Origin of the sequence: Hydrogenophaga palleronii (assembly GCF_031457455.1) — a bacterium.
Lineage (GTDB): Bacteria > Pseudomonadota > Gammaproteobacteria > Burkholderiales > Burkholderiaceae_C > Hydrogenophaga > Hydrogenophaga palleronii_A.
The window spans coordinates 1-228,353 of sequence record NZ_JAVDWU010000008.1 but is presented as its reverse complement, the minus strand read 5'-3'; the positions used below and the strand labels follow the sequence as shown (position 1 = coordinate 228,353).

The 228,353-nt window shown below is 64.7% G+C and carries 203 protein-coding genes and 2 pseudogenes (1 of these 205 running past the window's edge); 108 read left to right on the top strand and 97 right to left on the bottom strand.

Annotated features, from left to right (window positions below; all coding sequences use genetic code 11):
- The 6 genes from mgtE to J2W49_RS18580 form a co-directional block, all read right to left on the bottom strand.
- Nucleotides 1-1,495, bottom strand: partial view of a magnesium transporter gene (gene mgtE, locus J2W49_RS18605; protein WP_310319776.1) — the 5' portion only. Its footprint begins 167 nt before the window's first position; only the first 1,495 of its 1,662 coding nucleotides appear in the window; its start codon is at nt 1,493-1,495; its stop codon lies beyond the left edge, outside the window.
- A gap of 5 nt (nt 1,496-1,500) precedes the next feature.
- Nucleotides 1,501-3,399, bottom strand: coding sequence for an SLC13 family permease (locus J2W49_RS18600; RefSeq protein ID WP_310319773.1), 1,899 nt, complete (start codon nt 3,397-3,399; stop codon nt 1,501-1,503).
- A gap of 328 nt (nt 3,400-3,727) precedes the next feature.
- The gene (locus J2W49_RS18595) at nt 3,728-4,417 is read right to left on the bottom strand and encodes a MarC family protein (RefSeq protein ID WP_310319771.1); all 690 of its coding nucleotides are present in this window, start codon (nt 4,415-4,417) and stop codon (nt 3,728-3,730) included.
- 111 nt (nt 4,418-4,528) lie between these two features.
- Nucleotides 4,529-5,281: a 3'-5' exonuclease gene (locus J2W49_RS18590; RefSeq protein ID WP_310319768.1), complete on the bottom strand. Its 753-nt coding sequence runs from the start codon at nt 5,279-5,281 to the stop codon at nt 4,529-4,531.
- A gap of 6 nt (nt 5,282-5,287) precedes the next feature.
- Nucleotides 5,288-7,171, bottom strand: a complete 1,884-nt coding sequence (locus J2W49_RS18585) for a DUF294 nucleotidyltransferase-like domain-containing protein (protein WP_310319765.1) — start codon at nt 7,169-7,171, stop codon at nt 5,288-5,290.
- 10 nt (nt 7,172-7,181) lie between these two features.
- Nucleotides 7,182-8,810 carry a BCCT family transporter gene (locus tag J2W49_RS18580; protein WP_310319762.1) on the bottom strand — a complete coding sequence of 543 codons (1,629 nt, stop codon included), beginning with the start codon at nt 8,808-8,810 and terminating at the stop codon, nt 7,182-7,184.
- A gap of 596 nt (nt 8,811-9,406) precedes the next feature.
- On the opposite strand from J2W49_RS18580, the gene J2W49_RS18575 reads away from it, so the two are divergent.
- A complete protein-coding gene (locus J2W49_RS18575; RefSeq protein WP_310319759.1) occupies nt 9,407-10,972 on the top strand; it encodes a methyl-accepting chemotaxis protein in 1,566 nt (521 codons plus the stop codon).
- 30 nt (nt 10,973-11,002) lie between these two features.
- Here J2W49_RS18575 and J2W49_RS18570 read toward each other — a convergent pair whose 3' ends face one another.
- Nucleotides 11,003-11,530 (bottom strand): MarR family winged helix-turn-helix transcriptional regulator, encoded by a 528-nt coding sequence (locus J2W49_RS18570; RefSeq protein ID WP_310319756.1) that lies wholly within the window; start codon nt 11,528-11,530, stop codon nt 11,003-11,005.
- Nucleotides 11,531-11,650: 120 nt separating this feature from the next.
- Here J2W49_RS18570 and J2W49_RS18565 point away from each other — a divergent pair, with 120 nt between their 5' ends.
- The 5 genes from J2W49_RS18565 to J2W49_RS18545 all read left to right on the top strand — a co-directional run bounded on the left by J2W49_RS18565 (nt 11,651) and on the right by J2W49_RS18545 (nt 18,346).
- The gene (locus J2W49_RS18565) at nt 11,651-12,616 is read left to right on the top strand and encodes a Bug family tripartite tricarboxylate transporter substrate binding protein (protein ID WP_310319753.1); all 966 of its coding nucleotides are present in this window, start codon (nt 11,651-11,653) and stop codon (nt 12,614-12,616) included.
- A gap of 253 nt (nt 12,617-12,869) precedes the next feature.
- Nucleotides 12,870-13,850: a Bug family tripartite tricarboxylate transporter substrate binding protein gene (locus J2W49_RS18560; protein ID WP_310319751.1), complete on the top strand. Its 981-nt coding sequence runs from the start codon at nt 12,870-12,872 to the stop codon at nt 13,848-13,850.
- 8 nt (nt 13,851-13,858) lie between these two features.
- Nucleotides 13,859-15,271, top strand: coding sequence for a sulfatase family protein (locus tag J2W49_RS18555; RefSeq protein WP_310319748.1), 1,413 nt, complete (start codon nt 13,859-13,861; stop codon nt 15,269-15,271).
- Nucleotides 15,272-15,715: 444 nt separating this feature from the next.
- Entirely contained in the window at nt 15,716-16,651 is a 936-nt protein-coding gene (gene lhpI, locus J2W49_RS18550; protein WP_310319744.1) for a bifunctional Delta(1)-pyrroline-2-carboxylate/Delta(1)-piperideine-2-carboxylate reductase, read from the top strand.
- Between the two features lie 132 nt (nt 16,652-16,783).
- Nucleotides 16,784-18,346: a cache domain-containing protein gene (locus tag J2W49_RS18545; RefSeq protein WP_310319740.1), complete on the top strand. Its 1,563-nt coding sequence runs from the start codon at nt 16,784-16,786 to the stop codon at nt 18,344-18,346.
- A 33-nt stretch (nt 18,347-18,379) separates the two neighbouring features.
- On the opposite strand, the gene J2W49_RS18540 is transcribed toward J2W49_RS18545, so the two are convergent.
- The 7 genes from J2W49_RS18540 to J2W49_RS18510 form a co-directional block, all read right to left on the bottom strand.
- The gene (locus tag J2W49_RS18540; protein WP_310319737.1) at nt 18,380-18,637 is read right to left on the bottom strand and encodes a hypothetical protein; all 258 of its coding nucleotides are present in this window, start codon (nt 18,635-18,637) and stop codon (nt 18,380-18,382) included.
- A 104-nt stretch (nt 18,638-18,741) separates the two neighbouring features.
- The gene (locus J2W49_RS18535; protein WP_310319734.1) at nt 18,742-19,434 is read right to left on the bottom strand and encodes a Bax inhibitor-1 family protein; all 693 of its coding nucleotides are present in this window, start codon (nt 19,432-19,434) and stop codon (nt 18,742-18,744) included.
- 480 nt (nt 19,435-19,914) lie between these two features.
- The gene (locus J2W49_RS18530; protein WP_310319732.1) at nt 19,915-21,009 is read right to left on the bottom strand and encodes a C4-dicarboxylate TRAP transporter substrate-binding protein; all 1,095 of its coding nucleotides are present in this window, start codon (nt 21,007-21,009) and stop codon (nt 19,915-19,917) included.
- 73 nt (nt 21,010-21,082) lie between these two features.
- Entirely contained in the window at nt 21,083-22,075 is a 993-nt protein-coding gene (locus tag J2W49_RS18525) for a Bug family tripartite tricarboxylate transporter substrate binding protein (RefSeq protein WP_310319729.1), read from the bottom strand.
- Complete coding sequence (locus tag J2W49_RS18520; RefSeq protein ID WP_310319727.1) at nt 22,072-23,244, bottom strand: CaiB/BaiF CoA transferase family protein; 1,173 nt, start codon at nt 23,242-23,244, stop codon at nt 22,072-22,074. The genes J2W49_RS18525 and J2W49_RS18520 overlap by 4 nt, the downstream gene beginning before the upstream one ends.
- A 153-nt stretch (nt 23,245-23,397) precedes the next feature.
- Nucleotides 23,398-24,213 carry a citryl-CoA lyase gene (locus J2W49_RS18515; RefSeq protein ID WP_310319724.1) on the bottom strand — a complete coding sequence of 272 codons (816 nt, stop codon included), beginning with the start codon at nt 24,211-24,213 and terminating at the stop codon, nt 23,398-23,400.
- 49 nt (nt 24,214-24,262) lie between these two features.
- Nucleotides 24,263-25,153 carry a dioxygenase family protein gene (locus tag J2W49_RS18510; protein ID WP_310319721.1) on the bottom strand — a complete coding sequence of 297 codons (891 nt, stop codon included), beginning with the start codon at nt 25,151-25,153 and terminating at the stop codon, nt 24,263-24,265.
- A 124-nt stretch (nt 25,154-25,277) separates the two neighbouring features.
- On the opposite strand from J2W49_RS18510, the gene J2W49_RS18505 reads away from it, so the two are divergent.
- Entirely contained in the window at nt 25,278-26,165 is an 888-nt protein-coding gene (locus tag J2W49_RS18505) for a LysR substrate-binding domain-containing protein (RefSeq protein ID WP_310319716.1), read from the top strand.
- A 6-nt stretch (nt 26,166-26,171) separates the two neighbouring features.
- Here the strand turns inward: J2W49_RS18505 and J2W49_RS18500 are convergent, their stop codons facing one another.
- The 7 genes from J2W49_RS18500 to J2W49_RS18470 form a co-directional block, all read right to left on the bottom strand.
- Nucleotides 26,172-26,759, bottom strand: a complete 588-nt coding sequence (locus J2W49_RS18500) for a malonic semialdehyde reductase (protein ID WP_310319714.1) — start codon at nt 26,757-26,759, stop codon at nt 26,172-26,174.
- A gap of 14 nt (nt 26,760-26,773) precedes the next feature.
- Nucleotides 26,774-27,073 (bottom strand): Dabb family protein, encoded by a 300-nt coding sequence (locus J2W49_RS18495; RefSeq protein ID WP_310319712.1) that lies wholly within the window; start codon nt 27,071-27,073, stop codon nt 26,774-26,776.
- Between the two features lie 8 nt (nt 27,074-27,081).
- The gene (locus J2W49_RS18490; RefSeq protein ID WP_310319709.1) at nt 27,082-27,387 is read right to left on the bottom strand and encodes a YciI family protein; all 306 of its coding nucleotides are present in this window, start codon (nt 27,385-27,387) and stop codon (nt 27,082-27,084) included.
- Nucleotides 27,388-27,413: 26 nt separating this feature from the next.
- Nucleotides 27,414-28,733, bottom strand: a complete 1,320-nt coding sequence (locus tag J2W49_RS18485) for a TRAP transporter large permease (RefSeq protein WP_310319705.1) — start codon at nt 28,731-28,733, stop codon at nt 27,414-27,416.
- Nucleotides 28,730-29,299, bottom strand: coding sequence for a TRAP transporter small permease subunit (locus tag J2W49_RS18480; RefSeq protein ID WP_310319703.1), 570 nt, complete (start codon nt 29,297-29,299; stop codon nt 28,730-28,732). Before J2W49_RS18480 ends, J2W49_RS18485 begins: the two co-directional genes overlap by 4 nt.
- A 179-nt stretch (nt 29,300-29,478) precedes the next feature.
- Complete coding sequence (locus tag J2W49_RS18475) at nt 29,479-30,576, bottom strand: C4-dicarboxylate TRAP transporter substrate-binding protein (protein WP_310319700.1); 1,098 nt, start codon at nt 30,574-30,576, stop codon at nt 29,479-29,481.
- Nucleotides 30,577-30,604: 28 nt separating this feature from the next.
- Nucleotides 30,605-31,483, bottom strand: coding sequence for an intradiol ring-cleavage dioxygenase (locus J2W49_RS18470; RefSeq protein ID WP_310319697.1), 879 nt, complete (start codon nt 31,481-31,483; stop codon nt 30,605-30,607).
- A gap of 173 nt (nt 31,484-31,656) precedes the next feature.
- Here J2W49_RS18470 and J2W49_RS18465 point away from each other — a divergent pair, with 173 nt between their 5' ends.
- Nucleotides 31,657-32,586: a LysR family transcriptional regulator gene (locus tag J2W49_RS18465; protein WP_310319694.1), complete on the top strand. Its 930-nt coding sequence runs from the start codon at nt 31,657-31,659 to the stop codon at nt 32,584-32,586.
- A gap of 12 nt (nt 32,587-32,598) precedes the next feature.
- Here the strand turns inward: J2W49_RS18465 and J2W49_RS18460 are convergent, their stop codons facing one another.
- From J2W49_RS18460 to J2W49_RS18450, 3 genes are read right to left on the bottom strand one after another with little or no spacing between them, the layout of a single operon-like run.
- On the bottom strand, nt 32,599-32,991 hold the full coding sequence (locus J2W49_RS18460; RefSeq protein ID WP_310319691.1) for a nuclear transport factor 2 family protein: 393 nt from the start codon (nt 32,989-32,991) through the stop codon (nt 32,599-32,601).
- A complete protein-coding gene (locus J2W49_RS18455; protein WP_310319688.1) occupies nt 32,988-33,194 on the bottom strand; it encodes a tautomerase family protein in 207 nt (68 codons plus the stop codon). The genes J2W49_RS18460 and J2W49_RS18455 overlap by 4 nt, the downstream gene beginning before the upstream one ends.
- A gap of 12 nt (nt 33,195-33,206) precedes the next feature.
- Nucleotides 33,207-33,761, bottom strand: coding sequence for a flavodoxin family protein (locus J2W49_RS18450; RefSeq protein ID WP_310319683.1), 555 nt, complete (start codon nt 33,759-33,761; stop codon nt 33,207-33,209).
- 126 nt (nt 33,762-33,887) lie between these two features.
- On the opposite strand from J2W49_RS18450, the gene J2W49_RS18445 reads away from it, so the two are divergent.
- Together J2W49_RS18445 and J2W49_RS18440 are read left to right on the top strand one after the other, a co-directional pair.
- Complete coding sequence (locus J2W49_RS18445; protein ID WP_310319680.1) at nt 33,888-34,844, top strand: LysR family transcriptional regulator; 957 nt, start codon at nt 33,888-33,890, stop codon at nt 34,842-34,844.
- A 30-nt stretch (nt 34,845-34,874) separates the two neighbouring features.
- Nucleotides 34,875-35,351, top strand: a complete 477-nt coding sequence (locus J2W49_RS18440) for an SRPBCC family protein (RefSeq protein WP_310319677.1) — start codon at nt 34,875-34,877, stop codon at nt 35,349-35,351.
- Nucleotides 35,352-35,510: 159 nt separating this feature from the next.
- On the opposite strand, the gene J2W49_RS18435 is transcribed toward J2W49_RS18440, so the two are convergent.
- Both J2W49_RS18435 and J2W49_RS18430 read right to left on the bottom strand, forming a co-directional pair.
- Complete coding sequence (locus J2W49_RS18435; RefSeq protein ID WP_310319673.1) at nt 35,511-36,812, bottom strand: NAD(P)/FAD-dependent oxidoreductase; 1,302 nt, start codon at nt 36,810-36,812, stop codon at nt 35,511-35,513.
- Between the two features lie 86 nt (nt 36,813-36,898).
- Entirely contained in the window at nt 36,899-37,345 is a 447-nt protein-coding gene (locus J2W49_RS18430; protein ID WP_310319670.1) for a methyltransferase family protein, read from the bottom strand.
- Between the two features lie 79 nt (nt 37,346-37,424).
- Between J2W49_RS18430 and J2W49_RS18425 the strand changes: the two genes are divergently transcribed.
- Nucleotides 37,425-38,033 carry a Crp/Fnr family transcriptional regulator gene (locus J2W49_RS18425; RefSeq protein ID WP_310319668.1) on the top strand — a complete coding sequence of 203 codons (609 nt, stop codon included), beginning with the start codon at nt 37,425-37,427 and terminating at the stop codon, nt 38,031-38,033.
- Nucleotides 38,034-38,108: 75 nt separating this feature from the next.
- Nucleotides 38,109-39,035, top strand: a complete 927-nt coding sequence (locus J2W49_RS18420) for a bifunctional helix-turn-helix transcriptional regulator/GNAT family N-acetyltransferase (protein WP_310319666.1) — start codon at nt 38,109-38,111, stop codon at nt 39,033-39,035.
- Nucleotides 39,036-39,167: 132 nt separating this feature from the next.
- Here J2W49_RS18420 and J2W49_RS18415 read toward each other — a convergent pair whose 3' ends face one another.
- Genes J2W49_RS18415 through J2W49_RS18400 form a run of 4 tightly spaced genes read right to left on the bottom strand, consistent with a single transcriptional unit; the run spans nt 39,168 to nt 43,501 of the window.
- The gene (locus J2W49_RS18415) at nt 39,168-40,250 is read right to left on the bottom strand and encodes a maleylacetate reductase (protein ID WP_310319663.1); all 1,083 of its coding nucleotides are present in this window, start codon (nt 40,248-40,250) and stop codon (nt 39,168-39,170) included.
- A 41-nt stretch (nt 40,251-40,291) separates the two neighbouring features.
- Nucleotides 40,292-41,149: an NAD(P)-dependent oxidoreductase gene (locus J2W49_RS18410; RefSeq protein ID WP_310319660.1), complete on the bottom strand. Its 858-nt coding sequence runs from the start codon at nt 41,147-41,149 to the stop codon at nt 40,292-40,294.
- A complete protein-coding gene (locus J2W49_RS18405; RefSeq protein ID WP_310319657.1) occupies nt 41,146-42,510 on the bottom strand; it encodes an amidohydrolase family protein in 1,365 nt (454 codons plus the stop codon). Before J2W49_RS18405 ends, J2W49_RS18410 begins: the two co-directional genes overlap by 4 nt.
- A 10-nt stretch (nt 42,511-42,520) precedes the next feature.
- Nucleotides 42,521-43,501, bottom strand: a complete 981-nt coding sequence (locus tag J2W49_RS18400; protein ID WP_310319654.1) for an NAD(P)-dependent oxidoreductase — start codon at nt 43,499-43,501, stop codon at nt 42,521-42,523.
- 375 nt (nt 43,502-43,876) lie between these two features.
- Between J2W49_RS18400 and J2W49_RS18395 the strand changes: the two genes are divergently transcribed.
- The 4 genes from J2W49_RS18395 (at nt 43,877) to corA (ending at nt 47,906) form a co-directional block, all read left to right on the top strand.
- Entirely contained in the window at nt 43,877-44,593 is a 717-nt protein-coding gene (locus tag J2W49_RS18395; RefSeq protein WP_310319647.1) for a 3-oxoacid CoA-transferase subunit A, read from the top strand.
- 76 nt (nt 44,594-44,669) lie between these two features.
- On the top strand, nt 44,670-45,317 hold the full coding sequence (locus J2W49_RS18390; protein ID WP_310319644.1) for a 3-oxoacid CoA-transferase subunit B: 648 nt from the start codon (nt 44,670-44,672) through the stop codon (nt 45,315-45,317).
- A 117-nt stretch (nt 45,318-45,434) separates the two neighbouring features.
- Complete coding sequence (locus tag J2W49_RS18385; protein ID WP_310319641.1) at nt 45,435-46,700, top strand: patatin-like phospholipase family protein; 1,266 nt, start codon at nt 45,435-45,437, stop codon at nt 46,698-46,700.
- Between the two features lie 219 nt (nt 46,701-46,919).
- Nucleotides 46,920-47,906, top strand: coding sequence for a magnesium/cobalt transporter CorA (gene corA, locus J2W49_RS18380; protein ID WP_310319638.1), 987 nt, complete (start codon nt 46,920-46,922; stop codon nt 47,904-47,906).
- A 235-nt stretch (nt 47,907-48,141) separates the two neighbouring features.
- Here corA and J2W49_RS18375 read toward each other — a convergent pair whose 3' ends face one another.
- The 7 genes from J2W49_RS18375 to J2W49_RS18345 form a co-directional block, all read right to left on the bottom strand.
- Nucleotides 48,142-50,025, bottom strand: coding sequence for a hypothetical protein (locus J2W49_RS18375; protein ID WP_310319635.1), 1,884 nt, complete (start codon nt 50,023-50,025; stop codon nt 48,142-48,144).
- The gene (locus J2W49_RS18370) at nt 50,026-50,631 is read right to left on the bottom strand and encodes a hypothetical protein (RefSeq protein WP_310319634.1); all 606 of its coding nucleotides are present in this window, start codon (nt 50,629-50,631) and stop codon (nt 50,026-50,028) included.
- 123 nt (nt 50,632-50,754) lie between these two features.
- Nucleotides 50,755-51,501 (bottom strand): 5'-methylthioadenosine/adenosylhomocysteine nucleosidase, encoded by a 747-nt coding sequence (locus J2W49_RS18365; protein ID WP_310319632.1) that lies wholly within the window; start codon nt 51,499-51,501, stop codon nt 50,755-50,757.
- A gap of 64 nt (nt 51,502-51,565) precedes the next feature.
- On the bottom strand, nt 51,566-53,263 hold the full coding sequence (locus J2W49_RS18360; protein ID WP_310319629.1) for a long-chain-fatty-acid--CoA ligase: 1,698 nt from the start codon (nt 53,261-53,263) through the stop codon (nt 51,566-51,568).
- A 174-nt stretch (nt 53,264-53,437) separates the two neighbouring features.
- Entirely contained in the window at nt 53,438-54,637 is a 1,200-nt protein-coding gene (locus tag J2W49_RS18355; RefSeq protein ID WP_310319626.1) for a response regulator, read from the bottom strand.
- A 232-nt stretch (nt 54,638-54,869) separates the two neighbouring features.
- Nucleotides 54,870-58,127 carry a response regulator gene (locus tag J2W49_RS18350; RefSeq protein WP_310319623.1) on the bottom strand — a complete coding sequence of 1,086 codons (3,258 nt, stop codon included), beginning with the start codon at nt 58,125-58,127 and terminating at the stop codon, nt 54,870-54,872.
- A gap of 2 nt (nt 58,128-58,129) precedes the next feature.
- Complete coding sequence (locus tag J2W49_RS18345; RefSeq protein ID WP_310319620.1) at nt 58,130-59,746, bottom strand: ABC transporter substrate-binding protein; 1,617 nt, start codon at nt 59,744-59,746, stop codon at nt 58,130-58,132.
- A 327-nt stretch (nt 59,747-60,073) separates the two neighbouring features.
- On the opposite strand from J2W49_RS18345, the gene J2W49_RS18340 reads away from it, so the two are divergent.
- Both J2W49_RS18340 and J2W49_RS18335 read left to right on the top strand, forming a co-directional pair.
- On the top strand, nt 60,074-61,474 hold the full coding sequence (locus J2W49_RS18340; protein WP_310319617.1) for an ATP-binding response regulator: 1,401 nt from the start codon (nt 60,074-60,076) through the stop codon (nt 61,472-61,474).
- On the top strand, nt 61,458-64,736 hold the full coding sequence (locus J2W49_RS18335; protein WP_310319612.1) for a sensor histidine kinase: 3,279 nt from the start codon (nt 61,458-61,460) through the stop codon (nt 64,734-64,736). Before J2W49_RS18340 ends, J2W49_RS18335 begins: the two co-directional genes overlap by 17 nt.
- 240 nt (nt 64,737-64,976) lie before the next feature.
- Here the strand turns inward: J2W49_RS18335 and pntB are convergent, their stop codons facing one another.
- The gene (gene pntB / locus J2W49_RS18330) at nt 64,977-66,395 is read right to left on the bottom strand and encodes a Re/Si-specific NAD(P)(+) transhydrogenase subunit beta (protein WP_310319607.1); all 1,419 of its coding nucleotides are present in this window, start codon (nt 66,393-66,395) and stop codon (nt 64,977-64,979) included.
- A 26-nt stretch (nt 66,396-66,421) separates the two neighbouring features.
- Nucleotides 66,422-68,056: a Re/Si-specific NAD(P)(+) transhydrogenase subunit alpha gene (locus J2W49_RS18325; protein WP_310319604.1), complete on the bottom strand. Its 1,635-nt coding sequence runs from the start codon at nt 68,054-68,056 to the stop codon at nt 66,422-66,424.
- A gap of 453 nt (nt 68,057-68,509) precedes the next feature.
- Here J2W49_RS18325 and J2W49_RS18320 point away from each other — a divergent pair, with 453 nt between their 5' ends.
- From J2W49_RS18320 to J2W49_RS18310, 3 genes are all read left to right on the top strand, one after another.
- Nucleotides 68,510-68,995 (top strand): NUDIX hydrolase, encoded by a 486-nt coding sequence (locus tag J2W49_RS18320; RefSeq protein ID WP_310319601.1) that lies wholly within the window; start codon nt 68,510-68,512, stop codon nt 68,993-68,995.
- 75 nt (nt 68,996-69,070) lie between these two features.
- Complete coding sequence (locus J2W49_RS18315; protein WP_310319598.1) at nt 69,071-69,571, top strand: pyridoxamine 5'-phosphate oxidase family protein; 501 nt, start codon at nt 69,071-69,073, stop codon at nt 69,569-69,571.
- Complete coding sequence (locus J2W49_RS18310) at nt 69,568-70,941, top strand: GAF domain-containing protein (protein WP_310319595.1); 1,374 nt, start codon at nt 69,568-69,570, stop codon at nt 70,939-70,941. The genes J2W49_RS18315 and J2W49_RS18310 overlap by 4 nt, the downstream gene beginning before the upstream one ends.
- Here J2W49_RS18310 and J2W49_RS18305 read toward each other — a convergent pair.
- Nucleotides 70,938-71,678 (bottom strand): hemerythrin domain-containing protein, encoded by a 741-nt coding sequence (locus J2W49_RS18305; protein ID WP_310319592.1) that lies wholly within the window; start codon nt 71,676-71,678, stop codon nt 70,938-70,940. The genes J2W49_RS18310 and J2W49_RS18305 overlap by 4 nt on opposite strands.
- Nucleotides 71,679-71,899: 221 nt before the next feature.
- Entirely contained in the window at nt 71,900-72,781 is an 882-nt protein-coding gene (locus tag J2W49_RS18300) for a LysR family transcriptional regulator (RefSeq protein WP_310319589.1), read from the bottom strand.
- A 78-nt stretch (nt 72,782-72,859) separates the two neighbouring features.
- Between J2W49_RS18300 and J2W49_RS18295 the strand changes: the two genes are divergently transcribed.
- Nucleotides 72,860-73,609 carry a glutathione S-transferase family protein gene (locus tag J2W49_RS18295; RefSeq protein WP_310319586.1) on the top strand — a complete coding sequence of 250 codons (750 nt, stop codon included), beginning with the start codon at nt 72,860-72,862 and terminating at the stop codon, nt 73,607-73,609.
- Here the strand turns inward: J2W49_RS18295 and arfB are convergent.
- Genes arfB through J2W49_RS18280 form a run of 3 tightly spaced genes read right to left on the bottom strand, consistent with a single transcriptional unit; the run spans nt 73,572 to nt 75,728 of the window.
- Entirely contained in the window at nt 73,572-73,976 is a 405-nt protein-coding gene (gene arfB, locus J2W49_RS18290) for an alternative ribosome rescue aminoacyl-tRNA hydrolase ArfB (protein ID WP_310319583.1), read from the bottom strand. The genes J2W49_RS18295 and arfB overlap by 38 nt on opposite strands.
- 47 nt (nt 73,977-74,023) lie before the next feature.
- Nucleotides 74,024-74,692, bottom strand: coding sequence for a pyridoxamine 5'-phosphate oxidase family protein (locus J2W49_RS18285; RefSeq protein ID WP_310319579.1), 669 nt, complete (start codon nt 74,690-74,692; stop codon nt 74,024-74,026).
- Nucleotides 74,693-74,702: 10 nt separating this feature from the next.
- Entirely contained in the window at nt 74,703-75,728 is a 1,026-nt protein-coding gene (locus J2W49_RS18280) for a carbon-nitrogen hydrolase family protein (RefSeq protein WP_310319576.1), read from the bottom strand.
- A gap of 166 nt (nt 75,729-75,894) precedes the next feature.
- On the opposite strand from J2W49_RS18280, the gene feaR reads away from it, so the two are divergent.
- A complete protein-coding gene (feaR, locus tag J2W49_RS18275) occupies nt 75,895-76,851 on the top strand; it encodes a transcriptional regulator FeaR (protein ID WP_310319574.1) in 957 nt (318 codons plus the stop codon).
- A 50-nt stretch (nt 76,852-76,901) separates the two neighbouring features.
- On the opposite strand, the gene J2W49_RS18270 is transcribed toward feaR, so the two are convergent.
- From J2W49_RS18270 to J2W49_RS18255, 4 genes are read right to left on the bottom strand one after another with little or no spacing between them, the layout of a single operon-like run.
- Complete coding sequence (locus tag J2W49_RS18270; protein ID WP_310319571.1) at nt 76,902-77,762, bottom strand: ABC transporter permease; 861 nt, start codon at nt 77,760-77,762, stop codon at nt 76,902-76,904.
- Nucleotides 77,759-78,625 carry an ABC transporter permease gene (locus J2W49_RS18265; protein WP_310319569.1) on the bottom strand — a complete coding sequence of 289 codons (867 nt, stop codon included), beginning with the start codon at nt 78,623-78,625 and terminating at the stop codon, nt 77,759-77,761. The genes J2W49_RS18270 and J2W49_RS18265 overlap by 4 nt, the downstream gene beginning before the upstream one ends.
- Before the next feature lie 7 nt (nt 78,626-78,632).
- Nucleotides 78,633-79,757, bottom strand: a complete 1,125-nt coding sequence (locus tag J2W49_RS18260) for an ABC transporter ATP-binding protein (RefSeq protein ID WP_310319566.1) — start codon at nt 79,755-79,757, stop codon at nt 78,633-78,635.
- Nucleotides 79,758-79,766: 9 nt separating this feature from the next.
- The gene (locus J2W49_RS18255; RefSeq protein WP_310319563.1) at nt 79,767-80,834 is read right to left on the bottom strand and encodes an extracellular solute-binding protein; all 1,068 of its coding nucleotides are present in this window, start codon (nt 80,832-80,834) and stop codon (nt 79,767-79,769) included.
- Nucleotides 80,835-81,051: 217 nt separating this feature from the next.
- Between J2W49_RS18255 and J2W49_RS18250 the strand changes: the two genes are divergently transcribed.
- The 5 genes from J2W49_RS18250 (at nt 81,052) to J2W49_RS18230 (ending at nt 90,854) form a co-directional block, all read left to right on the top strand.
- Entirely contained in the window at nt 81,052-82,170 is a 1,119-nt protein-coding gene (locus J2W49_RS18250) for a carboxynorspermidine decarboxylase (RefSeq protein ID WP_310319560.1), read from the top strand.
- 86 nt (nt 82,171-82,256) lie between these two features.
- The gene (locus tag J2W49_RS18245) at nt 82,257-83,507 is read left to right on the top strand and encodes a saccharopine dehydrogenase family protein (RefSeq protein WP_310319557.1); all 1,251 of its coding nucleotides are present in this window, start codon (nt 82,257-82,259) and stop codon (nt 83,505-83,507) included.
- Between the two features lie 337 nt (nt 83,508-83,844).
- Nucleotides 83,845-87,621 carry a hypothetical protein gene (locus J2W49_RS18240; RefSeq protein ID WP_310319554.1) on the top strand — a complete coding sequence of 1,259 codons (3,777 nt, stop codon included), beginning with the start codon at nt 83,845-83,847 and terminating at the stop codon, nt 87,619-87,621.
- Nucleotides 87,622-87,819: 198 nt separating this feature from the next.
- Nucleotides 87,820-88,917: a tRNA 2-thiouridine(34) synthase MnmA gene (gene mnmA, locus J2W49_RS18235; RefSeq protein ID WP_310319551.1), complete on the top strand. Its 1,098-nt coding sequence runs from the start codon at nt 87,820-87,822 to the stop codon at nt 88,915-88,917.
- 182 nt (nt 88,918-89,099) lie between these two features.
- Nucleotides 89,100-90,854, top strand: coding sequence for a SulP family inorganic anion transporter (locus J2W49_RS18230; RefSeq protein ID WP_310319549.1), 1,755 nt, complete (start codon nt 89,100-89,102; stop codon nt 90,852-90,854).
- A 17-nt stretch (nt 90,855-90,871) separates the two neighbouring features.
- Here the strand turns inward: J2W49_RS18230 and J2W49_RS18225 are convergent, their stop codons facing one another.
- Both J2W49_RS18225 and ssb read right to left on the bottom strand, forming a co-directional pair.
- Nucleotides 90,872-92,233, bottom strand: coding sequence for a DUF3422 family protein (locus tag J2W49_RS18225; RefSeq protein WP_310319546.1), 1,362 nt, complete (start codon nt 92,231-92,233; stop codon nt 90,872-90,874).
- A gap of 380 nt (nt 92,234-92,613) precedes the next feature.
- Nucleotides 92,614-93,117 carry a single-stranded DNA-binding protein gene (ssb, locus tag J2W49_RS18220; protein ID WP_310319543.1) on the bottom strand — a complete coding sequence of 168 codons (504 nt, stop codon included), beginning with the start codon at nt 93,115-93,117 and terminating at the stop codon, nt 92,614-92,616.
- Nucleotides 93,118-93,266: 149 nt separating this feature from the next.
- Between ssb and J2W49_RS18215 the strand changes: the two genes are divergently transcribed.
- The 3 genes from J2W49_RS18215 to J2W49_RS18205 all read left to right on the top strand — a co-directional run bounded on the left by J2W49_RS18215 (nt 93,267) and on the right by J2W49_RS18205 (nt 96,984).
- On the top strand, nt 93,267-94,631 hold the full coding sequence (locus J2W49_RS18215) for a chloride channel protein (protein ID WP_310319540.1): 1,365 nt from the start codon (nt 93,267-93,269) through the stop codon (nt 94,629-94,631).
- A gap of 119 nt (nt 94,632-94,750) precedes the next feature.
- The gene (locus tag J2W49_RS18210; RefSeq protein ID WP_310319538.1) at nt 94,751-96,202 is read left to right on the top strand and encodes a metal-dependent hydrolase; all 1,452 of its coding nucleotides are present in this window, start codon (nt 94,751-94,753) and stop codon (nt 96,200-96,202) included.
- Entirely contained in the window at nt 96,199-96,984 is a 786-nt protein-coding gene (locus J2W49_RS18205) for a cupin-like domain-containing protein (protein WP_310319536.1), read from the top strand. Before J2W49_RS18210 ends, J2W49_RS18205 begins: the two co-directional genes overlap by 4 nt.
- 3 nt (nt 96,985-96,987) lie before the next feature.
- Here J2W49_RS18205 and J2W49_RS18200 read toward each other — a convergent pair whose 3' ends face one another.
- Nucleotides 96,988-98,157: an MFS transporter gene (locus tag J2W49_RS18200; RefSeq protein ID WP_310319923.1), complete on the bottom strand. Its 1,170-nt coding sequence runs from the start codon at nt 98,155-98,157 to the stop codon at nt 96,988-96,990.
- Between the two features lie 405 nt (nt 98,158-98,562).
- On the opposite strand from J2W49_RS18200, the gene J2W49_RS18195 reads away from it, so the two are divergent.
- Nucleotides 98,563-99,627: an acyltransferase family protein gene (locus tag J2W49_RS18195; RefSeq protein ID WP_310319534.1), complete on the top strand. Its 1,065-nt coding sequence runs from the start codon at nt 98,563-98,565 to the stop codon at nt 99,625-99,627.
- A gap of 18 nt (nt 99,628-99,645) precedes the next feature.
- Here the strand turns inward: J2W49_RS18195 and J2W49_RS18190 are convergent, their stop codons facing one another.
- Nucleotides 99,646-100,917 carry a mechanosensitive ion channel family protein gene (locus J2W49_RS18190; protein ID WP_310319531.1) on the bottom strand — a complete coding sequence of 424 codons (1,272 nt, stop codon included), beginning with the start codon at nt 100,915-100,917 and terminating at the stop codon, nt 99,646-99,648.
- Nucleotides 100,918-101,217: 300 nt separating this feature from the next.
- Between J2W49_RS18190 and uvrA the strand changes: the two genes are divergently transcribed.
- Complete coding sequence (gene uvrA / locus J2W49_RS18185; protein WP_310319528.1) at nt 101,218-104,307, top strand: excinuclease ABC subunit UvrA; 3,090 nt, start codon at nt 101,218-101,220, stop codon at nt 104,305-104,307.
- A 145-nt stretch (nt 104,308-104,452) separates the two neighbouring features.
- On the opposite strand, the gene J2W49_RS18180 is transcribed toward uvrA, so the two are convergent.
- On the bottom strand, nt 104,453-105,283 hold the full coding sequence (locus J2W49_RS18180; protein ID WP_310319525.1) for a MipA/OmpV family protein: 831 nt from the start codon (nt 105,281-105,283) through the stop codon (nt 104,453-104,455).
- 143 nt (nt 105,284-105,426) lie between these two features.
- Between J2W49_RS18180 and J2W49_RS18175 the strand changes: the two genes are divergently transcribed.
- Entirely contained in the window at nt 105,427-106,971 is a 1,545-nt protein-coding gene (locus tag J2W49_RS18175) for a CYTH and CHAD domain-containing protein (RefSeq protein WP_310319523.1), read from the top strand.
- A 69-nt stretch (nt 106,972-107,040) separates the two neighbouring features.
- A complete protein-coding gene (locus J2W49_RS18170; RefSeq protein WP_310319520.1) occupies nt 107,041-107,487 on the top strand; it encodes an acyl-CoA thioesterase in 447 nt (148 codons plus the stop codon).
- Nucleotides 107,488-107,778: 291 nt separating this feature from the next.
- On the opposite strand, the gene J2W49_RS18165 is transcribed toward J2W49_RS18170, so the two are convergent.
- Nucleotides 107,779-108,396, bottom strand: a complete 618-nt coding sequence (locus tag J2W49_RS18165; protein ID WP_310319517.1) for a glutathione S-transferase family protein — start codon at nt 108,394-108,396, stop codon at nt 107,779-107,781.
- A 98-nt stretch (nt 108,397-108,494) separates the two neighbouring features.
- Nucleotides 108,495-109,334 carry an orotidine-5'-phosphate decarboxylase gene (pyrF, locus tag J2W49_RS18160; protein WP_310319515.1) on the bottom strand — a complete coding sequence of 280 codons (840 nt, stop codon included), beginning with the start codon at nt 109,332-109,334 and terminating at the stop codon, nt 108,495-108,497.
- A gap of 87 nt (nt 109,335-109,421) precedes the next feature.
- On the opposite strand from pyrF, the gene J2W49_RS18155 reads away from it, so the two are divergent.
- A complete protein-coding gene (locus J2W49_RS18155) occupies nt 109,422-110,297 on the top strand; it encodes a DMT family transporter (protein ID WP_310319512.1) in 876 nt (291 codons plus the stop codon).
- A 253-nt stretch (nt 110,298-110,550) separates the two neighbouring features.
- Here J2W49_RS18155 and J2W49_RS18150 read toward each other — a convergent pair whose 3' ends face one another.
- From J2W49_RS18150 to tsaB, 3 genes are read right to left on the bottom strand one after another with little or no spacing between them, the layout of a single operon-like run.
- Nucleotides 110,551-111,423: a uracil-DNA glycosylase gene (locus J2W49_RS18150; protein WP_310319509.1), complete on the bottom strand. Its 873-nt coding sequence runs from the start codon at nt 111,421-111,423 to the stop codon at nt 110,551-110,553.
- Entirely contained in the window at nt 111,420-112,025 is a 606-nt protein-coding gene (gene rimI, locus J2W49_RS18145) for a ribosomal protein S18-alanine N-acetyltransferase (protein ID WP_405001049.1), read from the bottom strand. Before rimI ends, J2W49_RS18150 begins: the two co-directional genes overlap by 4 nt.
- Before the next feature lie 14 nt (nt 112,026-112,039).
- Nucleotides 112,040-112,891 (bottom strand): tRNA (adenosine(37)-N6)-threonylcarbamoyltransferase complex dimerization subunit type 1 TsaB, encoded by an 852-nt coding sequence (tsaB, locus tag J2W49_RS18140; RefSeq protein ID WP_310319505.1) that lies wholly within the window; start codon nt 112,889-112,891, stop codon nt 112,040-112,042.
- 171 nt (nt 112,892-113,062) lie between these two features.
- Between tsaB and dacB the strand changes: the two genes are divergently transcribed.
- Together dacB and J2W49_RS18130 are read left to right on the top strand one after the other, a co-directional pair.
- Complete coding sequence (gene dacB / locus J2W49_RS18135) at nt 113,063-114,610, top strand: D-alanyl-D-alanine carboxypeptidase/D-alanyl-D-alanine endopeptidase (protein ID WP_310319502.1); 1,548 nt, start codon at nt 113,063-113,065, stop codon at nt 114,608-114,610.
- A 110-nt stretch (nt 114,611-114,720) separates the two neighbouring features.
- Nucleotides 114,721-114,996 (top strand): SemiSWEET transporter, encoded by a 276-nt coding sequence (locus J2W49_RS18130; RefSeq protein ID WP_310319499.1) that lies wholly within the window; start codon nt 114,721-114,723, stop codon nt 114,994-114,996.
- Nucleotides 114,997-115,157: 161 nt separating this feature from the next.
- Here J2W49_RS18130 and J2W49_RS18125 read toward each other — a convergent pair whose 3' ends face one another.
- The 3 genes from J2W49_RS18125 to purE form a co-directional block, all read right to left on the bottom strand.
- Nucleotides 115,158-116,171, bottom strand: a complete 1,014-nt coding sequence (locus J2W49_RS18125) for an L-threonylcarbamoyladenylate synthase (RefSeq protein ID WP_310319497.1) — start codon at nt 116,169-116,171, stop codon at nt 115,158-115,160.
- 111 nt (nt 116,172-116,282) lie between these two features.
- Nucleotides 116,283-117,512, bottom strand: a complete 1,230-nt coding sequence (locus J2W49_RS18120) for a 5-(carboxyamino)imidazole ribonucleotide synthase (RefSeq protein ID WP_310319494.1) — start codon at nt 117,510-117,512, stop codon at nt 116,283-116,285.
- 4 nt (nt 117,513-117,516) lie between these two features.
- On the bottom strand, nt 117,517-118,005 hold the full coding sequence (purE, locus tag J2W49_RS18115; RefSeq protein ID WP_310319491.1) for a 5-(carboxyamino)imidazole ribonucleotide mutase: 489 nt from the start codon (nt 118,003-118,005) through the stop codon (nt 117,517-117,519).
- A 140-nt stretch (nt 118,006-118,145) separates the two neighbouring features.
- On the opposite strand from purE, the gene trxA reads away from it, so the two are divergent.
- The gene (trxA, locus tag J2W49_RS18110; RefSeq protein WP_310319487.1) at nt 118,146-119,111 is read left to right on the top strand and encodes a thioredoxin; all 966 of its coding nucleotides are present in this window, start codon (nt 118,146-118,148) and stop codon (nt 119,109-119,111) included.
- 161 nt (nt 119,112-119,272) lie between these two features.
- On the opposite strand, the gene mgrA is transcribed toward trxA, so the two are convergent.
- On the bottom strand, nt 119,273-120,313 hold the full coding sequence (gene mgrA / locus J2W49_RS18105) for an L-glyceraldehyde 3-phosphate reductase (protein WP_310319485.1): 1,041 nt from the start codon (nt 120,311-120,313) through the stop codon (nt 119,273-119,275).
- A gap of 173 nt (nt 120,314-120,486) precedes the next feature.
- Here mgrA and J2W49_RS18100 point away from each other — a divergent pair, with 173 nt between their 5' ends.
- The 10 genes from J2W49_RS18100 (at nt 120,487) to J2W49_RS18055 (ending at nt 132,254) form a co-directional block, all read left to right on the top strand.
- Entirely contained in the window at nt 120,487-121,020 is a 534-nt protein-coding gene (locus J2W49_RS18100; RefSeq protein ID WP_310319481.1) for a sigma-70 family RNA polymerase sigma factor, read from the top strand.
- A gap of 2 nt (nt 121,021-121,022) precedes the next feature.
- Nucleotides 121,023-122,024, top strand: a complete 1,002-nt coding sequence (locus J2W49_RS18095) for a FecR domain-containing protein (protein WP_310319477.1) — start codon at nt 121,023-121,025, stop codon at nt 122,022-122,024.
- A gap of 118 nt (nt 122,025-122,142) precedes the next feature.
- Nucleotides 122,143-124,575: a TonB-dependent siderophore receptor gene (locus tag J2W49_RS18090; RefSeq protein WP_310319474.1), complete on the top strand. Its 2,433-nt coding sequence runs from the start codon at nt 122,143-122,145 to the stop codon at nt 124,573-124,575.
- A gap of 1 nt (nt 124,576) precedes the next feature.
- Nucleotides 124,577-125,095, top strand: a complete 519-nt coding sequence (locus J2W49_RS18085) for a sigma-70 family RNA polymerase sigma factor (protein WP_310319471.1) — start codon at nt 124,577-124,579, stop codon at nt 125,093-125,095.
- 154 nt (nt 125,096-125,249) lie between these two features.
- Nucleotides 125,250-126,617 carry a lysine N(6)-hydroxylase/L-ornithine N(5)-oxygenase family protein gene (locus J2W49_RS18080; RefSeq protein ID WP_310319469.1) on the top strand — a complete coding sequence of 456 codons (1,368 nt, stop codon included), beginning with the start codon at nt 125,250-125,252 and terminating at the stop codon, nt 126,615-126,617.
- Nucleotides 126,608-127,828, top strand: coding sequence for an MFS transporter (locus J2W49_RS18075; RefSeq protein ID WP_310319465.1), 1,221 nt, complete (start codon nt 126,608-126,610; stop codon nt 127,826-127,828). The genes J2W49_RS18080 and J2W49_RS18075 overlap by 10 nt, the downstream gene beginning before the upstream one ends.
- Nucleotides 127,812-128,414, top strand: a complete 603-nt coding sequence (locus J2W49_RS18070) for a GNAT family N-acetyltransferase (protein ID WP_310319461.1) — start codon at nt 127,812-127,814, stop codon at nt 128,412-128,414. Before J2W49_RS18075 ends, J2W49_RS18070 begins: the two co-directional genes overlap by 17 nt.
- Nucleotides 128,411-130,282, top strand: a complete 1,872-nt coding sequence (locus J2W49_RS18065) for an IucA/IucC family protein (protein WP_310319458.1) — start codon at nt 128,411-128,413, stop codon at nt 130,280-130,282. The genes J2W49_RS18070 and J2W49_RS18065 overlap by 4 nt, the downstream gene beginning before the upstream one ends.
- A 35-nt stretch (nt 130,283-130,317) precedes the next feature.
- Nucleotides 130,318-131,052: a (2Fe-2S)-binding protein gene (locus tag J2W49_RS18060; RefSeq protein WP_310319455.1), complete on the top strand. Its 735-nt coding sequence runs from the start codon at nt 130,318-130,320 to the stop codon at nt 131,050-131,052.
- The gene (locus J2W49_RS18055) at nt 131,049-132,254 is read left to right on the top strand and encodes an aromatic ring-hydroxylating oxygenase subunit alpha (RefSeq protein ID WP_310319452.1); all 1,206 of its coding nucleotides are present in this window, start codon (nt 131,049-131,051) and stop codon (nt 132,252-132,254) included. Before J2W49_RS18060 ends, J2W49_RS18055 begins: the two co-directional genes overlap by 4 nt.
- A 62-nt stretch (nt 132,255-132,316) precedes the next feature.
- Here the strand turns inward: J2W49_RS18055 and J2W49_RS18050 are convergent.
- Nucleotides 132,317-132,603 (bottom strand): annotated as a pseudogene (locus tag J2W49_RS18050) (aldo/keto reductase); the annotation flags it as partial.
- 168 nt (nt 132,604-132,771) lie between these two features.
- Between J2W49_RS18050 and J2W49_RS18045 the strand changes: the two are divergent.
- Nucleotides 132,772-134,232, top strand: a complete 1,461-nt coding sequence (locus J2W49_RS18045) for a Fic family protein (RefSeq protein ID WP_310319448.1) — start codon at nt 132,772-132,774, stop codon at nt 134,230-134,232.
- Between the two features lie 375 nt (nt 134,233-134,607).
- On the opposite strand, the gene J2W49_RS18040 is transcribed toward J2W49_RS18045, so the two are convergent.
- The 3 genes from J2W49_RS18040 to J2W49_RS18030 all read right to left on the bottom strand — a co-directional run bounded on the left by J2W49_RS18040 (nt 134,608) and on the right by J2W49_RS18030 (nt 138,598).
- Nucleotides 134,608-135,003, bottom strand: a complete 396-nt coding sequence (locus J2W49_RS18040) for a hypothetical protein (protein ID WP_310319446.1) — start codon at nt 135,001-135,003, stop codon at nt 134,608-134,610.
- A gap of 658 nt (nt 135,004-135,661) precedes the next feature.
- Nucleotides 135,662-136,006, bottom strand: a complete 345-nt coding sequence (locus tag J2W49_RS18035) for a hypothetical protein (protein ID WP_310319443.1) — start codon at nt 136,004-136,006, stop codon at nt 135,662-135,664.
- Nucleotides 136,007-137,089: 1,083 nt separating this feature from the next.
- A complete protein-coding gene (locus tag J2W49_RS18030) occupies nt 137,090-138,598 on the bottom strand; it encodes a CoA-acylating methylmalonate-semialdehyde dehydrogenase (protein WP_310319440.1) in 1,509 nt (502 codons plus the stop codon).
- Between the two features lie 154 nt (nt 138,599-138,752).
- On the opposite strand from J2W49_RS18030, the gene J2W49_RS18025 reads away from it, so the two are divergent.
- The gene (locus J2W49_RS18025; RefSeq protein WP_310319437.1) at nt 138,753-139,715 is read left to right on the top strand and encodes a LysR family transcriptional regulator; all 963 of its coding nucleotides are present in this window, start codon (nt 138,753-138,755) and stop codon (nt 139,713-139,715) included.
- Here J2W49_RS18025 and J2W49_RS18020 read toward each other — a convergent pair.
- Entirely contained in the window at nt 139,691-140,641 is a 951-nt protein-coding gene (locus tag J2W49_RS18020; protein ID WP_310319434.1) for an aldose 1-epimerase, read from the bottom strand. The two genes, J2W49_RS18025 and J2W49_RS18020, sit on opposite strands and share 25 nt — an antisense overlap.
- A 13-nt stretch (nt 140,642-140,654) precedes the next feature.
- The gene (locus J2W49_RS18015) at nt 140,655-141,614 is read right to left on the bottom strand and encodes an SMP-30/gluconolactonase/LRE family protein (protein WP_405001048.1); all 960 of its coding nucleotides are present in this window, start codon (nt 141,612-141,614) and stop codon (nt 140,655-140,657) included.
- Between the two features lie 110 nt (nt 141,615-141,724).
- Between J2W49_RS18015 and J2W49_RS18010 the strand changes: the two genes are divergently transcribed.
- Nucleotides 141,725-142,534, top strand: coding sequence for an SDR family NAD(P)-dependent oxidoreductase (locus tag J2W49_RS18010; protein ID WP_310319431.1), 810 nt, complete (start codon nt 141,725-141,727; stop codon nt 142,532-142,534).
- Nucleotides 142,535-142,982: 448 nt separating this feature from the next.
- Here the strand turns inward: J2W49_RS18010 and J2W49_RS18005 are convergent, their stop codons facing one another.
- On the bottom strand, nt 142,983-143,942 hold the full coding sequence (locus tag J2W49_RS18005) for a LysR substrate-binding domain-containing protein (protein WP_310319428.1): 960 nt from the start codon (nt 143,940-143,942) through the stop codon (nt 142,983-142,985).
- Between the two features lie 125 nt (nt 143,943-144,067).
- Here J2W49_RS18005 and J2W49_RS18000 point away from each other — a divergent pair, with 125 nt between their 5' ends.
- The 13 genes from J2W49_RS18000 (at nt 144,068) to dgoD (ending at nt 160,090) form a co-directional block, all read left to right on the top strand.
- The gene (locus tag J2W49_RS18000; protein WP_310319426.1) at nt 144,068-145,519 is read left to right on the top strand and encodes an aldehyde dehydrogenase family protein; all 1,452 of its coding nucleotides are present in this window, start codon (nt 144,068-144,070) and stop codon (nt 145,517-145,519) included.
- A 50-nt stretch (nt 145,520-145,569) separates the two neighbouring features.
- Nucleotides 145,570-146,535, top strand: a complete 966-nt coding sequence (locus tag J2W49_RS17995) for an ABC transporter substrate-binding protein (protein ID WP_310319423.1) — start codon at nt 145,570-145,572, stop codon at nt 146,533-146,535.
- Between the two features lie 75 nt (nt 146,536-146,610).
- Nucleotides 146,611-147,678, top strand: coding sequence for a multiple monosaccharide ABC transporter substrate-binding protein (gene chvE / locus J2W49_RS17990; RefSeq protein WP_310319419.1), 1,068 nt, complete (start codon nt 146,611-146,613; stop codon nt 147,676-147,678).
- A gap of 102 nt (nt 147,679-147,780) precedes the next feature.
- Nucleotides 147,781-149,298, top strand: a complete 1,518-nt coding sequence (gene mmsA, locus J2W49_RS17985; protein WP_310319416.1) for a multiple monosaccharide ABC transporter ATP-binding protein — start codon at nt 147,781-147,783, stop codon at nt 149,296-149,298.
- A gap of 310 nt (nt 149,299-149,608) precedes the next feature.
- Nucleotides 149,609-150,823 (top strand): multiple monosaccharide ABC transporter permease, encoded by a 1,215-nt coding sequence (gene mmsB / locus J2W49_RS17980; RefSeq protein ID WP_310319414.1) that lies wholly within the window; start codon nt 149,609-149,611, stop codon nt 150,821-150,823.
- Nucleotide 150,824: 1 nt separating this feature from the next.
- Complete coding sequence (locus J2W49_RS17975; protein ID WP_310319410.1) at nt 150,825-152,351, top strand: sugar ABC transporter ATP-binding protein; 1,527 nt, start codon at nt 150,825-150,827, stop codon at nt 152,349-152,351.
- A complete protein-coding gene (locus tag J2W49_RS17970; RefSeq protein WP_310319407.1) occupies nt 152,344-153,393 on the top strand; it encodes an ABC transporter permease in 1,050 nt (349 codons plus the stop codon). The genes J2W49_RS17975 and J2W49_RS17970 overlap by 8 nt, the downstream gene beginning before the upstream one ends.
- Complete coding sequence (gene yjfF / locus J2W49_RS17965; protein WP_405001047.1) at nt 153,390-154,421, top strand: galactofuranose ABC transporter, permease protein YjfF; 1,032 nt, start codon at nt 153,390-153,392, stop codon at nt 154,419-154,421. The genes J2W49_RS17970 and yjfF overlap by 4 nt, the downstream gene beginning before the upstream one ends.
- Before the next feature lie 25 nt (nt 154,422-154,446).
- Nucleotides 154,447-156,180 (top strand): IlvD/Edd family dehydratase, encoded by a 1,734-nt coding sequence (locus J2W49_RS17960; protein WP_310319405.1) that lies wholly within the window; start codon nt 154,447-154,449, stop codon nt 156,178-156,180.
- 150 nt (nt 156,181-156,330) lie between these two features.
- Nucleotides 156,331-157,263 carry a dihydrodipicolinate synthase family protein gene (locus tag J2W49_RS17955; RefSeq protein ID WP_310319401.1) on the top strand — a complete coding sequence of 311 codons (933 nt, stop codon included), beginning with the start codon at nt 156,331-156,333 and terminating at the stop codon, nt 157,261-157,263.
- A gap of 10 nt (nt 157,264-157,273) precedes the next feature.
- Entirely contained in the window at nt 157,274-158,248 is a 975-nt protein-coding gene (locus J2W49_RS17950; protein WP_310319398.1) for a 2-dehydro-3-deoxygalactonokinase, read from the top strand.
- Nucleotides 158,249-158,276: 28 nt separating this feature from the next.
- The gene (locus J2W49_RS17945) at nt 158,277-158,945 is read left to right on the top strand and encodes a 2-dehydro-3-deoxy-6-phosphogalactonate aldolase (RefSeq protein WP_310319395.1); all 669 of its coding nucleotides are present in this window, start codon (nt 158,277-158,279) and stop codon (nt 158,943-158,945) included.
- Nucleotides 158,942-160,090, top strand: coding sequence for a galactonate dehydratase (gene dgoD / locus J2W49_RS17940; RefSeq protein ID WP_310319393.1), 1,149 nt, complete (start codon nt 158,942-158,944; stop codon nt 160,088-160,090). The genes J2W49_RS17945 and dgoD overlap by 4 nt, the downstream gene beginning before the upstream one ends.
- Nucleotides 160,091-160,270: 180 nt before the next feature.
- Here dgoD and J2W49_RS17935 read toward each other — a convergent pair whose 3' ends face one another.
- The 3 genes from J2W49_RS17935 to fba form a co-directional block, all read right to left on the bottom strand.
- On the bottom strand, nt 160,271-161,179 hold the full coding sequence (locus J2W49_RS17935) for a phosphoribosylaminoimidazolesuccinocarboxamide synthase (protein WP_310319390.1): 909 nt from the start codon (nt 161,177-161,179) through the stop codon (nt 160,271-160,273).
- Nucleotides 161,180-161,346: 167 nt separating this feature from the next.
- Nucleotides 161,347-162,333, bottom strand: a complete 987-nt coding sequence (locus tag J2W49_RS17930) for an extracellular catalytic domain type 1 short-chain-length polyhydroxyalkanoate depolymerase (RefSeq protein WP_310319387.1) — start codon at nt 162,331-162,333, stop codon at nt 161,347-161,349.
- 137 nt (nt 162,334-162,470) lie between these two features.
- Nucleotides 162,471-163,535, bottom strand: a complete 1,065-nt coding sequence (fba, locus tag J2W49_RS17925) for a class II fructose-bisphosphate aldolase (protein WP_310319383.1) — start codon at nt 163,533-163,535, stop codon at nt 162,471-162,473.
- A 247-nt stretch (nt 163,536-163,782) separates the two neighbouring features.
- Between fba and J2W49_RS17920 the strand changes: the two genes are divergently transcribed.
- On the top strand, nt 163,783-164,550 hold the full coding sequence (locus J2W49_RS17920) for a DUF481 domain-containing protein (protein ID WP_310319380.1): 768 nt from the start codon (nt 163,783-163,785) through the stop codon (nt 164,548-164,550).
- A gap of 166 nt (nt 164,551-164,716) precedes the next feature.
- Here J2W49_RS17920 and pyk read toward each other — a convergent pair whose 3' ends face one another.
- Nucleotides 164,717-166,150 carry a pyruvate kinase gene (pyk, locus tag J2W49_RS17915; protein ID WP_310319377.1) on the bottom strand — a complete coding sequence of 478 codons (1,434 nt, stop codon included), beginning with the start codon at nt 166,148-166,150 and terminating at the stop codon, nt 164,717-164,719.
- A gap of 519 nt (nt 166,151-166,669) precedes the next feature.
- On the opposite strand from pyk, the gene J2W49_RS17910 reads away from it, so the two are divergent.
- From J2W49_RS17910 to rbsD, 6 genes are read left to right on the top strand one after another with little or no spacing between them, the layout of a single operon-like run.
- Nucleotides 166,670-167,623: a sugar ABC transporter substrate-binding protein gene (locus tag J2W49_RS17910; RefSeq protein ID WP_310319374.1), complete on the top strand. Its 954-nt coding sequence runs from the start codon at nt 166,670-166,672 to the stop codon at nt 167,621-167,623.
- A gap of 31 nt (nt 167,624-167,654) precedes the next feature.
- Entirely contained in the window at nt 167,655-169,271 is a 1,617-nt protein-coding gene (locus J2W49_RS17905) for a sugar ABC transporter ATP-binding protein (protein WP_310319371.1), read from the top strand.
- Entirely contained in the window at nt 169,268-170,263 is a 996-nt protein-coding gene (locus J2W49_RS17900; protein ID WP_310319368.1) for an ABC transporter permease, read from the top strand. The genes J2W49_RS17905 and J2W49_RS17900 overlap by 4 nt, the downstream gene beginning before the upstream one ends.
- Before the next feature lie 48 nt (nt 170,264-170,311).
- On the top strand, nt 170,312-171,343 hold the full coding sequence (locus tag J2W49_RS17895; protein WP_310319366.1) for a LacI family DNA-binding transcriptional regulator: 1,032 nt from the start codon (nt 170,312-170,314) through the stop codon (nt 171,341-171,343).
- Nucleotides 171,340-172,293, top strand: coding sequence for a ribokinase (gene rbsK, locus J2W49_RS17890; RefSeq protein ID WP_310319363.1), 954 nt, complete (start codon nt 171,340-171,342; stop codon nt 172,291-172,293). Before J2W49_RS17895 ends, rbsK begins: the two co-directional genes overlap by 4 nt.
- Nucleotides 172,290-172,679, top strand: a complete 390-nt coding sequence (gene rbsD, locus J2W49_RS17885; RefSeq protein WP_310319360.1) for a D-ribose pyranase — start codon at nt 172,290-172,292, stop codon at nt 172,677-172,679. The genes rbsK and rbsD overlap by 4 nt, the downstream gene beginning before the upstream one ends.
- A 48-nt stretch (nt 172,680-172,727) precedes the next feature.
- On the opposite strand, the gene J2W49_RS25770 is transcribed toward rbsD, so the two are convergent.
- From J2W49_RS25770 to J2W49_RS17845, 9 genes and pseudogenes are all read right to left on the bottom strand, one after another.
- Nucleotides 172,728-172,892: a DapH/DapD/GlmU-related protein gene (locus J2W49_RS25770; protein WP_405001050.1), complete on the bottom strand. Its 165-nt coding sequence runs from the start codon at nt 172,890-172,892 to the stop codon at nt 172,728-172,730.
- 228 nt (nt 172,893-173,120) lie between these two features.
- Nucleotides 173,121-173,261: pseudogene (locus J2W49_RS25765) on the bottom strand (maltose acetyltransferase domain-containing protein); the annotation flags it as partial.
- Nucleotides 173,262-173,373: 112 nt separating this feature from the next.
- Nucleotides 173,374-174,177: an alpha/beta hydrolase family protein gene (locus tag J2W49_RS17875; protein ID WP_310319354.1), complete on the bottom strand. Its 804-nt coding sequence runs from the start codon at nt 174,175-174,177 to the stop codon at nt 173,374-173,376.
- Nucleotides 174,164-175,306: a DUF3182 family protein gene (locus J2W49_RS17870; RefSeq protein WP_310319351.1), complete on the bottom strand. Its 1,143-nt coding sequence runs from the start codon at nt 175,304-175,306 to the stop codon at nt 174,164-174,166. Before J2W49_RS17870 ends, J2W49_RS17875 begins: the two co-directional genes overlap by 14 nt.
- A gap of 324 nt (nt 175,307-175,630) precedes the next feature.
- Nucleotides 175,631-176,656 carry a 3'-5' exonuclease gene (locus J2W49_RS17865; protein ID WP_310319350.1) on the bottom strand — a complete coding sequence of 342 codons (1,026 nt, stop codon included), beginning with the start codon at nt 176,654-176,656 and terminating at the stop codon, nt 175,631-175,633.
- A gap of 204 nt (nt 176,657-176,860) precedes the next feature.
- Nucleotides 176,861-177,211 (bottom strand): hypothetical protein, encoded by a 351-nt coding sequence (locus J2W49_RS17860; RefSeq protein ID WP_310319347.1) that lies wholly within the window; start codon nt 177,209-177,211, stop codon nt 176,861-176,863.
- Between the two features lie 147 nt (nt 177,212-177,358).
- Complete coding sequence (gene phnE / locus J2W49_RS17855) at nt 177,359-178,168, bottom strand: phosphonate ABC transporter, permease protein PhnE (protein ID WP_310319345.1); 810 nt, start codon at nt 178,166-178,168, stop codon at nt 177,359-177,361.
- Nucleotides 178,143-178,994, bottom strand: a complete 852-nt coding sequence (locus J2W49_RS17850) for a phosphonate ABC transporter ATP-binding protein (RefSeq protein ID WP_310319343.1) — start codon at nt 178,992-178,994, stop codon at nt 178,143-178,145. Before J2W49_RS17850 ends, phnE (J2W49_RS17855) begins: the two co-directional genes overlap by 26 nt.
- 54 nt (nt 178,995-179,048) lie before the next feature.
- The gene (locus J2W49_RS17845) at nt 179,049-179,927 is read right to left on the bottom strand and encodes a PhnD/SsuA/transferrin family substrate-binding protein (protein WP_310319340.1); all 879 of its coding nucleotides are present in this window, start codon (nt 179,925-179,927) and stop codon (nt 179,049-179,051) included.
- Between the two features lie 175 nt (nt 179,928-180,102).
- Between J2W49_RS17845 and J2W49_RS17840 the strand changes: the two genes are divergently transcribed.
- Nucleotides 180,103-181,335, top strand: a complete 1,233-nt coding sequence (locus J2W49_RS17840; protein ID WP_310319337.1) for an alpha-D-ribose 1-methylphosphonate 5-triphosphate diphosphatase — start codon at nt 180,103-180,105, stop codon at nt 181,333-181,335.
- Nucleotides 181,332-182,129: an endonuclease/exonuclease/phosphatase family protein gene (locus J2W49_RS17835; RefSeq protein WP_310319334.1), complete on the top strand. Its 798-nt coding sequence runs from the start codon at nt 181,332-181,334 to the stop codon at nt 182,127-182,129. The genes J2W49_RS17840 and J2W49_RS17835 overlap by 4 nt, the downstream gene beginning before the upstream one ends.
- A 40-nt stretch (nt 182,130-182,169) precedes the next feature.
- Here J2W49_RS17835 and J2W49_RS17830 read toward each other — a convergent pair whose 3' ends face one another.
- The 6 genes from J2W49_RS17830 to phnF all read right to left on the bottom strand — a co-directional run bounded on the left by J2W49_RS17830 (nt 182,170) and on the right by phnF (nt 187,323).
- Nucleotides 182,170-182,589 (bottom strand): iron chaperone, encoded by a 420-nt coding sequence (locus J2W49_RS17830; protein ID WP_310319331.1) that lies wholly within the window; start codon nt 182,587-182,589, stop codon nt 182,170-182,172.
- 382 nt (nt 182,590-182,971) lie between these two features.
- On the bottom strand, nt 182,972-183,631 hold the full coding sequence (locus J2W49_RS17825; protein ID WP_310319328.1) for a DUF4145 domain-containing protein: 660 nt from the start codon (nt 183,629-183,631) through the stop codon (nt 182,972-182,974).
- A 32-nt stretch (nt 183,632-183,663) separates the two neighbouring features.
- Entirely contained in the window at nt 183,664-184,782 is a 1,119-nt protein-coding gene (locus J2W49_RS17820) for a CHAT domain-containing protein (RefSeq protein WP_310319325.1), read from the bottom strand.
- A gap of 507 nt (nt 184,783-185,289) precedes the next feature.
- Entirely contained in the window at nt 185,290-185,880 is a 591-nt protein-coding gene (locus J2W49_RS17815; RefSeq protein WP_310319322.1) for a phosphonate metabolism protein/1,5-bisphosphokinase (PRPP-forming) PhnN, read from the bottom strand.
- Nucleotides 185,877-186,596 (bottom strand): DUF1045 domain-containing protein, encoded by a 720-nt coding sequence (locus J2W49_RS17810; RefSeq protein WP_310319319.1) that lies wholly within the window; start codon nt 186,594-186,596, stop codon nt 185,877-185,879. Before J2W49_RS17810 ends, J2W49_RS17815 begins: the two co-directional genes overlap by 4 nt.
- Complete coding sequence (phnF, locus tag J2W49_RS17805) at nt 186,586-187,323, bottom strand: phosphonate metabolism transcriptional regulator PhnF (RefSeq protein ID WP_310319316.1); 738 nt, start codon at nt 187,321-187,323, stop codon at nt 186,586-186,588. Before phnF ends, J2W49_RS17810 begins: the two co-directional genes overlap by 11 nt.
- Before the next feature lie 79 nt (nt 187,324-187,402).
- Here phnF and phnG point away from each other — a divergent pair, with 79 nt between their 5' ends.
- The 19 genes from phnG (at nt 187,403) to arsH (ending at nt 202,981) form a co-directional block, all read left to right on the top strand.
- Nucleotides 187,403-187,924, top strand: a complete 522-nt coding sequence (gene phnG, locus J2W49_RS17800) for a phosphonate C-P lyase system protein PhnG (RefSeq protein ID WP_310319313.1) — start codon at nt 187,403-187,405, stop codon at nt 187,922-187,924.
- The gene (gene phnH / locus J2W49_RS17795; RefSeq protein ID WP_310319310.1) at nt 187,921-188,553 is read left to right on the top strand and encodes a phosphonate C-P lyase system protein PhnH; all 633 of its coding nucleotides are present in this window, start codon (nt 187,921-187,923) and stop codon (nt 188,551-188,553) included. The genes phnG and phnH overlap by 4 nt, the downstream gene beginning before the upstream one ends.
- Before the next feature lie 3 nt (nt 188,554-188,556).
- Nucleotides 188,557-189,660, top strand: a complete 1,104-nt coding sequence (locus J2W49_RS17790) for a carbon-phosphorus lyase complex subunit (protein ID WP_310319307.1) — start codon at nt 188,557-188,559, stop codon at nt 189,658-189,660.
- Nucleotides 189,657-190,571: an alpha-D-ribose 1-methylphosphonate 5-phosphate C-P-lyase PhnJ gene (locus J2W49_RS17785; protein ID WP_405001046.1), complete on the top strand. Its 915-nt coding sequence runs from the start codon at nt 189,657-189,659 to the stop codon at nt 190,569-190,571. The genes J2W49_RS17790 and J2W49_RS17785 overlap by 4 nt, the downstream gene beginning before the upstream one ends.
- Before the next feature lie 8 nt (nt 190,572-190,579).
- Entirely contained in the window at nt 190,580-191,053 is a 474-nt protein-coding gene (locus J2W49_RS17780) for a GNAT family N-acetyltransferase (protein WP_310319910.1), read from the top strand.
- Nucleotides 191,050-191,847 carry a phosphonate C-P lyase system protein PhnK gene (phnK, locus tag J2W49_RS17775; protein ID WP_310319303.1) on the top strand — a complete coding sequence of 266 codons (798 nt, stop codon included), beginning with the start codon at nt 191,050-191,052 and terminating at the stop codon, nt 191,845-191,847. The genes J2W49_RS17780 and phnK overlap by 4 nt, the downstream gene beginning before the upstream one ends.
- Entirely contained in the window at nt 191,844-192,587 is a 744-nt protein-coding gene (gene phnL, locus J2W49_RS17770) for a phosphonate C-P lyase system protein PhnL (RefSeq protein ID WP_310319300.1), read from the top strand. The genes phnK and phnL overlap by 4 nt, the downstream gene beginning before the upstream one ends.
- Nucleotides 192,584-193,798: an alpha-D-ribose 1-methylphosphonate 5-triphosphate diphosphatase gene (locus J2W49_RS17765; protein WP_310319297.1), complete on the top strand. Its 1,215-nt coding sequence runs from the start codon at nt 192,584-192,586 to the stop codon at nt 193,796-193,798. The genes phnL and J2W49_RS17765 overlap by 4 nt, the downstream gene beginning before the upstream one ends.
- A gap of 237 nt (nt 193,799-194,035) precedes the next feature.
- The gene (gene phnC, locus J2W49_RS17760) at nt 194,036-194,890 is read left to right on the top strand and encodes a phosphonate ABC transporter ATP-binding protein (RefSeq protein ID WP_310319294.1); all 855 of its coding nucleotides are present in this window, start codon (nt 194,036-194,038) and stop codon (nt 194,888-194,890) included.
- A gap of 55 nt (nt 194,891-194,945) precedes the next feature.
- Nucleotides 194,946-195,890: a phosphonate ABC transporter substrate-binding protein gene (gene phnD, locus J2W49_RS17755; RefSeq protein WP_310319291.1), complete on the top strand. Its 945-nt coding sequence runs from the start codon at nt 194,946-194,948 to the stop codon at nt 195,888-195,890.
- Between the two features lie 19 nt (nt 195,891-195,909).
- The gene (gene phnE / locus J2W49_RS17750) at nt 195,910-196,716 is read left to right on the top strand and encodes a phosphonate ABC transporter, permease protein PhnE (RefSeq protein WP_310319288.1); all 807 of its coding nucleotides are present in this window, start codon (nt 195,910-195,912) and stop codon (nt 196,714-196,716) included.
- A 6-nt stretch (nt 196,717-196,722) separates the two neighbouring features.
- Nucleotides 196,723-197,328, top strand: a complete 606-nt coding sequence (locus tag J2W49_RS17745) for a phosphonate degradation HD-domain oxygenase (protein WP_310319285.1) — start codon at nt 196,723-196,725, stop codon at nt 197,326-197,328.
- Nucleotides 197,329-197,474: 146 nt separating this feature from the next.
- Nucleotides 197,475-198,518 (top strand): ArsJ-associated glyceraldehyde-3-phosphate dehydrogenase, encoded by a 1,044-nt coding sequence (locus tag J2W49_RS17740; protein ID WP_310319283.1) that lies wholly within the window; start codon nt 197,475-197,477, stop codon nt 198,516-198,518.
- 121 nt (nt 198,519-198,639) lie between these two features.
- On the top strand, nt 198,640-199,878 hold the full coding sequence (arsJ, locus tag J2W49_RS17735) for an organoarsenical effux MFS transporter ArsJ (RefSeq protein WP_310319280.1): 1,239 nt from the start codon (nt 198,640-198,642) through the stop codon (nt 199,876-199,878).
- Nucleotides 199,879-199,890: 12 nt separating this feature from the next.
- Nucleotides 199,891-200,229 carry an ArsR/SmtB family transcription factor gene (locus J2W49_RS17730; protein ID WP_310319277.1) on the top strand — a complete coding sequence of 113 codons (339 nt, stop codon included), beginning with the start codon at nt 199,891-199,893 and terminating at the stop codon, nt 200,227-200,229.
- A 10-nt stretch (nt 200,230-200,239) separates the two neighbouring features.
- On the top strand, nt 200,240-200,740 hold the full coding sequence (locus J2W49_RS17725) for an arsenate reductase ArsC (RefSeq protein WP_310319274.1): 501 nt from the start codon (nt 200,240-200,242) through the stop codon (nt 200,738-200,740).
- Nucleotides 200,741-200,816: 76 nt separating this feature from the next.
- The gene (gene arsB / locus J2W49_RS17720) at nt 200,817-201,827 is read left to right on the top strand and encodes an ACR3 family arsenite efflux transporter (protein WP_310319271.1); all 1,011 of its coding nucleotides are present in this window, start codon (nt 200,817-200,819) and stop codon (nt 201,825-201,827) included.
- A 16-nt stretch (nt 201,828-201,843) separates the two neighbouring features.
- The gene (gene arsC / locus J2W49_RS17715; protein WP_310319268.1) at nt 201,844-202,278 is read left to right on the top strand and encodes an arsenate reductase (glutaredoxin); all 435 of its coding nucleotides are present in this window, start codon (nt 201,844-201,846) and stop codon (nt 202,276-202,278) included.
- Nucleotides 202,259-202,981 carry an arsenical resistance protein ArsH gene (arsH, locus tag J2W49_RS17710; protein WP_310319265.1) on the top strand — a complete coding sequence of 241 codons (723 nt, stop codon included), beginning with the start codon at nt 202,259-202,261 and terminating at the stop codon, nt 202,979-202,981. The genes arsC and arsH overlap by 20 nt, the downstream gene beginning before the upstream one ends.
- A 262-nt stretch (nt 202,982-203,243) precedes the next feature.
- Here arsH and J2W49_RS17705 read toward each other — a convergent pair whose 3' ends face one another.
- Genes J2W49_RS17705 through nosR form a run of 5 tightly spaced genes read right to left on the bottom strand, consistent with a single transcriptional unit; the run spans nt 203,244 to nt 209,844 of the window.
- A complete protein-coding gene (locus J2W49_RS17705; protein WP_310319262.1) occupies nt 203,244-203,807 on the bottom strand; it encodes a response regulator in 564 nt (187 codons plus the stop codon).
- Between the two features lie 20 nt (nt 203,808-203,827).
- Nucleotides 203,828-204,688, bottom strand: coding sequence for an HDOD domain-containing protein (locus J2W49_RS17700; RefSeq protein WP_310319259.1), 861 nt, complete (start codon nt 204,686-204,688; stop codon nt 203,828-203,830).
- On the bottom strand, nt 204,685-206,319 hold the full coding sequence (locus tag J2W49_RS17695) for an EAL domain-containing protein (RefSeq protein WP_310319255.1): 1,635 nt from the start codon (nt 206,317-206,319) through the stop codon (nt 204,685-204,687). Before J2W49_RS17695 ends, J2W49_RS17700 begins: the two co-directional genes overlap by 4 nt.
- The gene (locus tag J2W49_RS17690) at nt 206,303-208,462 is read right to left on the bottom strand and encodes a PAS domain S-box protein (RefSeq protein WP_310319253.1); all 2,160 of its coding nucleotides are present in this window, start codon (nt 208,460-208,462) and stop codon (nt 206,303-206,305) included. Before J2W49_RS17690 ends, J2W49_RS17695 begins: the two co-directional genes overlap by 17 nt.
- Entirely contained in the window at nt 208,459-209,844 is a 1,386-nt protein-coding gene (nosR, locus tag J2W49_RS17685; RefSeq protein WP_310319249.1) for a response regulator c-di-GMP phosphodiesterase, NosR family, read from the bottom strand. The genes J2W49_RS17690 and nosR overlap by 4 nt, the downstream gene beginning before the upstream one ends.
- Nucleotides 209,845-210,139: 295 nt before the next feature.
- On the opposite strand from nosR, the gene J2W49_RS17680 reads away from it, so the two are divergent.
- Both J2W49_RS17680 and map read left to right on the top strand, forming a co-directional pair.
- Nucleotides 210,140-210,397, top strand: coding sequence for a ParD-like family protein (locus tag J2W49_RS17680; protein WP_310319247.1), 258 nt, complete (start codon nt 210,140-210,142; stop codon nt 210,395-210,397).
- The gene (map, locus tag J2W49_RS17675) at nt 210,397-211,188 is read left to right on the top strand and encodes a type I methionyl aminopeptidase (protein ID WP_310319244.1); all 792 of its coding nucleotides are present in this window, start codon (nt 210,397-210,399) and stop codon (nt 211,186-211,188) included. Before J2W49_RS17680 ends, map begins: the two co-directional genes overlap by 1 nt.
- A gap of 6 nt (nt 211,189-211,194) precedes the next feature.
- Here map and J2W49_RS17670 read toward each other — a convergent pair whose 3' ends face one another.
- Nucleotides 211,195-211,914, bottom strand: coding sequence for a Crp/Fnr family transcriptional regulator (locus J2W49_RS17670; RefSeq protein WP_310319241.1), 720 nt, complete (start codon nt 211,912-211,914; stop codon nt 211,195-211,197).
- 165 nt (nt 211,915-212,079) lie between these two features.
- Here J2W49_RS17670 and J2W49_RS17665 point away from each other — a divergent pair, with 165 nt between their 5' ends.
- The 5 genes from J2W49_RS17665 (at nt 212,080) to J2W49_RS17645 (ending at nt 216,642) form a co-directional block, all read left to right on the top strand.
- Nucleotides 212,080-214,638, top strand: coding sequence for a chemotaxis protein CheB (locus J2W49_RS17665; protein WP_310319237.1), 2,559 nt, complete (start codon nt 212,080-212,082; stop codon nt 214,636-214,638).
- A gap of 96 nt (nt 214,639-214,734) precedes the next feature.
- The gene (locus tag J2W49_RS17660) at nt 214,735-215,298 is read left to right on the top strand and encodes a PAS domain-containing protein (RefSeq protein ID WP_310319234.1); all 564 of its coding nucleotides are present in this window, start codon (nt 214,735-214,737) and stop codon (nt 215,296-215,298) included.
- A 90-nt stretch (nt 215,299-215,388) separates the two neighbouring features.
- Nucleotides 215,389-215,760 (top strand): cupin domain-containing protein, encoded by a 372-nt coding sequence (locus tag J2W49_RS17655; protein ID WP_310319231.1) that lies wholly within the window; start codon nt 215,389-215,391, stop codon nt 215,758-215,760.
- A gap of 4 nt (nt 215,761-215,764) precedes the next feature.
- Nucleotides 215,765-216,142 (top strand): VOC family protein, encoded by a 378-nt coding sequence (locus tag J2W49_RS17650; protein WP_310319228.1) that lies wholly within the window; start codon nt 215,765-215,767, stop codon nt 216,140-216,142.
- A gap of 137 nt (nt 216,143-216,279) precedes the next feature.
- Complete coding sequence (locus J2W49_RS17645) at nt 216,280-216,642, top strand: VOC family protein (RefSeq protein WP_310319225.1); 363 nt, start codon at nt 216,280-216,282, stop codon at nt 216,640-216,642.
- A 51-nt stretch (nt 216,643-216,693) separates the two neighbouring features.
- On the opposite strand, the gene J2W49_RS17640 is transcribed toward J2W49_RS17645, so the two are convergent.
- Entirely contained in the window at nt 216,694-217,146 is a 453-nt protein-coding gene (locus tag J2W49_RS17640; RefSeq protein WP_310319222.1) for a VOC family protein, read from the bottom strand.
- A gap of 92 nt (nt 217,147-217,238) precedes the next feature.
- Nucleotides 217,239-218,093, bottom strand: coding sequence for a helix-turn-helix domain-containing protein (locus J2W49_RS17635; RefSeq protein WP_310319218.1), 855 nt, complete (start codon nt 218,091-218,093; stop codon nt 217,239-217,241).
- Nucleotides 218,094-218,307: 214 nt separating this feature from the next.
- Between J2W49_RS17635 and J2W49_RS17630 the strand changes: the two genes are divergently transcribed.
- The 3 genes from J2W49_RS17630 (at nt 218,308) to J2W49_RS17620 (ending at nt 223,005) form a co-directional block, all read left to right on the top strand.
- The gene (locus tag J2W49_RS17630; RefSeq protein WP_310319215.1) at nt 218,308-218,787 is read left to right on the top strand and encodes a hypothetical protein; all 480 of its coding nucleotides are present in this window, start codon (nt 218,308-218,310) and stop codon (nt 218,785-218,787) included.
- 78 nt (nt 218,788-218,865) lie between these two features.
- The gene (gene dmeF, locus J2W49_RS17625) at nt 218,866-219,828 is read left to right on the top strand and encodes a CDF family Co(II)/Ni(II) efflux transporter DmeF (RefSeq protein WP_310319213.1); all 963 of its coding nucleotides are present in this window, start codon (nt 218,866-218,868) and stop codon (nt 219,826-219,828) included.
- A 327-nt stretch (nt 219,829-220,155) separates the two neighbouring features.
- Nucleotides 220,156-223,005 (top strand): S8 family serine peptidase, encoded by a 2,850-nt coding sequence (locus J2W49_RS17620; protein ID WP_310319211.1) that lies wholly within the window; start codon nt 220,156-220,158, stop codon nt 223,003-223,005.
- An 82-nt stretch (nt 223,006-223,087) separates the two neighbouring features.
- Here the strand turns inward: J2W49_RS17620 and J2W49_RS17615 are convergent, their stop codons facing one another.
- Nucleotides 223,088-224,266: an MFS transporter gene (locus tag J2W49_RS17615; protein ID WP_310319208.1), complete on the bottom strand. Its 1,179-nt coding sequence runs from the start codon at nt 224,264-224,266 to the stop codon at nt 223,088-223,090.
- A gap of 294 nt (nt 224,267-224,560) precedes the next feature.
- On the opposite strand from J2W49_RS17615, the gene J2W49_RS17610 reads away from it, so the two are divergent.
- The 5 genes from J2W49_RS17610 to J2W49_RS17590 all read left to right on the top strand — a co-directional run bounded on the left by J2W49_RS17610 (nt 224,561) and on the right by J2W49_RS17590 (nt 228,141).
- Nucleotides 224,561-224,881, top strand: coding sequence for a metalloregulator ArsR/SmtB family transcription factor (locus tag J2W49_RS17610; RefSeq protein WP_310319205.1), 321 nt, complete (start codon nt 224,561-224,563; stop codon nt 224,879-224,881).
- Nucleotides 224,878-225,831, top strand: a complete 954-nt coding sequence (locus J2W49_RS17605; protein ID WP_310319202.1) for an acyl-CoA desaturase — start codon at nt 224,878-224,880, stop codon at nt 225,829-225,831. The genes J2W49_RS17610 and J2W49_RS17605 overlap by 4 nt, the downstream gene beginning before the upstream one ends.
- Nucleotides 225,832-225,852: 21 nt before the next feature.
- On the top strand, nt 225,853-226,902 hold the full coding sequence (locus J2W49_RS17600; RefSeq protein WP_310319200.1) for an SRPBCC domain-containing protein: 1,050 nt from the start codon (nt 225,853-225,855) through the stop codon (nt 226,900-226,902).
- Nucleotides 226,903-227,220: 318 nt separating this feature from the next.
- On the top strand, nt 227,221-227,667 hold the full coding sequence (locus J2W49_RS17595) for a hypothetical protein (protein ID WP_310319197.1): 447 nt from the start codon (nt 227,221-227,223) through the stop codon (nt 227,665-227,667).
- Between the two features lie 57 nt (nt 227,668-227,724).
- The gene (locus J2W49_RS17590; RefSeq protein WP_310319192.1) at nt 227,725-228,141 is read left to right on the top strand and encodes a hypothetical protein; all 417 of its coding nucleotides are present in this window, start codon (nt 227,725-227,727) and stop codon (nt 228,139-228,141) included.
- The last annotated feature ends 212 nt before the right edge of the window (nt 228,142-228,353 follow it).

Genomic DNA, 228,353 nt, shown 5'->3' with positions numbered 1-228,353 from the left:
TGGCGGCACCGAGCACGCCACCCAGCCCCCAGTTGCCAAACCAGACCACCGCCAGCAAGGCGATGACCGCCGCCCACAGCAGGCCGTTGAGGACCGAGGTGCCCATTTCCCGTTGCAGCAGCACGCGCAGGTTGCCCTTCTGGATCTGGCCCAGCGCCAGCCCGCGGATCATCAGGGTGAGCGTCTGGCTGCCTGCAATGCCGCCCATGCTGGCCACGATGGGCATCAGCACGGCCAGTGCCACCAGTTGCTCCAGCGTGGCTTCAAAGCGGCCGATCACCCAGGCGGCCAGGAAAGCGGTGACGAGGTTGATGCCCAGCCACACCGCGCGCCGGCGCGCGCTCACCAGCACGGGCGCGAACATGTCGGCCTCGTCGTCCAGGCCGGCCATCTGCATCAACGCGCGGTCGGCGTCTTCGCGGATCAGGTCGACCACATCGTCCACCGTGATGCGCCCGACCAGGCGTTGATCGGCATCCACCACCGGGGCGGAGAGCAGGTCATGGTCCTGGAACAGTCGGGCCACTTCGGTAGCCGGCATGTCCAGCGCAATGCCGGCCACATCGGTGTGCATCACCTCCGACACGCGCCACGTGGGATCGGCCGTCACCAGCGCGCTCAAGCGCAGTACGCCCTGGTACAGGCCCTGGCGGTCCATCACCATGAGCTGGTCGGTGTGCGACGGCAGCGTGTCGAGCAGGCGCAGGTAGCGCAGCACGGCACCGATGCGCACCTCGGCACGGACCTCGATGAAATCGGTGTCCATCAGGCCACCGGCGGAGTCTTCCGGATGTGCCAGCAGGGTTTCGACTTGCTCGCGCCGGGCACCGCTGGTGGCCTGCATCAGCAGGTCGCTCAGGTCGTTCGGCAGCTGCTGGATCAGGTCGACCAGATCATCGAGATCGAGCGGCAGAACGGCAGCCACCAGATCGTCCGGGTCGAGCTCACGGGCCAGCGTGGCGCGGATTTCGTCGTGCAGGTAGGTGAGCACCTTGCCGGCCCGATCGGTTTCAACCATGCTCCACACCACACCGCGCTCAGACGGTGGCAGGGCTTCCAGCAGGCCAGCCACTTTCGCCGGGTGCATGCGGTGCAACAGCTTGCCGACCCGCTTGAGCCGGTCTTCGGACACTGCCTCGCGCACCGCCGCCAGCTGGTTAACCGCGTCCACCGAGAGCCGGGAATCGTCTGAATCGCCAGTGTCAACAGACCCACTTGGCTCGCCCCGCTCTGCCGCATCGGCAGCGAGCTGCCGGGCCAGCGCAGCCTTCAGGTGCGGCAGGATGCGCCCTTCCATGGACGCAGACACCTGTTGCCAGAGTGCGTCGCGCTCTTCCCGCCCCAGCGCTTCCACGAGCGCGGCGATCTTGGCCGGGTGCATGCGCGCGAGCAGCTTGCGCACCCGCTTGTAGCGGCGTTCGCGCAGCGCCTGAACAATGCGTTCGCTGTCGGTGACCGGGCCGACGTCAGGTGGGTGCGTGGGTGGTTTCTGCATGGCGTTCACAAGGGCCAGACGATGAGCAGCAAGGGCAGGCTGACGGCGACCACCAGCAATTCCAGGGGCAGACCCAGGCGCCAGTAGTCACCAAAACGAAACCCGCCCGGCCCCAGGATGAGGGTGTTGTTCTGGTGACCGATGGGGGTGAGGAAGGCACACGAGGCGCCAATGGCCACGGCCATGAGGAAAGCGTCCGCATTCACCCCCAGGGCGCTCGCGGTGCCGATGGCGATGGGGCACATCACCGCCGCGGTGGCGGCGTTGTTCATCAGGTCGGACAGCGTCATGGTGACCACCAGCACCAGTGCCAGTGCCCCCACGGCATGGCCTTGCGCCACACCCTCCATGAGCAGGCGCGCGATGAGATCGGCCGTGCCGGTGCTGGCCATGGCCCCAGCCACGGGAATAAGTGCGGCCAGCAGGGTGATCACCGGCCAGTCGATGCTTTCGTAGACGCTGCGCGGCGGCACGGTGCGCAGCACCATGGAAGCCAGCACGCCCAGTGCGAACGAGATCGCCGCCGGCAGCAGGCCGAAGGCGGCACTTCCCACCGCCAGCGCCATGACCCCGCCCGCCAGCCAGGCCTTGCGCGAGCTGGGAATGTGCAGTTCTCGCTCGGCCAGCGGCACACAGCCTTTGTCAGCCGCGAATGCGCCGATGGCCTCTGGCGGACCTTGCATCAGCAGCAGGTCGCCCACCCGGAACGGCCATTCACGCAGCCGCCCCATGGACCGCAGCCCTTGGCGCGACACCGCCAGCAGGTTGATGCCATACCGCGTGCGCAGCAACAGATCGCTGGCCGTCTGCCCCTGCAGGCTGGAGCCCGGCAGCACCGCCAGCTCCATCAAAACGATGTCGCGCGAGGGTTCTGCGCGGGACCTGTCTGCTTCGCCTGCTTCGTCATCGCCACCTTCGGGGCGTTCTGACACAGCCTCATGCGCCGCGTCCGATGCAGCCCCGGTTTCGGCCACCGCGTCGAGATCTGCGTCTTCGGCAGGCGTGTCCACGGGCCGCTTGGCCTCCTCCAGCCGCAACCCCAGCCGCGACAACAGGCCAGACAAGGCATCGGCCTCGGCTTCAACAATCAGGATGTCGCCCGCCAGCACGCGGCGGTAGGCACTCGGAGCGTTCACCCGCATTTCGTGCCGCACGAGGCCCACCACCTGCGCACCGGCGTCTTCCAGTTGTTTCTCGATTTCGCGCAGCGTCTGGCCCGTGCACTGGCTGGTTTCAGGCACCCGCACCTCGGTCAGGTAGGCTCCGGTTTCGAAACCTTCCATGCCGGCCTGCCGGCGCACCGGCACCAGCCGCCACCCCACCAGCGCCACAAAGGCAATGCCCACCAGCGCCACCGCGAGCCCCACCGGGGTGAAGTCGAACATGCCGAAGCCGCCCGCCCCCTGCTGCGCCCGAAAGCCCGACACGATGAGGTTGAGCGGCGTGCCGATCAGCGTCGTCATGCCGCCCAGAATGGTGCCAAAGGCGAGTGGCATCAGCACACAGCCGGGTGACATGTCCAGCCGTTTGGCCAGTTGCATGGCCACCGGCATCAGCAGCGCCATGGCGCCCACGTTGTTCATGAAACCCGACAACAGAGCCCCCAGACCCACCAGTGAGAGCAGGCTCAGGGTGGGACCGGCCTCATGCGGAAGCACCCGGCGCGCCAGCGCATCCACCGCGCCCGAGGTCTGCAGGCCACGGCTGAGCACCAGCACGCAGGCCACCGTGATCACGGCCGGATGACCAAAACCTGAAAAGGCCTCGTCCGCAGAGACCACCCCGCCCAGCACGGCGGCGAGCAGCGCACCCACCGCCACCATGTCGTGGCGCCAGCGACCCCAAAGGAACAGGCCGACGGTGACGGCAAGAATGGCAAGAATGACGTACTGGTCCTGGCTCATGAAGCTCCCACGGGTGGGCAGCGCGCGCTGCAATCACCGGCCCTGTTGAGCCGGCAAGCGAAGTATGAAGGTCCGCGCACAGGCCAACGCAGCAAGCATGCAGCAGAACCCTCAACGGGGCGAGAGGACCCCTACCCAGAGATACCGTGGAACCGGCTTTCCCGGGCCAACGGTATCGCCCATCAAAGGGCGACGCGCAAAGGGCGGCGCAGGGGAGGGCAATCCTTCCGGCGCGAAATGCCCCTATCCAGAGATACCGTGGAACCGGCTTCGCCGGGCCACCGGTATCGCCCCCTTGAGGGGGTCGAGCGAAGCTCGGCGGGGTCTTTCATGTGATAACCGACACCAGCAACCCACGCAGCAGTTCGCTCAGACCATCCCACACGATCTGCACGCCCAGGCACAGCAAAATGAAAGCCGACAAACGCAGAAAGATCACGGTGCCGGCCTCGCCCAGCGGCTTGAGCAGCCGTTCGGCGTGGCGAAACGCCAAATAAAGCAGGACACCGATGGCAAACAGCGCCAGCGTTCCCCCCGCCATGTAGGCCACCGATCGCGCAATGCGCTCATCGTTGAGCGACACGCCCACCGTGATCGCTGCCGCAATGCCCCCTGGCCCACAGCTGATCGGGAAAGTCAGCGGATAAAAGGCCTGGCGCTTGGCCATCTCGGGCGTGAAGGACTCGGCCAATTCGGTGCGGCTGTCGACCGTGGCCTGCGTGGCGGTGATGAGCCGCCAGGCAGTGGCCGCCACGATCAGGCCACCGCCCACCCGCACGATGGGCAGCGAGATGCCAAAGAATTCCAGCACGTACGAACCCACCAGCATGGAACCCAGCATGAGCGCAAACATGTTGCGTGCGATTTTGCGCGCGAGCATGGCCCGCGTGCGCGGCGAAGCACCCTCCGTGAGCCCCAGGAAGATGGGCGCGGTGGCCGCCGGGTTCAGGATGGGTAGCAGCGCGGCAAAGACGAAGAGGAAGCTCTTCCCAAATGCCAGAACAAGTTCGAAGTTCATGTGCTGAGTGTGACAGGGGCAAGGGATGGGTATTCCAGGGGCGATCGGCTGAACCTTTCGCTGCCAAGCTACAGCGCCATGTGCAGGCTCATGCGAAAGACCATTTACCTCTCAGTGCCACAGGTCGCGCAGCGGCGTCTGCGGCCCGAACCTGTGCGCCACCTGGGCCTGCAGCAGCTCGGCCGAAGCCAAAGCGTCGGACAGGGCATGGTGCAGACGATAGCGCGGCAAGCCGTAGCGCATCCGGCTGGCTGCCAGCCGGATGGACACTTGCGGGGGTGGCTTCGACCGCCACAGGCGCCGCCACCAGGGGGGTGGCGGACGGCGGTGCAGCCGGGCCTCCAGCTCCATGGTGTCAATGACCGGAAACTCGATGCCCTCGCCCAGACGCCGCCGCAGACCCTGGTCGAGAAACTGGCGTTCGATGTCGCGGCAGTGCACCACCATCACCTGACCCGCCATGACCGACAGCAGTTCGCCCAGCACATCGTCCAGATCCGGCGCCTGGCGCAACTGCTGGTGGGTGATGCCGTGAAAGGTGATCGCCTCGTCGACCAGCGGCACACGCGGCTTGAGCAACCAGTGCCGCCCCTGGCTGGCCCGAATGCGGTCGAGCGACATCGGCACCAGGCCCACACTGACGATGCCGTCGGTGGCCGGATTCAGCCCGGTCGTCTCCACGTCCAGTGCCAGCAGGGGCACGTCCTGCAGTGGCGTGTCGCCGGAGACCGCACCGGCGGCGTAGAAGGCATGCAGACGAGAGTCGCGGGCCGACTGCCTCAGAGCAGTGAAGCGGGCCGACCAGTCCACCACATCAGCCGTGCCGACAGGCTTTGGGTCGCGCAACAGGCCTGCGTGCAGCATGCGGGCTCAACGTGCCGACTGGTGCCGGAACTTCAGGTAGTCCTGCGCCTGGTCCAGCACCAGGAAGGCATCGCGCAGGTTCTTGCGTTCGAAGTCCGACAGGCGATCGGGCGACAGGGAATTGCCGGGCCGCTGGCCGTTCTTGAGGTCTTCAGCCTGGGCGCGAAAGCGCACGAAGGCCAGGAATTCCAGCGCGTCGTGCAGGTCGGGCCCCCGACCGGGCGACAGCACACCCGCCTTGATCACGTCGTCGAGCCGGTCAAACGAATTGATGGCTTCCGAACCCACGGCCAGCGCATGCACGCGGATCAGGTCGGTCAGCGGCGCCGTCCCCCGTCGCTTGAGGTTGATGCCTGCGCTGTGGCGACCGTCGGCCTCCAGCACAAACCCCTTGAAGAAGCCCAGCGGCGGCGTGCGCAACAAGGCGTTGCGCGCCATGCTGGCCAGAAATCGCGGGTGCAGCCGGGCCTGGCGCGCTATGTCACGCCGCAGGCTGTCGGCCCACTCGGTACGGCCGTGCACGCCGTCCAGATCGAAGAAGATGTTGCTGTTGAGCAGGCCTTCAGCGCTGGGCTGTTCGATCCAGTTCTTGAAGTACCCCTGCCATACCCGCAGCGGCTGGCGCCAACGGGGGTTGGTGGCCATCACATCGCCGGTGCACAGGGTGTAGCCGCAGCGGGCCAGGCTTTCGGTGACGAAGCGGGCCAGGGCTTCAAAGTAGGCGTCGTGGCTGGCGGGATCAAACCGGTTGTCCAGCACCAGGGCGTTGTCCTGGTCGGTGACCACGCCCTGCTCCTGGCGGGCCATCGAGCCCAGCGCCAGAAAGCAGTAAGGCACCGGCGGCGGGCCCAGCGTCTGCTCTGCCAGCTCCAGCAAGCGTTGCTTGAACGCTCGCCCGATGGCCGACATGGCACTGCCCACCACACGGGCACTGGCGTGCTCGCCCAACATGCGCAAGAAACTGTTGCGCACCTCGGGCACGAGCGACTCCAGTTCCTCCACACCCTGCGCGCGACCGATGCGACCGACCACGAACAGGCTGTTGCCGGATTCAAAACGGATGATGTCCGACAAGGCCACCACCCCGACGGCGCGTCCGCCTCGAATCACCGGCAGATGGTGCACCTTGTGGCGCAGCATCAGCGCCATGGCCTCGAACACCAGCCGGTTGTGCTCGATGGCGATCACCTCGGTGCTGGCGATGTCGACCACCGGCGTGCTTTGCGGCAGGCCCTGGGCCAACAGCCGGCTGCGCAGATCGCGGTCGGTGAGGATGCCGGCCATCCGGCTGGTCGGTGTTCCGTCTTCACCCGCTGGACCCCCTTCATCAACGAGCAAGAGCGACGAGACGCCGGCCTCGGTCATGCGTCGGGCAGCCTCCTGTGCGCTGCCGTGAGGCGACAGGGTCACCGGCTCGCGCTCGACCAGACGGCCCACGGTGGCCGACAGCAGGGTGTTGCCTGCCTGCTGGCGCGAGACCGCCTTCTGCAGCCGCGTGCGGTCCTCCGTCTCCACTTGATCGGCAAAAACCTCGTTGCTCTCGAAGAGTTCGGTGAACATCGGCTCTGGCAGCAGGTAGAGCAGCGTGTCTTCCTGCGCCACCGCCGGAAAACGCACCTTCTTGCGGTGCAGCAGGCCGAACTCGCCAAAGTAGCCGCCCTCGGTCAGGCGGTTGTAGAGCGTGCCGTCGCGCCGGTAGACCTCGACCACGCCGCTGCGCACGATGTGCCAGAACAGCGCGGCCTGACCGAACTCGACGATGCGCGTGCCGGCCTTGCAGTAGCGCACGTCGATGGCACCACCGACACGCGCCAGCGTGTCTTCATCCAGTTCCTGGAACGGCGCGTGCTGCCGCAGGAACCGAATGATGTCGTGCCGTTCGTCGTCCATGCAGCGTCGATCAGGCCCTGGGCTCCGTAGCCAGGCCCTTGATCACCGACACGGTGGCCACCAGCAGCACCACCGCAAAGGGGAAGCCGGTCGACACCGCCATGGCTTGCAGGGCCACAAGGCCGCCGCCCAGGATCAGCGCAATCGCCACCAGCCCTTCAAACACGCACCAGAACACGCGCTGCGGGGTGGGGGCGTCGATCTTGCCGCCGGCAGAGATCACGTCGATCACCAGCGAGCCGGAGTCCGACGAGGTGACAAAGAACACCACCACCAGCACGATGGCCAGGAACGAGGTAATCTGCGCCAGAGGCAGCACCTCCAGCATCAGGAACAGCTGCAGCGGCAGGTCGGCGCCGGCCACGGCCTGGAAGCCGTCATTGACCAGCTGAAGGATGGCCGTGCTGCCAAACACCGTCATCCAGAGCACACAGGCCAGCGAGGGCACGATCAGCACCGACACGATGAATTCACGCACGGTACGGCCCCGCGAAACGCGCGCAATGAACATGCCCACGAACGGTGACCAGGAAATCCACCAGGCCCAGTAGAAGGCGGTCCAGCCCTGCGAGAAGTTGGCGTCGTCCCGGCCCACCGGGTTGGCCAGTGCCGGCAGGTACTGCAGGTAGGCGCCCAGGTTGTCGAAGAAGCCACTCAGAATGGCGATCGTCGGCCCCACGGCAATCACGAACACCAGCAGCAGGATCGCGAGCACCATGTTGATCTCGGACAGCCGCTTCACGCCCGCATCCAGCCCGGCCAGCACCGAGATCAGCGCGATCGCGGTGATGCCGATCACCAGCACGATCTGCGTCGTCTCGCCCAGCGGCACACCAAACAGGTGGTTCAGGCCCGCCGCCGCCTGCGAGGCACCCAGCCCCAGCGAGGTGGCCAGACCAAACATGGTGGCCAGCACCGCGAGAATGTCGATCACATGCCCGGGCCAACCCCAGATGCGCTCGCCCAGCAGCGGGTAGAAAACCGAACGGATGGTCAGCGGAAGGCCCTTGTTGAAGGAGAACAGCGCCAGCCCCAGCGCCAGGATGGCGTAGATCGCCCAAGGGTGCAGGCCCCAGTGGTAGATGGTGGCGGCCATGGCCAGGCGCCGTGAGGCGTCGGCGTCACCGGCCGCAGCACCCAGAGGCGCCCAGTCGGTGCGCACGCCGTTTTCCAGCGCGGTGCCGCCCATGGCGCTGCCGAAGTGCGACAGCGGTTCGGACACGCCATAGAACATCAGCCCGATGCCCATGCCGGCAGCGAACAGCATCGAGAACCAGCCCAGGTAGCTGTAATCCGGCTTGGCTTCGGTGCCGCCCAGCCGCACCTTGCCCAACGGCGAAATGGCCAGGCCCAGACAGACCAGCACAAAAATGTTGCCCGCCGCAATGAAGAACCAGTCCAGTTTAGATGTCAGCCAACCGCGCATGGCTGAGAACATCGGTTCGGCCGCCGTCTGAAACATCAGGGTCAGCAGCACAAAGGCAATCACCGCCAGGCTCGAGATGGCAAACACCCGGTTGTGGATGTCCAGACCCAGGGGGCCGAGCTGGACCACGATGTTGTCCTGGCCCACCCGGTAGTCCGTGTCGATGGGGTTGACCCGGCCATCGGGCTTCATGGGGTCACTGATCTCATTCATCGATTCGTCCTCTCAAGGTTGCACTGGCCAGGAGCCAACGGGGTTGCAGCGAAGGGGGCCAGCGGCCCATGACCTTGACCACCGGGTGTGGCAGCACGCTAGGTAGCGTTGGCCGGGCTGATGCCGGGGCAAGTCGGTGAAGAGCATGGAAAGCGCCTCCAGAAGGGGGTGCCTGCCTGTGTATGGCGCCGTCTTGTGCTGACGGTCATTGCCGCCCGGCCTTGAGGCCTGGCCGTTGGCAGGTTCACCGGATCGGTGGTGAGGAAACCGACAGCGGCGGTGGCCCGATGTGTCAGCGTGGTCCCGCACCGCGCCGACCGGGGAGGTCAAGGGTGAGGGGGCTGTCAGCAAGGGCCGGCCCCGCCAGCGCGTGGTGTTGCGCCAGACAGGCCGTCGATAGAGAGCCGCTATTGTCGCGGGTTTGTGCAATTAAGGCAACGCTGAACAAGTCCCGGTAGTTGGCCGAGGAATTGGCCAAGAAATCCGTCTTACTTTGGCCTTACAGATTGGGCTCAACCCGCCGATAGTTAACCGAGAGGCTGAGAGCCTCTCGTTCATGCCCCGCACTTGGCATCTTTTCTCCGACGGAACCCATCATGTTTCAACTGACCTCACTGGGCGTCTCTCGACGCCTCTCCATCCTGGTTGCCAGTGCCGTCATGGGTCTGGTCATCCTGCTGGCCCTGTTTCTCACGTCGGAGCGCACGCTGATCATGGATGAGCGCCAGAACGGCGTGCGCCAGACGGTGGAAGCGGCCCACGGCCTGATCGCGCACTACCACGGCCTGTCCACCAAGGGCGGCCTCAGCGAGGCCGATGCCAAAACCCAGGCACTCGCCGCCATCCGCGCACTGCGCTACAGCGAAGTGGAGTATTTCTGGATCAACGACATGCAGCCCAAAATGGTCATGCACCCGATCCGGCCCGAGCTCGAAGGCAAGGACCTGAGCGAGAACAAGGACCCCGAAGGCACCTTCCTGTTCCGCGAGTTTGTGAACACCGTGAAAAAGAGCGGCGCCGGCTACGTGCCTTACATGTGGCCCAAGCCCGGCAGCGAGAACCCGGTGCAGAAGGTGTCGTATGTGCAGGGCTTTGCGCCCTGGGGCTGGGTGATCGGCTCGGGCGTGTACGTGGACACCGTGAACGCCACCATCTGGGACCGCAGCGTGAAAATGGGCCTGAGCGCGCTCGCGCTGGCCCTGGCGCTGCTGGGCATCGGTCTGCTGATGTCGCGCAGCATCGTGCGCCAGCTCGGTGGCGAGCCGGCCGTGGCCAGCGCCATCACCGAACGCATCGCCCAGGGTGATCTGTCGGTGGAAGTGCCGATCCGTGCCGGAGACACCCACAGCCTCATGCACAGCCTGCGCACCATGCGCGACAACATGGCCGACATCGTCAGCCGCGTGCGCCAGGGCAGCGAGTCGGTGGCGATGGCCAGCACCGAAATCGCGCAGGGCAACCACGACCTCAGCGGCCGCACCGAAAGCCAGGCCAGCGCGCTGGAACAGACGGCCGCCAGCATGGAAGAACTGGGCTCCACCGTGCGCCAGAACGCCGACAATGCGCGCCAGGCCAACTCGCTGGCCCAGAGTGCCTCGTCTGTGGCTGTGCAGGGTGGTGAAGTGGTCGGTCAGGTGGTGGACAACATGAAAGCCATCCACACCTCCAGCCAGAAGATCTCCGACATCATTTCCGTGATCGACGGCATCGCCTTCCAGACCAACATCCTGGCGCTGAACGCGGCGGTGGAAGCCGCCCGCGCGGGCGAACAAGGTCGCGGCTTTGCGGTGGTCGCAGGTGAAGTGCGCCTGCTGGCCGGGCGCAGCGCCGAAGCGGCCAAGGAAATCAAGACCCTGATCTCTGACAGCGTGGACCGCGTGGAGCAAGGCTCTGCCCTGGTGGACCGCGCGCGCAGCACCATGCAGGAAGTGGTGCAGAGCATCCGCCACGTGACCGACATCGTGGCCGAGATCAGCGCGGCCAGCAGCCAGCAGAGCAGCGCGGTGGGTCAGGTGAGCGAAGCCGTCACACAAATGGACCAGAACACGCAGCAAAACGCGGCCATGGTGGAGCAGATCGCCTCGGCCGCGAGCAGCCTCAAGAGCCAGGCCGGCGACCTGGTGCAGACCGTGGCCGCTTTCAAGTTCGCGGCCCGTCACTGAACGCTCAACGGGCGCCCTCGTTCACCGGCCTCACTCGCCACTGTCCACCGGCGGCAGTGTGTCCCTGGATGCCGCCACCATCTCGTGAACACGGCCCTGCAGCGTGGTGAGCATGCGGTCGAGCTGTTCACGATCGGTGGGTGAGAGCGCATTGGCGAGCTCGTGGTTGATGGCGGCGACGCGCGGGAAAACCGCCCGATAGACACGCCAACCTTCCTCGGTCAGGAACACATGCACCTCGCGCCGGTCGGAAGGCCGGGGCTGGCGCCGGATGAGCTTCTTGCCGTCCAGCCGGGTGAGCGTGCGAGACGTGCGCGCCCGGTCGAGCATGGCGTGTTCGGCCAGCTCGCTGGAGAGCACGCCTTCGTGTTCCGACAAGAAGGACAACACCCGCCATTCGCGCCGGGTGAGTCCGAACTCGTGTTCGCACAGGTGCACCACCAGCCGGCTGGCGGTGATGTGGATGCGGTAGAGCCGGTACAGCAGCAGATCGGTTTGAACCTGTGGATCGAGCATGCGGTCCGGTGGGGAGGCGAGCAGCGGTGCTGTTTTGCGCATGGTTCCATGGGTGTCAGGGAAAACACCTGCATTGATTGATTTCTGCAATTGATTGTCTCTGCATAGCATGGTGAGCCGCACCGGGAAACACCCCATCCGCCCCGCCAAAGGAGACAACACATGAACCGACGCTGGATGCTTTTCGCCACCGCTGCCACCGCCGCAGCGCTGACGGCCCCGCTGGCTGCCACTGCCCAGGACAAGACACCCCTGAAGATCGTCGTGGGTTTCCCGCCCGGCGGCTCGGCCGACACGCTGGCACGGCTGCTGGCCGAGGGTCTGCGCGAGCGCTACCAGCCGGTGGTGGTGGAGAACCGGCCCGGCGCGGGCGGGCGCATTGCCCTGAGCCAGGTCAAGCGTGCCGAGCCAGATGGGCAGACCGTGATCGTGCTGCCCAGCGGGCCCATGGTGCTGTTCCCGCACGTTTACAAGAAGCTCGACTACGACGCGGTGACCGACTTCACCCCGATCTCGCTGCTCACCCACTTCCAGTTCGGCGTGGTCGCCGGCCCTTCAGCCAAGGCCAAAAGCATGGCCGAAATGATTGCCGCAGCCAAGGCCGAACCGGGCAAAGGTTCGTACGGCACGCCGGGCCAGGGCACGCTGCCGCACTTCATGGGCGTGCTGTTTGAACAGCAGGTGGGCGCGAAACTCAACCACGTGCCGTTCCAGGGCGGCGGCCCGGCCAACGCCGCATTGGTGGGCGGGCACATCGACTACAAGTTCGACGTGGTCTCCGAGACCGCCGAACTGCACCGCACCGGCAAGGTCCGCATCCTGGCGGTCACCGGTGCCCAGCGCGACCCGCAGGTGCCCGAGGTGCCCACACTCAAGGAAGCGGGCGTGGACATGGTGGCCACCGCCTGGTTCGGCATGTACGGCCCGGCCGGTGTACCCGACGCGGCCCGCGACCGCCTGCAACAGGCTGTGGCCGAAGCCATGAAGCAACCCGCGTTGCGCGAACGCCTGCAAGGCCTGGGTTATGAGCCGGTGGGCTCCACGCCGGCCGAACTGGCAGCGGCGCAGAAGGCCGATCTGGACCGTTGGGCGGCGCCGATCCGGGCGACTGGAATCTTGTTGGATTAACCCCCCGCGCAGGGATTGGAACACCCCCCGCGCCGCCTTCGGCGTCACCCCCCTGAGAGGGGGGCGCACCCAGAGGCCCGGGGGTTCGGATCACCCCCCGCGCCGCCTTCGGCGTCACCCCCCTGAGAGGGGGCACACCCAGAGGCCCGGCAAAGCCGGTTCCTCGGGCGCCCTGGATGGGAACCCATTCGCTCGCTGCAGACTGGTTTTTTTGCTGACAAGTTCTTTGTTTTTTTCTTTTTGAGGTATTTCCGTGAAGTTTGTTTTTTCTCGTCGTCCTGTTCTGGCTGTTGTTGCTGCCCTGGGTCTTGGGTTTCATGTTTCGCTGGCGGCTGCGCAGGATGCGTATCCATCCAAGCCGGTGAAGTTCATCAACAACTTTCCCGCCGGTGGTCCGTCGGATCTTTTGGCGCGGTCGGTGGCGGCGGTGTTGCAGGAGACGCTGAAGCAGCCTTTCGTGGTCGAGAACCGCGCGGGGGCGGCGGGCAACATTGGTGCGGATGCGGTGGCGCGCAGTGATGCCGATGGCTACACCGTGCTGTTCGGCATCGACACCACCTTCACCATCAACCCGCACCTCTACAAGAAGATGCCCTTCCAAGTCAGCGACTTCAAGCCGCTGGTGGTGATGGCGTCTTCCGGCCTGCTGGTGGGGTTGCATCCGTCCACCGGCATCAAGACACTGCCCGCCCTGGTCGAAGCAGCCAAGACCAAGAACCTGAACTTCAGCTCGGCCGGTAGCGGCAGTCCTGGCCACCTGGCGGTGGAGATGTTCAACGAGTCCACGAAGGCCAAGCTGAACCACATTCCCTACCGAGGCAACACGCTCGCGGTCACCTCGGTTCTCTCCGGCGAGGTCGACGGTGGCGTGCTGGCCACGCCGGGCATGCTGCCGCACGTGAAGGTGGGAAAGATCACCGCGCTGGCAGTGACCAGCCGCCAGCGTTCGCGCCTGGCGCCCGAATTGCCGACCGTGGGTGAGCTGGGTCTGGGCGGACTGGAGCAGGAAGTGCTGTACGTGGCGATGGCGCCCGCAGCCACACCCGATGCGGTGATGCAGTTGCTGCAGAAGCACATCGTGGAAGCGCTGCAACGACCCGAGGTGCAGGCCCGCATGGGCAACCTCGACCTGTTCTTTGAAGGCCTCACCGGCGACGCTGCGGCCAAACGCATCGGCGATCTATCCAATCGCTACGGCCCCATCGTCAAGGCCACCGGCATGAAAGTGGAGTGAGCCCGACCATGAGCCACAGCACACAACGGCCCAACATCCTCTACATCGTCTCCGACGACCTTGGCTTTGCCGACCTGGGCTGCTATGGCGGCCGCGAAGCGCCGTTCGGCCCGGTGTCACCGAACATCGACCGGCTGGCCGCCGGTGGCATGAAGTTCACCCAGGGTTATGCCAACTCACCGGTGTGTTCGCCCACGCGTTTTGCGTTGATGACCATGCGCTACCAGTACCGCCTGCGCGGCGCGCTGGAAGAGCCCATCAACAGCCGCAGCAAGGGCAGCGAAACCCTGGGACTGCCGCCCAGCATGCCCACCCTGCCCTCGCTGCTGAGCGACGCTGGCTACCACACCGGTCTGGTGGGCAAGTGGCACCTGGGCTACCCGCCGCACTTCGGCCCGCAGCGCTCGGGCTACGACGAGTTCTTCGGCATCATGGCCGGCGGGGTGGACTACTTCACTCACTGCTCGTCCACCGGCGACCACGATCTCTACATCGGTGAAGTGGCCCCCGACCCTGGCGAAGCCAGGCCCCCCGAGGGGGCGCAGTCGTCCTTGGGGCGGCCCGGCGGACGACTGGTACCACACAAGGAAGTGGGCTACCTGACCGACGTGTTCTCCCAGCGCGCAGTGGACTATGTAAACCGCCACGCCGATGACGCCAAGGCCGGCAAGCCTTTCTTCCTGAGCCTGCACTACACCGCACCGCACTGGCCCTGGGAAACGCGTGACGATGCGCACATCGCACCCGAAGTGGCGAAGAACCTGTTTCACCTGGATGGCGGCAACATCCACAGCTACCGCAGGATGATCCACCACATGGATGAAGGCATCGGCCAGATCATGGCGGCGCTGCGCGCCCAGGGACTGGAAGAGAACACACTGGTGGTCTTCACAAGCGACAACGGCGGCGAGCGCTTCAGCGACAACTGGCCGTTGGTGGGCGGCAAGATGGATTTGACCGAAGGCGGCATTCGCGTGCCATGGATCGCGCACTGGCCGGCCGCCATCGCGCCAGGTACCACCAGCCTGCAACACTGCATGACCATGGACTGGTCGGCCACCATGCTGCACCTGGGCGGCGGCCAGCCCCACCCGGACTACCCGCTCGACGGCGTGGATCTGCGGCCCGTGTTGCGCGACCCGGTACACAGCTTTGACCGGCCCCTGTACTGGCGCATGAACCACCGTGGCCAGCGCGCCCTGCGCGTGGGCGACTGGAAGTACCTCATGGTCGATGGCAACGAGTACTTGTTCAACATCCCCGCCGACGAACGCGAGCGTGCCAACCAGGCCAGACGCGATCCACAACGCCTGGACGCCTTGCGCCAGCAATGGCTGGACTGGAACACCACCATGCCGGCGATTCCGGCGGATGCAACCGTCAGCCTGGGGTTCTCTGTGAAGGACATGCCGGGGAGGTAGAGATCTCCCCCCGCGCCGCTGGCGCGGCTTCCCCCCTCTGTCGCGCGCCTTCGGCGCTTCGAGGGGGGACGACACCTCTGGCCGGCGGAGCCGGACCTTCGGTGTCCCTGGATCGAAGCACTTCGCGCCGGAAGGGGTTCTTAGGTTCTCCCCCCGGCGCCGCTGACGCGGCTTCCCCCCTCTGTGGCGCGCCTTCGGCGCTTCGAGGGGGGACGCACCCTGTGGCCCGGCTGAGCCGGTTCCACGGGTGCCCTGGATTGGAGCACTTCGCTCCGGAGGGGCTTCTTTGGTACACCGCCCTGCGCCGTTGCGCGGCTTTCCGGCCTCCGGCACTTCGGGATCCCGAGTCAGCAGAAAACGCAACTTCTGTCTTTTCACGCACGCTGTTGCAGTTTGATCATCCGGTTGTCATTTCTTCAAGCTCCCGGTTGCTACCATCGCTGCATGTTCCATCACGATGCTTCGGCCACCCGTGCCGCCCTGCCTTTTGATCTTCTTGTGCCTGCCTTGCGTGAGCGCTTCGCTGGCAGTTGTGAAACGCCGCAGCGCCATGTGCACACCATTGCCACCCCGGGAGGCAGTCGCATGACCTCGCTCATCATGCCGTCGTGGATGCCGGGCCGGTATTACGGTGTGAAGGTGATCAACATTGCGCCGGGCAATGCGGCCAAGGGTTTGCCGGGGGTGCATGGCAGTTACCTGCTGTTCGATGCCTCCACCGGCGTGCCGCTGGCGGTGGTCGACGGTACCGAACTCACCACGCGCCGCACCGCTGCCGCTTCGGCCCTGGCGGCTTCGTTTCTGGCCCGTGAAGACGCCAGCCACCTGCTGGTGGTGGGGGCCGGTGCTGTGGCCGCCTTGCTACCAGCGGCCTACCGCACCGTGCGCGATATTCAACGCGTGTCGGTCTGGGCACGCCGAGCTGAACAGGCCGCGGCGCTGGCCACGCAGTGGCGCGCTGAAGGCTTCAACGCCGAGGCTGTGACCGACCTGCCAGCCACCTGCGCTGAAGCCGACATCATCAGTTGCGCCACGCTGGCCACCGAACCGTTGGTGCACGGGGCCTGGCTGGCACCGGGATCACACCTGGACCTGATTGGCAGCTTCACCCCGGGCATGCGCGAAGCCGACGATGCCTGTTTCGCCGACGCCCGCGTGTTCGTCGACACCGAAGAAGCGCTGGAGAAAAGTGGCGACCTGCTGGGCCCGCTGTCGCGCGGCGTGGTGCGCCCGGAGGAAGTGCGCGGCACGCTCACCACCTTGTGCAAGGGCGTGGCGACCGCTCGCCGCACACCCAGCGACCGCACGGTGTTCAAATCGGTGGGCACGGCGTTGGAAGACCTGGCGGGCGCGGTGCTGGTGTATGAAGGTAGCCAGTGAACTGGCACGGCTGATCTGGCTGCTTTTTGTCCAGCTCATCGCACTGACAGCCTCGGCAAACGCGTATAGGCTGTGGATGTCCACTTCTGAACGCCTCAGGCGAGGCATGGTGACCTCGAACGCCTCATCCGCATGACTTTCTCCCGCAACAGCCTAGGCGCCTACCTGGCGCTGACTTTCACGCTGCTTTCCGTGGCACTGACCCTGCTGCTCACCGCCTACAGCGACCGGGCAGCCAGCGCCCGCATCCGCGCGAGCATCGGCAACAACCTGGCCGAACTGGCCAACCAGACCGCCAGCCGGCTCGACCGGTCCATGTATGAACGCTACAGGGAGGTGCGGCTGATTGCCGACCGTCTGCGAAACACCCACAACCCCGACACCGTGCGCCGAGAACTGGAAGCGCTGCAGCAAAGCTACCCCGCCTATGCCTGGATCGGTCTGACCGATAGCCAAGGCCGGGTGCTCGCCGCCACGCGCGGCATGCTGGAAGGGGCGGACGTCTCGGCACGGCCCTGGTTCCGCAACGCGCTCAACAACGTGCACATGGGCGACGTGCACGACGCCCTGCTCCTGGCTGAGTTGCTGGGCGCCAGCGACGGCGCACCGCTGCGCTTGGTCGACATTGCCTTTCCTGTGACCGATGCCAGTGGCCAGATCGCGGGCGTGCTGAGCGCGCGCCTGTCCTGGGAATGGGCCAAGGACATCGAGCAAGCGATTTTTGTTCCCGTGGGCCGAAGTCGCACCGTCGACCCACTCATCGTGTCCAGCGTCGGCGTGGTGTTATTGGGTCCGCCCGATCTGCTGGGGCAGACACTGGATCTTCCCAGCCTGAGCGCCGCGCAACGCAACGAGCGCGGCCACGTGCGCGAAACCTGGCCCGACGGCCACGAATACCTGGTGGGCTACAGCAGGGACCAGGGCTTCAATGCCTACCCAGGCCTGGGCTGGCGGGTGTTGGTGCGACAGGACACGGACGAGGCTTTTGCACCCGTCGACCAATTGCACCAGCGCATGCTGATTGGCGGGTTTGTTCTGGCCGCGCTGTTCTCGATGATGGGATGGCTGGCGGCCCGCCGCATCACACGGCCTTTGCAGGAGCTCGCCGACGTGGCCCAGGGCATCGAGGCGGGCTATGCGGTGAAGGCCAGAAGTTCAGGCGTCTACGACGAAGTCGCCACCCTGGGCAGGGCGTTCAACTCGCTGATCGCCAAGCTCCAGCAGAACGAGGCCGAGGTGCGCCAGCTGAATGTCTCGCTGGAGCGTCGCGTGCAGGAACGCACCGCCGAACACGAGGCCACGATCGAGCGCCTGCTGGAAAACCAAACGCCCCCGCCAACCCGGATCGAGACCACCGATGTGCCCTTTGTGGCCACGGATTTTGAAGGACACATCACCGAATGGAACGCCCCCGCCGAAAAGCTGTTCGGCTGGAAACGCCACGAGGTGCTGGGGGAGCTGTTGCCCGACATCGTGCTGGCCCCCCGGCACCACCACGTGTTCATCAAGGCGGTGGCGCATTTCCTCACCACCGGTCACGCGCCCTTTGCCGACCAGACGCTGGAGCGCACCGTGAGGCGTCGCGACGGCACGGAGATTCAGGTGGCGATGAAGATCCGCCTGATCAACACCAGCAAGCTGCAACAGTTCAGCGCTTTCATACAGGCCCTGCCTGCCTCTCACGAACCCACCTGACGTGGTGCCCTCTCGGACACGGGTGGCCCGACGTCAGCCAGCTTCGCCCACGGCATCCTTCACACACTTGCGCGTGAAGCTCGTCCTGGCCGCGCCATGCAGCTTGCGCTCGGTCGCGGTGGTGTCGCACATGGTGGTGGCGTCGCGCTCACATTTGCTCAGGAAAGAAGTGCGCGCCGCACCCGCGAGCTTCTTGCTGTCTGCAGTCGCCAGGCAGGTGGGCCCTTCCGCCCAGGCCGGGCCAGCCCAAAACAGGCCCAGGGAACACGCGATGAGAAAGAACTTGCGCATGCGGTACTCCAGCGGATGGACACGAGAGCCGAGCATACGACGGCCACTGACGCACTGGCAAGCCGCCAGACAAGATCGAAGCGCCCCTTAGGGCGCGCGCCCACTCAGACGCGCTCTTCGCCAGCCCGGCCCAGCAGGGGCGACAGGCTCCGAAACGCCGTGAACAAGCCCAGGAACACACAGACCGTGGCGGCCGCCGCAGGCAGTGAAACAACTTCGCTAGCCAGGCGCCGCCGCTCGTGCAGCACAACGGCACCGAGCGCCCCGCCCACCATCGCCGACCACACGATCACCTGGGTGCTGGAACGCAACAGCAGCTCGGCCACCCCGATGACCCCTGCGATCACCACCGCGCCCAATGCGGCCTCTGCCACCGCAGGCAGCCCACGCCCGAACACACGGGTGCTCGCCGCAGCGGAAAACAGCATGACGGCCGCAGCGGCGAAGGCCAGCATGAGCGCGTTGCCGGTGGTGTAGAAGCCCAGCCAGCCCACCAGGGTCAGCGAAAGCATCAGACCCGTGAAAAAAGTGAACGCCCACACCGCAGACAGTGCCAACCGGGTGTGCTGCACCTGCAGGATCAACAGGCGGAACCCGAATCCCCCCAGCAGCAGAACCATCAGCGCGACGGCGCCGGTGATGCCATCGGTCACGCGCAGGTTGACGCCGATCCAGGCGCCGACCACCGCAGGCAGCAGTGAGATGGCCAGCCATCCGTAAGTGGTGCTCAAGACAAGCTGCCCTGCGGCTTGCATCGCATTGCCCGGGGGCAACGAGGGGTCGATGGGAAGAATCATGGAATTTGGGGACGAGGTGTCCTGCAAACAACCCGTCCCAGCAAGAGGACAGGCAGATGGCCTGAAACCGACTGCAAATGGGGCGCTTGGGAACACAGACCAGGCAAACAGCCATGGTCCAGGCCAGATCAGCGAAAAATGTGTGGTGGGATTTCCGGGCTACGAACGACCCGGTGTGCCATCACCCGGTGCGGTGCTGCCGTGGCAGCCTTTCCGAGATGGAGGTGTGCAGACATGATCTGCAACAGGTCATGGCGGAGTGACCGAGAAAAAATAGCCGCGCGGCAGATTGGAACCTCGAAACGAGGGTTCGGTCGGGCGAATGAGGGCCGCAGGTTTTTTCACAGGGCGCAATACTACCCCAAGGGAAATCGACCGTCTACCCCGGCAAACCCGTCGCCGCCAGGTGCGCCACCACCTGGCTTCACGGCCGGACACACCACCCGGGGCCGGCCCGGGTTTTCACGAGCAGGCCCGGCTTCATCGCTCCCAGTCACGCTCCGGCTGGGCACCCCGCGCCTTCACCGCAGCGATGTACTGGCTCAGCAAGGCCTTGGCCTGTACGCCGCGCGCTTCATTGTTCTTCACCCATTCCTGCGACAGGGGTGGCAGCGAGTCGATCCACTTGCGGCGGTCAGCGTCCGACATCGGCGTCACGGTCACGGGCGGGTTCTGTGTCTTGCCCACTTCGACCATGCGGTCCATGGCGGTCTGGTGGCGCTGCACCAGGTCTTCGCCGTGGCGGCGCGAATACTCGGCACCGGCTTCGCGCATCGCGGTCTGCACTTCGGGCGGCAATTTGGCCCAGGTGTCCCTGTTGATGGCCAGGCCACCGGAGAACACCACGCCCATGTTCACCTTGGTGATGTAGGGCGCCACCTCGTAGATCTTGGTGGGCAGGATGCCGGTGGCCAGCGAGACCACGCCTTCGGACACGCCGGTCTGGATGTCGGTGTAGAAGGTAGTGAGCGCGCCGTCCACGGGCGTGGCCCCCACGCCGCGCAGCCACAGACCGAGGATGCCGGGCGCCGAGATCTTCTTGCCCTTGAGGTCGTCGATCGACTTCACCGGGAACTTGGTGTAGAGGTCGTAGGTATCGGAACCCGTGGCGCCCAGGAACACCAGGTTGTACTTGTCCCACTCGGCCCGGAACACCGGGTTCTTGTCGATCAGCTCGTTCATCGCGCCCAGCACGATGCGCGAGTCGCTGGTGACGAAGGGCGTGTGCACGCTGAGTTGGCTGATCGGCATCTTGGCCGGCTCCAAGTAGCTGAACACCCAGCCGATGTCGGTGATGCCCTGCTCCACCGAGGTGAGTGTGGCGTTGGCCTTGTAGAGCTGCCCGCCAAAGGCTTCCTTCCACTGGATCTTGTATTTGCCGCCAGCGGCCAGGCGCTTGTCCACCTCGGGCATGAACACCTGCGGAATGAAACCCACCCACGGAATGGTGGTGGGGTGGCTGGACGCCACGGTGAGGTTGATCACCTGCTGTGCGGCTGCGCCCAGGGGCACGGCCAGCGCAGCCGCGCCCACGGCGGCCAGGCGAAGGAAAGTCGAACGGTTCAAGGTCTTCACGCTTGTCTCCTGTTGTGTTGAATCGGCGGTGGGTCGGGCCACCTGGGTTGCGGAAAACGTCAGTGGCGCGTGCTCAGTCCACCTGGGCGCCGGACTGGCGCACCAGCACGGCCCACTTGTCAACCTCGGCGCGACCGAAGACGGCCATGGCGTTTGCGTCCAGCGGGCGCTGTTCCACGCCTTGCGCCAGCAATTTGTCCGAGACTTCTTTGCTCGCGAGGGTTTTGGCAGCAGCTTCGCGCAAGCGCGCCAGAGCAGGCGCAGGGGTGGCGGCCGGCACGTACAACATGAACCAGGCCACGAGATCGAACTCGGCACCCACCTGTTCAGCGATGCTGGGCACGTCGCGCGCGGCGGCACTGCGCTGGGCGCTGGACACACCCAGTGCGCGCAGGCGCCCGGCCTGCATGTGCGGCAACACAGCGGCCGGGTGGTAGAACATGAAGTCGGCGCGGCCGGCGATCACGTCGCTCATGGCCATGCCGCCTTCCTTGTAGGGCACGTGCAGCATCTGGCCGCCCAAGCGGGCCTTGAGCAGCTCACCGGCCAGATGGCCCGACGTGCCGTTACCGGCAGAGGCAAACGATGCGCCCTGCCCTTGCGCGGCCTTGGCCTTGAGGTCGGCCAGGGTCTCGATGGGCCCGTCGGCAGCCGTCACCAGAAAAGTGGGGGTGTAGCCCACCAGCGCAATGGGTGCGAAGTCCTTCAACGGGTCGTAGCTCAGGCTCTTGAACAGCGTGGCATTGATGGCGTGCGTGCCCACCGTGCCCATGAGCATCTGGTAGCCGTCGGCCTGGCCGCGTGCCACCAGGCTGGAACCGGTGGTACCCCCTGCACCTGCCCGGTTGTCCACCACCATGGGCTGGGCCAGCTCACGGCCCATGGCTTCGCCGACCACGCGGGAGATGATGTCGGTGGTGGTACCGGCGCCGAAGGGCACCACCAGACGCAATGGCTTGTCGGGAAAGGTCTGTGCCCAGGCCGGCAGGCCAAAGCTGCTGGCGGTGGCCGCCAGCATCAGCAGGGACTCGCGTCGGTTGGGGTGGCGGGGAAGTGTTGATTTCATGCAGTCTCCTTGTGGGGTGGTTTTGGCGTGGCCTGGCGCGCTGGCCAGCCCTTGGCGTAGAGGATGTTGTGTTCGCCCAGCGTGGGTGGGGGCGCCACCTGCAGACTGCGCTGGCCGTCGAAGCTGATGGGGGAGCGCACGGTGCGCGACAGGCCCATCACCGGGTGCTGTGTGTCCACGAACAGTTGCAGGTGTTTGGCCTGCGCGTCGTCGGGCACTTCGTCGGTGCGGTACATGGGCGCGTGCGGCACGTCCTGCGCCACCAGCCGCTCGCACCATTCGGTGCGCGGGCGCTGTTTGAAAATGCCGCCCAGCACCTCAATGAGCGCGTCCTGGTTGTCGATGCGCGCGCTGCGGTCGCGGAAGCGCTCGTCGTCAAAGATGTCGGGCCGCTCCATGGCCGTGGCCAGGCCTTGCCAGAATTTTTCCGGCGACGACATGTGCAACGCGATCCAGCCACCGCAGGCGCATTCGAGCACGTAGCTCTGCGACACGCTGGGCCGGCTGTACGGACCCATCACCTCACCCACCGAGAACAGATGGGTGAAAGCGTCGAGGTTGAAGTGCGCCATGGCCTCGAACATGGACACGTCCACCCGCCGGCCCTGACCGCTGGTCTGACGTTCGAACAGCGCGCCCAGAATGCCGAAGGCGGCGTAGTAACCGGTCATGGCGTCGGCAATCGCCGGCCCCACCACGCGCGGGTTGGCCGGGTTGACCAACAGGCGCAGGTAGCCGCTGGCGGCCTGGGCCACGGTGTCGTAACTGGGGCGCGCAGCGGCAGGGCCATCCTGCCCGAAGCCGCTGATGGCGCAGTAGACGAGCCGCGGGTTGAGCGCGCGCAGGCGCTGCTCGCCGGCGTGGATCTGCTCGGCAAAGCCGGGGCGGAAGTTCTGGATGTAGACGTCGGCGCCTTCGATGAGCTTGGCGAAGGTGGCGCGGTCTTCGGCTTTGCGCGTGTCCAGCGCCACGCTGTGCTTGTTGCGGTTGTAGGTCTGGTAGTGCGGGCTGTAGAGGCCGCCCTTGAACGCGCGGAACGGGTCGCCGCTGCCGGGCAACTCCACCTTCACCACCTCGGCGCCCATGTCGGCCAGCATCATGGACGCGGCCGGGCCGGTGATGAAGGTGCCGTGTTCGACGACGCGAAGGCCTTTGAGAACCTGGGTCATGTCATTGCTCCGTCGCGCCAAGGCGCGAATCGCCACGTTTGAAAAAGCCTTGTCCAGGAACACCGCGGAACTGGCTTTGCCAGGCCGCAGGTGTTGCCTTCCTCCCGCCGCAGGCGAGAGAGGGGGGAGACGCGAAGCGGCGCGGGGGGTGTTTCATATCTTTTGATCTGGCGTGAAGCCCTCAGGCACATGCCCGGTGTAACGCTGCTCCAGCGTCGCCTGGTACGACAGCGCAAAGCCGATCGGCGCTTCCAGCTCTTCGCTCATGTGCGCAATGAGCCCGGCGCAGCGCGCCAGCATGGGCACGCCCTTGAGCGCGTTGAGCGGGAAGCCCACACCCAGCAGCACGGCAGGTATGGCGGCCGACACGTTGAGCTTGAGCGGCTTGCCGATCACCTCGGGCAGCACGGCTTCCACCGCTTCGGCGATCTGCACGAAGCGCTGGCCGCCGCCGGAATGCTGGGACACCGCAAACAGCGCGTCCACGCGCGGATCGCGTTCCTTGTGCAACGGGTGGCCATAGCCGGGCACCGCCTGCTGGCGTGCGCGCCACTCACCTACCACCGCACGGGCCGCAGCCTGCAGGTCGTTGCCGTGCGCGGGTGCGGCGCGGTCGATCTCGTCAAACAACCGACCCGCCGTTTCAGATGCGCCCAGGATCACCGAACCGCAGCCCAGGATGCCGGCGGCCACGGCGCCCTGCAGCGCGTCGGGTGCGGCGGCGAGCGTCATGCGCGCGGCCTGCACGCTGGGCACCAGGCCGTGTTCCGCAATCGCCACCAGCGTCGCGTTGAGCACCGCACTGGCGGGCGCATCGGGTTTCTTGCCGGTGAGCAACAGGTAGAAATAGTCGGCGAAATTGACCTGACCGATCAAGTCGTTGCACAGGTCCTGGCCGCGAACCACGATGGTGTCGGCGTTGGACGCACAAATGGCGGAATGAGGCACGGTGGCCTTGCCGATCTTCAAGGGAATCTCCGGTGGGGTGGGGGTCTTCTCAGCCGGTCAATGCGGCCTTTCAGGCCCGCACCAGCTGGAAGTCGTAGGTGGCGCTGTGGTACGGCTTGTCCATGGTGCGGCCGTCGGGCGCGGTGCCGGGCTCGTGCGCGGTGAACGGCACGATCAGGCTGTTGCGCACGCCGAACACAGCATCGGAATCGAGATACGGGCTGTCGGCCACGAAGAGGTGCGTGGTCAGGGTCTGGTGGCCGGGCGCGTACACCTTCATGTGGATGTGGCCAGGGCGGTTCGGGTGGCGGCCCATGCGCCTGAGCATCTGTCCCACGGGACCGTCGTCGGGCACGGGATAGAAGCTGGGCTTGATGGACCAGAAGCGGTAATGACCCTCGGCGTCGGTGTGGAAGCGGGCGCGCAGGCGCATGCCGGCGTCTTCGCCCATCTGCATGTCGTACACGCCTGCGCCGTCGCCGGACCACACATCGAGGCAGCAGTTGGCAATGGGCCGGCCTTCGGTGTCGGTGACGCGGCCGTGGTAGTAAGCCGGCTCGCCAGGCATGTTCTCGCCGATGTCGGCCCCCAGCGGCAATGCCGGTGCACCCTCCCAATAGAAAGGTCCCTGCACCGTGGCTTCCGTGGGTTTGCCGGTGCTGTCGCCGCGTTCGAAGGCTTTGGCCGCCTTGAGCTGGTTGAGCGCCACCACCAGCATGGAGATACCCAGGGTGTCGGAAAGAAGGATGAATTCCTGGCGTTTGTCGTCGCACTTCTGGCCGGTGGCGGTGAGGAACAGGATGGCGTTGATCCACTCTTCCTCGCTCAGCTCCACCTCGCGCACGAAAGCGTGGGCGTGCTTGACCAGCGCGGTCATGACCTGCTTGAAACGCAGGTCCTGGCAATCAGCCATGCGGTCGAGCACGGCCTGGGTGATGTCTCCGGCTTCGAGTTGAGCCATGGTCTTGTCTCCGGCGTTCTTGTTTGAAACTGCCACCAGTCTAGGCAGAGACAGGCGGCGATGGAAGTGATGATTTTCAAAAGCTATGATCGATACCATCGATCATGAAACGAAGGGTTTTCCCTTGGAACTCAGGCACCTTCGGTACTTCGACGCCATCGCTGAAACGCAAAATTTCACGCGTGCCGCAGAGCGTTTGCACGTCACGCAATCCACCCTGTCGCACCAGATCCGGCAGCTGGAAGAAGAGCTTGGCCTGGTGCTGTTCGACCGCAGCCACAAGAAGGTGGCGCTCACCGAAGCCGGCGAGATGCTGCGCAGCCACCTCATGCCTGCGCTGCAGCAGATCGACCGGGGCCTGCAGGCCCTCAGTCACCCGGCGGAGGCCCTGTCGGGCGAAATCCGCATCGCCGCCACCCACAGTTTCAACACGCGCCTGGTGCCGCTGTGCGTGTCGTCGTTCCTGGCTCATCACCCGGGCATCAAGGTGAGCGTGGAAGAACTCTCCGCCAGCCTGATCGCCAAACGGCTGGCCAGTGGCCACCTGGAACTGGGTGTCGCGTACCGACCAGAGGACCGCTCCGAGCTGTGGTTCGAACCGCTGTACAACGAGGAATTGAAGCTGGTGGTGTCCGATCGGCATCCGCTAGCAAGGCGGCGGCGCGTGCGCATGATCGAACTGCACAACTGCCGCATGGTGCTGCTGCCGCGCCAGTTCTCCACCCGGCTGCTGCTCGACGACTGCTTCGAGGCCGCGGGCGCACAACCACTGGTGATCGCAGAGCTCAATTCCATCGCACCCATGATCGAGCTCATCAGCCAGACCGACCTGGCCGGCATCATCGCGGAGACCGCGGTGTCGCCAGCGGCAGATCTGCGAACGATCCCGATCGAAGACCCCACACCGATCCGCACGCCGGGGCTGCTGTGGAAGAAAGGGGCCAACCGTTCCCCAATGGTCAAGCACATGGCCTCGCTGATCCGGCGGGCGGCCACAGGCCATGCAGGCTGAGCCCCTTCAAAGCACCCGGCAGGCCTCTTCAAACGACAAACGCGAATTGCGGTTGAACAGCAGGCTGTCGTCGCCATAGCCCAGATTGATCAGGAAGTTGGCCTTCCAGCGTCCGTCGGGAAAGAACTCGGCATCGACCTTGGCAAGGTCGACACCGCTCATGGGCCCACAGTCCAGCCCCAAGGCGCGCGCAGCGAGGATGAAGTAGGCACCACCGAGCGTGCCGTTGCGGGTGGCGGTGGCGCTGGCCAGCGCGGGGTTGCCTTCGAAGTTTTCCTTCGCGCCTTCGCGGTGCCAGACCTTGGGCATGAATTCATAGAACTTCGTGTCGGTGGCCACGATCACGGTGACCGGTGCACTGCGGGTCTTGTCGAGATTGCCCGGCATCATGGCCGGCAGCAGGCGCTCGCGGGCAGGCTGCGAATTCAGGAACACGTAGCGCGTGGGCTGGGTGTTCATGGAGGTCGGGGCCAGGGCCGCCAGTTCGTAAACGCGCCGCAGCAGCTCGGGTGCCACCGGCCGGTCCAGGAAGCCATTGGCGGTGCGTGCCCTCAGGAACAAGGTGTCAAGCGCGGCAGGGTCGATGGGGTTCATTGGAGAGTGTCCTTTCAAGGGATGTAGTCAACCTGGTGACGGGTGATGCGCAGGCCTTCGAGCTCCTGACGCACGCGCGTGTGTTCGGGGTGAATGGCGTATCCGGCCAGCGCCTGCAGCGATTCAAATTCGGAGTACAGCACCACGTCGCAGGCGTAGTCCACGTGGCTCTGATCCACACCGATCTCGAGTTTCAGCAGACCCGGAATGCGCTGGCTGATGCCCTCAAACGCCGCCTTGATGCGCAAGGCATTGCGCTGCCGATCGGCCGCATCAATGCCCAGCACGTTCCACATCACGATGTGTTTGATCATGGGATCGCTCACACGGCGGGTGGGAAGCCGGCCTTCTGCGGCCACAAGTTCTGGAACGCATGCAACTGCACACTGGCGTACAGACCTGCTTTCGTGAACGGCTCATCGGCTTGCCACTGCAGTGCGTCCTGGCGGCTGTCGAAGTCGATGGCCAGCACGCTGCCGATCATGGTGGCGCCGTCGTCGCTGAGCAGCGGGCCGGCGAAAGCGATGCGCTCGGCCATGGCGCCGAGGTAGGCCTTGTGTTCGGGTCGCAGGCGCTGGCGCAGGGCCAGGCCGTCGGGTTTGTCGAGGAGGTGGAAGACGTAGATCATGGTTTCTGCTTGGTTTTCGGCGCACTTCACATGCGAGCCAGCCAGGTGGACAGGCTGGGGAACAGGGCCAGGATGAACAGCGCCAGCACCATCACGGCCACGAAGGGAAAGGTGCCGGCGAAGATGTCGCGGATGGTGATGGCCGGGTTGTTGAGCGCGCTCTTGACCGTGTAGACGGAAACCCCGAACGGCGGCGTGAGCAGACCGATCTCCACCGCCAGCACGGTCAACACGCCGAACCAGATCAGGTCCATGTTGAAGGCCGCCGCGATCGGCAGCACGATGGGCAGCATGATCAACATGATGGACACCGAGTCGATGATGCAGCCCAGCAGCACCACGATCACGATGTACGCGAACAGAAATGCCCAGGGGCCCAGGCCCATCTGAGTGATGCTCTCGGTGATGGCGGCGGGCATGCCGGTCATGGCCAGCATGCGGCTGTAGAGCGAGGCCGCTGCGATCAGAAACAGCACCGCCACCGACACATAACCGGTTTCAGTGAGCACCTGCCAGAGCTTGCGCCAGGTGAGGCGGCGGCGAATGATGGCGATCACGAAAGCGCCGGCTGCGCCCACGGCACCGGCTTCGGTGGGTGTGAAGAAGCCGCTGTAGAGCCCGCCCAGCACCAGCACCACCAGCAACAGGATGGGAATGAACTTCACTGCCGCCGTGGCTGCGGTTTCAGTCTCCACGTCCGCATCGGCCTTTTGCACACCGCCCTGGAAGATCTTGTGCGGGAACAGGTAGGCGAACACCAGGATCAGCGCGGCGAACATGGATGCCAGCATCACACCGGGGATGATGCCGGCCAGGAACATGCGCCCGATGGACTCTTCCGCGATCACACCGTAAATGATCATCAGCAGCGAAGGCGGAATCAACATACCCAGCACCGAAGAGCCGGCCACCACGCCCACCGAGAAGCGCGGCGTGTAGCCATGACGCATCATTTCCGGCACCGCCACCTTGGTGAACACCGAGGCCGATGCAATGGAGATGCCTGTGATGGCGGCGAACACCGCGTTCGCCCCCACAGTGGCCAGACCCAGGCCACCGCGCAGCCGGCGCAACAGCCACTGAAACACATCAAAGGTGTCCCGTCCTACCCCGCTCACGCTGACGAACATGCCCATGAGCACGAACAGCGGCACCACACCGAACAGGTAGTCGCGAATTGCGTCGTTCGCAGCAGCGCCCACGAAGCGCGCCGCAATTTCGGGCGAGCGGATCACCCACACCGCCGCGAACGACGTGACGATGAGTGCCACGCCGATGTGCATGCCCAGGATGATGAGGACCAGCATGGCACCGATGGCCATGAAACCCAGGGTGAGATCGCTCATCGCGTCTCTCCACGGATTGGCGCGCTGACGCTGCTGCGCAAGTCGTGCCAGGTGAGCAGCGCGTACTGGAGCGCTGCCAGCCCCGCGCCCAGCACCACCACGAAGCGCATCGGCCAGGTGGGGAAAGTGAACACGCCTTCGATGCCCAGAAACTCGCTGTTCGTCCACGATCGCACGGCAATCGGCCAGGTGGCGTAGGCGATCAGACCGCAGGCGAAGATGCCGAACAGCGAGAACACGGCCCGCAGTCGCAGCGCGATGCGCGGATGGCTGAGCAGCAACGGATCAAGGAACAGATCGGCCCGGCTCATGCGCCCGTGGCGCAAGGTGCTGGGCAGCTGCAGGAACACGATGATGATGATCGAAGCCGCCACCATCTCGGCCACACCGTCAATCGGCTGGTTGAACGCGTTGCGCATGAACACGTCGGCACACATCAGCAACATCACCGCCGCAATCACCAACGAACCCACCCCATTGAGCCCGTCCACCAGATGTCCGAACGGACTGCTCGGCGCCGAGGGTGGTGGCCCCTCATCGAGATTGGTATTGGCTTCGTAACTCATAAGGCAAGGCCCAGGAAAGAACAGCAGAGGTCAAACAGCGGAAGTCGAAGGCATCCAGAAGCAGCAGAGTGCAAACCCGCAAACTCAAGGGTCACCGCGGAACCGGCTTTGCCGGGCCCAGGTGACGCCCCCCTTTTCAAGGGGGGTGACGCCGAAGGCGGCGCGGGGGGTTGGTCAATTTACAGCCCGCGATCCCAGTCCCGCAGCGGCTTGGCCCCGCGCTTGCGCAGCTCTTCCATGTAGGTCTTCACGATCTGCGCCGCCGGCCCACGCGACGCGTTCGCCTTGGTCCATTCAGCCGCGATGTCGGGCATGGTCGTGGCCCACTTCTCGCGTTCGCCAGGGGCCATGGGCGCCACCTTCACCGGCACGCTCTGGCTGGCACCCTGGGTCTGGATCGATTTCAATGCCGCTTCGTAGCGCTGCATGAGCGTGTCACCCAGCGTCTTCGAATACATCAGGCCCACTTCCTTGATGATCTTCTGCACCTCGGGTGGCAGCGCACCGAAGCTGTCCTTGTTCATGGCCATGCCGCCGTTGTAGAGCGCGCCGATGTCCACGGTGGTCACGTAGGGTGCCACCTCGTAGATCTTGTTCGGGAGGATGCCGGTGGCAATCGAGATCGTGCCTTCGCTCACACCGGTCTGGATGTCGGTGTAGTAGCTGGTGAGCGAGCCGTCCACGGGCACCGCGCCGGAACCCTTGAGCCACAGGCCCACGGCGCCGGGGGCAGAGATCTTCTTGCCATTGAGGTCGGCGTAGGTGGCAATCGGCGCTTTGGTGAACAGGTGGTAGGTGTCCACGCCACTGGCGCCCAGAAACACCACGTTGTTGCGGTCCCACTCCGCCTTGAGGGCGGGCACCGATTCGTTCATCTGGTTGGCCACCTCCAACAGCATGCGCACGTCGCCCGAGGCAAACGGTGTGACCGTGGCGAACTGGGTCAGCGGCATCTTGGCCGACTCGAGATTGGCGAACACCCAGCCGATGTCGGCAATGCCCGAGCCCACGCTGGTGAGCGTGGCGTTCATCTTGTAGAGTTGCCCGCCGTAGGCTTCTTTCCATTCGATCTTGTAGCCCTTGTTCAGTGCTTCCACGCGCTTGGTCACCTCGGGAATGAAGAGCGTGCTCATCAGCCCCACCCAGGGCAGCGTGGCGGGGTGGCTGGAGGCCACGGTGAGCTTGAAGGTCTGCTGGGCCTGGGCGGCTCCGTGCATGCCGGCGGCCATCAAAGCGGTGGCCAAGGCGGTGGCCACAAAAGTGCGCTTCTTCATCATGCTGTTGTCTCCTGTTGTGTGGGCCTGTTCAGGCCGTGGGTGAAGCTTCGGTGGAACGGGTGAGCGGTGGAGCCTGTGCGGAAGCAGGGTTCAGGACAAAATCAAAGTCGAGGCTGTAGCTGCCGTCTGGCTGCTGCACCCAGTTGGCCACGAGCGACTCGCGAACGCCAAACACGGCATCCGAATCGAGGTAGGGGTCCCCGTCGCGGAACACATGGGTCACCAGCGTCTGGTAGCCCGGCGCCTGGATGCGGAAGTGAAGATGCGCCGGGCGCCAGGGGTGGCGCTTCGTGGCACGCAGCATCTCGCCCACCGGGCCGTCGTCGGGAATCGGGTAGGGTTCGGCGACCACGCTCTGGAAATGGAAGCGGCCATCCGCACCGCTGCGCAGCACCCCACGACCTTGCGCATGCACCAGGTCATCGCGCTGCACGTCGTACTTGCCTTCGGCGTCGGCTTGCCAGACGTCGATCACCGCGCCGGCGACCGGCGTGCCATCCAGCGCGCGCACGCTGCCGCGCACCGTGCAGGGTTGGCCAGGCGCGCCGTTGGCCACATCCGCACCGTGTTCAAACTGCGGCGCCCCTTCCACATGAAAGGGCCCGAACACGGTGGCTTCTGTACAGCCCTTGGGCTTGTCGTTGTTCAGCGCCACGGTGAGCATGGACAGGCCCAGCGTGTCGGACAACAGGATGAACTCCTGGCGCTGGTCATCGCAGGTGTGGCCCACGCGGGTGAGGAAGTCGATGCCGTAGGCCCACTCGGCTTCGGTGAGCTTCACCTCTCTGGCAAAGGCGTGCAAATGCTGCACCAGACTGGTCAGCACCTGTTTCAGGCGAGGGTCTGGCGTCTGTGCCAGGCGGGCGATCACCGCCTGCGTGATGTTGTATTGGTCAAGGTTGCGCACCGTTGTCTCCTGCAGGCGGCGCGGGCCGTCTGGTGGGATCACAATGTAGGCCGCAGGGTGAGGAATGAGAATGCTGGGCGCTGAAAAGACTTTTCCGGCACGCGAAACAACCAGGGCCTGTTCACACTGTTTTTCCAAGATGGAAAAACAGTGTGAACAGGCCCTAGACACCGATGGACCGCTGGACCGAGATCGAACTGTTTGTGCAAGTGGCCGAAACCGGCAGCATGAGCCGCGCCGCCGAAGCCCTGAATCTCTCCAACGCCAGTGCCAGCCGGCACCTGGCTGCGCTGGAAGAGCGCCTGGGCGTGCGCCTGGTGGAGCGCAACACGCGCCGTCTCTACCTCACCGAAACAGGGCAGGAATTTTTCCAACGCGCCAAAGGCATTCTGAGCGACCTGCGCGACGCCGAGTCCACCGTCAACGCCGCCGCGCTCAACCCCACCGGTGTGCTGCGTGTGACCTCATCACTGAGTTTCGCCATGCACCACATCGCGCCATTGCTGCGCGAGTTCACCGACCGCTATCCCAATGTGACGGTGCATGTGGAGGCCGCCAACCGCTACCTGGACATCATCGACAACAACATCGACGTGGCGATCCGCACACGCGAGTACGAGCCCGATAGCAACATCACCATCCGCCGCCTGGGCGAGACGCGACGCATCCTCGCCGCCTCACCCGGCTACCTCGCACGGCACGGCTTCCCGCGCACGCTGGATGATCTGCAAAAGCACAAACTGCTGATCTACGTGCACGCGAACAATCCGAACGAGCTGCGCTTCACCAAGGGCGACGAGCACCGCAGCGTGAGCGTGCATGGCCTGCTGGAAACCAACGATGGCCAGATCGTGCGCGCCGCCGCACTCGACGGCATGGGCATCCTGGTGCAGCCCAGCTACATCATCTACGACGACATCGTGGCCGGCCGCCTGGTGCCCGTGCTCGACGACTGGGACCTGCCCCACCTCACCATCAACCTGGCCTACCCCAGCCGCAAGCACCTGAGCGCCAAGGTGCGCGCCTTCATCGACTTCATGGCCGGGCACTTCGAGAAGATGGACTACGAGCGCAAGTGGACCGGGCGGTTCGCGGTGTATTGAGCCTCGCGGGGCTCATGGCAGCAGCGTGTAGTGAAACACCTTGCTGACGATGCGCCACTCGCCTCCGAGTTTCACCAGCGTCAGGAAATCGATGAAAGCCTTGGGAGGGATGGCGCATTCGGCCTTCACGAACACGGTGACCGGACCTGCGAACGCCATGGACACGATGCGGTCGGTGCGCGGATGGCCCTGGCTGGCGGGCGACGGCCGCTTCGCCACGATGGGGAAGTACTGCGCCATGTCCAGGTGCAGCAGACTGCCATCCGTGGCACAGAAGTAGTGAGCCTGTGGATGAAACACAGTGGCGAGCAGGGTCGGGTCGCTGTGGTGCAGGCCGTCGAAGTAGCGCTGCATGGCGGCGGCCACGGCGACCGCATCTGACGCGAAATCTTGCGCTGCGCTCATGTGGTTCTCCGCTGTCGGTACTGCGGCACCGGCAGCCCGCCCACACCCCAGTTCTCCAGATTCACTTCGTCGATCACCACGTGGGTGAGCGAAGGGTCCTTGTTCAGCACACGCTGCAACAGGTCCGAGACACCGGCGATCAGTTCCGCCTTTTGGCCAGGCGTCACACCCTCGCGGGTGACCTTGATGTTCACATAGGGCATGTCAAGACGCCTTCACTTGAAGCGCTGCAGGGTCTGGCGAATGCGTTCGCCAAAGGCACGCGCGGTCTGCAGATCGCCAACGGCCACTTCTTCCGGTGACGCATCTGCCGGGGTGGCGGCCATGAGGCCGCTGAACGACGCCAGGTAGTTCACGTCATCCCGGGTGGAGGCCTTGGCGTTGGCCGGCATCATCCCCGTCCCGACCCACAGCATGCCGTGCTGTTGCGAGAAGGTGAACAGCGCGCCCAGCGTGGCGAGCTTGTCGCCATTGATGCCAGCCGAGTTGGTGAACCCCGCTGCGAGCTTGTTCTTCCATCGCTGATGCATCCATACGCTGGAACTGGTGTCCATGAAGCGTTTGAACTGCCAGCTCACATTGCCCATGTAGGTGGGCGAGCCCAGCACGATGGCGTCTGCCGCCTGCAGAGCTTCCCAGTCCGGGGCAGCCAGCACGCCTTCGGCGTCGAGTTCGTGCAGGCGGGCGTCGCCGCTTTCTGCGACGGCCTGCGCGATCCGTCGGGTGTGGCCGTAGCCACTGTGAAAAACAATGCTGATCGAATGAGACACAAGAAACCTTTCCGGTAGGTAGTGAAGGGAAATGCGTACGGCCATGGGCTGTGAAGGCATCGTATTCAAGCCTCATGGATTGATAAACTCCCACAGATGAACAACTTGATTGACTTCAGGTAATCAATGAGCCGCGCGTTTGGTGAAACTTCGTTGGGCAGCATCGAGCTGTTCTGCTTGGCGGCCGAGCTGGAGAGCTTCACCGGCGCGGCCCAGCAGGCGGGCATCACGCCGGCCGCCGTGAGCCGGGCCATTGGCCGGCTGGAAGAACGGCTCGGTGTGCGGCTGTTCGCCCGTTCCACCCGACGGGTTCGGTTGACCGATGGCGGACGGGAATACCACGCGCAATGCAAGCAGGCGCTCGCACAGCTGGCAGAGGCGGAGCGGCAACTCACCGGGCACCAGGCCGCGCCTGCAGGCCTGGTTCGCATCAGCGCACCCACCACCTTTGGCCATCACCGGCTGCTGCCGCTGCTGCCCGCCTTCCATGCTCGCCACCCCAAGGTGGAGGTGGAAGTGCACCTGAGCAACCGCAACATCGACTTCACGGCCGATGGCTTTGATCTGGCGATTCGCGCCCGCGAGCAGGCCGACTCCGGGTTGGTCGCGCGCAAGCTGATGGACGCAGAACTCACCGTGGTGGGCACGCCGCAGTACCTCGCCCGCTGCCCTGCGCCCGCATCGCCTGCCGACTTGGAGAGCCACGAATGCATCCAGTTCATCCTGCCGCGCACCGGGCAACGGGTGCCCTGGCGGCTGCGCTTCGACGGGGAGGAGCGCGACGTACAGACGGCGGGCAGCCTCACCTGTTCAGATGACATCCTCGGCTGCGCCACGCTCGCGCGCGCAGGCGCCGGCCTGGTACAGACCTACCGGTTCATCGTTGAGAAAGACATCGAGCAAGGCACGCTGGTGGAGGTGTTGAAGCCCTTCGCGGGTGCCTCGCGGCCGTTTTCGCTGATTTACCCGGGACGCCGGCACATGCCGTTGCGGGTTCGGGCACTGGCCGACTTTCTGGCGGCCAGCCTGCAACGGGGCGGAAAGGAACCTCTGAAGAAGGCGGTCCCGGTCCGTGTGAATTGACAGGTGAACCATGGCGCGGAGAATCTCGCCATGACCACACCATCGCAAGCTTCCCCGGAACCCGTTGCGCAGCGGTCCGACATGCGCTCACGGCTGATTGCAGCCACACCCGCTCAGGTGTTCAGCGCCATGAGCCAGGCCGCACGCGTGGCGCGCTGGTGGGGACCGGCGGGCTTCAGCAGCACCATCCACGAGTTCGACTTTCGGCCCGGCGGTGACTGGCGGTTGACGCTGCACGGCCCCGATGGAACCGACTACCCCAACCACAACCGCTTCGCGCGCATCGAGCCGGATCACCTGCTGGTGATCGACCACCCGAGCACCGACCACCATTTCGTGCTCACCCTTGAACTGGCGCCCGAGGCCGGCGGCACACGGGTGCACTGGTGCCAGACCTTCGACACCACCGAGCATCACGCAGCCATCGCCGACTTCGTGGCCTCAGCCAACGAACAGAACCTGGACCGCCTGGTTGCCGAAGTGGCACGCGACCCATTCGGCGACTGAAAACCCGACCGGCCCATTCGGCACGACGACCTGGCGCTTGTACTCGGGCCCCGGAGCGAAATGCCTCATTCCAGAGATACCGTGGAACCGGCTCCGCCGGGCCACTGGTAACGCCCCCTCAAGGGGGTGACGCGAAGCGGCGCGGGGGTGTTTCCAAATCTAGTGCAGCTTCACTAAGGGCGTGGCCCGCTTCACCAGGAAACGCGCCAGCGCCAGCACGGCGGTGCGCAGCGTGCCCATCACGGCCTGGTGATGGCGCAGGTGCAGGCTGGCGTACATGGCGCGCGCCAGCAGGCCATGCACAAACCAGGTCGAGCGGAACAGACTGCCCATGAGGTTGCCCACAGAGGTTTGTGTGCCCAGTGAAACCAGCGAGCCGTAGTCCTTGTACACATAAGGACGGTCGGGCGCGGGCTGGCCCTGGGCGCGGCGTGTCAAGGCCTTCAGAAGGTAGCTGGCTTGCTGGCTGGCCGCCTGCGCGCGCGGCGGCACCCAACCGCCATCCGGCGTGGGGCAGGCAGCGCAATCGCCTAAGGCGTAGATGTCGGTCTGTCCCTTGACCAGCAGACGGTCGGTGACCTCCAACTGCCCTGATCGACCCGTGGGCAAGCCCAGTGTGGACAGAATCTCCAGCGCCTTGGTGCCGGCCGCCCACACCACCAGGTCGGCAGGAAACACCCGTCCTTCAGCATCTTCCACCTGTTGCTCCGTGATGCGCGCCACCTTGCAACTCGTCTCCACGCGCACATGGCGTTCCCTGAGCAGGCGCGTCGCCGAGGTGGACACCTTCTCTGGCAGCGGCGCCAGAATGCGGTCCGCCCCTTCGAGCACGGTGATCGGCAAATCGTTTTCCGGATCCAGCCGGCGAAATCCATAGCGTGAGTGCACCACGCTGGCCTCGCGCAGTTCTGCAGCGAGCTCCACACCGGTCGCGCCGCCACCCACGATCACCGTGCGCACCCGGCCCTCGTCTCCTGTGCTCTTGCGCAGTTCGGCGGCGGTCAGCAGTTTGAGCATGCGACGGCGAAAGCGCTCGGCATCGGCCGGATGGTTCAGCGACAGCGTGTGTTCGTCTGCCCCCGGGACATTGAAGTGGTTCACCGTGCTGCCCACGGCAATCACCAACTGGTCAAAGGGAACGTCGCGGGCAGGCACCAGCGCTTCTCCGCGTTCGTCCATGAAAGCGGCCACGCTGATGCGTTTACCCGGCAGATCCAGGGCGGTCATCGCGCCCAGGCAGAAATTGAAACCATTGTCGTGGGCCAGCATTTCGTATGACAGACCCTCTTGATGAATGTCCAGCGTCCCCGCAGCCACTTCGTGCAGCGAGGGTTTCCAGATATGAAAGAGCTTCATATCCACCAGCGTGACCCGCTCGGGGCCCAGCTTGCGTCCCAGCTTGCAGGCCAGTTCAAGGCCGCCTGCACCGCCTCCCACGATCACGATTCGAGTCTGTTGCATGTGTGTCATCCCTTTGGAGTGTCAGGCCCCACTGTAGATGACCGTGCGCTGGCGTTTGCACCCTCTCCCGGCCTGCCAGCAGTTGCTCACCACCAGCGCGGTACGGCTTGCCGGTACTCGGCGTAGCGCTGGCCGAATTTTTTCGCCATGGCTCTTTCTTCCAACGGCACGTACCAGAACTGCACCAGCAGGAAAAACACCAGCGGGCCGGCCAGCGGGGTCAGGGTGCCCAGTACCACCGCCACGCCCAGCATGGCCATCAGCATGCCCATGTACATGGGGTTGCGGGTTCGGCGGAACAGACCGTCGCGGGTGAGTTCCCCCGGCTCGCCGAAGGTGTCGATGTTGGTGCCGATGCGGCGAAAATGCCGCGCATGCCATTGCGCCATGCCCACGCCCGCCACCACCAGCAGCAGGCCGATCCAGTTGAACGGACGAGGCAGCCACACGGCCACAGGCTGGTGAAGGTGAAGCGCCAGCATCAGAAGCACAGTGGCGAACCAGATCACGGGCGGAAGAAGGAGTTTTTTCATGACGGCGACGGGGTGTTCAAAGTTGGTAAACGGGCATGCTGGCGCCTTCGGCCTTGAAAATCGATAACCTGGGTTAACGATGGATCCCACCCACCCCACCCTGCATGACGTGTTCCAGCGACTGGCCGGCTGCGCGCTGCCGGAATGGCCGCAGCTCGAAGCCGCCACCACCGAGCGCCGCCTGACACGAGGCGAGCCGCTGTTCACGGCCGGCGAAGACCTGCCCTGCGTGTTTGCGGTGAGCGAAGGCATCGTGAAAATGGTGTACGAGACGCCCAAGGGCGACGCCTGGGTCAAAGGTTTCGCGGAAGCCGGCGTGTGCTTCGCCAGCCTGAGCGCGCTGGAAGACCAGGGCCGCACCAGCTTTTCGGCCTACGCCGAGGTGCCCAGCTGGGTTCATCAGGTGCGCTACGCCGTCTTGCGCGAACTGGCTGACCGGCACCTGCCCTGGCAGCGTGCCGTGGCCAACGCCATGCGCATCTACGGCCAGCGCAAGGAAAAGCGCGAGCTGGAACTGCTGACGCTTTCACCGCCTGAGCGCTATCAGCGCTTCCTGCAGGAACACCCTGCCCTGGTGAACGTGCTGCGCCAGCGCGACGTGGCCAGCTACATCCGGGTGACGCCCGTGGCGCTGAGCCGGATCAAGGCGCGGCTGTTGCGCGGGGCGGCCGACGCCGTCCGAAGCTGAGCGGCCAAGCGGACGGCGCAGGGCAGCGCCTCTTGGTCTCTTGATATATGTTGCTTTTGGCAATATAAAGCGCGCATGAACCTCAAAACCCAAACCAACGCCGTCCGGGAATTCAACCGCTTCCACACGCGCCTGGTGGGGGCGCTCAACGAACATCTGCTGGGATCCGGCTTCACACTGCCTCAGGCGCGGGTGCTCTTCGAGGTGGGCCATGCACCGCCCGATGCAGCGCCCTCCGCGCGCGAACTGGGGGAGCTGTTGCGGGTGGACACCGGCTACCTGAGCCGGCTGGTGGCCGGGCTGGAAAGCGACGGGCTCATCGAACGGACACCGTCACCCCACAATGCCAAACGCCTGCAGCTCACGCTGACCGGCCACGGTCGCAAGGTCTTCGCCACGCTCGACAAGGCCTCTGCCACCGAGATCGCCGGCCTGCTCAAGCCGCTGCCTGAACGCGATCGGCGTGAGCTGGTGGGCGCCATGGCGCGCATGCGCTGCCTGCTGGGCGACAAGCCACTTGATCGCAGCTTCACCCTGCGCGACCCGGAGCCTGGCGACATGGGCTGGATCGTGCATCGCCAGGCGCGGCTCTACACCGAGGAATACGGCTGGGACTGGTCCTTCGAGGGCTTGGTGGCCGAGATTGCCGGACAGTTTGTGCAGCGATTCGATCCAGCCAGTGAACGCTGCTGGGTGGCAGAACGTCAGGGCCAGGTGGTGGGCTCGGTGTTCGTGGTGCGCGAGGACGAGCAGACCGCCAAGCTGCGCATGCTGTACGTGGAGCCTTCGGCCCGCGGCCTGGGCCTGGGCCGAAGGCTGGTGGACGAGTGCCTGCAGTTCGCCGCCGCCAAGGGCTACCGCCGCATGGTGCTGTGGACCAACGATGTGCTGGTCGCTGCCCGGCACATCTATCAGACCGCCGGGTTCGAACTGGTGGAAGAAGCGCCGCACCACAGCTTCGGCAAGGACCTGGTGGGGCAGGTCTGGGCGCGGGATTTGTGAAGACGCGCCTGCATGCGAGGAAGACTGGATGATTCACCACCGACCGCACCGCCGTCGACCCGTCGCGGGAGATGAATGGGCCCGCACAAGCGCGGGAACCCTCCCGAATGCCCTCCGCTGAGTCTCGCAGCTTCACGACGGTGACAGGACTCCGCTCGGTCGCCGCCCCTCGAACGCGTTGTCCAGCAACTGGCGAATCGCCCTGGCTTCAAGTGGCCTCGGGTTCGGGTACTGGTTCTGCAGTGCGATCTCGCAGGCGCGGTCCAGATCCTCGGCCTTCATACCGATGTTGCGCAGGGCCACTGGCGCGCCACTGGTCTGGGCCAGGTCGAACACGGCCTGGGCCGCATGGCCGTCGCTGCGACCCAGGGCGCGGGCGATGCGCTGCATGGCCTTCGGTGCGGCCGCAGCGTTGTAGGCCAGTGCGTGCGGCAGCACGATGGTGTGGGTTTCGGCGTGCGGCAGGTTGAAGCTGCCGCCCAGCGTATGGCAGAGCTTGTGGTGCAGCGCCATGCCCACCGAACCCAGCACGATGCCGCACAGCCAGGCACCGTAGAGTGCTTCGCTGCGGGCTTCCACGTCTTGCGGGTTGGCAACGATCTTCGGCAGCGCGCGGCCGATGGCGCCAATGCCTTCTTCGGCCATGAGGTCAATCACCGGGTTGCCTTCCACCGAATACAGGCCTTCGGCCGCGTGCGCGATGGCGTTGATGCCACTGGTCACGCTCAAACCCACGGGCAGGCTCAGCGTGAGCAAGGGGTCGTACAGCACGCTCTTGGGCAGCACGCGCATGTCCCGCCCGGTCTTCTTCAGGCCGGCTTCGGTGATGCCGTAGATCGGCGTCATTTCCGAACCGGCGTAGGTGGTGGGAATGGCCAGAATGGGCAAGCCCGAATCAAGTGCGATGGCCTTGCCGAGGCCGGTGGTGGAGCCGCCGCCGATGGCCACGGCACAGTCCGCCCCCAGCCGGTTCGCCACCTCGCGCGCTTCGCGGGCGGTTTCGATGGGCACGTGCATCACGGCGCGGTCGAAGATGCCGGCTGCGCGATCGCCCAGCAGTGCGGCCACACGCTCGGCACCGCCGCGCTGTTCGGGCGTGCACAGCACCAGCGCACGCCGGGCACCCATGGCCTCAATGGCCTGCGGCAGCTGTTCCAGTGAGCCGGCGCCGAACACCACGCGGCTGGGCAGGCCTTGGTAGACGAACGGTTTCATGCGGGTCTCCTCAAGGCCGTGTGGGGTAACAGATCAAATCACTATGTGGCCAGGCCGGACGCTCGCTGCAAGACACGGATGATCGCCGCGTAATCCAGATCGGCATCGCCCTGCGCCTGCGCCGCTGCCATCAGCTGCCGCGTGGCGGCTGTCTGCGTGAGCGGCACCTGCAGACGCGCGCCTTCGCCCAGGATCAGGTCAATGTCCTTGTTCATCTGACCCACGGTGAAGGTAGGCGTGTAGTCGTGCCTGGACAGTTGTGCGCTCTTGGCCTTGACGATGGGCGAAGCCACCGCACTGGCACCGATCACCTGCCACATGTCCTCCCAGGCCAGGCCACCCTTCAGCCCCAGCGTGAGCGCTTCGGCCAGCATGGCACTGGTCTGCGCAATCATGAGGTTGACCACCAGCTTCATCAGGCGCGCCTGTTCAGCATCACCCAGCCAGAAGTGGTTGGTACCCCAGCAGCGCAGCAGCGGTAACAGGCGTTCGTGCAAATCCTTCGGACCGGAAGCCATGACCGTGAGCTGAGCCGCTTCGGCCATGTGGTTGTTGCCGGAGACAGTACAGCGCAGGTATTGAACACCCGCAGCGCGCACACTGTCGGCAGCGCAGGCAGAGGCGCCGGGTGAGACCGTGCTGGTGTCGATCCAGGCGCTGCCCGTGCTGCCGCTTTTGGCCACGCGCTCGGCCACGTTCAGCAACGCCGCATCGTGCGGCAAGGACGACACGACCACCTCGGCGGCAGCCAGTCCGTCAGTCACAGCGAGACCTGCTTCGCGCGCCAGCGCCAACCGATCTGCCGATGGGTCTTCCACCGACACCGCATGCCCCGCGGCCAGCAGATGCCGCGCCATGGGCAGGCCCATCTTGCCCACGCCAATGAAATGGATGTTCATGCGGCAACCCCGGTGGAAGCGCCTAGGCCCATCGCGCGGGTGATCTTGGCGCCCGATGCGCGCAGCGCGTTCAGCAGCGGCGGCAGGTGCACACCCAGCAGCCGTCCCTCGCGTTTGGCCCACTGGCCAGCCACCATTACACTGTCGATGTTGGCCAGACTCGCCTGGAACACCACCGCACTCACCGGGTCGTGCACCGGCTGCATGTTGAGTTCGTCGGCGCGGATCATCACCAGATCGGCCTGCTTGCCGGGCGCCAGACTACCGATGCGGTCCCGCATGCCCAGCATGCGCGCGCCTTCCACTGTGATCCAGCTCAGGGCTTCGCGTGTGGTCACGGTGGAGGTGGGCGGGATGCTGCCGTGTTCGGCGCGGTAGGCCACGTTGTCCAGGCTGCGCTGGATGCCCAGCGCAATGCGGGCCTGGCTGATCATGTCGCCGCTCATCACGCTCTCCAGGTCCACGCCCAACGAAGGCGCATGACCCAGCGCGCGCAGGCGCCCAGTGAGCGGGTGGCCGTGACCTTGCGACATTTCGCTCTCGGCCGCAGCGGAGAAGCTCATGCCCAGGTCGCAGAAGCGCTTCAGTTGTTCGTCGCTCAGCGCATGGCCGTGCACGATGTTCACGTTCGACCCCAGCAGGCCCAACTCTTCCAGCCGTTCCCAGCCATCGGGCGTGCGGGCGGGGCCTCCGCCCTGGTGCAGCGAGGCGATGATGCCCAGCTCCTGCGCCATGCGGAAGTCGTGGATGGCCACGTCCAGCGTGCTGTAGTGCGGGCCCAGCACGGCAGCGTGGACGCTCAGCAAGGGCTTCCCCTGGTGGGCCTTCATGAGGCGCTCCACCTCGGCGCGCGGGTGCGGCACTTCCCAGAACGGTGTCTGGCCCGGCTTGGGGTCGGGCTTGGGTGTGCCGTGGAAGAACGCGGCACGAATGCCGGACGCCAGCAGCGCGGTCACAGCCGCGTCGTTGTGCGCCGGCGTGGGGTTGTTGTGGCACCAGTCCACCAGGGTGGTGGTGCCGCAGTTGAGCTGGTTGAGCGCGCCCACCAGGGTGGCGATGTGCAGATCGTCAGGCGTGAAGGCGGTGGCCAGGCCGGCGTGCATGTTCTGGAAGTACTGCAGCAGCGTCCAGTTGGCGGCCACACCGCGCAGCGCGGTCTGCCAGGTGTGCATGTGGGCGTTGATGAGCCCAGGGATGACGATGCAGCCGGTGGCGTCCACCACCTTGGCGCCGTCCACCGCCAGACTCGGCGCGATGGCGGTGAGGGTGTCGCCGGTCACCAGAATATCGGCCTTCGGCAGGTCGCCCTGCGCGTCCATGGTGATGACCGTGGCGCCGCGAATCAGTGTGCGCTGTGCCATGACGTTGCTTTCAGTTGCTCAAGCCGTCGCTCACGTCCACATCTTCGGGCTTGAGCATCAGACCCGCGTCGGCAGCGGTTTCTTTCAAAAGCACCGCAAAGTCGATGTCCTCATAGCCCCGGCCCACCATGCGCGCAATGCTCTCGCGCGTGGCCGCAGCAGAAGGCATGGCCACGCCGTGTGCCTTGGCGGCACCCAGGCCCAGGTCCATGTCTTTCAGGAGCAGCTTGGGCGTGAAGGTGACCTGATCGAAATTGAGCTTGGTGAGCACAGGCGTCTTGTAGCGGGTGTACATGCTGCCCAGCACCGAGTCGTTGATGCTTTCCAGGAACACGTGGCGCGGAATGCCGGCCTTCTCGGCCAGCACGGTGATCTCGCACAGGCTCTGGATGATCACGCCGAACATGGTGTTGTGCGCGATCTTCCACACCCGCGCCAGTTCGCCCTCGCCCACCCACATGGCCTTGCGCGAAATCGCGGCCAGGTAAGGCTGGTTCTCTTCATACAAGGCCTTGGGGCCGGAGGCCACCAGCAGCAGTTTGCCAGCCTTGGCCACCTTGGCGTTGCCGGACACCGGCGCGCACAGGTAAGCCACGCCCATGGCTTCGAGCTTTTCTCGGATCTCGGCCGAGCCTTCCTGGGAGATCGACGAGCTGTCGATCAGCGTCTTGGGTTTGGTGGTGCCGGTCATGAGGCCGCCTTCGCCGAACAGCACCTCCTTCAGGTCGTCGGTGGTGGATACCATGGTGAACACCGCGTCGCAACCCGCGAGGTCCTGCTTGGTATTGACCAGCACCGCGCCGTATTGGGCCAGCGGTTCGGCCTTGCTGCGGGTGCGGTTCCACACCTCCACCTTGTGGCCCGCCTGGGTCAGTTGTTTCACCATGGCTTCTCCCATGCGGCCCAGGCCGATCCATCCAATTCGTTTGCTCACGCTTGTCTCCAGTTGATGGTTGGTTTTGGCCAGAGTGTCCGAGCAGCGACGCAGCATCGCAACGGATGGACTGAAAATCAGTTTTTCGGCAGCGCTCCACGGTCATCGGAAGGCGCCGACATAATTCCCCCAAGGCCTGCGCCACCCATCTAGGGCCTGTTCACACTACTTTTCCAAGATGCGTTGCGGATCAAAAAGGCCATGCGCAAGGCGCGAAACGCAGCCGGGGTCGCCCCCCGGCAAGGCTTCGCAACGCGGCGCATGGCCTTTTTGGCCGCAACCCGAAGGGAATGGGTTGAAAACAGCGCCACCCGTTGTTGCACTCCTAGGCCAGACATCCAGTCTGGCCGTCGTCGCGCGCCTAGATTGGCGCTGTTTTCAACCCGTTCGCACTTGGAAAAATAGTGTGAACAGGCCCTAGAGGAGACCGTTTTGATCAACAAGCTGAGCGCGTCCGTGGCCGACGCGCTGACCGGCATTGCCGACGGCGCCACCGTGCTCATCGGCGGCTTCGGTACCGCCGGCATCCCCAACGAACTCATCGACGGCCTGATCGAACAGGGCGCGCGCGAGCTCACCGTGGTGAACAACAACGCCGGCAACGGCGACCATGGCCTGGCCGCGCTGCTGAAGACCGGGCGCGTGCGCAAGGTGATCTGCAGCTTCCCGCGCCAGTCCGACAGCCATGTGTTCGACGGCCTGTACCGCAGCGGCCAACTGGAGCTGGAACTGGTGCCGCAAGGCAACCTGGCCGAGCGGCTGCGCGCGGCCGGCGCCGGCATTGGTGCCTTCTTCACGCCCACCGGCTACGGTACCGACCTGGCCAGGAACCCCGACGGCACGGACAAGGAAACCCGCGTCATCAACGGTCGGCCCTACGTGCTGGAGTACCCCATCTTCGGCGACGTGGCGCTCATCAAGGCCAAGCGGGGCGACCGCTGGGGCAACCTCACCTACCGCAAGGCCGCGCGCAACTTCGGCCCGGTGATGGCGACGGCCGCCAAGCGCACGGTGGCGAGCGTGTTCGAGGTTGCCGAGCTGGGTGCGCTGGACCCGGAGAGCATCGTCACGCCGGGGATTCATGTGAGTGCGGTGGTTCAGGTACCGAGAACCGCGACGCAAGCGGGCGGCTTCAGGGAGATCTCATGAAATGCACCCTCACCCCAACCCTCTCCCGCATGCGGGAGAGGGGGAAAGACACGCGACTCGAAGCGGGGGCACCGGTATGAGCTACACACGCAGAACCAAGGACGAACTCGCGAAACGCGTGGCGCAAGACATCTTCGACGGCGCCTACGTGAACCTCGGCATCGGCCAGCCGACGTTGGTGGCCAACCACATCCCGGCAGGGCGCGAGGTGATCCTGCACAGCGAGAACGGCATCCTGGGCATGGGACCGGCGCCTGCGGCAGGGCTTGAGGACTACGACCTCATCAACGCCGGCAAACAACCCGTGACGCTGCTGCCCGGTGGGGCGTATTTCCACCATGCCGACAGCTTCGGCATGATGCGCGGCGGCCACCTGGACATCTGCGTGCTGGGTGCCTTCCAGGTGTCGGCCACCGGCGATCTGGCCAACTGGAGCACGGGCGAGCCTGGCAGCATCCCGGCCGTGGGCGGCGCCATGGACCTGGCCATTGGCGCCAAGCAGACCTGGGTGATGATGGACCTGCTGACCAAACAGGGCGCGAGCAAGGTGGTGCCACAGTGCACCTACCCCCTCACCGGCATCGGCTGCGTCAAGCGCATCTACAGCGACCTGGCCACGCTTGAATGCACACCGCAAGGCCTGCGCCTGATCGACGCGGTGGACGGGCTGGCACACGCCGAACTGGAGCGCCTCGTCGGCCTGCCCATTGCACGGGTGAAATAGCTGTCGCTCTGCGGAAACACCTGGGCAAACACCACAAGGCTCAGGTGTGCCCCTGTGTCATGATTTCGGCATCCCCCGATCACTCGCCGCGCCTGCCATGGCCAGGCTTTTCGAACCTTGTCGCTCGACACCCTGATCTCGCGCAACCTGCTCACGCCGCCCCCCATCCCGGTGCGGCCCGGTGCGTGCGCGCTGGTGCTCATGGGCGGTGGCGCACGCACGGCCTACCAGGCAGGCGTGCTCAAGGCGGTGGCTGCCATGCTGGCGGCCAAAACCCCGGTCACCTTGCCCGACGCCACGCCCGATTTCCCTTTTCAATGGCTGTTCGGCACCTCGGCCGGCGCGCTCAACGCCGCGTTTCTGGCCAGCCGGTCCTGGCATGGCCTGGAGGCGTTGCCCATGCTAGCGGCCTTCTGGAGCGGGCTTCGTTCGTCGCAGGTGTACGCGCTCGACGCCCCGCGCTGGGTGCGCGCCAACCGCGTGGTGGCCGGGTGGACGCTCGCACGCCAGGTTCGTCGGCACCGCGCCCTGCTCGACACCCTGCCTCTGGTCGACACCCTGCACCGTGCCATCGACCTGGCCGCCCTGGAAAAGGCGCTGGAGCTGGGCCACATCGACGCCCTGGGTGTGACGGCGTCCAGCTACACCACCGGTGAACACTGGACCTTCTGCCAGACCCGCCCCGGTCACCCTGTGGCGCCCTGGCACCGGCCAGGCCGCCGAGCCGAATTCCAGCCCATCACCATCGAACACCTGATGGCTTCGAGCGCCATTCCCTTCCTGTTCCCCGCAGTGCCCCTGTGGGTGGACGGGCACAAGGAACACTTCGGCGATGGCTCCATGCGCCAGCTCTCACCACTGTCGCCCGCGATCCAGTTCGGTGCCCGGCGCTTGCTGGTGGTGGGCGTGGGCCAGCCGCAGCGCTCAGGCATGAGCGCGCCAGTCAGCGACGAGCCCACGGCCGGCACCATCGCCGGCCACGCCATGGCCAGCGTGTTTCACGACACGCTGCAGGCCGACGTGGAACAGGTGCAGCGCGTGAGCCAGACCATCAGCCGCCTGCCGCCCGCGCTGGCCGCCGCCCTGCCCTACCGCCCGGTGCGCGTGCTCGCCATACAGCCCACTTTCTCACTCGACGAGCTCGCCCGCAAACACATCGGGTCGCTGCCCTCTTCCACCCGCGACACCCTCGCCGGCCTGGGTGCGCTCGACACGGCGCGAGGCTCGGCAGGCAGCGCGGCCTCGCTGGCCAGCTACCTGCTGTTCGAGCCCGACTTCGTCAATGCCCTGATCTCGCTGGGCGAGGGCGACGCCTGGCGGCGCAAGGATGAGGTGCTGGAGTTCTTTGGACCCACCTCCGCAGGTGCGTCGGTCGAGCAGTGACATAATTGCCGCCCATACTTCTTCTGAAACCCATCATGGACAGCACACCCCCCAGTTGTGTGCTTTCAGTCCCCACCGGTTTCGCCTGAGCCTTCGCCCTGCCTGCGGCGGCTGTGATCAGGCCAACGGTCGGCTGAAAGCGCCACCCCCAAGCCCGTCGGGGCGCGGCAACCAGGCCCGCCCCATCACAGAATCCGAACACCCGCCGGGAGCGCACGCATGCTCAACGTCTTCACGCTGGCCAATGGCCGCCTCTTCCAGGAAGAAATCGAGTCGCTCGAAGAGCTGGCCCGCTTCAAACCCATCTGGGTCGACCTGGAAGACCCCACCCCCGAAGAGCGTCGCTGGGTCAAGCAGCATTTCGGCCTGTCGATCCCGGAAGACGCGATGGACGAGGACATCGAAGAATCGGCCCGCTTCTTTGAAGAGGACAACGGCGAGCTGCATGTGCGCAGCGACTTTCTGATCACCGCCGACGAGACGCCGCGCTCGGTCCGCGTGGCGTTCATTCTCAATGAGCACAACGACAAACTCAAAAGCAAGGGCGTGCTGTTCTCGATCCACGACGAAGACGTGCCCGTGTTCCGCCTGCTGCGCATGCGCGCCCGGCGCATGCCCGGCCTGATCGAGGACGCCAAGGACGTGCTGCTGATGCTGTTCGACGCCGATGCAGAGTACTGCGCCGACACGTTGGAGGACATCTACGACGAGATCGAAATCGTCAGCGGCAAGGTGCTCAACAGCAATGCTTCGGACAACCTGCTGAGTGAAGCCTTGTCGGCGATTGCGCGGCACGAGGACATGTCGGGTCGCATTCGCCGCAACGTGATGGACACGCGCCGCGCGGTCAGCTTCATGATGCGCAGCCGCCTGCTCAATGCGGAGCAATTCGAAGATGCGCGCCAGATCCTGCGCGACCTGGACTCGCTGGACAGCCACACCGCCTTCCTGTTCGACAAGATCAACTTCCTGATGGACGCCACCGTGGGATTCATCAACATCAACCAGAACAAGATCATCAAGATCTTCTCGGTGGCCAGCGTGTCCCTGCTGCCGCCCACACTGGTGGCGAGCAGCTACGGCATGAACTTCCGCTTCATGCCAGAGCTGGAGTGGTCGTTCGGCTACCCGTTCGCGATCGCACTGATGGTGTTGTCGGCGTTGGTGCCTATGGTGTATTTCCGCAAGCGGGGCTGGCTCCGTTAGACCACCCCCGCCGCGCTGCGCGCGCCCCCCTCAAGGGGGCGGCATCAGCGGCCCGGCAAAGCCGGTTCCACGATGCCCCTGGATGAGCCTTCCCGCTCCGGCGAGACTGCTGCCTGAAAGGCGTACCCATCGTCTTGCAAAGCCGGCCCGACGGTATCCTGGAACAAGGCACGTCGCGCCTGAGAGGCTGTGCGTAACCGGGGTGACGTTGCGCACGTGAGTGCAGCTACCTTATTCAAGCCATTGATCGTTGAGATGGCTCATGCTGGGCCAAGCCTTGTTCCCGGCGACTGTCTGCCCGACCTTGCTCTTGCTGCTGCGCCAACGCATGAGCCCGCTCCATGTGCTGCTGCGGGCTCTGGTGTTGCGCGGCCTGCACGCTGAACTCGCTCATCGGCGCGCTCTCCTGCAGCACCGCCACGCTGGCGCCGTCCCGGCTCAGCAGGAAGCTGTGCACCGGCCCCCGGTGTGCGAACTGCTGTGCATGGCTCACCGCCGCCGCACTCACCCGCTCGATCTGCTCGTGGCTGTGACCGTGTTCGCGCAACAGCGGGCCGAGTTGGGTCTGTGCCATCCGATGGTGGCGCTGCTGTTGCTCGGTGAGTGCCGGCGCTTGTCTGATTGACGTCTGCTCTTGTGTCGGATTCCGGTGGCGCGACAGATCGGGCACATCGCTCACCTCTGGCAGCTCCATTCCGCGCTCGCGCATCACCTCGCGCGCTCCGAGCAGTTCGGCGGTGGCTCTGCGGAACGTCCCCATGCCTGCTTCTATGGCCTGCTCCCTTTGCTGAGGGTCGGCGTGAGCTTCGTCGATGCTGGCATGGCTGCCGGGTCTGCTCGCCTGGCCCGTGGCCAGCGCATACACGCTGTGCATGCTTTGCACCATCTGCTCGGCTTCCTGGCGGTGGCACTGCTGCAACTGCTCGTTGTTCAATGCCCGGTGGTTCTGCGCCGCCGGTGCCATCCGGGCCTGAGCGGCTTCTTCTTCGTCGAGCTTGAACGGCTGCATCTGCCCGCTGCTGCGATCAAGCTTCCAGCCCTGGCCGCTCATGGTTTCGGTGGTGCCCACCAGGCGCTCGACGCCGTGGGCGCGTTCATGGACCTGTTCACTCACCACCTGCCAGCGGGCGGGGTCGACTGACTTGGTGATGCGGGTTTCGGTGTCACCGCCGCTGTGGACGCGGGTGGTGTGCAGCCACTGCCCCGGCTGGGGTGAGTGGGTCCATTCGGTGGTGGCGTTGGGTGCCACCCGGGTGGGCGTGCCCCAGGGCTGGCCGTCCGGGCCGAGGCTGTTGGTGTATTGGGTTTCGCTGCGGCGAAACTGGTCGCGCAGGGCGGAGCGATGTTGCTCGGCCAGTTCGGCGTTGTGGCGCTCGGCCTGTTCGGGAAAGCCGGCCGCGTCCAGGTAGCTCCGGGTCAACTCGGCCACCTTGGCGCCTTTGACCACTTCAATGTATCGGCTGGGCAGGGCCGGGTTGTCGTGCATGCCGAACCAGCTGTATTTGCCCTCCACATTGACCAGGGCGTAACGGTCGCCTTCGGCTGTGACGATGGTGGGATCGAGTTTGAGGTGGTTGGGCAGTGTGAGGGGTGGGCCGAGCTTGTCTGGGGTGGGGCCGCCGGTGAGTTTCTCTCCAAGTGCTTCGGCAGCGCTGCCTCCGGCTAGGGCACCGAAAACTGCTCCCACCGCAGCACCAGCTTTTGCACCTGGGACGCCAAGCACCAACGCACCTGCCGGCGCCAAGGCCTTGGCGCCGGCATAGGCACCAGCCAGACCACCACCGACTTTGGCACTTGCAGTGGCAGCTTCTGCGCCATTGCCCTGAACAGCATGCTGCCCAACGGCGTAAACGCTGTCCAAGGCACCCAGCGCCTTGGCTCCGTAGGCAATGTGCCTGCCAGCAGGCATGCCAGATTGTTGACCGATTTCTTCTGCGCCGGGCAGCAGCGTCGACACCGCATTAGACAAGTAGCTGTGCGTGCTCGCCCGTGCGCGGGGAGCAGCCGTGGTCCAGACGATCGCATTGGTTTCGAAAGAACCGGGCGCAGCCACGGGCGCCACGCCGCCGTTCTCAAAAACGTAGATTGCACCTGTACGGACTTGTGTTGAACTGCTCATTCAACGCTCACTCTTTGCCTGCTGCCGGATGTGGCGCGGGATCGCACCGCTCAGCCAGCCCAAAATTAAGTTAAAAAGCCCAGCGGTAAACATGACAGGGCCCACGACATAAGCCATATTCCCAAGGTAGCCCATGCCCAAGCGATTACCCAAGATAAAGCGCAAGACACCATTGCGAGTATTGGTCATCCAACCCATATTGGCTGTGGCAAAAATGATGGCACCGAGCACCAATGCCAGACACACTGCCTTGTGCAAAGGCAAGCTCCAAAAAGGGTAAGTCCGCTGTCGTCCTTCCCAGCCCATCAAGCAGCACACAACAAACAGGACGGGGCTCATTGCCCACAGGACCGAGTAGTAGAAGCGATTGAACTCAGGGCGAATACCTAGGCTTGTGACTAGGTCGATCTGCGGCACCCAGCCGGCCATGAAATCCGTGAATTCCACCGCCCATGGGTAGGCTTTGAGAATGTCGACCGGTATAAAAAAAACGATCAACCCTGTCAGGGCGATGTAGGCGCCAAACGCCTTCTCATAGGGCGTCTTGAACACCGGCTCCTTGGGCTCTGGTGCCGCCTTTGCTTGGGCATTTTTCTGGACGTTCAAGGTCCACCTCCCTGAATACTTTCGATTGCAAAGCCGCGATATTCGCACAAGTCAATCGGACAGCTCAGACCACCCTGTCAGATCATGCGAAGCGTCGCTTCCTCCTGGCAGAAGGCACGCCGATCAGGCCATCATGGCCGCCACAATGGCTCCGCTGTACCGGCTGGCCACCTCGCGCAGAAAACGGGGAAAGTCCACATGCGCCGCGTCGTCGGCCCGATCAGAGACGGTGCGCACAACCGCCAGCGGCACACCAAAGTCGTGGCACACCTGCGCAAAGGCTGCGCCTTCCATTTCCACTGCGAGCGCATCGGGCAGTTCGCGCTGCAGGGTCTGGCTCTCGGCCGTGGTGGACACAAAACGGTCGCCACTGACAAGCAGGCCCTGGTGCAGGCGCGGTGCCTGCAGCCCAAAGGCGTTCACTGTGGCGACATCCAGCTGTGCAGGCAACGCATGCAGCATGCGTTCGCAGGCCAGTTCCAGGGCGTCGGTGAGCAGGCTGTCGGCATCGAACCGGCTGCGGGCGTAGCCCGGTACCTCGTGCCGTGGGAAGATGGGCGAGGCGTCCATGTCGTGCTGCAGGAAGCTGCGCGCCAGCACCACATCACCCACGTTCACACCAACGCCCAGTCCACCGGCCACCCCCGTGAAAACGATGCGCTTCACCCTAAAGCGTTCGATGAGCAGCGTGGCCGTGGTGGCAGCAGCCACTTTGCCAATGCCGGAGAGCACCGCCACCACGTCTTGCCCATGCAGGTGCCCCACCCAGAAATCGCGTCCACCCACGGTTTGCTTGTGTTCATCCGGCATCAGCGCCAGCACGCTGGCCAGTTCGTCATGCAAGGCCGAGACAATGGCAGTGCGGGTCATGTGGTCACTCCGGAAAAACAAAGGCGGCCGAAGCCGCCCTGGATTGTGTCGCAGTCGCGCGGCATCACTTCTTGTCGCGCAACTCTCTTCTGAGTATCTTGCCCACCGGCGTCTTGGGCAGTTCGGTGCGGAACTCCACCACCTTGGGCTGTTTGTAGCCGGTGAGGTTGGTCTTGCAGTAGTTGCGAACCTGTTCTTCGGTCAGGGTCGGGTCCTTCTTGACAATGACCAGCTTGACAGCCTCACCCGACTTGTCGTCGGGCACGCCGACCACCGCGCACTCCATCACGCCGTCGAGCTTTGCCACCACATCCTCGACTTCGTTCGGGTAGACGTTGAAGCCGCTGACCAGCACCATGTCCTTCTTGCGGTCGACAATTTTGAAGTAGCCGCGTTCGTCCATCACGCCGATGTCACCGGTCTTGAAGTAGCCGTCGGCGGTCATGACCTTGGCGGTCTCGTCCGGGCGCTGCCAGTAGCCGGCCATCACTTGCGGGCCCTTGATGGCGATCTCACCAGGCTGGCCCAGCGGCACTTCGTTGCCATCGTCGTCCAGGCACTTCATCCAGGTGTTGGGCAACGGCACGCCGATGGTGCCGCTGTATTCGGTGCTGGTGGTGGGGTTGCAACTGGCCGAGGGGCTGGTCTCCGACAGGCCATAACCCTCGCAAATCGGGCAGCCGGTTTTCTCGAGCCAGAGCTTGGCCACCGCGCCCTGCACCGCCATGCCGCCACCGACCGAGACCTTGAGGTTGCTCCAGTTCACGGTGGCGAAATCCGGATGATTGGCCAGGCCATTGAACAAGGTGTTGACGGCCGGAAAGCTGTGGAACGTGTGCTTGCTGAGTTCCTTGAGCACCGCCGGCAGGTCGCGCGGGTTGGGGATGAGGATGGTCTTGCCGCCGGTGCGCATGGACAGCATCATGTTCACCGTGAAGGCGAAGATGTGGTAGAGCGGCAGCGCGCACACGCTGGTGGGCTGCTCGCTCGATGGCACCTTGCGCATCACCGGATCGTTCCAGGCTTCGGACTGCAGCACGTTGGCAATCACGTTGCGATGCAGCAGCACCGCGCCCTTGCTCACACCGGTGGTGCCACCGGTGTACTGAAGCACAGCCACGTCGTCGGGCTTGATCTCGGGGCGCTTGAAGCTGCCCCGTGTGCCACGGGCCACGGCCTCATTGAAGCGCACGGCTTGCGGCAGGCTGAAGGTGGGCACCATCTTCTTAACGTTGCGCACCACGTAGTTGACGATGGCGCCCTTGAGCAGGCCCAGCATGTCGCCCATGGCGGCCAGCACCACGTGTTTGACCGGGGTATTGGCGATGCATTGCTGCAGTGTGTGGGCGAAGTTCTCGATGATGACGATGGCCTTGGCACCAGAATCCTTGAGCTGGTGCTCCAGTTCACGCGCGGTGTACAGCGGGTTGACGTTGACCACCACGAAGCCGGCCCGAAGGATGCCCGCGACCGCAACCGGGTACTGGGGCACGTTGGGCATCATGATCGCCACACGGTCGCCCTTGACCAGACCCAGCCCTTGAAGATAGGCGGCAAAGGCCTGTGAGAGGCTGTCGGTCTGGGCGAAGGTCACGTCCTTGCCCATGAAACTGTAGGCAGTGCGCGAAGCGTTCTTCTGAAAGCTCTCCTCCATCAGGTGCACCAGTGACGGGTATTGCGCCACGTCGATGTCGGCGGGAACACCCTCAGGATAGACACCCAGCCAGGGGCGTGCAGCAGAGGCCTGCGTCGAATCAGTCATTAAAAAGTCTCCAGGAACGATGTTGTTGTGCAGCACGCATTCTCACGTTGCCACTCACAAGCCGCGCGCGTGTTTTCCCTGACGGGATTCTGACACAAGCCCCGAAATGGCCTTTTTCAACTCGCTATCGCTATCAAATCTGATTCGCGTCAGCGCTGGCCAGAAAAGGTGTGTTCAATCGGCGCCGGAAGCGTCCAGATATTCATTGATGGCCAAGCAGGTACGTCGGATATCGGCGCCAAAGCGGGCGACTTCTTCCGGGTCGCGTGCGCCCGATCGAAGGTGGGCTTCCAGCAGGTTGGCCGCCTCGGCAACCGCCACCAGGGCCAGTGCTGCGGCGCTGCCATGCGTCTTGTGCACCATCAGGATGAGGTCTTCGTTCCCCAGTGTGCCGACACGCTGCACCTCGTCTTCATGCTCCTTCACAAAGCGATGAAGGTGGTGACGGTATTGCTCTGCATCCTGCCACAGCGCCAGGCCCGCATCGATGTCCACCAACAACGGTGCGCGGGTAGACGCCGCTGGTGACCGGGCAGGCGAGCCGTCGGCGGCTCGCCCATCACCCCCGGCAACGCCCCTGACCAGTTGGAGCAGCAGACGGACCAGGCCGCTGACATCAAACGGCTTGGTGACCACAGCGTCCATACCGGCACGCAGCGCAGCCACACGCTGTTCGTTGAAGGCACTGGCCGTCAATGCCACGATGGGCAGGCGTTCATATCCTGGCAGTTGGCGAATCTGCGCTGTCGTCTGTATACCGTCCATGCCCGGCATTTGCAGATCCATCAGCACGATGTCGCACACACTCGAACCGCTCTCCAGCACCTTCACCGCGGCCTGTCCGTCGTTGGCTGTGATAGCGGTAGCCCCGTGGCTGGCCAGTATGCTGGTGGCCAGTTCCCGGTTGATTTCGTTGTCATCCACCACCAACACGCGCATGCCTTGAAGGGAAGTCAACTCGTTCATGCCCCTGGATTCCTTGCTCAATGAGCGGCCGCCACTCTTGGGCAGACACGTTTCGATCCGGGAGAGGTCCATGCCCTGCACGAAAGCAAGCGTTCGCCCCTGCTCAACATCCTCACGGGGATAGAGTTCGCCGGACACCAGCAGCAGGAAGCGATGCTCGCGCAATGCCAGCGCCTGAAGGCGAAAGCTCGTCGCAACCCGACGACCGTCTTCGGTTTCGCACCACGACTGCCATTCGGAAAAGCGCCCCGGCTGCCAGCGGGAATGGTCGGGGTCCGACCACTCGCGCCAGAGGGCGTCATCGATGTCCTGAAGGCGCTCCTGCAACACCTGCTGGCGGTCACGGCCACGCCATGCGCAGGCCGCATCGTTCGCAAACACCACCTGCCCTGACTCGTCCGCAACCATGATCACCGACGCATGGCCGCCGATCCATCCCAGGAGCAACTCCGTTACCAGATCGGATGTCGCTTCTCTACTGGGTTGTTCGTCCCGAGGTATCACAGTGCCTCGCGTCTTGCGATGATAGGACTTTCAGTTTACATCAGGTTACAGCCGGCCACCATACTGGTTTTCCCAGTGCAGACGGCTTTATTGCACGAAGCATGTACGGCACTCGTAGCTTCGGGACGGACAAGTTCTAAACCGCTTGCGTGCTGTCGAGGGCCTGAACCTCGTCGATGACCTCGTCGAGGTGATGAGACACCTTGTGCACCGCACCGTCCATGTCACGTGCGCCGTCCAGGCAGGCTCGTTCCAACACCGCGGCGGCCTCCTGCAGCGCATGCATGCCCAGCGTTCCGGCAACGCCCTTGAGGTCGTGCGCGGCGCGCATCGCGGCATCAGCGTCGCCTGCCGCGCGTGCGGCCTGAAAACGCTGGACGAAGTCGGTCTCGCGCGCGCAGAACATGCCCAGCATGCGGCGGTACAACACGCCGTTGCCGCCCGCATTGGCCACCCCGCAACGGGTGTCGATGCCGTTGCGCGCCAGACCGGTGCCTGCGGGTGCGCTGGCGTCCCCCGCAGCGGCGACCTGGGTTGGCGTCACCCATCTGGCCAGCGTATCGAACATGGCATCGACGACGATTGGTTTGGCGATATGGTCGTTCATGCCCGCTGCCAGCACGGCTTCGCGGTCGCCTGCCATCGCGTTGGCGGTCATCGCGATCACCGGCAGCGCCTGCAGTGCAGGTTGTCGGCGCAACGCCCGGGTCGCCTCGAAGCCGTCCATCACGGGCATCTGGCAGTCCATCAGCACGGCATCGAAACGCTCGCGCGCCAGCACGTCGAGTGCCTCCTTCCCGTTGCCGGCCACCCGCACAACGATACCGGCACGGCTGAGCAGGTCGACGGCAAGCTCCTGATTGATCGCGTTGTCCTCGACCAGCAATACATGCACTCCGGCCAGCGCTTGGCGATGCGCCAGCCGGGCCGCGGCGCGCCGCCCGCGGCGGGCCGGCGCCGGGGGGGCGTGTCCGAGCGCCGCGGCGCAGGCATCGAGCAGCGTCGAAGGTGTGGCCGGCTTGGCCAGCAGCGCGCCGACCCGCAACTCCCGCTCGGCCAGGCGCTGGCGCAGTGCGTCGCGGCCGAATGCCGTTGCCATCAGCACCACCGGTGCCGGGTGACGCAGGTCCGGGCGCGCGGCCAGCGCCTGCGCGCAGGCCACCCCGTCCATGCCGGGCATCCTCCAGTCCAGCAGCAGCAGTTGGTAGGGCGCGTCGTCGGTGTCGGCCTGCGCCACTCGCGCCAGCGCCTCTTCGCCGCTGGCAACGGCATCGGCTTGCAGGCCCAGTGCCTGGCACATCGCGACGAGCACCTCGCGCGCGGCGGCGTTGTCGTCCACCACAAGAACACGCGTGCCATGCAGCGCCCCGCCGCTCAAGCGCGGCGGTGGTTGTGCCGCTTCGGCCTGCAACCCGAAGCGCAGTTCGAAGTGAAAGCGGCTGCCGCGGCCCGGCACACTCTCAACCGCGAGTTCGCCGCCCATCAGGTGCACCAAATGCTGGCTGATCGCCAGCCCCAGTCCGGTGCCGCCGTAGCGTCGGCTGGTCGAAGCGTCCGCCTGCATGAAAGGCTGGAACAGGCGCCGCTGCTGTTCCGGGCTCATGCCGATGCCGGTGTCGCGCACCTCGAACCGCAGCAGGACCGAAGCGCTGTCCTGGTGCGCCACCTGCACGGAGAGAACGACAGCGCCGACTTCGGTGAACTTGATGGCGTTGTTGCCCAGGTTGAGCAGCACCTGCGCCAGGCGCGAGGGGTCTCCCACCAGCGCCGTCAGCAGGTGCGGCGTCAGGTCAAGCACCAGTTCCAGGCCCTTCTCCTCGGCCTTCATGCCCAGCACGTTGACCACGTTGTCCATGGTGTCGCCCAGACCGAACGGGATGGACTCGATGTCGAGCTTGCCGGCTTCGATCTTCGAGAAGTCCAGAATGTCGTTGATGATGACCAACAGCGATTCGGCCGCGTCGTGGGCCTTCTGGACGTAATTGTGCTGCTGTGGATCGAGGCCGCTTTCCAGCGCCAGGTGCGACATGCCGAGGATGGCGTTCATGGGCGTGCGTATCTCGTGGCTCATGTTGGCCAGGAAGCTGCTCTTGGCCGCATTGGCCAGCTCGGCCGCGCGCTTGGCTTGCTGGGCCTCCTGATTGGCGAGTTCGGCCGCGCTCCTGGCCTGCTCGGCTTGCGTGTAGGAGGCTTCCAGGTTGGCGATCGTCTGCGCCAATCGCTCCGTCATCGTGTTGAAGCTGGCTGCCAGCATGCCGGTCTCGTCGGTGGCTTCGGTGCGCGCGCGCGCCGCGAGGTCTCCACCCGCGATCTGGCCGGCCACGAGGGTCAGGCGCTGGATCGGTCCGACGATGCTGCGCCGCAGCAGGTACGCCATGGCCACGCCGAATGCCAGGGCCAACAGCCCGCCGACCACCGTCCGGGCGCGCGAACGGACCAGGCTCTCGCGTGCCCGCGCCAGGTCGGCCTGCAGTTGCGCCTGCTGCCGGGCCGTGATTTGCTGCAGCAGATCGAGCAGGGCTCTGGCCTGCGGCACGACCTGCGTGCGATACAGGTACAGGTCTTCGTAGGCACGCTCGCCGTCGAGGATGGAGCGGATCTGCAAGGTCAGGTCGATCAGCTCGGTGCGTGCCGCCGCGATGCTGTCCAGGTGCTCGCGCTGCCGCGCTGTCATCCAGGGGCGGCGCGCGGTGAGCGCGTCCCATGCGGCGGCGTTGGTGACCAGTTGCGCGCCGTAGGTCAGCCTGAAGTTGCCTTCTCCCGAGGCACCGAAGGCCATGACGTTGGTGGCCAGCGTGTCGATCGAAACCCGGAAATCGAGCATCGCGGCCAGGGTCTTGCGGTGTACCTCGGCCCCGCCGCGCGCCTGCTGCAGCCGGATCATTGCGTCGGACTCGACCAGTGCGCGAACGCGCCGCGCCTGAACGTCGATGCGAGACAGGCGCAGCGCCGGACGATTGCGCAGCGTGTCCTCGTGCAATTCGAACAGCTGCGGCGGCAGGCGCTTCCAGCGCTGGTAGCCCTCGGTCAGGTCCTGCACGTGCTTGCGATCGTCTTCGTGCCAGCCGGCGGCCAGTGCCTGCAGCGCTGCCAGCGCCTTCTCGAACGCCCGGCCTGCCGCCCCGTATTGCTCGATGTCTTGCGCATCGGAGAGCACCAGGTAACCACGCAGATGAAGCTGCATCCCGAGCAGCGCCTCTTGCGCCTGAGCCGAAGCCAGCGCGGCGGGGGCGCTCACGGTCTCGCTCACCGCGATGTCCCGCGTCGCGTCGCGGCCAGCGACGAAGGCGAGCGCCACGACGAGCAGCGTCAGGCAGACAAGTATCCCGAATCCGAGGGTCAGCTTGGTGCCGATGCCGAGCGGCGCGGCCTGCAGGATTCGACGCAGACGCACGTTCAGAAGCCGAGCGACGTTCGGTATGCCTCGCGCTGCCGCTCGCGTCCGAGCCGGATCGTGATCTCTTCGAAGTCGACGGCGGCGGCCTCAAGCGCTGCGGCCGGGTTCAGTTGCCCGCTCGCCGCGCCCACGAGATGCAGGTCGAGCGCCAGCCAGTAGCTGTACGCGCCCGGTATGCGCAGGTAGGGAAACTGCTGCTTGTCACTGAAGCTGCGCTGGAACGCGCCCAGGTAGTCGCGCACATCGGCCTCGTCCCAGCCTGCGCGCAGGTACGGCTCCAGGGAGCCCGTGCCTTCCGGGGGCAGGAAGTGAAACCTGCGCCCCGGGTCGACGCCGTCCCAGCCGCGCACCGCGTACACCGCCGACTTCTCCTTCGCTGCCAGCAGAGCCAGCAGGAAGTAGGTGGCTTCTGGCGCCTTCGAGTACCTGGAGATCACGCCGGCCCACGAGGCGCCTGTCGTGTTGCCGACGCGGTTGACGGCTTCGGTCTTGACCCACTTGCGCTGGGCGATGTCGTAGTACTCGTGCGTGCCGGGCACCGGCGCGGCGCCGGTCTTGCCCTTCACTTGGCTGCCCGGCTGTTGCGCGAGCGCACCCAGATCGCCCCAGGTCAGCGCGAAGGCCGCGCGGCCTGCCAGAAAGTGGTCCCAGCCGCGCCCATGGTTCCAGGTCAGCATCTCGCGCGGGCCGAACTTCACCAGTTCGACGAACAGTTCCAGGGCGCGCAGATGGCCGGGACTCTTGATCAGCGGCTCCATCGTCTGCGGGTCGAACCAGTACAGCTTCGAATTGGTGGGACCGACCACGAACGAGGCCGACAAGGTCATGTAGTTGAACATGCCCTGGCTGCCCGGCTGCAGTGCCAGCACGATGCCGTGATCCGGCGCGCCGTCGCCGTTCAGGTCCTGCCCGTTGAAATACTCGACCGCATCCCGGAACTGGGCCCAGGTCTGCGGCACCGCCAGTGCGTAACCGTACTTCTGCTGGAACGCCGCCTGGTGCTGCGGGGCGTTCAGGAGGTCGCGCCGGTAGTACATCACCTGGCCGTCATGATCGTAGGCGACCATGTACTTCTTGCCGCCGTAGGACAGCAGGTTGCGCGGCCCGGGCAGCACGTCATCGATGTTCCACTTCGGGAATCGCGGGTCGTCGTAGAACGTGTCGTAGGACAGCAAGTGCCCGCCGGCCACCATGTCGCCGAGCCACCATCCGCCTGCGATCGATGCGTCGAACTTGCCGGTGCGGTTGGTCATGTCGGAGATGATCGTCGGGTAGTGCTCCACGCCCGGCAGGCGCACGATCTCCAGCTGTGCGCCAGTGGCCGCCTCGTACTCATCCTTGACTTCGAGCAGCGCCACGCTGATAGCGCTCCTGGTGGCGATGACCGTCACCTTCTGACCCGGAAACGGGCACTTGCCCGGCGCGCACGCCGGCAGCAGTCGCGGGGCGGGGACGTCGCTGGGCTGGACGACGGTGACGGTGGTGCTCTCCGGCCTGGGTGGCGCCGTGGCCGCAGGGCCGTCGGCTGCCGATGCCAGCGGCATCCATCCGACCACCAAGGCCAAGCATGCACACGCAACGCTGCTTCGCATCATCTTGTTCTCCATCGTCGCCATGCTGGGTCAGAAGGAGTGGCCCGTCCGCTGCATGGCTGATACGAAACGAGGCACGGATAGGAAACCCAACCGCATGCGCGCAAGTATGGCACGACGGATAGAAGACGGATAGAAAATTGAACCGCATGAGGACAACTATTGCACGGGTTCTGGCCCGGCTTTGTTGCACAAGTCAGAACGGGATGACCCCAACCCCAGATCCCCCATGGCGGGCAGGAACGGAGCGGAAGCTGAATTTGATGCCCCAGGCGGAGCGGAGTACAGTAGATCGCCACCTGCCTGATCGGACATCCTGCGCAAGAAGCTTGCATCCATCGAGATCTGCAAATGATCGAAAAACTGACCCGCATCCAGGTTCTCTGTGTCGACGACCACCCGATCGTGCGGCAGGGTATTGAGATGCTGCTGTCTGCGGAGTCGGACATGGCCCTCGTGGCCGAAGCGGCCAACGGTCGCGAGGCGATCCAGCAGTTCCGCGCGCACCGCCCCGACATCACGCTCATGGATTTGCAGATGCCCGGGATGGGCGGGCTCGACGCCATCGGCGCCATCAGGGCCGAGTTCGCCGACGCGCGAATCATCGTGCTGACCACCTATGCAGACGACGCACAGGCGCAGCGCGCCATGCAGGCCGGCGCACGCGGCTACCTGCTCAAGAGCGCCTTGCACAAGGAACTGCTGGACGCCATACGCGCCGTGCACGCCGGCCGCAAGGTGCTTCCCTCGGAAGTGTCGTTCGACCTGGCCTTACAGGTCGCAGACGAGGGGCTCACGCCAGCAGAGATCGGCGTCCTGCGATTCATCGCGCAGGGCAACGCTTACAAGCAGATCGCGCAAGCGGTCGGGCTCAGCGAAGAGACCGTTGAAAGCCAGGTGCGAAACATCCTGTCGAAGCTGGATGCCCAGGATCGTGAGCAGGCCGAGGTGACCGAACTCCATCGGGGCATGGTCCAGACCGAGCGTGAGGCCAGGCACGCCGCCGAAGCGGCCAACCGCGCGAAGAGCGAGTTCCTCGCCAGCATGAGCCACGAGTTGCGCACGCCGCTGAATGCCGTGCTCGGCTACGCGCAGTTGCTGACCATGGAGGGTGACTTGAGCGCGCAGCAAACGCGCCGCCTGGACGTCATTCACCAGAGTGGGGAGCACCTCCTGGCGCTGATCAACGACATCCTTGACCTGGCACGCATCGAGGCAGGCCACACGGAACTGAACCCGGAGCCGGTGAACCTGGCGAACGCCCTGCAGACAGTGGTGAACCTGATGCAGGTCAAGGCCCAAGAGAAACGCCTGGCATTCGTATTCGATGCCGGGACAGACTTGCCGCAAGCGGTGCTGGCCGACGCGCGCCGGCTGCGGCAGGTGCTGCTGAACCTGATAGGCAACGCGATCAAATTCACCGACCAGGGCACGGTCACATTGCGTGCCCATGCCGAGCCGAAAGGCGCGACACAGGTGCTGCTGCATCTGGACGTCGAGGACACCGGCGTTGGCATGCACCCCGACGACCTGAAACGCATCTTCGAGCCCTTCGAGCAGGTGGGTAATTTGCAGCGCCGCAGCGGCGGCACCGGGCTGGGCCTCGCGATCACTCGCGCGCTGGTGAACGACATGGGCGGACAGGTGCAGGTGAGCAGCGAGTTCGGCCGCGGCACCCGGTTCCGCGTGGTGCTGCCGTTGCACGTGGTACAGCCAGAAGCGACCGGTCTCGACCATGGTGCTGATCTTTGAGTCGGCGCCGCCCGCCAGAGGGCAGAGAGGCACCCAATATATGAAGACGTGGCGCCGCAACGCCGTTGCACTGTTCTCCGCTCTTGCCGCGCTGGCGACTTGCGGCTTGGCTCGCGCGCAAGACATCCCCATCATCGAGGTTGCCCTCGTCGCGGGCGCGCCGATCCAGTTTCACCCGCTGCCGGCGCCCTCCCCGCCTCTGGGGGTTCGGCGCGTGGTGCAGGACCGGCTCGGGTTCCTCTGGCTGAGCGCCGCAGACGGAATGCGCCGCTACGACGGCTACGGTTTCGTGAAGGTGCCGGAGGGGCACAGCGCGGACAGCATCGGCCTGCTCATCGGCCAATCGCTCATGACCGACCGCGCGGGTCAGCTGTGGATCGGCGCCGACGACTCGCTCAATCGCTACGACCCTGCGACCGGCAGCTTCAAACAGTACCAGTCGCCCGACTTGGCCTGCGGCACCGTCGCGGTCGCCCACGACATCGTCGAGGATCAAGATGGGGTGATCTGGCTCGCGACCGACGACGGTCTGACCGCCCTGGATCCGGCCACGTCGAAAACGACCTGTCATCGGCCGCGCTACACGCCCTCCGTTGGCGAGACACGCGTCATCGCAACGATTCCCATCGACGACGGCACGCTGTGGGTCACCAGCAGCGAGGGTCTCTACACGCTCGATCGGCGTTCGGGCAAGGTCACCGCCCACAACAAGCTCGTGTCAGGTTCCGGGCAGAAGTTCGTCAGCACAGGCTTTCCGTCGAGACCGTTTCAGGACAGCCGCGGCGCGCTGTGGATCGGCCTGTCCTCCGGAGGCGACCTGGCCTCGGTCGACACCGCCAGCGGCGCCGTCACGGTCTATGCGTTCCGCAATGGCGGACTGACGCCGAACGCATCCTCCGGCGTTGTGTCGATTCAAGAGGACAACGACGGGGCGCTCTGGCTCGGCACCAACAAGCTCGGCCTCGTGAAACTGACGCCGGACCGCAAGCAGGCGCTCTGGTATCAGAGCGACCCCGACGATCCCGACGGCTTGCGTGGCGACCTGATCGTCGGCCTGTTCAAGGACCGCGACGGCAGCTTCTGGTCGACGACGAGGGCGGGAGCCGTCTACCGCTTCGAATCCGAGCGTACCGGCTTCCGCTCGTACCGCCATCAGCCGGCCAACCCGCACAGCCTCGGCAAGGGCGCGGTGACCGCGGTGTACACGGAAGATGTCGACACGCTGTGGATCGGCACCGATCGCGCCTTGAACCGTGTCGACCGCACGACAGATCAGGTCACGCAGATCGACCAGCCGGTCTTCGCGCGGGGTGTCAGCGGGATCACCAAGGACAGCGCCGGTCATTTGTGGGTCGGCACGCACGGCAATGGTCTCGTGCGCTTCGATCCGCGTTCGGGTGAGTACACGCTGTACACCCACGATGCATCCGATCCGCGCTCACTGAACCACAACCGGGTTTCGGCAGTACGGGTCGATCGCAGCGGGAGCCTGTGGATCGCGACGGATTTCGGCCTGAGCCGCTGGGAACCGGCGACGCAGGACTTCTCGACCTTCAGGCCGCAAGCGAAGGGTCTGGTCCAGTACCGATCGATCGCGGAGGACGCGAACGGTGCACTGTGGCTGGCGACGCAGTCAAAGGGCGTGCAGCGTTTCGACCCAGGCACGGGTGAATTCAAGCTCTTTGATGCCGAGCTTCGCGACGCGTTTCCGCGCGGTCACAACCGTGTCAATTCGGCTCACGTCGACCGCGCGGGGACGGTGTGGGCCGCGACGTTCCGCGGGCTGGGCAGGCTCGATCCCCGCGACGGAACCTTCAAGTCGTATGACTCGCGCTCTGGCCTCCCCGCCGATACCGTCCTCGGCATCCTGGAAGAAGATGACGGACACCTGTGGCTCAGCACCCAGAACGGGCTGTCGCGCTTCGATCCACGCACCGAGGCTTTCACCAACTATCACGCGTCGGATGGGCTGTTGACCGATCAGTTCGCTTCGCCCGTGGTTGCGGCCAAAAGCGCCAGCGGAGAGATGTTCTTCGGCTCGCAGAAGGGGTTGGTGGCGTTCCTCCCCGGGCAGGTCGTCGAGCGCGAGCGCGCTCTGCCGGTGTTCCTGACCGACTTCCGCCTGTTCGGCGAGCCGGTGCTGCCGGGAAGCGCGCCGCTGGAGCAGCCCATCTGGTCCGCGGCTTCGCTGGAGCTGGAATCGCGCAGCATCGTGTCTTTCGACTTCGCCGCCTTGAACTATGTCGATCCAGTGCGGACTCGCTATCGGTATCGGCTCGAAGGGCTCGAAGAGAAATGGAACGAGACCAACAGCGCCCGGCGCAGCGCGACGTACACGACGCTGCAGCCGGGCGACTACACGTTTCGGGTCCAGGCTCGCGGCGCCCGCGGCGACTGGAGCGACAGCGCGCTCAAGATCCGCGTTCCGCCGCCGTGGTACGCGACGTGGTATTTCCGGACCTTGGTCGCCGCATTGCTGATCACGGCACTCTGGCTCGCCTACCGCTTGCGCGTGCGCCAGTTGCACCGCCGATTCGAGATCGCACTGTATGCACGGCTCGGCGAGCGCTCGCGCATCGCGCGCGACCTGCACGACACCTTGCTGCAGACGTACCAGGCGTCGCTGCTCTGGTTCCGTACGGGCATCGACGCCCTGCCGGAGCAGCCGCTCGAAGCCAAACGGCGGCTCGAGCTCGCTCTGGACCGTGCAGAGGCCGCGATTGTCGAAGGGCGCGACGCCGTGCAGGGCCTGCGCGCCTCGACCATCGAGGTCAACGACCTCGCCGAGGCGATCGCTGCGATCGGCGCCGGCTTGACCAAAGCCCACGCGACGGCCGACGCGCCCGTCGTCGACGTCGCGGTCGACGGAGCGTCGCGCCACTTGAACCCGCTCGCGCGAGAGGAAGCGTGCCGCATCGCAGGCGAGGCGCTGCGCAACAGCTTCCACCACGCCGGTGCACGGCACATCTCCGTCACCCTCCAGTACGGTGCTCGGCAGTTCCGGCTGACGGTCGCAGACGATGGCAAAGGCATCGAAGCGGCGACGCTCCAGGGGCAGCAACCAGCCAGCCACTTTGGGTTGCCAGGCATGCGCGAGCGCGCCGCCATCATCGGTGGGCAGCTGGACGTCCGCAGTGCAATCGGGCGCGGCACCGAGGTGGAACTCCGGGTGCCTGCCCTGAAGGCCTACGAAGCGGCCGCGCGCGCCAGGCACTGGTGGGATGCATTTCAGCGCACGCCCTCGGAGAACGCAGACCGGTAAGGCATGAGCGCCGCGCCGGGCCGTTCCCAAGCAAGCTCGCACCGCAGCCCGCAGGGCGAAGGTACTCCAGTGAGTCCCTGAGCGTTCGTCCGTGCCAGAGCTGCAGCTGAACAGACGCGACGCGCAAGCGGGCGGAATCAGGCTTTGCCCACGGCTTGGAAGTTCTGGAACGCTCCGGGTACACAAGCCGCGAACACCAAAAAGGGGCCAAACGGCCCCTTTTTCTGGTTGCTCGGAGACTCAGCCCCGCAGCGCCGCCAGCACCTCGTCCAGCATCTTCTTGGCGTCGCCGAAGAGCATGCGGTTGTTGTCCTTGTAGAACAGCGGGTTGTCCACGCCGGCGTAACCGCTGGCCATGGAACGCTTCATGACGATGCTGATGCGCGCCTTCCAGACCTCCAGCACCGGCATGCCTGCGATCGGACTGGAGGGGTCGTCCTGCGCGGCCGGGTTGACGATGTCGTTGGCGCCGATGACGATGGCCACATCGGTGTCGGGAAAGTCCTCGTTGAGCTCGTCCATTTCGAACACGATGTCGTAAGGCACCTTGGCTTCGGCCAGCAGCACGTTCATGTGGCCGGGCATGCGACCAGCCACCGGGTGGATGCCGAAGCGCACGTTGACACCTTTCTCGCGCAGGGTGCGGGTGATCTCGAACACCGTGTGCTGGGCCTGCGCCACCGCCATGCCATAGCCCGGCACGATGATGACGTTCTTGGCATCACGCAGCATTTCCGCAGTCTCAGTGGCGCTCACCGGCACCACTTCGCCTTGCGGCTCGGCGGCCGCGCCATCGGCCTTGGCCGCGGGCTTGCCACCGCCGCTGCCGAATCCACCGGCGATCACGCTGATGAAGTTGCGGTTCATCGCGTTGCACATGATGTAGGACAGGATGGCACCGGAAGAGCCGACCAGTGCGCCGGTCACGATCAGCAGATCGTTGCTGAGCATGAAGCCGGTGGCCGCGGCGGCCCAGCCGGAGTAGCTGTTGAGCATGGACACCACCACTGGCATGTCGGCGCCACCGATGGCCATGACCATGTGCATGCCGAACAGGAGCGCGAGCACCGTCATGATGATCAGCGGCGTCATGCCGTCAGCCACGCTGTCGACGCGGATGAACTCGCGGCCGTACCAGATCACCACCAGCAGGGCAATCAGGTTGAGCCAGTGGCGCGCCGGCAGCAGCAGCGGCTTGCCGCCGATCTTGCCCGAGAGCTTGCCGAAGGCGATCAGCGAGCCGGAGAAGGTGATGGCCCCGATCAGAATGCCGATGTAGATCTCGACTTCGTGGATCACCTTCTCGGCACCCTCATAGGCGATCGAGGTGTCGACATAGCTGGCGAAACCGACCAGGCAGGCGGCCAGGCCCACCAGGCTGTGCATGAGCGCCACCAGTTCGGGCATCTGGGTCATCTTGACCACTTTGGCGGCATACAGACCGACGCTGCCGCCAATAACCAACGCCCCGATGATCCAGGGCAGGCCGGCCGCACTGACGCTCGGTCCGAAGATGGTGGCCAGCACGGCCAGTGCCATGCCGATGATGCCGAACAGGTTGCCGCGGCGCGAGGTTTCCGGATTGGACAGGCCACCCAGGCTCAGGATGAACAGTATGGCGGCGCCGAGATAGGCGACCGTGGTGAGACTTTGGGACATGATCGTCTTTCCTTGTTCTTGTCTCTTTACTTGCGGAACATGGCGAGCATGCGGCGGGTCACCGAGAAGCCACCGAACATGTTGATGGCGGTCAGCGTGATGCCGACAAAAGCCAGCCAGTGAATCAACTCGGCCGGACGCCCGCCAGCGGAGGGATCAGGCGGCGCGATCTGGACCAGCGCACCGATGGCGATGATGCTGGAGATGGCGTTGGTCACGCTCATCAGCGGCGTGTGCAGCGCTGGGGTCACGTTCCACACCACCATGTAGCCGATGAAGCAGGCCAGCACGAACACCGTGAAGTGGCCCAGGAAGGCAGCCGGGGCATAGGCGCCAATGAACCAAAAAGCCAAGGCGCCCAGGCCAAAGATGACGGCCAGGTTCTTCGCGGGCAGCGGACCGGTGCTGCCATGACCGTGCCCACCCTTTTTCTCGACCACCGGGCCGGCGGGCTTGGCCGGCGGCTTGGCGGCCACCGGCAGGGGCGGCGCAGGCCAGGTGATCTCGCCGTCCTTGACCACGGTCAGTCCGCGGATCGCGTCGTCCGACATGTTGACGTTGATGACGCCGTCCTTGGTCTTGCACAGCTCTTCGGTCAGGCGGAACAGGTTGGTGCCGTACAGCGTGGACGACTGGCGCGCCATGCGCGAGGCCAGATCGGTGTAGCCAACGATGGTCACGCCGTGGCGCACCACGGCTTCACCCGGCACGGTCAGTTCGCAGTTGCCACCCTGCTCGGCGGCCATGTCGACGATCACGCTGCCGGGTTTCATGCTCTTGACCATCTCGGCGGTGATCAGCTTGGGCGCTGGTTTGCCCGGGATCAGCGCGGTGGTGATGATGATGTCCACCTCGCGCGCCTGCTGCGCGTACATCTCGCGCTGCGCGGCCTGGAAGCCCTCGCTCATGACCTTGGCGTAGCCGCCACCGCCCGAGCCTTCTTCCTCATAGTCCACCTTGACGAACTCGCCACCCAGCGAGACCACCTGGTCGGCCACTTCGGCCCGCGTGTCGTTGGCGCGCACGATGGCACCCAGGCTAGCGGCCGCGCCAATGGCGGCCAGGCCTGCCACGCCGGCACCGGCGATGAACACCTTGGCAGGAGGCACCTTGCCAGCGGCGGTGATCTGGCCGTTGAAGAAACGCCCAAAAGCGTTGGCAGCCTCGACCACGGCACGGTAGCCGCTGACACCGGCCATGGAGGTCAGCGCGTCCATCTTCTGTGCGCGGCTGAGTGTGCGCGGCAGTGCGTCAATCGACAGTGCCGTGACTTTTTTGGCTGCCAGTTGCTGCATCAGCTCCGGGTTCTGCGCCGGCCAGATGAAGCCGATCAACGTCTGGCCCTCGTGCATCAGCGCCACCTCTTCAGGCGTTGGCGGGCGCACCTTGAAGACGATGTCGCTGCTGTTCCAGAGCTCGGCGGTAGATCCGGCGATGCTGGCGCCGGCTTCCCGGTAGGCATCGTCAGACAGGTCGGCCAGATTGCCCGCTCCCGTCTCCACCACCACAGCAAAGCCCAGCTTGACCAGTTTGCTCACCACGTCGGGCACGGTGGCCACGCGTTTCTCGCCAGGGAATATCTCGCGCGGCACGCCAATGCGTTGCGGTGTGGGGGCGGCCGCGCTGGCTGCGGTGGTGTCGGTCGATGCGCCAGAAGTCATGGAAGTGTCCTTGAAGCAGGGATTTCAGAACGAGCGAGGAAATGGGGGGTGAGACGTCAAGCCGAGCGCAAAAGACAGCAGAGGTGTGCCGTCTGCGCGCACCGAAGGCACCGTCAGCAGGTGGTGCAGGACCATGCAGCATGCCCGCAGGGTGGATGGGCCTTGTCTTTCCTGGCCGTCTTTTGCGCGATGGCCGACCGGCTCTCGCTCGGCGTATTTACGGCAGGTTCGCTTGGCAGCATGTAAGGCTCCTCACTTGCATGGGTTGGTCAAGAATCCGCGCGAGCTTAACCCGAAAGCCGTGCCGGGGCGTAAGGGGCGCTTGCCGGACGCGACAGGCATCCACCCTTTCACCCCACAAGGTCTCTGAATGAAGCTGCGCTTCTCACTTCATCCATCGACGGAGAGCGGCGTTTCGGGAAAGGTCATGGTGCAGCGCCACATAATGCGCCCATGGATACCCGATGGAAACCCAGCGTGACGGTGGCCGCCGTCATCGAACGCAACGGCCGCTACCTGCTGATCGAAGAACACACGCCCGAAGGCCTGCGCCTGAACAACCCGGCGGGCCACCTGGATCCGGGCGAGAGCCCTGAACAGGGCGTGGCACGCGAGACGCTGGAGGAAACCGCCCACCCTTTCACCCCCACCGCCCTGGTGGGGGTGTACCTCTCGCGCTTCCAGCGGCCCGGCACGGGAGAAGACGTCACCTATCTGCGCTTCGCCTATTGCGGAGAGGTGGGTGAAGCCGTGCCGGGCCAGGCGCTGGACACCGGCATCGTGCGCACGCTGTGGATGACACCCGAGGAAGTGCGTGCCAGCACGGACAGGCACCGGAGTCCGCTGGTGTTGCGCTGCATCGAAGACCACCTGGCGGGCATTCGCCATTCCATGGATCTGGTCGTCACCGACCCTTCCGTGGGACGGCCACCGGCCTGAGACTGCGCGCCGCTTGGCTGCGTTCAGGCGGCTGGCTATCATGCAGGGCCTGTCCGATTCTGGGCGCTGCCAACCGTGGAACCTCCCGCCAACCAACCGTTGCTGACACCGGAGCATCTCGCCATGATCGAGCGCGGGGTGTCGGTGATCGTCAGCAGTTGCGATGCGGCCCTCACGCCCAGCGTCATGCGTGCGGTCGGCAGCCAGATCAGCCAGGACGGATGCCACATCACCGTCTATGTCTGCCGAAGCCAGTCTGCACAGCTGCTGCGAGACGTAGCACAAAGCGCCCGGCTGGCTGCCGTGTTCAGCCAGCCCAGCACCCACCGCACCGTGCAGCTCAAGACCCGCACCGCCCGGCTGCGCGAAGCCACCGAAGACGACGAGCCGGCCCTGCAACACTATCTGCAGGGCATGGAGCGCGAGCTCACCAGCATCGGCTTTGCCTCCGTGTATGCGCGCGCCATGCTGGCCTACCGGCTGGACGACGTCGTGGTCATCGAGTTCGTGCCCGAGCTGGCCTTTGACCAGACGCCAGGCCCCAGAGCAGGCCAGCCCATCACAGGAATCACATGACGACCCTTCCCCCGCTGCCTCTGGTGGATCTGGGCGAGGTACGGCCCTGCCTGGAAGGCGCCATTCCGGCCATGATGGCCACCTGCGCGGCCGACGGCACACCCAACGTGGCCTACATCTCGCAGGTGTACTACGTGGACGAGGGCCATGTGTCGCTGTCGTTCCAGTTCTTCAACAAGACGCGGCAGAACCTGCTGGCCAACCCGCGCTCCACCCTGCTGCTGCTCAACCCGCTCAACGCGGTGTTCTATCGGCTGCACCTGCGCTACCTGCGCACCGAAGAATCAGGTCCGGTGTTCGAGAGCATGAAGGCGCAACTGGCCGGTATTGCTTCTCACACCGGTATGGCCGACGTGTTCCGACTGCGTGGGTCGGACATCCACGAGGTGATTGAAGTCGAGCGCCTGCCGCAGGAGCCATTGCCAGAGGCCCTCCCCGCGCCGCCCCTCAGACCCAACTTCCTTGCCGTGCTGCGCCGCGGCAGCTTGCGCCTATCGGCTGCTCGCAGCCTGGGCGCGGCACTGGAAGCCACGCTGGACACGCTGGAGCAGGATCTCGCCATACGCCATGCCATGGTGCTGATTCTGGACACCACCACGCAGCGTCTCTACACCGTGGCAAGCCGGGGCTACGAGACTTCGGGCGTGGGCTCGGAAATCGCCCTGGGCGACGGCGTGATCGGTGTGGCGGCGCGCGAATGCACACCCGTGCGCATCATGCACATGACCAGCGCCTACCTTTACAGCTGCGCCATGCGCAACAGCCTGGGCGACGCGCACCCGCAAAGCACCGACATCCCCTATCCCGGCCTACCCGAACCGCACAGCCAGCTAGCCGTTCCCCTGCAATCGGCGGGGCGGGTGGTGGGCGTGCTGTTCGTCGAGAGCCCGCTGGACATGCAGTTCAGCTTCGAGGACGAAGACCTGCTGATGGCGCTGGGGGGTCAGCTGGGCGCAGCCATCGACCTGATGCACGAGGCAGAAACGCCTTGTACCGATGGCGACATCGAAACACCGGCAGTCGGGGCACCCCCGGTGATGGCAGGCCCGCCGTTGCGGGTGCGCCGCTACCGCAGCAACGACAGCGTGTTCATCAACAACGCCTACCTGATCAAGGGCGTGGCCGGCGCCATCCTCTGGAAGCTGCTGCGCGACGGCCAACAGGGTCGTCACGACTTCACCAACCGCGAACTGCGGCTGGACAGCTCACTGCGCCTTCCCGACGTGGCCGACAACCTCGAAGCCCGCTTGCTGCTGCTGCACCGGCGACTGGCCGAGCAGTGCCCGCAGTTGCGCATCCACAAGACCGGGCGCGGCTGCTTCCGCTTTGAAGCGAGCGGCCCCGTCCAGCTGGAAGAGGTAGCCGCTTAGGCCACCAGACCGGGCTCGGGCTGCAGACCCAGGCCGCGCGCAAGCTTGGCCCAGTCCTGCGGGTTGAGCAGCCCCTTGGTGCCCGTCAACATGCCTTCGAACACGGGCGCCGGTGCGCCAGCGCGCATACCCTGCATCACACCCAGTCGCTCGGGCGCGTTCAGCTGCGGCAGCATCCAGCGCATCACCAGCATCATCTCAGCCGGCGGTATCGTGGCCAGCAGGGCGTCGTGGAAGCCGATCAGTTCGGCGTCGCTGTAGGCGGCCCAGAGCGCGGAGTTGTGCACCGTCTCTTCGGCGTGCATGTGCTGGAAGTTGTCAGCCACGAAAAGGGCCAGCGCCAGATACAGCGCCTGCAGGGCCGGTTCACGCTCAATGGCTTCCAGCGCAAGCAAGGCTTGGGCGGCATCACGCAGATGGGCGATGTGGCGCAGATGCTGTTCATGCTCCTGTGCCACCGGCTGAGCAACGCCGGGGCAGCGCGCTTCAAGCGCAGGATGAACAAAGTTGTTCTCGTGAGCGACATGGCTGGCGCACAGCGCCACGAGCTCCTCCACCTGGGCAGCGGCGTGGCTCACATCGGCATCATCCGTCGGGTCGGCACGCCCAACCGCGATCAGTGTGTCGACCATGAAGGCGCGCAATGCCTTGTGGATACCTGCGTACATATTGAAACGACCCGTACCGGTGCGGGCGGCAGCGGCCACCTGGGCCATTTCGATTGCGTGGGATTGCATGTGGATTCCTTTGACGGGCGGAGCCCGCTTTGACTGTGATGACCGCAGCACCCCATGTGCTGCGAATCATGGAAATCAAGTCTAGGAATCCGGCGCAAGACGCGCTGCTAAATAGCGCTTAAAGGAATCGTAAAAAAATCTTAAGCGAAAGATTGCATCCGCTCTCTTACTCAATTCCGCGCACCCGGCCGCGCAGCAAATCGCGCCGTGATCCGGTGCGGTCAAAGTGACAGGGTCTCAGACAGGTGCCTGAAGACGGCGGATACCCGGCGCAGATGCCGCGACTCGGGGTGTGTCAGCAGCCACAGCTCGGTCTGGCCGTCGTCCAGGATGTCACTCAGCTGGATCAGATCGGTGCGCGACTGAGCGAGAAAGACAGGCAATACGCCCACGCCCAGCCCGGCCGCCACCAGCTCCATGACCGTGAGAATGCTGCTGACGCGATACCGCGGCGACGCCTTGGGAAAGTGCCGCTTGCGCCAGATCACGGACGGGTGCTCCGGCAGCGCGTCGTCTGGCGCGATCCACTCGGCTTTGCCCGCCACCACGTCCTGGTAGCGACGCACCTTGCCTTTCTTCGCGGCGAACAGCGCCACCCGGATGGGGCCGACATGTTTGCCCACCAGGTGTGGGGGCGGACGCCGGGTCGCACGCACCGCGATGTCGGCATCGCGACGGGTCAGACTGGCGAGTTCGTTGCCGGCATGCAGCTCAAAGGACAGCAAGGGGTGCGTGGATTGAAGCGCCTTGAGTGATGGGGCGATCAGGCCGTGCAGGATGGTGTCGGTGCTGGTGATGCGAACCAGCCCCGAGATGCGCTCCGGCGCGGACTGCACCAGCGACCGCGCCAGCTCCAGCTGGCCCTCCAGCTGCTCCGCATGCTCCCCGAGCGATTGCGCCAGTTCAGACGCGGCGTAGCCCGCCCGAGAACGCTCGAACAAGCGCTGCCCCAGACCCCGCTCGATGCGCCGGATCGCGCGGAACACGGTGGAGGCGTCCACACCCAGCCGTTCTCCGGCGCCTGCCAGGTGCCCAGACCGGATCAGCGCCAGCACCACGGCCAGGTCGTCGGCGCTGAGTTCGTATTGCAATTTTGCATTCACTGTTTGCACATTGGCCTATTTTCATTGCATTCACGCAATCCTACATTCATGACTCTTCCCACCAAATACGGAGATGCCATGACAGCCCCCAAACTGCTTCTGATCAGCCACGTCCTGTGCCCCTATGTGCAGCGTGCGGCCATCGTCTTGAGTGAAAAGGGGGTACCCCATGAGCGAAAAGACGTGGATCTGGCCAACAAACCGCAATGGTTTCTCGACCACTCTCCCTTGGGCAAGACACCGGTGCTCCTGGTGGACGACGAACCGATATTCGAGTCCGCCGTGATCTGTGAATACCTGGAAGACACGGTGCTGCCCAGGCTCCACCCCATGGCACCACTGGAACGCGCCAGGCACCGCGCGTGGATGGCTTTCGGGTCGTCGCTGCTCGACACCATTGGCGGCTTCTACAACGCCAAGGACTCAGAAAAACTGGCGATGCAGGCAGCACAGATTCGCTCTCGCCTGGAGCAGTTGGAAGCGACCCTGGGTGAGGGTCCGTTCTTCGGTGGCCCTGCCTTTGGCTTGGTGGACGCCACATTCGGTCCGGTCTTCCGGTACTTCGACGTGTTCGATGACATGGTGGATTTCCGCTTCTTTGAGGGCCTGCCCAATGTCAGCGCCTGGCGCGCCGCCCTGGCGCTTCGCCCATCGGTGCGCGACGCCGTGCAGCCTCGGTATCCTGTGCTGTTGCGAGACTTCCTGCTCGCGCGCGGGTCGGAGCTGGCGAGGATCGCCACCCCCCTGCCAAGCCACCCCGGTCTGGCCACACCACCCGAGATGGACTCGCCTACTCCAGTCCCGAGACCCGGCCACGCTGCTGTTTGACCTGCGAGCGGGTGGTTTTGCCCTCCAGCCGGCGCTGCTTCGAACCGAAGGTGGGCTTGGTGGGTTTGCGTGCCTTGGGCAAGGTGGCCACGCTGTCCACCAGCGCCTGCAACCGCTCCAGTGCCTCGGCCTTGTTCTGTTCCAGGCTGCGGCTGGTCTGGGCCTTGATCACGACCACGCCTTCGGTGGTGATGCGATGGTCGCTCAAGGCCAGCAGGCGCTCCTTGATCACCTCGGGCAAGCTGGAAGCGTGCACGGCGAAGCGCAGGTGCACCGCATTGGACACCTTGTTCACGTTTTGACCGCCCGCTCCCTGGGCGCGAATGGCGGTGAAGGCCACCTCGTTCGGATCGACTCGCGCAGACATGCGCTCAGTGTGCCACGCGGGTCAGAGCCTCTCAGCCTCTCAGCCTCTCAAGCCAGCGGATCGCCCTTTGCGACCATTTCGCCCCACTCCTCCATGGTGATCAGGCCGCCCACCAGGTCGGCCTTGTCCTGGTCACGCTTGGGCAGCACTTCCTGGATGGCATCGATCCGCTTCCACCCAGGAATGGGCTGCTCGCCAGTCGCCGTGTCGGGCACATACCGGGAGCCTTCAAGACGTTGCATCCTGGGGATGTAGCGCGGGCAGTTGGTGATGAGGGCGGTGATATCCACCTTGACAGCCAACTGTGCCCCGGGCCACAGACCCACAATGGCCGGATCGTCCGTCAGGTGAGCATCCCCTTGCACGCGCAAACGGCTCGGTGTGACAAAGTCCATGAACAACAAGCCCACGTGCGAAGTCGACGCGATGTTCCCCATGGAGAAGAACATGCCATTGCCGTCGAAGCAGGGAAACAGGAGCGTGGTGTCGTCGGGCATTCTCACGAACCCCTTTGCGCCGCCTTTGAAGCTGACAGTGGGCGATCCTTCTGGGTCCACCGATGCCAGCCAGAACATCTCTGCCGCGCCAATGAAGGCACGATCAGCAGGTGAAAGGCTGCTGTGCACGATCACCTGAAGTTCAGCTGCGGCGAGCGCCGTTGTATCAAAGCGCTGCTGAAGCTCAAGGGCCTTCTCTGTGTAAGCAAAGCTCGTCATTTCTGAGGCCTCAGGAAACCAGGGATGGCACGGCGGGCTCGCCCATGCCGTCGTCAGCGACCGCCATGCCCGGCATCACATTCGCCACCACGCGATCCCCCGGGGTCTTGTTCAGCAGCAAACGCGTGACGTCCGGGCGTGAATAGTGTCCCGCCGGATCGGCCACCGACTTGGACAATGAGATCATTCCCAGGTCGATGTCGGCCACCACCAGCCCCTCTTCCTTCTCGGGCAGGGGCGTGCCCAGCGAAGCGCCATCGGGGCCGTAAATGCGGGCAAAACCTCCGCCTTCCAACAGCAACTGGCGCTGCAGGTCATCGGTACACAGCATCTCGTGCATTTCCCGGGACACCGTGGCGGTGGGCGCCAGCACGAAGCAGCTTCCTTCCGTGGCGTAGATCTGGCTGGCCGCGTTGTTCACTTCAGCGCTCAGCGCATGGGCCGCCCCGCGATAGAGCGAGAAACTCGGCCAGGCCGCAATGTGGATTTGCTCGTTCTGCGCGTACATCGCGTACTTGCTCAACGGCTGCAGATGCTCCCAGCAACACAGCATGCCAACGTTGCCGATGGGTGTTTCCATCACGGCCAGATCGGTGCCATCGCCCTCACCGAAAACGGTGCGCTCCACATGCGTGGGCTTGAGCTTGCGGCGGGTCTTGACCACGTTGCCTTGGTCGTCGATGAGCGCCTGCCCCATGTAAAGGCTGCCTCCGGATTTTTCGCTGTAGCCCATCGACATCCAGATGCGCAGATCACGTGCCGCTGTCGTAAGGCGTTTGAAGTCGGCTGAGCCGAGCACGAGCGAGTTGTCGCTGTAGCGCTGAACATATTGCATGCCCAGTGCGGGCGAATTCAGCCAGATCCACCACGGGTAGCCGGGAATCCAGGTCTCGGGGAAAGCGATCAGCTTCACGCCTTGTTCGGCGGCTTCTTTGGCCAAGCGGATCGACTTGTCTATCGTGGCGTCGATGTCAAGAAAGACGGGGGCGGCTTGAACCGCGGCGACGCGCAACTTGGGATGGATGAGGGCTGGCATTTCGGGGATCTCCTGGTCAATGCAAAAGAGGAAAGCCGATGTTCCAACTGGCCTGGGACGCCGTCTTGCCTTGGATTGACGCGCTTGTTGCTTCAGCTTCTCATGGCCTTGAAGGCTTGTTGCCATCTGGGTTCGCGCGCAGAATCTGCGAAAAAGGACGCCGCGCATGACCCTTCTGCTGAACACCGATACCGTGCCGCCACGCGAACGCCTGGCGTACTGGACCGACATGATCTGCAACACCTACGTGCAACTGGAGTGCGACGCCATCTCTTGCGATCGCTTCACCGGGTCCATCGACAGCCGCAGCATGCCCGGGTTGGACCTCTCCGTGGTCAATTCGGGAGCGCAGAGGGTGTTGCGCACACGACACCAGATTGCCAGGGCCAATGACGACTATTTTCTCGTCAGCATCCAGACGCGTGGCCAAGGGGTATTGCGGCAGGACGGCCGGGACGCACTGCTGAACCCGGGCGACTTTGCGCTGTACGACAGCACCCGTGCCTACGAACTGCACTTTGAAGGCGACTTCCAGCAGATCGTACTGAAGCTGCCAGGGGAGCCGTTGCGCAGTGCGGTGCGCGATACAGAGAAACTCACAGCGACGACGGTCTCCGGGCGCGCTGGTGCGGGCCACCTCATGATCGGCATGATCAAGACACTGTGGGAAGACGTTGACGCCCTGGAGCCGGCGTCTGCCGTGGCTGTGGCTGGCGGTGTGCTCAACATCCTGGTGGCAGGGTTGCAGACACTGCCTGCAAGCAAATCCAGGGGCGTTTCATCGCTGACCAGCTACCACCTCACGCGCATCAAACGCGAGATCGATGCCAGGTTGCGCAACCCGGCGCTGTTGGTGGGCGATGTGGCTCAGGACCTTGGTATTTCCGTTGGGCACATTCACCGGCTGTTCCGGCAAGAGGCCACCACGCCCGCGCAATACATCTGGTCGCGCCGACTCGACATGTGCAGCCGCGACCTGGTGGATCCTCACCGGGCCGGACACTCGATCAGCGAAATCGCCTTCAGTTGGGGCTTCAACGACGCTGCGCACTTCAGCCGTTCGTTTCGTGAGCGCTTCGGCGTTTCACCCCGTGAGTGGAGGCACCGCTCATTGCCAAACTGATGGGGCGTGGCAGAACAAGCGCCCTTGACAGGCCAAGGAACCAGACAGCATCAGTCACTCGTGCCAGCCGGTTTTCTCCAGAGCAGCATCAGCGCCAGCAGGGCCGATGCGATCATGAGGAACAGGCTGATGGCGTTGAGCACCGGCGTGGCGCCTTCGCGCATGCGGCCGTACATGAGCACGGTCAGCGGCGGGTCGGAGCCCACCAGCATCAGCGTGGTGTTGAAGTTCTCGAACGACATCAGAAAGGCCATGGCGGCGGCGCCGATCATGCTCGGGCGCAGGTACGGCAGCGTGATGGTCCACAGCACGGCGAGCCGGCTGGCGCCGAGGTTGTAGGCGGCTTCTTCCAGCGTGCGATCGAAGCGGCGCAGACTGGCCGATATGGTGAGCGTGGCGATGGTGACGATGTAGCAGAACTGCCCCAGGATCACCAGCGGCAAACCGGGCCGAAGGAAGTCGAGCTCCAGGCCCCAGGTTTCGTCGGCGAAGTTGGCGATGCGACTGGCAAAGGCCAGGATGGAGATGCCCAGGATCACGCCCGGGATCACCAGCGGCAGCATGGTCAGCAATGCAATCGCGTTCTTGCCGGGAAACTCAAACCGCTCCAGCAGGAAGGCATTGCAGGTGCCCACACCCACCGAGAGCACCGTGACCCACAGGGCCACCCAGGCGCTGGTGCCCAGGCTGCGCATGAGTTCGCCGTCAGCCAGCAGGCCGGTGCGCGTGTCGCTGTCGGCCGCGAACCAGTCCAGCGTGAAGCCCATCCACGGCGGCGTGGGGTAGGCCGCGTCGTTGAACGCGAACACCGCTACGACCAGCAGCGGCACGAACAGGAACACAAAAAACCCGGCCACGAAGGCACCCAGGCCGAAGCGCTGTGAGGCGGGACGAGGCAGGCTGGGGATCATGTCTTCATGACCGCGCCAAAGCGCTGGCCGGTCAATTTCAGACCCGTCCAGACAAGAAGACTGGACAAGAACAACAAGAGAAAACCAAACGCCGCGCCCTGGTTCCAGTTGAAGCGGGTGATGAACTGGGTGTAGATCTGCTCGGTGAACCACAGCGAGTTCTTGCCGCCCAGCAGCGTGGGCGTGAGGTAGTTGCCCAGGCAGAGCATGAAGACGACAATGCAGCCGGCGGCGATGCCGGGCGCGGCGTGCGGGATGACGATGCGACGCACGATGTTGGCGGTGCTGCCGCCCAGGTCGTAAGCGGCTTCGATCAGGCTGTCGTCCAGGCTTTCCAGGCTGTTGACCAGCGGGATCACCATGAACAGCAGCGAGGCGTACACCAGGCCCACAAGGATGGTCGCGTCGCGGTAGAGCAATTCCACCGGCTGGTCGGCCAGGCCCACAGCCTGCAGCACGCTGGAGACCACACCGGTCTCCCGCAGCAGGATCAGCCAGCCCAGGGTTCGCACCATTTCGCTGACCCAGAACGGCAACAGGCACAACACCAACAGCACGGTCTTGGCCCGGCCTTGCGCCACCTTGGCGATGTACCAGGCGGCCGGAAAGGCCAGCAGCAGCGTGAGCACCGTGGCCAGCACCGACAGCGTGGCGGTGCGCACGAAGGTGTTCCAGTACAGCGGTTCGTCCACAAAGGTGCGGTACTGTTCCAGGCTGAAACCGTATTCGCCCGGCCCGGTGCGCGCCTGCAGAGAGAGCAGCAGCAGCTCCACGTGCGGCAGGATGACCAACCCCAGCAACCACAGCAACGCAGGCGCGAGCAGCACCCACAGGAAGAAACGGCGGTGGGTCGACTCGCTCACGATCGGATCAGGCCTGAAAACACCAGGCCTGCGACGGCTGGTAGGCAAAGTGCACTGTTTCGCCAGTCTGCAGATCGGCCAGCCGGCCCGTGAGCGGCAAGGCAATGTGCAAGGGCGCACCAGACGTTGCTTCGTTCACTTGCACGGTGGAGTTGCCGCCGTCGAACAATACGCTGTGCACCGTGGCGCTGAACGCCGGGTCGCCTGGCGGGAGTTCGCTGGCCTGACGACCAATTTCAATCGCTTCAGGCCGCACAAACAGCACGGCCGTCTGGCCCACGTCCAGTGCCCCCACGCGCTGTGACCACAGCCCCAGACCCTGCGCCGTGCGCATCAGCACCTGCTCGCCGTTGCGCGTTTCCACGCGGCCTTCGAACCGGTTGTTGTTGCCCACAAAGCCCGCCACAAAGGCGGTGGCTGGCTGGTAATAGAGCTGCTGCGGGCTGCCCACCTGCTCAAAGCGGCCGTGGTTCATCACGGCCACCTGGTCGGACATGACGAGTGCTTCGGACTGGTCGTGCGTGATGTAGACGAAGGTGGTGCCGACCTCGGCCTGCAACTGCTTGAGCTCCACCTTCATGTGCTCGCGCAACTTGAGATCAAGCGCACCCAGCGGTTCATCGAGCAACAGCAAGGCAGGCTCCAGCACCAGCGAACGCGCAATCGCCACGCGCTGCTTCTGCCCGCCGGAGAGCTGGTCGATGCGTTTGCCTTCGCTGCCGGGCAGGCCCACACGCTGCAGCATGTCGGTCACCTTCGCCTTGGCGGCGGCGCTCTTGATGCCGCGCCGCTCCAGGCCGTAGGCGATGTTCTCGCCCACGCTCATCATGGGAAACAATGCCAGGTGCTGGAACACCATGTTGACCGGGCGCCGGTTGGGCGCCACGCCCAGCATGGATTGGCCTTTGATGCGCAGGTCGCCGCCGTCGGGGGCAATGAAGCCCGCGATCATGCGCAGCAGCGTGGTCTTGCCGCAGCCCGAGGGGCCGAGGATGGAAAAGAACGAACCTCGGCGAACGCTGAAACTGAGGTCCTGCACCGCCACAAACGCCGCAAAGCCCTTGTGCAGGGACAGCACCTCCAGATCGTGTTCGCCGGCTCCAGCAGGTGCGGCGGGTAGTGGGTTCGGCACCGCAGCCGCTTACTTGGCGGCCTTCACGCGGTCGAGCACGCGACCTTCAATGTCTTCAATGCCGGCGGGCACGGCCGGGTACCACTTGATGTTGTTCAAGGCGGCTTCAGGGAAGCTGTCGGCGAACTGCTTCTTCAGGCCTTCGTCCATCATCTGGTCTGCCCCTTTGGATGCGGTGAAGTTGCCGGCAGCGCTCGCCACCTTGGCGGCAATTTCCGGGCGCATGTTGAAGTTGATCCAGGCATAGGCGGCGGCGTCGTTGCGGCCCTTGGCGGGAATGGCGAAGGTGTCGACCCAGCCCAGTGCACCGGACTTCGGCGCGATGAACTTCACGTCGGGGTTGGCCTTGTTGAGCTCCCAGCCGCCGGTGTCCCACATCATGGCGGTGGTCAGTTCACCGGAACGGATGCCGGCGAGCAACTGGTCCTTGCCGTCCCAGTAGAACTTCACGTTTTTCTTGCAGTCGGCCAGCTTCTTGCCCATTTCGTCCATCAGGGCGCCATAGGCCTTGGGATCGTTGTACAGCGCAAACGGGTCTTTGCCCGAAGCAAAGGCCATGGCGATCAGCGTGGGGCGCTTCAGGCGCATGCTGACCTTGCCGGCGTTTTCGGCGACGCACAGATCGGCGTAGTCGGTGGCTTTGGACGTCTTGGTGTTGACCACCAGCCCGTCGGTGCCCCAGATGTGCGGCACGCCATACACAGCACCGCCCACGGTGGTGTTCTTCTTGGTGGCTTCGAGCATGGAAGGGATGAACAGATCGGCCTTGATCTTGCTCATGTCCATGGGTTTGTAGATCTTGAATTCGGTCTGTGGGCCAGCGATGCGGTCCTGGCTGGGCTGGGCCAGGTCAAAGCCGGCACCGGCGGTGGCGCGCAGCTTGGAGATCATTTCTTCGTTGTTGGAGGTGGTGACCTCGACCTTGAAGCCGGTTTCCTTGGTGAACTGCTCGATCACGTCCTTGGGTGCGTAGCCGCCCCAGGTCAGCAGGCGCAGCGTCTTGTTGTCTTGCGCGTGGGCGGCACCTGCGGCAACCACCAGGGTGGCAAGGACAATTCGGGTCAGGGAACGCTTCATGGGGAAACTCACTTTCAGCAGTGTGTGACAGGACATGGAACCAGAGGATGGAAGCAGAGAAGGCCCGGCGGGCCTTGCATCTGGGCGGGGTCGGCGCTTCAGGAGCGCAGAATCCCGGAAAGCCCAGAATAAGTCAAGTGAATGACGTTTTGATGACGCTCCAAGCTGGCGTGCCCGCGATCCGGGGGCCGGCACAGGCCACTGGGATAATCAGGCCATGTCCGAGTCCCGTCTGCCCACTCCCCACTACCTGATCGACAAGTCCCGCCTGCTGCCCAATCTGGAGAAGATGGCCTGGCTGCGCGAGACCTCCGGCGCCAAGTCCCTGCTGGCGCTCAAGTGTTTCGCCATCTGGTCGGTGTTCGACTTCATGGCCGAGTACATGGACGGCACCACCAGTTCTTCCCTGTACGAGGTGCGCCTGGGCCGCGAGAAATTTCCCGGCGAAACGCACGCCTATTCGGTAGCCTGGGCCGATCACGAGATCGATGAAGTGGTGGGCCACTGCGACAAGATCATCTTCAACACCCTGGGGCAGTTGCAACGCTTCGACGCCGCCTCGCGCGCCAAGGTGCGCGGCCTGCGCGTGAACCCGGGCGTGAGCTCGTCCAGCTTCGACCTGGCCGACCCGGCGCGGCCTTTTTCTCGTCTGGGTGAACACGACCCGGTGGCCATTGAGCGCGCGCTGGGTGAGATCGGTGACATCAGCGGCTTCATGTTCCACAACAACTGCGAGAACGGCAGACTCGAGCGCTTCGGCGAGATGCTGGACCACATCGAGCAGCGCTTCGGCCACCTGATCCGCCGCATGGACTGGATCAGCCTGGGCGGCGGCATTGCCTTCACCCACCCGGACTACCCGCTGGCCGCGTTCGCCGAACGCCTCAAACGCTTTGCCGGCGAATACGGCGTGCAGGTGTACCTGGAGCCGGGCGAGGCTGCGGTGGCGAACTCCACCACACTGGAAGTGACGGTGCTCGACACCCTGCACAACGGGAAGGACCTGGCCATTGTGGACAGCTCCATCGAAGCCCACATGCTGGACCTGCTGGTCTACCGCTACAGCGGTCGCATCGAGCCCAACCAGGGGCCGCACGAATGGATGGTCTGTGGCAAGTCCTGCCTGGCGGGTGACATCGTGGGCGAATTCCGTTTCGATCAACCGCTGGAGGTGGGCGACCGTCTGTCCATCGAAGACGCCGCCGCGTACACCATGGTCAAGAAGAACTGGTTCAACGGCGTGAAGATGCCCGCCATTGCGGTGCGCGAACTCGATGGCCAGGTGCGCCTGGTGCGCGACTTCGGCTATCAAGACTTCGCTTCCGCCTTGTCCTGAGGCCTCCCCAAACGACCCGACCCGCCATGGGTGCGGGTGGGTCCGTTTTTCTTCAACCCACCTCCGACGAAAAGGAATTCGACGACATGAAGCGCAATGTGCTCATCATCGGCGCCGGTGGCGTGGCTCAAGTGGCGGCGCACAAGTGCGCACAGAACAACGACGCGCTGGGCGACATCCACATCGCCTCGCGCACGATCGCAAAATGCGAGGCCATCATCGCCAGCGTGCACGCCAAGGGCAGCCTGAAACAGCCCGGCGTGCTGCAGGCCCACACCATCGACGCGATGGACACACCAGCGGTGGCCGAGCTGATCCGCCGCACCGGCGCAAAGATCGTCATCAACCTGGGCAGTGCCTTCGTCAACATGTCGGTGCTGGAGGCCTGCATTGCCACCGGCGCGGCCTACATGGACACGGCCATCCACGAAGACCCGCTCAAGATCTGCGAGCAGCCACCCTGGTACGCCAACCACGAATGGAAGCGGCGCGAACAATGCAAGGCAGCCGGCGTGACCGCTGTGCTGGGTGTGGGCTTTGACCCCGGCGTGGTCAACGCCTACGCGCGCCTGGCCGAAGACCGCTTCCTGGACACCATCCGCAGCATCGACATCATCGACATCAACGCCGGCCGCCACGACCGCTGGTTCGCCACCAACTTCGACCCCGAGGTCAACTTCCGCGAGTTCACCGGCACCGTGCTGTCGTGGCAGAACGGGCAATGGACGCCCAACAAAATGTTCGAAGTCAGCCAGACCTGGGACCTGCCGGTGGTGGGCCCGCAAAGGGCCTACCTGACCGGTCACGACGAACTGCACTCCCTGGCCAGCCGCTACCCGCAGGCCGACCTGCGCTTCTGGATGGGCTTTGGCGAGCACTACATCAACGTCTTCACCGTGCTCAACAACCTGGGCCTGCTGTCAGAGCAGCCGATCAAGACAGCGGAGGGACTGGAAGTGGTGCCGCTGAAAGTCGTCAAAGCCGTGCTGCCCGACCCGGCCAGCCTGGCACCGAGCTACACCGGCAAGACCTGCATCGGCGACTGGGTCAAAGGCACCAAGGACGGCAAGGATGCCGAGGTCTTCATCTACAACGTGGCTGACCACGCTTCAGCCTTTGCCGAAGTCGGCAGCCAGGGCATCTCTTACACCGCAGGCGTGCCGCCCGTGGCCGCGGCCCTGTTGATTGCGGACGGGACCTGGGATACGCGCACCATGGTCAATGTGGAAGACCTGGACCCGGTGCCCTTTTTGCGATTGATGGACCGCATGGGCTTGCCGACGCGGGTGCGGGATGCCCAGGGTGACCGGCCGTGGGACGAGGTGACAGGGGTGTAATTTCCGCCTGCGCAACTTTTGAAGTCATCAGCTGGTAAACGCCCACGCTGGGTCTTCAGCACAAGACAATCGTTCGTTATGACGGACCGTTCTGCAGCGATTGCGGACTCTCGCTGTTCCCATGTCCGCGATAGAAGTAGCTTGGAGTCTGACACTTGAGCGCAGAGGCTCTGCCGAACTATTGATACAACGTGGTCACAGAATATTGCTTGGAACTGCTCATCCGTTCACATCTGGAGGCAATGCAATAGGCTGCTGATGATTTAGCGGGCTGGGGAAAGCGAATGCGATCAGGACTGCTCGAGAATGCCAAGAGTACCCAACCGAGCACATCAACATGAGCCCACTGATCAGCATCCCCGTTTCCTCAGTAGTCGCACTCACGCCCGAACGAGCTGTGGAGCTGATGACGCGAATCTTGATGGCCGAGTCAGCCTACGCCAAAGTCAGTCCGGCAGTAGTGACGATTTCTAACAGGTTGTCCGTAGCGGACGGAGGCATTGACGCCGAAGTCGACGTAGCGCCGGATGCACTCATTCCCACAGACTGCTTCTTTGCTCCTGGTTTGACTGGATTTCAGTTGAAATCTGGGGCCTCCTTCAAGCCCTGGACCGATAGCTCGATTCGCGACGAATTGATCAACAGCACAGGGAAAATGTTCCCGGAGGTAGCGCGGCTAACTCAAAGAAGAGGTCGCTACGTCGTCGTATGCACGGGACATGACTTGACTCCTCAGCAACGGAATGACGCCTGCGAGCGAATTGTCGACGTACTTGCATCCGTAGGCGTACCGGACTACAGCAGTCTGGTCGATGTTCTAGGTGCAAGCCAGCTCTCAATGTTTGCGGAGCGTTATCCGGGTATCGCAGCGCTGCTTACGTTTGAAGCCATCCACGAGGCTTGGGTATTTGAAGAATGGGATCGAGATGCGCACATGGCCAATTCCTTTCGGCCATCGCCGGAACAAGCCGATCTCATCTCGCAGATTCAAGCAGGCATCGAAGGCGACGCCAAGCACATTCGTGTGCTTGGAGAACCAGGTTTGGGGAAGACACGTATGGCCCTTGAGGCACTGCGAGCGCCGCATATCGCTCCCTCAGTGCTCTACCTGTGTCACGGTTCCAAGTTCGGCCAGACGGCACTGTTCAGGCAACTGCTGCGGACAGGTTGGACAAAGCCACTCGTGCTAGTACTTGACGATCTCTCTGAACCCGAGATGTCCGACCTATGGCGACACTTGAAGACGCGCTGCGGTGCAATGAAGCTGGTGACGCTCGATCATGGTCACGATGAAGGTCACGACGGCGACATCCTCCGTCTCAAGGCCCCCCACCTTCCCAACGAGACGATCAAGTGCATCCTCGCGAGTCGGGTCGGAGAATCAAGGGAGCTTGATCGATGGGTCCCTATCTGTGAAGGGTCGCCACGTGTAGCACATGCAGTTGCCGAAAATCTTTATGCAAACCCGGCTGATTTGCTGCGACCGCCTGCTACGGTCCCTCTATGGACCCGGTTCTTGCATGGATACGGCGTACAGGAGGACGCAGCGTCCAGACAGGTCGACTGTGTTGCGCACCACCTAGCCTTGTTCAGCCGGTTCGGATTTGAAGACCCTGTGTCCGACGAGGCTGCCTACATCTCGCGATTGATTGAAAAGGTTGATCCGACGATCGGCTGGGCCCGCTTCCAGGAGATTGTTCAGAGTCTCAGGGCTCGGCGCGTCCTGCAGGGGAGTCGAACGCTGTTCTTCGTACCCAAGGCGCTTCACATCTATCTTTGGAAGCAGTTCTGGACTCGCTATGGACGTGGTTTCGACTTCGTTTCGACCTTCGAAACCATGCCTGAATCTCTTCACGCTTGGTTTCTGAACAAGTTCAGGTTTGCTGGCGACAAGGAGGCGGCATTTGTAGTCGAAGAGATTCTCAAGCCTGATGGCGTCTTTTCAAGACGCGACATGCTGACCTCGGCCACCGGTTCGCGATTTCTCTCGACCCTCGCTGAGGCAAACCCAGCTGCAGTCTTGCGCCTTCTTGAGAACACGATTGGCAAATGGTCGGACGCCGAACTCCTAGAGTTTCAAAGTGATCGTCAGAACATCGTCTGGGCACTCGAAAAAATTGCTGTCTGGCCCCAGCTGATCGTGCGAGCCTTGAATGTCCTAGCTCGGCTGGCTGTCAATGAGAATGGCGAATTTTCTAACAACTCGACGGGCACACTGTTGAGTTTGTTTCGCATTGGCCCAGAAGCTGCCGCTACTGAAGCGAGTCCCGAGCAAAGGCTGCCCGCGTTACTTAAACTGCTCAGAGGCACGACTGATGCAGAACGTTTGCTTGGACTGAAGGCGCTGACCTCGGCATTAGACAGTCATGGCGTTGGATTTCGAATTGTGGGGCCGGAGTACCAAGGGCTAAAGGAGCGAGCGCATCTGTGGATCCCCGCGACTTACGGCGACTGGTGGCAGGCACATTTCTTGTACTTCCGAACCCTGATAGATGAGACCACCTCGTGGCCTTTGCCACTGCGACCGCACGTCTGCTCAGCACTGCTCGACGCTGTCGAAAATCAAATCCGCACACCGCCGTGCACTGAGCTTGCATTCCAGGTCCTAGAGAAGCTGGCCTCAGACAGCGCCATCTCTCCCAGCAAGCTGAACCGGTTCTTTTGGAACTCACTTGAGTCCCGTGAGGATGAGCAGCACCGTGAGTTGGCGGTTCGCCTCAACCGTCTTGCCCGTCGGTATGCGCGCCGCGACCTAGCCAGTCGATTCCAGAGATACGTCCTCGATGTTGACTCGCTTGAATGGGAAGAAGAGTATCGTGATCGGCACAACAAGCCACCTTCGCATGCGAAGGCATTGGTCGCAGCACTTGCGCGGCGAATAGCCTCGAATCCTGATCGCCTCAACGAGATTTCGCACCTTCTGGCTCCGCATGGCTACGCGCCAGCGATTTGGTATTTTGGCGAGCAATTGGCGGCAAGCGATGTAGCTGAAGCCCTGCTCCCTTTGCTTACGAGCATCACTCTGAAGTCTACACACGGCGCTTGTCTACATGGCTATTTGGCAGGTGTAAGAGCTAGATCCTTGAAGCGATTCGAATCATGGTTGATGGATATGTTGGCAAGTGTCGAGACGGCAGGTCTAGGGGTGGACATGGCCCTCCGACTGCCTTATTGCGAGGGAGCCTTCAACGGCTGTCTCGACGCACTTGAGGCGGGTTGGGTTGAACCAGCATTGTTTGGCACTTTGCAGTACGGCAGGGCGTTGGATTCAGTCCCGACAGCACAGGTGGAACGACTGATTTGTTTGATTTATGCGCGAGCAACCCTAGAGGCTATGTGGTTGCTAATCGGCCTGCTTGATTCTCGTGAACCTGATCAGCCGCTCCCTTGCGGTTCCGACTTTGTGTTCGCCGTCGTGAAAAAGACGATTCCTAGGTCCCAGCACTCGTGGCAATCCTCCGCGTTCCATTGGAAGCGAGTTTGCTCAAGACTGATTAAGTCAGATATGGCACTTGCCGCCCCCCTGCTCGACGCGATCCTGACGGCCATGGGCGAGGTATACGAACTGAGCTATGACCACAACATCGAGGAGGTGAGCAGGAGCTTGATCAGCACCGATCCCGAAAGTGCTTGGCAGGTCATCGCGAGGCAATTTGAAGCAACCTTGCCTAAATGGAGAAGTGACTTATACGGCTGGTTGAAGGGCGGATTTCTCTCGTTTGGCGAGGGAGCACAGCGAGGCCCCATCGCGGATTTGCCCGAGAGCAGCATATTGAACTGGATCGAGTCCGACCCAGGCGAACGAGCTGCCCTTGTCGCCCATGCCGCGCCACCCACGCTCGACGACGATCGCGGTGGTGGCCTGACGCGGCAGTTGTTGACGCGGTATTGGCACATCGAAGGCGTTCGCTCAGGGATCAGTGCCTCGTTCCATTCAGGTTCATGGACCGGCCCTACTAGTCAATATCTAAAGCGCAAGCGAGACACTCTGCGACGGTGGCTCACCTGTGGATTCGCTTTCGAGGTAGCCCAATGGATTGAACTTGAAATCGAACGGATTGACCGGGACATTCAACGAGAAGAGATCAACGAAGAACGTGATCGATTTGAGTGATGTCCCGTTGGGAATGATAGTGCCGCGCGTGAATTTTGATCGGGATTGCACGGATTCCAAGGTCATCTGTGGAGTGGACGAAACCTCTTGGCAAGGTAGGCCGACGACCGCTCCCAGCCTTCAACCGACCTTGTTCGTGAATGAGTGAATTGGTACGCCCCCTGCCAGATGCCAGCCCGGCTGGGATAATCCCACCCCATGGCGAACAAACAGCGTGTGGTGGTGGGGTTGAGCGGGGGCGTGGACTCTGCGGTGAGTGCTTATCTGCTCAAGCAGCAGGGGTACGAGGTCATCGGCATCTTCATGAAGAACTGGGAGGACGACGACAACAGCGAATACTGCTCGTCGAACATCGACTTCGTGGACGCCGCCAGCGTGGCCGATGTGATCGGCATCGAGATCGAACACGTGAACTTCGCGGCCGAGTACAAGGACCGGGTGTTTGCCGAGTTTCTGCGTGAGTACCAGGCCGGGCGCACGCCCAACCCGGACATTCTGTGCAACGCCGAGATCAAGTTCAAGGCGTTCCTGGACCACGCCATGCGTCTGGGGGCAGAGAAGATCGCCACCGGTCACTACGCCCGGGTGCGCGAGCGCAACGGCGAGTTCGAACTGCTCAAGGGCCTGGACCCGCTGAAAGACCAGAGCTATTTCCTGCACCGGCTGAACCAGGCACAGCTGAGCAAGACGCTGTTTCCCGTGGGCGAACTGCCCAAGACCGAGGTGCGCCGCATCGCCGCCGAGATCGGCCTGCCCAACGCGAAGAAGAAGGACAGCACCGGCATCTGCTTCATCGGCGAGCGGCCCTTCCGGGACTTCCTGAACCGCTACATCAGCAAGGAACCCGGCCCGATCAAGGAGCCCAACGGGCGCACCATCGGCCAGCACGTGGGACTGAGCTTCTACACCCTGGGGCAGCGCCAGGGGCTGGGCATTGGGGGCATCCGTGCCAAGGGCGCGCAAAAGGGCGGCAATGAGCACGAGCCCTGGTTTGTCGCGCGCAAGGACATGGAGAAGAACACCTTGTGGGTGGTGCAGGGCCACGATCACCCGTGGCTGCTGTCGCCTTCGCTGAAGGCGCAGGACGTGAGCTGGGTGGCTGGTGTGCCCCCCGCAGCCGGTGCGCTGGCGGCCAAGACGCGTTACCGACAGGCCGATGCGCCCTGCGCCTTTGAGGCTGTGGGGGATGCCGGCTTTGCCTTGAACTTCAGCGAACCACAGTGGGCCGTGACGCCTGGGCAGAGCGCTGTGCTGTATGACGGCGAGGTGTGCCTGGGTGGCGGAGTTATCAAGTGAGACACCCCCCTGCGCCGCTTCGTGGCTTCCCCCCTCTCTGGCGCGCCTGCGGCGCTGGGAGGGGGGACGCACCCTGTGGCCCGGCGAAGCCGGTTCCACGGGTGCTCTGGAACGAGGCATCGCCCACCAGAGCACTTGGCTTTGTCGCGGTGTAATCGCGGCAGTCCGCATCTGAACCTGATTTGAAAACACCCTTCAGCGCCCATCTGCACGACTGGTTCCCGGTGTTGCGCTGGGCGCGGGGCTATGGCCGCGAGTCCTTCACGGGCGATCTCACGGCGGCGGCCATCGTCACCTTGCTGCTGATCCCGCAGAGCCTGGCCTATGCGCTGTTGGCGGGCATGCCGGCGGTCACGGGGCTGTACGCCAGCATGTTGCCGCTGGTGGTGTATGCGCTCATGGGCAGCAGCCATGTGCTGGCGGTGGGTCCGGCGGCTTTGCGGTCCATCATGTCGGCGGCGGCTTTGGGGGCGGTGGTGGCTGTGGGAGGCGCCAGCTTTGTGGCGGCCAGTGCGGTGCTGGCTTTGCTGGTGGGCGCCCTGTTGCTTTTCATGGGCGCGCTGCGCATGGGTTTTGTCTCGGGCTTTCTGAGTCACCCGGTGCTCTCGGGCTTCATCTCGGCTTCCGGCATTTTGATCATCGGCAGCCAGTTGCAGCATCTGCTGGGCCTGCCGCTGCAGGGCCACGACGTGGTGACCCTGCTCACCCAGGTGGCGAACCAATGGTCTGCCGTGCATGGGCTGACGCTGGTCGTCAGCATGGTGGCCATGCTCGCGTTGCTGGGCATCCGTTTTCACCTCAAGCGCCTGCTGATGGCGGTGGGCCTGGCCGCGCCGCAGGCTGATTTGTTGACCAAAGCCGCGCCCTTGCTCCTGCTGATACTGAGCATCGTGCTGACCACCTGGCTGGGCTGGGACCAGCAGGGCCTGGCGGTGGTGGGCTTCATCCCGAGCGGCTTGCCCACGCTGGACCTGAGCCCGCTGGCGACCGACTGGTGGCCCCTGGTGAAGGCCTTGTTCCTGCCGGCGTTGCTGATCAGCCTGGTGTCGTTCGTGGAGTCGGTGTCGGTGGCGCAGACTTTTGCGTCGCGTCGCCGCGAACGCGTCGACCCGAACGCCGAAATGCGCAGCCTGGGTGCAGCCAATTTCGCCGCGGGCTTGACGGGCGGCTTCTCCATCGGCGCCAGCTTCTCGCGCACCGTGGTGGCGGCCGATGGCGGCGGGCGCACCGCCGCCTGGGGCATCTACACCGCTCTGATGCTGGCCGCCACCGCCCTGTTCTTCACGCCCTATCTGCGCAACCTGCCGCTGGCGGTGCTGGCGGCCACCATCGTGGTGGCCGTCTACAGCCTGGTGGATGTGCCCTCGTTCAAACGCGTGTGGCGCTACTCCAAGGTGGATTTCACCGCGCAGGCGCTGACCTTTGCAGTCACGCTGCTCATCGATCTGGTGACCGGCCTGGTGGTGGGTGTGCTGGTGTCACTGGTGTTGCATCTGTGGCGCAGCAGCCGGCCCCACATTGCCACCGTGGGCCGGGTGCCAGGAACCGAGCACTACCGCAACGTGCACCGCCACGAAGTGGAAACGCACCCGGAAATTTTGGGTCTGCGGGTGGACGAAAGCCTGTATTTTGCGAACGCGCGCTTTCTGGAGGACCAGGTGGCGGCGCTGGTGGCGCTGAACCCTGCCGTGAAGCACGTGGTGCTGCAGTGCACCGCGGTGAACGACATCGACGCCAGCGCACTGGAAAGCCTGGGCACCATCGTGCAGCGCCTCAGGGACGCCGGCGTGCAATTGCACTTGAGCGAAGTCAAGGGCCCGGTGATGGACCGGCTCAAGCGAAGCGACTTTCTGGACCATCTGACCGGCCAGGTGTTTTTCACGCACCACCAGGCGGTCACGGCACTGACCGCGCCCGCCACTCCGCCCGAGGGCTGAGCCGCCATACAAAGGCGTCAATCCGGCCGGTGCAGCTTGTCGTGGATGCGCTTGGTGGTGCGCCACACCGCCCAAAGCACCAGCGGAATCAGCGCACCCGCGGCCATTTCCGGGTGAATGGGCAGGCCGGCCGCCTTGCCGGCCTTGGCGCCGTACAGCAGCAGGCTGATCACGTAGTAAGAAATCGCCGCGATGGACAGGCCTTCCACCGTGCTCTGCAGGCGCAGCTGCATTTCCTGCCCACGTGTGAGTTTTTCCAGCAGTTGCTGGTTCTGCGCTTCGGTGACGATGTCGACCCGGGTGCGCAGCAGGGCACTGGCGCGGGACACCCGCTCGGACAATGAAGCCAGGCGCTGCGCCGTGGCCGCCACGGTGGCCATGGCGGGTGACAGCCGGCGCTGCATGAATTCGCCGATGGTCTGTGTGCCAGGGATGGGCTTTTCACGCAGTTCGGCGATGCGCTGGCTCACCAGCTTGTCGTAGGCGCGGGTGGCGGAGAAGCGGTACACGTTCTCTGCCGTGGCGCGCTCCACGCGCGCGGCCAGCGCCACCAGTTGGTCCAGCAGTTGCTGTTCGGACGTGGATTTGTTCTCCAGCTGGGCGGTGATCACCGACAGCTGGGTTTCGGCCTCGGCCAGCATGGGCGCCAGCGCCTTGACCACCGGCAGGCCGCGCAAGGCCATGAGCCGGTAGGTCTCCACTTCAAACAGCCGCTGCGAAATGCGTCCGGCGCGCGTCTCGGTGGTGTCGGGCGGCGTGATGACCAGCATGCGCTCGAAGCCCGAGGGGTTGAGGCGGAAGTCCGTCAAGGCCCAGGAATGCCCGCCGCCCAGCTGAGACGCCACCACGGTGCGCCCGCCAAACCAGTGCTGTGCCTGCGCCATCAGTGCCGCCTGAGCCTGCGGCGTCTGTTCGGGCAGCTCAGCCTGCAACATGACCATCTTGATGGCGGCCACCGTTCGGCCGGGAATGTCGCGCATCCAGCCAGGCGGCGTGACCAGCGCACTGAGCAGTTCGGGTTCACTGGTGCCCAGCCCGGCGCCTTCCGGCAAGGGCTGCACGATGGAGTAGCGGGTGAATTCGCTGTGCCGCTCCCACTTCAGCGTGTGGTCGCCAAAGCGCAGGCGCACGAAGTTGCCCTGCATTTGCGCCAGCGGCAGGTCTTCCTGACCGGGCAGGCGGCGCAGGTGCTCACACTCCTGCTCGCGGCTCACGCCTTCGTTGAGCACCGCCACAAAGACAATGAGCACCGGCAGCCGGATGCGCGCAGAGGGCCGGGCGTGCACTTCGTTGTGCAGCTCTTCGCGCAGGGGATCGTTGGGCGGCAGGATGTCGGCGAAACGGGTGGCGGGGGCTGAGAGATCGATGGGTGGGTTCATGGTCTGGCACCAGCAGTCAGCAACCCGCTAGTGTGCTGTCCCGGAAATAGTTGCATGAAATGAAACCGATGGATTCGCGCCCAGGGCAAGGCGCAAGCCGCAGCGATAGCCTGTGCTATCGCGAGGATTTGCAACGCAGCCATGGGTGTGAAGACACGGTTTCATATGCAAGTTATTTGCGGGACAGCACACTAGGTGGGTGGGGGATCGGCGGCAAAGCCTTCTGCCGAATGTATGCGAAGCGCGAGCCCCCTCACCGCACGCATCCGCCCCATGGCACGCCCGCAGGCTCCGGCCAGACGAAAAAAAGCCCGCGGCGCGGGCGCCACGGGCTTCTGTCTGGTCTGATGCGGCGAGCGGGCCTGTCAGGGCCGTTCTCTTCAAAAAGGAATGTCGTCGTCCATGTCGTCAAAGCCGCTGGACTGGCGCGCGGGCGCCGGAGCAGGCGCCTGACGGGGTGCGGGTGCCGCCTGGCGGGGTGCTGCGGCCGGGCGCGAATAACCGCCACCACCGCCTTCTTCGCCGCCACCGCCGCCGCCCATGCCTTCACGGCCGCCAAGCAACTGCAGTTCGGTGGCGATGATGTCGACGGTGTTTTTCTCTACGCCGGTGGCCTTGTCAACGTAGGTGCCGTACTTCAGGCGTCCTTCCACGTAGATGGGACGGCCCTTCTTCACGTACTCGCCGGCGATCTCGGCCAGCCGGTCGTAAAAAGTGATGCGGTGCCACTGGGTGTCTTCGATCATCTCACCGCTGTTCTTGTCCTTGCGACGGCTGGAGGTGGCCACGCTAACGTTGGCCACGGCCTGGCCTGAGGGCAGGTAACGGATTTCGGGGTCGCGGCCGCAGTTGCCGACGAGGATGACTTTGTTGACGGATGCCATGGTGATGTCCTAAGAGAGAAACCGGTGAGCGGCAAGTGGGTGCGCTGTGCCGCAAACGATCGGACATTGTGCCGCAAGTCCAACAATTGCCCGCTTCCGCCCGGCGGCCACGTCAAGGCGGGTTCGTTAAGGCCCTACACTGACGGACCATGAAAGGCGAACCGGATTTCCTGCAGAACCTGCGCGACGAGATGGGCGGAGGGCGCCAGTGGCTGGACCGGGTCATCGTCATCACCTACGCCGTGTTCGCTGGTCTGGCCGTGGTGGGCTTCACCCTGCTGGCCGATGCCGCCATCGAGCTGTACCAGGGCCTGCGCAGCAGCGCCTGGTGGGCACCCTTGATCTGGACTCCCGCCGTCACCGCCCTGGTGGTGTGGCTGGTGCGTCGCTGGGCGCCGGGCGCCGCCGGCTCGGGCGTGCCCCAGCTGCTGACGGCGCTGGCGCCTGAAACCCCCATCAGCGAGCGCTCACGTTTCATTTCGCTCAGGTTGAGCGCGGCCAAGGTTCTTGCCGTCTCGGGTGGCTTGCTGGCGGGCCTGTCGATCGGCCGGCAAGGCCCTTCGGTGCAGGTGGCGGCCGGGGTCATGCTGCACGCGCGGCGCTGGCTGTCGCCGCGATCGGGCATCAGCGACCGCGAGTTGCTGGTGGCTGGCGGCGCAGCCGGAATTGCCGCTGCTTTCAACACCCCGCTGGGCGGCATCGTGTTCGCCATTGAAGAGCTTTCGCGCCGACTGCTGGAGCGCAGCAGCGGTCTAATGCTGGCGGCCATCGTGATCGCCGGTCTGGTCGCCGTGTCGGCGTTCGGCAACCTGTCGTACTTCGGGCGCGTGCGGGCTGAGGGTGTATCGTGGTGGAACCTGCTGGTGCCCGGTTCCATCGTGGCGCTCGGATGCGGCTTGTTGGGCGGTCTGCTCTCGCGGCTGATGCTGGCTTCGTTCACCGGCCTGCCTGATCGTTTCTGCGCCTATCGCCGCAAGCGACCCGTCATGTTTGCGGCGATCTGCGGCTTCGTGGTGGCGGTGATCGTGGTAATCAGCGGGGGCGCGGTCGCAGGCGTGGGTCATCAGCACACACACGTACTGCTGGATCTGGCCTCCGCCAGCGGCAGCATGCCGGCGCAACAACCGCTGCTGTTCACAGCGCTGAAATTCATTGCGTCGTGGCTGTCGGCCTGGGCCGGGGTGCCGGGCGGCATCTTCGGCCCCAGCCTGTCGCTTGGCGCCGGGCTGGGTGCTGACGTGGCCTGGCTGCTCAATTCGCCCCACGGCCCCGCGCTGATCGCCCTGGGCATGTGCGGCTTTCTGGCGGCGGTGACGCAGACCCCCATCACCGCCATGATCATCGTGATGGAAATGACCGATGGCCACAGCATGGTGCTCAGCCTGATGGCATGCGCACTGATGGCCAGCCTGGTCTCGCGCATGATCAGCCGCCCGCTCTACAGCACCATGTCGGTACTGATGATGCGCTCGATGGCGGGTTCGCCGGCGCCCACGCCACCCGCAGACCGATAGGTCGGGTAGATCAACCCACCCTGAGGGGTGAGGAACTGGCGGTGGTGGCATGACCGTCACGCAGATGAAACATGGTGTCGCTAAGGTGACAGTCTCTGTCTACCTTTCTCGCGTTGCACATGCCCTCACCGCCAACGGCTGTCCCGGCACCCACCACCGACTCACCCACCATCTTCTGGAACCAGACCGCCGCCCGCACCTACCTCTTCGACGCCTTCTCCGTGATGCTTCCGGAAGGGGAAGCTTTTGTGATGGACGCTGTGTCAGAGGCCGCCCGGGACCTGCCCCCTGGCTGCGACCTGCACCTTGAGTGCGCCCGGTTCATCAATGAAGAAGAGGCCCACCAGCGCGCACACCGGCTCTACAACGCGCGGCTCGAACAACAAGGCCACCACGTGGCGGCTATGGAAGCACGCATCGCCCACGATCTGCGCACCATCAAGACCCACTTGTCAGCGGACCAGCGCCTGTGCCTGGCGGCGGCTTTCGAGCATGTCACGGCCACCATTTCAGCAGTGGCCCTGCGCAGCGAGCGAGTGCTGACATCGACCCCCAACCCGCAAACGCGTCTGTGGCGCTGGCATTGCGCCGAAGAGATGGCCCATCTGGGTGTCACGGTCGATCTGATGGCGGCACGGGACCTGTCCTACGGCGCCCGGGTGGGCTGGTTTCTGGTGGCTTCGGTCGTCATGCTGGGCGATGTGCTGCGCCACATGCGCGCCTTCTACCGCCACGACGTGGGGACAGGGCGTCTGAGCGCGTCCCGATTCTGGATATCCAGCCTCGCTGGCTCGGTGCGCGCACTCCCGGACCTGTGGTCCACCACGGTAGGTTGGGCGTCGTATCTGCTGCCCAGGTTCTCGACAAAAAAAGCCGCCTCGGTGCCGATCACCGTTCGAGAGTTGCAAGCCGCCGACGTCCAGGCCCTGATGGCGCTGGAGCACGCCTGCTGGACCGATGAGCAAGCCGCGCAGGCATCGGACATGCTCGAACGCATGCGCCGCCATCCCGAACATTGCCTGGGCGCATTTTGCCCGCGCACCGGCAGAGCCCTGGCCTCGCTGTTCATGAAGCCCACCTGCACCCACGCCATGTCGCAAGCAAGAACTTGGCGCGACTGCATCGAAGGCCGCGAGGTAGATGCCGCCACCGGGCCTGACAAGGCCTTGTTCGGCATCAGCCTGAGCAGCATCGATCCACAGGCCGTGAAAGCGATCTTCAGCTACTTCTGGCCTCACGCACTCAAGGGCGGTTGGCGCTACATCTTTCTGGGCTCACCGATCCCCGGCCTGGCGAACTGGCTGCAAAACCATCCCCAGGGCAATGCCCAGACCTACGTGCGGCAGCGGCGCCATGGCCTGCCGCTGGACCCCCAGTTGCGCTACTACCACCGCAAAGGGTTTCGGCACATCGAAGCAGTGCTGCCGAACTACTTTCCGCATGCCCGCTCGCTGGACCACGGGGTCTTGCTGCGCGGCCAGGTGCCGGGCGCCCGCTGGGCGCCGCTGTGGCGCCGCGTGTCGCTGAGCCGCATTCAGGCGATGCAGCGTTGGCTGTCCAGGCTGCCGTGACGCGGCCTGGCCCACCGCCCCGCGAATGGGGCAACACACCGCAACTGTGGCGTGGTGTGGCATGGAACTGGCCTGCCCTGCAGCGCTGGACCTTTGCGCACCTCGGCGCACTCGATCCCCAACGACCGGTCCAGGTGGTGCAAGGCAACCGCGAGACCAACGCCGCGCACTTGGTCAGCACCACCTGGGGCGAACATCTGGCCCGGTTGGATCAAGACCCGCGCGCCACCGACGAGCCCGTGGGCCATCTGAAGGAGTTCGATCTCCTGAAACACTTTCCGGCCTTGCGCGACGACCTCGACCCCAACGCGCTGTTCCCGCCCGGGTCGGTGATCTCGCACCAAGCGTGGATCGGGCCTGCCCATGCGCGCACGGGCCTGCACTACGACCTGCTGGACAACGTGGCCTTGACCCTTCGCGGACGCAAACGGTTCTACCTATTGCCGCCGGGCAGCGTGGAGGCGGCGCAGCAGGTGTCGCGCAAGTTCGACCGTTGGGCCAGGCTGTCGGTGTTGGGGGTGGATGCCCTGGCGCAGCGGTTCGAAGCCCAGGGCCTGGCAGCGCCTCAGGTGGTGGACCTGGGCCCCGGCGACGCGCTGTACGTGCCCCATGGCTGGTGGCACGAGGTCGTGAACCTCGAAGCCAGCGTGTTGCTCAGCGGCTTCTTCGGGAGCCGACAACGCACCTGGGGCTGCTGGCTGCAAACGGGCGCCTTGCAGCTCGCGCACAACGCCGGCCTGTGGCGTCGCGGCCATTGCACCTGTCATTGCAAAGCCGGGTAAGGTTCAACGCTGCGCAGTCGGCGCCCGCATAGGCCAGGCCAGCGCCAGCCACAACAGCATCAACGCGGCACTGACCCCAAAGATCCCGGCACTGCCCGCTAGCTTGAAGACCAGGCCGCCCAGCAAACCACCGGTGAAGATGCCCAGCGACATCAACGTGTTGTACACACCCAGCGCCGCGCCGCGCTGGTGTGGTCTGGCCAGCCGGGAGGCCAGGCTGGGCTGGCTGGCTTCCTGCGTGTTGAAGCCCACGAAGTACAGCGTGAGCAGCCCCGCCACCGCCCACAGCGAAGGCGCCTGCAGGCTCAGCAGAAAGCCCAGCTGCACCAGCGCGATGAGGGCAATGGCGCCCAGATACACCGCGCGGAAATAGCCATGGCGCTCCAGCCGGAACAGAAAGCCGCCCATGACCAGCAGCGAACCGAGCACGGCGGGCAGATAGACCTTCCATTGGTTGGCGCCGGCCACGCCGACTTCGACCAGCAGCGCGGGCACCGACAGCCACATGGCGATCTGCACCGCGTGCAGCACGAACACACCCAGGTCCACCCGCAGCAAGTCGGCGTCTGCCAGCACCTCGCGCAGGCCCCCGCGCGACTGCTGCACATGTTGCACCGGCTCGGGCGGCACCACCCAGATCACCACCGCCATGCCAATGGCCGCCATGACGCCGGTCATGAAGAACAGGCCAGAAAGACCGATGTGTGGCACCAGCACCGGCGCCAGCACCAGCGAGAGTGCAAACATCATCGCGATGCTGATACCCACCAATGCCATCGATTTGGTCCGCACCTCATCGCGCGTGAGATCGGCCAGCAGGGCGGTGACGGCGGCTGAAATGGCGCCGGCGCCCTGCAGGGCACGCCCGGCCACCAGCCACGGCAGGCTGGGTGCCCAGGCCGCCAGCAGGCTGCCCAGCACAAACAGCGCCAGACCGAACAGGATCACCGGCTTGCGGCCCAGCCGGTCGGACGCCATGCCCATAGGCACCTGCAGCATGGCCTGGGTGAGGCCATACATGCCCATGGCCAGGCCCACCAGCGCCGGGTTGTCGCCGCCGGGGTAGTGGCGGGCCTCCAGCGCAAACACCGGCAACACGAGAAACAGCCCCAGCATGCGCAGGGCGTAGATGGAAGCCAGTGACCAGGATGAGCGCCGCTCTGCCGGTGTCATGCGGGCAACGCTGGAATGCGACGAATCGGCGGAAACGGCAGAAACGGAGGAGGAGGTCACGTGCAAAAAATCGGAATCGGGACGGCTAGCACGCCGACTCAGAAATTTCGAAACACAAAAACGCGCCTTCAACCCGATGGCGGCGTTGCACATCCGCGCGATACCTACGGGTATCGCTGTGGTGTGCGCCTTGCCAGCGGCTTGAATGCATCGTTTTTGTCATGCTCCGAAATCTCTGAGTCGGCGTGCTAGGCCCCCGATCTGCGTGATGCTGTTGGCGGGGTCCCAGATTGTGCGCCAACCCGCATGGTCTTGACGGAGGCTCCAGCCAGAACCCGCCTGGCTCGCACAAGAGACGCTTGGCGGAATCAGGCAAAATCGCGCACCGCATCCCGACCGCCCTGTATGACGTCCCCACGCCACCTGCCCAATATCGACATCATGAGGGGCATGGCGGTCCTCGCGGTCGTGGCTCACCACCTTCATGCCTACACGGGATTCTCGGTGCCCATCCTCGGCACCTTCGGTGGACTGCTTGGCGTCCAGCTGTTTTTTGTGCTCAGTGGCTACCTGATCACAGAGAGTGCCAGCAAGCACACCACTTCCGTTTACTGGTTGCACCGGGTGCTCCGCATCTTCCCCGCGTACTGGGTGGCCTACCTGCTGGTGGGCGTGCTGACGGGCAAACTCATTCCAGACCGGATCATCGAGAGTCCCTTCCCTTTTTTTCTGAACCTGGTCAACCTTCAGCAATTGCATGCGGTTGCGCTGTTTGAGTTCGACGTGATCAGCGTCTCCTGGACGCTCACGGTGGAAGTGATCTGGTACGCCCTGGCGCCCCTGTTGTTGGTGGTCGGCCTTCGTCGGCCCTGGCATTTGCTCGCGGGCCTCATGCTGCTTTCGATCGCATGGACCTGGCTGGCCAGTCACCGCCACCTGGATGAACTCTACCGCCCGACATTGGAACAACTGTCCCGCCCCTGGTCGCCCGGCCAGCTCAGCGTGTTGATAGGGGCGGCCTTTCCGGCGCAGCTGATTTATTTTGGCCTGGGCTCGGTGGCCTACCACCTCCGCGACCGTCTGAGTGCGATCAGTGCCTGGATACCGGGCATTGCCTGGCTCGTCTGCCTGGGTGCCATGCCGTTCTATTTCAATCACCTGCAGATGGCGACGCAGGTCGTCGGGCTGGGGGTGGCGGCCCTGTTCGTCTGGATGCTGAAGATACCGGCGCTCAAGCTGCCGTTTCTGGCCTGGACCGGCCAGATTTCCTATTCCATCTATTTGCTGCACTTTCCGCTGATCGTGTACGGCTTCCACAAGCTGGGGCGGCATGGCCCGGTGCATCTGTTGGTCACGATGGCCGTCATCTACCTGTGCGCCTATGCGCTCTACCGCTGGGTGGAGCGCCCGGGCATGCAACTGGCGCGACGCTGGACGCCGCCCCGGGCGCAGGTGGGCAGCGGTATCTGAGGCTCGGCTGGCGGGGCGTCAGTCCCGCGCAGACACCGCCAGCCCCGCACGCAAACCGTCGCCGATGTCGTGCCCGGTCGGCTCCTGGAACAGTCGCAGGCCAAACTCCGGCAGGATCGCCAGCAGGTGGTCAAAGATGTCGCTCTGCACACCTTCATGCACCACCCAGGCGGTGCTCGACGTGAAGCAGTACACCTCCATCGGCACCCCTTGGGCCGAAGGCTCCATGGCCCGCACCATCAGCGTCATGTTCTGGTGAATGCCGGGGTGCTGGCGCAGGTAGGCGTCGATGTAGGCGCGGAAAGTGCCCAGGTTGGTGAGGCGGCGCTGATTGGCGGGATCCTTGGCCAGCTCGCCCAGCTTCTGGCTCAGTTCCGTGTTGGTGCCCTGCACCTCCTGCAGCTTGCGCTCCAGGTAGGGCCGGATGAGAGCGATGTGCTTGAGCCGATCGATGTCTGGCGGCTCCAGGAAGCGCACCGCGGCGGCGTCCAGCCGAATGGTGCGCTTGATCCGGCGCCCACCGGCTTCCGACATGCCGCGCCAGTTGCGAAAACTCTCCGACATCAGGCGCCAGGTCGGGATGGTGGTGATGGTCTTGTCCCAGTTCTGCACCTTCACCGTGTGCAGCGCGATGTCGATCACATCGCCATCGGCGCCCAGTTGCGGCATCTCGATCCAGTCACCCACACGCAGCATGTCGTTGGACGCGAGCTGCAAGCCCGCCGTGAACGACAGCAAGGTGTCCTTGAACACCAGCAACAGCACGGCCGACATGGCGCCCAGGCCTGAGAGCAGGATCAGTGGCGATCGGTCAATGAGTGCGGCAATGATGACCAGGCTGCCAATGAGCATCAGCGCCAGCTTGCCCAACTGGATGTGGCTCTTGATCGAACGCGTGGGGGCAGAGATGGTCACGCCTGTGCGTTCGTGGTCTTCCTGCACGGCGTCGAGCAGCGCCATCAGGATGCGCACCACATGCAGCACGGTGACGGCCACCGCCACATTGCGGATGATGCTCACCGCTACAGCGGGCAGGTGGGGAATGAGTTCCACCGTGGTCTGGATCACCAGCGAAGGAACGATCTGCGACAGCCGCCGCAACACGGTGCGGTGCAACACCACCTGGGCCCAGCGGCCCTGCATCGCCTGCACCCAGCGGCCCACACCTTGTTGCAGCAGTGTGTGCACCAGCCAGCGGGCCACGTAGGCCAGCGCGCACATGGCCAGCAGGCCCAGCATGGCCTGAATGGCGGGGTCCTGCTCCATCAGCCAGGGGATATCGAAATTCATTTCAGTCTGCGGTGTTGGATGCGCCTGCGACCCAGGCCTGCACGGCCCGCTTGCCAGGTCGATGGCAAGCCGAGGAGACACGTGGACGGGGACTTTCGTCAGAAACCACGCACCGGAACACGAGCGTACCGATGCCGCAGCGTGTGCCCGGTTTCAGGCAAGGAGTCGTGATCATAGGCGCTCATCACCCACGGGAACGGCGCCGGGGCACATCAGGATGTGAGCGCAATGGCTCGCGATCCTGCGTTCGCCAGGTGTCTCCAGTTCGCAGGGCTTCACAAATTTCCACCCGGATTTATCATGTCGGGTTGCCTTCCGGTCTACCCTCTTGCCTGTCCCGCCTTGAATCACCCGCTGCCCCCCCTTCCTCAATCCGCCCTCCATCCCCTGTCGGCCCCGCACCGCCCGGCGGTGCTGTCGGTGCGCGGCGCACGCACCCACAACCTCAAAAACATCGATCTCGACATCCCCAAGCACGCGCTGGTGGTGATCACCGGTCTGTCGGGGTCGGGCAAGAGCAGTCTGGCATTCGACACGCTGTACGCCGAGGGCCAGCGCCGCTATGTGGAGAGCCTGTCGGCCTACGCACGGCAGTTCCTGCAGTTGATGGACAAGCCCGACGTGGACCTGATCGAAGGCCTGTCGCCCGCCATTGCCATTGAGCAGAAAGCCACCAGCCACAACCCGCGCTCCACCGTGGGCACGGTCACCGAAATCCACGACTACCTGCGCCTGCTGTACGCCCGCGCCGGCACGCCCTACTGCCCGGACCACAACCTGCCCCTGGCCTCACAGAGTGTGGCGCAGATGGTGGACACGGTGCTGGCCCTGCCCGAAGGCACACGCCTGATGATCGTGGCGCCGGTGGCGCGTGAGAAGAAAGGCGAGTTCGTCGAACTGTTTGCCGATATGCAGGCCCAGGGTTATGTGCGTTTCCGCATCAACGGCGAGGTGCTGGAGTTTGATGCTCTGCCCGCGCTGAAAAAGACGGAGAAGCACAACATCGACGTGGTGGTTGATCGCATCAAGGTGCGTTCCGATACTGAAGAAGACGCTGTGAATCCGTTGCGACAGCGCCTCGCTGAGAGCTTTGAAGCTGCGCTCAGGCTGGCCGACGGCAAGGCCCTGGCGGTCGACATGGACAGCGGCGCCGAACAAGCGTTTTCGGCCAAATTCGCCTGCCCCGTGTGCAGCTACACCGTGGGCGAACTGGAGCCACGGCTGTTCTCGTTCAACTCGCCCATGGGCGCTTGCCCCACCTGCGACGGCCTGGGCCACACCGACTTCTTCGACCCAGCACGCGTGGTGGCCTTTCCCACGCTGAGCCTGGCCAGCGGCTCCATCAAGGGCTGGGACCGGCGCAATGGCTACTACTTCGCGATGATCGAATGCCTGGCCGCGCACTACAAGTTCAGCGTGGAAGCGCCCTGGGACAGCCTGGGCGAGGCGGTTCAGCAGGTGGTGCTGTACGGCTCGGGCGAAGAGGAAGTGAAGTTCAGCTACGCGCTGGAGTCCGGCGCCAGGGCCGGCAAACGCATCACCAAGATGCACCCCTTCGAAGGCATCATCCCCAACTTCGAACGCCGTTACCGTGAGACCGACAGCGCCGCTGTGCGCGAAGAATTGTCACGTTACCGCGCCGTGCAACCCTGCCCGGACTGCGGCGGCTCGCGCCTTCGCCGGGAAGCGCGCCACGTGTTTGTGGGCGAAGGCGAACACAAGCAACCCATCTACAAGATAAGCCACATCACCCTGGGCGAGTCCCTCGCCTACTTCCAGCGGCTCGAACTGCAGGGCGCCAAAGGCGACATCGCCGCGCGCGTGATCAACGAGATCCGCCAGCGCCTGAAATTTCTCAACGATGTGGGCCTGAACTACCTCAGCCTGGACCGCAGCGCCGACACCCTCAGCGGCGGCGAGGCGCAGCGCATCCGCCTGGCCAGCCAGATCGGCAGCGGTTTGACCGGTGTGATGTACGTGCTCGACGAGCCCAGCATCGGCCTGCACCAGCGCGACAACGACCGCCTGATCGCCACGCTGCAGCACCTGCGCGACCTGGGCAACACGGTGCTGGTGGTGGAACACGACGAAGACATGATCCGCACCGCCGACCATGTGATCGACATGGGCCCCGGCGCGGGCGTGCACGGTGGCCGGGTGATGGCGCAGGGCAGTTGCGAGCAAGTGATGGCCACCGCCGATTCGCTCACCGGCCAGTACCTCAGTGGTACGCGCATCATCGCCGTGCCCACGCATCGCAACCCCTGGCTGCCCGTGAACAAGGCCGCCGCCGAGGCCAAGGCCGCGCCCATCAAATCGCGCTTTCCTCAGAGCCCTGCAGCCGAGCGCCGCAGCGCCCGCGAAGCCGCCCACGTGGCCACCCTGGGTGAGTTGCAGGAAATCCGTGTGGTCAACGCCAGCGGCCACAACCTCAAGGGCGTGAGCGTGGCCTTCCCGGTGGGCCTGCTCACCTGCGTCACCGGCGTATCGGGCTCGGGCAAGTCCACCCTGGTGAACGACACGCTGTATGCCGCCGTGTCGCGCACGCTGTACCGCTCGCACGAAGAGCCCGCAGCTCACGAAGCCATCGAAGGCATTGAACACTTCGACAAGGTCATCAACGTCGACCAGTCGCCCATCGGGCGCACGCCGCGCAGCAACCCGGCCACCTACACCGGCCTGTTCACCGGCATCCGTGAACTCATGGCCGAAATGCCCACCGCGAAAGAGCGCGGCTACGGCCCCGGCCGCTTCAGCTTCAACGTGGCCGGCGGTCGCTGCGAGGCCTGCCAGGGCGACGGCGTGGTCAAGGTGGAGATGCACTTCCTGCCCGATGTGTACGTGCCCTGCGAGGTCTGCAGCGGCCAGCGCTACAACCGCGAAACACTGGACGTGCAGTACAAGGGCCGCAACATCGCGCAGATCCTGGACATGACGGTGGAGCAGGCCCACGCCTTCTTCGGCGCCGTGCCCACCCTGCACCGCAAGCTGCAGACGCTGCTGGACGTGGGCCTGAGCTACATCCAGCTCGGCCAGAGCGCCACCACGCTCTCGGGCGGCGAGGCGCAGCGCGTCAAGCTGGCACTGGAACTGAGCAAGCGCGACACCGGCCGCACCCTCTACATCCTCGACGAACCCACCACCGGCCTGCACTTCGCCGACATCGAACTGCTGTTGAAAGTGCTGCACCAACTGCGCGACGCCGGCAACACCATCGTGGTGATCGAGCACAACCTCGACGTCATCAAGACCGCCGACTGGGTGATCGACATGGGCCCCGAAGGCGGCGCCGGCGGCGGCACCGTGGTGGCCACAGGTACCCCGGAACAGGTGGCCGCCGAACCCGCCAGCCATACTGGCCGCTACCTGCAGCGACTGTTGAAACGCTAAGGCAGGAACGGGAAGCGGAGTCATTGCTTCCGGAGCGAAATGCCTTGTTCCAGGGATACCGTGGAACCGGCTTTGCCGGGCCACAGGTATCGCCCCCTTGAGAGGGGATGCGGCTACGCGCAGCGAGCAAGCAACGGGGGTGGGCCTACCGCCTTCGATTGCGGTAGGCGATTCCCAGGTTCACGCTGTGTGTGATGGGACGGCCCACCAGCGGGCTGCGGGCTGCATCACCCTGCAGGCGCGACAGGTCCACACCGCCGAACACCACCCAGCGCTGGCTGATCGCCGTGGTGAACTTGGCGCCCGCTTGAATGCCTTCCCAACCGCTGCCCAGAGCGTAGGGTGCGCGACCGACCAATTGAGCGGCTTCGGGCGAGATGCCGAAATGGGTCCTCATGTACCGGGCATCTGCCCAGCCGGCCGAGAGGCCGAAGTCCAGCTGGGTGGCTTCCGACACCGGGTAGCGGTAGCTCACGCCGCCACCGGCCCGCATGCCGCCGCCCTTGCCCATGATGTCCTGGTCCATGTTGACGTTCCATGACCAGCGCTCACCCACGGGTCGGTGCGCAGACACGCGAGCCCGCACGGTGGTTCGAATATCGGGCAGGCCGCGAAACAGCGGCTCGTCGTCGAAGGTGCGACCATTGTCCACCCGCAAGGAAAGCCCGATGTTCCAGTCCTGAGCGGCGAGCAGCTCAGCGCTCACGCCCGTTTCACCCGAGCGGCGCCCCGCTCCCAGCAGCGTGCTGCCTTGCGAGCGGGACACCCTCAAAGGGCCCACCTGAAAATACCAGACAGGTTTGAGGCTGGTCTTGCGCTCCCCGGCCCCAATGTGCGCGGTCGAGGACACGACCGAAGCACCGACCAGATAGTCCTTGGGGTGCCGATCTTCCTTGGTTTCTTCGGCAAGGGCCCACAAGGGTGTGACCAACACCAGGGCGGACAGAGAGGGACGGGTCAGTTGAGAAAACACCATGGGTCTGCATCTTATCGGGCGCGCCAGGCCCATTTGTAAGCGACTGCGTCGTCTGAACAACACTTCGACATCCCGGATGTGCTGCGGTAGATGATTCTTTCCAACACTGTCAGACTCCTTTTTTGACATCAACCCGTGTCCCCATGTCACTGGAAATCGAGCTCAAGCTGGCTTTGAGGGCAAATGACGTGCCCAGACTGAAGGCCCACCCCCTGCTCGCGGCTCAAAAGCCCCGCCGGGAACGCCTGCTCAACACCTATTTCGACACCTCCACCCTCGCCCTCATGAGCCAACGCATCGCGGTGCGGGAGCGTCAGGTGGGCCGGCGCACCCTGCTCACGGTCAAAACGGCGGGCAGCTCGGTCGGTGGGCTGAGCCAGCGCCAGGAATGGGAAGCGCCCACCCGGCCGGGTCAGTTCGACTTCGCCGCGCTGGTCGATGACGAAGCGCTCGCATCGTCACTCTCTGCGCTGGCCTGGCAACTGGTCCCGGTGTTCCGCACAGACTTCGAGCGCCACACCTGGCAGTTGCACCTGGGCGAGGCGCACATCGAGGTCGCACTCGATCAGGGCCGGATCACCACCGGCGACGGCCAGGGCCCGCACCAGGAAACCCTGCTGGAACTGGAGCTGGAGCTGAAGTCAGGCCCCTCCGATGCGCTGCTGGATCTGGCCCACACCCTGGCCCTGGGTCCCGGCGGCGACGCCGCCAGCGGCATCTGGCTGCACCCCGTGGACCGCAGCAAAGCCGAGCGGGGGCTGGCGCTGTTCCTCGGGCAGAAAATACAGCCCGCACCGGCACAAGCGCTCACGCTCCGGGACGACATGTCGACCGTGAGCGCCTTCCGGTGCGCGGCGCTCAGCTGCATCAGCCACCTCCAGACCAACGTGGCCGGTCTGCTGCAAACCGGTGCTGACGCCTTGCCCGACCCGGAATTCATTCACCAGTCCCGCATCGCCCTGCGGCGACTGCGCACCGGCCTTCGCCTTTTTGCGCCCTTTCTGCCACGCCGGTTCACCGCACACTGGCAGGCGCAGTGGCGTCTGACGGCGCACGCGCTGGGCGAGGCGCGCAACTGGGACGTGCTGGCCACGGAGAGCCTGCCCGCTTTGCTCGGCGCTGCTGCGGGCGGAGCGCCCGGCGACGGGTTGATGGCATGGGTAGAAGACCAGAGGCGCGCAGCCAACCGCCTGGCATTGGCACAACTCAGGCACCCCACCCACACCTCGAACCTGCTGGCTTTCACCCGTGCCGTGCTGGCCCTGCCCACGGACGACCTGCCCGAATCGTCTCTGGCAGAGTGGGCCGGCAAACACCTGATGCGGCGCCATCAGCGACTGCGACGCGAGGTGCGGCGCGCACTGCAGGCCGGTCCCGAAGGCCGTCACGAACTGCGCATCGAGCTGAAGAAACTGCGCTACGCCCAGTCGTTCCTTGCCAGCCTCTTGCGACCCAAACACGTGGCCCGCAGCACCGCGACACTCGCCAAGGTGCAGGACCTGCTCGGCCATCTCAACGACTTGAGCACGGCACAAACCCTGTTGGCGGACTGTCCCTTGCCAGAGGCGCAGACACTGCGCGCACAGGCGCAAGCGCAGATCCAGGACGGCCTGAAAGACCTGCCGCAGGTAGAGCGCAAGCTGTTGAAAAAACCACTTTCTGTGGAGGTGATCAACCCCGCCAAATGACCGGGGCTTGGCAAAAGATGCCGAGCCAGACCACAATGGCTCCCCAACTGTGCACTGCAGGGAGTTCCCATGGCGTCCATCACCCTGAGATTTCTCGTTGAACCGGGCCTGGCTGGCCCGGGTGGTCTGGTGCACGGCGGCACCGTGATGAAGTGGCTGGACGACGCGGCACATGCCTGCGCCACCACCTGGTCCCGCAGTGCCTGCCGCACGGTCTACATCAGCAGCATCCGGTTTCACCGCTCGGTCAAGGTGGGCGAACTGGTCGAAGTCCGCGCACGCTTGGCCTTCACCGGCGAGACCAACATGAACATCACGGTCGACCTGCACAGCGGCGACCTCAGCGACGGACGCCTGGAGAAGACCGCCGAATGCCTGGTGGTGCTGATCGCCGTCGACGCCAAAGGCAATCCCTTGCCAGTGGACCGCTGGACGCCCGAAACCCCGGGCGAAATGGCACTGGCCAGCAGCGCCCGCGCCCAGTTCGACAGCACAAGACCCGCTCCGCTAGAGTAACCCCCCGCGCCGCCTTCGGCGTCACCCCCCTGAAGGGGGCACACCCAGTGGCCCGGCAAAGCCGGTTCCACGGGTGCTCTGGATAAGGCTGCTGCTGGCGGGACGGACCGCGCTCCGGAGTGGCCCATGAACTTGCACCCCGGGGTGTCGAATTGGAGCCTCGGTCCAAGAACTGCAGGCGAAGTCTCCGGCGCGCGACACACCCCTTCCAGGGCACCCGCGGAACCGGCTTTGCCGGGCCGCCAGGTGCGTCCCCCTCCGGGGGGTGACGCCGAAGGCGGCGCGGGGGGGCTACACTTTTCCGCTAGGGCGAGCCGCCACCTTGTCTCGCCAGGCCTGCAGCGCGTGCAGGCCGGCGTCGGCGGGTTTGAAGCGCATCAGGCGGGCGAATTCGATGGTGCAGAACGCCGTGATGTCGGCGATGGTGAAGCGCTCGCCTGCCACCCAGGGCTGGCGTTGCAGTTCGGCGTCGAGCCAGGTCGCCGACTCCATGAATTTTTGGATTTGCGACTGACCGAAGTCGGCAAACTGTGGCTGTTCCAGCACCGCCAGGCCGGGGTGGGTGTGGCGGATGCAATTGGCGGCGGGCAGCATCAGGTGCCACTCCATGCGCCGGTCCGCCATTTCGATGAACGCGCGCTCTTCGGCGTTCACCCCCATCAGGTTGGGTTCGGGGTGCAGCGACTCCATGTAGGTGCAGATGGCGCGGGACTCGGTGAGCACCCGGCCATCGTCCAGCTCCAGCGCCGGCACCCGGGAGAGCGGGCTTTTGGCCCTGTAGGTGTCGGCCTTGTGCTCCTGCTCATTCAGGTCCACCTGTACCAGTTCCAGGCCGTTGATGTTCTTTTCCACCAGGAACATCAGCACGCGGCGTGGGTTGGGCGCTCGGGAGGCAACGTAGAGCTTCATGCGGCAACTCGATCAGATGTCATCCCGCATGGTAGTCAGACCGGATGCCCCTGTGGGGAAAACCGGTGTCGCCTGCGCGAAACAGCAGGCGAACAGCCCTAGCCCTTGGCGGCTTCCAGCAGGTCGCGCGTGCGCAGGGCCTCGCGCCTGGCCGCCTCTGCAAAATCGTCGCCGCCCGACGCATACAGGATGGCACGCGACGAGTTGACGATGATCGGGCCGGTGGTCTGCCCGTCTTTTTGGCGCCAGCCGGCCCGCACTGTAGCCACGGCATCGCCACCCTGCGCGCCAACACCGGGGATCAGCAGGGGCAACGTGGGCGCAATCTCGCGCACACGCTCAATCTCGTCAGGGTAGGTGGCGCCGACAACCAGTCCAAGTTGGCCGTTGAGATTCCATGGGCCCTGGGCGAGACGAGCGATGTGTTCATAGACGCGAGGGGTTCCTTCAGTGAATGCCAGGTGCTGGTTCTGCAGGTCGTCGCCACCGGGATTGGAGGTACGGCACAGCAGGAAAGCACCCTTGCCATGGTGTTTCAGGTAGGGCTGCACCGAATCAAAGCCCATGAAGGGCGAGAGCGTGACCGCGTCTGCCCCATAGCGCTCGAAGGCTTCGATGGCGTATTGCTCGGCGGTGCTGCCGATGTCACCGCGTTTGGCGTCCAGGATCACCGGCACCTGGGGCGCCACGGCACGCATGTGTGCCATCAGCCGCTCCAGTTGTTCTTCGGCGCGGTGGGCGGCGAAGTAGGCGATCTGCGGCTTGAAGGCGATGGCGGTGTCGGCGGTGGCTTCGACAATGGCGGCGCAGAAGTCGTAGATGCGGCTGGCATCGCCCTTGAAGCGGTCGGGAAATTTCGCCGGGTCCGGGTCCAGGCCCACGCAGAGCAGGGAACGGTTCTGGCGCTCAGCGTGGCGCAGCATGTCGAGAAAGGTCATGCGGCGATTTTACGAGGGGCTCCGCGGCCACCCGCCCGCACCCTTCGGCGACACGCCCCGGCGCCTTCCATCATCTACGATCACCGGATGCACGCCCTCTCCCGCCAGCAACTCACCCTGCTCATCCTGATCACGCTGGTATGGGGCGTCAACTGGCCCATCATGAAGCTGGGCGTGACGGGTTTCCCGCCGCTCACCTTCCGCGGCCTGTGCATGTGGATCGGCCTGCCGGTGCTGGGCGCGGTGCTGGTGTGGCGGCGGGTGCCGTTCCGCATCGAACGGGCGCACTGGCCCGAACTCGCGGTGCTCACGGTGTTCAACATGCTGGTCTGGCACACGCTGGCCATTCTGGCGATCCAGACGCTCTCCAGCGGCCGCGCGGCCATCCTGGGTTACACCATGCCGGTTTTTTCTGCCGTGATCGGCGCCTGGTGGTTCGGTCAGCGCCTGCCCGGCCGGGCCTGGGGCGGGGTGGCTGCCGCCGCACTGGGCGTGGTGCTGCTGCTGTGGCACGAGATGACGCAGCTCACCGGCAGGCCTGCCGGTGTGTTCATGATGCTGGTGGCTGCGGTGGCCTGGGCGGTGGGCACGCAGTTGATGCGCCGCACGAAGATCCCTCACCCCACGCTGGCGCTGTCGTTCTGGATGACCTTTTTCACCGCCTTGTGGACCACCGCACTGGCCGTCATCTTCGAGCGCGAAGCCTGGGCGATGCCCACACCGGCCGTCTGGTCGGCCATTGTGTACAACGCGCTGGGCGTGTTCGCCTTTGCCCAGGTGGCCTGGCTGATGATGGCACGCGACCTGCCCCCCATCGCTTCGACCCTGTCGGTCATGTTCATTCCCGTGCTGGGGGTGTTCAGTGGTGCTTGGTGGCTGGGGGAGGTGTTGCATTGGCAGGATTGGGCTGCGGTGGGGTTGGTGATGGTGGCGATTGCGAGCGTTCTCTTACCGAAGAGGTAGCGCGCACCACCGCTGTGCCTTCACTCCCTCCCCCGCTGGGGGAGGGTTGGGGTGGGGGCCTTTGTCCGGAGCGCAGCCTCCACCGACGCGAGATGCGCCCTTCCAGGGAGGGAGTACCGAAGCCTTTCCGGAGTGAAATGCCTCAGTCCAGGGCACCCGTGGAACCGGCTCCGCCGGGCCACAGGGTGCGTCCCCCCTCCAAGCCGAAGGCGCAAGAGAGGGGGGAAGCCGCGTCAGCGGCGCAGGGGGGTGTTCACATCTGTTCCATCGCCAGACAAAGATCTGCCCAAGCCTTGCCTTTGTCGGTGGGTGTGCGCAGCAGGTAGGCCGGGTGGTAAGTGACGATCACGGGCACGCCTTCGTAGCGGTGCACCTGGCCCCGAAGGCGGCCGATGGGATCGGTGGTTTTCAGCAGGGACTGCACGGCGAAGCGGCCCATGGCGACGATGACCCTGGGCTTCACCAGCGCCACCTGGCGCGCCAGGTAGGGTTCGCACTGGACCACTTCCGCGGGCTGCGGGTTGCGGTTGGCGGGGGGGCGGCACTTGAGCACGTTGGCGATGTAGGCGCCCTTTTCGCCCTCACCGGTGCGGCTGCGGCCCACCGCAAGCAGCATGTTGTCGAGCAGCTGGCCGGCCGCGCCAACGAACGGTTCGCCCTGCCGGTCCTCGTTTTCGCCCGGTGCTTCACCCACGATCATCCAGTCCGCTTGCGTGTCGCCCACGCCAAACACGGTGTTCGTTCGGCCCTGGCACAAGCCGCAGGCCCGGCAGCCTGCCACGGCGGCTTGCAGCGTTGGCCAGTCCATGGTTTCGATGCCAGCCGGGCGCTTGCCCCCGGCGTCGGCCTGCGCGGGAACGGGTGACGGAACGGCAGCAGGCCGGGCGACAGGCGTAGGCGCACGTTCGGCGGGTCGATGCGCCACGGCATCGGGCGCCTCCTTCGGAGCCGGCGCAGCGCCGGGCGACGCCGGTGCAGCAACTCCGGCGTCCACAGCCACGGCGGCGGGTCTTGGCTTGGGCGCCCAGACGCGCACCCCCATCTCCGCCAGCATGGCGCGCTGGCGGGCATCCAGTTGCGGCACAAACGAGGTGTCGTCTTCGGTCACGGTCGGTGATTCGCTCATGGGCCTTTCTCTTTGATCGGGGACGCCACCAGATTCAGGCTCATGACCACGGCGTCTTCCCGTTGAAACTTGCCGTTCGGGTAGTAGCCCTTGCGCAAGCCCACCTGGGCGAAGCCGTGGCTTTCGTACAGACGACGGGCGGGCAGGTTGCTCTGGCGCACTTCCAGCCAGAGCCACTGAGCACCCTGGGCACGCGACCACAGGGCGAGCGCGTCGAGCATGAAACGCGCCCAGCCCATGCGCTGGTGGGCCGGCGCCACGGTGATGTTGAGCAGATGCACTTCGTCCACACCGGGCATGGCGACCAGATAGCCCAGCAACACTCGGCCGTCTGCGCGCTCAGGGTGAATCACATCGCCGGGCAGCGCTTCCCCCAGCAGCATCATGGCCGGATGATCCGATTGCAACGAGTCAAGAAAGTGCTTGCGTGACCAGGGATGGGCGTAGGCGCTGGCCTCGACCGCCTGCACCGTGTCCACATCGGCAGCGGTCATCGGCTCGAACGCGATCCGGCGCTCGGCCCCGGTGGGCACGGCGTGCGGCCAGTCTGCCGCTTGCCAGCGCACGACATGGGAGGATTCAGCCTGGGAGGATGGGGCCATGGACAAAACCGTCTTCACACGGGCGCTGCAGCGGCCCGAAGTTGCTCACGTTCGGCCGTGGTCTGGGCGACCTTGTCGCGCACGTACAAGGGCAAGGCATCTTGGGCGGCCACGGCCGCCCCACTGGCCAGCAAACCGGGGGCGAGCCGCAGCAATGCCGCGGCGGTGGGCAACAGGGTCAGTGGCGCCACGGATCGACCGGCCAGCAAGGCGGGATAGGCGCTGAAGGCGTTGCCCGCCCACAGCACATCGATCACCTGGCTGTCGAGGAGACCGCCTGGCGAGCCCATCTTGTTCAATGGTTCCAGGCAGGCGTCAACGTAGGCGAGCAGGTCCTGCGGCGCACAGAGGCGCGCCGGTGCCAGCTCCTGCAGCCCTTCAGCACGGTTGGCATAAACCGCAACGTACAACTCGCCCATGCGCGCATCGAGCAGGGCCACGATGCCCTGCGGCGGCGTGCGGCCCGCCTGCTGCACCGTGAAGCGCGCCTCTTCGGCCAGCGCCAGCAAGGTGTCCACCGGCAGCACCGGCAACCCGCCCGCCCGGCCCAGGGCTTGCGTGCCATAGGCCAGGCCCTGGGCCACGGCGCAGGCGGTGCGCAGGCCGGTGAACGAGCCGGGGCCGCGCGCAAACACCACGGCGTCCAGGGTTTCCAGGGGCCAGCCGGCCTGGTTCAGCAAGGCCCCCACCTGCGGCAACAAGGTGGTCGAAGCCTGCGCGGCGCCCGGGCCGGTGTGGGTCCACACGGAGTCACCCACCGCACCCGAGCCCAGGGCGACCGACAGCGTGTCGGTGCTGGATTCGATCGCGAGAAACCGTTGCCCAACAGAGGGTGCAACAGGTGAAAGATCGGGTGGTGAGGACATGCGGGCATTATCGGCCACCCCCGCGCCGGCTCATCCTTGCCCACACTTCGTGAGCCACTTCACGGGCAAGCGCGCGGGTTTGAAACATGTGCTGCCGATGACGCACGAATCGCGACCTTTCGCCGCTCGATCTGGTACCTGAAGCGGCGCGGCACCTCATAATCGGCCACCATGTTTTCACGCCTGTTGCGCCTTCGAGATTCCACGCCCACCACCGGCCGGAATTCGATCGTGCCAGGGTGGCGACAAAGTGTGCTGGCGTGCCTGGCCGCACTGGCGCTGCCAGCTTGCGCCCAGTTGCCGGCAGCGGGTGATGCGCTGCCTGCGACCGTGCTCACGGCCTTGCAACGCGCCGGGGTGCCCACGGGCGCGATGTCGGCCCTGGTGGTGTCCACCGACACTGTTGCCCATGAACGCCTGCGCCACCGGGCTGGCGCCAGCGTGAACCCGGCATCGGTCATGAAGCTGGTGACCACCTACGCCGCGATTGACATGCTCGGCCCCGACTACACCTGGAAAACCGGCTTCTACACCGACGGCGAGGTCGAGCAAGGCGTGTTGCGCGGCAACCTGTATGTGCGCGGCGGCGGCGACCCCAAGCTGGTGCTGGAACGCCTGCAGGAAGCTTACTTCAGCCTGCAGGCGCAGGGGGTGCGCGTGATTCTGGGCGACATGGTGCTCGACCACAGCGCCTTTGAATTGCCTGCCCACGACCCGGGCGCCTTCGACGGCGAGGCCCTGCGACCGTACAACGCCGCGCCTGATGCCTTGCTGGTCAACTTCAAGTCCGTGGTGCTGACCTTTGTGCCCATTCCCGGCGCGGGCGTGGCCCACGTGCGCAGCGAGCCCCCCATGGCAGGGCTGACCATCGACCCCACCGTTCCGCTGAGCCGCAACGGCTGTGGTGACTGGCGCGGCGGTCTGCGTGCCCGGTTTGACGACGCCAACACCATCCGCTTCGAAGGCAGCTACCCGCAACGCTGCGGCGAACAGGTGTGGCCCGTGGCCTACCAGGACCCGGCCAGCTACGCCGCCAGGGCCATCGAAGGCCTGTGGCGCGCCTCTGGTGGCTCGATCACCGGTGTCGTGCGCACCGGCCTCACCCCACCCGGCGCGCGCCTGTTGCACGACGCTCGCTCGCTGCCGCTCTCGAACATCATCACCGACGTGAACCAGTGGAGCAACAACGTGATGGCGCAGCAGGTGTTCCTCACCCTGGGCCAGATTCCACCCACGCAGGTGATGACCGAAGGCAGTGTGGCCGATCGCCAGCTGGCGCTGCGCCCTGCCCGCTTTGAGCGCTCCCGCGAAGCGATCACCACCTGGTGGCACCGCACGTTCGGCACACGCTACTCGGCGCCCGTGGTCGACAACGGCTCCGGCCTCTCACGCGACGAACGCATCACCACCGACGGGCTGGCCAATCTGTTGCGCCATGCCGTGCGCCACCCCAAGGGCGATGCCTTCGTGCAGTCGCTGTCCATTGCCGGCGTGAAAGGCACGGCAGCGCGCATGGCGAACAGCCCGAACAGCGCCGCCCGTGGCAATGCCTGGCTCAAGACAGGCACCCTGCGCGACGTGACCGGCGTGGCCGGCTATGTGAACGCCGCCAACGGCGCGCGCTACGTGGTGGTCGCTTTCATCAACCACCCCAACGCACCCGCCGCCCGCCCGGCACTGGAAGCTTTGGTGGAATGGACGGCTCGCCAGGCAGACTGATCGCCGGTGAACGACGGCGTTTCCAGAGACCGCAACAATGCCGTGTGGCGCGGTATGGACTTGGCCATCACAGAGATCCAAAACACCGGCCGATCCGTATCATTCTCGCCATGCGCCCAGACGACCTCATCGGCTATTTCGCCGCCTGCCTCACCACATTCAGCTTCGTGCCCCAGGCCTGGCTGACGTTTCGCACACGCGACGTGAGCGGTATCTCGTTGGGCATGTACAGCGCCTTCACCCTGGGCATCGCGCTGTGGCTGGTCTACGGCCTGGCACTCAAGGCCTGGCCAGTGGTCGCAGCCAACACCGTCACCCTGGTGCTGGCGCTGGCCATTCTGGGTATGAAGCTGCACTACGGGCGCCGGTCGAATCCGACCAGCTGACACGAGCGGGTCTGCAAGAGGCGAATTGACTTGCCTCACAAGCCCGTCCGGCGCGCAGTGCCCCGTTCCAGAGACACCGAGGAACCGGCTTTGCCGGGCCTCTGGTGTCGCCCCCCTCCCAGGGGGGTGGCGCCGAAGGCGACGCGGGGGGTGGCGTCAAGTCAAGCCGCCGCCCGCTCCAACCGGTCCCGCACCCCATCCCATTCCGGCGATGCCGGCGGGGTTTCCACCCAGATCAGGCGCACGCCCGTGGCATCCAGTTCGCGCAGCACGGCAAACAGCTCCTGCGCTGCCGCAGCCGCATCCATGGGCATGCGCCGGACGGACGCATTGCGGTGTGCCTTCATCGGGCTGCGCGCGTACACCGCGATGTGCCTGGCATCAGCGCCCAGCACGTCCAGCGCCGTTTGCAGCGGCTTGGCGTCCATCAGCCGCACCTTGGCGCGCGGCGCGTAGTGTGAAGCCAGGGTGCCCGATGCGCGCGGCGCGGCTTCATCGCGCTCGCGCACCGGCTGCCCGCAGGCCGCTTCCAGTTGCGCCTGGGTGACCATGCCGGGGCGCAGCAATACCGGCGCGCCGCGGGAGCAGTCCACGATGGTCGATTCGATGCCCACCGGGCAAGCACCCCCGTCCAGAATCAGCAACTCGTCGTCGCCCAGCGCTGAGAACTCCTCCGCCACATGCCGGGCGGTGGTGGGGCTGACCCGGCCGAAGCGGTTTGCGCTGGGCGCGGCCACACCGGACACCCCATGAGCCGCCGCGGCGGTGAGCAGCGCCTGCGCCACCGGGTGCGCCGGGCAGCGCAGGCCCACCGAGCTCTGACCACCCGCCGCGACCGCCGCCACGTCCGGGCGACGGGGCACGATGAGCGTGAGCGGCCCGGGCCAGAACGCCTTCATGAGCGCCAGGGCGAACAGCGGCACGTCGCGAGCGTAATGATCCACCCCCGCGCGCCAGCCCTGTTCACCGATGCCAGGCGCCAGGTGCACGATCAACGGATGGTCGCTGGGCCGGCCCTTGGCAGCAAAGATGCGCTGGACCGCGCTGGCGTTGTCGGCGTTGGCCGCCAGGCCATAGACGGTTTCAGTGGGCATGCCTACCAGTGAACCGGCGGCCAGGCGCCCGGCCGCCGCCTCGATGGCGGCCGGGTCGTTCGCGTTCATTAACTGAGGCATGGATGCGCTGTCACCCGAAGTGCACACCCAAGCACGCGCACCGCAGAACCGGCTTTGCCGGGCTGCTGGTGCGGCCCCCTGGGGGGAAGCGCCGCAGGCGCACCGGGGGGGTCATGTCCTCAGACCCAGCAGCTGGAGCACCTGTGCTGCGGTCTCTCGCACCTGCGCCACAGTGGGTGCGGTGATGTTCAGATGCCCCATCTTGCGGCCCGGGCGGGCGCTGAGCTTGCCGTACAGGTGCAAGTGGGTGCCGGGCAGGGCCAGCACCTGTGTCCACGGCGGCGTGACCGCGCGCTCGCTGCGCTCGGCATGTGTGGCATTGGGTTCGAACCAGAGATCGCCCAGCAGGTTGACCATGATGGCCGGGCTGTGCTGGCGCGGTTGTGGCAGCGGCAGGCCGGCCAGGGTACGCACCTGCGCTTCAAACTGCGACATGTCGCAGGCGTTTTGCGTGTAGTGGCCGCTGTTGTGCGGGCGCGGTGCCATTTCGTTGACCACCAGGTCTTGCCCACCGGTGCCGTTGTCCACCACGAAATACTCCACGCACAGCACGCCCACGTAGTGCAGGTGATTGGCGATGGCCACGGTGCTGGCCTGGGCGCGCTCTGCCAGATCGGCCGGCACGGCGCCTTCATAGACCTCCGTGGTGGCCAGGATGCCGTCGCGGTGGGTGTTGGCCTGCACCGGGAAGCTGACCACCTGACCATTCGTGCCCCGCGCCACGATGACCGAGCACTCCGACTGCAAGGGCAACATTTTTTCCAGCACACAGGGCACACGGCCGAGCTGCTCCCAGGCGCTGGCCAGCTCTTCGCGGGTGGACACCCGCATCTGACCCTTGCCGTCGTAGCCCATGCGGGCGGTTTTCAGGATGCCGGGCAGCAGATCGGCCGGCACGGCGGCCAGCAGCTCGTCGCTTTCAATGGCCGCATAGGGCGCGGGATACACGCCGCTGACCGGCGCACAGGCCAGAAAGTGGGCCTTTTCCTTGATGCGGTCCTGCGCCACCGCCACGCACGGGGCCGATGGCGCCACGGGCCGGTGCGCACCCAGCGTCACCAGAGCGGGCGCGGGCACGTTCTCGAACTCGGTGGTGATGGCGTCGCAGCGCTGCATCAGCTGCGCCAGGCCCTGCTCGTCGTCGTACGCGGTCTGGATATGGAAATGGCTGATGAGGCCGGCCGGGCTCGCCGGGTCCGGGTCCAGCACTGCGGTGAAATAGCCCATGGCCTGCGCGGCCTGAACGAACATGCGGCCGAGCTGGCCACCACCCATGACGCCCAGGGTCATTTGTTGGCCGCGGTCGGACAAGGCGCCGGGCAAAAGGGGTTTGAGACTCATGGGTTCAGGAAGGCAGTGTCATCTGGCGCGCTGCTTCGGTCTGTGCCGCGCGGAAGGCCTCCAGCCTGGCGCGCAGGGCCGGGTCAACGTTGGCCAGCAGGGCCACGGCAAACAGCGCCGCGTTCGCCGCGCCCGCGCTGCCGATGGCAAAGGTGGCCACGGGAACGCCCTTGGGCATCTGCACAATGGAATGCAGCGAATCCACACCCGAAAGCGCCTTGGACTGCACCGGCACACCCAGCACTGGCACCACGGTCTTGGCCGCGATCATGCCCGGCAGGTGGGCTGCGCCGCCGGCCCCGGCGATGATGGCCTTGAGTCCGCGACCAACGGCCGCTTCGGCGTAAGCGAACATGTCGTCGGGCATGCGGTGGGCCGAGACCACACGCGCCTCGTGCGCGATGTCAAAGTCCTTGAGGATCTGCACGGCGTGCTGCATGGTGTCCCAGTCGCTGCTGGAACCCATGACCACGCCCACTTGGATGGGGTTCATGAGGGTGCCTTTGGCCAGCCGTGAAGCCAGCCGGTGCGGGAAGCGGGCTCGGGCAAGGGCGCCCGGCTCCGGTAAAGTGTCGATTTTACGTTTCCAGCCCCCGCACCCCCCGCTGCGCGGGCCACACCCGAGCATTTGCCATGATCAATGTCACCATCGCCAACTTCGAAACCGAGGTCATCGAAGCCTCGATGCACACACCCGTTCTGGTGGATTTCTGGGCCCCGTGGTGCGGCCCCTGCAAGGTGATCGGCCCGCTGCTGGAGAAGGTGGAGACCGAATACGCTGGCCGGTTCAAGCTGGTGAAAATCGATTCCGACCAGGAGCAGCAGCTGGCCGCAGCCTTCGGCATCAAGAGCATTCCCACCTGCGTGCTGCTGATGAACGGACAGCCGGTGGACGGCTTCATGGGTGCCCTGCCCGAAGGCCAGATCAAGGCCTTTCTGGACAAACACGTGCCCAGCGAAGACGAACTGGACGCCCTGGCTCAGGCCGACGAAGCGCAGCAACTGCTGGCCGAAGGCAACGAGGCCGACGCCGGCACCGCACTGGAGAAACTGGCCCAGGCGGTGGAACAAGCCCCCGAAAACGACGACCTGCGCTTTGAGCTGGTCCGCCAATGCATCAGCCACGGCCTGTTCGAACAGGCCACCGCCGCACTGGCCCCCACTTTGACGCGCATCCCCGCGTCGCTGCGCTTTGAAGCGCTGAACCAGTGGCTCAAGGCGCTGGAGTTCGTGGGTGCCGACCCGCGCGGTCAATGGCCCATGGAAAAGTTCGACGAACTGATCGCCCAGAACAAGCGCGACTTTGACACCCGCTTTGCCAAGAGCCGCGTGCTGATCGCGATGGGTGAATGGCCTTCCGCCCTGGAAGAGCTGCTGGAAATCATCATGCGCGACAAGAAATGGGAAGACGAGGCGCCGCGCAAGACCTACGTGGCCCTGCTGGAACTCATGACCCCGCCCAAGCCCAAGACCGACCCGGCGGCCACGGGCAAAAGCGCGGGGGGCATTGAACTGTCGGGCAAAGCGGCGGTGCAGGAAGACCCACAGGCGCAGTTGGTGTCGCAGTACCGGCGCAAGCTGAGCATGGCACTGAATTAGGCCCACCCCCGCGCCGGGCTGCGCCCGTCACCCCCTCAAGGGGGCGATACCTGGGACCGGCAGAGCCGGATCCTCGGTATCTCTGGAATAAGGCATTTCGCGCCGGAAAGGGTGTGGCTCACCCCCGTCGCTTGCTCGCTGGATCGGCCCCTCCCCCGGCTTTACAACATCTGCTCGGTTGAAGATTTTTTCCACAGGTTGAGGCCGCCGTCCACCGCGTGCTGGTCGATGGCGGTCAGCTCTTCGGCGCTGAAGCTGAGCTTGTCCAGGGCGCCCACCAGTTCCTTGATCTGTTCGGGCTTGCTGGCGCCGATGAGGGCCGAGCTCATGCCGTTGTGGCGCAGCACCCAGGCCACCGCCATTTGCGCGAGGCTCTGGCCACGCGCCTGGGCCATGTCGTTGAGCGCGCGCACATGGGTCAGGTTCTGCTCGCTCAGGTGTTCTGGCTTGAACGAGCCACCGCCCGGGCGGTGGATGCGCGCATCGTCGGGCACGCCATTGAGGTACTTGTTGGTGAGCAGGCCTTGCGCCAGCGGGCTGAAGGCGATGCAGCCCATGCCTTCGGCCTGCAGGGTGTCCAACAGATCCTCCTCCACCCAGCGATTCAACATGCTGTACGAAGGCTGGTGGATCAGCAGCGGCACGCCCATCTGGCGCAAGATGGCTGCGGCCTCGCGCGTTTTGCCGGCCGAATAGCTGGAAATGCCCACGTACAGGGCTTTGCCCTGTTGCACGGCGGTGGCCAATGCGCCCATGGTTTCTTCCAGCGGGGTGTCGGGGTCGAAGCGGTGGGAGTAAAAGATGTCAACGTAGTCCAGCCCCATGCGCTTGAGGCTCTGGTCCAGGCTGGCGAGCACGTACTTGCGCGAACCGCCGCCCTGGCCGTAAGGGCCGGGCCACATGTCGTAGCCGGCCTTGCTGGAAATGATCAGCTCGTCGCGGTAAGGCCTGAAATCACGGCGCAAGTGCTCACCGAAGTTGGTTTCGGCGCTGCCGTAGGGCGGGCCATAGTTGTTGGCCAGGTCGAAGTGGGTGATACCCAAATCGAAGGCGGTGCGCAGCATGGCGCGCTGCGTGGCGATGGACGTGGTGTCACCGAAGTTGTGCCACAGGCCCAGTGTGATGCTGGGCAGCTTGAGGCCGCTTTTGCCGACCTGGCGGTAGGGCATGTGGTCGTAGCGGTGGGGATGGGCGGCGTACATGTGAGTCTCCTTGATTGGCGCAAAGGGACACTCTACCCAGTAACTTGGCGGTAACTGCGCCTTTGGGTCCACGGGGAGACCAACTTCGCCCAGCGTTATGGCTTGGATGGCACGACAAATAAGAATGGTTATCATTATTACTTTGTAAATCCATCGTTGCCGCGAGGCTGCCCATGCAAGACGCCCAGACGCTCGATCTCCATGCCGTCGGCCATCTGTACCGGGGCCATCACCAGTGGCTGGTGAGATGGCTGCGCCGGCGGCTGGGTTGCCCACATCACGCTGACGACTTGGCACACGACACTTTCGCGCGTGTGCTCACGCGCCGAGAGGCGCTGTACCTGCAGCCCGGCGAGGGTGGCGGCAGGGCCTTGCTAAGCACGATCGCGCACGGGCTGATGGTGGATCACCTGCGGCGTGCAGCGCTGGAACGTGCATTTGCAGAGGCGCTGACGATGCTGCCCGAGCCACTGGCGCCGTCGGCAGAGGAACGCTTGATGCTGTTCGAGACGCTGCTGGAGGTGGACCGCCTGCTGGACGGCCTGCCGGTGAAGGTGCGGCAGGCCTTATTGCTATCGCAGGTGGATGGCTTGCCTTATGCGCAGATCGCCGCCGAGCTGGGCGTGTCCCTCAGTTCGGTGCAGCAGTACATGACGCGCGCGTTTTCGGCCTGCTATGCCGCCCGCCAGCACATGGAGCTGCAGTAGCCATGGGCCGCACTGCACCACGCACACCCGCAACGCCCGTGGCGACGGTGGATGTCGCGATCGCCTGGATGGTGAAGCTGCAATCGGGCGCAGCCACGCCACAAGACCACGAAGCCTGCCAGCGCTGGCAGCGCGAGCGGCTCGAGCATGCGCAAGCCTGGGCCACGCTCGACGACCTGAGCCGCCGCATCAAGGTACTGCCGAGTTCGCTGGCGCATGCCACGCTGGCCCAGCGGGAATCGGCCGCCGCCCAGCGCCCGCAGCGGCGCACGGTGCTCAAGGGCCTGCTGCTGGCGGGTGGCACGGGCGCCCTGGCGCTGGCTGCCCGCGACCAGGGCGGCTGGCGAGGGCTGGTGGCGCAGCATCACACGGAGGTGGGCGAACGCGCGCGCGTGGTCCTGGCCGACGGCAGCGTGCTGCATCTGAACACGGCCACGGCGGTGGATGAACTGTTTGATGCGCAATGGCGCTGCGTGCGCCTGCACCAGGGCGAGGTGATGGTGGTGTGCGAGCCAGACCTGCAATCCTTGCCGTCGCGGCCCTTTGTGGTGCGCACGGCCGAGGGTGAGGTGCGCTCGAAGGCAGGGCGCTTCCTGGTGCGCCAGCATGCGGAACACACCGGGGTGAAGGTGATGGAAGGCATGCTGGAGGTTCGTCCGCACGGGCGGCCAGGCGAAGCGGCGCCAGTGGTCCACCTGCAGGCGGGTCAGCAGTTGGTCTTTGAGACCACAGGGGCGCACCGCGCACAGCCCGTGGATACCAGCGCGGCGGCCTGGGTGGACGGCCTGCTGGTGGCGCAGAACATGCCGTTGGACGCGCTGGCCGCAGAGCTAGCGCGCTACCGGCGCGGCTGGCTGCGCTGCGCCGAGGCGGTGGCCGGCCTTCGCATCTCGGGCGTGTTCCCGGTGGACGACCTGGGCCGAGTCATCGCGGCGCTGGAACGCACGCTGCCGGTTCGGGCACGGTCGTATACGCCCCTTTGGGTGACGCTGGGTTCGCGCTAGTTTTGCGCCAACCAGGCCTCCGGCCCCTGCTTAAAGTTATTTTTGGGGCAAGCCTGCAGGTTTTTTCACCTCATTCGGTCAGTCATGAAAGCAACCACTTTCCATAGAAAGGTTTTCCATGACTGTTCGTATTGCCGGGGCCGATGCGGCCTCGATCAAAGGCCGGGCCGCCGGCCTCGCTTTGTGCGCCAGCCTGGCGCTGGCGCCCACGGGTGTGTTGGCTCAGGCGTCGGCTGCGTCTCCAGCCCCCAGCGGCACCCAGGCCGCCCGCGAATACACCATTGCCCCCGGCCCACTCGACGAGGCGCTCAACCGCTTTGCGCTCAGCGCGGGCGTGCTACTGTCTTTCGACCCCAAGCTGGCCGAGGGCCGCCAGAGCCCGGGCCTGAACGGCCGCTACACGGTCGACGAAGGCTTCAGCGCGCTGCTGGCAGGCTCCAATCTGAAGGCAGCGGCCCAGCCCGACGGCAGCTTCGCGCTGGAGGTTACTCCCGCGTCGTCGGCGTCCGCGCTGCCCACAGTGCTGGTGCAGGCACGCCGCGATGTGCTCACCACCCAGGGCACCGACAGCTATGGCGTGCAGGCCAGCAACGCAGCCACGCGCCTGCCACTGTCGCCGCGCGAAACGCCACAGTCGGTGAGTGTGGTCACGCGTGCGCAGATGGACGACTTCGGCCTGCTCAATGCCAACGAGGTGCTGGCCAATACCACCGGCGTGTCGGTGGACGTGGTGGAGACCGACCGCACCTACTTCACCTCGCGGGGCTTCGACATCTCGAACTTCCAGGTCGACGGCGTGGGCATGCCCTTCACCAACGGCGACCAGCTTGGCGACCTGGACACTGCGCTTTACGACCGCATCGAGGTGCTGCGCGGCGCCAACGGGCTGCTGTCGTCCACGGGCAACCCGGCGGCCACTGTGAACTACGTGCGCAAGCGCCCCACGGCCGACTTCCAGGCGGGGGCGGCGGCGTCGGTGGGTTCGTGGAACAAGCGGCGTATCGAAGGTGATGTGTCGGGCCCGCTGAACGAGGCGCGCACGCTGCGCGGCCGTGCCATCGTGGCGGCCCAGCAGAGCGATTCGTTCATGGACAACTACTCGCTCGACAAGACTGTGTTTGCCGGCTTGCTGGAGGTGGACCTGGGCCCTCGCACCGTGCTCACCGGCGGTGTGACGCGGCAGGCCAACCGGCCCGAGGGAACGGCCTGGGGCGGCCTGCCGTTGAACCACTCGGACGGCTCACCCACCGACTATCCGCACCGGACGGCTGCGGCGCCGCGTTGGTCGCACTGGGACAACACCGACACCACCACGTTCGTCGAGCTCTCGCACACGCTCGACAATGCCTGGACAGTCAAGGGCGTGGCCAGTGACCGCAAGCTGGAAGCCGACGGCAAGCTGTTCAGCATCTCGGGCGCACTGCCCGACCGCATCACGGGCGTCGGCACGGAAAGCTGGCTGTCCACCCAGGTGTCGGATGAAAAGCAGACGCTCTTCGACCTGCATGCAACAGGCCCCTTCACGCTCGGCGGGCGCCGCCATGAAGCGGTGGTGGGTGCCAACCACTCGAAGGTCCACAACCTGGCGTCGTACACGCGCGGCGAGAACAACAGCACCCCGGTGACGGCCCCCCACGGCTGGGGCAGCTATCCGGAGCCGGCGTTCAACGGTGCGACCGGCGAGGCCGATTTCATCAACCAGCGCGAAACGGTGTATGCCCTGACCCGTTTGAACCTGACCGACCCCTGGAAGCTGCTGCTGGGCCTGAACCACACCCGCATGGAAAGCGAGGGCCAGGGCTTCCGCGGCGTGCCGCGCGAGTACCGCGAAACCGAGACCGTGCCCTTCATCGGCACTGTGCTCGACGTGGACGCCCACCACTCGCTGTACGCCAGCTACACGAAGATCTTCAATCCGCAGACGCAGGTCGACGTCAACCAGGAACTGCTGGGGCCCATCAAGGGCAGCAACGTGGAAGCGGGCGTCAAGGGCGAGTGGTTCGACGGCGGCCTGAACGGCTCGTTCACCGTATTCCGCGCGCAGCAGGACAACACGGCCGAGTACGCCGGCTTCGACAGCTTTGCCTACTACCGCCGCGTGGACGCCACCTCCACCGGCTTCGAGCTGGACCTGGCCGGGCGCCTGGGCCGCCACTGGGAGCTCAGCGCCGGCTACACGCAGCTGCGCCTGGAAGACGGCGACGGAGCGAAGGCACGCACCTTCGTGCCACGCCGCACCTTCCGGCTGTCCACCCGTTACCAGGTACCGGCGCTGCCCCAGCTCAAGCTGGGCGCCACGCTGCGCTGGCAAAGCGACATCGAGCGCGTGAACGCCACCCAGACCGCGCCAGACGGTGCCGACATCGTCCGCCGCCAGGGCTCGTATGCCGTGCTCGGCCTCATGGCGCGCTATGACTTCAACGAGCACTTCAGCGCCCTGCTGACGGTGAACAACGCCACCAACAGGAAATACCTTTCCAGCCTCTACTGGGATCAGAGCCTGTATGGCGCGCCGCGCAACGCCCTGCTGTCGCTCAACTGGAAATACTGACGTGGCGAGCGCACAGCCACACCCGCTTGTGGAGGCCTTCGTTGCCCACCGGCCCCTGCTGCGGCGCGCGGCATGGCGGTGGGTGGGCGACCGCGACGTCGCGGATGACGTGATGCAGGACGCCTGCATGAAGCTGATGCAGTGCGGCGAGGGGGCCTGCGTGGGCCGGCCAGTGGCCTACTGCATGCGCGTGGTGCACCACCTGTGCATCGACCACCTGCGCCGGTGCCGCACCGAGCAGAACGTCTTCGCCGACGAAGCCGACGGCGAAGACGTGCAGGCCGCCACAGGCTCGCCCGAGCACGTGGCCATCGGCCGCCAGCACCTGCGTTGGGTGGAGCGCCGGCTGCGCACTCTGCCCTCGCGCACCCGTGAGGCCTTCACGCTGCACCGCGTCGACGGCCACACCCAGCAGGAGGTGGCGGACATGCTCGGCGTGTCGGTCACGTTGGTGAACTTCATGGTGCGCGACGCCATGGTGGCGCTCGCCGGCTGCCGCGAGTTGCTCAAGCCGTCCTGACCCGTCCTGTGCTGCAGGCCTTGTTTCGGTCACACATCGTAATGATTCTCATTAAATTTTTGGCATCCTGCTTCGTCATCAAGGGAAGGGCGGCGGTGAAGGTTGCAGCCGTCCCGCGCCCGCAACCCCATCCTGACGAAAGAAGGTAGCAACTATGGCTGGCAACATCCAACCGCCCCGCCGTCATGAGGTCTATGACTTCATCGGCATCGGCCTGGGGCCCTTCAACCTGAGTCTGGCCTGCCTGGTGGCCCCGCTGGCACAGGCCGCGGCACCCGTGCGGGCCTTGTTCCTGGAGCGGCACCGCGAGTTCAATTGGCACCCGGGCATGCTCATTGACAACACCACGCTGCAGAATCCCTGCCTGGCCGATCTGGTGAGCCTGGCCGACCCTACCAGCGAGTTCAGCTACCTCAACTACTGCAAGCACAGCGGCGAGATCTACTCGCACTACATCAACGGCCCGCTGTACATCCGCCGCGAAGCCTACAACCGCTATTGCCAGTGGGCGTCGCAGCGGCTCGACAACGTGCGCTTCGGGCACGAGGTGGTGAGCCTCTCGTATGAAGCGACCGAAGGCCTGTACCGCGTGCGTGCGCGCCAGGAAGACGGCGCGCATGCCGAATACACCTGCCGCAAGCTGGTGATCGGCGTGGGGGCCCAGCCCAGCCTGCCGGCCTGCTGCAAGGGCAGCACGCACCCTTACGTGCACACGGCGCGCTACCTGCAGCACAAGGAGGAACTGCTGACCCGCCAGTCCGTGACCATCGTGGGCAGCGGGCAGAGTGCCGCGGAGGTCTGCCACGACCTGCTCAAGGAGGCCGCCCACCGCGGCACCACGATCAACTGGATCACGCGCTCGCCCTACTTCTTCCAGATGGAGACCACCAAGCTCACGCTGGAGATGTTCTCGCCCGACTACACCGATTACTTCTACAGCCTGCCCGAAGCGCGCAAGCCCGAGGTACTGGCGCGTCAGGACAGCCTGTACAAGGGCATCAACGCCCAGTTGATGGACGACATCTACCACCAGCTCGAGGAAGGCCGGCGGCTCAAGCGCTTCCAGGCCCATCTGCTCACGCAGTCGGAGCTGCAGCACTGCCGCCACGATGCCGACCGCGGACTCCATGTGCTGTGCTTCGTGCGCACCGACACCGGTGCAGCCTTCGAGCACCGCACCGATGGCCTCATCTTCGCCACCGGCTACCGGCAGAAACCGCCAGCCTTCCTGGGCGGCATCGAGCACCGCCTGCGTTTCGACCTCGAGGGGCGCTACCAGCCCACCCGCAACCACGCGGTGGACGCCAACGGCAGCGAGGTCTACGTGCAGAACGCCGGCCTGCACAGCCATGGCCTGAGCAACCCGGAGCTCGGTCTGGCCTGCTACCGCAATTCCTGCCTGATCCGTGAGCTGACCGGCGTGGAGCACTACCGCATCGAGCCGGCGTTTGCGCTGCAGAGCTTCACCGTGCCGCGCTCGCCGCTGTTCACCCCCCTCCCGCAAGGCGACACATGTCTTTGAAATACGGATTGATCCTGATGACGGTGTTCGCTGTCATCAGCGATGCACTCCTCATCCCCTTTTATCCGCAGTTCTTCAGCGAACGCTACGGGCTGGACAGCCCCTTCCACGTGGGTGCCTATGTGGCGGCCATCTCCATCGTGGTGATGTGCGTCTTCCCGCTGTGGGTACGCGTGGCGCGCCGCATTGAGACACTGCACATCCTGCAGGTCACGCAGGGCATTGCGGCGGCGCTGTGCCTGGCGAGCTACTGGGCCCCCGGGGTGGCGAGCTACTGGGTGCTGTCGCTGTTGATGTTCGCTTTCAAGAGCAGCTACTTGCTGAACTTTCCCTACCTCATGCGGCTGGAGACCGACGACACACGAGCCGCCACCATCGGCGTGCTGTCGGTGACGGCGCACCTGGGCGTGATCCTGGGCGCGGTGGTGGGCGGCTCGGTGATCGACGGCTGGGGCGTGCGCCAGTGCGTGCTGCTGATGGCCGGCGCCGACCTGGTCCAGATGGCGATCTGCACCTACCTCATCCGCAGCCGCCGCATGGTGCACGTGCTCGGGCAGGACGCCCCCGAACGCACGGCGCCGCGCCGCTTCAGCTTTGCGGGCCACGCGCCCATCCTGAAGCTGGCCGTGATCATGCTGCTGTTCGATTTCGGCGCCGCCATCGTGCGCCCCTTCTTCTCGGTGTACTGGGCCCAGGCGGCTGCCTTTGGCGGCGAAACGGTAGCCGGTGCGGCGTTTGCGGTGCCCAAGATGGTGGCGGTGGCGGCCTTGCTCATCAATCGCTGGCTGGCGCTGTCGGAACACCATCCGGCGCGGCGCACGCTCGGCAACCTGCTGCTGGGCGCCGTGGGTCTGCTCCTGCAGGCCGCGCCCGACACGGCCACGCTGCTCATCGGCCGCGTGCTGTTCGGCTGGGCACTGTTCCAGCTCGTCATCAACTTCGACATCAAGCTCTACGCGCTGAGCACGCCCGACGACTTCGGCCGCGACTACGGCGTCATCAACATCTTCCAGAACACCGGCGTGCTGATCGCGTCCTTCACCGCCGGTTCGCTGGTGAGCGTGTACGGCCTGCAGGCCCCCTTCATCGTGGCCTGCGCCGGTTTTGTGCTGGCCGCCGCCCTGTGGCTGTGGAGTTTCCCGGCCACGCCGTCACGCACCCCCCTTCCCACCCAGGACACGGAGAAACCAGACCATGCACCAGTTGCTTGAAAAACCTGAGGTGGCGCCGCCCCCGCAGGACGACGGCCCGCAGGCCGGTCCCATCGCGTTCCGCCGCCTGCGCATCCCGGACGACATCCCAATGATCCACGGCTGGTTCCAGCACGAGCACGCGAAGTTCTGGTGCCTGCAGGGTGCATCGGTGGAGGCCGTGCGCACGCTGTATGAAGACCAGCTCGCCTGTTGCTTTCGCGATGTGCACATCGGCGTGATGGACGGCCGGCCTGTGGTGCTGGCCGAGTCCTATGACCCGCGCTTCGACCAGTTGGCCGATCACTACGAGGTGCAGGACGGCGACGTCGGCATGCACATCTGCGTGGCGCCGGCCGAGCGACCCCTGCGCGGCTTCACCCGCCGGATGTTCAAGGCCGTGATGGACCTGATGTTCGACGGCCTGCAGGCGAAGCGCGTCGTGGTCGAACCCGATGCGCACAACGAAAAGATCCACGTGCTGAACAAAGCCTTCGGCTTTGTCTACCAGCGCAATGTCCAGCTCAAGGAAAAAGTCGCCAGCCTTGCGCTGTGCACCCGCGCGGACTACCGGTCCGCCTTGCAACACCAGGAGAAATTGCCATGACTTCGATGCCCCCCGCCCCGGCCCACGTGGTCGACCACCTCACGCCCAAAGTCTGGCGCAAAGCCAACCGCCTGCTCGTGCGCAAGGCATTGTCGGAGTTCGCACACGAGCGCATCCTGGAACCGCAGCTCGACACGCAACGAAGCGCGCGCCACGAAGGACACTGCTGCTACACGCTGGCCACACCCGCCGGCGGCACGGTCTACCGCTTTGAGGCCCGGTTGATGGCCCTGCACCACTGGGCCATCGATGCCAGCTCCATCGATTGTGTGGTGGGCGGCGAGCCGCGCGAGCTGGATGCACTGCACTTTATGATCGACTTCAAGCAGGCGCTGGGCTTGCGGCCCGAGCAGTTGCCCATCTACCTCGACGAGATTTGCAGCACGCTCTACAGCAGCGCCTACAAGCACCTCAAGTCGGCCCCGGACAGCCGAGCACTGATCGACGCCGATTTCCAGGCAGTGGAGACCTCGATGATCGAGGGCCACCCCGCCTTCGTGGCCAACAACGGCCGGCTGGGCTTCGACGGCACGGACTACCGTGCCTATGCCCCTGAGGCTGCTGCGCCGTTCTCCATCGTCTGGCTGGCCGTGCACAAGGACCACGCCGCCTTTCACTGCGTGCCCGACCTCAGCTACGAGCAACTGCTGCGCGAAGAACTGGGCGAGGAGACGCTGTCGCGCTTTCATGCCGTGCTGACCGCGCAGGGGCTGGCCACCGACGACTACCTGGTGATGCCCGCCCACCCCTGGCAATGGGCGAACAAGCTCTCGGTGGCCTTTGCGCCCTATGTCGCACAACAGCGCATCGTCTTCCTGGGTACCAGCGCCGACCGCTACCTGGCCCAGCAATCGATCCGCACGATGTACAACATCAGCGAGCCGCACAAGCGCTACGTGAAGACCTCGCTGTCCATCTTGAACATGGGCTTCATGCGCGGCCTGTCGCCCTACTACATGTCGGGCACGCCCGCGATCAACCAGTGGATCAAGGACCTGATCGACCATGACACCGAGCTGCGCGCCAACGGTTTCACCATCCTGCGCGAAGTCGCCTCCATGGGTTTTCGCAACCACTACTACGAAGCCGCCATCGAGGCCGACAGCCCCTACAAGAAGATGTTCTCGGCCCTGTGGCGCGAGAACCCGCTGCCGTTGCTGAAGCCCGGCGAGCGGCTGATGACCATGGCCAGCCTGCTGCACACCGACCGCGACGGCCAGCCCCTGCTGCCCGTGCTCATCGAAGCCTCGGGCCTGTCGCCCACGGCCTGGCTGCATCGCTACCTGCAGACCTACCTCACCCCGCTGATCCACTGCTTCTATGCCCACGACCTGGTGTTTATGCCGCACGGCGAGAACCTCATCCTGGTGATGGACGGCCATGTGCCGGTGCGCGTGATCATGAAGGACATCGCCGAGGAAACGGCCCTGTTCAACCCGGACGTCGAACTGCCCGACAACATCCGGCGTCTGATCATGGACTTCCCTGACGAGCTCAAGACCCTGGCGGTCTTCATCGACATCTTCGACGGCTTCTTCCGCTACATGAACCAGATCCTGGTCGAGCATGGCGTGTGCACCGAGCACGACTTCTGGCGCGCTGTGGCCGACAACATCCGGGCCTACCAAGACGAACACCCACAATACCGCGACAAGTTCGCCCGCTACGACCTCTTCGCGCCATCCTTTGCGCAGTCGTGCCTGAACCGCCTGCAGATGGGCAACAACACCCAGATGATCAACCTGGCCGACCCGTCCGCCAACCTGAAGATCGTGGGCACGATGGCCAACCCTCTGGCCCCTTTTGCGCCGTCCGGGCCAGCCACGCCCCGCGCTGCGTCACAGCCCCTGGCCGAGGTGGCACCCTGACCCTCGAAGCCTTCTTTGCGCTGGCGCGGCAGGTGGTGCCCGCTTTGCACGGCTCGATCCACCGCGGGGCCAGCGCCGACCAGGCGGCCAGCGCCGCGCAGCTCGTGACCGCCCTGCAGGGTCAATACCCGGAGGCCGGCCGCGCCTACTGGGCGCTGCGCGCCTGGGGCCTGCTGGTCTGGCAACCGGCCTACGCCAGCGTGATCGCCGCCGAACTGGCCGAGGGCGTCCTGCCGCTGGCCGGCCTGCAACTGGATGTGGACACGGCTGAGGCCGACGTGAGCGGCTTTGCCGTTGCGGCGGGTCACTTCATCCCCTGCACAGCCGGCCCGCGCCGCCAACAGGCCGCCCGGCAACTCCAGCCTGTGACCAACGCGCTGCTGCGGGCCGTTCAGGCCCACTTGCCGCTGCACCCCAAGGCCGCACGGCGCCTGCTGGCCGACTGCGTGCTCGCCGCACTGCTGCGCATCCAGCGATGGACTCGCCACACCGGATACCCAGGCCTTCGTTTCAGCAATGCGGCCCTCATCGCCACAGGGGCGGACTGGCTGGGCCTGCTGGGCGCTGGCGGCGACAGCGGCTACCTCGTCTTCGACGCAGGGGGCGGCACGCCGCAACTGGCGCTCGATCGCCGGGTGTGCTGCCTAGACGACCGCCGCCACGGCGGCTCGCTGTGCGACACCTGCCCACGGTTGGCCCGCGCCGAGCGGCTGCGGCGGCTGCAGGCCGCATCGCTGGCCGATGCCCCTACTCATCAGAGCGCTGCATGAACGACCTCGTCAGACGTTCCCACCTGCTGCCCACCCAGCCCCAGTTGCCGGTCCAGGCCTACTTCGACGAGTGCGTGTTCCAGCGAGAAAAGGCCATGTTCGAGCGGTTGAGCTCGCGCTACGTGGGCCACCGCCAATGGGTGCCCGAGCCCGGCGACTGGCGCACCCTGGCGCACGAGGGCGGCGGCCGCGTGCTCGTGCATGGCCGCGAGGGGGTGGAACTGTTGTCCAACGTCTGCCGCCACCGGCAGGCGCTGATCCTGGGCGGCGAAGCGGGCGACGTGAGCACCCGCCGCACCCAGGGCCACCTGCCTGGCGGCGCGGACGGCCACATCGTCTGCCCCCTGCATCGCTGGACCTACCGCAACAACGGCGAACTGGTGGGCGCCCCGCACTTTGCGCAGCAACCCTGCGCCAACCTGCAACGGTTTGCGCTGAAAGAGTGCCACGGCGCCCTGTTCGAGGGCCCGCGCGACCCTGCGCGCGACATGGCCAGCCTGTTCCAGCGGCCCGAGTTCGACTTCTCCGGCTACGTGCTCGATCGCATCGAGACCCATGTATGCCGCTACAACTGGAAGACTTTCATCGAGGTCTACCTGGAGGACTACCACGTCGGCCCCTTCCACCCGGGCCTGGGCAACTTCGTGACCTGCGACGACCTCGAGTGGGCGTTTGCCGACAGCTTCAGCGTGCAGCGCGTGGGCGTGCACCATGCCCTCGAATCGCCCGGCTCCAAGGTCTACCAGGCCTGGCACGACCGCCTGCTGGCCTACCGCGAAGGCCGCCCGCCCCCCTTTGGCGCCATCTGGGTGACCTACTTCCCCACCCACATGATCGAGCTCTACCCCCACGCCCTGGTGCTGTCCACCCTGCACCCCCAGGGCCCACAGGAAACGCTCAACGTCACCGAGTTCTACTACCCCGAAGACATCGTCGCCTTCGACCGCGAATTCGTACAAGCCCATCAGGCCGCCTACAAGGAAACCGTGGTGGAAGACGACGAAATCGCCGAACGCATGGACGCCGGCCGCCTGACCCTGCTGCGACGGGGCACATCCGAGGTGGGGCCGTACCAGTCGCCGATGGAAGACGGCATGCGGCACTTCCACGGGTGGTATCGGCTGGCCATGGAGGGCTCATCCATCCATGACCCGTCACCTGGCGTCCGTCTTTCCGGCCCCTTCGGCGGGGAGCCTGCCTAACACCACCAGCGATTGGCGCAGGTCGATCATGCGGTCCAGAAGGGCACGAAAGAATTCGTCAGTAGCACGTACTTGCGCGAACCACCGCCCTGGCCATAGGGGCCGGCCCACATGTCGTAGCCAGCCTTGCTGGAAATGATCAGCTCGTCGCGGTAAGGCTTGAAGTCGCGGCACAGGTGTTCACCAAAGTTGGTTTCGGCGCTGCCGTAGGGCGGGCCGTAGTTGTTAGCCAGATCGAAGTGTGTGATGCCCAGGTCAAAGGCGGTGCGCAGCATGGCAGCTTGAGACCGCTTTTGCCCACGTGGCGGTAGGGCATGTGGTCGTAGCGGTGGGGATGGGCGGTGTACATGTGTTGTGTCTCCTTGGAATGCGCAAAGGGACACTCTACTCAGTAGCTTCACGCTAACCGAAGCGGTGCCGCGCAAAACGGGTCTTTGCGACATCTTCTGTGTCGCATAAGATGTATTGCGACAGTTTTTTGTCGCAATACACCCGCGATCTCAACGGAGCCCACCGCATGCAACGCGTCACCCAAGAGCTGGACAGGCTGGTCGAACTCATCGGCACCGAACCCGACGGCGTGGGTATTGATGCCATCGAGGAGAAGCTGGGAGACCAACAGTACCATCGCCGCACCTTGCAGCGACGCCTCGCCTTGTTGGTGGAACAACAACGCATCGAAATGCTGGGGGAGCGCCGAACCGCGCGCTACCGCCGCCGGCCTCCGGCGGCCGGCCGTGCCGAGGGTGCAGCGCAGCCTCTGCGACAGACCTCACCGCAGGACGAAATGCCCGTTTCCGCGGCAGGGGCCGAAATCCGCGCCTACGTCACCCAGCCACGCCATTTGCGCAGCCCGGCGGGCTATCGGCAGACGTTCCTGGAGCAATACCACCCCAATCACACGGCCTACCTGCCGCTTGACTTGCGCGAACAGTTGCACGCCCTGGGCCGCTCGCCAGCACAGCAGACGCCAGCTGGCACCTTCGCCAGGGACATCCTCAACCGGCTGCTGATCGACCTGTCCTGGGCCTCGTCGCACCTGGAGGGCAACACCTACAGCCGCCTGGACACCGAGCGCTTGATCGAGTTTGGCCAAGCGGCGGAAGGCAAGGATGCGGCGGAAACGCAGATGATCCTGAACCACAAGCAGGCCATCGAGTACCTGGTGCTCAGCCCCAACAACGCCCGCGTGCAGACCGACACTCTGATCGCGCTGCACGCCTTCCTGTCGGACGGCCTGATGGCCGACCCCACTGCGGTGGGCCGCGTCCGCCGCCGCGCCGTGGAAATCGGGGGCAGCGTGTATTTGCCCATGGCCCTGCCCCAGCGGCTGGAGGAGCTGCTGGGCATCGTGGTGCAAATGGCTGCAGAGATCGCTGACCCATTCGAGCAGGCCTTCTTTTTGATGGTGCACTTGCCCTACCTGCAGCCCTTCGAGGACGTGAACAAGCGCGTCTCACGGCTGGCGGCCAACATCCCGTTCATCCGACACAACCTCTGCCCGCTGTCCTTCATCGACGTGCCGCAGCAGGCCTATGTGAACGCGATACTGGGCGTGTACGAACTCAACCGCGTGGAGCTGCTGCGCGACGTGTTCGTGTGGGCCTATGAACGCTCGTGCCAGCAATATGTGGCGATCCAGCAGACCCTGGTACCCCCAGACATCTTCCGGCTGCGCCACCGGCACGCACTGGCCGAGGTGATCGCCGCCATCGTGCGCCAAGGTGACGCCGCCACCGAACAGGCCGTGAAGGACAAGATCCCAGCCTCGGTACCCCCGGCCGAGCACGCGCACTTCACCACGCTGGTGCTGGCTGAATTCGCGTCGCTGCACGCGGGGAATGCGGTGCGGTTTGGGATTCGACCGCTGGAGTTTTCTGCTTGGCAGGGGCGGCAATTGGAAGGCGGTGCGTCGGGTTCCGAGCCAAGCGGCTGGCCGCCGACGGGCAGCTTGGGACGGCCGCGCGTGTCAACCTAGAAATGGCAGTTGCACAGGTCCGAGTGGGCTGTCAGGGGGTGGGCTGGCTGGCAAGGCGCGACGACGCAGTGGGCTCCTGCCCGCAAGGAGGAGCAACGCAGCCAGCGCGCTCCCTGGCGGCTCAATCGGGCCTGTAGCGCCCTCACCCATTTGGTGAAGCACTTCGTGGCCAAGAATCTCAATGTTCACGGGCATTTCCAGCGGAAACAGCGCGATCAACTGCCGTTTCTAGAGTCAAGGGTATGAATGAAATCCTGCGCTTGCTGGACCGGCACACCGGGGGTTGACACGCGTGGCCGCGGTCATTCAACTTGGACGAGCCCGTTTCGGCCAGGAGCAGTCGGTGAGCCAAAGAGAAAGCAGTCGATCAGCGGCCTAGCCCTTGCGATGCATTGGCAGTCGCGCAGGCTCAAAGCTGTGGTTGTTGGGCAAGGTGCACCCGACGTGGGTCCATTCGCCCTCCACCCAGGCAAACATCTGGGCGGAAACAAGCTCCTTTGTGCCGGGCCAGTCGTTGCCGGCAGGTAGTCGACGCGCCAGCAAGAGGGGACTCACGGCCGCGTACTTGCCAGCGAAATGCAGGGCCAAGCGAAGACGCCTGCGCCGCAAGGCGAACAAAGACGTAGGCCTTTCCCATCCCCAGCGAGGGGAGGGTTTCAGCCTGGCGTTGTTGTACTCAAGCACGATGGCGCGCACGAGCGCGGACCGCATCTCCTCTTGTGACATCAGCGCCAGCGGCCTTCGCAGGCGGCGTTTGCGGACTTCTTTCATGTCTTCAATGTGTGTCTGTCCTCACTTTTGCGCTGGAAGGACTCCGAGCCTGTCCACTCCCGGAAGTCGTCGGTATTCGCCACCAGAACTGGTCTATACGCACTCTGCTGCTGCGGCACAATTTCGCTTCGATGTTTTAGCCGTTGCGAGAGATCCAGCCGCTTATAAAAGCGGTCGCGAAGACTACGACGATGACCAGACCAATTGCTTTTGCAATGCGCATTCCTGATGGAGGAGGTGATTTGCCAATTGGTGCCTGAAGCGGGCCGGTCGTGCTGACGACTGCGGCAGGGTGGTACTGCCGAAGTAGTTGCGAACCAGCTGGAGTGCCGACTTGAATAAGTTCTCTGCTTGAGCATGCTGCACATGCAGCGTTCCTCTTTGTTCGCCTCCAGATTGAATAGATGAGGCCGGGAACGATGTAGCAGAGCCAAAGCACCAGCTCGATCCAGCCACTTCCTGGAAGCGCGTCACCGGTGTCGTTCAAGGTGCCGCACTGCTTGCAGATCTTCGCGTATCGGGGAATGGAGGTATTTGTGCTGGACATAATCTGCTCAGAAGTTAAGGAGAGGTCTGACGTTTGAGATGAGACGCGCGACCCGGCTTGCCAGGGGCACGTCCTCTCTGATTGAAGGATCGGGCCGCACAGCGCGGCCCCTCAGAATTCTTCAAAAGGTGTCCTTGGTGCCGGATAGACATGTTTGTCAAAGATAAACACTCGGCCTTCTCGACTCCCAGTTACGTCGCGTTCATCTGTTTCTGCGTAGTTCACGTCTCTGCATCCGTGGTAGGCCGAAATCTCGACGTTGTAGTACACCGTCACCGAGTCGGGATACAAGTCGATGCTTTCCAAAGTTATCTCGTCGACTTGGGATCGGTCATCGTGTGAATTTGCGGATTGGTCTAGCGCGTCCGTGTATTCGTCAATATTGTCTTTGAAGTACTTTTCAAAGTCGTCCTCGTCGACCCAATCTGGGATCTCGAATCGAATCTTCTCCGTCATATCGACCCTTCGCGGTTGGTTGTAGTGCGACCTTACGAACAGCGTTTATCAGCCGCGAAACGACGTGTGAATCAAACATGGGACTCCCTTTGCGGCTGATAAACCTTGCGGAACCGAACCGCGCGAGGTGGCGGCGTGCTTTTTGAATGGGCAGTGTAAGTTTCAACCGCCGACTCGGACGATGGGAGAGTCCGACTGACAGGCCCGTTGTGTGCTGCCCATCACGCTGGTGCGACCTCCTGGGGGATCATGGGAGCTTTGCTAGGAGGCTTCGACGGCACTGATCGTGTGCGCACACAGGCTCCACCGGCGCGCACGATGGCCCAGAGCCTGCGCCGCGCGGTGACTTCCTGCCCTTCATCAATGCCTAATGCCACACCGCACTCATGGTGACGCTCGACAGAACAGAGGCACGATTTGGCGCGATCACTGCCTTCGGTAGCAATAGCTGCACCGGCCGCAGCCGTCCCATTCGGCAGTGGGGACATGTGTCGATCTCCAGCGCCGCCACGCGACGCATGAAGGCATGGCCTCCTCGGGGGCGGCGGCTGGGGCATCTCCAACTGCGCTTTGTTTGCAATGACCGGTTCGGGGTTCGGAGCTAGATACCCGCTCAGGGTCGATACGAGTCTTTCAAGCTGACCACGACGACCTGACGCAACAGCACGGCATGCAGGTTGACTTCTGTGGGCACGCCAACACCTCGCCCGGTCTGAGCTGGGGTGAAGGGCGAAGCGAAGTCAAGGAGGAGACGACCGCAGGCCGTCGGGGGACATGAGCGCAGTCCTGCGCCCCAGCTCAGACCCGCCACACAAGCAGCCAAACAAAGGCCTCGCCACGCCAAAGCGCAACGAGGCCAGAAGTGTCTGAGACCAGTGCCATGCAGAACCGGCTTGGCCGGGCCGCCAGTGGCACCCCCTCCTGGAAGGCGCGCAGTGGGTTCAACTTTTCCGGAGCGCAATGACGCCATCCAGGGCATCCGTGGAACCGGCTTTGCCGGGCCACAGGGTGCGTCCCCCCTCCAAGCGCCTAAAGGCGCGCCAGAGAGGGGGGAAGCCGCGTCAGCGGCGCAGGGGGGAGTCGTTACCTTGCCGTCGGCATCACAAACTCGGCGCCTTTGCCGATGGATTCGGGCCAGCGCTGCATGATGCTTTTCTGCTTTGTATAGAAGCGCACGCCTTCTTCGCCGTAGGCGTGCATGTCGCCAAACAAGCTCTTCTTCCAGCCGCCAAAACCGTGCCAGGCCATGGGCACGGGGATGGGCACGTTGATGCCAACCATGCCCACCTGAATGCGGCGTGCGAATTCGCGGGCCACGTTGCCGTCGCGGGTGAAGCAGCTCACGCCGTTGCCGAACTCGTGGTCGTTGATGATCTGCACGGCCTTGGCGAAGTCGGGCACGCGCACGCAGCTCAACACCGGGCCAAAGATCTCTTCCTTGTAGATCTTCATGTCGGTGGTCACGTGATCGAACAGCGTGCCGCCCATCCAGAAGCCCTGGCCGCAGCCGTCGCCGGCTTTTGAACCGTCGAAGCCGCGGCCATCCACCAGCATCTTCGCGCCCTCTTTTTCGCCGGCCTCGATGTAACCGGTGATGCGCTGGTGCGCGGCGGCGGTGACGATGGGCCCCATTTCGGCCGCAAGGTTGGTGCCGTTGAGCACCTTCAAGGTTTTGGTGCGCTCCACCAGCATCGGCATGATGCGGTCGGCCACGTCGCCCACCAGCACCGCCACGGAAATGGCCATGCAGCGCTCGCCGGCGCTGCCGTAGGCCGAGCCGATCAACGCATCCACCGCCTGGTCCAGGTCGGCGTCGGGCATGACCACCATGTGGTTCTTGGCTCCGCCCAGGGCCTGCACGCGTTTGCCGTGGTGGGCGCCGGTCTCGTAGATGTAGTTGGCGATGGGGGTGGAGCCCACGAAGCTGATGGCTTTCACGTCCGGGTGCACCAGCAGCGCGTCAACCGCTTCCTTGTCGCCCTGCACCACGTTGAACACGCCGTTGGGCAGGCCGGCCTGCTGCAGCAGTTCGGCCATGAACAGGCTGGCGCTGGGGTCGATGGGGCTGGGCTTGAGCACGAAGGTGTTGCCGGCGGCAATGGCCACCGGGAACATCCACATGGGCACCATCACGGGGAAGTTGAACGGCGTGATTCCGGCCACCACGCCCAGGGGCTGGCGCAGGGTCCAGTTGTCCATGCCGGTGGAGACCTGGTCGGTGAAATCGCCCTTGAGCAGTTGCGGGATGCCGCAGGAGAATTCGATGATGTCGATGCCGCGCGAGACCTCGCCCTGCGCGTCGGTGAACACCTTGCCGTGTTCGGCGGTGATCATGCGGGCCAGGTCGTCCTTGTGCTGGTTCACCAGTTCCAGGAACTTGAACATCACGCGCGCGCGGCGCAGGGGCGGTGTGTCGGCCCAGGCAGGGAAGGCGGCCTGGGCGGCGGCAACGGCGGCGGCCACGTCGGCCCCGCTGGCCAGCGCCACGCGGCCGGTGACGGCACCGGTGGCGGGGTTGAACACGTCTTGAGCGCGGGTGCTGGTGCCGGTGTGGCGCTCGCCCTGGATGAAGTGGCCGATGGCGGTGGTCATGGTGGGTCCTGACAAGGTGGGGAACACAGTGGGGCGACGGTCAAAGTCGAAAGCTCGAAAGCACCCTCGGGATCGGTCCAGTGTAGGAAGGCGAACCGTTCCACACAAGACCGGAACACTGAACGGATTGTTCAGTTTGGTGAACAATCGAACTATGAAAGATCAAAAGGTGCACGACGGCCATCACGAACTCTGGGGCCATTTCCACTGGCTCACGGTGCTGGCCCAGCAAGGCAGCTACACGGCGGCTGCCGCCCGGCTGGGCGTGAGCAAGGCGGCCATGAGCCAGCGCATGGCCGAGCTGGAGCGCATGGCGGGTGTGGCGCTGGTGCAGCGTACCACCCGCAGCGTGCGCCTGACCGAAGCTGGTCAGCGCCTGGTGGACGACACCCGGGCCTCGTTCGATCACATTGCCCAGAGCTTCGCCCAAGTGCGCGACGCCGCTGGCGCGCCGCGTGGACTGTTGCGGGTCACGGCGCCGGTGGCGCTGGCGCGGCAGCAACTGGTGCCGCACCTGGCCGGCTTTCTTCGCGAATACCCCGAGGTGCGGCTGGAGCTGGACCTGTCGGACCGGCTGTCTTCACTGGCCACCGAAGGTTTTGACCTGGCCATTCGCCACACGGCCGCCCCGCCCGACACCCACGTAGCCTGGACGCTGTGCAAAACCCAGTCGGTGCTGGTGGCCACCCGCGCCTACCTGCGCAGGCACGGCACGCCCGCTGCGCCCGGTGACCTTGCGCAGCACAACTGCCTGCACTACCCACGCTCACAAGACACACCAGTGTGGACGCTGGAACCGGCAGGCGCTGTCGCCACAGCTGCAGCCGAACGCATCGCCGTGCGCGTGTCGGGCTCGCTGGCGGCCAACAACAGCGAAGCGCTGCGCGACGCCGCGCTGACCGGGCTGGGCATTGCCCTGCTGCCGGATTTCAGCGCCCAGGCCAGCCTGCAGGCCGGCAAGCTGGTGCGGGTGCTGCCCGGCTGGAGGCCCGTGGGGCCATACGCCGGCCAGATCTACGCCATTCGCCCCTATTCCGCGCATGTGCCACGCGCGGTCACGGCGCTGGTGGCGTACTTGCGGGAGGCGCTGGCTCAGGGTTTCGACGTAGGTGCCTGACCAGTCAATGGGCTGAACTGCCACTGCACGTTCAGCGAAAAGGAATCGCCCTTTGCCAGCACACGCAGGCCCGGCTGGCCCGGCAGGTGGAACGCGTCAATGGGCTGGGTGATGGGTTCAAAGCAGAACGCGGGGCCTTGTGGGGGGCGGTAAATGAGGCAGTAGTGCTGGTCGGCGCCGCCATCGCGCTCGAAGTCCGGCATGGTCGCGCTGAGCTGCAGGCCGTGTTCGGGCCATTCGATGCGGGCGTGGCCGCCCCAGCCGGTGTAGCCGTTGTCGATCAGACCGCCATGAGCCGGTATGCCTTCGTTCAGGTTCCAGGTGGGAGGGAACGCGGTGGTGTGTTCGGTCGGCAAAGGATCGCTGCCACACAGCCACACCGCCTGCACCGGCGCGCTCACGCGCGTGCCTGGCGTGCGCGGGAACCAGGGGTGCAGGCCCAGGCCGTAGGGCAGCGGCTCTGCGCCCAGGTGCCGCACTTCCAGTCGCTGGTCCAGCCCGCCCGGCACCAGCCGGAAGGTCTGCACGGCCTCAAAGTGGTAGGGGCTGCCTTGAAATGCGTCCGAGCGCAGCGTCATCACCGCTACGTTTGGCGCAGGCTGTGTGTGCGACCAGGCCTGAAGCCAGCCGTCTCCGTGGATGGGGTAGGGCTCACCGGCGCGGTTGGGCTCCATGGGATGGAACTGCCCGTCGTGCGTGAAGCCGCCACCGCTGATGCGGTTCGACCACGGCACCATGGGGAAGGATGCGAGCTTGTAGAGGTCCTGCGTGACGCCATCCCACGGCCGCCAAAGGTCCAGCCGGCCATCGGAACCTTGAGGGTGATCGGCCTGCCAGGCAGCCACACTGCCGCCGAGTGAAGGGACGAGTCCCAGGTGTTGGCCAGCGTGGTGCAGCCAGATGATGGGGTGATGTGTGTTGGTCATGGGGGGGCTTCCTCTAGCCTGCAAACATGTTCGCTGGCAGGCCCGGGCAATCGACCAGAACGGCAAACAGCCCACCAGCCAGCGGCTCGGCGGCAAGCTGTTCCGGCGTGAGTCCGGTGCGGGCGGTGGAAATGAAGAGCGTGTGCAGGTCGGGGCCACCAAAGGTGCAGTTGGTGACGTGGCTGGTGGGCAACTCCACGCGCGCCAGCTCCTCAGCGGTCACCGGGTGGTGGCAGGTCACGCAGGCAGCGCCCCAGTGGGCGAGCCAGATGCGGCCCAGCGCATCGGTGGTCATGCCGTCGGGCAGGCCATCGCCGGGGGCCAGCTGCAGCCACAGCCGCTGGTTGCTCAGCGCGCCTGTGGCGGGATCAAAATCGAAGCGGTGCACGCGACCGTTGACCGTGTCGTTGAAGTACATGCCCAGGCCCGTTTCGCCGAGCGCCCAGGTGGGGCCGTTGGTGACGACATAGGCCAAGGAGTGGCGAACGCATGGGCCATCGGGGTCGAACCTATACAGCGCGCCGGTGGGGGCTTCGCAGGCGAAGTCCATGGTGCCGGCCCAGAAACGGCCCTGTGCATCACACTTGCCGTCGTTGAAACGGTTGCCCGGGGGTTCTTCGGCAGGTTGGTACAGGTAGGTCGGTTCGGCGTCGGTGGCCGGATCGAACAGGGCGAAGCCTCTGCGCAAGGTGATGATGAGGCCGGCGCGCTCCCGGCGTTCGGCCACGGCCGAGATCTCTTCTGCAAAGTCCCAATGGGTGTGGATGCCGCTGAGGGGTTCCAGGCAATGCAGGCGACGGCCCAGAATGTCGACCCAGTAGAGCACCTGCTCACGCGCCGACCACATCAGGCCTTCGCCCAGCTCGGCGCCCGCCGCGTGCAGGCAGCGCACCGAGCCCATCGTCGGCTTCTTGACGGTCGACGCGGACACATCGGCGGCGGGTTTCTTCGGGTGATTCAGGTGCGTCTCCATGCGTGGTTTTTGTGGCCGTCCGAAGAATTCCTCTTGACGCGGCGCATCTTATCAACGCCAATTGATATATGTAATTTAATTTTTTGCCATCAATCGATATTCATATTGCTATGACTGAATTTTCCACTTCTTCTTCCACCGGATCTGGGCAGGCCCCTGCACTGGCCAGTTTTCCCAGTCTGCGCCAGCGGGCCGTGTTTGTCACGGGCGGCGGCAGCGGCATCGGAGCGGCCATCGTGGCGGCGTTTGCCGAACAAGGCGCGCGCGTGGCCTTCGTGGACGTGGCCCAGCAGGCCAGCGAAGCCCTGGTTCAGCGACTGGCCGACGCAGGACACCCAGGGCCATGGTGGCGCACCTGCGACGTGCGCAACATCGGTGCCTTGCAGACCGCCATTGCCGACGCCGCCGCCGAACTGGGCGATTTCGCCGTCCTGGTCAACAACGTGGCCAGTGACGACCGGCACACCCTGGAATCCGTGACGCCGGACTACTACGACGAACGCATGGCGATCAACGAGCGCCCGGCCTTTTTTGCGATCCAGACCGTGGTGCCCGGCATGCGGCGGCTGGGCGGCGGTTCGGTGATCAACCTCGGGTCCACCGGCTGGCAGAGCAAAGGCGGCGCCTACCCCTGCTACGCGATTGCCAAGTCTTCAGTGAATGGCCTGACCCGGGGCCTGGCCAAACCGCTGGGCGTCGACCGCATCCGCATCAACACCGTGTCGCCGGGCTGGGTCATGACCGAACGCCAGATCAAGCTCTGGCTCGACGCCGAGGGCGAACAGGAGATCCAGCGCAACCAGTGCCTGCCCGACAAGCTGCAGCCGCACGACATCGCACGCATGGTGCTGTTTCTGGCGTCGGACGATGCGGCGATGTGCACTGCCCAAGAGTTCAAGGTAGACGCGGGGTGGGCATAGCACGAGAACACCCCCTGGTGTTAGAGCTCACCCCCCTGCGCCGCTGACGCGGCTTCCCCCCTCCCTTGCGCCTTCGGCTTGGAGGGGGGACGGCGGCTCGGGCCGGCATAGCCGGACCCTTGTCGCCCCTGGAATAAAGGCACGGTCTCCGAGAAGGGAAGTCCGATCCCGGTCCCGATCCCGACTTTGCCGTGTGGCCGGGCTGAGCAGCGCAGCGGCGTGGGGATCAGAAATTCGCATGTCCGAAGGCCGCGCAGCGGACAAGTTTGCGAACTTCCCCCACGACGCGAGCAGCGCAAGGAAGCCCGCAGGGCCCCGGACTTCGGCTCGCCTTTTCTTTGGGTACTTTTTTTGGCGAAGCAAAAGAACAGTACCTCGGCCGCCGGGCCGAGACCCGGCCAAGCCAAGCATCAGGAACCAAGAAAGGTCCACCCGCAAAAGAGGTGTTTCACTCCACCTCCAACCGCCTCCCATACTGCACCAGGCTGATCTGCTTGAGCGCCTTCATCATCACCTTCGCCGCCGGTGAAAGCAGCCGGTCGCTGCGGGTGATGAGACCAAAAGCGTCCATGTGGCAGGGCATGGCCAGTGGCAGCACGGTGGCCATGCCGTAGGCGGCGTAGTAGTGCGCCACGTCGGCCGCGAGCACGGCCACCATGTCGCTTTGCTGCAGCATGCGGGTGGTGAACAGCAGGGAAGACGTTTCGATGATGTTCAGGGGTGGTGCCAGGCCGTCTTGCTGGAACATAAGGTCGAAGCGGTGCCGCAGCACGCTGCCGGCGGGCGGCACGATCCAGCCAGCGGCCACCACATCGCGCAGCGTGAGCCCGCTCATGCCGGCCAGCGGGTGACCAGGGCGGGTGATCGCACACACCATTTCTTCGGTCAGCGGCTCGTAGCGCAGGTGGGTCTTGTCGTGTTCGGCAAACAATCGGCCCACCACGATGTCGAGCTTGCCCTGCTCCAGCCGGTCCAGCAGCACCGGGCTGGTTTCAATATCCAGCGAGATGCGCAGGCTGGGGTGCTCCTGCTTCACCTGGGCCACCGCCGCCGGCAGCAGGCTCAGACCCGGTGAGGTGATGGCGCCAATGCCCACCTGCCCGAAGTGGCCCGTCTTCAGGGCATTGAGTTCGTCATGCGCCTGGTTCAGGTTGGCCAGCGCCATGCGCGCGTGGCGGATCATGGTCTCGCCATACCAGGTGGGCCGCATGCCCCGGGGCAGGCGCTCGAACAGCGACACCTCCAGCACATCCTCCAGGTCCTTGAGCAGCTTGGAGGCGGCCGGCTGCGTCATGCTGAGCACCTGGGCGGCGCGATGGATGTTGCCCTCTTCGGCCAGCGCCACCAGCAGCAGCAACTGCCGCGTCTTGAGCCGGGCGCGGATGAACCAGTGGTTGTAGGTGCTCATGGAGAGAAGGCGATGGGGAGGGGTTTACCAGAATGCTCAGAACGATATGTATTTTGTCGAAAAAACGATTGGATTGATATCAAAATCAAAAATAGACTGCAGGCCGTGACAAAACAAGGGTCTTCATGAAACTCGGCGACATGCAGCAAAACCCCCGGCACTTCATCAACGGGCGCTGGGAGGGTGGCACCACCACCGGGGTGAGCACGAACCCGTCGGACACCCGCGAAGTGGTGGCCGAATACGCCCGCGGCGACAAGAACCAGACCGAATCCGCCATCCGCGCGGCCGCCGACGCCCTGCCCCACTGGCGCCACAGCACACCACAGCGCCGGGCCGACGTGCTGGACCAGATCGGCAGCGAGCTGCTGGCCCGCAAGGACGAGCTGGGCACGCTGCTGGCCCGCGAAGAAGGCAAGACGCTGCCCGAATCGGTGGCCGAAGTGGCCCGTGCCGGCCAGATCTTCAAGTTCTTTGCCGGCGAGGCGTTGCGCATTCCCGGTGAGGTGATGGCGTCTGTGCGCCAGGGTGTGCAGGTCGACGTGACCCGCGAACCCGTGGGCGTGGTGGGCATCATCGCGCCGTGGAACTTTCCCTTTGCCATTCCGGCCTGGAAGATCGCGCCGGCCCTGGCCTACGGCAACACCGTGGTCTTCAAGCCGGCCGAGCTGGTGCCGGCCTGTGGCTGGGCGCTGGCCGAGATCATCAGCCGCTGCGGGCTGCCCGCGGGCGTGTTCAACCTGGTCATGGGCAGCGGCCGCCAGGTGGGGCAAACGCTGGTGGACCACCCGCTGGTCAACGCACTGAGCTTCACCGGATCGGTGTCCACCGGCGAGCGCATCCTGCAGGCGGCCACGGCGCGACGGGCCAAGGTACAGCTGGAAATGGGCGGCAAGAACCCGCTGGTGGTGCTGGCCGACGCCGACTTCGACCAGGCCATTGAATGCGCACTGCAGGGGTCGTACTTCTCGACCGGCCAGCGCTGCACGGCGTCGAGCCGGCTGATTGTGGAAAGCAGCGTGCACGATGCCTTCGTGGCGCGGTTGCGGCAGCGCCTGATGGCGCTCAAGGTGGGCCATGCGCTGGAGCGCGGTATTGAAATGGGACCGGTGGTGGACGGCGCGCAACTGGAGCAGAACCTGTCGTACATCGAGATCGGCCGCAATGAGGGTGCCGAACATGTCTGGGGCGGTGAGCGGCTGGAGCGCGCCACACCGGGCCACTACATGAGCCCGGCGCTGTTCTTGGCGCAGCCCCAGCACCGCATTGCCCGCGAGGAGATCTTTGGTCCGGTGGCCTGCGTGCTGCGCGCCGACGACTACGAACACGCACTGGCGCTGGCCAACGACACACCCTTCGGGCTGTGCGCAGGCATCTGCACCACCTCGCTCAAGCACGCCATGCATTTCAAGCGCCACGCCGAAGCCGGCATGACCATGGTCAACCTGCCCACCGCAGGGGTCGACTTTCATGTGCCCTTTGGCGGACGCAAGGAATCGAGCCACGGCTCGCGTGAACAGGGCCGCTACGCGGTCGAGTTCTACACCACCGTCAAGACCGGCTACATGCTGGCCTGACGGACTCCATCACCGCCAGCGACTTTCCCATTCAACCAGGAGACAAAACCATGAAACTGAATCGCCGTACCGTTGCCGCAGCCATCGCCGCTGCACCACTTGCCGCCCTGCTGCCGGGCACCGTCTGGGCACAAAAGCCCATCGTGCTGGGCTTCAGCCAGGTGGGCGCCGAAAGCGAATGGCGCACCGCCAACACCGAATCCATCAAGTCGGCCGCCAAAGAGGCCGGTATTGAACTCAAGTTCTCTGATGCCCAGCAGAAGCAGGAAAACCAGATCAAGGCGATCCGTTCCTTCATCGCACAAAAGGTGGACGTGATCGCGTTCTCGCCGGTGGTGGAGTCGGGCTGGGAGCCGGTGCTTCGCGAAGCCAAGGCCGCCAAGATCCCGGTGGTGCTGACCGACCGCGCGGTGAACACCAAGGACACCTCGCTGTATGTGTCGTTCATGGGTTCGGACTTCGTGGAAGAAGGCCGCAAGGCCGGCCGCTGGCTGGTTGAAAAGATGAAGGACCAGAAGGGCGAGGTCAACATCGTCGAACTGCAAGGCACGGTGGGCTCGGCCCCGGCCATCGACCGCAAGAAGGGTTTTGAAGAAATCATCAAGGCCGATCCAAAGTTCAAGATCATCCGCTCGCAGACCGGCGACTTCACCCGCGCCAAGGGCAAGGAAGTGATGGAAGCATTCCTCAAGGCCGAGGGCAAGAAGATCAACGTGCTCTACGCGCACAACGACGACATGGCCATCGGCGCGATCCAGGCCATTGAAGAAGCCGGCATGAAGCCCGCCCAGGACATCATCATCATCTCCATCGACGCGGTGAAAGGCGCCTTTGAAGCCATGATTGCCGGCAAGCTCAATGTGAGCGTGGAATGCAGCCCGCTGCTCGGCCCGCAGCTGATGACCGCCGTGAAGGACATCATGGCCGGCAAGTCGGTGCCCAAGCGCATCGTGACCGAAGAAGGCATCTTCCCCATGGAAACCGCCGCCAAGGAATTCCCCTCGCGCAAGTACTGATCCGGCCCACGGATCGCCCTCAACCCCGCGCACCTTCCCGGGTGCGCATTTTTCCCAAAAGACCGGAGACAAGACATGAAACGCACAACCCTCAAGGCCCTGGTGGTCGCCATGGCCCTGGGTGGCATCGGCATCTCGCCGCTGCTCGCGCAGGACAAGGGCACCATCGGCATTTCCATGCCCACCAAGTCGTCAGCCCGTTGGATCGCCGACGGCGACAACATGGTCAAGGTGCTCAAGGAGCGTGGCTACAAGACCGACCTACAGTACGCGGAAGACGACATTCCCAACCAGCTCGCGCAGATTGAAAACATGATCACCAAGGGCGCCAAGGTGCTGGTGATCGCCTCCATCGACGGCACCACGCTCTCTCGCGTGCTGCAGAGCGCGGCCGACAAGGGCGTCAAGGTCATCGCCTACGACCGCCTGATCAAGGGCTCCAAGAACGTCGACTACTACGCCACTTTCGACAACTTCCAGGTCGGGGTGCTGCAAGCCAACTCCATCGTGGACAAGATCGGTCTGAAACAGGGCAAGGGCCCCTTCAACATCGAACTCTTCGGCGGCTCACCCGACGACAACAACGCCTTCTTCTTCTACGACGGCGCCATGAGCGTGCTGCAACCGTACATCGACAGCGGCAAGCTGGTGGTGCGCAGCAAGCAGACCGGCATGAACAAGGTGGGCACGCTGCGCTGGGACGGTGCGGTGGCGCAGGCGCGCATGGACAACCTGCTCTCGGCCTTCTACGGCAAGGAGAAGCTGCACGCCGTGCTCTCGCCCTACGACGGTCTGTCGATCGGTATCCTGTCTTCGCTCAAGGGCGTGGGCTACTGCACTGCGCAGCAACCCTGCCCGGTGGTCAGCGGTCAGGACGCGGAAGTGCCTTCGGTGAAATCCATCCTCAAGGGTGAGCAGTTCTCCACCGTGTTCAAGGACACGCGGGAACTGGCCAAGGTCGCCGCCAACATGGTGGACGCCACGCTCTCTGGCAAGCAGCCCGAGATCAACGACACCAAGACCTACAACAACGGCGTGAAGGTGGTGCCTTCCTACCTGCTCAAGCCGGTGTCGGTCGATGCGTCCAACTGGCAACCCGTGCTGGTGGGCAGCGGCTACTACAAGGAATCGCAGATCAAATAAGCGTCCACATGGCCTCGCCTGCGGCGGCCCGCCAGGGTCGTTGCAGGCGGGTCGCTGCGTTGGCTGCTCCGTTGTTTCAAGACCGCCCAGACTGTCCCGACCATGCTTCTCGAAATGCGGAACATCCGCAAGACTTTCCCCGGGGTGGTGGCCCTCAACCAGGTGAACCTGAGCGTGCGCGCCGGCGAGATCCATGCCATCGTGGGTGAAAACGGCGCCGGCAAGTCCACGCTGATGAAGGTGCTCTCTGGCGTCTACCCCCATGGCAGCTACGAGGGCGACATCGTGTTCGAAGACCAGGTGCGCCACTTCGACGGCATCCGCGACAGCGAACACCTGGGCGTGATCATCATCCACCAGGAACTGGCGCTGGTGCCGCTGCTGTCCATCGCAGAGAACATCTTTCTGGGCAATGAAACGGCCCAGTTTGGCGTCATCGACTGGATGGCCGCCCACAGCCAGACGCAGGCCCTGCTCAGAAAGGTGGGTCTCAGGGAATCACCCGAAACACTGATCACCCATCTGGGCGTGGGCAAGCAGCAACTGGTGGAAATCGCCAAGGCCTTGTCGCGCAAGGTCAGACTGCTGATCCTGGACGAACCCACCGCCAGCCTCAACGAAAACGACAGCCAGGCGCTGCTGGACCTGCTGCTGGAACTCAAGAGCCAGGGCATCACCTGCATCCTGATCTCCCACAAGCTCAATGAAATTTCGCGCGTGGCCGACACCATCACCGTGCTGCGCGACGGCAGCACCGTGGCCTCGCTCGACTGCCATGCCGGCCCCGTGAGTGAAGACCGCGTGATCCAGGCCATGGTGGGCCGCGAAATGGCCGACCGCTATCCCCAACGCCAACCCGACATCGGCGAGACCGTGTTCGAGGTGCGCAACTGGCGCGCCTACCACCCGCACCACAGCGATCGCGAATTCATCAAGGGCATTGACCTGCAGGTGCGCAAAGGCGAGATCGTGGGCATTGCCGGGCTCATGGGCGCCGGCCGCACCGAACTGGCCATGAGCATCTTTGGCCGCTCATGGGGTCAGCGCATCAGCGGCGAGGTGTTGCTGCACGGCACGCCCATCGACGTGAGCACGGTCGAAAAAGCCGTGCGCCACGGCCTGGCTTACGTGACCGAAGACCGCAAGGGCAACGGCCTGGTGCTCAGCGAAGACATCCAGTTCAACGTGTCGCTGGCCAATCTGGCCGGTGTGTCGTCGGCCACCGTGATCGACAGCGGGCGCGAGCACCGGGTGGCAGAGGACTACCGGGCGAAGCTGCGCATCCGCTGCTCGGGCGTGGACCAGAAAACCCTCAACCTCTCCGGCGGCAACCAGCAGAAGGTGGTGCTGGGCAAATGGCTGTTCACCCGTCCCGAGGTGCTCATCCTCGACGAGCCCACGCGCGGCATTGATGTGGGCGCCAAGTACGAGATCTACACCTTGATCGCCCAGCTGGCGGCCGAGGGTAAATGCGTGATCGTGATTTCTTCTGAAATGCCTGAGTTGCTGGGCATCACGGACCGGCTTTATGTGATGAACGAGGGGCGGTTTGTGGCGGAGATGGCGACTGCTGAGGCTTCGCAGGAGAAGATCATGCGGGCGATTGTGAAGGGTGGCTAAGGAATGAATCACCCCCTGCGTCGCTTCGCGCCGTCCCCCTCTCCCGCGGGAGGGGGACGCCACCCGTGGCCTGGCAAAGCCAGTTCCACGGTGGCCCTGGACAAATCCGTGCCACCTCCACCGATAGCTCATATGAATGCTCGGGAGGCGGGGTCAGACTACCTCTCAGGCGAACGTACCTTCACTCCCTCGCCCCTCTGGGGAGAGGGCTGGGGTGAGGAGCCTGCATCCGGAGCTCCTTCCTTCTCCCTTGCAGTTGCTGCTCGTTCGATGGTGACGTATTGAGCAAAGAATGAATGAGACAAGCCAGATGACACCCACTCCCACCGCCACCATGGCACCCGAACAAGCCGCACCAGGCAGCGACAAATCGCTGCTCGACCACCTCAAGCACAACACCCGTGAGTACGGCATGCTGATCACGCTGGTGCTGATCATGGCGTTCTTCCAGTACATGACCGACGGCACGCTGATGCAGCCGTTGAACCTGACCAATCTGGTGCTGCAGAACAGCTACATCGTCATCATGGCGCTGGGGATGCTGCTGGTGATCGTGGCGGGCCATATCGACCTGTCGGTGGGCTCGGTGTGTGGCTTCATTGGCGCACTGGCCGCGGTGCTGATGGTGAACTACAACTGGCATTTCGTGCCGGCGTCCATGGTGTGCCTGCTGTGCGGCGGCCTGATCGGTGCCATGCAGGGCTGGTTCGTGGCCTATTCGCACATTCCTTCTTTCATCGTCACGCTGGCCGGCATGCTGGTGTTCAAGGGCCTGGCGCTGGCGCTGCTGGCCGGGCAGTCGGTGGGGCCATTCCCCGACAACTTCCAGTTGCTGAGCGCCGGCTTCATTCCGGATGTGTTTTCCGCCGAAGGCCTGCGCGTGACCTCGCTGCTGCTGGGTGTGGGCGTGGCCGCCGCCCTCGCCGTGGCTGGCGTGCGCGCACGGGCCAACCGGGTCCGGCACGGGGTGCATGTCGAGCCCATGGCCCTGTTCGTGTTGAAGAACGCGGTCTTCGCGGCGCTGCTGATCGGACTGAGCTACATGCTGGCTTCCTACCGCGGTCTGCCCAATGTGCTGATCGTGATGGCCCTGCTGATCGTGCTCTACAACTTCGTCACCAGCCGCACCACCATCGGCCGGCGCATCTATGCCCTGGGCGGCAACGAAAAGGCGGCCAAGCTCTCGGGCATCAAGACCGAACGGTTGTCGTTCTACGCTTTTGTCAACATGGGCGTACTGGCCGCGCTGGCCGGCCTGGTGTTTGCCGCGCGCCTGAACACCGCCACCCCCAAGGCAGGCCTGGGCTTCGAGCTCGACGTGATTGCCGCCTGCTTCATCGGCGGGGCATCGGCATCGGGTGGCGTGGGCAAGGTGATGGGGGCTGTCATTGGCGCTTTCATCATGGGCGTGATGAACAACGGCATGTCCATCCTGGGCATCGGTATCGACTACCAGCAGGTGATCAAGGGCGTGGTGCTGCTGGCGGCTGTGCTGGTGGACGTCTACAACAAAAACAAGGCTTGAGATGAGAACAACTCACGCCGTCCCCGTTCTCGAACTCACGGGCATCAATAAAGACTTCTCCGGGATTCCGGTGCTGAGCGATGTGCAGTTGCGCCTGTACCCCGGTGAGATCCACGCGCTGATGGGGCAGAACGGGGCGGGCAAGTCCACGCTGATCAAGGTGCTGACGGGTGTGATTGAGGCCAGCGCAGGGCAGATGCGGTTAGGAAGCGAAACGGTTTGGCCAAACTCGCCGCTCGCCGCCCAGAGCATGGGCATCAGCACCGTGTACCAGGAAGTCAACCTCTGCCCCAACCTGTCGGTGGCCGAGAACATCTTTGCCGGCCGCTACCCTCGACACGGCATCACCCAGGGCTTTCGCATCGACTGGGCCACGGTGAACCAGCGCGCGCGCGACCTGGTGGCGCGCATCGGGCTGGACATCGACGTGACGCGCTTGTTGTCCGACTACCCGGTGGCCGTGCAGCAGCTGGTGGCGATCGCACGAGCGTTGAGCATTGAATCGCGTGTGCTGATCCTGGACGAGCCCACTTCCAGCCTGGACGACGACGAGGTGCAGAAGTTGTTCGAGGTGTTGCGCCGCCTGCGAAGTGAAGGCCTGGCCATTGTTTTCGTCACGCACTTCCTGAACCAGGTCTACGCCATTTCCGACCGCATCACCGTGCTGCGCAACGGCAGCTGGGTGGGTGAATGGCCGGTGGCCGAGCTGGGGCCGCAGGCGCTGATCGCAGCCATGCTGGGCCGCGATCTGGCCGCGCAGTCCACTGAGGCTTCGGTTTCACCCGTGTTCGACGAGGTCGGCCCGGCCTTGCTGCAAACCGAAGGTCTGGGCCAGAGCGGCCAGTTGCAGGCGATGGACCTGCGGGTGCGCGCTGGCGAAGTGGTGGGCCTCGCAGGCCTGCTGGGTTCTGGCCGCACCGAACTGGCGCGCTTGCTGTTCGGCCTGGAATCGCCAGACCGCGGCGTGCTGCGCATCGACGGCCAGACGGTGACGTTCTCCAACCCCATGGACGCGATCCGCCAGGGTCTGGCACTGTGCCCGGAAGAACGCAAGACCGACGGCATCGTGGCCGAGCTTTCCGTGCGCGAGAACATCGCGCTGGCGTTGCAGGCGCGCATGGGCGTGGGCAAGTTCCTCTCGCGTGCCGAACAGACCGCCATTGCCGAACGCTACGTGAAGCTGCTGGGCATCAAGACCGAAAGCGTGGACAAGCCCATCGGCCTGCTCTCGGGCGGCAACCAGCAAAAGGCCATCCTGGCGCGCTGGCTTGCGATTGAGCCGCGTCTGCTGATTCTGGACGAACCCACGCGCGGCATCGACGTGGCCGCCAAGCAGGAAATCATGGAACAGATCATGCGCCTGGCCCAGGCCGGCATGGCGGTTCTGTTCATCTCTTCCGAAATGAGCGAGGTGGTGCGCGTGGCGCACCGCATCGTGGTGCTTCGCGACCGCCGCAAGGTAGGGGAACTCCCTGCCGGCAGCAGCGAAGACGCCGTGTACGAAATGATTGCCGCTGAACATGTCTGAAGCACCTCGTTCTCTCCTGGGTGCTGCCATGCGCCACCACCTGGCCTGGCCGCTGATCACGCTGGTGCTGCTGCTGGTCGTGAACACCGCCTTCAACAGCAGCTTCCTGCAAATCGAATGGCGCGATGGCCACCTCTACGGCAGCCTGATCGACATCCTCAACCGCGCCGCGCCGCTGGTACTGGTGTCGCTGGGCATGACGATGGTGATCGCCACGCGTGGCATCGACATCTCGGTGGGTGCGGTGGTGGCCATTTCGGCGGCCGTGGCGGCCTGGATGATCGGTGGATCGGTGGCCGGCACGGAGACGCGCTTTCCCATGCCCCTGGCCATCCTGGGCGCGCTGAGCGTGGCCGCGCTGTGCGGCCTTTGGAACGGTGCGCTGGTGGCCAAGGTAGGGATGCAGCCCATCATCGCCACGCTGATCCTGATGGTGGCCGGGCGCGGCATTGCCCAGCTCATCACCGACGGGCAGATCATCACCATCTACTACAAGCCCTTCTTCTTCCTGGGCGGTGGCTACCTGATGGGCCTGCCCTTCTCCGTGTTCATCGTGGCGGGTGTCTTCCTGGCGCTGTACCTGGCCGTCACGCGCACGGCCCTGGGCCTGTTCATCCAGGCCGTGGGCATCAACCCCACGGCCGCGCGCGTGGCCGGTGTTCGTTCGCGCCGGCTGATCGTGGCCGCGTACACCTTCTGCGGCGTGTGTGCCGGCATCGCGGGCCTGCTCATCAGCTCCAACGTGAAAAGCGCCGACGGCAACAACGCCGGTCAGTTGCTGGAACTGGATGCCATCCTGGCTGTGACGCTGGGCGGCACGGCCCTCACCGGCGGGCGCTTCAGTCTGGTGGGCAGCGTGATTGGCGCGCTCATCATCCAGACCCTGACCTACGCCATCTACTCACTGGGCGTGCCGCCCGAAATCAACCTGGTCGTCAAGGCCGTGGTGGTGTTCGTGGTGGTGCTGCTGCAGTCGAGCGAGTTCCGTTCCCAGGTGGGCGCATTGATGCGGCGCCCAGACCCGACCGGGAGCCGTTCATGAGCGCCGTGCCCGAATCCGCGGGTCGCATGCAAGCGATGCCCGCCACACAAGCCACACCGGCGCCGCCTTCGCGCCTGAATGCCAAGTACCTGCCCCTGATCGCCACCATCTCGCTGTTCGTGGCCATGGCCACCATGGGCTCGGTGCTCTACACCGGCTTCTTCTCGGCGCAGGTGTTCCTCAACCTGCTGATCGACAACGCGTTCCTGATCATCGTTGCGGTGGGCATGACCTTCGTGATCCTCTCCGGCGGCATTGACCTGTCGGTGGGGTCGGTGGTGGCACTGAGCACCATGGTCCTGGCGGCGCTGGTGGAGCACCGGGGCTGGAGCGTCTGGCAGGCGATTCCGCTGGTGCTGCTCATGGGCACGGCCTTCGGTGCGTTCATGGGTTTCCTCATCGAACGCTTCCGGCTGCAGCCCTTCATCGTGACCCTGGCCGGCATGTTCCTGGCGCGTGGTCTGTGCTACCTCATCAGCATCGACTCCATCAGTATCTCCAACGAGCCGTACACAGAAATGGCACTGTGGCGCCTCACGCTGTGGGAAGGCGCTTCGCTGTCGCTGGGTGCGGTGATCGCCATCGTCGTGCTGCTGGTGGCGGTGTTCATCGCCCACTGCACATCCTTCGGGCGCGTGGTGTACGCCGTGGGCGGCAGCGAGCATTCGGCCGTGCTGATGGGCCTGCCGGTGCGCCGCACATTGGTGGGCGTGTACACGCTCTCGGGTTTCTGTTCCGCGCTGGCCGGTGTGGTGTTCACCTTCTACATGCTCTCCGGCTACGGCCTGCACGCGGTGGGCATGGAGCTGGACGCGATCGCCGCCGTGGTGATCGGCGGCACCTTGCTCACGGGCGGCGTGGGTTATGTGGCGGGCACGCTGTTCGGCGTGCTGATGCTCGGCGTCATCCAGACCCTGATTTCTTTCGACGGCACGCTCAGTTCCTGGTGGACGCGCATCGTCGTTGGCGTGCTGCTGTTCGTGTTCTGCCTGCTGCAGCGCCTGCTCACACACCGCGCCGCCAGGTGACCCCATCTCCTTTCACACCACAACCATGACCACCCCCAAGCGCAAACTCCGCTCCGCCGAATGGTTCGGCACCGCCGACAAGAACGGCTTCATGTACCGCAGCTGGATGAAGAACCAGGGCATCCCCGATCACGCGTTCGACGGTCGCCCCATCATCGGCATCTGCAACACCTGGAGCGAACTCACGCCCTGCAACGCGCACTTTCGCAAGATCGCCGAACACGTCAAGCGTGGCATCTATGAAGCCGGCGGTTTCCCGGTCGAGTTCCCGGTGTTCTCCAACGGTGAATCGAACTTGCGACCCACCGCCATGCTCACGCGCAACCTGGCCAGCATGGACGTGGAAGAAGCCATTCGCGGCAACCCCATCGACGCCGTGGTGCTGCTGGTGGGCTGCGACAAGACCACGCCCGCGCTGCTGATGGGTGCGGCCAGCTGCGACGTGCCGGCCATCGTGGTCACGGGTGGGCCCATGCTCAACGGCAAGCTCGAAGGCAAGAACATCGGCTCCGGCACCGCGGTGTGGCAGCTGCACGAATCGCTCAAGGCGGGCGAGATCAACGAGCACCAGTTCTTCGCGGCCGAGGCCGGGATGTCGCGCTCGGCCGGCACCTGCAACACCATGGGCACGGCCAGCACCATGGCCTGCATGGCCGAAGCGCTGGGCACCTCGCTGCCGCACAACGCGGCCATTCCCGCCGTGGACGCGCGCCGCTATGTGCTCGCGCACATGTCGGGCCAGCGCATTGTGGAAATGGCCCACGAAGGGCTCACGCTGTCGAAGATCCTCACGCGTGAAGCCTTCGAGAACGCTATCCGCACCAACGCCGCCATCGGCGGCTCCACCAACGCGGTGATCCACCTCAAGGCCATCGCTGGTCGCATGGGTGTGCCGCTGGAACTGGAAGACTGGACACGCATCGGCGCGGGCACCCCGACCCTGGTGGACCTGCAGCCTTCCGGCCGCTATCTGATGGAAGAGTTCTATTACGCGGGTGGCCTGCCCGCCGTGTTGCGCCGGCTGGGCGAACACAATCTGCTGCCCCACCCGGATGCACTCACGGTCAACGGCAAGAGCCTGTGGGACAACGTTCGCGAAGCGCCGCAGTACAACGACGAGGTGATCCGCCCGCTCGACAAGCCGCTGCTGGCCGACGGCGGCATCCGGATTCTGCGGGGCAACCTGGCGCCGCGCGGCGCGGTGCTCAAGCCCTCGGCCGCCACGCCGGAACTGCTCAAGCACCGGGGCCGCGCCGTGGTGTTCGAAAACCTCGAACACTACAAGGAGCGCATCGTCGACGAAGACCTGGACATCGACGCCACCTGTGTGATGGTGCTGAAGAACTGCGGCCCGCGCGGCTACCCCGGCATGGCCGAGGTGGGCAACATGGGCCTGCCACCCAAGCTGCTGCGCCAGGGCATCAAGGACATGGTGCGCATTTCCGATGCCCGCATGAGCGGCACCGCATATGGCACGGTGGTGCTGCATGTGGCGCCAGAGGCCGCCGCCGGAGGCCCGCTGGCCGCCGTGCGCGATGGCGACTTCATCGAACTGGATTGTGAACAGGGCCGCCTGCACCTGGACATCAGCGACACCGAACTGGCCGATCGCCTGGCCACGCTGGACCTTGCCGATGTGGGTGGCAATGGTGGCTACCGGCGCCTGTATGTGGACCATGTGTTGCAGGCCGATGAAGGCTGTGATTTTGATTTCCTCGTGGGCTGCAGAGGCTCGGCCGTCCCACGCCATTCGCATTAAATGACTACCCCCTGCGCCGCTTCGCGCCTTCCCCCCCCAGGGGGACGCTCCCTGTGGCCCGGCAAAGCCGGTTCCACGGAAGCCCTGGACTGGACCTCGGCACGCTGAGCGCTTTTCCTTCGTCCAACAACTGTTTGAGCTGACTTGACCATGACATCTACATCACCCACGCCGCGCTACCGTGGCATCTTCCCCGTCGTGCCCACCACCTTCCATGAGGACGGCACGCTGGACCTGGAGAGCCAGAAGCGCTGCCTCGATTTCATGATCGACGCTGGCGTGGATGGCTTGTGCATCCTGGCCAACTTTTCTGAACAGTTCTCGCTGTCGGACGATGAGCGCGAAACGCTGACGCGTCTGTGCCTTGAGCATGTGGCCGGGCGGGTGCCGGTGATCGTCACCACCACGCACTACGGCACATCGGTTTGCGCGGCGCGCAGCCGGCGCGCACAGGACATGGGTGCGGCCATGGTGATGGTGATGCCGCCCTACCACGGTGCCACGTTCCGCGTGCCCGAACAGCTCATCCACGAGTTCTACGCCCGCGTGTCCGACGCCATCGACATTCCCATCATGGTGCAGGACGCGCCGGCCAGCGGCACCGTGCTCTCGGCCCCGTTCCTGGCGCGCATGGCGCAGGAGATCGAGCACCTGGCGTACTTCAAAATCGAGACGCCGGGGGCGGCCAGCAAGCTGCGCGAGCTGATCCGTCTGGGCGGCGATGCCATCGAAGGCCCGTGGGATGGTGAAGAGGCGATCACCCTGCTGGCCGACCTGGACGCGGGCGCCACCGGTGCCATGACCGGTGGCGGCTTTCCCGATGGCATCCGCCCGATCATCGAAGCGCACCGCCAGGGCGATGCCGATCAGGCCTTCAGCCTGTACCAGCGCTGGCTGCCGCTGATCAACCACGAGAACCGCCAGGGCGGCATTCTGACGGCCAAGGCGCTGATGAAAGAAGGTGGTGTGATCGCCTGCGAGGCAGGACGTCACCCGTTTCCGGCCATGCATTCCGACGTGCGTCGGTGCCTGATTGACATCGCCAGGCGGCTGGATCCCTTGGTCTTGAAGTGGAGCAAGTGACTTCGCCCAAATGACTTCAACCGACCTACATGACTCCCCCGCACTGATCGCCCTCGACTGGGGCACCAGCTCCTTGCGTGCCTATGCGCTGGGCGCGGGCGGCCGGGTGCTGGCGAGCCGGCGCAGCGAGCACGGCATCATGCACCTGCCCGCGGTCACATCCAACCTCGTGGCGGACCGCTTTGAAGCGGCGCTGCAAAGCGTCTGCGGCGCGTGGCTGCAGGAACACCCAGACGTGCCCTTGCTCGCCTGCGGCATGGTGGGCAGTGCGCAGGGCTGGAAGGATGCGGCTTACCAGCCACTGCCCAGCCGTGCGGCCGATCTGTCGCACGCTTTCACCGTGGTGCCACGTGGCAGCGGGCCATCGCTGCACATCGTGCCCGGGCTCATCCAGCGTGGCGACCTGCCCAATGTGATGCGGGGCGAAGAAACGCAGATCGCCGGCGTGCTGCAAAGCCTGGCACCCAACGGCGATGCACTTCAGCGCATGGTGATTGGCCTGCCGGGCACACACAGCAAGTGGGCACTGGTGGAAGACGGCTCGATCACCCGGTTCGAAACCTTCATGACCGGCGAGGTTTTTGCCGCGTTTTGCCAGCACACGCTGCTGGGGCGCACCATGGCCATCAATGCAGCCTTCGACGAAGCCGCCTTCACGCGGGGGCTGCGCGTGGCCCGTTCGCCCGAGGGCGCCATGGGGGTGCTGTCCAACGTGTTCAGCTGCCGCACGCTCGGCCTCACCGGCAGCCTGCCGTCCACCTCGCAACCCGACTACCTCTCCGGCCTGCTCATTGGCCATGAAGTGGCCGCGCTGGCCGGCGCGCTGCTGGGCGACGGCCTGCGCGTGGTGCTGTGCGGCGAGCCCTCTTTGTGCCAGCGCTACGCCGCTGCGCTGGAAGTGCATGGCCAGGACTCACCGCTGATCCGCTCTGAAGTCACCCCGCTGGGCCTGTGGTCCATCGCGCAGGCGGGCGGCCTGATATGAATCGCAGACCCCATCTTCAGCGACCCCCATGACCCCCTCCGATCACCTCCACGTTGCGCTTTCTCACTGCGGGCTGATCGCCATCTTGCGTGGCCTGCGGCCGCATGAAGCCGCAGACATTGGCCAAGCGCTCTACGACGCAGGCTTTCGCGTGATCGAAGTGCCTTTGAACTCGCCCGATCCGCTGCGCAGCATCCGGCTGCTGCGCGACACCCTGCCGGCCGATGCGCTCATCGGCGCGGGAACGGTGCTGCAGCCCGAGTCGTGTGCCGACATCGCCGCCGCCGGTGGCCAGCTGGTGGTGATGCCGCACAGCGACGCGGCTGTGATCCGCGCAGCCAAGGCCGCAGGTCTCGCCTGCGCCCCCGGCGTGGCCACGCCCACTGAAGCCTTCGCCGCACTCGCCGCAGGCGCCGACGTGCTCAAGATGTTTCCCGCCGAAGCCCTGGGCACGGTGGGTCTCAAGGCCTGGCGCGCGGTGCTCACGCCCCCGGTGGCCATCGTGCCGGTGGGTGGCATCACGCCCGATGACGTGGCGCCCTATGTGGCCGCTGGGGCCAACGGCCTGGGCCTGGGTTCGGCCCTGTACCGCCCGGGTGACAGTGCACAGCAGGTGGCCCAGCAGGCCAAAGCTTTCGTGCACGCCTGGAAAGCCGCCACACAGACCCCGCCCGCTCTTTCGCCCACACCGTCATGAAGATCACCCGCCTCACCACCTACATCGTTCCACCACGCTGGTGCTTCCTCAAGATCGAGACCGACGAAGGCATCAGCGGCTGGGGCGAACCCGTGCTGGAAGGACGCGCCCATGCCGTGGCCGCCATGGTCGACGAGCTTGCCGACTATCTCGTGGGCAAGGACCCGCGCCACATCGAGGACCACTGGACGGTGATGTACCGGGGCGGCTTCTACCGGGGCGGCGGCATCCACATGAGCGCGCTGGCCGGTATCGACCAGGCGCTGTGGGATATCAAGGGCAAGGCCTTGGGTGTGCCGGTGTCTGAACTGCTGGGCGGAAGCGTGCGCGACCGCATCCGCGTCTACAGCTGGATCGGTGGCGACCGCCCCAGCGAAACCGCAGCTGCAGCCAAGGCCGCCGTGGCGCGCGGCTTCACCGCCGTGAAGATGAACGGTACCGAAGAAATGCAGTTCGTGGACAGCTTTGACAAAGTGGAACGCTGCCTGGCCAACGTGGCCGCCGTGCGGGATGCCGTGGGGCCGAACGTGGGCATTGGCGTGGACTTCCACGGCCGCGTGCACAAGCCCATGGCCAAGGTGCTGTTCAAGGAACTGGAACCCTACCGCCTCATGTTCATTGAAGAGCCCGTGCTCAGCGAACACCACGAAGCCCTCAAGGAACTGGCCCATCTTTCCAGCACGCCCATCGCGCTGGGCGAACGCCTCTACAGCCGCTGGGACTTCAAGCGCATCCTCTCAGAAGGCTACGTGGACATCATCCAGCCCGACCCTTCGCACGCCGGCGGCATCACCGAAACGCGCAAGATCGCGGCCATGGCCGAGGCCTACGACGTGGCGCTGGCCCTGCACTGCCCGCTCGGCCCCATCGCACTGGCGGCCAACCTGCAGATCGACGCGGGCTGCTACAACGCCTTCATCCAGGAACAGAGCCTCGGCATCCACTACAACCAGGCCAACGATCTGCTGGACTACGTGTGCAACCCCGAGGTGTTCGCCTACCAGGACGGCATGGTCACCATCCCCACCGGGCCGGGCCTGGGCATTGAGGTGAACGAAGCCTATGTGAAGGAACGCGCGAGCGAAGGGCACCGCTGGCGCAACCCGGTCTGGCGCCACGGGGACGGCAGCTTTGCTGAATGGTGATTGGCAGCAACCCTCAGGTCAGAGGCTGAGCGTTTTTCGGGCGTGTCCGAGCAACGCGTCCAAACGTGCCCAATCAAGGCGCAAAGCACAGCCATAGCTCGGGCTATGGCGCGCATTTGCAACGCCGAGTGGGTGCGTTTGGGCGTGGTGAGCGGGCATGAGCGAAAGACGCTCAGCCTCTTAACCCATCAGCCGCTTCAGCGCTTCCTGGTACTTGGCCGCCGTCTTTTCAATCACTTCCTTGGGCAGGCGCGGCGCGGGCGGCGTCTTGTCCCAGGCCTTGCCGCCCACCTGCGCGGTCTCCAGCCAGTCGCGCAGGAACTGCTTGTCGTAGCTGGGCGGGTTCTGGCCCACCACATAGCTCTCCAGTGGCCAGTAGCGCGAGCTGTCGGGCGTGAGCACCTCGTCCATCAGCACCAGCGTGCCTTTCGCGTCCAGGCCGAACTCGAACTTGGTGTCGGCAATGATGATGCCCTTCTCCAGCGCAATGGCCGCAGCGGCCTTGTACAGCGCGATCGACACATCGCGGATCTGCGCGGCGAGATCCGCGCCGATCATGGCCACCGTCTGTTCGAAGGTGATGTTTTCGTCGTGCTCGCCCATGTCGGCCTTGGCGGCAGGCGTGTAGATGGGTTCCGGCAGCTTGGACGCGTTCTGCAGGCCTTCGGGCAGCGGCACGCCGCACACCGACTGGCTCTCCTGGTATTCCTTCCAGCCGCTACCAGCCAGATAGCCGCGCACCACCGCCTCCACCGGAATGGGCTTGAGGCGCTGCACCAGCATGGAGCGACCTTCCACCTGCGGCACTTCGGCCGGCGTGACCACGCTCTCGGGCGATTCGCCGGTGAGGTGGATGGGGCAGATGTTCAGGCCGTTCGGGCCGAGCTTGTCGAACCAGAACAGCGACAACTGCGTGAGCAAGCGACCCTTGCCCGGAATCGGCTCGCCCATGATCACGTCGAACGCGCTGATGCGGTCGGACGCGACCATCAGGATGCGGTCATTGCCCACAGCGTAGTTGTCGCGCACCTTGCCGCGCGCCAGCAGGTGCAGAGAGGTCAGTGCAGAGGTGTGCAGGGCGGAAGTCATGATCGGGCACGGAAAAAGTGACAGACAGGAAAAAAGCCCGGTGACTGAACAGTCAACGGGCTCCGAACCATTCCGGGGGATTATCGCAGGTTGGGCAGCCGTGTCTTCACTCCTTTCCCCAGCGGGGCGAGGGAGTGAAGTCACAGCGCGGCAGGGGGCGTTTCACTTCAAGAACGAAACTGCCGGGCAGCAAACGCCCAGGCCATGCGAGACGCATCCGGCCCCTGCCCGTCGCTGTACGGCTGGCGGGCCGCCCCACCGCTCCAGGCATGCGCCAGCCTGTCCACCGCCACCAGCGTGGCCATCGTGCGCCCCCGTCGCTTGAAGTCCGTGACCTGCATCGGGTGGCGCTGCCCGCGCTGCACGCGCCGTTCATCACCTGGCTTGGCGCCAGCCGCTTCGGCCCAGACGCGCGCCGCCGCCCGGCCGTTCTGCGGTGAGACCACGTGGTCGGCTGCACCGTGGACCACCAGCAATGGGGGCCAGGTGGCCGCCACCAGCGGTGGCGTTTCGCGTCGGCCGTGCATGGCGCCCAGCGCCGACAGGCCGGAGTGCGCCGTGCCCGGTGGAATGCCCGAGTGCATCACCACCGCCTTGAAACGTTCCGGATGCCGGGCCACCAGCAGCGCAGCCATACTCGCGCCGGCAGACAGGCCCGCCACCGCCACCTTGCTGCGGTCGCCGGGGTACAGCAGACACGCCTGATCGATCGCATTCATGATCAGGGCCGCCTCACCGTAGGCGCGCCCGTTGTCGGTGTCGAACCAGTTCCAGCAACCCTGTGCGTTCGCGATCCGGTCCTGTTCGGGGTAGAGCACCAGAAAGCGCTCCTTGGCCGCCAGCTGGTTCATCCGCGTGCTGAGCGCAAAGCGGTTCGCGTCCTGCCCGCAGCCATGCAGCATCACCATCAGCGGCAGGCGTTCGCCAAACCCAATGCCGGGCGGGCGGTAGATCCGGTAGCGCCGCACGCCGGTGGCGCCCATGGCCACACCTGGCGTCCAGGTGCCACCGCCGGGAGCGAGCGCAAGCGGCGTCGCCAGTGGCGAGGCCCGTGACCGGCTGCGTGCGCTGGACGCGGTGGCCATGCGCGTCATGGTCTTCATGTTGCGCTCAAAGAGCTTGGTCCAGCTGGTGGACCGCTTTCGGGATTTCATCTGGCCCATTCTGGGCCCAGCGGCCCCCGCCAATGCACACTAGGCCTGCACCGCGGTATCGATGTGTAAAAGCCTCCACCCACAAAAAAAAGCCACCTCGCGGGTGGCTTTTTTGGGCTTGAACAGCAGTCCTGGGCTCAGACCACCTGCTGCGCCAGCTCCCCAGTGGCGTATTTCTGCGCCATCACCGACAGCGACGCCCCCTTGATCTTGGCGCCCTGGCCTTCACAGCCGAATTCCATGTACCGTTGCTTGCACACGGCCTTGGCCGCTTCGCGGGCGGGCTTCATCCATTCGCGCATGTCGAACTTGTCCGGGTTCTCGGCCAGGAACTTGCGCACCGCGCCGGTCATGGCCATGCGGATGTCGGTGTCGATGTTGATCTTGCGCACGCCGTGCTTGATGGCTTCCTGGATCTCCGCCACCGGCACGCCGTAGGTCTGTTTCATCTTGCCGCCGTACTGGTTGATGATGTCCAGCAGGTCTTGCGGCACGCTGCTGGAGCCGTGCATCACCAGGTGGGTGTTGGGAATGCGGGCGTGGATTTCCTTGACGCGGGAAATGGCCAGGATGTCGCCGGTGGGCTTGCGGCTGAACTTGTAGGCGCCGTGGCTGGTGCCGATGGCGATGGCCAGCGCGTCGAGCTGCGTGGCCTTGACGAACACGGCGGCTTCTTCGGGGTCGGTCAGCATCTGGGAATGGTCCAGCTTGCCTTCAGCGCCAATGCCGTCTTCTTCGCCGGCTTCACCGGTTTCGAGGTTGCCCAGGCAGCCCAGCTCGCCTTCCACGGTGACGCCAACCTTGTGCGCCATCTCCACCACCTTGCGGGTGACTTCGGTGTTGTATTCAAAGCTGGCCGGCGTCTTGCCGTCTTCCATCAGCGAGCCGTCCATCATGACCGAGCCGAAGCCGAGATCGATGGCGCCCTGGCAGACCTTGGGGCTGGTGCCGTGGTCCTGGTGCATGACCAGCGGAATGTGCGGATAGGCTTCCATGGCGGCCTGGATCAGGTGCTTGATGAAAGGCTCACCGGCGTATTTGCGGGCGCCGGCGCTGGCCTGCAGGATGACGGGTGCACCCACCTCGTCGGCAGCGGCCATCACGGCCTGCACCTGCTCCAGGTTGTTGACGTTGAAAGCCGGAATGCCGTAGCCATTGGCTGCGGCGTGGTCGAGCAGTTCGCGCATGGAAACGAGTGCCATGGAAATCCCTTTAAAGCAGTTGGTAACCCGGATGTAACTAACGGCGGATTTTACCGCTGGTGGTCATCCTCCCATGCCCTGGTGCGTGAAAGCAGGGCCTTCTGACAGGCGCTGACGCCTTGTCAGCCGGGTGTTTTGCTCTACACAGACACCAATCGTCACAAAGCGACGGGGAACTGCGCTACCCAAACTGTGAACCTTCTCGGGTTGATTATCGCCAACAACAAGCCAAGAGGAAGGAACCCCCATGCCATGCCGCCCCCTGATCGCGCCCCTGACTGCCGTGGTCGCCCTGCTCGTGCCGGTGCTCTCGCAGGCACAGATCACGCTCAAGCCCGATGGCCAGTGGCGCTATCTGTTGACGGCCGGCGCCAATATCTCGTCAGGCAACAACAACGCTGGCTCACTGAACCTGGCAGCCGAGGGCGCCCGACAGACCATCGATGACAAATGGACGTGGAATGCCAAGGCAGACCGGGCGCAAAACGCTGGCGTGGCCACCACAGAGCGCTATGCCCTTCGCACACAGTACGACCGCGATATTTCTCCCGACTGGTTCGGCTTTGGTTCCGGCGAGACCTTGCGTGACACGCTGGCCAACATCTCGGCCCGGTATTCGGTGGCCAGCGGCGTGGGGCGCCACGTCTGGCGCGACGATCGCGGCTACCTGGATGTGTCCGTCGGCCTGGGTTACTCGCACGACCGCTATGTAACGCCCACCGACGTCAGAGGCACCATGCGCGACGAATACGGCCGGCTTGAGCTGGTGTTGTCGGAAGAGTCCAGCTACCGGCTGACCGACACCACCAGCCTGCGCCAGAAATTCACCCTGTACCCGGACCTGCGCGATTCAGGCAGGTACCGCGCGGTGCTCGACACCGGTCTGACCGTGGCGATGACCGAAACACTGAACCTCTCGGCGGGGCTGAGCTACCGCCACGACAGCGATCCCGGACCGGGCCTCAAGAAGGGTGACGCGATGCTGGTGACGGGGGTGTCCTTCCGACTGGACTAGAGAGGAAGCACCCCCTGCGCCGCTGACGCGGCTTCCCCCTCTCTGACGCCTTCGGCTTGGAGGGGGACGGCACCCGTGGCCTGGCGAAGCCAGTTCCACGGTGCCCCTGGATGGAATCACCTCGCGCCGGGCGTTGTGGCCTCTGGTCGAAGAGGCGAAGGGCGCCCTACCCCGCGCGGCAAATCTTGAGCGTGTTGGTGCCACCCGGCTGTCCCATGGGTTCACCCACGGTGATGGCGTAGACGTCGCCGCTTTGCACGATGCCCTTGTTTTTCAAGTGCGCCTCGGCGTCTGCAAGCGCGGTGTCGCGGTCGGCGCTGGTGTCCATGAGCAGGGGACGCACATTGCGGTAAAGCGTCATCTTGCGTTGCGCCGTGAGGCTGGAGGTGACTGCGTAAATGGGCATGCGCACGTTGTGGCGGCTCATCCACAGCGCGGTCGAACCGGATTCGGTCAGCGCCACGATAGCCTTGGCGCCCAGGTGGTGGGCCGTGAACAGCGCGCCCATGGCAATGGACTGGTCAATGCGCTTGAAGGTCTTGCCCTTGAAATCGGCACTGAGTTCGGCGTATTCGGCCTTTTCTGCCTCCTGGCAGATGTTGGCCATCTCCATCACGGTTTCGAGCGGGTACTTGCCGGCAGCCGTCTCGGCACTGAGCATCACGGCGTCGGTGCCGTCGAGCACGGCGTTGGCCACGTCGCTCACCTCGGCACGGGTGGGCACCGGGTTCACGATCATGGACTCCATCATCTGGGTCGCGGTGATCACCACCTTGTCCATCTCGCGCGCCAGGCGGATCATGTGTTTCTGCAGGCCGGGCACTGCGGCGTTGCCCACTTCCACCGCCAGATCGCCGCGCGCCACCATGATGCCGTCAGACACCTTGAGGATGTTGGCCAGCTCGGGAATGGCTTCGGCACGCTCGATCTTGGCGATCAGTGCCGGCTTGTGGCCGGTGGCGGCACCCGCCACGTTGCACAGCTGGCGCGCCAGCTCCATGTCGGTGGCGTTCTTGGGGAAACTCACCGCCACGTAGTCGGCCTTCAGGCCCATGGCGGTCTTGATGTCGTCCATGTCCTTGGCGGTGAGCGCCGGTGCCGTCAGCCCGCCGCCCTGCTTGTTGATGCCCTTGTTGTTGGACAGCTCGCCGCCGAGCTTGACGGTGGTGTGCACGGCCGAGCCCGCCACCTTGTCGATGGTGAGCACGATCAGGCCGTCGTTGAGCAGCAGGGTGTCGCCCGCCTTCACGTCGCGCGGCAGCTCCTTGTAGTCCAGCCCCACACCCTCGATGTCGCCCGGCTCGGTGCGCGCCGCATCCAGCACGAACTTCTGCCCGGGCTCCAGCATGACCTTGCCTTCGGCAAACTTGCCCACGCGGATCTTGGGGCCTTGCAGGTCGGCCATGATGCCCACCTCGCGCCCGGCGCGCTGAGCGGCTTCGCGCACCAGATCGGCCCGGTCGATGTGGTCCTGTGCCTTGCCATGGGAGAAGTTCAGCCGGACCACATTGACCCCGGCGCGAATCATTTTTTCCAGCAACGCTGGGTCACTGGAAGCGGGACCGAGGGTGGCAACGATCTTGGTGGCGCGCATGGGCATGGGTTTGTCTCCTGGGGTGAACAGTGCCGATCCGGAAGTGTCGGGCTGTAATTTGGTTTCAATTATCTGTGGAACTGGTTACCAACGGGTTACGGCCTGCAAAAGCAGCCATCTCCTCTGCGAAGTCAAACGGCCGCGCGAAACCGATGGGTGTGGCGGCGCACCCCCTCGAACACCAGCGACCGGGGAAAGCCCGGGCTCAGTTCTTCGGTCACGGCACCCCACCTGGGCGCTGCGCGCACCGAAGCGCTTTGTGTGACACGCGGCCACAGGAAGCCCCAGCCATCTCCCCCTACAGGAAAGCGGATTCGGGTAAATACTCATGAGAAAAACGTTTGCGCAAACGTTTTACATCGATATCATTTTGCTTTGGTAGATCACACATGCGGGGTTCGCGCGGCGACCTGGACAGCACACGGGTTGATGGACGTTTCCCCCAAACATGCTCTGTGATCAGCCGCCGAAAGCGCGTGCCGGCAAGCCGGCGCGCCGCCAACCACCGCCAACTGGAGACAACACATGCCGTTCACCCGCCGTTCCGTTCAGACCGCCGCCGCCCTTGCCATTGTCGGCAGCCTGCTGGCCAGTCCAGCCTTTGCACAAGACAAGCCGAAAATCGCGCTCATCATGAAGTCGCTGGCCAACGAGTTCTTCCGCACCATGGAAGACGGCGCCAAGGCGCACCAGAAGGCGCACGCTGGCGAGTACACGCTGGTGGCCAACGGCATCAAGAACGAGACCGACACGGCCGCACAGATCAAGATGATCGAGCAGGCCATGGCGCAGAAGGTCAGTGCCATCGTGCTGGCCCCGGCCGATTCCAAGGCGCTGGTGCCGGTGGTCAAAAACGCCATCGACAAGGGCATCATCGTCGTCAACATCGACAACCAGCTCGATGCCGACGCGCTGAAGGAAAAGAACATCACCGTACCGTTTGTGGGCCCGGACAACCGCGTGGGCGCCAAGCTGGTGGGCGACCACCTGGCCAAAAGCCTCAAGGTCGGCGACAAGGTGGGCATCATCGAAGGCGTGTCCACCACCTTCAATGCGCAGCAGCGCACCCTGGGCTACCAGGACGCCATGAAGGCCGCCAACATCACCGTGGTGGGCGTGCAGTCCGGCAACTGGGAGATTGAAAAAGGCAACACCGTGGCGGCCGGCATGATGCGCGAGCACCCCGACCTGGTCGCCCTGCTGGCTGGCAACGACAGCATGGCGCTGGGGGCCGTGGCGGCCGTGAAGGCCGCGGGCAAGACCAGCAAGGTGCAGGTGGTGGGGTACGACAACATCGGCGCCATCAAACCCATGCTGGCCGATGGCCGCGTGCTCGCCACGGCGGACCAGTTCGCCGCCAAGCAGGCCGTGTTCGGCATCGAGCTGGCGCAGAAGGCGCTGGCGGCCAAAACACCCCAGGCGCAGCTGCCTGCAGCGGTGAAAACAGACGTGGTGCTGGTGACCAAGGACAGCAAATAAGTTCTGAAGCACCGCAGAACGCACAGCGCCCATGCCCCCAACCTCCCCGACAAACCCGACCACGCCCCTGCTCGCCATCCACGATGTGGGCAAGGACTACACCGCCACCGTGCTCGACGGCGTGAACCTGGCGCTGTTTGCGGGCGAGGTGCTGGCGCTGACCGGTGAGAACGGCGCGGGCAAGAGCACGCTGTCCAAGATCTTGTGCGGGCTGGAACAGCCCACGCGCGGTGGCATGGTGCTGGATGGTCAAACCTACACGCCCGGCTCGCGCCGCGACGCCGAGCGCCACGGCGTGCGCATGGTGATGCAAGAGCTGGGCCTGGTGCCCACACTCACTGTGGCCGAGAACCTGCTGATGGGCCGTCTGCCCCACCGCCTGGGCTGGCTCCAGCGCGATGCGCTGCACGCGGCCGCACGCGCGCAACTGGCCAAGATCGGCCTGGACACCATCGACCCCGCCACGCCGGTGGCTCAGTTGGGCATTGGCCAGCAGCAGATGGTGGAGATCGCCCGCAACCTGCAGGACGACACCCGCATCCTGGTGCTGGACGAGCCCACGGCCATGCTCACGCCACGCGAGACCAACTACCTGTTTGAACAAATCGCGCACCTCACCGCACGCGGCGTGGCCATCGTCTACGTGTCGCACCGGCTCGAAGAACTGCGCCGCATCGCCGACCGCGTGGCCGTGCTGCGCGACGGCCGCCTGGTGGACGTGCGACCCATGGCCGGCATGAGCGAAGACGATCTGGTGCAGCGCATGGTGGGCCGGGTGGTGAGCGACCTCGAACACCGCCCGCGTCGCGCCGCCGGTCCAGTGGTGATGAGCGCCGAAGGCCTGGGCCGCGGCACCGCCGTACAGGACGTGAGCCTGGCGCTGCGCGCCGGCGAAATCTTTGGTATTGCGGGGCTGGTGGGATCGGGCCGCACCGAACTGGTCCGGCTGCTGTTTGGCGCAGACCGGGCAGACCGGGGCAGCGTGACGCTGTACCCCGAACCGGCCAATACAGAGCGTCAGGCATCCCCCGCCATGGGGTGCACGATTCCACGTGGTTTCGCATCCCCGCTGCAGGCCATTGCCGCCGGGGTGGGCCTGGTCACCGAAGACCGCAAATCGCAGGGCCTGCTGTTGTCGCAGCCCATCCGCATCAACGCCACGCTGTCCGACCTGTCGGCTGTGTCGCGCGGCGGCTGGCTGCAGCGCGGGCTCGAAAACCGTCTGGTGCAAGGCTTTGTGCGCAAGCTGGGCATCCGCTGCCGCAGCGCCGAGCAGCCCGTGGGGCAACTCTCGGGCGGCAACCAGCAAAAGGTGGTGTTTGCGCGCTGGCTGCACCGCGAGGGCCGCGTGCTGCTGCTCGACGAACCCACGCGCGGCGTGGACGTGGGCGCACGCGCCGAGCTGTACGGAGAGCTGGACCGCATGGCCTCGGAAGGACGCGCGCTGCTCATGGTGTCGTCTGACCTGCACGAGCTCATGGCCATGGCCGACCGCATCGGCGTGATGAGTGCGGGCAGCCTGGTGGCGGTGTTCGAACGCGGCGAGTGGTCTGAACAATCCCTGCTGGCGGCCGCGTTTTCCGAACCCGGGGGCCGCGCTGCTGACCCAACGAGTTCTTTACCCTCCTCTTCCTCCGCCACTGCATGAACGCCTCAGCCACCTCCACCGCCGCTGCGACCACATCCCCCACCAACGCCTCGGTCTGGCGCAGCCAGCTGGGTACCTACCTGGGCCTGCTTGCCGTGCTGGCAGGCATGGTGGCGCTGTTCTCTTCGCTGTCCGAGTATTTCTGGAGCACCGAGACCTTCGTCACCATCGCCAACGAGATCCCGGCGCTGGCCGTGATGGCCGTGGGCATGACCTTTGTGCTCATCATCGCGGGCATCGATCTGTCGGTGGGCTCGGTGATGGCGCTGGCCGCCGCCACCTCGGCCGCCGCCATCCTGCAATGGGGCTGGACGGTGCCCGCTGCGGCGGCCCTCGCACTGGCCACGGGCCTGCTGTGCGGCACCCTCACGGGCGCCATCTCGGTAGCATGGCGGCTGCCGTCGTTCATCGTGTCGCTGGGCATGCTCGAAGCCGTGCGCGGCAGCGCCTATGTGGTCACCGACTCGCGCACGCAGTACGTGGGCGATGCGATCTCCTGGCTGTCGGCGCCGTTCTTTGGCGGCATCTCATTCGCCTTTTTGCTGGCCGTGCTGCTGGTGGTAGTGGCTCAGCTGGTGCTGTCGCGCACGGTGTTTGGGCGCTGCGTGGTGGGCATTGGCACCAACGAAGAGGCCATGCGCCTGGCAGGCGTGGACCCGCGCCCCATCCGCATCATCGTGTTCGCCATGACCGGCCTGATGGCGGGCCTGGCCGGGCTGATGCAGTCGGCCCGGCTGGAAGCCGCCGATCCCAACGCCGGCAGCGGCATGGAGCTGCAGGTGATCGCCGCCGTGGTGATTGGCGGCACCAGCCTCATGGGCGGTCGTGGCTCGGTGGTGAACACCGCCTTTGGCGTGTTGATCATTGCCGTGCTGGAAGCAGGGCTGGCCCAGGTGGGTGCGAGCGAGCCGAGCAAGCGCATCATCACGGGTTTTGTGATCGTTGCAGCGGTTATCGTGGACACGCTGCGCCAGCGCCGAGCGGCGGCCTGAACCACACCAGAAGACCCACCCCACATCCTCCGACCACCACTCTATTGCATGGCTACTATCAAGGACGTTGCGCGCCACGCCAACGTGTCGGTGTCCACCGTTTCGCACGTGGTCAACGGCACCCGCCACGTGAGCCAGGAGGGGCGCGAGCGCGTCGAAGCGGCGATTCGCGCACTGGGCTATGTGCCCAGCGCGATTGCACGCAGCCTCAAGAGCAACAACACGCGCACGCTGGGCATGTTGATCCCCAACAGCTCCAACCCCTACTTTGCCGAGATCGTGCACAGCGTGGAAGTGCGTTGTTTTGGCGCGGGCTACAACCTCATCCTGTGCAACACCAACGACGAAGCACACCGCCAAGGCACCTACCTGCAGGTGCTGGCCGAGCGGCGCATCGACGGGCTCATTGTGGTCTCCACCGGGCACGATGCCACGCTGCCCACGCAACTGGCTGGCCTGTCCATTCCCACCGTGCTGGTGGACCGCGAGATTCAACTGGCTGATCAGCAGCCTTGCGACCTGGTCGAGACCGCGCACATCCAAGGAGGCCTCCTGGCCACCCGTCACCTGTTGTCGCTGGGCCACCGGCACATTGCGTGCATCGGCGGGCCCGCCGGCATAGCCCCCAGCGAGCAACGCATTGCCGGTTGGCGCAGTGCACTGGCTGACGCCGGCTGCGGCAACGGCGAGGGTTTGTTGTGGCATGGCAACTTCACCAGCCAGGGCGGGTACGAGGCGATGCACGCGGTGCTGCGCTCGCCCACGCCACCGACCGCCGTGTTCGTCTGTAACGACCTCATGGCCATGGGTGCGCTCTGCGCGGCCCACGAACGCGACCTGCGAGTGCCCCAGGCACTGTCGATCGTGGGTTTTGACGACATCGAGCTCGCCGCCTTCACCAGCCCCCCGCTGACCACGGTTGCACAGCCGAAGCAGCGCATCGGTGCGCTGGCGGTCGACATGCTGCTTGAGCGCATCGATGGCAAACGCCAGGACGCGCGCAAAGTGATGCTGCAGCCCGAGTTGCGCGTGCGTGCTTCCACAGCCCCGCTGGCGGGCAGCGAAGGACGACCCGAATGAACGCTGTGATCGGCATGCCAAAGCCGCGCATCGTGGTGGTGGGCAGCCTGAACATGGACTTGGTGCTTCAAGTGCGGCACGCCCCCGGCCCCGGCGAGACCGTGCTGGCCGACAACCTGCGCCTGGTGCCGGGCGGCAAGGGCGGCAATCAAGCCGTGGCATGCGCCCGCCTGGGCGCCAAGGTGCACCTGTTCGGCCGCGTGGGCGACGATGCGTATGGACTCACGCTGCGCGCCGGTCTGGATGCCGATGGCATTGACCACAGCGGCGTGCAGACCGACCCGAACGTGACCACGGGTGTGGCCGCCATCACCGTCGATGCGTCAGCGCAGAACCGCATCGTGGTGGTGCCTGGCGCGAACAGCCGCTTTGTGCTGGACGGGGCCGTGCTTGAACCTCGCTTGCGGGGGGCCAGTGGTCTGGTGCTGCAGCTGGAGATCCCCATGCCACAGGTGCTGGCCGCTGCACAGCTGGCGCGTGCGACCGGTTGTCCGGTACTGCTCAACCCATCGCCCCTGCATCCGCTGCCCGATGCGCTGTGGCAACTGGTGGACACCTTGATCGTGAACGAGGTGGAAGCGGGAGCATTGGCGGACCAGCGGGTTGCCACAGTGGCCGAAGCCGCGCAGGCTGCGCGCGCGCTCCGAGCCAAGGGGCCTGCGCAGGTGGTGGTGACGTTGGGCGCAGCCGGCGCCGTGGCCGCCGATGCCGCCGGATGCCGCCATCACCCGGGCATGGTCGTGCAGGCGGTGGACACCACCGCGGCAGGTGACACCTTTCTTGGCGCGCTCGCCGTGGGACTGGCGCAGAGCGCATCGCTGGACGCCGCCTTGCGCGACGGCATCCGGGCGGCTGCGCTGTGCGTCACGCAAGCGGGAGCACAGCCATCGATCCCCTCCCGCGCCGCCGTGGCGCAAAGCCCTCAACCTCCTGACTGGATCGCGCTGTGAAACGCACCCCCCTGCTCCACGCAGAACTCGCGCAAGCGATTGCTTGCCTGGGCCATGGCGACATGCTGGTGATCGGCGATGCGGGCCTGCCCATCCCGCCCGGCCCGCGTCGCATCGACCTGGCACTGACCCCGGGCATCCCGGCCGTGGCCGATGTGCTGCGCGTGGTGCTGACTGAAATGCAGGTGGAAAAAGCCATCCTTGCCGTCGAAGCCATTGAGCTCAGTGATGGCCGACTGCCGGCCTGGTGCACCCTGCCCGTCGAGCCGCGGGCCGTGCCACACGAAGAATTCAAACGCCTGAGCGCACAGGCCCGCGTGATGGTGCGCACCGGCGAGTGCACCCCGTACGCCAACGTCATCCTGATCGCTGGCGTGACATTCTGATGCCGAGGTCCGTCGACTCACGGGAACGCGACGGACGATGAGACAGCCCTAGAGCTGCCGCACCACGCGGCAGGGATTGCCCACGGCCAGCACATTGGCGGGAAGATCGCGCACGACGACGCTTCCCGCTCCCACCACCGTGTTTTCGCCGATGGTGACGCCTGGACAGACGATGGCCCCCCCGCCAAGCCACGCGCCGTCGCCGATGACCACGGGCAATGCGAACTCGAGGCCAGATCGCCGTTGCTTGGCGTCCAACGGATGGGTGGCGGTGTAGATGTGAACGCCGGGCGCAAATTGCACTTCGTTGCCAATGTCGATGCGGTTGCAGTCGAGCAGCACGCAGTCGAAGTTGATGAACACACGCTCACCGATGGAGACGTTGAAACCATAGTCGCAGCGAAGGCTTGGCTTGAGCACGCTCCCCTCGCCGAACCGCGCAAACAGATCCGTGAGCAACGCGCGGCGCTCTTCGCTGGCGTCGGCCGCTGTGGCATTGAACCGCGCCAGGATGGCTTGGGCCCGCAGATGGGCGGCGATGAGTTCGGGATCGTCCGCAACATAGAACTCACCGGCCAACATCTTCTCTTTCTGGCTCTTCGCATCTCCCACGGCTTGGTCTCCCTGAAGGGGTGTATCGATCCGGACACAGCGTACACGCTCGGGTGCTACTGCAATCCGGAACGGAGGCCTTCTAGGCGGACTTGACCGGCGTTTCGGGCGCCAAAGTGTCATTGGCGGGGACGGACCCGGACGGCACGCGACGGGCGCCCGCAACCATTTCCTTCAACCACGCGATGAGCACCGCCGAGTAGTTGCTCTGGTCGCGCTCGCCGGTGAGGCCATGGTCGGCGCCGTCCATGCAGCGGTAGGTGAGCGAGCGGGCATTGCGGGCCGCTTCACGGTAGCTGTCCAGCGTGGTCTTGGGGACGATGTCGTCGAATTCGGACTCGATCAGCAGCATGTCGCCCTGGAAGTCGTGGGTGGCCTTCAAGGCCCGGTTGCTGTCCATGGGCACCAGGCTGCGGCGGTAGGCCCGCAGGTCGTGGTCCTTGTGCAATTGCAGCTTGGGGCTCTCCCAGCCATCGTCGTGATACAACGCCGGCGCCCGCAGGGCCAGCCACTTCACGGGGCGCATGGAAGAAAGGATCGCCGCCAGGTAGCCACCATAGCTGCTGCCGACCACGGCGATGGCACCGGGATCGACATGCGGGCGTTGAATCAAGGTGTCGTACGCCGCCAGCACATCCTGCAGGTTGTGCGCTCGCGACACGGTATCGAACAAGCTCTGGTGCTCCGCGTGGCCCCGCAGATCGAAGGTGAGGCAGACACAACCCAGGGCAGCAATTTCGCGTGCCCGGGCCAGGTATTGCTGCTGGCTTCCGCCCCAGCCATGCACAAACAGCACCCCCGGAATCAACGTCGCGGGGGTCACCAGGGTGCCATCCAGGTGGGCCTGGTCGACGGCGATGCTGATGGTTTCTTCAAGCGTGGACATGATCGGTTGCCATTGCGTATTTGGTGATGCGTCCGACCCGTTCGTCGATGCCGTCGAACAGGACCCAGGCACCGGCGGGAACGGCACTGGTGCCACCATAGCGTTCGCAGGTGCTGGCGCGAACCCGCTGCAGTTGCGGGTCTGCGGCGAAAGCGCGCAGCGCCGCGATCTCTGCGCCACTGGCGCCCCCGATGCGCCACGACTGCTCAAGAACCCCCGAGCGCCATTGGCCGGACTCATCCAGGCCTTGGGCCACGTCATAGTTGCTGCGCGACATGAACATCCCGCCAAAAGCAGCCAGCGCCGCAGCGTGGTACCTCATCGCCTGTTCCACCGCCAGGCGCGTGGCGGACTCGAGCGGCAATTGCATCAGCGCGTCGAACCCGCCGCGCACCACCACGAGTTCCGAACCGCCGTAGACCGCAGCGCGGGTGTGATTGGGTGTCGTGTGCTGCACGCCATGGTATGTCGCCAGCCATTCGCCGACCTGCACCTGGCCCACGCTGTGGGTGACCACCTCTCGCAGATTCCTTTCGAGCACGAGACCGCGGCGCCACAATGCCTCGTTGGCAATTTCCTTCAACAGCGCCTCAAGCTCAGCACCGCTGCTCACCACCCACTGCCCGACGCCGCCCACCCCACCAGGGTCCTTCAGACGCACACTGCCCTGTGCCAGCAACCTGGCGCTGGCGAGTCTGGCGTCGTCGATACTGAAAACCGAATAGCCGGGCAGCACGGCCGACTTCACCTGTTCGGCAAAGCCGGCAGACCAGCCAGCGGGAGCGCTTGTGCTGTGGCTCAGCAAGGGATGAGAAATCACCTTGGATGCCACGAAGGGAAAGGGGACCACCCCACCGAACAGATCGTCGCGGGTGTGCACCCCGAGCCTGTGTGCGCTGGCCAGGCTGGGCAAGGTGTCGCTGGGAACGAGATAGAGGCAGCCCTTGGGTGGCCGCTGAGTCTCGAGTTCGCCCTCGTAGTTGCCGCCGATGAGAGCCGCCACGGCTTGGGCCACCTGGATCTTGCTGGCAAGCTCATGCGAGGAAGGCCGCAGGCCCGACTCAACATGGTGAAAGAAGACCTGCACCTGCCGCCGGGGCTGATCCAAAAGGGTTTTGGCGACGGTCATGGCGCGAACGGGCTCGGCAGGCCTCTGGCCGGGCTTTGCCCTGCCAGGGCCCGCAGGGCCGTTGGACTTGACAAGGTTTCGCCGCAGAAGAGCGCACGCGCTAAAAAAACAAGGGACATGGTGCACCGCACCGGCAAGTGATGTACCCGTTGGTGAGGCCACCCTCGGCGACGGGATGAATCGTCATCCTTGCCGTATTTGCTGCTGCAAATTTTCCTTGTCGACCCGACAGCAAACAGAGTGGGCACCAACTATAGAAATACGCCCCTGACGGTCACCCACATCAATCGTCTTCTCTGAAGGTCGAGCGTGCAGTTGCGATGCCTACAACACCCTTTGAGACGCCACGCCAGCCCGCGCCGAATAACGCACCAGGCTGTCCATCGCCTCCACCTCCACGCGCGCATGGCGCCGGCCATACACGGTCGCCTTCAGCCATTCAAGCTCAGACTCCAGCCGCGCCTGATCGGCCAGCGTGCAACACCACACCTTGGCGTCGGCGTCCCAGCGGTAGCCCCGGGCCTTGAGCAGGTCCTTGGCTTCAAAAGGGGCGCCGGTGGCGCGCAGCTTGAAGCTGGACCTGGAAGCGGCGAGCATCAGCTGATTCACGCCGGTGGTCGTGCCCTGCCCCACGGGCCTGGACAGCACCTGGAGCAACGCGTGGCAGTCCACCAGTGCGCGGTGGGCATCAAAGAACCAGCCCTGGTCCAGCGCCAGCGCGCTCAGCTTGGACGAGCCTGCGCCCGCCGCCTTCCAGTCGATGTCCGCAAAGGAACAGGCCCAGGCCTTCTGTGCGAAATAGGGAAAACGGGCTTCCACAAATGGGCGATCGAACCCTGCGTTGTGCGCCACGATCAGGTCGGCCCTGGCCACCATGGCAGCCACCTGCTGATCGTCCAGCCGTTGCCCCTTGACCATGTCGTCGCTGATGCCGGTCACTTCTTTGGCGACGGCCGGAATGGGCATGCCGGGGTCTTCAAAGCCTTCGAAACAGTCGACCGGACCGAATGGCATGCCCGAAGCCACGTCCACCTGCACCAGCAGCATGGCCAGTTCGATGATCTTGTCGGCCTGGTGTGAAAGGCCGGTGGTCTCGGTGTCGAGCACCAGAACGTTCCGCGTGCCGGCAGCGCTTTGCAACAGTTCAGGGGCAGAGGGCGCCGGCCCGTAGTCGGTGATGGGAACCAGCCGGCGCAGCACACGGTAGTTGGCGTCTTGCTCCAGCAGGCGCGCCATGTCCTCCGGGGTCAATGCCTTGGGCGGTGCCGCGCGTCTGGCGCGGGCGGGTTGGGGTGCGGGTGCCGGCGCCACGGGGCCGGGCACATCAAATTCGAAACTGGACTGGGTCATCCAGCAAGCCTACCCGACTCGTCGGGGTCTGGCGCCTTTGGCGACCACCGGCCCCATCCGCTCCATCTGCCCAATTTTTAAGCACACCCCGCCAGCCCAGCAGGCATGCGCCTCCTGGGCATTGCTCCACCGGTTATCCACACGGTAGGGCACCGAAGTTGTGGACGGTTCAGACGCGGAAGAGCGCCTGAACCGGAAGCCCGTTCACTCAAAAACGATGGGGTCGTCCATGGCCTGGCAGAAGTCGATCTGTGCGGGTTCGCTGGACGTGCCGTCAGCAAACTTGGCGCGCACCCACTGTTCACACTCTTCTTCATCGGTGCTGTCGTCCCAGACCAGCTTGGACGACTTGCCCTTGCCGATGCCCCGACCAATGTCGAACTGGCCCCATTTCTTCTTGTTCTGCGAGACCTCCAGCTTGACGATGCGTGAGCTGGACTGGTTGTCCACGAAGAAGTAATAGTCGCTCGCGCTGGCCAAGGGGGAAAACACGGCCAGTCCAAAGCCCAGCAAGGTGGCGCACAAGGTCTTTTTGGCGGAGGAAACGTGGGGCATTGGGAAATCCTGGATCGTTCACATTGAAGAGGCCCATTCTGGGCGGCGAGCGCGAGCCCGGCTGTCACGCCTCACAAGGCAAACGGGACTTGTGTGTGTTTGTGCCGCTTTCGGGGACGGCGGCACCCCGCGAACGCCCGATTCGGATCAGATGACGCGTTGACGCAACATCGCACTCGCGCGTTCCACCAGCATCACCAGCGCAAAGATCGCCAGGATGATGGTGGCGGCTTCGTCGTAGCTGAACAAGTCCATGGCCACCTTGAGTTCGATACCGATGCCGCCCGCCCCCACCAGCCCCAGGATCACCGAAGAGCGGGTCGCCTTCTCCAGACTGAACAGCGAGGTGTTGATGAACGAGGGCAGGGCCGCCGGGATCACCGCGCAGCCGATGACGGACAGACGACTCGCGCCCATGGCCTTGAGCGCTTCCTGTGGGCCACGGTCCACCTCTTCCATGGCCTCGGCGAAGAAGCGGCCACAAAAGCCCACCTTGTCCACGATCAATGCCAGCGTGCCGGCGAACGGACCCAGGCCCACCGTGACCACGAACAGCAGCGCCCACACCAGGTCGGGCACGGTGCGAAAGAACGCGATCAGGGTGCGCGCGGCCTGGTACACGAGAGGGTGCGGCGAGAGGTGAGGCGTGGCCAGCACCGCGATCGGTACGCTGATGATCACGCCCACCACGGTGCCCACCAGCGCCATCTGAAAAGTTTCCAGCAGGGCCCAGCCCACGGCCTCCAGCCGCGCGGTGGAGGGTGGCAGCATCTCGCCCACCAAACGGCCCATCTGCGGCAGTCCCTCAAAGAAGTCGCCCATTGACACGTTGGTGCCGTCCAGCGACCAGATGAAGAACGCCAGCGCCAGCACGCAGAGTACAAAGCTGCCGGCCCCCATGCGCTCGAAGCGAGCGGGCAAGGCGTGGCGGTCAAGCGCGGTCGTGGTGGTTTTCATACAAGGCTCGGAGGGCGACCGCATCGGTCTGTTGCGACAGGCTGTCCAGCGCCACGCGGCCGCGGTGCAGGGCGATCACACGGTGGGCGTAGCGCAGCGCGTGGGTAAGGTCGTGCGAGGTGAACAACAGGGTGAGACCGTCCTGCTCCACCAGTTGCGCAAACACGCCCATCACTTCGTCGCCAGACACCGGGTCCAGGCTGGCGGCGGGTTCGTCGGCCACCAGGAAGCGCGGGCGCTGCATGAGCGCGCGCGCCACCGCCACCCGCTGCGACTGCCCACCAGAAAGATGATCGGCCCGCTTGCGTGCGTGATCGGCCAGGCCCACCCGTTCCAGGCAATGCATGGCCTCTTCGCGCAGGGCTTTGGGCGCGGTGCCCTGGAACCAGGCGCGGCCCACCGGCGCACGCGGCAGCGCACCGTGCAACACGTTCGACAAGGCAGACAGGCGCGGCACCAGGTTGTGCTTCTGGAACACGAAGCCCACCTTGGAACGCAAGGCCCGCAAGCTCTTGGCGGTCTGTGCCTGCAGGGGCTGGCCAAACAGGTAGACCGTGCCCTGGTCGGGCTCGATCAGGTGCATGCAGCAGCGCAGCAGCGTGGACTTGCCCGCGCCGTTGGAGCCGATCAGCGCCACCGCCTGCCCTTTGGGAATGGAGAATTCGATGTCTGAGAGCACCGGCATGCCCGGGTCGAAGGCCTTGCACAGCCCCTTGACCTGCAGGTCCACCGCACCGTCTTCCCAGACCGGCGTGCGGCCGCTGGCGTGATCGGGCAAGGCGCCGTGCGGCAGCATGCCGCCCATTGGCAGTTCTTCTCGGTACATCGGCCGGTGCTCCATGATCGGGAGAGTTCAGGTGCGGTTGACGCTGGCGTGGCGTCAGTCGCCCAGAAATTCGGCGTACTGCGGCTGGCCGATGGTCGCGTACATCTTGCGCACGTAGTTGTAGTCGCTGTCGGCAACGGTGGGAATGAAGGCCATGCCGCGGAACTTCTGGTTTTCGTCGGGGCCCATGAGCACGGCGTCAATGAGTGCCGGGCTGTTTTCGCTGAACACCTTCTTCATGGCGGCCACGGTCGCGTCGGGCACGTGGGCACCGGCCAGCAGCACATCGTTGGGCAGGTCGCGGCCACGGGCGATCACCTTGAACACCACATCGGGAAATTTCTTGCTCAGGCCTGGCAAATCCGTGCGGTTGATGCCGATGGCGGCCACGTCCCCGCGCTTCATGGCTTCCACCGCCACGTTGCGGTTCACGTGCAGCACCTGAAAATCTTTCTGTGGCTGAACGCCCAGGTCGGCCAGCACCTGGATGGGGGAAAGGTGGCGCGAGGTGGATCCCACATCGCCCAGGGCCACTTTCTTGCCCTTGAGGTCTTCCACGCCGTCCACACCCGAGCCCACCAGCGTGACCACCGAACCGTAGTACTCCGGGCGGCTGAAGCCCACCACCAGCTTCGCATCAGACCGCTTCTTGAACACCACGTATTCGGCCGGGCCGGTGAGCACCAGGTCGATTTTTTTGGCGTTGAGGGCTTCCACCGCAGCCGTGCGGTTGGGCACCGGGAACAGCTCCACCTTCATGCCGGACTTTTCAGACAGGATCTTCTGGAAGCCGCCGAACTCGCGCTGCAGGTTTTCCAGCCCCACGATGTCGGTCACGGCCATGCGCACGGTTTGTTGTGCCTGCGCGCTCAAGGCGGCGAAGCTCAGGGTGGCCACGGCCACGAGGCGGGATGCCTGGAACAGTTTTTTCATGGGGAAGAACTCCAAGTTGGTTAGACAACTTCGCTAGGTTCGCGCCGCCGCATGACAGCCCCATGGAGCGATCGTGAAATTTCCGTGACAGGGGTGGCGGCACACCGGTTGTCGCGGCTCTGTCACGCAATGCAGGCACCATGGCGTTTTGACTTGTCTAGACAGGATGAACACCATGCTGAACACCGGTCGCTGGGCCATCACCGCCGGCCACACCTTGCTGCCCACCGGGCTCGAAACAGAAGCCGTGCTGCACATTGAAGACGGCGTGATCACCGACATCCGCAGCGAAGCGGGCCACTGCCCCACGCTGGACGCTGGCGGCCGCCTGGTGCTGCCCGGCATGATCGACCTGCACGGCGACGCGTTTGAACGCCAGCTCATGCCCCGCCCCGGCGTGCACTTCGACACCCGCCTGGCCCTGGCCGACACCGACCGCCAGTTGGTGGCCAACGGCATCTCCACCGCCTACCACGGCGTTACGCACTCCTGGGAGCCCGGCCTGCGCAGCGGCGAGGCTCTGGTGGCCTTCATGGAAGCCATGGAAGCAGCAAAGCCGCACCTAGTGTGCGACACGCGCCTGCACCTGCGCCAGGAAACCTTTCACCTGGACGGCGAAGCCGATGCGCTGCGCTGGCTGGCGGAAGGCCGCGTGCACCTGCTGGCCTTCAACGACCACCTGCACGACATCCTGAAAAAGCTGGACAGCGCCAGCGCTTCCATGACCGTGCTGCAGCGCACCGGGCTGGATCTTGAAGCACTGAAGACCCTGGCCACACAGGTGGCCGCGCGCGAAGCCGACGTGCCTGGCGCCATTGGCCGGCTGGCGGCGGCGGCCGTGGCCGCTGGCGTGCCCATGGCTTCGCACGACGACACCACGCCCGCATTGCGACAGTGGTACCAGGCCCTGTCCTGCGACATTTCCGAATTCCCCAAGAACCTGGAAACCGCCCAGGCCGCGCGCGCGATGGACAACGCGGTCATCTTCGGCTCACCCAACGTGGTGCGCGGCGGCAGCCACCAGAAGAACGCGGTGAGCGCCGCAGCCATGGTGGCCCAGGGCCTGTGTTCGGTGCTCACCTCCGACTACTACTACCCCGCCATGCTGCAAGCCCCGTTCCGCCTGGTGGCCGATGGCGCCTGCGACTTCGAGTCCGCATGGGCGCTGGTGTCGTCGCACGCGGCGGACGCTGCACAGCTGCGCGACCGGGGCCGCCTGGCCGTGGGCCAGCGCGCCGACATCTTGCTCGTTGATGCGCCAGCGGCCATGCCTGCGCGCGTGGTGATGCACCTGATCGCCGGGCAACTGGCGCACGCCACGAAGGGAGCGCCCACCTTGCGCCCGGCGGCCGTTCGGGCTGCAGCGCGGGCGCCCGCGCTGGCGGTCGATGGCTGGGTGGAGCCTTGAGCCAAACGGACTTCTGCCTCGTCACGCTCAACACCTGGAAGTGTGAAGGCGCCTACCGGCAACGCCTGGCGCTGACAGCGAAGGAACTGAATGGGCTGCGACCAGACATGGTTGCACTGCAGGAATGTTTTCAGGCCGATGGGGCCAACGCCGACACCGCCGGCTGGCTGGCCATGCACGGCGGCCTGCACGCCGCGCAAGTGCAGGCGCGGCGCAAGCAGCGCGCGTTCGAGGGCTCGCTGGTGCCCAGCTCCTCCGGCATGGCGATGCTGTGCCGCCAACCCTGGCTCGCACATCAGGCGCTGCCATTGCCATCCAGTGCAGCCGACGGCGGCCGTGTGGCCCAGATCGTCACTCTTCAGGCCGGCCAGCACACGCTGCGTGTGGCCAACCTGCACCTGTCGCATCTGTCGGGCACGGAGGGCGCTGAGTTGCGGGCCTTGCAATTGCATGCGGTGCTCAAGCATCTGCAATCCCTTGGGCCCGCGGGCGCCACCCTGCTCTGCGGCGACTTCAACGGCGAACTGAACAGCCCCGGCATCGCCGAATTCATGGCTTCGCCTTGGGGCCTGGTGGACACCTTCACCCTCGCCAACTCGCCCCGCGACGCCACGTTCATCAATGATCAAGGGCAAGGCCAGGTGCTCGACCACGTGCTGCTGGCGCCTTCACTCAGCGCACGCGAGGTGGACATTCGTTCGGCGGCCACCGTGTTGCGCTGTGACCGCCCCGATGCCGAGGGTGTGACGCCCAGTGACCACAGCGGTTTGATGGTGCAGCTGAGCTTGGCCTGAAGCCCTGCGCAGCAACGGCTCCATGGCCTGACAACGGGCGCTATGGTGCGTTGCTGCGACGGGCAGCGCGCTTGGCAGGTGCGGCAACAGACCGGCCAGACTTTGCCGCAGGCTTGGCCGCGTTGGACCTGACCCTCGCCTGCACGATGGCTGTGATGAGTGAGAGGGGCATGGGCTGGCTGTACGGGAACTGCAGGTTGCCCTTCGGCCCCGCGAACGGGGCGACCTGGGCAAGGAGCGCAGGATCATCCACCGGTGGGAACAGGCCCAGGTGATTCTTGAAGGCGCCAAAGTAGACGACTGCGCCGTTCTGGAACAGGGCGGGCATGCCGTAGCTGATGCGCTCCTCGGCCTGCGGCGCCGCCTGCTGGACTGTGGCGCGAACCGTGCGAAGCACGGCCTGGATGTTGGGCGGGAAGCGCCCGATGTACGCGTCGACGGTGGCAGGAGCAGCGTTCATTGGGTCTCCGTGTTCGGTGAAGCTCGTTCTTGCACGACGAACGAACGCGCCCGATTTCGACATGAAGCGAAGGCTGGAGCTGGGATATTTTCCGGATCAGGGACATTGCGACGCCTCTGCCAACACCACCTATACCTCTGCGACGGGTTTGGTCGACCACCATGGCCAATCGGGTTTCTCCCACACCGCACAGCGCCGATCTCCCTGCCGGCCTAAAAACAGCCGCTTGCAGCGTGTGGCGACGCGGTGACGCCGATGTCATGTCGGCACGGAACGTTCACGATCCCACTACAGAGGACTGGCAAGCGACTGCGGGCGCATTGCAATATGAGCCCCAACGGGCAATCGCTTGCTTTTCAAGGGTCCATCAAAATATCACCTGTCAGGCGACATTTCCTCCCTTGCGTTGCTTGACTGGTACGCTCTTTTTGAGCTTTTCCACCCGATTGTCATGAAGAAAGACCGACTCAATAATGTTCTCCGCGATATCCAGAAGCGTAATGACGTCCGCGATCTTTGGAGTGTAAATTCGATGCATTGCCGCGTGGCCTGCATCGAGAATGGCATCAAGCCTCTCCCTCTGTCGCCTAGAAAGATGCCCCAATTCTTCAAACTTCTTTACATGGGCAGCAAACGAACCCAAATCGCCAGACTGGGAGATCATTACTTTTTCAAGAAGTGCACGAACTCCCATTGTTGCCAGTGACGTCAGATTATTGTGAAGTGCCACATAAATCTCATTCAAAAGAGAAACCACAAAGTCAGCCTCTGGCGGCACCTCGTCAATCAGGGCTTCAAACCATTTGGGGTGCCGCCGAAAGACGGCTGATGGAAAATAGGTAATTGATGGCTCGTCGTCTTCTGAGAACCATGAGACATGTCGGAGCTTGATGGCATCGCAGCCGCAGCACTTAAGCGTTTCATATGTGTCGTCGCCATAAATGCCGAATTCGTCATTATCCCAACGCGTGGATTCGGAATGCAGGACATCGTGGTTTCGATCTCCCCCGCAAACGTTGCAATGTGCTTTTTTCGTTTTCATCGCCAAGGTTGTGGTACGGCCCAACATCGAGGTCACAAACCAGCGTTGTTTGCGGATCTTTGTGGAGCGTCTGGTTCGCTTTCTATGCCATTTTCCACTTCATTTGGTTTAACTATTACCAAAGAGTTTGGGTCAACACCTGATTTTACGAATAACTCTGGCGTCTCCTCCTCGGTTATGCCCTCCATCATGAGTAGTGCTTTTGCTTGATCAAAAGATTTTTGCACCGAAAACCCAAAACCAATAGATGAATAGAATTGAGAAGAGAAAGCGCGAGCAGCCTCATCACTGATAGTTGTATTCATACCTATTGCCGCCTCCACATGCTCTGCAACCGCTTCTGCTTGCTTTTTTGAATAGCATGTATTGAAGAACACCAACCTGATTCCATCTGAAGAAGCCATCATAGTTTGCACAATAGCCTCTTTACTTACCAATTTCGTTATGCCGCGGGAATCTTGAAAAACAATCTCGTCACTAACGGAACCATGACCGCTAAAATGAACAATTGCAGGAGCAAACTCATTGAGAGCCTGAAGAACATCAATCGGACGAACTGCCCAACAGGACTCAAATTTGACAGAGTCTCTATGCCTAGTTTTTTTAATTATTTCAGCTATTGACCTCGCTTCTTCATCCAAACGGAGCTGTTGTTGATCAATAGGATTGGCTGCCAAAAATAGCACGACAATTTTTTCCGGAAGTTTTTTTAACTTTTCAATCTCAATTTTTGCTTGCTTATGAAGTTGGTCATGCCTCAACAGAATACTGTTTAAGCCCCCCATGCGTTTTTCATTCTCTTGCATTCTCCGCTCTTCATCGCGCCTACGCTTTTGAGACTCCTTCTCCTCCTCTTGAGCAACTCTTTTCTCTTCAGTTCTAAGCTCCTTGTATTTAGCAGCTATCTTCCGCTCACAATCGGCTATCTTTCTTTCTACATTTGACAAATCTTTTTGATGCCTCTCAAATTCTTTTGATTTTGATTGGATAGTACTTATATTTTTAGTTCTACTTATTGCCTCTGATGCTCTTTGCATTTTTGATGTGAAATCAGCAATCTTATTTTGCTCCTTAGCCTTATCGTTCTGCAACCTCGAAATCTCCTCTCTTTTACGCTGAACGTTTCCTCTATATATTTCGAGCAGGGACAAAACTCTCTCCTGTTAAATATTTTTCTTAGCGAAGTTGATTTAAATCACCAAAATGCGAGTTACCCACAATTGCAGCGACAAGAAAGATCGGGCTGAAATTACCAAAAACGACTAAATCATTTCTATGGTGCAACAAAACTAATGCACGCGCGGGGTTGACAGATCAGACAAACCCGACCGGCCTCCCCCGGTTTGTCAAGCTGCCGCAAGCCCGTAAACGAGTTCGAAAGCTGCAGCGCAGCCTACAGTTGGAGGCGGCCCATGTCTATCCCCCAATACGGGCAACGTCACGGGCTTGTAGACCGCACACGAACTTTGTCGAAGTACAAGCGGATTTCGGAGGGTCCTCATGAAGCAGAAGGTGCAGAGTGCACTTGTTGATCCAGCCCTTGATGTTTGAACGCCCCTCACCCCACTCCCTCTCCCGCAAGCGGGAGAGGGAGTGGGGTGAATACAAAACCGGACCGGATCTATGGCCTCGGGACCGTCACCACACGAACCAGCAGCTCAAACCACGGCAAGCAACACGTTCTGCAAGGCCTCCCCCGCCTCAGCCAAAACCCCGTTATTGCAAACGCTCACCACCCCCAACGGAGCCGGCAACGCCGCAGCCCGCGCAATGCGCGCCTCCACCTCGACCGCGCTCTCCCTCCCCCGCTCCAGCAGGCGCTGCCGCAAAACCCCCGCACTCGCATGCACATGCACACCCGTCAACCCTGGGTACAGGCTTTGCACAGTGGGCCAGTGCGCGCGCGAACCACTCACCAGCACCCAGTCCCCATCGGTCAACGGCTTCAGGTGTTCGCGGCGCACGCCGTAGTGCCAGCCGTTGGCGCTCCAGTGCATGGCCAGGGCGCCGGCTTGGCGCAGGCGTTCGAAGGTGGCGGGGTCGGTGGCTTCGTCGTCGGGGGCTGGCCGGGTCACGGTGCGTCGCGCCAAGTGCAGGCGCTGCCCGTCGGGCGGATGCTTCGCCAGCCAGTGCATCAGGCTGTCCTTGCCCGCGCCGGACGGGCCCATGAAGTAGACGAGCCGGGCGTTCATCGATTCACCGGCTTCCAGTGGGCTGTGGGCTTCGGCTTGATTCAAGACAAAGCTCATGGTCGGAGTTCCCATTGCCGGTGCAACTGGAACGGCGCACCCGCACTCGGCTCGATGAACACGGAGAGCCGGTCCAGCCGCTGCTCGGGCAGGCCATCGAAACGTTCGCGGGCCGTGGCCATCAGTGCCTCGCGCTGGACCTGATCCAGGGCATCGAGCCGGCTGGTGAGCGAACAGTGAAAACGGAACTCATCCAGCACCCAGGGGTAGCCCCAGGCTTGCAGCAGGGCGTCCTGTTGCGGTGTCAGACCCGCCTGCCGGCGCCGGTCCAGTTCCTGCGCCGATAGCGGTTCGGCCAAGGGATGCAAGCTCTTCACGCAGGCCGCCGCCAAGGCCTGCACACGCGGCAAGGGCGCCACTGGGCGCAAGGCCAGAAAGCCATCGAGCATACCCACTTTCAGACCGGGCATGGGGCAGGCGGCCAGCACCTGCGCCAGCGAATCCACGGCGGCCTCCAGCGAGGCCAGCGTCTGGTCCGCGCGCAAGCGGAAGGGCGGCTTGAGCGTGGCGTGAAAGCCGTAGCGGCGCGGGTCGGTGGTGACTTTCTCCAGCAACGCAGGTGCCACGCCAGGCACCTGTGGCTGCGTCAACGCTTCGCCTGTGGCGGTATCGCGCCCCAGCCAGCCGCAGCCGGCCACCCAGGCGTCACTGCCGGGGGCTGGCGCCCAGTACACGGCCACGCGGTGGGGTTCGATGTGCTGCGGGTCATTCGCCATCGTGGTTCACCGTGAGCGTGACGCGGTCGCCGGCGAACCAGGTTTCGGCGTATTCGATGGGCACGCCGGCCATGTCGGTGTTCACCTTGGTCACGTACAGCGCGGGCCGTGCTGTGCCCTGGCGCAGGTGGCCGGCGGTGCGGGCATCGGGCAGGCGGGCGCTGATGCGGCTTTCATGGCGGATGTAGTCGGTCACGCCGTGGGCGGTGAAGGCCTGGGTGATGGAGCCGGTGTCGCGCACCACGTCGGCCAGGCCGTGGAATCGCGGCAGCGGGAAGTAGCGGTCGCTCACGTGCAGGGGTTGGCCTGCGCCTTCGCCCAGCACCAGCAGGTGCAGCAGCATGCTGCGTGCGGGCACCTGCAGGGCGCGTGCCTGGTCTGCGGTGGCGCGCACGCGCGAACTCTCCAGCACCCGGAAGCTGCCCTTCAGCCCGGCCTGCGCCAGGTTCTGCCGGTGGCGCGTGCGCTTGCCGATGGCCAGGTCGACCGCGAAGTCTTCCACGTAGGTGCCACTGCCCTGCTCGGCCCGCACCAGGCCGCGCTGCACCAGGGCCGATAGCGAGCGCCTGATGGTGTGGCGGTTCACGCCGAAGCGCTCGGCCAGCGAGTGCTCTGAAGGGAGGCGTTCGCCAGGGGCGTACACGCCCTGCCCGATGGCCTGTGCGATCTCGTTGGCGATGTGGGTCCAGAAATGTTCGCGGGTGTCGGCGCTGAGTGTGTTTGTCATGAAAGCTACATCTGGGAGGGCTACGCTTGCGGGAATCAACAGTTGTCTAGACAAGTAATGCCAATAGGGTAGCACCACAATGTTTCACGCTTTTGACAATGACGGACCGAACCAGCCCCTGCAGCGCCCGCAATGGATGGCGTTGCTGGCGCGCGCACCACTCGAGGTGCTGGAGCCCGCAATGGGCCACTACCTGGACCGCCCCAGCGGCACGACCGTGCACTGGCTGCGCCGCCCCGAAGTGGGCCTGATGATGGTGCAGGGCCGCGCCGGTGGCACGGGCGAACGCTTCAACCTGGGCGAGGTCACGGTCACACGCTGTGCACTTCGGCTGCAGGCAGCGAGTGGCCCACTGGCCGGTGTGGCCTGGGTGCTGGGGCGCAACCTGCGCCAGTGCCAACTGGCCGCCGTGGCCGACGCCTTGCTGCAGGACCCTGCGCGGCAGGCGCAGCTAGACGCTGACCTGCTGGCGCCCGTGCGCCAGCACCTGCGGCTGATGGCGCACGAACGCAGCGACCGCGCGCAGAGCACGCGCGTGGACTTTTTCACCCTGGCCCGCGAGTCCGACGGCGGCGCCAACGACGAGGACGGCGAAGAATGAACGCGCAATCCCTTCAAGAAATGCAGGCTGGCTTTGCGGTGGAGGCGCTGGGCAGCCAGGCCGCCTTCCGCGTGGCGCTGCAAGCGCTCTCACACCCTGGCCGGGTGTGGCCCATGCCCATCGATGCCGAATGCCCCGCGCACGGCCATGCCGCTGCGGCCGTGAGTCTGCTGGCCCTGCTGGACGCTGACTGCACGTTGTGGCTCTCGCCCACGCTGGCGGGCTCAAGCACCGCCGCCTGGCTGCGCTTTCACACCGGTTGCACGCTGGTGACCGAGCCTGCGCAGGCGCAGTTTGCCTGGGTGGCCCAAGGCGACGAAGTGCCCGACCTTGCAGCGTTCATGCCCGGCACCGACACCGACCCTGAAACCTCGACCACGCTGGTGATCGACGTGGCCGGCTTCAACCACGGCAACGGCAACGGCGACGCCTTCACGCTCAGCGGCCCCGGCATCGCCACCACGCAGCCGCTGCAGGTGCAAGGCCTGCCCAACACCTTCGCCGAGCAATGGGCCCACAACCACGATGCCTTCCCGCGCGGCGTGGACGTGCTGCTGGCCAGCCCCGCCACCCTGGCGGGCCTGCCGCGCAGCACCCGCATCGCCGCAAGCGCCGAACTGGAGAACTGAACCATGTACGTGGCCGTCAAGGGCGGAGAAACCGCCATTCTCAACAGCTACCGCCTGCTGGACCGCCAGCGGCGTGGTGACACGCAACTGCCCGAACTCAGCGTGGCGCAGATCCGGACTCAGCTCAAGCTGGCGGTGGACCGCGTGATGACCGAAGGCTCGGTGTACGACCCCGAGCTAGCTGCCCTGGCCATCAAGCAGGCCAGCGGCGATGTGGTGGAAGCCATCTTCCTGCTGCGCGCCTACCGCGCCACCCTCCCGCGCCTGGGCACCACGCTGCCACTGGACACGGCGCGCATGGCGCTGGAGCGCCGCATCTCCGCCACCTTCAAGGACCTGCCCGGCGGCCAACTGCTCGGCCCCACCTACGACTACACCCAGCGCCTGCTGGACTTCGCCCTGCTGGCCGAAGGCGATGGCAGCGTTGAAAGACCCGCACCGGCGAACGCCCCGGCAGCAACTGCTGTGCCACGCGTGGTGGACCTGCTGAACCAGGAAGGGTTGATCGAGCGGCACCCCGTTCCAGAAGGCGACCCCGAGCCCACCGACCTCACGCGCGAACCGCTGCGTTTTCCCGCCACCCGGGCCACGCGCCTGCAGAACCTGGCGCGCGGCGACGAAGGTTTTCTGCTGGCCATGGCGTATTCCACCCAGCGCGGCTACGCGCATTCACACCCCTTTGTGGGCGAGCTGCGCGTGGGCCAGGTGGAGGTGCTGGTGGAGCCGGAAGAACTGGGCTTTGCCATTTCCATCGGCGACCTGGAAATCACCGAATGTGAAATGGTCAACCAGTTCGCCGGCAGCGCCGCAGAGCCCCCGGCCTTCACGCGCGGCTATGGGCTGAGCTTTGGCCACTGCGAACGCAAGGCCATGGCCATGAGCCTGGTGGACCGCGCGCTGCGCGCCGAAGAACTGGGCGAGATGGTGGCGTCGCCCGCGCAGATGCCGGAATTCGTGCTCTCGCACAGCGACAGCCTGGAAGCCTCGGGGTTTGTGCAGCACCTGAAGCTGCCGCACTACGTGGACTTCCAGTCGGAACTGGCGCTGGTGCGCCAGATGCGCGCGGAAGCCTTGCTGAACACAAGCTCCGAGGAGCCCACCCAATGAACGCCCCCATGGACGCCCACACTTTCAACGCAGTGGCCCAGGTCGATGCCCAAACCGAAGCCGGCGTGAACTTCGCCTACCTGGATGAACGCACCAAGCGCATGATCCGACGCGCCATCCTCAAGGCCGTGGCCATCCCCGGCCATCAGGTGCCGTTCGGCTCGCGCGAGATGCCGTTGCCCTACGGCTGGGGCACCGGCGGCATCCAGGTGACCGCTGCCGTGCTGGGCCCGCAGGACACCCTCAAGGTGATCGACCAGGGCTCGGACGACACGGTCAACGCGGTCAACATCCGCCGCTTCTTCCAGCGCACCGCTGGCGTGCCCATCACCACCCGCACGGTGGAGGCCAGCGTCATCCAGACGCGGCACCGCATTCCAGAGGTGCCGCTGCGCGAAGGACAGATCCTGGTGTACCAGGTGCCGGTGCCCGAGCCCATGCAGCGCCTGGAGCCGCGCGCCAGCGAAACCCGCACCCTGCACGCGCTGGCCGAATACGGGCTGATGCACGTGAAGCTGTACGAAGACATCGCGCGCCACGGCCACATTGCCACCACCTACGACTACCCCGTGATGGTGAACGGCCGCTACCTCATGGCGCCTTCGCCCATTCCGAAGTTCGACAACCCCAAGATGCACATGAACCCCGCGCTGCAGCTGTTTGGCGCTGGCCGCGAAAAACGCATCTACGCCGTGCCGCCCTACACGCCGGTGGAGAGCCTGGCCTTTGACGATCACCCGTTCGAGGTGCAGCGCTGGGACGCCGCCTGCGCGCTGTGCGGCGCCACCGATTCGTTCCTGGACGAGATCATCACCAACGACGAAGGCGGCCGCATGCACGTGTGCTCCGACTCCGACCACTGCCAGCAGCGCCGCGCAGACGGGCACGGCCCGCAGGGAGACGCCGCGTGAACGAGCGTGTGAGCCTGCTCATTCGCGAAGCCCTGGAAGCCGATCTGCCCTCCGTGCTCGCGCTGTACGCACAACCCGGACTGGACGACGGCGAGGTGCTGTCACCGGAAGAAGCCCGCACTGTGTGGCGACAGTTTGCGCGCTATCCCAGCTACCGCTTGTTTGTGGCGCAAGACGAGACCAACACCATCGTGGGCAGCTACGCCCTGCTGGTGATGCACAACCTGGCGCACCGGGGCACGCCGTCGGCCATCGCAGAGGACGTGGTGGTGAGCGATGCCCACCAGCGCCAGGGCATCGGCCGCGCGCTCATGGCCCACGCGCTGCAGCAGGCACGCGCAGCCGGCTGCTACAAGCTCGCGCTCTCGTCCAACGCGCGCCGCACAGAGGCCCACACCTTCTACCGCTCGCTCGGCTTTGCCCAGCACGGGCTGAGCTTCCTCATCGAGACCCACACCGCATCTGTACAGGACCTGACATGACCACCCTACCCCCCGCTTCTGCGGACCAGCCGCTGCTGCGCGTGCGCGACGTGGCCCACCGCTACGGCCAGCGCACTGTGCTGCAGGACGCTTCCTTCGAACTCTGGCCCGGCGAGGTGCTGGCCATCGTGGGCGAATCCGGTTCCGGCAAGACCACCTTGCTCAACGCGATGGCCGCGCGCGCGACGCCGGCCGGTGGCACGGTGGAGTTCCGCGCCCGCGACGGCGGCCTGCACAACGTGCACCGCATGAGCGAAGCGCAGCAGCGCCTGCTGGCCCGCACCGACTGGGGCTTCGTGCACCAGAACCCGGCCGACGGCCTGCGCATGGACGTGTCTGCCGGCGCCAACATCGGCGAACGCCTCATGGCACTGGGCGAACGCCACTACGGCCGCCTGCGCGCCACCGCCGGCGAATGGCTGGAGCGGGTCGAGATCGACCCTGCGCGCATCGACGACACACCGCGCACCTTCTCCGGCGGCATGCGGCAGCGGCTGCAGATCGCACGCAACCTGGTCACCCACCCTCGCCTCGTGTTCATGGACGAACCCACCTCGGGGCTGGACGTATCGGTGCAGGCCCGCTTGCTGGACCTGCTGCGCCAGCTCAACCGCGAGATGCAGCTGGCCGTGGTCATCGTCACGCACGACCTGGCGGTGGCGCGCCTGCTGGCCCACCGCATGGTGGTGATGCAGCGCGGCCGCATCGTGGAAAGCGGCCTCACCGACCAGGTGCTCGACGATCCCCAGCACCCTTACTCCCAACTGCTCGTGTCCTCCGTGCTGCAACCATGAACACTCTCTCCGTTGAACCGACCATGGACCCTGTCATTGAACCCGTCATCGAGCTGCGGGGCGTGGGCAAGTCGTTCACGCTGCACCAGCAGCAGGGCCTAGCCCTGCACGTGCTGCAAGGCGTGGACCTGTGCGTGGCGCCCGGCGAATGCGTGGTGCTCGACGGACCTTCCGGCCAGGGCAAGAGCACGCTGCTCAAGCTCATCTACGCCAACTACCTGGCCAGCCAGGGTGACATCGTGCTGCGCACCCCCGGCGAGCCGCCTCTGAACCTCACCCGGTGTGAGCCGCGTTCGCTGGTGCACATGCGCCAGCACAGCGTGGGCTACGTGAGCCAGTTCCTGCGCGTGATTCCGCGCGTGGGCGCGCTGGATGTGGTGGCCGAGCCGCTGGTGGAAGCAGGCATCGCCCCTGAAGAAGCGCGCGCCACCGCTTGCCAGTGGCTGCAGCGCCTGCGCATTCCCGAAGCGTTGTGGCCGCTACCACCGGCCACCTTCTCCGGCGGCGAACAGCAGCGCGTGAACATCGCCCGCAACATGATCCGCCAGCGCCCGCTGCTGCTGCTGGACGAGCCCACCGCCTCTTTGGATGCAGCCAACACCGCCACGGTGATCGAACTCATCCGCGAAGCGCTGGCCGTCGGCACCGCCGTCATCGGCATCTTCCACGACCGCGAAGTGGGCGAGGCCGTGGCCACGCGCCATGTGGACATGGCGCAGTTCCGGGGAGCATTGGCATGAACGCCGTCATCAACGCCGAAATCAACGCCGTCACCAATCGCGAACCGCAGGCTGGCAACGCCCCCACCGTGTTCCGCAACGCCCGCCTGGTGCTGCCGAACGAGGTGGTGCACGGCAGCCTGAGCGTTCAGCAAGGCCGCATCCACGCCATCGACAGCGGTGCCACTTCGGTGGCCAGCGCCATCGACCTGGAAGGCGACTTCCTGATGCCAGGTCTGGTGGAAATGCACACCGACAACTTCGAGCGCCACCTGATGCCGCGCCCCAAGGTGCAATGGGCCACGCTGCCCGCGCTGATTGCGCACGACGCCGAAGTGGCCGCCGCCGGCATCACCACCGTGTTCGACGCGCTCGGCGTGGGCGATGCCGACCCCGACAGCCTGCGCGGCAGCACCTGGCGCGACGTGATCAACACGCTGGAGCACACCACCCGCGCCGGCCTGTTGCGCGCCGACCATCACCTGCACGTGCGCTGCGAACTGCCCGCGCCCAACACCATTGAACTCTTTGAGCCCTTCCAGGGCCACCCTCGCCTGAGCCTGATCTCGCTCATGGACCACACCCCCGGTCAGCGTCAATGGGAAGACGTGAACCAGGCGCGCACCTACTTCACCGGCAAGAAGGGCTGGAGCGAAGCCAAGTTCCAGCAGCAACTCACCCGCTCGGCGGAAAACCAGGCCCGCTACGCCGAACCCCACCGCGCCTTCTTCGTGCAGTACTGCCAGCAACACGGCATTGCCCTGGCCAGTCACGACGACACCACCGAAGCCCATGTGGTGCAAGCCCACGCGGAAGGCGCCAGCATGTCGGAATTCCCCACCACCGTACTGGCGGCCCGCGCGGCCCATGCACGCGGCCTGCTCACCGTGATGGGCGGCCCGAACGTGGTGCGCGGCGGTTCTCACTCCGGCAACGTGGCCGCCGCTGAGCTCGCACAACTGGGGCTGCTTGACATCCTCTCCAGCGACTACGTGCCCGCCAGCCTGCTGGGTGCTGTGCTGCGGTTGGTGCAGGACGGCATCGCTTCAATGTCCGAAGCGGTGGCCATGGTCACGCACAACCCGGCACGTGCCACCGGCCTGCACGACCGGGGTTCGCTGGCGCCGGGGTTGCGTGCTGACCTGATTCAGGTGCGGGTGGTGGAGATGCCGGATGGGGGTCGGCATGGGGTGGTGAGGGGGGTTTGGAGAGAGGGGTTGAAGGTGATGTGATCTGGGCTTTGCTTTGTTTCCGGCTGGTGGGTTTGGCCGGGTCTCGGCCCGGCCAAGCCAAGCCTCCGGAGAACATGGCCAATGCTGGGGAGACGCCCCTCACCCCAGCCCTCTCCCCAAAGGGGCGAGGGAGTGAAAACACCCACCCCATGTCTAAAAAACTTCCCCAACCCGTCAAGAAACTGTCACCAACAAAAAAGACACTGCTTGTATAGACATCTCCAAGGAGCCGTGACCATGAGCCTGCACATCGAAAACCTGAACAAGCACTTCGGCAACGGCAAGCACGCCCTGCGCGACATCAATCTGGAAATCGACCAGGGCGAAATGGTGGCGCTCATCGGTGCATCGGGCTCGGGCAAGTCCACGCTGCTGCGCCACATCGCCGGCCTCATGCCGGCCGACGTGGGCAGCGAGTCCTGCATCGAGGTGTATGGCGAATGCGTGCAGCGCGGTGGGCAGATCGACCGCAACGTGCGCAAGACACGTGCGCGCATCGGCTTCGTGTTCCAGCAGTTCAACCTGGTCGACCGGCTGCCCGTGCTGGTCAATGTGCTGGTGGGTCGGCTGCACCAGATGCCCTGGTGGCGCTCAGTCACCCGTGTTTTCACGGTGCGCGAACGTGCGCTGGCGCTGGAAGCGCTGGACCGTGTGGGCATTGCCGAATGCCATGCGCAGCGTGCTTCCACGCTTTCCGGTGGACAGCAGCAGCGTGCCGCCATTGCGCGCACCCTGGTGCAGGGTGCCCGCGTGGTGCTGGCCGACGAACCCATTGCCTCGCTCGATCCGGAGTCTTCGCGCAACGTCATGGAGATCCTCGCGCGCATTTGCCGCGAAGACGGCTGCACGGTGGTTGTTTCCTTGCACCAGGTGGACATGGCGCGCCGCTACTGCCCACGCACCGTGGCGCTGCACCAGGGCCGTGTGGTGTTTGACGGACCGTCGGAACGGCTCACGCCTGCCCTGCTGCGCGAGCTCTATGGCATGCAGGCCGATGAAATCCTCAACGGCAGCGAAAGCGTGCACAGCGGCGTGACCCGTCACCCCAACGCATCCGCTGGCTGGCAACAACCGCTTCCCCAGGCCGCCTGAACGGCCCCGTTCCTCCGCCTCTCTCCCTCATTTTCTGAACCACAGGAGTCTCTCCATGATCAAGCACGCCGCCGCTGCGCTCGCCGCCGGCCTTACCCTCACGCTGGCCCACGGCCAGGAGATCAACTTCGGCATCATCTCCACCGAGTCCACCCAGAACCTCAAGGCCGACTGGCAGCCGCTGCTGGACGATATGGAGAAGCAGACCGGCATGAAGGTCAAGGCTTTCTTCGCTCCTGACTACGCCGGCATCATCGAAGGCATGCGCTTCAACAAGGTGCATGTGGCCTGGCTGGGCAACAAGTCGGCCATGGAAGCGGTGGACCGCGCCAACGGTGAAGTGTTTGCGCAGATGGTCAACGCCGATGGCACGCAGGGCTATTACTCGCACCTCATCGTTCACCAGAGCAGCCCGCTGGCTTCGATGGAAGACGTGCTCAAGAACGCCAAGGACCTGAGCTTCGGCAACGGCGACCCCAACTCCACCAGCGGCTTCCTGGTGCCCGGCTTCTATGTGTTCGCCAAGAACAAGGTGGACGCCAAGACCGCCTTCAAGGTGGTGCGCAGTGCCAACCACGAAGCCAATGCACTGGCTGTGGCCAACAAACAGGTCGACGTGGCCACCAACAACAGCGAGAACCTGGACAAGATCAAGGCCCGGCAGCCAGAGAAGTTCAAGGAGATCAAGATCGTCTGGACCTCACCCCTGATCCCGCTGGATCCGCTGGTCATGCACAAGGAACTGCCGCAGGCGAGCAAGGACAAGATCAAGTCCTTCTTCGTGAACTACGCCAAGACCGATCCGAAAGAGAAGGAAGTGGTGATGAAGCTCTCCAAGCTCTCCGGCTTCAAGGCCTCTTCCAACGATCAGCTCACCCCCATCCGCCAGCTGGACCTGTTCAGCAAGCGCACCAAGATCGAAGCCGACAGCAAACTGAGCGAGGCCGAGAAGAAGGCCCAGCTGCTGCTGATCGACCAGCAACTCGCCGCCCTGAACTGACCGCCCGCCGCCGCACCCCATGAACACCCTCACCCATCCGAAATGGCAGACGCTTGCCGAGAGCGCCGCGCCCAAGCACGGCCTGGTCTGGTACCTGTCCTGGGGTGCGCTGCTGGCGCTGCTTGTCGCCTCCTGGAACGGGGCCGACATGCGCCCCCTGGATCTCTGGCGCGACTCGGGCAACATGGCCGACTACGCGTCCGAGTTCTTCCCGCCCAACTTCTCCGACTGGCGCCTCTACATCAGCGAGATGATCGTCACGCTGCAGATCGCGCTCTGGGGCACCGCGCTGGCCGTGATCACCGCAATTCCGCTGTCCCTGCTGGCTTCCAGCAACATCGCACCCTGGTGGGTGCACCAGCCGGTGCGACGCTTGCTGGACTCGTTTCGCGCCATCAACGAAATGGTGTTCGCCATGCTGTTCGTGGTGGCGGTGGGCCTGGGCCCGTTTGCGGGTGTGCTGGCGCTGTGGATTCACACGGCCGGCACCCTGGCCAAGCTGTTTTCTGAAGCGGTGGAAGCGATCGACCCGCAACCGGTGGAAGGCATCCGATCCACTGGCGCCAGCGCCCTGCACGAAATTGTGTATGGCGTGATTCCTCAGGTGATGCCGCTGTGGATTTCCTACACCCTGTACCGCTTTGAAGCCAACGTGCGCTCCGCTTCGGTGGTGGGCATGGTGGGTGCGGGTGGCATTGGCGTGGTGCTGTGGGAAATCATTCGCGGCTTCCAGTACGCCGAAACCTGCGCGGTGATGATCATCATCGTGATCAGCGTGACCCTGATCGACCTGATCTCGGCACGCATCCGCAAGCTGGCGGTCTGAACCACCATGGGTGCCACGATCGAAGCCATCGCCGACCTGCTGCAGCGCCAGGGCGCCAAGCAGTACGGCAATGAAGCCGTGAGCCAACTCGACCATGCGCTGCAATGCGCCCATCTCGCCGAAGCGGCGGGAGAGACTGTCGAGACCATTGTGGCGGCCCTGCTGCACGATCTGGGCCACCTGCTGCGGGCAGATGCCGAGCCCGCCGAACCGGGCCAGAAGCAGCGCGACGACCTGCACCAGTTCATCGCCCTGCCCTTTCTGCGTCCGCTGTTTTCCGACGCGGTGCTGGAGCCCATCCGCCTGCACGTGGACGCCAAGCGCCACCTCTGCCGCACCGACGCCAGCTATCTGGCGCAGCTCTCGCCTGCGTCCATCCGCAGCCTGGAATTGCAGGGTGGCGTGTTCAGTGCGCAGCAGGCCATCGAATTCATGAACCACCCTCACGCCGCCACGGCACTGCGCCTGCGCCGCTACGACGACCGTGCCAAGACACCCGGCACACCCACCCCGCCACTGGCGCACTACGTGGCTCTGATGCACCAGGTGGCAAGTAAGGTGCACAAGTCTGAAATCGCAGGCAAAAGCCTGCAGAGCGCCCACACAAACTGAGCGCGGGCAGCGCTGCAGACTGCGCACTGGCCGAGGGATGGCTGCGACACGCGTCACCGCTGTGTCACAAACCCATGCAATACTTCAACAATTATTGAATCAACCTGATTTCTGATCGATTTCGGGTTCTTTGGAGGAGCACTTGCATGAGAGTAGGCATCAACGGCATGGGCCGCATCGGGCGGCTGGCCCTGCGCGCCGCCATGGGCGCAGCGGAGCGCCAGAGCGACGACCCCCTGGCCGGCAACCGGCTGGAGGTGGTGCACCTCAACGAGCTCAAGGGTGGTGCCGCCGCCACGGCCCACCTGCTGGCATTTGACAGTGTGCAGGGCAAATGGCGGGCGGACATCGAAGCCGATGGCGAAGACGCCATTCGCATCGACCAGCACCGCATGTCGTTCAGCGCGCACGCCGCGCCGGCCGACATTCCCTGGGGTGACCTGGGGGTGGACCTGGTGCTGGAATGCACCGGCAAGTTCCTCACGCCAGAGACCATTCAGGGTCACCTGGACCGGGGCGCCAAACGTGTGGTGGTGGCTGCGCCGGTGAAGGTGGGCGATGTGCTCAACATCGTGGTCGGTGTGAACCACACGCTGTACAACCCGGAACGCGACCGCATCGTCACCGCCGCCTCCTGCACCACCAACTGCCTGGCGCCGGTGGTGAAGGTGGTGCACGAAGCCATCGGCATCCGCCATGGCCAGATCACCACGCTGCACAACCCCACCAACACCAACCTGGTGGTGGACGCGCCGCACAAGGACCTGCGGCGTGCCCGCAGCGCGCTCATGAGCCTGGCACCCACCACCACGGGCAGCGCCACCGCCATCGCGCTGATCTACCCCGAACTCAAGGGCAAGCTCAACGGCCACGCGGTGCGTGTGCCGGCGCTCAACGCCTCGCTGACCGACTGCGTGTTTGAATTGCAGCGCGAGACCACGGTGGACGAGGTGAACGCACTGTTCGCCGCTGCGGCCAAGGGACCGCTGGCCGGCATTCTGGGTTATGAGACCCGCCCGCTGGTGAGCGTGGACTACGCGCGCGACACCCGTTCCAGCATCGTGGATGCGCTGTCCACCATGGTGACCGACGGCACCCTGCTCAAGGTCTACGCCTGGTACGACAACGAAATGGGTTACGCCTGCCGCATGGTCGATCTGGCCTGCCACATGGAAGCCACCGGAGTTTGATCTTGCCCACCCCCGCGCCGTGCCGGGCGGCACGTCACCCCCTTCAAGGGGGCAACCCCTGCGGCCCGGCAAAGCCGGTTCCGCGGGATTCTTGGATGAGTCACGTGTCACTCATACACCCATGAACGCAGCAGAACGCAACTACGCCATCGTCACGGCCGCCTACTGGGGCTTCACGCTCACCGACGGCGCCTTGCGCATGCTGGTGCTGCTGCACTTCTACCAACTGGGCTATTCGCCGTTCACACTGGCCTTTCTGTTCCTGCTGTACGAAGCGGCGGGCATTGCCGCCAACTTCATCGGCGGCTGGCTCGCCACGCGCTACGGCATCACGCGCATGCTCACGGTAGGCCTGATCACGCAGATCACCGGCTTCACCGTGCTGTCGTTCCTGGACCCGGGCTGGAGTGCGGCGATGTCGGTGGCGTGGGTGGTGCTGGCGCAGGGCATTTGCGGCGTGGCCAAAGACCTCACCAAGACGGCCAGCAAATCGGCCATCAAGGTCACCGCCGATCAGGCGAAGAACCAAGGCGCCGGCCAGCTCTTCAAGTGGGTGGCGTGGTTCACCGGCAGCAAGAACGCCATGAAGGGCGTGGGCTTCTTCATGGGCGGCCTGCTGCTGCAGACGCTGGGCTTCCAGCAGGCGCTGTGGGCCATGGCCGCGCTGCTGGCATTGGTGCTGGTGGGTGTGGTGAGTTCACTGCCGAAGATGATGGGCAAGAACAAGGCGTCCAAGTCGGCCAAGGAACTGTTTGCCAAGAACACCGGCGTCAACGTGCTGGCCGCTGCCCGTGTGGTGCTGTTTGGCGCGCGGGATGTGTGGTTCGTGGTGGGTGTGCCGGTGTATCTGTATTCGCAGGGCTGGACCTTCACCATGGTGGGCACGTTCCTCGCGGCCTGGACCATTGGCTACGGCGCGGTGCAGGCGCTGGCGCCTGCGTTCGTGAAGCGCAGTGACGACGGGCTGAGCACCGAAGTCCCTGCAGCACGGCTGTGGTCGGCGCTGCTGGCACTGGTGCCCATGGGCCTGGCCGTGGCCGTGGCCATGGAGGCACCCCAACTGCCCTGGATCGTGGTGGGTGGCCTGGGCGTGTTCGGCTTTGCGTTCGCCATCAACTCTTCCGTGCATTCCTACCTGGTGCTGGCCTATGCCGGCTCGGAAAAGGCCGCCGAAGACGTGGGCTTCTATTACGCGGCCAACGCGCTGGGCCGCTTCACCGGCACGCTGCTCTCCGGCCTGCTGTACCAGTGGGGCGGCCTGCTGTATGCCTTGCTGGGCTCGGCTCTGATGCTGACAGTCTGCTGGCTCACCACCTTGAAGCTGCCGCAGAAACGCGAACTGCAAACCACACCTGTCTGAAGGAACCGACCCATGGACGAAACCCAAGCCGTCAAGGCCCTCGGCGCGCTGGCGCAAGACACGCGGTTGCGCATCTTCCGCGCCCTGGTGGCGCAGGGGCCACAAGGGCTCACACCGGGCGAGCTCACCGCATCGCTGGGCGTTCCCAGCACGGCGCTGTCGTTCCACCTGAAGGAGCTCAGCCACGCCGGCCTGGTCTCGCAAGAGCGCGACGGCCGCCATCTGATCTACCGCGCCGAGTTCGGCGCCATGAGCGATTTGCTCCAGTTTCTGACGGCGCACTGCTGCCAGGGCGAGCCCTGCGAAGTGACGACCGGCCCCACCGCTGTTCCCACCTGCACCACGTGCTGAAAGGCCTTTCATGAGTTCATCGATCTACAACGTCCTGTTCATCTGCACCGGCAACTCCGCGCGCAGCATCATGGCCGAGGCCATCCTCAACCAGCAAGGCGCGGGGCGCTTCCGCGCCTACAGTGCGGGCAGCCATCCCGCTGGCCATGTCAACCCGCATGCCATCGAACTGCTGGATCGAAACCGCTTCAAGACCGCCGGCCTGCGCAGCAAGAACTGGGATGAATTCGCCTTGCCAGACGCGCCCAAAATGGACTTCGTGCTCACCGTGTGCGACAAGGCGGCCGGCGAGGTGTGCCCTGTCTGGCCGGGACAGCCCATGACGGCCCATTGGGGCGTGGAAGACCCGGCCGCCGTGAAAGGCAGCATTGAGGTGATTCAGCGCGCCTTCACCGATTGTTTTGTGGTGATGAACCGCCGCATTGCCTTGCTGACGGTGCTGCCCATTGAAAAGCTGGACAAGCTCGCCCTCAAGAAAGAGCTGGACAGCATGGGCAAGGTCACATCCTGAGCTGTTGAAGCCTCCATCGAAGCCCGGGCGTTTGCAGCGCCCGGGCGTTTTGCGTTTTTGACCAGAGGTTGTGGGTATGGGATTGTTTGAACGGTATCTCTCGGTGTGGGTCGGGTTGGGCATCTTGGCCGGCGTGGGGCTGGGCTTGCTCGTGCCACCGGTCTTTCAGGCCGTGTCCGCCATGGAGTACGCGCAGGTCAACCTGGTGGTGGCCGTTTTCATCTGGGTGATGATTTACCCGATGATGATCCAGATCGACTGGAGCGCGGTGCGCAACGTGGGCAAGAAGCCTCAGGGTCTGATGCTCACGCTAGTGGTGAACTGGCTCATCAAGCCTTTCACCATGGCGGCACTGGGTGTGCTGTTCTTTCAGTACATCTTCGCGCCCTGGGTGGACCCGCAGTCGGCCAGCGAATACATCGCCGGCATGATCCTGCTGGGCGTAGCACCCTGCACCGCCATGGTGTTCGTGTGGAGCCAGTTGGTGAAGGGCGATGCCAACTACACGCTGGTGCAGGTGTCGATCAACGACATCATCATGGTCTTTGCCTTCGCTCCCATCGCGGCCTTTCTGCTGGGCGTGACCAATGTGACCGTCCCGTGGGAAACCCTGCTGCTGGCCACCGTGCTGTACGTGGTGCTGCCACTGATCGCCGGCATGCTCACGCGCCAATGGCTACTCAAGCGCTCACGCGATGCACTGCCGGCCTTCGTGGCGGCTCTCAAACCCTGGTCCGTGATCGGGCTGATCGCCACCGTGGTGCTGCTGTTCGGCTTCCAGGCCGAGACCATCATTCGCCAGCCGCTGGTGATCTTGCTGATCGCGGTGCCGCTGGTGCTGCAGAGCTACGGCATCTTCTTCATCGCCTGGTGGGGTGCGCGCTGGCTCAAGTTGCCCCACAACGTGGCCGGCCCTGCCTGCCTGATCGGCACCTCCAACTTCTTTGAGCTCGCCGTGGCCGTGGCCATTTCGCTGTTCGGCCTGAACAGCGGCGCGGCGCTGGCCACCGTGGTGGGCGTGCTGGTGGAGGTGCCGGTGATGCTCTCGCTGGTGGCCTTGGTCAACCGCTGGCGCCCCGCTGCCTGAACCTGGAGAACCCCACATGAAACCCATCAAGATTTTTCACAACCCCAGGTGCGGCACCTCGCGCAACACCCTGGCCCTGATCCGCAACAGCGGGGTTGAGCCCGTGGTCATCGAATACCTGAAAACACCGCCGACGCGCAATGAGCTGAAGCAGCTGATCAGCGACATGGGCGGCACCGTGCGCGATGTGTTGCGGCAGAAGGAAACCCTCTACAAAGAACTGGGCCTGGACGCGCCGCACTGGACAGACGAACAACTGCTGGACTTCATCGGCGAACACCCCATCTTGCTGCAGCGCCCCATTGTCGTCACCGCCCTGGGCACCCGCCTGTGCCGCCCTTCCGAGGCGGTGCTCGACATCCTGCCGCAACCGCAAACAGGCACCTTCACCAAGGAAGACGGTGAACGCGTGATCGACGAAAAAGGCCAACGTGTCAAAGCCGCTGAGTGATCTGCCGCAGGCAGAAGCCGCCCATTTCCGGGTACCCGATCCTGAACGCCTGCGGCCAACATCGGGCAGCAACCACCCACCTCGCATTCTGCTGCTTTACGGGTCGCTGCGGCCTCGTTCGTTCAGCCGTCTGGTGGTGGAAGAGTGCGCGCGCCTGCTGCAGGCCATGGGCGCAGAAGCTCGCGTCTTCAACCCCAGCGGCCTGCCGCTGGCCGACGACGCACCGGACGACCATCCCAAGGTGCAGGAACTGCGCGAGCTGGCGGCCTGGTCCGAAGGCATGGTGTGGTGCTCGCCCGAGCGCCACGGCGCCATGACCGGCATCATGAAAACGCAGATCGACTGGATTCCGCTGTCTTCAGGTGCGGTGCGGCCCACGCAGGGCAAGACGCTGGCGGTGATGCAGGTCAGCGGCGGTTCGCAGTCGTTCAACGCGGTGAACCAGATGCGCGTGCTCGGCCGCTGGATGCGCATGATCACCATCCCCAACCAATCTTCCGTGGCCAAGGCATTTCAGGAGTTCGACGAGCACGACCGCATGAAGCCCTCCCCCTACTTCGACCGCATCGTGGACGTGATCGAAGAGCTGGTGAAGTTCACCTGGCTCACACGCGACGTATCGCCTTACCTGGTGGACCGGTACAGCGAGCGCAAGGAGAGCGCGGAAGCGCTGATGAAGCGGGTGAATCAGGCGGCGATTTAGGATGAAACACCCCCCGCGCCGCCTCGCGTCACCCCCCTCAAGGGGGGCGGCACTGGCCGTCTGGCGAAGCCAGCCCGGCGGTGCCCCTGGATGGCGTTGTTTCACTCGTCGCGGGTGGAGCTCCGGCGCCATGAACAACTGAGATGAGAAGGTGTACCAAACCCTCTCCGGCGCGCAATGCCCCCATCCAGGGATACCCGGCTTTGCCGGTCCCAGGTATCGCCCCTTTGAGGGGGTGACGCGAAGCGGCGCGGGGGTGTTCCTATTCCAGCCGCCCCCAACTGGTCGGCACGACCAGGCATCCATGCTCATCCCATTCCACCCGGGTGATGCCGGGCTCCATGGACTCGAGTCTGTGCCGCTCGAGCGCTTCTGCACTGAGCTGGCCCTGGCTGGCCACCCATTGAACGGCCTGGTCCTTCTGGGCCCGCTGTTCTGCGCTGTGTATCAGTGCAGAAGACAGGTGCTTCACCAGTTCTTCGATGTCCCAGGGTTTGGTGAGGTAGCGGTACAGGCCGAATTTGTTCACGGCTTCCTGTGCAGTCGCAAAATCCGCCGTGCCGGTCAAAATCAATCGCACACACTCGGGCTGAATCTCTGCCGCCGTGGCCAGGAGTTCCATGCCGCCCATGTGCGGCATGCGAAGGTCGCTGACGATGACGTCAAACCGCCGCGCGAGCATCTCGGCAATGGCCTCTTTGCCGCTGTTGCAGGTGACGATCTTCACCTGATTGCCCAAAGGGGCGCGCAAAGCGCGGTGCAGCGCACTGGTGATGGACACTTCGTCGTCGACGAGAAGCAGATTGCCGTGTAGAACTGGATTCATAAGATGCTCCGGACAATGATTCATGCGCAAGACATGATTTGCAGCTCCGTACCGACCTGCTCGGCCAGCGCTTGCAATTGCTGATCGCTGGTGCCCAGCGAGCTCCACAGGGGGTGTTTCAGGCGGGCTTCCAGCTCTGGGGGGGTTTCCAGGCCATGGGCCATCTGGTTGGCCAGGTAGATCAACAGGGGAAAGTCCGGGCTGTGACCAGCGGGCGCGGGTTCAGGCCGGTGGTGATCAGCAATGGCTTCAGCGAATGACGCGGGAAAGTTCCATTGCTTGGCCACCACCGCACCCACTTCTGCATGGGTCACGCCAAACAGTTGCTGTTCGGCCTCATGCATGGCGATGCCGTCGGACTGCACCAGCTGCAGTGCCTGCGACTCCAGATCCGGATGAGTCATGGCCAGGATCAGCTTGCCAACGTCGTGCAACAGCCCCAGCAGGAATGCCTCACTTGCATCCAGCGACGCAACCTGTGCAAGGTCCCTGGCCGCAATGGCTGTGCACAAGGTGTGGCGCCAGTAGCTGGGAAAACAGAACGCCTTGCAGCGCAAGGAACCCAGCGCCGTTTGCAAGGAGACAGCCGCCAGGGCGCTTGCAACGGTGCGCAGCCCCAGCATCTGGACGGCATCACCGATGCGCGATACCTGGCCTTGCGCCCCATAAAAGGGGGAATTGGCCAGGCGAAGCACGCGCACCGTCAGGGCCTGATCGCGCTCGATGGCTGCGATGCAGGCAGCCGAGGACGCGTCGTCATTGTTCAGCAGCTCCACCGCCGCGATGAAGGCACTGGGGAGCGATGGAAGCGACACAATGCATCTCGCCCAAGCTGCGGGCTCCAGCTGTCTGGCCAATGCAGTGGATGCGACCGCGTTCACGCCGCACTCCCCGGTGCCATCGTGGCGTTGTCGTGCAGCAGTTGCACAAGCATCAGGTTTCCCAAGGGCCGCTCAGGCCCCGGGAGTGGGCAGAGCCAAGCTTCGACACGCCGCCCCTCAATGGTCGTGCGCACCCCTTGCGTGGAGGAACGCCGTGACGGCTCTGCCAGCAAGTCAAGCACCCCCTGCATCGCAGGATCCGGCTCACCCCCCAGCGCAGACGACCACTGCGGCCAGTGGGTCACGGCCTGGCGATTGACGTACGCCAGCATGCCGTCTGCACCAATCCCGAAAACCGCCATGGGCAGACCGTCCAGTGCGTCCCGCGAGGCGCCCGCCGCGTTCTGCATCGCCTGTCGACGTTCGCTCTCTTCCAGCACCATGCGTTCAAGTCGCTGGTTGGCCATGGCCAGTTCATGGTTCGCCTGATGGACCGCACCCCACAACCGGGTGTTTTCCGTGGCCAGCTCCCTCTGCTCAAAGGCATGGGCCACATGACTGCGCAGGAGCTCGTCGTCCCAGGGCTTGGTCAGGAACTTGTACACCGCGCCTTCATTGACCGCCTCGATGATCGACTGCAGATCCGTGTAGCCAGACAAGGTCATGCGCACCGTATGGGGATACAGCTGCTTGGCCTCGCGCAGGAACTCGATGCCGGTCATGCCGGGCATGCGCTGGTCCGAAACAATCACGTCGATCGGCTGCTGGGCCAACAACTCCAGCCCCCGGGCGCCACTGGTGGCGGTGACCACCTTGTAGCCGTCGCGCCGAAACACCCGCTTGAGCGCCGAGAGAATGGATTCTTCGTCGTCCACCAGCAGCAGTGTGCGAGCCCGCGCGCGTGCGTTCAACAGGCTCTGGGGCAATGCGGCACCGGCGCGCAGCAGAACCTGCAGAGCTTCGGCGTTCTGACGCACACCGAAACACTCTCCCTGCGCCAGATCACAGCCGTGGTCTATCAGTTGCTTCAGCAGTTCGTCGTCGGCCACACCTTCGGCCATCACGCGAAGGTGAAGACCGTGCACCAACTGGATCACAGAACGGGCCAAGGAGGTTTGTTGAGGATCTGCGGCAAAGCCCGCCACCACGGCACGATCAATCCGCACCACGTCCAGTGGCAGCTCTCGCAGCACGGACAAGCCTGACGTGCCCGACCCGAAGCCTGCCAGCGCGACTTCAGCGCCGGCAGCGCGCAGCGCCGACAAGGTAGCCGCCAGGGATCGACCATCAAGGGACGCGCGCCGCTCCGGAACCCACACCGACAGAAACACCCCCTTGAGACCCCATGCGTCCAGGGTGCGCAGCCAGTCGTCCACTGTGCCGGGCAATGCCAACTCCAGCCAGCGCAAGGGGAGGTCCAGACGCCAATCGTCCAGGCGCTCCTGCTGCCAGGCTGCGACCTGGCGGCAAGCCGTCTCCAGCACGGTGCGCAGTTGCTCAGCGGTGCAGTCCGACCCGCCCGGTTTGGGGTCCGGCCAGAGCAGTTCCACTGCGACCAGCTTGCCACTCACCAGGCTCCACTGGGTGCGAAAGTGTGGGCTTTCGGTGTCGTCCACAGGAAGAGAAATGGAAGGCGAAGGCGATCCCGTGGGGCTTGTCTTCGCCAGCGTTGATTCATGCCATGTGTACATGGTCTTGCTCCCAAGATGGTGGCGAAGCGTCCTTGGCCAGGGTCTGAGGCCCTTCAACCGGTAGCCACACGCGGATGGCCGTGCCCACCCCCACCGTGGAGCGCACCTGGATCGTACCGCCGTGTTTCTGAATGATGGAGAAGGACAGCGACATGCCCAGACCGGTGCCTTTGCCCACTTCCTTGGTGGTGAAGAAAGGTTCAAAGATGCGGCGCCGCACTTCGGCAGTCATGCCGCAACCCGTGTCCTCCACCTGCACCCAGACCCAGTCCTGCGACACACCGCTGAGCAGGGTGATCGTTCCCTTGTCGGCAATGGCATGCGCCGCATTGACGATCAGATTCATGAACACCTGGTTGAGCTGTGCCGCCAGGCACATCACCGGCGGAAGCGGGGTGAGCTTCTTGACCACCTCGGCCTTGTATTTCACTTCGTGGCGCACCACGTTGAGGGTGGACTCCAGGCCCGCGTTCAGATCGGCTTCCTGCCAGTCCGAATGGTCCACGCGCGAGAAGTCCTTGAGGTCCTGCACGATCTTCTTGACGCGACCCAGGCCTTCGGTGCATTCGTCCAGCAGCATGGGCAGGTCTTCACGCAGGAATTCGATCTCCACCTCTTCCCGCTTCTTCGCCAGCGATGCAACCACGCTGGCATCTTCTGGCGCTGCCAGCACCGCATCACAAGCCGAACTCAGGCCCAGCAGCCCGTCCACGTACTGGCGCAGGGTGTTGAGGTTGGAGCTGACGAACCCGATCGGGTTGTTGATCTCGTGGGCCACGCCCGCCGCGAGCTGCCCGATCGATGCCATCTTGTCCTGTTGCAGCAACTGGTTCTGTGCTTCTTCGAGCCGGTGATTCATGGCATCGAGCTCGTCGATCCGCACCTGCAGCTGCTCCTGGGCGAAACGGATGTCGGAGCGGTCCTGCATCATCCACCAGGAGCCAAGGCCCGGGTTCTCCGCGTTGGCCACATACGCATCGATCTGCACCCAGATCGGCAGACCGTCGGCGCGGCGCATCCACATTTCCAGGTGGATGGGTTCGCCTTTTTTGAAACGGGGGATGACATAGCGTTCAAAGTTGGCGAAGTCCTCTTCCGTCAGGTAGGTCGCGCGTGCCGGCAAACCGACCATGTCGGACGCGCCATAACCGAACATGTCGGCCATGGCGGGATTGACGCGCTGGATGATGCCTTTTTTGGCATACGCCACCCCGATGGGCGAATTGGCGATGAACAGTTCCAGGTCACGGGCAGTGGCCGCGAGTTCAGCCGAACGCTGCTTCACCGCTTCTTCCAGTTCAGCGCGGTGCCGCATCAGCGCTTCCTCGGATCTGCGGCGCGCTGTGACGTCCTGCAGCGTTTCGATCGCTCCAATCACATTTCGATCAGCGTCGTACAGCGGCGCGGCCGTGAAGAACAACCAGCGTCCGGATGGTCCCAGCTGTGGAAAGAAGGCCTCCACCTCGACGCCACCCGCAATGCTCGATGAACGCACCATCTTGCCGCCGTAGAACGACTGCATCGTTGTCTCATCAACGCCATCAACGATCATGTCGGCGAGCAAAGGCCGCTTTTCGAGATAAAAAGCCTTCCAGCCTTCCCGTGAACCCACCACTTCGTGGCGCTTGATGCCCGTCATGCGTTCGCAGGCTGTGTTCCAGTGCGTCACCCGGTGGTACCGGTCGATCACCAATGACGCCACCGAACCACCGTCGATGATCTGCGAAAGCATCTTGGTCATGTTCAGCAGACTGTCTTGCACGTGCATCACATCGCTGAGGTCGATGCAGGTCACCACCACCAGCGCCTGCCCGTCCAGGCAGATTCGGCGGGAGTGAATTTCCACGGGGCGGTCTCCGCTGTCTGGCGTGACGATGGTGCCCGACACCACCGGTGGCAGTTGACCCGGTACCCCACAAATCTGAATCGCCTGGCGCAGTTGGAGGCGCGTGGCTTCGTCCACCAGATTCAGCATGGACATGCCCAGCAGTGCCGACTGGCTGCAGGAACTCAGGCGACACAGGGCGTCATTGGCGCTCAATATGTGCATGCCATCAAGCAGCGCCGACGGCACGGCCACCGCATTGACCATCTCGCTGGCCAGTGCTGCGGTTAAGCCCTGCCTTTCTGGTGTTTCGATCATTTCTCGCTCCCCTGCGCTTCAGCGGCGTCGGCTTCGCTGGCATCTGGTTTTCGTTGCACCCACAAGCTGAGGCGCACGCCCTCTCGCATCGAGAAGCCCTGCACCTGCCGCACCATGCGTTCATCGAAGACATGCCCGGCTGCCAGCAAGGTAGCCCCTTTGGACGACACCATCGCCCGCGCAAGCACCATGCCCGGACGCAGGTCGCGCACGTCCAGCTGCACGTCGGCCTTGGCCGCGCTGGCCATGTCGTCCACCACCTTGAGCATCGTCTCCACCACCGTGCGGTCATAGCGCGTGTCCACGCCACCGATCAGCATTTTTTTCGCGGCATCCATGGTGTACCGCTGGTTCCCCATGCATCCGTGGAGCATGTCGTCCAGATCGCTGGCCGCCGCCACGATGCGCGCCCCGAGCACGATGTCGGATGCGCTCACCCCGCCAGGAAAACCTTTTCCGTCCCACCGTTCGTGATGCTGACGCACGATTCGCGCCACGCCCTGCAGCTGCGACATGGTCATCAAGGCGGTTTCGCCGTCAATGGGATGGCGCCGGTAGCGCTGGTGTTCTTCTGCGGTGAAGGTGGAAATCGGCTTGCCCAACATGGCATCGGGAAAGCCGATGGTCCCGATGTCGTGCACCAGGGCCGCCAGGTACACGTCGCGAACATCGCGTTCCGACATGGCCAGTTGCTTGGCCGTCTCCTGGCTGATCTCGGCCACCCGGCGCGAGTGGCCCGACTGGCCGCCCCGCATCTCCAGCAAGCTGGAGAACACGTTCACGGCGTGCAGGAAGGTGTTGTTCAGGTCTTCGTAGGCGGCGTCGAGCATGCCGTTGATCTGCTGCAGCTCCGACGTTCGCGCCGCCACCCGCGACTCAAGCGTCTGGTTGACATCCCGCAGCTGTTCATTCTGTTGCTTCGTCAGCTCGGTCAGTTCGGCGTTCTTTTTCTCCAGGCCTCGACGCACCAGCGCCTCACGCACGGCCAGCACCAGATCCTGATCGTCCCAGGGCTTGGCGATGTAACGGTGGATCGCGCCCTTGTTGATGGCTGCCACCGTAGAAGAAATGTCCGCATAGCCGGTGAGCAGGATGCGCACGATGCTCTCGTCGTGCGCCCTGACCTTTTCAAGAAAGCGCGCACCGTCCATTTCGGGCATCCGCATGTCCGAAATCACCATGTCCACATGGTTCGTCTCCAGAAGAATCAGGCCCTCGGCGGCACTGGTGGCCTGCAAGGTCTTGATTCCCTGCACCCGGAACACGCGACGCAAGGCGCTGAGCACCGAAGGCTCGTCGTCCACGGTCAGCACCGTCGGCACCACGAGCTGACCTTCGTTCGCCTCGGCAACGGGGGGCTCTTGAAGCTCGGTGGTGGTCATGGCATCTCGGTTGGAGGGTGTTCTGGCTATTTCGACATACCCGCTTCACTCTTGAGGCCAACTTGCCCCAATCCCTGCCAGCCCCTCCACATCGTGTCTGTTTTCACGGGCCAAGGTGCATGGACCCTCGGACCATCGCCCATTCAGGAGGCGCCATGCTGCAGTGCGGCATACCAGCGAGCCCCGCTTGCACGGAGGCTGTGCGGACCGCTCGGCTCAACCCACGTGATCACCCCACACCGGCGGATCATCCAAACCATATATGATTCGCATACGTTTCATATAGGAGTCACGGATGGGTATCGTCAAGATTTCAGACCTGATGCACGAGAACCTGCGGGTGGCGGGCAGCGCGCTCAGCAGATCCATCAATGCACAGGCAGAACACTGGATGCGGGTCGGCATGCTGACCGAGCTGTACCCGGAGTTGAACCACCGTGAGATCAGCCAGCTGCTGATACGGGCGGAACTGGCGGGCGGGCTGGACATTTCCGTGGCGGCCGGTGCGCCACCGGACAAACCCCGCGCCGCCGCGTCCGCTGGAAAGCACTGATGGCCCGCGACGTCGTCATCAAGTCCGCCGAAGACATCGACAAGTCGAGGCGGGCCGCCCAGCTGGCCGCGGAGGTGCTGAGCATGATCGGGCCGCACGTGGTGCCCGGAGTGAGCACAGAGACGCTCGACCGCATCTGCCACGATCACATCGTGAACGTACAAGGCGCCATTCCGGCCAATGTGGGATACCAGGGCTATCCCAAGACCATCCTCACCTCCGTCAACCAGGTGGTGTGCCATGGCATTCCCTCGGCAGACCGGATTCTGAAAAAGGGCGACATCGTCAACATCGACGTCGCCGTCATCAAGGACGGCTGGTTCGGTGACACCAGCCGCATGTTCTTTGTGGGCACCCCCAGCACGCTGGCCCGGCGGCTGGTGGAAACGACGTACGAAGCCATGGTGGCGGGCATCCGGCAGGTGAAGCCGGGCGCCACGCTGGGCGACATCGGCCACGCCATCCAGACGGTCGCTCACCGCGCGCATTTCAGCGTGGTGCGCGAGTACTGCGGACACGGTATCGGGCAGGTCTACCACGAAGACCTGCAGGTGCTGCACTACGGCAGCCCCGGTGAAGGACTGACGCTGGAGCCCGGCATGGTGTTCACCATCGAACCCATGATCAATGCGGGCAAACGCGAGGTCCGGCAGTTACCCGATGGATGGACGGTGGTGACCCGGGACCGCTCGCTCTCTGCCCAGTGGGAGCACATGGTGGCGGTGACGCCCGACGGGTACGAGGTGCTGACGGCCTGGCCCGGCGGCACGGGTGATTACCCACCGGTTTGAGCCGGTTCAAACAGCCACACGATCCGGTAGCAGACGGTCGTATTCGCGCTTCACCACGGCGTAGCACTCGCAGGTGCGGCGCTCCAGCCCCGGGCGGTCCAGCACCGAGATGTGTCCCCGCGCATAGCGGATGAGGCCGATTTCCTGCAACTTGTGCGCGGCTTCGGTGACACCCTCGCGGCGCACGCCCAGCATGTTGGAGATCAGCTCCTGCGTCATCACCAGTTCGTTGCCAGGCAGGCGGTCCAGGCTGAGCAACAGCCAGCGGCAGAGTTGCTGGTCCAGCGTGTGGTGCCGATTGCACACCGCGGTCTGGCTCATTTGTGTGATCAGCGCCTGGGTGTAGCGCAGCATCAGGTGCATCACCGGGCCCGAGCGCTCGAACTCCAGTTTGATCGCGTCCGCGCGCAGCCGGTAGCCCATGCCCGCGCTTTGCACCACCGCCCGGCTCGGCGTAGAGCCGCCGCCCATGAAAATGGCGACCCCCACCACACCCTCGTGACCGACCACCGCAATTTCCGCTGACGAGCCGTTCTCCAGCACATACAGCAGCGAGACGATGGCGTTGGTGGGGAAGTGAACGTAGTGCAGAGGCGCACCGGACTCGTACAGCACCTTGCCCAGCGGCATCTCACAAAGCTCCAGCTGAGGCTGCCAGCGCAGCCACTCGGCATCTGGCAGTGAGGCCAACAGCCGGTTTTCGCGTGGGTCGACGGGTTCGGTCAATGGGCTTGCCTCCGGGATGCCTGTTTTCGCGGGACAGGGCGCAATGTGGATTTTCAGTTGTATTCCTTTTGCGGCCAAGAGGGTAGAACCGTCCGTCTTCTCGGACCCGCACATTGTGCGGCCTATCCCACAGCGACGCCTGCAACCGCGCCCCGATAATCGGGCATGAGTCAACACCCAGGTTCCGGTATCGGTGCGAGCACCTCGAGTGCCGTTCGTGCCGTGGGTCTGGGGGCGTCGGCCGGAGGCCTGAGTGTGCTCGAGCAGTTCCTGGCCCATGTGCCCGCGTCAAGCGGTCTTGCTTACGTCGTCGTCCAGCATCTGGATCCCACGCAGAAGGCGATGCTCGTTGAGCTCCTGCAGCGCTCAACGCCCATGCCGGTGCTAGAGGCAACCGACACGATGCGCCTGGAGCCGGACACGGTCTACGTCATTCCGCCCAACAAGGAGCTCACCGTGGCAAGCGGGCTGCTGCACCTCGCAGAACCCGTGCAACCCCGGGGCATGAGGCTGCCCATCGATCTGTTTTTTTCGTCGCTTGCGCGTGACCAGGGCGAACAGTCGATTGGCGTGGTCCTGTCTGGCATGGGGTCAGACGGCACATTGGGGTTGCAGGCCATCAAGTCGCAGGGTGGGTTGACGCTGGCGCAGTTGCCTGAGTCGGCGCAGTTCGACTCCATGCCAAAGAGCGCCATCGCCGCAGATTGCGTCGACATCGTCGGCCTTGCCGCCGAACTGCCTGAGCGCATCATCCGCATCATCGAAGAAAAGAACGACCAGCCGCTGTTGCCTGAAGACGATGCCGCCGACAACGGGAAATCGCTGGGATCGATCCTGCGACTGCTGAAAGAGCGCAGCAAGCACGACCTCTCTGACTACAAACCCAGCACGCTGCGCCGGCGAATACAGCGACGCCTGGGCGTGCACGCACTGGCCACCCCTGAGGCGTACGAACAGTTCGTGCGGGAGAACCCGCAAGAACTGGACCTGCTCTTCAAGGAGATGCTCATTGGCGTCACGAGCTTCTTCCGCGACCCTGCGGTCTGGCAGGAACTCAAGGACGATGTCATGCCCACACTGCTGGCGCGCAGCCCGCCGGGAGCCCGCCTGCGTGCCTGGGTGGTGGGCTGCTCCACCGGCGAAGAGGCGTATTCGCTGGCCATGATCTTCAGCGAAGCGGTGGCGGCGCTGGCTGACGGCGAAAGCCGTTCACTGCAGATCTTCGCCAGCGACCTGAGCGCCGACGCCATCAACGTCGCCCGCAGGGGCTTTTATCCAAAGACGATCGCGGGCGACGTCGATCCGACCCGGCTGCAGAGGTTTTTCACGCCGCATGGTGAAGGTTTTCTGATCAACAGCGAGATCCGGGAAATGGTGCTGTTCGCGCAGCATGATGTGATCCTTGACCCGCCGTTCACCAAGCTGGATCTGCTCACATGCCGAAATGTGATGATCTATTTCAATGCGGCGCTGCAAGGTCGCCTGATTCCCCTATTCAGCTACAGCTTGCGCCCGGGTGGCGTGCTGATGCTGGGAGGCTCCGAGACGATCGGGAAGTCACAGGCGCTCTTCACGCCGATGAGTCAGAAGTCCAGGCTTTACTGGCGCAGTGAGAATCCGGTCAACGCGGGCTCCATGTACTTTCCGACCAGCCCTCGCCGTGCAACGAACCGGCATCCCCAGGAGTTCAAGGTGTCCCCTTCGACCGCGCTTTCCGCCAATCTGCAGACCCACGCCGAGCAGGCGCTGCTGCAAGAGTTCTCCCCCTCCGCCGTGCTGGTCAACGACCAGGGCGACGTCGTCTACATCAATGGAAGCGTAGGCAAGTACCTGGAGCCGGCGTCCGGCAAAGCCAACTGGAACATCCATGTGATGGCCCGGCCCACCATCCGGACGCAGATTGCGGCGGCGCTGCGACAAGCCTTGCAGAACAAGGACCGTGTGGAGCTGCGCGGCCTTAGGCTGACCGACGAGCCCACGCCAACATCGCTGGATGTGACCGTCAAGCTGATGCAGAAACCCCATTCCCTGGCTGGCCTGGTCATGATCGTTTTTCATGAGGTGACGGCGCCGCCGCCGGCCAAGCGCGGGCGCAAGGCCCCGGCGGGCGTGGCAGACCCGCAGATGGTCGAAGAGCTTCAGCGGTGCAAGGACGAGATCCACGCCCTGCGCCAGGAGATGGGGGCTTCTGCCGAAGAGCTGCAGGCGGCCAACGAAGAGCTGCAGTCCACCAATGAAGAACTGCAGTCGGCCAACGAAGAGCTGACCACCTCCAAGGAAGAGTCGCAGTCGATGAACGAGGAGCTGCAGACACTGAACCAGGAGCTGCAGACGAAGCTGGACGATCTGGCCCTTGCGCAAAGCGACATGCAGAACCTGCTCAACAGCACCGACATTGCCACGCTGTTCCTCGACAGCGAATTGAATGTGCGCCGCTACACCGAGCAGATCACGCGCATCATCCACCTGCGCGAAGGTGACATCGGCCGGCCGCTCACCGACCTGGCCAGCACCCTGAACTACCCCACGCTCAATGACGACGCCAGACAAACCCTCAAGACATTGACATTGACGGAAAAAGAGATCACAACCTCAGATGGCTTCTGGTTCCTGGTGCGCATCAAGCCCTACCGGACATTGACCAACATGATCCAGGGCGTGGTCATCACACTGATCGACATCACCGCCGCCAAAAAGCTCGAAGCGCGCCTTCGCAAGGGGTAGCGTCAGGACCCAGCGTTGGGAACTCACTTATCGGGACCATCCATGCCACACCCCGCTGATATCTCATCCCATCTGTCAAGCCTGCGCGAACGCGCGATGACGAAACTGACAGGCGGCGTGCGAAGCAATCTCTCGCGCGCCAGCCCATCGGAGGCGTTGGGTGCGCTTTTCAAGCTGGCGTCTTCCCCCGACACCGCCAGCGATGCTCTAGCGATGCTGCACGAGCTTCAGGTTCACCAGGTCGAAGTGGAGATGCAGCAGGATGAGCTGCGCCGCTCCCGGGTTGAGCTGGAGCGCAACCTGATCCAGCAGACCACCCGCGTCGAGCATGCGCCGGCCGCCTTTCTGGTCGTCGATCGGGCCACCGTGGTGAACGAAATCAACCTGGCAGGCGTGCGGCTGCTGGGTGCTGCGCGCCCAGCGGTGCTGGGCCGGCCGCTCTCCGGCTTCCTTGCACCGTCCTGCAGCGATGCCCTGCAGCGCATGCTCACGCGGGCACGGGACGGCACGCTGCCTGAGCCCGGCGAGTTGCAGCTGCTGCCCAAAGGCGGCGTCGGTCAGAAGCTGCTTTGCACCGCCGGCAGGGGGGCAGCTTCGGGGCAGTTCGATCTGGTGCTCATGATGCTGCCGTCGAAAATCCAGGGGTCACCAAGCGTGTGACGCCCGTCGTGCACTTTCGGTGCCTTGGAAGATCCAACCCGATTGAAAATTCAAACCATTGTGGAAGGCCATAGGCTGGAGAATCCGTGAATGACTGAAGTTGTATCCCCGGCGCACATTGCCGAATCGCTGACTGAACTCTGGTCGCCACGCGTAGTGGCCGAACTGGACGACTCCTACGTCAAAGTCGCCAAGGTACAGGGAACCCTGGCCTGGCACAGCCACGAACATGAGGACGAGCTGTTCTACATTCTCAAGGGCTCGCTCACCATTGAAATGGAAGACCGAACCGTGGTTCTTCACGAGGGCGACACCTTCGTTGTTCCCAAGGGGGTTCGACACAACCCCGTGGCGGAACAAGAGTGCCACATCATGCTCATCGAGCGCAAGAGCACGCTGCACACAGGCAACGAAGTGACGGCGCAGACGCGCAGCCTGGCAGAGCAACTGCGCGCGGTGTAGCACCATGTTCGACCACGTCAAATTCGGCGTCAGCGACTTTGCAGCGAGCAAAGCGTTTTTTCTCAAGGCGCTTGAACCCCTTGGCGTCGCTGTGGTGGCAGAAGGCGCGCCATCGTACGGCGTTGAGCTGAGCCCGCCCACGGGCGGGGTTTCGCTGTGCCTGTTCCAAACCGATGAGAAGCCCGCGCATCTTCATCTGGCGTTCAGGGCCAACAACCGCCAACAAGTCGACGAGTTCCATCGCGCGGCGCTGGAGGCCGGAGGCAAAGACCATGGCGCGCCGGGATTGCGCCCCCAGTACCACGCGAACTATTACGCCGCTTTTGTCATTGGACCGGATGGGCACAACATCGAAGTGGTTTGCAACGAACCTGAGGCCTGAGCCTTCCACCCGCCCGTGCCAGCGAAGCCGACGCTCGGATTTCTCGCCGCCAGCAAAAGCCCCTCGTCCATCCAATGAGGCGATGACCGACAAGCTGCGCCGGCCATATGCCCTCAAGTCAGACAACAGGAGCAGATATGGAAAAAGTTCTTGGAATCGGTGGCCTGTTTTTTCGCGCCCAGAACCCTGAAGCACTGAGCCATTGGTACACGGAGCATCTCGGCATCGACATTCTTGAGGCGGTCTGGCAGCAGCAGGCAGGGCCAACGGTCTTCTCCCCCTTCAAGCAGGACACCGAGTACTTCGGTCGTCCGCAGCAACAGTGGTTGATCAACTTCCGAGTGGCGAACCTCGATGCGTTCGTCGCCCAGCTCAAGCGCAGCGGCATCGAGGTGGAACAGAGACCCGATGAATGGGATTCAGAAGCGGGCAGATTCGCCCGCATTCAGGACCCTGAGGGCAACCCCATCGAACTCTGGGAGCCTGCAAAGGTCGATTGACGCTTCCGCCTGGCACGACGCGTGGCGGCACGCACACCCGGGTAGCAAGGTTCAGTTCGCCTCGCCCGTCATCATGGCCGTGTAGCGCCGCTGCATCTCTTCCGGCGTCACCTTCTCGATCGAATGCCCGATCAGCCAGGCGTGGCCAAACGGGTCGCGCAAGCGGCAGGAGCGCTCACCATAGAACTGGTCGGTGGGCGGCATCAGCATCGTCGCGCCGGCGACGACCGCGCGTTCGCCCATCTCGTCGGCGTTGTCCACGTGCAGGTGAATGGTGCAGCCGGTGAACTGGTCGCCCTGCGGCCCCACCATGCCGTATTCGGGAAACTCGTCACACACCATCAGCACCGCAGGGCCGATCTGCAGTTCGACGTGACCGATGCGGCCCGACGGCTCGACCAGCCTGAACAGTTCGACCGCGCCAAACGCTTCCTGGTAGAAGCGGATGGCGGCGACGCTGTCGCGCACCATCAGGTAGGGGTAGACCTCGTGGATCTGGTTCATGGCATCTCTCCTTTGAGCGGCAACGTGCCGCGAGGATCGCAGTCTAGGTACAGAGGCTGATCATGTATTGGATATTTTTTTCGGTCCCATCCTCACCCATCACCTGCCGGATCACACACGGGATTTGAGCTTTCATGCAGCGCCACGTGCGTGGGCATGTCGGCGTGCACCGGCGTGTACTGACCCGGCGACATGCCCGCCATCTGGCGGAACTCGCGAATGAGGTGGGACTGGTCGAAGTACCCCGCATCCACCGCAATGCCGGCCCAGTCGCGCGGCCCGCACCGCACCAGCGTGGGCAACAGCACGCCCAGGCGCAGCACCCTTGCGTAGCGTTTCGGCGTGAGCCCCACCGCCGCCTCGAAGCGGCGAATGAACTGCGCCGGCAGGTGGCCGGCAGCGCGCTGCACCGGTTGCACCCGCGCAAGCGCCGGGTCTTGCCCGAAAGCCGCAATGGCACGCACAGCCAATGGATCGGGGGGTGCCGCCTGTTGCAGCCGACGCACGAGATGGCCCTGCAAGTGCAACAGCGCGCGCTGCGGGGAGCTGGCCGCCTTGAGCTGCTCCTGCAGCGCAGGCGCAGCCGGGCCCCAGAGGTCTTCCAGCAGCTCGGTGCGGTTGCGCAGATGGGGCAGCGCACCACCGAAGAAAGCGGCCGCGCCGCCGGGCTTGAACTGCACGCCGATCACCACCGACGGCCCCCCGGTGCCACGCAAGCCAAAGCGGTCGGAAGGACCCTGCACGATCGGGCCGTGCAACCGGCGCGCACACCGATCGTTCACGCTTTCATAGCGAATCAGATGGTCCTGCAGCAGCGGGATGACGATGTGTGCGCTGCCGGTGGGAAGGCTGCGCTCGCGCGTGTGCGGCAAGGCGCCGCGCTCGCTGTACCAGAGGCTTTCGACGAAAGCGTTCAGCGGCGCGGAAGGTCGAAGGTTCAGGAACATGGGTGAGTCCTGGCGGCAGGTTGCAGGTGGCGGTCTCAGTGAAACCGCCCAACACAGGTTCTACTACAAACCTGCCTGCTGCACTGGCTGCATGGTTCCTCCCCGACAGCACCTGCTAACTGCTTTGCGGCTATTGGCAGAATGCCGTCCTGAACGCCTTCTTCCTGGCCACTGTGGGCCACACGACACACACATCGCTGAGACCACGCACACCATGCGAACTGTCCTGACATCCGGCCTGATCACCCTGGCGCTGTTTGTGGGGCTCGGCTGGTATCTCGCGCCGCTGGAACCCGGCGTGGTGGCGCTGCAGTTCGCCTTCACGCCCTCGGCCTTCGCCGAGGTGCTCTCCCACTGGTCCACCGAAGACCTGATTCGTTATCGGCAGCACCTGCCGGTGGACTTTCTCCTGCTGGTGGCCTATGGCCTGTTTGGCTATCTGTTCGTCACAAGGTCTGGTGTGTGGGGCGCCAGCAGCCCGTCTGTGCGCCGGTTGGCCACCTGGTGCCTGCCGCTCGCCGCACTGTGCGACGCCGCCGAGAATGCCCTGCACGGGTGGTTGACCGTGTTGCCGCGCCTGGCAGATCCGTGGGTCTACGCCGCGTCGGCGGGGTTTTCCAGTCTCAAGTGGGCGCTGATCGCCGCCTTCGGCTTGCTGCTGATCCGCGCCCGGCTCAGGCAGCACAAGCCTTAGGCGTTGCTGCGTCGGCATGCTTGTGGTCAAGCTGCCCCCGGGGTGGCCATGGCCTTCCATAGAAACGAGAATGCAGACATGGCAGAAATTCTGACCTCCGCATTGCGGCATCACCACCGCTTTCACCACGGCAATGCAGCGGGCGAGCGGGGCACCCGCGCCGTGATGTGGATCACCGCAGCCACCATGGTGGTGGAAATCACTGCGGGCTGGTGGTTCAATTCCATGGCCTTGCTGGCGGACGGCTGGCACATGAGTACCCATGCCGTGGCGCTGGGCGTGAGCGCCCTTGCCTACGCCGCCTCTCGACGCTACGCCGAAGACCGCCGCTTCGCCTTCGGCACCTGGAAGATCGAAGTGCTGGGCGGTTTTGCGAGCGCCCTGTTTCTGCTGGGGGTGGCGGCGTTTATGGTGTTTGCGTCGGTGGAGCGCATTCTTCAGCCACAGAGCATCCGCTACCAGGAGGCCATCGCCGTGGCGGTACTGGGCCTGGTGGTCAACATCGTGTGTGCGCTGATCCTGGGAAAGGCGCACCACCAGGGCCACCCCCATGACCACGGGGCACACAATCACCACCATCACGGAAGCGCGCCTGCCCACGACGATCTGAACCTGCGCGCGGCCTATCTGCACGTGGTGGCCGATGCCGCCACCTCAGTGCTGGCCATTGTGGCACTGGCCGGCGGCTGGTGGCTGGGCTGGGCCTGGCTGGACCCGGTGATGGGCGTTGTGGGCGCCGGTCTGGTGGCCTATTGGGCCAAGGGCCTGATCGTCGCCACCAGCAAGGTACTGCTGGATCGCGAAATGGACGACCCGGTGGTGGACGAGATTCGCGAAGTGGTGGAAGGCGCTGGTCCTGAAGGTACCGTCACCCTCACGGACCTGCACGTGTGGCGGGTGAGCCGCGAGTCGTACGCCTGTGCCATTGCGGTCTCCACCAGCCTGCCCGATCTCACCCCCGCCAGCCTGCGCCGCCGCCTGGCCGTGCACGACGAAGTGGTGCACGCCACGATCGAGATTCACCACGCATCGCACGCGTAGAACGCGATGGTGGTGGCGTGTATTCGCACACGTGGTGATGCCCAGGGCGGCCACCCGGAACCCATCTGAACAAGCCACTTCAGAAGAGCGCTGACCAGGCTGGGCCATGGGCAATGACGCTTACCCCAAACAGGTGACGGATCCCCAGAAAGAGAGATTCCTTCGCCTTGGCGAGCGACCCAGAATGCCCTTGAGGAGTGCGTGGCCACTTACGTTGCCGGGCATGCCTCAGGGGTGACGGGCGCACCCAGCCATGTCTGGCACGGGCGCAGCGGTCACGATGCATTGGTCAGATTTTCGGGTTTTCAAACCCCGGGGGGACACACGATGAACACTTCCGACAAGGGCGCGTCGGCGCTCACCTTCAACCATCCTGCCAACGGCCCCAGCCGCGTCGACCCGACGTTGGCCGCCGTGCGATGGCGCGACAAGTTGTCGGCCGAGGAACGCACGAAAGCACTGGCCGATGCCGGCCTGCAGCTGTTTGTTTTGCCCAAACAGGGCGACGCGCCGCTGGTGCAGGTGAACCAGACCGAGGGGCTGTCCTGGGTCTGCAACAGCAGCGGTGACGCGCTGCCCGCCGCCGCACTGAAGAAGCTGGAAGCCAGTCCGCTGGTGCAGTGGGTGATGCCCGCGCTGCGCCCGGAGTCGGCCGCGTCTGCCAAGCGCGGTGCCGAGCTGTCGCCTGGCGTGGGCGCCGACATGGCCGCCTTCACCGTGAACCCGACGCGACTGTATGTGCGCCAGGCTGCGTTCGATCAGGGTGGCGGTGCGGGCGCCTTGCCCAAAGGGCTGAACGTGCCGTCCGCCGGGCCGACGCGGCTGCGTGGCTACGTCACGCTGCAGGTGGACGATGCGAGTTTTGCGGCCGGGCGCACCGCCATGCACCTGGGCAGCACGCTCGCGCCAAGCCTGAAGCTTGCAACCCCGGCCGACATCCGCTTTGAAACCATTCCCCTGCTCTCGCCCATGGCGCATGCCATGCACGCCGAAACGCGCCCGGCGCGGAGCAGCGGCGCACTTTCCTGCCGGCCACCGAGCGAGCCCTACACGCCCAACGACCCGATGTTTGGCACGCAATGGGGGCTGCAGCGCATCCAGGCGCCGCGCGGCTGGCAGATCGCACGCGGCGTGCCCAGCGTCACGGTCGCGGTGATCGATCAGGGCGTGGAGCTGGGTCACCCGGACCTGTTGCTGCATCCGAACTCGCTGAACGCGTCGAACGACCTGCCCGATGGCAGCCCTGTGGGCAACCACGGCACGCCTTGTGCCGGCATCATCGGCGCGCGCATGGACAACGCGCAGGGCCTGGCCGGTGTGGCCGGCGGTGTGCAGGTCATGGCCATTGCCACCTCCACCTGGGCCGATGCCGACATCGCCGAAGGCCTGTACTTTGCGGCCGACCAGGGCGCGCAGGTGGTGAGCATGAGCTTTGGCGTGTACCCCTCCTGGGGCATGTGGGACTTCGACCTCATCCGCGACGCCCTGCAGTACGCGCACGAACAAGGCCTGGTGCTGGTGGCCGCATCCGGCAACGAGAACTGGAACCAGTCGCGCTTCCCGGGCAGCGACGCGCGCACGCTGTGCGTGGGTGGCAGCAACCGATCGGACGAGCGCAAGCGCAACGGCGACACATCGATCGAACCCTGGTGGGGCGCCAGCTGGGGGCCTGATGTCGACGTGGTCGCGCCTTGCCTGGAGATCGCAGCCACCGACCGTCTGGGCGCTGCGGGCTACACGGCCACTGACTATACCGACCGCTTCAACGGCACCTCGTCGGCCACGCCGCTGGTCGCCGGCCTGGCCGCGCTGCTGAAGTCGATGAGCCCAACGCTGAGCAATGTGCAGGTGCGCAGCATCATCGAACGTACCTGCGACAAGATCTCGCCGGCCCTGTACACCTATGCCAACGTGGCCGGCAAACCCAGCGGCACCTGGCACGAAGAAGTGGGTTATGGGCGCGTGAATGTGGAGCGCGCGCTGCTGGAAGCCTGCGCCGAGGGCTGCGACTGCGACGCTGGCTGCAGCGGCTGCGGTGGTGAATGCATCGAGCCCACGCCGGCCCCGTGTCGCGGACCGGCGCCGGTGCCCTGGCTGCCCTTTGACCGCTGCATGTACTTCTACGAAGCGCGCACTTTCGACGGCGGCAGCAGCGCCGTCAACAACGGCGTCGCTGCGGCGCAGCGTCTGCGACTGCGTGTGACCTACCAGCACTGCCTGAAGCTGGTCGGCCGCCAACAGGGGCCACTGCTCTACACCACCACGCTGCTGCCGGGCGAGCAGGTGCGGCTGTTCGAATACGACCGTTACCGCCGCACACGCGCAGAGACGCAGCGCGTGTCGGTGCACACCTCGCTGCGCCAGACCCTGAGCGCGCTCTCGCAGAGCCGGCGTTCGAGCGCAAGCTCGGCCTACTTCGACACCATCAACGAAATCCGCACCCACGCCGACAGCTCGGTATCGGCCGGTGGCGGCCTGGCGGGCTTTTTTGGTGCGCCCACGGTCAAGGGCGAGTTCGGTGTGGACACCGAAACTACGGTGGCCAGCGGCGGTTCTGTGCGCACGGCTTCCGAACAGTTCACGCAGATGGCGCTCACCGCATCGCAGGCCATCGAGGCCGAGCGTTCGCTGGTGGTCAGCACCTTTGAAGAGCAGGAGCATGTGAGCACCACCGCGCGCCAGCTGCACAACGCCAACCACTGCTACGCGGTCACCTACTACGTGCGCCGAGTGATGGAAGCCTACGAGGTGCATTCGCGCATCGAGTCGGTCGAATGGCGACTGGGCGACGGCATGCCCTGGCGCTCGGTGGACGACCTGGCCGGCCTGCCCGACGCGCTGCAAAAGATGATCGGTGAACTGGTCAACCAGCTGCACAAGGACGGCAATGCCACGCGCGACGCCCGCTCCATCACCGTGCCCACCGACGGCACCGTGTACGAGGCCGAGCTGGCGCACTGCGCGTCCTGCGAACCGGTGCGCCTGGCCGAAGACCAGGTGCGGCTGGAGCAACTGCGCCTGCAGGCGCGCCGCGCCTGCCTGGAGACCGAACTGCTGGAACTGGAGGTGGAGCGCCGACGCCGCGCCGGGCCAGACGCCACCGGCCTGAACCTGGGCACCTGGACGCTGGGTGGTGTGGCCCTGCCGGTGGTGGACGACGGCGGTCATTCCCACTGAACTGCCGAGCAGCCGGCCTGCCTCGCGAAGTTGACGAGGCAGGCCGGCAGTTGCCATGGCCATTCAACCGGCCCTGCGTTCATCACTTGCCGTCCGCATCAACGATGAACAGACACGCCGCCAGCGACAGGCCCGCCGTGATCAACATGACACTCAGCACCGCCATGTGAGCATTCAACGGGTTCACGACCAGCCCTGAGAGCCAGGCGACGACGCCGGCGCCCATCACCGTCACGGCCGCAGCCAGGCCCGATGCCGTGCCCGCGAGTTGGGGATGCAAGGACAAAACCCGGGCGTTGGCCACCGGCATCGTCAACCCGTTGCCCAGACCGACGAACACACAAGGGATGAAGAACGCGAGCGGGTGCATCCAGCCTGAGGCCACGAAAACCATGCCGCCCAGCAGACCCATGCAGGTGAGCACACGCCCTGTCAGCATGAAGCCGATTGCTGGTTGCCGCGTGCTGGCGCGTCCCACCAAGTGGCTCCCCAGGATGAAACCTGCGGGAACCATGCCCATGTAGAAACCCAGCGCTGCGCTGGATGTGCCCCCCAGCTGTGCCGCCACCAGGGGCGCTCCGCCCAGAAACACATACAGCGTGCCAATGGAAAGCGCCATGCACAGCACGTGCGCCCAGAACAGGGGCGCCCGGCACAGCTCGCCGTAGTCCCACATCTGCGGTGTCAGGGCAGCGCTTCGGTGAAGCTTGGTCTCCTTCAAATGGAATGCAACAAGGTACAGACCACTGACACCCAGGACGGCAAACGCAATGAAGTTGGCGCGCCAGCCGAACCCGGTGTCAAGAAAGCCGCCGATGGCTGGCCCGATCATGGGCGCCACGGCCCAAGCCGAGGAAACGTAGCCGATCCGGCTTGCGACCATGCCCTCGTCCGATGTGTCGTGAATGATGGCCAGGGAAACGGCATACCCGGCGATCACGGCGCCCTGGAACAACCGACACAGCAGGAACGTGGTGATGTCGGTCGCCAGGCCGCAGCCCATGGACGCAATGGTGAAGATCGCCAGGGCGAACAGCGCGACGGGTTTGCGGCCGAATCTGTCTGACAGCGCACCCGCCAGCAGGTGCGTGACGGCAGTGGCCATCGCGTATCCGGCAATGGCGATGTTGACCAGCGCGAAGTCTGCGTTGAGGTCTTTCGCGATGTTCGGCAGCGAAGGCACGAACATGTTGATGGGCAGCACCGCCATCGCAGACAGGGAAACCAGGACCACCAGACGCGGGGACTCCTGTGAAGGCATGGCAGTTGTACTCCTTGGCACGGCGCCATCAACGGGTCTTGAAGGCGCCTTATGGATCAAATCACCGAAGGTCGTGCGGTCGCGCGACCTTGATCTGCTCGTGCCGGGTCAACAGGAGTCGTTCGTCGTCGGGCCTGGTGTGGTCAACGACATGCTGCGGGCAGCCCGTCAACTGCCTTGCCGGATTCTGCCGCAATTCCGAGTTCACATCAGCGCCCCAACCACTCAGCGCTTGACGCAGTGGCGTTCGATCGATATTCTTCGATTAACTAATAAGTTAATCATTAAATATCAATGTCCCTTGACAAGATCTTCGAAGCGCTGGCTTCTGCACCGCGGCGACAGATACTCGCCTACCTATCCGAGGCAGAGCTGACAACCACGCAGCTGGCAGAGCGTTTTGCCATGAGCACGCCAGCCATCTCCAGACATCTCTCCATTCTTGAAAACGCCGATCTGGTCAGCAGCGAGCGCCAGGGCCAGTTCGTTATGTACCGGCTCAATCGCGACAAGCTGGTCAACCAGCTCACTGGCTATGCGTTCGAGTTGTGCCCGGTTGGCCGCCCGCTCAAGCGCGAGTCACGGCAGATAGCAAAGAAGAAAAAGCCAACGTGAGCGCCCCATACGAGCAGCCCGCGAGTCTGCTGCAACACCGCATCCAATCAAACGACTGCGACAGTGTGGTGCGCGGCAGCGTGCGCTATGCTCCGCTCAAGTCGCTGTGGTTCAACGGCATGGCTTTTGCAACACTCATCGGCGGCGTGGCCACGTTCACTTGGTCAGGCCTCTTCATCTTTCTGGCCTCCACCGGCGCGGTGCTGCTGCTGGGGCATTCCTTGGGCAGCCACCGCAAGCTAATCCACGACAGCTTCCAGTGCCCCAAGTGGCTGGAGTACACACTGGTCTATCTCGGTGTGCAGGTGGGGCTCGCAGGCCCATTGGGCTTGTTGCGCCAGCATGATTTGCGCGACTACGCACAGCGCCTGCCCGACTGCCACGACTACTTGCGGCACGGGCGATCATTTCTGGTAGACGGATGGTGGCAGTTGAACTGCGACTTGCAGCTGGCGAACCCGCCGGCCCTCCGGCTTGAAGCACGCATTGCCAACAACCGGTTCTATCAATTCCTCGATCGCACCTGGATGGCGCAACAGCTGCCGGTGGCGGCGATGTTCTACCTGTGTGGCGGCTGGTCATTTGTGTTTTGGGGCGTGTGCGCGCGTGTCACCGTGTGCGTGCTCGGCCACTGGCTCATTGGCTACTTCGCGCACAACCATGGCCCCATGCACTTCGAGGTCCGTGGTGCTGCCGTGCAGGGTCGAAACATCCCGTTCACATCGCTGCTGACAATGGGGGAGTGCTGGCACAACAACCATCATGCGTATCCGGGTTCAGCCCGCCTGGGTCTGCAACCCGGTGAATGGGATCCTGGCTGGTGGGTGCTTTCGCTGTTGCGCCGCGTGGGCCTCGTGCATTCGGTGCGCCTGCCGGAAGATTTGCCGAGCCGGCCCGAACTCGTTCGCCTGGACCAGGCGAGCGCCGCTGGGCAGGCGGTCCGTGCGTGATTAACGAAGAGATTGACATCGATGAGAACAAATCCACCACAGCTGCCGGGCGAAGACAACGCCAGTACCGAGGGGGACGTGACGCAGGCCGACCAGACGCCGGCAACGGCGCCACGAAAGCTGCCATATTCCAAGTGGTGGCCACTTGCAATAGGCGCGCTCACGGGCATCGTGTTGCGGCTGATATTTTCCGGCGAGCCGGGCGGCGCCTACACGGCCATGACGGGAGCGTTCGTCTACCTCGCGCCCCTCGCCGTGGGTGCCGTCACGGTGTATGTTGCCGAGGCGAAGCAACGACGCACATGGTCGTACTACGTCTGGGCGCCGATGGTTGCCAACACCCTGTTCGTCCTGGGCACGATGGCGATCCTGATCGAGGGTCTTATCTGCGTGATCATCATCATTCCTTTGTTCTGCGCTCTTGGTGCGTTGGGCGGTTTGCTCATGGGCGGAATCTGCCGCGCCACGCAGCGGCGCCGGGAAGCGGTGTACAGCTTCGCCGTGCTACCCATCTTGCTGGGCTTCCTGCCCACCCATGAGGCCAGCCTCCAGCGCATTGGAACAATCGAACGCACCATCGTTGTGGAAGCATCGCCCCAACAGATATGGCAGCAGATCCACGAGGCACGCGACATCCGGCCCGAAGAAGTGGGCCATGCATGGATGTACCGCATTGGTGTTCCGCTGCCGATCGCAGGCGTCACGCAGGAAACGCCAGAGGGTTTCGTGCGCAAGGTATCGATGGGCAAGTCCATTCATTTCGAACAGGTGGCCACCGAGTGGCAGGAAAACCGCTTCGTGCGGTGGGTCTACCGGTTCAATGAAAACTCGTTTCCGCCCAACGCACTGGACGACCATGTGACCATCGGCGGCCACTACTTTGATCTTCTGGATACGTCGTACAAGCTCTCTCCGATCGACCCCAAAACGACAGAGCTGAACATCAGCATGCGCTACCGGGTCAGCACGCAATTCAACTGGTACGCGGATGGCGTGGCGAAGTTCCTGATCGGCAACTTCGAAGAAGTGATCCTGGACTTCTACCGGCGGCGTGCCGTTCGGGTAGGTTGAGCCGGCTTTCGACCCGGAACGGTCATCTGGCCAAATGTCGCAAAGCCGCCATTCCAGTTGCAGCGGTCGGCAGGTTTTGCCTCACCACCTGGGTGCTCACAAGTAAACTGTCCAACCACTTTCGTGCCCGCCCCGCCAAGGCGCTCAGGCGCCGGGAGTCCAGTCGGGTTTGTCGGATCTGTTTAACCTTTTCGCCCACGCTGTGTATTGAGCTACAGGGTTGATTTCATACAAATTTCGGGAATGCCATGCGACTTTGTTTAACGACCGCGATTGTGGATATCTGGTGTTTTGCCGTTTAAATCAAAGTTGTTCCGCATGAGTGAATCATTGAAACTTGTAGCTAGTCCTTGGAATGAGTCTGAAGGCACCTGCGCGTGCTGTGGAAAAAGATCGAAGACGATCTGGGGCGACATATCCGCTGATGAGGTGGCCGTAGCCGCCTACTTTGTTCAATGGACGGTGGACGCGCCGGAACACATGCCGAACTTCGACTTTGTGATCGGTCGTTGGGGCGATGGCGCAAGTGTTGAAGACAGGTTCTTGGTGTCATTGGTGTTCAAACCAGGGCGCGATGGCGGATCGTTCATGGTGATCGACGGCAAGGAGCGTTGGAAGAAACACAGTAAATCTTGTGCGCGAGCGATGCAGCGTGCGGAAGTCGTTGGCACAGACCTGGCCGCCGACGTCTTTGCTCTTGTAGACACTCTCTGGCTGACCGATGGTCGTATGGCCGAAGTGCGGGAGCTCAACAATGCGGAATAACAAACCGGCCCAGCACGGACGGCCTGCGGCCTCCGCTGGCCTTAGTCGTTAGCCGTCATGAGTGACCGAGCTGTCATTGCTTCCGCAGGAAACGTCCTGCCTGCCGCCTTTGCTGCCTTGCGCTCGCTCGGATATGCGGTCTCGCTCACAGGCAACGGTCGTCGCTGGAAGGCGGAGAATAATAGCCTCACGCTCATCGCTGAAGACCCGCTGCTCCTGCTTGGTCTCGCCAAGCTGCATGAGATGCGAGGGAATGAGTGGCAGCCGACTGAAGCTCAGGTTGAAGAATACCTATCGTTCGATACAGCCCAGAGTGAAGGCGCCGATGACCAAGTTGCTGTATGGGAAGAACAGGGTGCCGTACATGTCTTTTGTGTCAGTAGCTTCGGTGATCCCGTTGAACTTGGCGAAGTGGAGGCCAAAGCGTTCGCGGACCGATTGAACAAGGCCATAGGCGCGGCGAACTCAGAATGACGGCTAACGATTCCTATATGGACTCCCCCACAACGGCAAGGGATTGACCGATTGGGGACCAGTGGGTAAAGCACCTGCAGTCGTATATCCGGCATCTGGTGTGGACTCGTTTTTGGTCCGTGCCGACATGGAATCTGCGTCACCGCGTCGCCACACGATGCAAGCGGCTGTTTTCAAGCCGGAAGAGTTATCGGCGTTGTGCGGTGTGGGAG

What these genes read in the sequence shown, in the direction of transcription:
- J2W49_RS18600 (WP_310319773.1), bottom strand. Translation starts at nt 3,399, where the DNA reads ATGAGCCAGGACCAGTACGTCATTCTTGCCATTCTTGCCGTCACCGTC.
- J2W49_RS18595 (WP_310319771.1), bottom strand. Translation starts at nt 4,417, where the DNA reads ATGAACTTCGAACTTGTTCTGGCATTTGGGAAGAGCTTCCTCTTCGTC.
- J2W49_RS18590 (WP_310319768.1), bottom strand. Translation starts at nt 5,281, where the DNA reads ATGCTGCACGCAGGCCTGTTGCGCGACCCAAAGCCTGTCGGCACGGCT.
- J2W49_RS18585 (WP_310319765.1), bottom strand. Translation starts at nt 7,171, where the DNA reads ATGGACGACGAACGGCACGACATCATTCGGTTCCTGCGGCAGCACGCG.
- J2W49_RS18580 (WP_310319762.1), bottom strand. Translation starts at nt 8,810, where the DNA reads ATGAATGAGATCAGTGACCCCATGAAGCCCGATGGCCGGGTCAACCCC.
- J2W49_RS18575 (WP_310319759.1), top strand. Translation starts at nt 9,407, where the DNA reads ATGTTTCAACTGACCTCACTGGGCGTCTCTCGACGCCTCTCCATCCTG.
- J2W49_RS18570 (WP_310319756.1), bottom strand. Translation starts at nt 11,530, where the DNA reads ATGCGCAAAACAGCACCGCTGCTCGCCTCCCCACCGGACCGCATGCTC.
- J2W49_RS18565 (WP_310319753.1), top strand. Translation starts at nt 11,651, where the DNA reads ATGAACCGACGCTGGATGCTTTTCGCCACCGCTGCCACCGCCGCAGCG.
- J2W49_RS18555 (WP_310319748.1), top strand. Translation starts at nt 13,859, where the DNA reads ATGAGCCACAGCACACAACGGCCCAACATCCTCTACATCGTCTCCGAC.
- lhpI (WP_310319744.1), top strand. Translation starts at nt 15,716, where the DNA reads ATGTTCCATCACGATGCTTCGGCCACCCGTGCCGCCCTGCCTTTTGAT.
- J2W49_RS18545 (WP_310319740.1), top strand. Translation starts at nt 16,784, where the DNA reads ATGACTTTCTCCCGCAACAGCCTAGGCGCCTACCTGGCGCTGACTTTC.
- J2W49_RS18540 (WP_310319737.1), bottom strand. Translation starts at nt 18,637, where the DNA reads ATGCGCAAGTTCTTTCTCATCGCGTGTTCCCTGGGCCTGTTTTGGGCT.
- J2W49_RS18535 (WP_310319734.1), bottom strand. Translation starts at nt 19,434, where the DNA reads ATGATTCTTCCCATCGACCCCTCGTTGCCCCCGGGCAATGCGATGCAA.
- J2W49_RS18525 (WP_310319729.1), bottom strand. Translation starts at nt 22,075, where the DNA reads ATGAAATCAACACTTCCCCGCCACCCCAACCGACGCGAGTCCCTGCTG.
- J2W49_RS18520 (WP_310319727.1), bottom strand. Translation starts at nt 23,244, where the DNA reads ATGACCCAGGTTCTCAAAGGCCTTCGCGTCGTCGAACACGGCACCTTC.
- J2W49_RS18510 (WP_310319721.1), bottom strand. Translation starts at nt 25,153, where the DNA reads ATGGCTCAACTCGAAGCCGGAGACATCACCCAGGCCGTGCTCGACCGC.
- J2W49_RS18500 (WP_310319714.1), bottom strand. Translation starts at nt 26,759, where the DNA reads ATGAACCCCATCGACCCTGCCGCGCTTGACACCTTGTTCCTGAGGGCA.
- J2W49_RS18495 (WP_310319712.1), bottom strand. Translation starts at nt 27,073, where the DNA reads ATGATCAAACACATCGTGATGTGGAACGTGCTGGGCATTGATGCGGCC.
- J2W49_RS18490 (WP_310319709.1), bottom strand. Translation starts at nt 27,387, where the DNA reads ATGATCTACGTCTTCCACCTCCTCGACAAACCCGACGGCCTGGCCCTG.
- J2W49_RS18485 (WP_310319705.1), bottom strand. Translation starts at nt 28,733, where the DNA reads ATGAGCGATCTCACCCTGGGTTTCATGGCCATCGGTGCCATGCTGGTC.
- J2W49_RS18480 (WP_310319703.1), bottom strand. Translation starts at nt 29,299, where the DNA reads ATGAGTTACGAAGCCAATACCAATCTCGATGAGGGGCCACCACCCTCG.
- J2W49_RS18475 (WP_310319700.1), bottom strand. Translation starts at nt 30,576, where the DNA reads ATGATGAAGAAGCGCACTTTTGTGGCCACCGCCTTGGCCACCGCTTTG.
- J2W49_RS18465 (WP_310319694.1), top strand. Translation starts at nt 31,657, where the DNA reads ATGGACCGCTGGACCGAGATCGAACTGTTTGTGCAAGTGGCCGAAACC.
- J2W49_RS18460 (WP_310319691.1), bottom strand. Translation starts at nt 32,991, where the DNA reads ATGAGCGCAGCGCAAGATTTCGCGTCAGATGCGGTCGCCGTGGCCGCC.
- J2W49_RS18455 (WP_310319688.1), bottom strand. Translation starts at nt 33,194, where the DNA reads ATGCCCTATGTGAACATCAAGGTCACCCGCGAGGGTGTGACGCCTGGC.
- J2W49_RS18445 (WP_310319680.1), top strand. Translation starts at nt 33,888, where the DNA reads ATGAGCCGCGCGTTTGGTGAAACTTCGTTGGGCAGCATCGAGCTGTTC.
- J2W49_RS18440 (WP_310319677.1), top strand. Translation starts at nt 34,875, where the DNA reads ATGACCACACCATCGCAAGCTTCCCCGGAACCCGTTGCGCAGCGGTCC.
- J2W49_RS18435 (WP_310319673.1), bottom strand. Translation starts at nt 36,812, where the DNA reads ATGCAACAGACTCGAATCGTGATCGTGGGAGGCGGTGCAGGCGGCCTT.
- J2W49_RS18430 (WP_310319670.1), bottom strand. Translation starts at nt 37,345, where the DNA reads ATGAAAAAACTCCTTCTTCCGCCCGTGATCTGGTTCGCCACTGTGCTT.
- J2W49_RS18425 (WP_310319668.1), top strand. Translation starts at nt 37,425, where the DNA reads ATGGATCCCACCCACCCCACCCTGCATGACGTGTTCCAGCGACTGGCC.
- J2W49_RS18420 (WP_310319666.1), top strand. Translation starts at nt 38,109, where the DNA reads ATGAACCTCAAAACCCAAACCAACGCCGTCCGGGAATTCAACCGCTTC.
- J2W49_RS18415 (WP_310319663.1), bottom strand. Translation starts at nt 40,250, where the DNA reads ATGAAACCGTTCGTCTACCAAGGCCTGCCCAGCCGCGTGGTGTTCGGC.
- J2W49_RS18410 (WP_310319660.1), bottom strand. Translation starts at nt 41,149, where the DNA reads ATGAACATCCATTTCATTGGCGTGGGCAAGATGGGCCTGCCCATGGCG.
- J2W49_RS18405 (WP_310319657.1), bottom strand. Translation starts at nt 42,510, where the DNA reads ATGGCACAGCGCACACTGATTCGCGGCGCCACGGTCATCACCATGGAC.
- J2W49_RS18400 (WP_310319654.1), bottom strand. Translation starts at nt 43,501, where the DNA reads ATGCTGCGTCGCTGCTCGGACACTCTGGCCAAAACCAACCATCAACTG.
- J2W49_RS18390 (WP_310319644.1), top strand. Translation starts at nt 44,670, where the DNA reads ATGAGCTACACACGCAGAACCAAGGACGAACTCGCGAAACGCGTGGCG.
- corA (WP_310319638.1), top strand. Translation starts at nt 46,920, where the DNA reads ATGCTCAACGTCTTCACGCTGGCCAATGGCCGCCTCTTCCAGGAAGAA.
- J2W49_RS18375 (WP_310319635.1), bottom strand. Translation starts at nt 50,025, where the DNA reads ATGAGCAGTTCAACACAAGTCCGTACAGGTGCAATCTACGTTTTTGAG.
- J2W49_RS18365 (WP_310319632.1), bottom strand. Translation starts at nt 51,501, where the DNA reads ATGACCCGCACTGCCATTGTCTCGGCCTTGCATGACGAACTGGCCAGC.
- J2W49_RS18360 (WP_310319629.1), bottom strand. Translation starts at nt 53,263, where the DNA reads ATGACTGATTCGACGCAGGCCTCTGCTGCACGCCCCTGGCTGGGTGTC.
- J2W49_RS18355 (WP_310319626.1), bottom strand. Translation starts at nt 54,637, where the DNA reads ATGGTTGCGGACGAGTCAGGGCAGGTGGTGTTTGCGAACGATGCGGCC.
- J2W49_RS18345 (WP_310319620.1), bottom strand. Translation starts at nt 59,746, where the DNA reads ATGGCGACGATGGAGAACAAGATGATGCGAAGCAGCGTTGCGTGTGCA.
- J2W49_RS18340 (WP_310319617.1), top strand. Translation starts at nt 60,074, where the DNA reads ATGATCGAAAAACTGACCCGCATCCAGGTTCTCTGTGTCGACGACCAC.
- J2W49_RS18335 (WP_310319612.1), top strand. Translation starts at nt 61,458, where the DNA reads ATGGTGCTGATCTTTGAGTCGGCGCCGCCCGCCAGAGGGCAGAGAGGC.
- pntB (WP_310319607.1), bottom strand. Translation starts at nt 66,395, where the DNA reads ATGTCCCAAAGTCTCACCACGGTCGCCTATCTCGGCGCCGCCATACTG.
- J2W49_RS18325 (WP_310319604.1), bottom strand. Translation starts at nt 68,056, where the DNA reads ATGACTTCTGGCGCATCGACCGACACCACCGCAGCCAGCGCGGCCGCC.
- J2W49_RS18320 (WP_310319601.1), top strand. Translation starts at nt 68,510, where the DNA reads ATGGATACCCGATGGAAACCCAGCGTGACGGTGGCCGCCGTCATCGAA.
- J2W49_RS18310 (WP_310319595.1), top strand. Translation starts at nt 69,568, where the DNA reads ATGACGACCCTTCCCCCGCTGCCTCTGGTGGATCTGGGCGAGGTACGG.
- J2W49_RS18305 (WP_310319592.1), bottom strand. Translation starts at nt 71,678, where the DNA reads ATGCAATCCCACGCAATCGAAATGGCCCAGGTGGCCGCTGCCGCCCGC.
- J2W49_RS18295 (WP_310319586.1), top strand. Translation starts at nt 72,860, where the DNA reads ATGACAGCCCCCAAACTGCTTCTGATCAGCCACGTCCTGTGCCCCTAT.
- arfB (WP_310319583.1), bottom strand. Translation starts at nt 73,976, where the DNA reads ATGTCTGCGCGAGTCGATCCGAACGAGGTGGCCTTCACCGCCATTCGC.
- J2W49_RS18285 (WP_310319579.1), bottom strand. Translation starts at nt 74,692, where the DNA reads ATGACGAGCTTTGCTTACACAGAGAAGGCCCTTGAGCTTCAGCAGCGC.
- J2W49_RS18280 (WP_310319576.1), bottom strand. Translation starts at nt 75,728, where the DNA reads ATGCCAGCCCTCATCCATCCCAAGTTGCGCGTCGCCGCGGTTCAAGCC.
- feaR (WP_310319574.1), top strand. Translation starts at nt 75,895, where the DNA reads ATGACCCTTCTGCTGAACACCGATACCGTGCCGCCACGCGAACGCCTG.
- J2W49_RS18270 (WP_310319571.1), bottom strand. Translation starts at nt 77,762, where the DNA reads ATGATCCCCAGCCTGCCTCGTCCCGCCTCACAGCGCTTCGGCCTGGGT.
- J2W49_RS18255 (WP_310319563.1), bottom strand. Translation starts at nt 80,834, where the DNA reads ATGAAGCGTTCCCTGACCCGAATTGTCCTTGCCACCCTGGTGGTTGCC.
- J2W49_RS18250 (WP_310319560.1), top strand. Translation starts at nt 81,052, where the DNA reads ATGTCCGAGTCCCGTCTGCCCACTCCCCACTACCTGATCGACAAGTCC.
- J2W49_RS18245 (WP_310319557.1), top strand. Translation starts at nt 82,257, where the DNA reads ATGAAGCGCAATGTGCTCATCATCGGCGCCGGTGGCGTGGCTCAAGTG.
- J2W49_RS18240 (WP_310319554.1), top strand. Translation starts at nt 83,845, where the DNA reads ATGAGCCCACTGATCAGCATCCCCGTTTCCTCAGTAGTCGCACTCACG.
- mnmA (WP_310319551.1), top strand. Translation starts at nt 87,820, where the DNA reads ATGGCGAACAAACAGCGTGTGGTGGTGGGGTTGAGCGGGGGCGTGGAC.
- J2W49_RS18225 (WP_310319546.1), bottom strand. Translation starts at nt 92,233, where the DNA reads ATGAACCCACCCATCGATCTCTCAGCCCCCGCCACCCGTTTCGCCGAC.
- ssb (WP_310319543.1), bottom strand. Translation starts at nt 93,117, where the DNA reads ATGGCATCCGTCAACAAAGTCATCCTCGTCGGCAACTGCGGCCGCGAC.
- J2W49_RS18215 (WP_310319540.1), top strand. Translation starts at nt 93,267, where the DNA reads ATGAAAGGCGAACCGGATTTCCTGCAGAACCTGCGCGACGAGATGGGC.
- J2W49_RS18210 (WP_310319538.1), top strand. Translation starts at nt 94,751, where the DNA reads ATGCCCTCACCGCCAACGGCTGTCCCGGCACCCACCACCGACTCACCC.
- J2W49_RS18200 (WP_310319923.1), bottom strand. Translation starts at nt 98,157, where the DNA reads ATGACACCGGCAGAGCGGCGCTCATCCTGGTCACTGGCTTCCATCTAC.
- J2W49_RS18195 (WP_310319534.1), top strand. Translation starts at nt 98,563, where the DNA reads ATGACGTCCCCACGCCACCTGCCCAATATCGACATCATGAGGGGCATG.
- J2W49_RS18190 (WP_310319531.1), bottom strand. Translation starts at nt 100,917, where the DNA reads ATGAATTTCGATATCCCCTGGCTGATGGAGCAGGACCCCGCCATTCAG.
- uvrA (WP_310319528.1), top strand. Translation starts at nt 101,218, where the DNA reads ATGTCGGGTTGCCTTCCGGTCTACCCTCTTGCCTGTCCCGCCTTGAAT.
- J2W49_RS18180 (WP_310319525.1), bottom strand. Translation starts at nt 105,283, where the DNA reads ATGGTGTTTTCTCAACTGACCCGTCCCTCTCTGTCCGCCCTGGTGTTG.
- J2W49_RS18175 (WP_310319523.1), top strand. Translation starts at nt 105,427, where the DNA reads ATGTCACTGGAAATCGAGCTCAAGCTGGCTTTGAGGGCAAATGACGTG.
- J2W49_RS18170 (WP_310319520.1), top strand. Translation starts at nt 107,041, where the DNA reads ATGGCGTCCATCACCCTGAGATTTCTCGTTGAACCGGGCCTGGCTGGC.
- J2W49_RS18165 (WP_310319517.1), bottom strand. Translation starts at nt 108,396, where the DNA reads ATGAAGCTCTACGTTGCCTCCCGAGCGCCCAACCCACGCCGCGTGCTG.
- pyrF (WP_310319515.1), bottom strand. Translation starts at nt 109,334, where the DNA reads ATGACCTTTCTCGACATGCTGCGCCACGCTGAGCGCCAGAACCGTTCC.
- J2W49_RS18155 (WP_310319512.1), top strand. Translation starts at nt 109,422, where the DNA reads ATGCACGCCCTCTCCCGCCAGCAACTCACCCTGCTCATCCTGATCACG.
- J2W49_RS18150 (WP_310319509.1), bottom strand. Translation starts at nt 111,423, where the DNA reads ATGAGCGAATCACCGACCGTGACCGAAGACGACACCTCGTTTGTGCCG.
- rimI (WP_405001049.1), bottom strand. Translation starts at nt 112,025, where the DNA reads ATGGCCCCATCCTCCCAGGCTGAATCCTCCCATGTCGTGCGCTGGCAA.
- tsaB (WP_310319505.1), bottom strand. Translation starts at nt 112,891, where the DNA reads ATGTCCTCACCACCCGATCTTTCACCTGTTGCACCCTCTGTTGGGCAA.
- dacB (WP_310319502.1), top strand. Translation starts at nt 113,063, where the DNA reads ATGTTTTCACGCCTGTTGCGCCTTCGAGATTCCACGCCCACCACCGGC.
- J2W49_RS18130 (WP_310319499.1), top strand. Translation starts at nt 114,721, where the DNA reads ATGCGCCCAGACGACCTCATCGGCTATTTCGCCGCCTGCCTCACCACA.
- J2W49_RS18125 (WP_310319497.1), bottom strand. Translation starts at nt 116,171, where the DNA reads ATGCCTCAGTTAATGAACGCGAACGACCCGGCCGCCATCGAGGCGGCG.
- J2W49_RS18120 (WP_310319494.1), bottom strand. Translation starts at nt 117,512, where the DNA reads ATGAGTCTCAAACCCCTTTTGCCCGGCGCCTTGTCCGACCGCGGCCAA.
- purE (WP_310319491.1), bottom strand. Translation starts at nt 118,005, where the DNA reads ATGAACCCCATCCAAGTGGGCGTGGTCATGGGTTCCAGCAGCGACTGG.
- trxA (WP_310319487.1), top strand. Translation starts at nt 118,146, where the DNA reads ATGATCAATGTCACCATCGCCAACTTCGAAACCGAGGTCATCGAAGCC.
- mgrA (WP_310319485.1), bottom strand. Translation starts at nt 120,313, where the DNA reads ATGTACGCCGCCCATCCCCACCGCTACGACCACATGCCCTACCGCCAG.
- J2W49_RS18100 (WP_310319481.1), top strand. Translation starts at nt 120,487, where the DNA reads ATGCAAGACGCCCAGACGCTCGATCTCCATGCCGTCGGCCATCTGTAC.
- J2W49_RS18095 (WP_310319477.1), top strand. Translation starts at nt 121,023, where the DNA reads ATGGGCCGCACTGCACCACGCACACCCGCAACGCCCGTGGCGACGGTG.
- J2W49_RS18090 (WP_310319474.1), top strand. Translation starts at nt 122,143, where the DNA reads ATGACTGTTCGTATTGCCGGGGCCGATGCGGCCTCGATCAAAGGCCGG.
- J2W49_RS18080 (WP_310319469.1), top strand. Translation starts at nt 125,250, where the DNA reads ATGGCTGGCAACATCCAACCGCCCCGCCGTCATGAGGTCTATGACTTC.
- J2W49_RS18075 (WP_310319465.1), top strand. Translation starts at nt 126,608, where the DNA reads ATGTCTTTGAAATACGGATTGATCCTGATGACGGTGTTCGCTGTCATC.
- J2W49_RS18070 (WP_310319461.1), top strand. Translation starts at nt 127,812, where the DNA reads ATGCACCAGTTGCTTGAAAAACCTGAGGTGGCGCCGCCCCCGCAGGAC.
- J2W49_RS18065 (WP_310319458.1), top strand. Translation starts at nt 128,411, where the DNA reads ATGACTTCGATGCCCCCCGCCCCGGCCCACGTGGTCGACCACCTCACG.
- J2W49_RS18055 (WP_310319452.1), top strand. Translation starts at nt 131,049, where the DNA reads ATGAACGACCTCGTCAGACGTTCCCACCTGCTGCCCACCCAGCCCCAG.
- J2W49_RS18045 (WP_310319448.1), top strand. Translation starts at nt 132,772, where the DNA reads ATGCAACGCGTCACCCAAGAGCTGGACAGGCTGGTCGAACTCATCGGC.
- J2W49_RS18040 (WP_310319446.1), bottom strand. Translation starts at nt 135,003, where the DNA reads ATGAAAGAAGTCCGCAAACGCCGCCTGCGAAGGCCGCTGGCGCTGATG.
- J2W49_RS18035 (WP_310319443.1), bottom strand. Translation starts at nt 136,006, where the DNA reads ATGACGGAGAAGATTCGATTCGAGATCCCAGATTGGGTCGACGAGGAC.
- J2W49_RS18030 (WP_310319440.1), bottom strand. Translation starts at nt 138,598, where the DNA reads ATGACCACCGCCATCGGCCACTTCATCCAGGGCGAGCGCCACACCGGC.
- J2W49_RS18025 (WP_310319437.1), top strand. Translation starts at nt 138,753, where the DNA reads ATGAAAGATCAAAAGGTGCACGACGGCCATCACGAACTCTGGGGCCAT.
- J2W49_RS18020 (WP_310319434.1), bottom strand. Translation starts at nt 140,641, where the DNA reads ATGACCAACACACATCACCCCATCATCTGGCTGCACCACGCTGGCCAA.
- J2W49_RS18015 (WP_405001048.1), bottom strand. Translation starts at nt 141,614, where the DNA reads ATGGAGACGCACCTGAATCACCCGAAGAAACCCGCCGCCGATGTGTCC.
- J2W49_RS18010 (WP_310319431.1), top strand. Translation starts at nt 141,725, where the DNA reads ATGACTGAATTTTCCACTTCTTCTTCCACCGGATCTGGGCAGGCCCCT.
- J2W49_RS18005 (WP_310319428.1), bottom strand. Translation starts at nt 143,942, where the DNA reads ATGAGCACCTACAACCACTGGTTCATCCGCGCCCGGCTCAAGACGCGG.
- J2W49_RS18000 (WP_310319426.1), top strand. Translation starts at nt 144,068, where the DNA reads ATGAAACTCGGCGACATGCAGCAAAACCCCCGGCACTTCATCAACGGG.
- J2W49_RS17995 (WP_310319423.1), top strand. Translation starts at nt 145,570, where the DNA reads ATGAAACTGAATCGCCGTACCGTTGCCGCAGCCATCGCCGCTGCACCA.
- chvE (WP_310319419.1), top strand. Translation starts at nt 146,611, where the DNA reads ATGAAACGCACAACCCTCAAGGCCCTGGTGGTCGCCATGGCCCTGGGT.
- mmsA (WP_310319416.1), top strand. Translation starts at nt 147,781, where the DNA reads ATGCTTCTCGAAATGCGGAACATCCGCAAGACTTTCCCCGGGGTGGTG.
- mmsB (WP_310319414.1), top strand. Translation starts at nt 149,609, where the DNA reads ATGACACCCACTCCCACCGCCACCATGGCACCCGAACAAGCCGCACCA.
- J2W49_RS17975 (WP_310319410.1), top strand. Translation starts at nt 150,825, where the DNA reads ATGAGAACAACTCACGCCGTCCCCGTTCTCGAACTCACGGGCATCAAT.
- J2W49_RS17970 (WP_310319407.1), top strand. Translation starts at nt 152,344, where the DNA reads ATGTCTGAAGCACCTCGTTCTCTCCTGGGTGCTGCCATGCGCCACCAC.
- yjfF (WP_405001047.1), top strand. Translation starts at nt 153,390, where the DNA reads ATGAGCGCCGTGCCCGAATCCGCGGGTCGCATGCAAGCGATGCCCGCC.
- J2W49_RS17960 (WP_310319405.1), top strand. Translation starts at nt 154,447, where the DNA reads ATGACCACCCCCAAGCGCAAACTCCGCTCCGCCGAATGGTTCGGCACC.
- J2W49_RS17955 (WP_310319401.1), top strand. Translation starts at nt 156,331, where the DNA reads ATGACATCTACATCACCCACGCCGCGCTACCGTGGCATCTTCCCCGTC.
- J2W49_RS17950 (WP_310319398.1), top strand. Translation starts at nt 157,274, where the DNA reads ATGACTTCAACCGACCTACATGACTCCCCCGCACTGATCGCCCTCGAC.
- J2W49_RS17945 (WP_310319395.1), top strand. Translation starts at nt 158,277, where the DNA reads ATGACCCCCTCCGATCACCTCCACGTTGCGCTTTCTCACTGCGGGCTG.
- dgoD (WP_310319393.1), top strand. Translation starts at nt 158,942, where the DNA reads ATGAAGATCACCCGCCTCACCACCTACATCGTTCCACCACGCTGGTGC.
- J2W49_RS17935 (WP_310319390.1), bottom strand. Translation starts at nt 161,179, where the DNA reads ATGACTTCCGCCCTGCACACCTCTGCACTGACCTCTCTGCACCTGCTG.
- J2W49_RS17930 (WP_310319387.1), bottom strand. Translation starts at nt 162,333, where the DNA reads ATGAAATCCCGAAAGCGGTCCACCAGCTGGACCAAGCTCTTTGAGCGC.
- fba (WP_310319383.1), bottom strand. Translation starts at nt 163,535, where the DNA reads ATGGCACTCGTTTCCATGCGCGAACTGCTCGACCACGCCGCAGCCAAT.
- J2W49_RS17920 (WP_310319380.1), top strand. Translation starts at nt 163,783, where the DNA reads ATGCCATGCCGCCCCCTGATCGCGCCCCTGACTGCCGTGGTCGCCCTG.
- pyk (WP_310319377.1), bottom strand. Translation starts at nt 166,150, where the DNA reads ATGCCCATGCGCGCCACCAAGATCGTTGCCACCCTCGGTCCCGCTTCC.
- J2W49_RS17910 (WP_310319374.1), top strand. Translation starts at nt 166,670, where the DNA reads ATGCCGTTCACCCGCCGTTCCGTTCAGACCGCCGCCGCCCTTGCCATT.
- J2W49_RS17905 (WP_310319371.1), top strand. Translation starts at nt 167,655, where the DNA reads ATGCCCCCAACCTCCCCGACAAACCCGACCACGCCCCTGCTCGCCATC.
- J2W49_RS17900 (WP_310319368.1), top strand. Translation starts at nt 169,268, where the DNA reads ATGAACGCCTCAGCCACCTCCACCGCCGCTGCGACCACATCCCCCACC.
- J2W49_RS17895 (WP_310319366.1), top strand. Translation starts at nt 170,312, where the DNA reads ATGGCTACTATCAAGGACGTTGCGCGCCACGCCAACGTGTCGGTGTCC.
- rbsK (WP_310319363.1), top strand. Translation starts at nt 171,340, where the DNA reads ATGAACGCTGTGATCGGCATGCCAAAGCCGCGCATCGTGGTGGTGGGC.
- J2W49_RS17875 (WP_310319354.1), bottom strand. Translation starts at nt 174,177, where the DNA reads ATGTCCACGCTTGAAGAAACCATCAGCATCGCCGTCGACCAGGCCCAC.
- J2W49_RS17870 (WP_310319351.1), bottom strand. Translation starts at nt 175,306, where the DNA reads ATGACCGTCGCCAAAACCCTTTTGGATCAGCCCCGGCGGCAGGTGCAG.
- J2W49_RS17865 (WP_310319350.1), bottom strand. Translation starts at nt 176,656, where the DNA reads ATGACCCAGTCCAGTTTCGAATTTGATGTGCCCGGCCCCGTGGCGCCG.
- J2W49_RS17860 (WP_310319347.1), bottom strand. Translation starts at nt 177,211, where the DNA reads ATGCCCCACGTTTCCTCCGCCAAAAAGACCTTGTGCGCCACCTTGCTG.
- phnE (WP_310319345.1), bottom strand. Translation starts at nt 178,168, where the DNA reads ATGAAAACCACCACGACCGCGCTTGACCGCCACGCCTTGCCCGCTCGC.
- J2W49_RS17850 (WP_310319343.1), bottom strand. Translation starts at nt 178,994, where the DNA reads ATGTACCGAGAAGAACTGCCAATGGGCGGCATGCTGCCGCACGGCGCC.
- J2W49_RS17845 (WP_310319340.1), bottom strand. Translation starts at nt 179,927, where the DNA reads ATGAAAAAACTGTTCCAGGCATCCCGCCTCGTGGCCGTGGCCACCCTG.
- J2W49_RS17840 (WP_310319337.1), top strand. Translation starts at nt 180,103, where the DNA reads ATGCTGAACACCGGTCGCTGGGCCATCACCGCCGGCCACACCTTGCTG.
- J2W49_RS17830 (WP_310319331.1), bottom strand. Translation starts at nt 182,589, where the DNA reads ATGAACGCTGCTCCTGCCACCGTCGACGCGTACATCGGGCGCTTCCCG.
- J2W49_RS17825 (WP_310319328.1), bottom strand. Translation starts at nt 183,631, where the DNA reads ATGAAAACGAAAAAAGCACATTGCAACGTTTGCGGGGGAGATCGAAAC.
- J2W49_RS17815 (WP_310319322.1), bottom strand. Translation starts at nt 185,880, where the DNA reads ATGAGCTTTGTCTTGAATCAAGCCGAAGCCCACAGCCCACTGGAAGCC.
- J2W49_RS17810 (WP_310319319.1), bottom strand. Translation starts at nt 186,596, where the DNA reads ATGGCGAATGACCCGCAGCACATCGAACCCCACCGCGTGGCCGTGTAC.
- phnF (WP_310319316.1), bottom strand. Translation starts at nt 187,323, where the DNA reads ATGACAAACACACTCAGCGCCGACACCCGCGAACATTTCTGGACCCAC.
- phnG (WP_310319313.1), top strand. Translation starts at nt 187,403, where the DNA reads ATGTTTCACGCTTTTGACAATGACGGACCGAACCAGCCCCTGCAGCGC.
- phnH (WP_310319310.1), top strand. Translation starts at nt 187,921, where the DNA reads ATGAACGCGCAATCCCTTCAAGAAATGCAGGCTGGCTTTGCGGTGGAG.
- J2W49_RS17790 (WP_310319307.1), top strand. Translation starts at nt 188,557, where the DNA reads ATGTACGTGGCCGTCAAGGGCGGAGAAACCGCCATTCTCAACAGCTAC.
- J2W49_RS17785 (WP_405001046.1), top strand. Translation starts at nt 189,657, where the DNA reads ATGAACGCCCCCATGGACGCCCACACTTTCAACGCAGTGGCCCAGGTC.
- phnK (WP_310319303.1), top strand. Translation starts at nt 191,050, where the DNA reads ATGACCACCCTACCCCCCGCTTCTGCGGACCAGCCGCTGCTGCGCGTG.
- phnL (WP_310319300.1), top strand. Translation starts at nt 191,844, where the DNA reads ATGAACACTCTCTCCGTTGAACCGACCATGGACCCTGTCATTGAACCC.
- J2W49_RS17765 (WP_310319297.1), top strand. Translation starts at nt 192,584, where the DNA reads ATGAACGCCGTCATCAACGCCGAAATCAACGCCGTCACCAATCGCGAA.
- phnC (WP_310319294.1), top strand. Translation starts at nt 194,036, where the DNA reads ATGAGCCTGCACATCGAAAACCTGAACAAGCACTTCGGCAACGGCAAG.
- phnD (WP_310319291.1), top strand. Translation starts at nt 194,946, where the DNA reads ATGATCAAGCACGCCGCCGCTGCGCTCGCCGCCGGCCTTACCCTCACG.
- phnE (WP_310319288.1), top strand. Translation starts at nt 195,910, where the DNA reads ATGAACACCCTCACCCATCCGAAATGGCAGACGCTTGCCGAGAGCGCC.
- J2W49_RS17745 (WP_310319285.1), top strand. Translation starts at nt 196,723, where the DNA reads ATGGGTGCCACGATCGAAGCCATCGCCGACCTGCTGCAGCGCCAGGGC.
- J2W49_RS17740 (WP_310319283.1), top strand. Translation starts at nt 197,475, where the DNA reads ATGAGAGTAGGCATCAACGGCATGGGCCGCATCGGGCGGCTGGCCCTG.
- arsJ (WP_310319280.1), top strand. Translation starts at nt 198,640, where the DNA reads ATGAACGCAGCAGAACGCAACTACGCCATCGTCACGGCCGCCTACTGG.
- J2W49_RS17730 (WP_310319277.1), top strand. Translation starts at nt 199,891, where the DNA reads ATGGACGAAACCCAAGCCGTCAAGGCCCTCGGCGCGCTGGCGCAAGAC.
- J2W49_RS17725 (WP_310319274.1), top strand. Translation starts at nt 200,240, where the DNA reads ATGAGTTCATCGATCTACAACGTCCTGTTCATCTGCACCGGCAACTCC.
- arsB (WP_310319271.1), top strand. Translation starts at nt 200,817, where the DNA reads ATGGGATTGTTTGAACGGTATCTCTCGGTGTGGGTCGGGTTGGGCATC.
- arsC (WP_310319268.1), top strand. Translation starts at nt 201,844, where the DNA reads ATGAAACCCATCAAGATTTTTCACAACCCCAGGTGCGGCACCTCGCGC.
- J2W49_RS17705 (WP_310319262.1), bottom strand. Translation starts at nt 203,807, where the DNA reads ATGAATCCAGTTCTACACGGCAATCTGCTTCTCGTCGACGACGAAGTG.
- J2W49_RS17695 (WP_310319255.1), bottom strand. Translation starts at nt 206,319, where the DNA reads ATGTACACATGGCATGAATCAACGCTGGCGAAGACAAGCCCCACGGGA.
- J2W49_RS17690 (WP_310319253.1), bottom strand. Translation starts at nt 208,462, where the DNA reads ATGATCGAAACACCAGAAAGGCAGGGCTTAACCGCAGCACTGGCCAGC.
- nosR (WP_310319249.1), bottom strand. Translation starts at nt 209,844, where the DNA reads ATGACCACCACCGAGCTTCAAGAGCCCCCCGTTGCCGAGGCGAACGAA.
- J2W49_RS17680 (WP_310319247.1), top strand. Translation starts at nt 210,140, where the DNA reads ATGGGTATCGTCAAGATTTCAGACCTGATGCACGAGAACCTGCGGGTG.
- map (WP_310319244.1), top strand. Translation starts at nt 210,397, where the DNA reads ATGGCCCGCGACGTCGTCATCAAGTCCGCCGAAGACATCGACAAGTCG.
- J2W49_RS17665 (WP_310319237.1), top strand. Translation starts at nt 212,080, where the DNA reads ATGAGTCAACACCCAGGTTCCGGTATCGGTGCGAGCACCTCGAGTGCC.
- J2W49_RS17660 (WP_310319234.1), top strand. Translation starts at nt 214,735, where the DNA reads ATGACGAAACTGACAGGCGGCGTGCGAAGCAATCTCTCGCGCGCCAGC.
- J2W49_RS17655 (WP_310319231.1), top strand. Translation starts at nt 215,389, where the DNA reads ATGACTGAAGTTGTATCCCCGGCGCACATTGCCGAATCGCTGACTGAA.
- J2W49_RS17650 (WP_310319228.1), top strand. Translation starts at nt 215,765, where the DNA reads ATGTTCGACCACGTCAAATTCGGCGTCAGCGACTTTGCAGCGAGCAAA.
- J2W49_RS17645 (WP_310319225.1), top strand. Translation starts at nt 216,280, where the DNA reads ATGGAAAAAGTTCTTGGAATCGGTGGCCTGTTTTTTCGCGCCCAGAAC.
- J2W49_RS17640 (WP_310319222.1), bottom strand. Translation starts at nt 217,146, where the DNA reads ATGAACCAGATCCACGAGGTCTACCCCTACCTGATGGTGCGCGACAGC.
- J2W49_RS17635 (WP_310319218.1), bottom strand. Translation starts at nt 218,093, where the DNA reads ATGTTCCTGAACCTTCGACCTTCCGCGCCGCTGAACGCTTTCGTCGAA.
- J2W49_RS17630 (WP_310319215.1), top strand. Translation starts at nt 218,308, where the DNA reads ATGCGAACTGTCCTGACATCCGGCCTGATCACCCTGGCGCTGTTTGTG.
- dmeF (WP_310319213.1), top strand. Translation starts at nt 218,866, where the DNA reads ATGGCAGAAATTCTGACCTCCGCATTGCGGCATCACCACCGCTTTCAC.
- J2W49_RS17620 (WP_310319211.1), top strand. Translation starts at nt 220,156, where the DNA reads ATGAACACTTCCGACAAGGGCGCGTCGGCGCTCACCTTCAACCATCCT.
- J2W49_RS17615 (WP_310319208.1), bottom strand. Translation starts at nt 224,266, where the DNA reads ATGCCTTCACAGGAGTCCCCGCGTCTGGTGGTCCTGGTTTCCCTGTCT.
- J2W49_RS17610 (WP_310319205.1), top strand. Translation starts at nt 224,561, where the DNA reads ATGTCCCTTGACAAGATCTTCGAAGCGCTGGCTTCTGCACCGCGGCGA.
- J2W49_RS17600 (WP_310319200.1), top strand. Translation starts at nt 225,853, where the DNA reads ATGAGAACAAATCCACCACAGCTGCCGGGCGAAGACAACGCCAGTACC.
- J2W49_RS17595 (WP_310319197.1), top strand. Translation starts at nt 227,221, where the DNA reads ATGAGTGAATCATTGAAACTTGTAGCTAGTCCTTGGAATGAGTCTGAA.
- J2W49_RS17590 (WP_310319192.1), top strand. Translation starts at nt 227,725, where the DNA reads ATGAGTGACCGAGCTGTCATTGCTTCCGCAGGAAACGTCCTGCCTGCC.